At 64.4% G+C, this 219,527-nt stretch carries 230 protein-coding genes, 6 tRNA genes and 1 riboswitch (2 of these 237 only partly in view); of the genes, 133 read left to right on the top strand and 103 right to left on the bottom strand.

What is annotated here, in order from left to right; genetic code table 11:
- On the top strand, positions 1-1,198 hold the 3' portion of the coding sequence (murJ, locus tag J1C52_RS08725) for a murein biosynthesis integral membrane protein MurJ (protein WP_227427542.1). It extends 365 nt beyond the left edge of the window; only the last 1,198 of its 1,563 coding nucleotides appear in the window; its start codon lies beyond the left edge, outside the window; it ends in the stop codon at positions 1,196-1,198.
- On the opposite strand, the gene J1C52_RS08720 is transcribed toward murJ, so the two are convergent.
- A complete protein-coding gene (locus J1C52_RS08720) occupies positions 1,195-1,845 on the bottom strand; it encodes a rhomboid family intramembrane serine protease (RefSeq protein ID WP_227427541.1) in 651 nt (216 codons plus the stop codon). The two genes, murJ and J1C52_RS08720, sit on opposite strands and share 4 nt — an antisense overlap.
- 78 nt (positions 1,846-1,923) lie before the next feature.
- On the opposite strand from J1C52_RS08720, the gene trpS reads away from it, so the two are divergent.
- The gene (trpS, locus tag J1C52_RS08715) at positions 1,924-2,955 is read left to right on the top strand and encodes a tryptophan--tRNA ligase (protein WP_227427540.1); all 1,032 of its coding nucleotides are present in this window, start codon (positions 1,924-1,926) and stop codon (positions 2,953-2,955) included.
- Complete coding sequence (locus tag J1C52_RS08710) at positions 2,952-3,974, top strand: hypothetical protein (RefSeq protein WP_227427539.1); 1,023 nt, start codon at positions 2,952-2,954, stop codon at positions 3,972-3,974. The genes trpS and J1C52_RS08710 overlap by 4 nt, the downstream gene beginning before the upstream one ends.
- Here the strand turns inward: J1C52_RS08710 and J1C52_RS08705 are convergent.
- The 5 genes from J1C52_RS08705 to rpsF form a co-directional block, all read right to left on the bottom strand.
- Positions 3,971-5,017, bottom strand: a complete 1,047-nt coding sequence (locus tag J1C52_RS08705) for a YeeE/YedE family protein (protein WP_227427538.1) — start codon at positions 5,015-5,017, stop codon at positions 3,971-3,973. The genes J1C52_RS08710 and J1C52_RS08705 overlap by 4 nt on opposite strands.
- 98 nt (positions 5,018-5,115) lie before the next feature.
- Positions 5,116-5,490: an ArsR/SmtB family transcription factor gene (locus J1C52_RS08700; protein WP_370633246.1), complete on the bottom strand. Its 375-nt coding sequence runs from the start codon at positions 5,488-5,490 to the stop codon at positions 5,116-5,118.
- Positions 5,491-5,733: 243 nt separating this feature from the next.
- Entirely contained in the window at positions 5,734-6,354 is a 621-nt protein-coding gene (gene rplI / locus J1C52_RS08695; RefSeq protein WP_227427537.1) for a 50S ribosomal protein L9, read from the bottom strand.
- A gap of 12 nt (positions 6,355-6,366) precedes the next feature.
- Complete coding sequence (gene rpsR, locus J1C52_RS08690; RefSeq protein ID WP_005608650.1) at positions 6,367-6,594, bottom strand: 30S ribosomal protein S18; 228 nt, start codon at positions 6,592-6,594, stop codon at positions 6,367-6,369.
- A 14-nt stretch (positions 6,595-6,608) separates the two neighbouring features.
- Positions 6,609-6,962, bottom strand: a complete 354-nt coding sequence (gene rpsF, locus J1C52_RS08685) for a 30S ribosomal protein S6 (RefSeq protein WP_227427536.1) — start codon at positions 6,960-6,962, stop codon at positions 6,609-6,611.
- Positions 6,963-7,207: 245 nt separating this feature from the next.
- On the opposite strand from rpsF, the gene J1C52_RS08680 reads away from it, so the two are divergent.
- Positions 7,208-7,777, top strand: a complete 570-nt coding sequence (locus J1C52_RS08680; RefSeq protein WP_227427535.1) for a biotin transporter BioY — start codon at positions 7,208-7,210, stop codon at positions 7,775-7,777.
- Positions 7,778-7,821: 44 nt separating this feature from the next.
- Here J1C52_RS08680 and J1C52_RS08675 read toward each other — a convergent pair whose 3' ends face one another.
- The 3 genes from J1C52_RS08675 to J1C52_RS08665 form a co-directional block, all read right to left on the bottom strand.
- A complete protein-coding gene (locus tag J1C52_RS08675) occupies positions 7,822-8,241 on the bottom strand; it encodes a DUF1284 domain-containing protein (RefSeq protein ID WP_227427534.1) in 420 nt (139 codons plus the stop codon).
- On the bottom strand, positions 8,238-9,692 hold the full coding sequence (purF, locus tag J1C52_RS08670; protein WP_227427533.1) for an amidophosphoribosyltransferase: 1,455 nt from the start codon (positions 9,690-9,692) through the stop codon (positions 8,238-8,240). Before purF ends, J1C52_RS08675 begins: the two co-directional genes overlap by 4 nt.
- Positions 9,693-9,766: 74 nt before the next feature.
- Positions 9,767-9,922, bottom strand: coding sequence for an RSP_7527 family protein (locus tag J1C52_RS08665; protein ID WP_227427532.1), 156 nt, complete (start codon positions 9,920-9,922; stop codon positions 9,767-9,769).
- A 188-nt stretch (positions 9,923-10,110) separates the two neighbouring features.
- Here J1C52_RS08665 and edd point away from each other — a divergent pair, with 188 nt between their 5' ends.
- Positions 10,111-11,916, top strand: coding sequence for a phosphogluconate dehydratase (gene edd / locus J1C52_RS08660; RefSeq protein WP_227427531.1), 1,806 nt, complete (start codon positions 10,111-10,113; stop codon positions 11,914-11,916).
- Positions 11,917-12,012: 96 nt separating this feature from the next.
- On the opposite strand, the gene J1C52_RS08655 is transcribed toward edd, so the two are convergent.
- The 5 genes from J1C52_RS08655 to J1C52_RS08635 all read right to left on the bottom strand — a co-directional run bounded on the left by J1C52_RS08655 (position 12,013) and on the right by J1C52_RS08635 (position 16,254).
- Positions 12,013-12,705, bottom strand: coding sequence for a M48 family metallopeptidase (locus J1C52_RS08655; protein WP_227427530.1), 693 nt, complete (start codon positions 12,703-12,705; stop codon positions 12,013-12,015).
- A gap of 57 nt (positions 12,706-12,762) precedes the next feature.
- Complete coding sequence (gene typA / locus J1C52_RS08650) at positions 12,763-14,583, bottom strand: translational GTPase TypA (RefSeq protein WP_227427529.1); 1,821 nt, start codon at positions 14,581-14,583, stop codon at positions 12,763-12,765.
- Between the two features lie 75 nt (positions 14,584-14,658).
- A complete protein-coding gene (locus J1C52_RS08645) occupies positions 14,659-15,261 on the bottom strand; it encodes a YitT family protein (protein WP_227427528.1) in 603 nt (200 codons plus the stop codon).
- Between the two features lie 3 nt (positions 15,262-15,264).
- The gene (locus J1C52_RS08640; protein ID WP_227427527.1) at positions 15,265-15,588 is read right to left on the bottom strand and encodes a DMT family transporter; all 324 of its coding nucleotides are present in this window, start codon (positions 15,586-15,588) and stop codon (positions 15,265-15,267) included.
- Positions 15,589-15,594: 6 nt separating this feature from the next.
- Complete coding sequence (locus J1C52_RS08635; RefSeq protein WP_227427526.1) at positions 15,595-16,254, bottom strand: alpha/beta hydrolase; 660 nt, start codon at positions 16,252-16,254, stop codon at positions 15,595-15,597.
- A gap of 274 nt (positions 16,255-16,528) precedes the next feature.
- Between J1C52_RS08635 and J1C52_RS08630 the strand changes: the two genes are divergently transcribed.
- The 6 genes from J1C52_RS08630 to J1C52_RS08605 all read left to right on the top strand — a co-directional run bounded on the left by J1C52_RS08630 (position 16,529) and on the right by J1C52_RS08605 (position 22,024).
- Positions 16,529-16,987, top strand: a complete 459-nt coding sequence (locus J1C52_RS08630) for an Rrf2 family transcriptional regulator (RefSeq protein WP_227427525.1) — start codon at positions 16,529-16,531, stop codon at positions 16,985-16,987.
- A gap of 78 nt (positions 16,988-17,065) precedes the next feature.
- Entirely contained in the window at positions 17,066-18,112 is a 1,047-nt protein-coding gene (locus J1C52_RS08625) for a cysteine desulfurase family protein (protein ID WP_227427524.1), read from the top strand.
- A 26-nt stretch (positions 18,113-18,138) separates the two neighbouring features.
- Positions 18,139-19,650, top strand: a complete 1,512-nt coding sequence (gene sufB / locus J1C52_RS08620; RefSeq protein ID WP_227427523.1) for a Fe-S cluster assembly protein SufB — start codon at positions 18,139-18,141, stop codon at positions 19,648-19,650.
- Positions 19,647-19,961, top strand: coding sequence for a heavy metal-binding domain-containing protein (locus J1C52_RS08615; protein WP_227427522.1), 315 nt, complete (start codon positions 19,647-19,649; stop codon positions 19,959-19,961). Before sufB ends, J1C52_RS08615 begins: the two co-directional genes overlap by 4 nt.
- Before the next feature lie 12 nt (positions 19,962-19,973).
- Positions 19,974-20,735 (top strand): Fe-S cluster assembly ATPase SufC, encoded by a 762-nt coding sequence (sufC, locus tag J1C52_RS08610; protein WP_227427521.1) that lies wholly within the window; start codon positions 19,974-19,976, stop codon positions 20,733-20,735.
- Positions 20,735-22,024 carry a SufB/SufD family protein gene (locus J1C52_RS08605; protein ID WP_227427581.1) on the top strand — a complete coding sequence of 430 codons (1,290 nt, stop codon included), beginning with the start codon at positions 20,735-20,737 and terminating at the stop codon, positions 22,022-22,024. The genes sufC and J1C52_RS08605 overlap by 1 nt, the downstream gene beginning before the upstream one ends.
- Here the strand turns inward: J1C52_RS08605 and J1C52_RS08600 are convergent.
- The gene (locus J1C52_RS08600; RefSeq protein WP_227427520.1) at positions 22,015-22,212 is read right to left on the bottom strand and encodes a hypothetical protein; all 198 of its coding nucleotides are present in this window, start codon (positions 22,210-22,212) and stop codon (positions 22,015-22,017) included. The two genes, J1C52_RS08605 and J1C52_RS08600, sit on opposite strands and share 10 nt — an antisense overlap.
- A 292-nt stretch (positions 22,213-22,504) precedes the next feature.
- Between J1C52_RS08600 and J1C52_RS08595 the strand changes: the two genes are divergently transcribed.
- From J1C52_RS08595 to J1C52_RS08570, 6 genes are all read left to right on the top strand, one after another.
- Positions 22,505-22,969 (top strand): YIP1 family protein, encoded by a 465-nt coding sequence (locus J1C52_RS08595; protein WP_227427519.1) that lies wholly within the window; start codon positions 22,505-22,507, stop codon positions 22,967-22,969.
- A gap of 9 nt (positions 22,970-22,978) precedes the next feature.
- Positions 22,979-23,554, top strand: coding sequence for a YIP1 family protein (locus J1C52_RS08590; RefSeq protein ID WP_227427518.1), 576 nt, complete (start codon positions 22,979-22,981; stop codon positions 23,552-23,554).
- Positions 23,554-24,774: a cysteine desulfurase gene (locus J1C52_RS08585; protein WP_227427517.1), complete on the top strand. Its 1,221-nt coding sequence runs from the start codon at positions 23,554-23,556 to the stop codon at positions 24,772-24,774. Before J1C52_RS08590 ends, J1C52_RS08585 begins: the two co-directional genes overlap by 1 nt.
- 312 nt (positions 24,775-25,086) lie before the next feature.
- Positions 25,087-26,637: a tetrathionate reductase family octaheme c-type cytochrome gene (locus J1C52_RS08580; protein ID WP_227427516.1), complete on the top strand. Its 1,551-nt coding sequence runs from the start codon at positions 25,087-25,089 to the stop codon at positions 26,635-26,637.
- Entirely contained in the window at positions 26,630-27,313 is a 684-nt protein-coding gene (locus J1C52_RS08575; protein ID WP_227427515.1) for a cytochrome b/b6 domain-containing protein, read from the top strand. Before J1C52_RS08580 ends, J1C52_RS08575 begins: the two co-directional genes overlap by 8 nt.
- 52 nt (positions 27,314-27,365) lie before the next feature.
- Positions 27,366-27,442 (top strand) — tRNA-Arg (locus tag J1C52_RS08570).
- 44 nt (positions 27,443-27,486) lie between these two features.
- On the opposite strand, the gene J1C52_RS08565 is transcribed toward J1C52_RS08570, so the two are convergent.
- Positions 27,487-27,563: transfer RNA gene (locus J1C52_RS08565), tRNA-Arg, on the bottom strand.
- 118 nt (positions 27,564-27,681) lie between these two features.
- On the opposite strand from J1C52_RS08565, the gene J1C52_RS08560 reads away from it, so the two are divergent.
- The 5 genes from J1C52_RS08560 (at position 27,682) to pgi (ending at position 33,377) form a co-directional block, all read left to right on the top strand.
- Complete coding sequence (locus J1C52_RS08560) at positions 27,682-28,701, top strand: LacI family DNA-binding transcriptional regulator (protein WP_227427580.1); 1,020 nt, start codon at positions 27,682-27,684, stop codon at positions 28,699-28,701.
- A 203-nt stretch (positions 28,702-28,904) separates the two neighbouring features.
- Entirely contained in the window at positions 28,905-29,489 is a 585-nt protein-coding gene (locus J1C52_RS08555) for an HNH endonuclease (RefSeq protein WP_227427514.1), read from the top strand.
- An 86-nt stretch (positions 29,490-29,575) separates the two neighbouring features.
- The gene (gene zwf, locus J1C52_RS08550) at positions 29,576-31,021 is read left to right on the top strand and encodes a glucose-6-phosphate dehydrogenase (protein WP_227427513.1); all 1,446 of its coding nucleotides are present in this window, start codon (positions 29,576-29,578) and stop codon (positions 31,019-31,021) included.
- Positions 31,021-31,692: a 6-phosphogluconolactonase gene (pgl, locus tag J1C52_RS08545; protein ID WP_227427512.1), complete on the top strand. Its 672-nt coding sequence runs from the start codon at positions 31,021-31,023 to the stop codon at positions 31,690-31,692. Before zwf ends, pgl begins: the two co-directional genes overlap by 1 nt.
- Before the next feature lie 74 nt (positions 31,693-31,766).
- Entirely contained in the window at positions 31,767-33,377 is a 1,611-nt protein-coding gene (gene pgi / locus J1C52_RS08540) for a glucose-6-phosphate isomerase (protein ID WP_227427511.1), read from the top strand.
- Between the two features lie 54 nt (positions 33,378-33,431).
- Here pgi and J1C52_RS08535 read toward each other — a convergent pair whose 3' ends face one another.
- From J1C52_RS08535 to J1C52_RS08525, 3 genes are all read right to left on the bottom strand, one after another.
- Complete coding sequence (locus J1C52_RS08535) at positions 33,432-34,004, bottom strand: hypothetical protein (protein WP_227427510.1); 573 nt, start codon at positions 34,002-34,004, stop codon at positions 33,432-33,434.
- 71 nt (positions 34,005-34,075) lie between these two features.
- A complete protein-coding gene (locus J1C52_RS08530) occupies positions 34,076-34,750 on the bottom strand; it encodes an SOS response-associated peptidase (protein WP_227427509.1) in 675 nt (224 codons plus the stop codon).
- A gap of 12 nt (positions 34,751-34,762) precedes the next feature.
- Positions 34,763-35,665 (bottom strand): DMT family transporter, encoded by a 903-nt coding sequence (locus J1C52_RS08525; RefSeq protein ID WP_227427508.1) that lies wholly within the window; start codon positions 35,663-35,665, stop codon positions 34,763-34,765.
- A gap of 124 nt (positions 35,666-35,789) precedes the next feature.
- Here J1C52_RS08525 and J1C52_RS08520 point away from each other — a divergent pair.
- The 13 genes from J1C52_RS08520 (at position 35,790) to J1C52_RS08460 (ending at position 54,344) form a co-directional block, all read left to right on the top strand.
- A tRNA-Ser gene (locus tag J1C52_RS08520) sits at positions 35,790-35,879 on the top strand.
- Positions 35,880-36,140: 261 nt separating this feature from the next.
- Entirely contained in the window at positions 36,141-38,549 is a 2,409-nt protein-coding gene (locus J1C52_RS08515) for a glycogen/starch/alpha-glucan phosphorylase (RefSeq protein ID WP_227427579.1), read from the top strand.
- Positions 38,550-38,638: 89 nt separating this feature from the next.
- Complete coding sequence (gene glgB, locus J1C52_RS08510) at positions 38,639-40,828, top strand: 1,4-alpha-glucan branching protein GlgB (protein ID WP_227427507.1); 2,190 nt, start codon at positions 38,639-38,641, stop codon at positions 40,826-40,828.
- Positions 40,825-42,090, top strand: coding sequence for a glucose-1-phosphate adenylyltransferase (gene glgC, locus J1C52_RS08505; protein ID WP_227427506.1), 1,266 nt, complete (start codon positions 40,825-40,827; stop codon positions 42,088-42,090). Before glgB ends, glgC begins: the two co-directional genes overlap by 4 nt.
- A complete protein-coding gene (gene glgA, locus J1C52_RS08500) occupies positions 42,087-43,550 on the top strand; it encodes a glycogen synthase GlgA (protein ID WP_227427505.1) in 1,464 nt (487 codons plus the stop codon). Before glgC ends, glgA begins: the two co-directional genes overlap by 4 nt.
- A complete protein-coding gene (gene glgX, locus J1C52_RS08495) occupies positions 43,541-45,619 on the top strand; it encodes a glycogen debranching protein GlgX (RefSeq protein WP_227427504.1) in 2,079 nt (692 codons plus the stop codon). The genes glgA and glgX overlap by 10 nt, the downstream gene beginning before the upstream one ends.
- The gene (gene malQ, locus J1C52_RS08490) at positions 45,619-47,454 is read left to right on the top strand and encodes a 4-alpha-glucanotransferase (protein ID WP_227427503.1); all 1,836 of its coding nucleotides are present in this window, start codon (positions 45,619-45,621) and stop codon (positions 47,452-47,454) included. The genes glgX and malQ overlap by 1 nt, the downstream gene beginning before the upstream one ends.
- 314 nt (positions 47,455-47,768) lie before the next feature.
- Positions 47,769-48,620, top strand: a complete 852-nt coding sequence (locus J1C52_RS08485) for a universal stress protein (protein ID WP_227427502.1) — start codon at positions 47,769-47,771, stop codon at positions 48,618-48,620.
- Positions 48,621-48,740: 120 nt separating this feature from the next.
- On the top strand, positions 48,741-49,712 hold the full coding sequence (locus J1C52_RS08480; RefSeq protein ID WP_227427501.1) for a Bug family tripartite tricarboxylate transporter substrate binding protein: 972 nt from the start codon (positions 48,741-48,743) through the stop codon (positions 49,710-49,712).
- A 27-nt stretch (positions 49,713-49,739) separates the two neighbouring features.
- Positions 49,740-50,243: a tripartite tricarboxylate transporter TctB family protein gene (locus J1C52_RS08475; protein ID WP_227427500.1), complete on the top strand. Its 504-nt coding sequence runs from the start codon at positions 49,740-49,742 to the stop codon at positions 50,241-50,243.
- Between the two features lie 22 nt (positions 50,244-50,265).
- Positions 50,266-51,777 (top strand): tripartite tricarboxylate transporter permease, encoded by a 1,512-nt coding sequence (locus tag J1C52_RS08470; protein ID WP_227427499.1) that lies wholly within the window; start codon positions 50,266-50,268, stop codon positions 51,775-51,777.
- A gap of 63 nt (positions 51,778-51,840) precedes the next feature.
- A complete protein-coding gene (locus J1C52_RS08465; RefSeq protein WP_227427498.1) occupies positions 51,841-53,352 on the top strand; it encodes an AMP-binding protein in 1,512 nt (503 codons plus the stop codon).
- Between the two features lie 11 nt (positions 53,353-53,363).
- Positions 53,364-54,344: a 2-dehydropantoate 2-reductase gene (locus tag J1C52_RS08460; RefSeq protein WP_227427497.1), complete on the top strand. Its 981-nt coding sequence runs from the start codon at positions 53,364-53,366 to the stop codon at positions 54,342-54,344.
- Positions 54,345-54,461: 117 nt separating this feature from the next.
- On the opposite strand, the gene J1C52_RS08455 is transcribed toward J1C52_RS08460, so the two are convergent.
- The 5 genes from J1C52_RS08455 to J1C52_RS08435 form a co-directional block, all read right to left on the bottom strand.
- Positions 54,462-56,384: a molybdopterin biosynthesis protein gene (locus tag J1C52_RS08455; protein ID WP_227427496.1), complete on the bottom strand. Its 1,923-nt coding sequence runs from the start codon at positions 56,382-56,384 to the stop codon at positions 54,462-54,464.
- 3 nt (positions 56,385-56,387) lie between these two features.
- On the bottom strand, positions 56,388-57,374 hold the full coding sequence (locus tag J1C52_RS08450) for a hypothetical protein (RefSeq protein WP_227427495.1): 987 nt from the start codon (positions 57,372-57,374) through the stop codon (positions 56,388-56,390).
- Positions 57,375-57,453: 79 nt separating this feature from the next.
- Positions 57,454-58,266 (bottom strand): substrate-binding domain-containing protein, encoded by an 813-nt coding sequence (locus J1C52_RS08445; RefSeq protein WP_227427494.1) that lies wholly within the window; start codon positions 58,264-58,266, stop codon positions 57,454-57,456.
- A gap of 21 nt (positions 58,267-58,287) precedes the next feature.
- Positions 58,288-59,004, bottom strand: a complete 717-nt coding sequence (locus J1C52_RS08440; protein ID WP_227427493.1) for a phosphate ABC transporter ATP-binding protein — start codon at positions 59,002-59,004, stop codon at positions 58,288-58,290.
- Positions 59,001-59,696: an ABC transporter permease gene (locus J1C52_RS08435; RefSeq protein WP_227427492.1), complete on the bottom strand. Its 696-nt coding sequence runs from the start codon at positions 59,694-59,696 to the stop codon at positions 59,001-59,003. Before J1C52_RS08435 ends, J1C52_RS08440 begins: the two co-directional genes overlap by 4 nt.
- 105 nt (positions 59,697-59,801) lie before the next feature.
- Between J1C52_RS08435 and tsaA the strand changes: the two genes are divergently transcribed.
- Together tsaA and J1C52_RS08425 are read left to right on the top strand one after the other, a co-directional pair.
- Positions 59,802-60,266, top strand: coding sequence for a tRNA (N6-threonylcarbamoyladenosine(37)-N6)-methyltransferase TrmO (tsaA, locus tag J1C52_RS08430; protein WP_227427491.1), 465 nt, complete (start codon positions 59,802-59,804; stop codon positions 60,264-60,266).
- Positions 60,267-60,323: 57 nt separating this feature from the next.
- Entirely contained in the window at positions 60,324-60,554 is a 231-nt protein-coding gene (locus J1C52_RS08425; RefSeq protein WP_227427490.1) for a sulfurtransferase TusA family protein, read from the top strand.
- Here the strand turns inward: J1C52_RS08425 and glp are convergent.
- From glp to J1C52_RS08395, 6 genes are read right to left on the bottom strand one after another with little or no spacing between them, the layout of a single operon-like run.
- Positions 60,538-61,809, bottom strand: a complete 1,272-nt coding sequence (glp, locus tag J1C52_RS08420; RefSeq protein WP_227427489.1) for a gephyrin-like molybdotransferase Glp — start codon at positions 61,807-61,809, stop codon at positions 60,538-60,540. The genes J1C52_RS08425 and glp overlap by 17 nt on opposite strands.
- On the bottom strand, positions 61,806-62,297 hold the full coding sequence (mobB, locus tag J1C52_RS08415; protein WP_227427488.1) for a molybdopterin-guanine dinucleotide biosynthesis protein B: 492 nt from the start codon (positions 62,295-62,297) through the stop codon (positions 61,806-61,808). Before mobB ends, glp begins: the two co-directional genes overlap by 4 nt.
- Entirely contained in the window at positions 62,294-62,905 is a 612-nt protein-coding gene (gene mobA, locus J1C52_RS08410; RefSeq protein ID WP_227427487.1) for a molybdenum cofactor guanylyltransferase MobA, read from the bottom strand. The genes mobB and mobA overlap by 4 nt, the downstream gene beginning before the upstream one ends.
- Complete coding sequence (locus tag J1C52_RS08405) at positions 62,902-63,777, bottom strand: formate dehydrogenase accessory sulfurtransferase FdhD (protein WP_227427486.1); 876 nt, start codon at positions 63,775-63,777, stop codon at positions 62,902-62,904. The genes mobA and J1C52_RS08405 overlap by 4 nt, the downstream gene beginning before the upstream one ends.
- 2 nt (positions 63,778-63,779) lie before the next feature.
- Complete coding sequence (locus J1C52_RS08400) at positions 63,780-64,307, bottom strand: DUF2478 domain-containing protein (protein WP_227427485.1); 528 nt, start codon at positions 64,305-64,307, stop codon at positions 63,780-63,782.
- A gap of 32 nt (positions 64,308-64,339) precedes the next feature.
- Positions 64,340-66,238 (bottom strand): 4Fe-4S binding protein, encoded by a 1,899-nt coding sequence (locus J1C52_RS08395; RefSeq protein ID WP_227427484.1) that lies wholly within the window; start codon positions 66,236-66,238, stop codon positions 64,340-64,342.
- 156 nt (positions 66,239-66,394) lie between these two features.
- Between J1C52_RS08395 and J1C52_RS08390 the strand changes: the two genes are divergently transcribed.
- The 13 genes from J1C52_RS08390 (at position 66,395) to J1C52_RS08330 (ending at position 78,154) form a co-directional block, all read left to right on the top strand.
- The gene (locus tag J1C52_RS08390; RefSeq protein ID WP_227427483.1) at positions 66,395-67,120 is read left to right on the top strand and encodes a biotin/lipoate--protein ligase family protein; all 726 of its coding nucleotides are present in this window, start codon (positions 66,395-66,397) and stop codon (positions 67,118-67,120) included.
- Positions 67,117-67,671 (top strand): DUF6505 family protein, encoded by a 555-nt coding sequence (locus tag J1C52_RS08385; RefSeq protein WP_227427482.1) that lies wholly within the window; start codon positions 67,117-67,119, stop codon positions 67,669-67,671. Before J1C52_RS08390 ends, J1C52_RS08385 begins: the two co-directional genes overlap by 4 nt.
- 2 nt (positions 67,672-67,673) lie before the next feature.
- Positions 67,674-68,663, top strand: coding sequence for a DUF6352 family protein (locus tag J1C52_RS08380; protein ID WP_227427481.1), 990 nt, complete (start codon positions 67,674-67,676; stop codon positions 68,661-68,663).
- A 13-nt stretch (positions 68,664-68,676) separates the two neighbouring features.
- Positions 68,677-69,207 carry a DUF3305 domain-containing protein gene (locus tag J1C52_RS08375; RefSeq protein WP_227427480.1) on the top strand — a complete coding sequence of 177 codons (531 nt, stop codon included), beginning with the start codon at positions 68,677-68,679 and terminating at the stop codon, positions 69,205-69,207.
- A 5-nt stretch (positions 69,208-69,212) separates the two neighbouring features.
- Positions 69,213-69,914: a DUF3306 domain-containing protein gene (locus tag J1C52_RS08370; protein ID WP_227427479.1), complete on the top strand. Its 702-nt coding sequence runs from the start codon at positions 69,213-69,215 to the stop codon at positions 69,912-69,914.
- A gap of 139 nt (positions 69,915-70,053) precedes the next feature.
- Positions 70,054-70,659, top strand: coding sequence for a TorD/DmsD family molecular chaperone (locus tag J1C52_RS08365; RefSeq protein ID WP_227427478.1), 606 nt, complete (start codon positions 70,054-70,056; stop codon positions 70,657-70,659).
- A gap of 63 nt (positions 70,660-70,722) precedes the next feature.
- Complete coding sequence (locus J1C52_RS08360) at positions 70,723-70,935, top strand: hypothetical protein (RefSeq protein WP_227427477.1); 213 nt, start codon at positions 70,723-70,725, stop codon at positions 70,933-70,935.
- Between the two features lie 2 nt (positions 70,936-70,937).
- Positions 70,938-73,907 carry a formate dehydrogenase subunit alpha gene (locus J1C52_RS08355; protein WP_227427476.1) on the top strand — a complete coding sequence of 990 codons (2,970 nt, stop codon included), beginning with the start codon at positions 70,938-70,940 and terminating at the stop codon, positions 73,905-73,907.
- Between the two features lie 15 nt (positions 73,908-73,922).
- Positions 73,923-74,519 carry a formate dehydrogenase FDH3 subunit beta gene (gene fdh3B, locus J1C52_RS08350; RefSeq protein WP_227427475.1) on the top strand — a complete coding sequence of 199 codons (597 nt, stop codon included), beginning with the start codon at positions 73,923-73,925 and terminating at the stop codon, positions 74,517-74,519.
- Positions 74,520-74,529: 10 nt separating this feature from the next.
- Complete coding sequence (locus J1C52_RS08345) at positions 74,530-75,525, top strand: formate dehydrogenase subunit gamma (protein WP_227427474.1); 996 nt, start codon at positions 74,530-74,532, stop codon at positions 75,523-75,525.
- 71 nt (positions 75,526-75,596) lie between these two features.
- On the top strand, positions 75,597-76,700 hold the full coding sequence (locus J1C52_RS08340) for an Mrp/NBP35 family ATP-binding protein (protein ID WP_227427473.1): 1,104 nt from the start codon (positions 75,597-75,599) through the stop codon (positions 76,698-76,700).
- A gap of 14 nt (positions 76,701-76,714) precedes the next feature.
- Entirely contained in the window at positions 76,715-76,870 is a 156-nt protein-coding gene (locus J1C52_RS08335) for a hypothetical protein (RefSeq protein WP_227427472.1), read from the top strand.
- Positions 76,871-76,876: 6 nt separating this feature from the next.
- Complete coding sequence (locus J1C52_RS08330; RefSeq protein WP_227427471.1) at positions 76,877-78,154, top strand: c-type cytochrome; 1,278 nt, start codon at positions 76,877-76,879, stop codon at positions 78,152-78,154.
- Here J1C52_RS08330 and J1C52_RS08325 read toward each other — a convergent pair.
- Positions 78,151-79,059, bottom strand: a complete 909-nt coding sequence (locus J1C52_RS08325) for a helix-turn-helix transcriptional regulator (protein WP_227427470.1) — start codon at positions 79,057-79,059, stop codon at positions 78,151-78,153. The two genes, J1C52_RS08330 and J1C52_RS08325, sit on opposite strands and share 4 nt — an antisense overlap.
- A 234-nt stretch (positions 79,060-79,293) precedes the next feature.
- Positions 79,294-79,476: a PLD nuclease N-terminal domain-containing protein gene (locus J1C52_RS08320; protein WP_227427469.1), complete on the bottom strand. Its 183-nt coding sequence runs from the start codon at positions 79,474-79,476 to the stop codon at positions 79,294-79,296.
- A 140-nt stretch (positions 79,477-79,616) separates the two neighbouring features.
- Here J1C52_RS08320 and J1C52_RS08315 point away from each other — a divergent pair, with 140 nt between their 5' ends.
- Positions 79,617-80,198, top strand: a complete 582-nt coding sequence (locus tag J1C52_RS08315) for a pyridoxamine 5'-phosphate oxidase family protein (protein WP_227427468.1) — start codon at positions 79,617-79,619, stop codon at positions 80,196-80,198.
- Here the strand turns inward: J1C52_RS08315 and J1C52_RS08310 are convergent.
- Positions 80,195-81,100 carry a LysR family transcriptional regulator gene (locus J1C52_RS08310; protein ID WP_227427467.1) on the bottom strand — a complete coding sequence of 302 codons (906 nt, stop codon included), beginning with the start codon at positions 81,098-81,100 and terminating at the stop codon, positions 80,195-80,197. The genes J1C52_RS08315 and J1C52_RS08310 overlap by 4 nt on opposite strands.
- 88 nt (positions 81,101-81,188) lie before the next feature.
- On the opposite strand from J1C52_RS08310, the gene metF reads away from it, so the two are divergent.
- The 16 genes from metF to lpdA all read left to right on the top strand — a co-directional run bounded on the left by metF (position 81,189) and on the right by lpdA (position 99,108).
- Positions 81,189-82,055, top strand: coding sequence for a methylenetetrahydrofolate reductase [NAD(P)H] (gene metF, locus J1C52_RS08305; protein ID WP_227427466.1), 867 nt, complete (start codon positions 81,189-81,191; stop codon positions 82,053-82,055).
- A 67-nt stretch (positions 82,056-82,122) separates the two neighbouring features.
- Positions 82,123-82,201: riboswitch (SAM riboswitch) on the top strand.
- 53 nt (positions 82,202-82,254) lie between these two features.
- On the top strand, positions 82,255-83,436 hold the full coding sequence (metZ, locus tag J1C52_RS08300) for an O-succinylhomoserine sulfhydrylase (protein WP_227427465.1): 1,182 nt from the start codon (positions 82,255-82,257) through the stop codon (positions 83,434-83,436).
- Positions 83,437-83,538: 102 nt separating this feature from the next.
- Positions 83,539-84,630, top strand: coding sequence for a GTP cyclohydrolase FolE2 (folE2, locus tag J1C52_RS08295; protein ID WP_227427464.1), 1,092 nt, complete (start codon positions 83,539-83,541; stop codon positions 84,628-84,630).
- A gap of 118 nt (positions 84,631-84,748) precedes the next feature.
- On the top strand, positions 84,749-85,687 hold the full coding sequence (locus J1C52_RS08290; RefSeq protein ID WP_227427463.1) for a 1-phosphofructokinase family hexose kinase: 939 nt from the start codon (positions 84,749-84,751) through the stop codon (positions 85,685-85,687).
- Between the two features lie 25 nt (positions 85,688-85,712).
- Positions 85,713-87,161 carry a TrkH family potassium uptake protein gene (locus J1C52_RS08285; RefSeq protein WP_227427462.1) on the top strand — a complete coding sequence of 483 codons (1,449 nt, stop codon included), beginning with the start codon at positions 85,713-85,715 and terminating at the stop codon, positions 87,159-87,161.
- Between the two features lie 5 nt (positions 87,162-87,166).
- The gene (locus tag J1C52_RS08280) at positions 87,167-87,907 is read left to right on the top strand and encodes a glutamine amidotransferase (RefSeq protein WP_227427461.1); all 741 of its coding nucleotides are present in this window, start codon (positions 87,167-87,169) and stop codon (positions 87,905-87,907) included.
- Positions 87,908-87,968: 61 nt separating this feature from the next.
- A tRNA-Thr gene (locus J1C52_RS08275) sits at positions 87,969-88,044 on the top strand.
- 73 nt (positions 88,045-88,117) lie between these two features.
- The gene (locus J1C52_RS08270; protein WP_227427460.1) at positions 88,118-88,750 is read left to right on the top strand and encodes a 5'-methylthioadenosine/S-adenosylhomocysteine nucleosidase; all 633 of its coding nucleotides are present in this window, start codon (positions 88,118-88,120) and stop codon (positions 88,748-88,750) included.
- Positions 88,751-88,845: 95 nt separating this feature from the next.
- Complete coding sequence (gene mdh / locus J1C52_RS08265) at positions 88,846-89,808, top strand: malate dehydrogenase (protein WP_227427459.1); 963 nt, start codon at positions 88,846-88,848, stop codon at positions 89,806-89,808.
- Between the two features lie 237 nt (positions 89,809-90,045).
- Positions 90,046-91,239 carry an ADP-forming succinate--CoA ligase subunit beta gene (gene sucC / locus J1C52_RS08260; RefSeq protein WP_227427458.1) on the top strand — a complete coding sequence of 398 codons (1,194 nt, stop codon included), beginning with the start codon at positions 90,046-90,048 and terminating at the stop codon, positions 91,237-91,239.
- A 5-nt stretch (positions 91,240-91,244) separates the two neighbouring features.
- A complete protein-coding gene (sucD, locus tag J1C52_RS08255) occupies positions 91,245-92,129 on the top strand; it encodes a succinate--CoA ligase subunit alpha (RefSeq protein WP_227427457.1) in 885 nt (294 codons plus the stop codon).
- A gap of 27 nt (positions 92,130-92,156) precedes the next feature.
- Positions 92,157-92,663, top strand: coding sequence for a DUF805 domain-containing protein (locus tag J1C52_RS08250; protein WP_227427456.1), 507 nt, complete (start codon positions 92,157-92,159; stop codon positions 92,661-92,663).
- 35 nt (positions 92,664-92,698) lie between these two features.
- Entirely contained in the window at positions 92,699-95,656 is a 2,958-nt protein-coding gene (locus tag J1C52_RS08245) for a 2-oxoglutarate dehydrogenase E1 component (protein ID WP_227427455.1), read from the top strand.
- A gap of 6 nt (positions 95,657-95,662) precedes the next feature.
- A complete protein-coding gene (gene odhB, locus J1C52_RS08240) occupies positions 95,663-97,156 on the top strand; it encodes a 2-oxoglutarate dehydrogenase complex dihydrolipoyllysine-residue succinyltransferase (protein WP_227427454.1) in 1,494 nt (497 codons plus the stop codon).
- A 69-nt stretch (positions 97,157-97,225) separates the two neighbouring features.
- Positions 97,226-97,624 carry an MAPEG family protein gene (locus J1C52_RS08235; RefSeq protein ID WP_370633244.1) on the top strand — a complete coding sequence of 133 codons (399 nt, stop codon included), beginning with the start codon at positions 97,226-97,228 and terminating at the stop codon, positions 97,622-97,624.
- A gap of 98 nt (positions 97,625-97,722) precedes the next feature.
- On the top strand, positions 97,723-99,108 hold the full coding sequence (lpdA, locus tag J1C52_RS08230) for a dihydrolipoyl dehydrogenase (RefSeq protein ID WP_227427453.1): 1,386 nt from the start codon (positions 97,723-97,725) through the stop codon (positions 99,106-99,108).
- Between the two features lie 53 nt (positions 99,109-99,161).
- On the opposite strand, the gene J1C52_RS08225 is transcribed toward lpdA, so the two are convergent.
- The 3 genes from J1C52_RS08225 to J1C52_RS08215 form a co-directional block, all read right to left on the bottom strand.
- The gene (locus J1C52_RS08225) at positions 99,162-100,352 is read right to left on the bottom strand and encodes a UbiH/UbiF family hydroxylase (protein WP_227427452.1); all 1,191 of its coding nucleotides are present in this window, start codon (positions 100,350-100,352) and stop codon (positions 99,162-99,164) included.
- A gap of 71 nt (positions 100,353-100,423) precedes the next feature.
- Complete coding sequence (locus tag J1C52_RS08220; RefSeq protein ID WP_227427451.1) at positions 100,424-100,633, bottom strand: hypothetical protein; 210 nt, start codon at positions 100,631-100,633, stop codon at positions 100,424-100,426.
- Positions 100,634-100,735: 102 nt separating this feature from the next.
- Positions 100,736-101,383 carry a pyrimidine 5'-nucleotidase gene (locus J1C52_RS08215; protein ID WP_227427450.1) on the bottom strand — a complete coding sequence of 216 codons (648 nt, stop codon included), beginning with the start codon at positions 101,381-101,383 and terminating at the stop codon, positions 100,736-100,738.
- Between the two features lie 101 nt (positions 101,384-101,484).
- Here J1C52_RS08215 and J1C52_RS08210 point away from each other — a divergent pair, with 101 nt between their 5' ends.
- Positions 101,485-102,138: a GntR family transcriptional regulator gene (locus tag J1C52_RS08210; RefSeq protein ID WP_227427449.1), complete on the top strand. Its 654-nt coding sequence runs from the start codon at positions 101,485-101,487 to the stop codon at positions 102,136-102,138.
- On the opposite strand, the gene J1C52_RS08205 is transcribed toward J1C52_RS08210, so the two are convergent.
- A complete protein-coding gene (locus J1C52_RS08205; protein ID WP_227427448.1) occupies positions 102,135-102,443 on the bottom strand; it encodes a DUF6477 family protein in 309 nt (102 codons plus the stop codon). The genes J1C52_RS08210 and J1C52_RS08205 overlap by 4 nt on opposite strands.
- Before the next feature lie 194 nt (positions 102,444-102,637).
- Here J1C52_RS08205 and J1C52_RS08200 point away from each other — a divergent pair, with 194 nt between their 5' ends.
- Positions 102,638-103,693 carry a DUF6456 domain-containing protein gene (locus J1C52_RS08200; RefSeq protein ID WP_227427447.1) on the top strand — a complete coding sequence of 352 codons (1,056 nt, stop codon included), beginning with the start codon at positions 102,638-102,640 and terminating at the stop codon, positions 103,691-103,693.
- Here J1C52_RS08200 and J1C52_RS08195 read toward each other — a convergent pair.
- A complete protein-coding gene (locus J1C52_RS08195) occupies positions 103,690-105,531 on the bottom strand; it encodes an ABC-F family ATP-binding cassette domain-containing protein (protein ID WP_227427446.1) in 1,842 nt (613 codons plus the stop codon). The genes J1C52_RS08200 and J1C52_RS08195 overlap by 4 nt on opposite strands.
- A gap of 110 nt (positions 105,532-105,641) precedes the next feature.
- Positions 105,642-107,204, bottom strand: a complete 1,563-nt coding sequence (locus J1C52_RS08190) for a 2-isopropylmalate synthase (protein ID WP_227427445.1) — start codon at positions 107,202-107,204, stop codon at positions 105,642-105,644.
- A 359-nt stretch (positions 107,205-107,563) separates the two neighbouring features.
- On the opposite strand from J1C52_RS08190, the gene J1C52_RS08185 reads away from it, so the two are divergent.
- The 7 genes from J1C52_RS08185 to J1C52_RS08155 are packed head-to-tail and all read left to right on the top strand — an operon-like array spanning position 107,564 to position 113,289.
- Positions 107,564-108,670, top strand: a complete 1,107-nt coding sequence (locus J1C52_RS08185) for an ABC transporter permease (RefSeq protein ID WP_370633249.1) — start codon at positions 107,564-107,566, stop codon at positions 108,668-108,670.
- Positions 108,670-109,449, top strand: coding sequence for an ABC transporter ATP-binding protein (locus tag J1C52_RS08180; RefSeq protein ID WP_227427443.1), 780 nt, complete (start codon positions 108,670-108,672; stop codon positions 109,447-109,449). Before J1C52_RS08185 ends, J1C52_RS08180 begins: the two co-directional genes overlap by 1 nt.
- A 3-nt stretch (positions 109,450-109,452) precedes the next feature.
- Complete coding sequence (locus tag J1C52_RS08175) at positions 109,453-111,165, top strand: MlaD family protein (protein WP_227427442.1); 1,713 nt, start codon at positions 109,453-109,455, stop codon at positions 111,163-111,165.
- The gene (locus J1C52_RS08170) at positions 111,162-111,794 is read left to right on the top strand and encodes an ABC-type transport auxiliary lipoprotein family protein (RefSeq protein ID WP_227427441.1); all 633 of its coding nucleotides are present in this window, start codon (positions 111,162-111,164) and stop codon (positions 111,792-111,794) included. Before J1C52_RS08175 ends, J1C52_RS08170 begins: the two co-directional genes overlap by 4 nt.
- Positions 111,795-111,843: 49 nt before the next feature.
- Positions 111,844-112,422: a YqaA family protein gene (locus tag J1C52_RS08165; protein WP_227427440.1), complete on the top strand. Its 579-nt coding sequence runs from the start codon at positions 111,844-111,846 to the stop codon at positions 112,420-112,422.
- On the top strand, positions 112,419-112,880 hold the full coding sequence (locus tag J1C52_RS08160; protein WP_227427439.1) for a disulfide bond formation protein B: 462 nt from the start codon (positions 112,419-112,421) through the stop codon (positions 112,878-112,880). The genes J1C52_RS08165 and J1C52_RS08160 overlap by 4 nt, the downstream gene beginning before the upstream one ends.
- A 58-nt stretch (positions 112,881-112,938) precedes the next feature.
- A complete protein-coding gene (locus J1C52_RS08155) occupies positions 112,939-113,289 on the top strand; it encodes a DUF6614 family protein (protein ID WP_227427438.1) in 351 nt (116 codons plus the stop codon).
- A gap of 38 nt (positions 113,290-113,327) precedes the next feature.
- Here the strand turns inward: J1C52_RS08155 and J1C52_RS08150 are convergent, their stop codons facing one another.
- Complete coding sequence (locus tag J1C52_RS08150) at positions 113,328-114,314, bottom strand: 2-hydroxyacid dehydrogenase (RefSeq protein ID WP_227427437.1); 987 nt, start codon at positions 114,312-114,314, stop codon at positions 113,328-113,330.
- Positions 114,315-114,471: 157 nt separating this feature from the next.
- Here J1C52_RS08150 and J1C52_RS08145 point away from each other — a divergent pair, with 157 nt between their 5' ends.
- Positions 114,472-114,975: an SH3 domain-containing protein gene (locus J1C52_RS08145; RefSeq protein ID WP_227427436.1), complete on the top strand. Its 504-nt coding sequence runs from the start codon at positions 114,472-114,474 to the stop codon at positions 114,973-114,975.
- 79 nt (positions 114,976-115,054) lie between these two features.
- Here J1C52_RS08145 and J1C52_RS08140 read toward each other — a convergent pair whose 3' ends face one another.
- The 4 genes from J1C52_RS08140 to J1C52_RS08125 form a co-directional block, all read right to left on the bottom strand.
- The gene (locus J1C52_RS08140) at positions 115,055-115,231 is read right to left on the bottom strand and encodes a hypothetical protein (protein WP_227427435.1); all 177 of its coding nucleotides are present in this window, start codon (positions 115,229-115,231) and stop codon (positions 115,055-115,057) included.
- On the bottom strand, positions 115,228-116,346 hold the full coding sequence (locus J1C52_RS08135) for a YeeE/YedE family protein (protein WP_227427434.1): 1,119 nt from the start codon (positions 116,344-116,346) through the stop codon (positions 115,228-115,230). The genes J1C52_RS08140 and J1C52_RS08135 overlap by 4 nt, the downstream gene beginning before the upstream one ends.
- Positions 116,347-116,428: 82 nt before the next feature.
- Positions 116,429-117,361, bottom strand: a complete 933-nt coding sequence (locus tag J1C52_RS08130; protein ID WP_227427433.1) for a sulfurtransferase — start codon at positions 117,359-117,361, stop codon at positions 116,429-116,431.
- Between the two features lie 261 nt (positions 117,362-117,622).
- A complete protein-coding gene (locus J1C52_RS08125; RefSeq protein ID WP_227427432.1) occupies positions 117,623-118,540 on the bottom strand; it encodes a DMT family transporter in 918 nt (305 codons plus the stop codon).
- Between the two features lie 123 nt (positions 118,541-118,663).
- Between J1C52_RS08125 and J1C52_RS08120 the strand changes: the two genes are divergently transcribed.
- The 4 genes from J1C52_RS08120 to J1C52_RS08105 all read left to right on the top strand — a co-directional run bounded on the left by J1C52_RS08120 (position 118,664) and on the right by J1C52_RS08105 (position 121,273).
- Positions 118,664-119,446, top strand: a complete 783-nt coding sequence (locus J1C52_RS08120; protein ID WP_227427431.1) for an SseB family protein — start codon at positions 118,664-118,666, stop codon at positions 119,444-119,446.
- 157 nt (positions 119,447-119,603) lie between these two features.
- Positions 119,604-120,065 carry a 50S ribosomal protein L13 gene (gene rplM, locus J1C52_RS08115; protein WP_227427430.1) on the top strand — a complete coding sequence of 154 codons (462 nt, stop codon included), beginning with the start codon at positions 119,604-119,606 and terminating at the stop codon, positions 120,063-120,065.
- A 2-nt stretch (positions 120,066-120,067) separates the two neighbouring features.
- Positions 120,068-120,562, top strand: coding sequence for a 30S ribosomal protein S9 (gene rpsI / locus J1C52_RS08110; protein WP_227427429.1), 495 nt, complete (start codon positions 120,068-120,070; stop codon positions 120,560-120,562).
- Between the two features lie 75 nt (positions 120,563-120,637).
- Positions 120,638-121,273, top strand: a complete 636-nt coding sequence (locus tag J1C52_RS08105) for a CatB-related O-acetyltransferase (RefSeq protein ID WP_227427428.1) — start codon at positions 120,638-120,640, stop codon at positions 121,271-121,273.
- Positions 121,274-121,352: 79 nt separating this feature from the next.
- On the opposite strand, the gene rpsU is transcribed toward J1C52_RS08105, so the two are convergent.
- Complete coding sequence (gene rpsU, locus J1C52_RS08100; protein WP_071470372.1) at positions 121,353-121,559, bottom strand: 30S ribosomal protein S21; 207 nt, start codon at positions 121,557-121,559, stop codon at positions 121,353-121,355.
- A 109-nt stretch (positions 121,560-121,668) separates the two neighbouring features.
- Here rpsU and J1C52_RS08095 point away from each other — a divergent pair, with 109 nt between their 5' ends.
- From J1C52_RS08095 to J1C52_RS08085, 3 genes are all read left to right on the top strand, one after another.
- A complete protein-coding gene (locus tag J1C52_RS08095) occupies positions 121,669-122,358 on the top strand; it encodes a COQ9 family protein (protein WP_227427427.1) in 690 nt (229 codons plus the stop codon).
- A 59-nt stretch (positions 122,359-122,417) separates the two neighbouring features.
- Positions 122,418-123,317 (top strand): branched-chain amino acid aminotransferase, encoded by a 900-nt coding sequence (locus J1C52_RS08090; RefSeq protein ID WP_227427426.1) that lies wholly within the window; start codon positions 122,418-122,420, stop codon positions 123,315-123,317.
- Between the two features lie 87 nt (positions 123,318-123,404).
- Positions 123,405-124,394 (top strand): NAD(P)H-quinone oxidoreductase, encoded by a 990-nt coding sequence (locus J1C52_RS08085; protein ID WP_227427577.1) that lies wholly within the window; start codon positions 123,405-123,407, stop codon positions 124,392-124,394.
- Between the two features lie 42 nt (positions 124,395-124,436).
- Here the strand turns inward: J1C52_RS08085 and J1C52_RS08080 are convergent, their stop codons facing one another.
- A complete protein-coding gene (locus J1C52_RS08080) occupies positions 124,437-125,447 on the bottom strand; it encodes an extracellular solute-binding protein (protein ID WP_227427425.1) in 1,011 nt (336 codons plus the stop codon).
- Positions 125,448-125,641: 194 nt separating this feature from the next.
- Here J1C52_RS08080 and J1C52_RS08075 point away from each other — a divergent pair, with 194 nt between their 5' ends.
- Positions 125,642-127,300 carry an ABC transporter permease gene (locus J1C52_RS08075; protein WP_227427424.1) on the top strand — a complete coding sequence of 553 codons (1,659 nt, stop codon included), beginning with the start codon at positions 125,642-125,644 and terminating at the stop codon, positions 127,298-127,300.
- Between the two features lie 168 nt (positions 127,301-127,468).
- Here the strand turns inward: J1C52_RS08075 and J1C52_RS08070 are convergent, their stop codons facing one another.
- The 3 genes from J1C52_RS08070 to J1C52_RS08060 all read right to left on the bottom strand — a co-directional run bounded on the left by J1C52_RS08070 (position 127,469) and on the right by J1C52_RS08060 (position 130,389).
- Positions 127,469-128,650 carry a M24 family metallopeptidase gene (locus tag J1C52_RS08070; RefSeq protein ID WP_227427423.1) on the bottom strand — a complete coding sequence of 394 codons (1,182 nt, stop codon included), beginning with the start codon at positions 128,648-128,650 and terminating at the stop codon, positions 127,469-127,471.
- A gap of 58 nt (positions 128,651-128,708) precedes the next feature.
- Positions 128,709-130,085, bottom strand: a complete 1,377-nt coding sequence (locus J1C52_RS08065) for an aminotransferase (protein WP_227427422.1) — start codon at positions 130,083-130,085, stop codon at positions 128,709-128,711.
- A 67-nt stretch (positions 130,086-130,152) separates the two neighbouring features.
- The gene (locus J1C52_RS08060) at positions 130,153-130,389 is read right to left on the bottom strand and encodes a hypothetical protein (protein ID WP_227427421.1); all 237 of its coding nucleotides are present in this window, start codon (positions 130,387-130,389) and stop codon (positions 130,153-130,155) included.
- Positions 130,390-130,516: 127 nt separating this feature from the next.
- Here J1C52_RS08060 and J1C52_RS08055 point away from each other — a divergent pair, with 127 nt between their 5' ends.
- A complete protein-coding gene (locus J1C52_RS08055; RefSeq protein ID WP_227427420.1) occupies positions 130,517-131,698 on the top strand; it encodes an RSP_2647 family RNA methyltransferase in 1,182 nt (393 codons plus the stop codon).
- The gene (locus J1C52_RS08050) at positions 131,698-132,234 is read left to right on the top strand and encodes an RSP_2648 family PIN domain-containing protein (RefSeq protein ID WP_227427419.1); all 537 of its coding nucleotides are present in this window, start codon (positions 131,698-131,700) and stop codon (positions 132,232-132,234) included. Before J1C52_RS08055 ends, J1C52_RS08050 begins: the two co-directional genes overlap by 1 nt.
- A gap of 180 nt (positions 132,235-132,414) precedes the next feature.
- Here J1C52_RS08050 and J1C52_RS08045 read toward each other — a convergent pair whose 3' ends face one another.
- On the bottom strand, positions 132,415-133,206 hold the full coding sequence (locus J1C52_RS08045; protein WP_227427576.1) for a sulfite exporter TauE/SafE family protein: 792 nt from the start codon (positions 133,204-133,206) through the stop codon (positions 132,415-132,417).
- A 26-nt stretch (positions 133,207-133,232) separates the two neighbouring features.
- The gene (locus J1C52_RS08040) at positions 133,233-133,658 is read right to left on the bottom strand and encodes a SufE family protein (protein ID WP_227427418.1); all 426 of its coding nucleotides are present in this window, start codon (positions 133,656-133,658) and stop codon (positions 133,233-133,235) included.
- Between the two features lie 133 nt (positions 133,659-133,791).
- On the opposite strand from J1C52_RS08040, the gene J1C52_RS08035 reads away from it, so the two are divergent.
- Positions 133,792-134,259: a hypothetical protein gene (locus tag J1C52_RS08035; protein WP_227427417.1), complete on the top strand. Its 468-nt coding sequence runs from the start codon at positions 133,792-133,794 to the stop codon at positions 134,257-134,259.
- On the opposite strand, the gene rnd is transcribed toward J1C52_RS08035, so the two are convergent.
- A complete protein-coding gene (gene rnd, locus J1C52_RS08030; protein ID WP_227427575.1) occupies positions 134,256-135,422 on the bottom strand; it encodes a ribonuclease D in 1,167 nt (388 codons plus the stop codon). The genes J1C52_RS08035 and rnd overlap by 4 nt on opposite strands.
- A 118-nt stretch (positions 135,423-135,540) precedes the next feature.
- On the opposite strand from rnd, the gene J1C52_RS08025 reads away from it, so the two are divergent.
- Positions 135,541-135,617: transfer RNA gene (locus J1C52_RS08025), tRNA-Pro, on the top strand.
- Positions 135,618-135,658: 41 nt separating this feature from the next.
- On the opposite strand, the gene ubiG is transcribed toward J1C52_RS08025, so the two are convergent.
- From ubiG to J1C52_RS08010, 3 genes are read right to left on the bottom strand one after another with little or no spacing between them, the layout of a single operon-like run.
- Positions 135,659-136,354: a bifunctional 2-polyprenyl-6-hydroxyphenol methylase/3-demethylubiquinol 3-O-methyltransferase UbiG gene (gene ubiG / locus J1C52_RS08020; RefSeq protein WP_227427416.1), complete on the bottom strand. Its 696-nt coding sequence runs from the start codon at positions 136,352-136,354 to the stop codon at positions 135,659-135,661.
- Positions 136,344-137,159, bottom strand: coding sequence for an isoprenylcysteine carboxylmethyltransferase family protein (locus J1C52_RS08015; RefSeq protein WP_227427415.1), 816 nt, complete (start codon positions 137,157-137,159; stop codon positions 136,344-136,346). Before J1C52_RS08015 ends, ubiG begins: the two co-directional genes overlap by 11 nt.
- Positions 137,149-138,090 (bottom strand): NAD(P)/FAD-dependent oxidoreductase, encoded by a 942-nt coding sequence (locus J1C52_RS08010; RefSeq protein ID WP_227427414.1) that lies wholly within the window; start codon positions 138,088-138,090, stop codon positions 137,149-137,151. Before J1C52_RS08010 ends, J1C52_RS08015 begins: the two co-directional genes overlap by 11 nt.
- Before the next feature lie 67 nt (positions 138,091-138,157).
- Here J1C52_RS08010 and J1C52_RS08005 point away from each other — a divergent pair, with 67 nt between their 5' ends.
- Positions 138,158-138,364, top strand: coding sequence for a DUF2805 domain-containing protein (locus J1C52_RS08005; RefSeq protein ID WP_227427574.1), 207 nt, complete (start codon positions 138,158-138,160; stop codon positions 138,362-138,364).
- Between the two features lie 13 nt (positions 138,365-138,377).
- Here J1C52_RS08005 and J1C52_RS08000 read toward each other — a convergent pair whose 3' ends face one another.
- Entirely contained in the window at positions 138,378-139,184 is an 807-nt protein-coding gene (locus J1C52_RS08000) for a ferredoxin--NADP reductase (protein WP_227427413.1), read from the bottom strand.
- Between the two features lie 215 nt (positions 139,185-139,399).
- Here J1C52_RS08000 and J1C52_RS07995 point away from each other — a divergent pair, with 215 nt between their 5' ends.
- Both J1C52_RS07995 and J1C52_RS07990 read left to right on the top strand, forming a co-directional pair.
- Positions 139,400-139,876, top strand: coding sequence for an Lrp/AsnC family transcriptional regulator (locus J1C52_RS07995; RefSeq protein WP_227427412.1), 477 nt, complete (start codon positions 139,400-139,402; stop codon positions 139,874-139,876).
- A gap of 54 nt (positions 139,877-139,930) precedes the next feature.
- Positions 139,931-140,542, top strand: coding sequence for a COG3650 family protein (locus J1C52_RS07990; RefSeq protein WP_227427411.1), 612 nt, complete (start codon positions 139,931-139,933; stop codon positions 140,540-140,542).
- Here the strand turns inward: J1C52_RS07990 and J1C52_RS07985 are convergent.
- Positions 140,532-140,981 (bottom strand): DUF1499 domain-containing protein, encoded by a 450-nt coding sequence (locus J1C52_RS07985; protein WP_227427410.1) that lies wholly within the window; start codon positions 140,979-140,981, stop codon positions 140,532-140,534. The genes J1C52_RS07990 and J1C52_RS07985 overlap by 11 nt on opposite strands.
- Before the next feature lie 307 nt (positions 140,982-141,288).
- On the opposite strand from J1C52_RS07985, the gene J1C52_RS07980 reads away from it, so the two are divergent.
- Complete coding sequence (locus J1C52_RS07980) at positions 141,289-141,546, top strand: hypothetical protein (RefSeq protein WP_227427409.1); 258 nt, start codon at positions 141,289-141,291, stop codon at positions 141,544-141,546.
- 4 nt (positions 141,547-141,550) lie between these two features.
- Here the strand turns inward: J1C52_RS07980 and cueR are convergent, their stop codons facing one another.
- From cueR to J1C52_RS07960, 4 genes are all read right to left on the bottom strand, one after another.
- The gene (gene cueR / locus J1C52_RS07975; RefSeq protein ID WP_227427408.1) at positions 141,551-141,940 is read right to left on the bottom strand and encodes a Cu(I)-responsive transcriptional regulator; all 390 of its coding nucleotides are present in this window, start codon (positions 141,938-141,940) and stop codon (positions 141,551-141,553) included.
- Positions 141,937-144,408, bottom strand: coding sequence for a heavy metal translocating P-type ATPase (locus tag J1C52_RS07970; RefSeq protein WP_227427407.1), 2,472 nt, complete (start codon positions 144,406-144,408; stop codon positions 141,937-141,939). Before J1C52_RS07970 ends, cueR begins: the two co-directional genes overlap by 4 nt.
- Before the next feature lie 55 nt (positions 144,409-144,463).
- Positions 144,464-145,276 carry a histidinol-phosphatase gene (gene hisN / locus J1C52_RS07965; protein WP_227427406.1) on the bottom strand — a complete coding sequence of 271 codons (813 nt, stop codon included), beginning with the start codon at positions 145,274-145,276 and terminating at the stop codon, positions 144,464-144,466.
- Positions 145,277-145,340: 64 nt separating this feature from the next.
- Complete coding sequence (locus J1C52_RS07960) at positions 145,341-145,703, bottom strand: helix-turn-helix domain-containing protein (RefSeq protein ID WP_227427405.1); 363 nt, start codon at positions 145,701-145,703, stop codon at positions 145,341-145,343.
- Positions 145,704-145,991: 288 nt separating this feature from the next.
- Here J1C52_RS07960 and J1C52_RS07955 point away from each other — a divergent pair, with 288 nt between their 5' ends.
- The 3 genes from J1C52_RS07955 (at position 145,992) to J1C52_RS07945 (ending at position 148,610) form a co-directional block, all read left to right on the top strand.
- Positions 145,992-146,957, top strand: coding sequence for an NADPH:quinone oxidoreductase family protein (locus J1C52_RS07955; protein WP_227427404.1), 966 nt, complete (start codon positions 145,992-145,994; stop codon positions 146,955-146,957).
- Between the two features lie 132 nt (positions 146,958-147,089).
- Positions 147,090-147,872 (top strand): Bax inhibitor-1/YccA family protein, encoded by a 783-nt coding sequence (locus J1C52_RS07950; protein ID WP_227427403.1) that lies wholly within the window; start codon positions 147,090-147,092, stop codon positions 147,870-147,872.
- A 60-nt stretch (positions 147,873-147,932) separates the two neighbouring features.
- On the top strand, positions 147,933-148,610 hold the full coding sequence (locus J1C52_RS07945; RefSeq protein WP_227427402.1) for a hypothetical protein: 678 nt from the start codon (positions 147,933-147,935) through the stop codon (positions 148,608-148,610).
- 62 nt (positions 148,611-148,672) lie between these two features.
- On the opposite strand, the gene rpmG is transcribed toward J1C52_RS07945, so the two are convergent.
- The 3 genes from rpmG to J1C52_RS07930 form a co-directional block, all read right to left on the bottom strand.
- Positions 148,673-148,840, bottom strand: coding sequence for a 50S ribosomal protein L33 (gene rpmG / locus J1C52_RS07940; protein ID WP_072246103.1), 168 nt, complete (start codon positions 148,838-148,840; stop codon positions 148,673-148,675).
- Between the two features lie 125 nt (positions 148,841-148,965).
- Entirely contained in the window at positions 148,966-150,681 is a 1,716-nt protein-coding gene (gene metG / locus J1C52_RS07935; protein WP_227427401.1) for a methionine--tRNA ligase, read from the bottom strand.
- Positions 150,682-150,748: 67 nt separating this feature from the next.
- A complete protein-coding gene (locus J1C52_RS07930; protein WP_227427400.1) occupies positions 150,749-152,107 on the bottom strand; it encodes a FliI/YscN family ATPase in 1,359 nt (452 codons plus the stop codon).
- 52 nt (positions 152,108-152,159) lie between these two features.
- On the opposite strand from J1C52_RS07930, the gene J1C52_RS07925 reads away from it, so the two are divergent.
- From J1C52_RS07925 to J1C52_RS07880, 10 genes are read left to right on the top strand one after another with little or no spacing between them, the layout of a single operon-like run.
- Complete coding sequence (locus tag J1C52_RS07925; RefSeq protein ID WP_227427399.1) at positions 152,160-152,525, top strand: FlgB family protein; 366 nt, start codon at positions 152,160-152,162, stop codon at positions 152,523-152,525.
- A 9-nt stretch (positions 152,526-152,534) separates the two neighbouring features.
- Positions 152,535-152,927: a flagellar basal body rod protein FlgC gene (flgC, locus tag J1C52_RS07920; protein WP_227427398.1), complete on the top strand. Its 393-nt coding sequence runs from the start codon at positions 152,535-152,537 to the stop codon at positions 152,925-152,927.
- Between the two features lie 14 nt (positions 152,928-152,941).
- Complete coding sequence (gene fliE, locus J1C52_RS07915; RefSeq protein ID WP_227427397.1) at positions 152,942-153,232, top strand: flagellar hook-basal body complex protein FliE; 291 nt, start codon at positions 152,942-152,944, stop codon at positions 153,230-153,232.
- 3 nt (positions 153,233-153,235) lie between these two features.
- Positions 153,236-153,502, top strand: coding sequence for a flagellar biosynthetic protein FliQ (locus J1C52_RS07910; RefSeq protein ID WP_227427396.1), 267 nt, complete (start codon positions 153,236-153,238; stop codon positions 153,500-153,502).
- A gap of 1 nt (position 153,503) precedes the next feature.
- Positions 153,504-154,220: a flagellar hook-basal body complex protein gene (locus J1C52_RS07905; RefSeq protein ID WP_227427395.1), complete on the top strand. Its 717-nt coding sequence runs from the start codon at positions 153,504-153,506 to the stop codon at positions 154,218-154,220.
- An 18-nt stretch (positions 154,221-154,238) separates the two neighbouring features.
- Positions 154,239-155,024, top strand: coding sequence for a flagellar basal-body rod protein FlgG (gene flgG / locus J1C52_RS07900; protein WP_227427394.1), 786 nt, complete (start codon positions 154,239-154,241; stop codon positions 155,022-155,024).
- The gene (gene flgA, locus J1C52_RS07895) at positions 155,024-155,452 is read left to right on the top strand and encodes a flagellar basal body P-ring formation chaperone FlgA (protein ID WP_227427393.1); all 429 of its coding nucleotides are present in this window, start codon (positions 155,024-155,026) and stop codon (positions 155,450-155,452) included. The genes flgG and flgA overlap by 1 nt, the downstream gene beginning before the upstream one ends.
- A gap of 26 nt (positions 155,453-155,478) precedes the next feature.
- The gene (flgH, locus tag J1C52_RS07890; RefSeq protein ID WP_227427392.1) at positions 155,479-156,204 is read left to right on the top strand and encodes a flagellar basal body L-ring protein FlgH; all 726 of its coding nucleotides are present in this window, start codon (positions 155,479-155,481) and stop codon (positions 156,202-156,204) included.
- A gap of 13 nt (positions 156,205-156,217) precedes the next feature.
- Positions 156,218-156,682, top strand: a complete 465-nt coding sequence (locus J1C52_RS07885) for a flagellar basal body-associated FliL family protein (RefSeq protein ID WP_227427391.1) — start codon at positions 156,218-156,220, stop codon at positions 156,680-156,682.
- A gap of 48 nt (positions 156,683-156,730) precedes the next feature.
- Positions 156,731-157,972 carry an aminopeptidase gene (locus J1C52_RS07880; protein WP_227427390.1) on the top strand — a complete coding sequence of 414 codons (1,242 nt, stop codon included), beginning with the start codon at positions 156,731-156,733 and terminating at the stop codon, positions 157,970-157,972.
- Here J1C52_RS07880 and J1C52_RS07875 read toward each other — a convergent pair.
- From J1C52_RS07875 to kynU, 7 genes are all read right to left on the bottom strand, one after another.
- A complete protein-coding gene (locus tag J1C52_RS07875; protein WP_227427389.1) occupies positions 157,969-158,292 on the bottom strand; it encodes a hypothetical protein in 324 nt (107 codons plus the stop codon). The genes J1C52_RS07880 and J1C52_RS07875 overlap by 4 nt on opposite strands.
- Positions 158,289-159,374 (bottom strand): EscU/YscU/HrcU family type III secretion system export apparatus switch protein, encoded by a 1,086-nt coding sequence (locus tag J1C52_RS07870; protein ID WP_227427388.1) that lies wholly within the window; start codon positions 159,372-159,374, stop codon positions 158,289-158,291. Before J1C52_RS07870 ends, J1C52_RS07875 begins: the two co-directional genes overlap by 4 nt.
- The gene (locus J1C52_RS07865) at positions 159,371-160,162 is read right to left on the bottom strand and encodes a flagellar biosynthetic protein FliR (RefSeq protein WP_227427387.1); all 792 of its coding nucleotides are present in this window, start codon (positions 160,160-160,162) and stop codon (positions 159,371-159,373) included. The genes J1C52_RS07870 and J1C52_RS07865 overlap by 4 nt, the downstream gene beginning before the upstream one ends.
- On the bottom strand, positions 160,159-162,237 hold the full coding sequence (gene flhA / locus J1C52_RS07860; RefSeq protein ID WP_227427386.1) for a flagellar biosynthesis protein FlhA: 2,079 nt from the start codon (positions 162,235-162,237) through the stop codon (positions 160,159-160,161). The genes J1C52_RS07865 and flhA overlap by 4 nt, the downstream gene beginning before the upstream one ends.
- Positions 162,234-162,965, bottom strand: coding sequence for a transglycosylase SLT domain-containing protein (locus tag J1C52_RS07855; protein ID WP_227427385.1), 732 nt, complete (start codon positions 162,963-162,965; stop codon positions 162,234-162,236). The genes flhA and J1C52_RS07855 overlap by 4 nt, the downstream gene beginning before the upstream one ends.
- Positions 162,966-163,040: 75 nt before the next feature.
- Positions 163,041-164,405, bottom strand: coding sequence for an oligosaccharide flippase family protein (locus J1C52_RS07850; protein WP_227427384.1), 1,365 nt, complete (start codon positions 164,403-164,405; stop codon positions 163,041-163,043).
- Positions 164,406-164,475: 70 nt separating this feature from the next.
- On the bottom strand, positions 164,476-165,669 hold the full coding sequence (gene kynU, locus J1C52_RS07845) for a kynureninase (protein ID WP_227427383.1): 1,194 nt from the start codon (positions 165,667-165,669) through the stop codon (positions 164,476-164,478).
- Between the two features lie 115 nt (positions 165,670-165,784).
- Between kynU and J1C52_RS07840 the strand changes: the two genes are divergently transcribed.
- From J1C52_RS07840 to J1C52_RS07825, 4 genes are all read left to right on the top strand, one after another.
- On the top strand, positions 165,785-166,180 hold the full coding sequence (locus J1C52_RS07840; RefSeq protein ID WP_227427382.1) for a rhodanese-like domain-containing protein: 396 nt from the start codon (positions 165,785-165,787) through the stop codon (positions 166,178-166,180).
- On the top strand, positions 166,177-166,623 hold the full coding sequence (locus J1C52_RS07835) for a methyltransferase family protein (protein WP_227427381.1): 447 nt from the start codon (positions 166,177-166,179) through the stop codon (positions 166,621-166,623). The genes J1C52_RS07840 and J1C52_RS07835 overlap by 4 nt, the downstream gene beginning before the upstream one ends.
- 265 nt (positions 166,624-166,888) lie before the next feature.
- On the top strand, positions 166,889-168,460 hold the full coding sequence (locus J1C52_RS07830) for a Re/Si-specific NAD(P)(+) transhydrogenase subunit alpha (RefSeq protein WP_227427380.1): 1,572 nt from the start codon (positions 166,889-166,891) through the stop codon (positions 168,458-168,460).
- A gap of 16 nt (positions 168,461-168,476) precedes the next feature.
- Positions 168,477-169,973, top strand: coding sequence for an NAD(P)(+) transhydrogenase (Re/Si-specific) subunit beta (locus J1C52_RS07825; RefSeq protein WP_227427379.1), 1,497 nt, complete (start codon positions 168,477-168,479; stop codon positions 169,971-169,973).
- A 100-nt stretch (positions 169,974-170,073) separates the two neighbouring features.
- Here J1C52_RS07825 and J1C52_RS07820 read toward each other — a convergent pair whose 3' ends face one another.
- The 6 genes from J1C52_RS07820 to J1C52_RS07795 all read right to left on the bottom strand — a co-directional run bounded on the left by J1C52_RS07820 (position 170,074) and on the right by J1C52_RS07795 (position 173,870).
- On the bottom strand, positions 170,074-170,538 hold the full coding sequence (locus tag J1C52_RS07820) for a PTS sugar transporter subunit IIA (RefSeq protein WP_227427378.1): 465 nt from the start codon (positions 170,536-170,538) through the stop codon (positions 170,074-170,076).
- Positions 170,539-170,613: 75 nt separating this feature from the next.
- Complete coding sequence (hpf, locus tag J1C52_RS07815; protein WP_227427377.1) at positions 170,614-171,183, bottom strand: ribosome hibernation-promoting factor, HPF/YfiA family; 570 nt, start codon at positions 171,181-171,183, stop codon at positions 170,614-170,616.
- A 187-nt stretch (positions 171,184-171,370) separates the two neighbouring features.
- Positions 171,371-172,132: an LPS export ABC transporter ATP-binding protein gene (lptB, locus tag J1C52_RS07810; RefSeq protein ID WP_227427376.1), complete on the bottom strand. Its 762-nt coding sequence runs from the start codon at positions 172,130-172,132 to the stop codon at positions 171,371-171,373.
- A gap of 9 nt (positions 172,133-172,141) precedes the next feature.
- The gene (locus J1C52_RS07805) at positions 172,142-172,633 is read right to left on the bottom strand and encodes an LptA/OstA family protein (RefSeq protein ID WP_227427375.1); all 492 of its coding nucleotides are present in this window, start codon (positions 172,631-172,633) and stop codon (positions 172,142-172,144) included.
- 17 nt (positions 172,634-172,650) lie between these two features.
- Positions 172,651-173,259, bottom strand: a complete 609-nt coding sequence (locus J1C52_RS07800) for a hypothetical protein (protein WP_227427374.1) — start codon at positions 173,257-173,259, stop codon at positions 172,651-172,653.
- Positions 173,259-173,870 (bottom strand): ribonuclease D, encoded by a 612-nt coding sequence (locus tag J1C52_RS07795; protein ID WP_227427373.1) that lies wholly within the window; start codon positions 173,868-173,870, stop codon positions 173,259-173,261. Before J1C52_RS07795 ends, J1C52_RS07800 begins: the two co-directional genes overlap by 1 nt.
- Positions 173,871-174,008: 138 nt before the next feature.
- On the opposite strand from J1C52_RS07795, the gene trhA reads away from it, so the two are divergent.
- The 3 genes from trhA to J1C52_RS07780 all read left to right on the top strand — a co-directional run bounded on the left by trhA (position 174,009) and on the right by J1C52_RS07780 (position 177,025).
- Positions 174,009-174,689, top strand: coding sequence for a PAQR family membrane homeostasis protein TrhA (gene trhA / locus J1C52_RS07790; RefSeq protein WP_227427372.1), 681 nt, complete (start codon positions 174,009-174,011; stop codon positions 174,687-174,689).
- Positions 174,690-175,040: 351 nt separating this feature from the next.
- The gene (locus J1C52_RS07785) at positions 175,041-176,024 is read left to right on the top strand and encodes an XdhC family protein (RefSeq protein WP_227427371.1); all 984 of its coding nucleotides are present in this window, start codon (positions 175,041-175,043) and stop codon (positions 176,022-176,024) included.
- Positions 176,021-177,025 carry a molybdopterin-binding protein gene (locus J1C52_RS07780; RefSeq protein ID WP_227427370.1) on the top strand — a complete coding sequence of 335 codons (1,005 nt, stop codon included), beginning with the start codon at positions 176,021-176,023 and terminating at the stop codon, positions 177,023-177,025. Before J1C52_RS07785 ends, J1C52_RS07780 begins: the two co-directional genes overlap by 4 nt.
- Positions 177,026-177,046: 21 nt before the next feature.
- Here the strand turns inward: J1C52_RS07780 and J1C52_RS07775 are convergent, their stop codons facing one another.
- Positions 177,047-178,288 carry a glycerophosphodiester phosphodiesterase family protein gene (locus J1C52_RS07775; RefSeq protein WP_370633242.1) on the bottom strand — a complete coding sequence of 414 codons (1,242 nt, stop codon included), beginning with the start codon at positions 178,286-178,288 and terminating at the stop codon, positions 177,047-177,049.
- A 159-nt stretch (positions 178,289-178,447) separates the two neighbouring features.
- On the opposite strand from J1C52_RS07775, the gene J1C52_RS07770 reads away from it, so the two are divergent.
- Positions 178,448-178,762, top strand: a complete 315-nt coding sequence (locus J1C52_RS07770) for a hypothetical protein (protein WP_227427369.1) — start codon at positions 178,448-178,450, stop codon at positions 178,760-178,762.
- A gap of 270 nt (positions 178,763-179,032) precedes the next feature.
- A complete protein-coding gene (locus J1C52_RS07765) occupies positions 179,033-179,485 on the top strand; it encodes an MmcB family DNA repair protein (protein ID WP_227427368.1) in 453 nt (150 codons plus the stop codon).
- Positions 179,486-179,527: 42 nt separating this feature from the next.
- Here J1C52_RS07765 and J1C52_RS07760 read toward each other — a convergent pair whose 3' ends face one another.
- On the bottom strand, positions 179,528-180,157 hold the full coding sequence (locus tag J1C52_RS07760; protein WP_227427367.1) for an invasion associated locus B family protein: 630 nt from the start codon (positions 180,155-180,157) through the stop codon (positions 179,528-179,530).
- Between the two features lie 519 nt (positions 180,158-180,676).
- On the opposite strand from J1C52_RS07760, the gene J1C52_RS07755 reads away from it, so the two are divergent.
- From J1C52_RS07755 to J1C52_RS07740, 4 genes are all read left to right on the top strand, one after another.
- Positions 180,677-182,230, top strand: coding sequence for a helicase HerA-like domain-containing protein (locus J1C52_RS07755; protein WP_227427366.1), 1,554 nt, complete (start codon positions 180,677-180,679; stop codon positions 182,228-182,230).
- A gap of 73 nt (positions 182,231-182,303) precedes the next feature.
- Complete coding sequence (obgE, locus tag J1C52_RS07750) at positions 182,304-183,329, top strand: GTPase ObgE (RefSeq protein ID WP_227427365.1); 1,026 nt, start codon at positions 182,304-182,306, stop codon at positions 183,327-183,329.
- Positions 183,317-184,432, top strand: a complete 1,116-nt coding sequence (gene proB / locus J1C52_RS07745; protein WP_227427364.1) for a glutamate 5-kinase — start codon at positions 183,317-183,319, stop codon at positions 184,430-184,432. Before obgE ends, proB begins: the two co-directional genes overlap by 13 nt.
- A complete protein-coding gene (locus tag J1C52_RS07740; protein WP_227427363.1) occupies positions 184,429-185,685 on the top strand; it encodes a glutamate-5-semialdehyde dehydrogenase in 1,257 nt (418 codons plus the stop codon). The genes proB and J1C52_RS07740 overlap by 4 nt, the downstream gene beginning before the upstream one ends.
- Before the next feature lie 6 nt (positions 185,686-185,691).
- On the opposite strand, the gene hisA is transcribed toward J1C52_RS07740, so the two are convergent.
- The 3 genes from hisA to J1C52_RS07725 all read right to left on the bottom strand — a co-directional run bounded on the left by hisA (position 185,692) and on the right by J1C52_RS07725 (position 188,450).
- A complete protein-coding gene (gene hisA, locus J1C52_RS07735; RefSeq protein WP_227427362.1) occupies positions 185,692-186,414 on the bottom strand; it encodes a 1-(5-phosphoribosyl)-5-[(5-phosphoribosylamino)methylideneamino]imidazole-4-carboxamide isomerase in 723 nt (240 codons plus the stop codon).
- 113 nt (positions 186,415-186,527) lie between these two features.
- Positions 186,528-186,995, bottom strand: a complete 468-nt coding sequence (locus J1C52_RS07730) for a DNA polymerase III subunit chi (protein ID WP_227427361.1) — start codon at positions 186,993-186,995, stop codon at positions 186,528-186,530.
- Between the two features lie 3 nt (positions 186,996-186,998).
- Positions 186,999-188,450, bottom strand: a complete 1,452-nt coding sequence (locus J1C52_RS07725; RefSeq protein ID WP_227427360.1) for a leucyl aminopeptidase — start codon at positions 188,448-188,450, stop codon at positions 186,999-187,001.
- Between the two features lie 139 nt (positions 188,451-188,589).
- Between J1C52_RS07725 and eda the strand changes: the two genes are divergently transcribed.
- A complete protein-coding gene (gene eda, locus J1C52_RS07720) occupies positions 188,590-189,231 on the top strand; it encodes a bifunctional 4-hydroxy-2-oxoglutarate aldolase/2-dehydro-3-deoxy-phosphogluconate aldolase (protein WP_227427359.1) in 642 nt (213 codons plus the stop codon).
- On the opposite strand, the gene J1C52_RS07715 is transcribed toward eda, so the two are convergent.
- Positions 189,228-190,019, bottom strand: a complete 792-nt coding sequence (locus tag J1C52_RS07715; protein ID WP_227427358.1) for an FkbM family methyltransferase — start codon at positions 190,017-190,019, stop codon at positions 189,228-189,230. The genes eda and J1C52_RS07715 overlap by 4 nt on opposite strands.
- 210 nt (positions 190,020-190,229) lie before the next feature.
- On the opposite strand from J1C52_RS07715, the gene rpsB reads away from it, so the two are divergent.
- The 3 genes from rpsB to J1C52_RS07700 all read left to right on the top strand — a co-directional run bounded on the left by rpsB (position 190,230) and on the right by J1C52_RS07700 (position 192,633).
- Positions 190,230-191,003, top strand: a complete 774-nt coding sequence (gene rpsB, locus J1C52_RS07710) for a 30S ribosomal protein S2 (RefSeq protein ID WP_227427357.1) — start codon at positions 190,230-190,232, stop codon at positions 191,001-191,003.
- Between the two features lie 86 nt (positions 191,004-191,089).
- Positions 191,090-191,962 (top strand): translation elongation factor Ts, encoded by an 873-nt coding sequence (tsf, locus tag J1C52_RS07705; RefSeq protein WP_227427356.1) that lies wholly within the window; start codon positions 191,090-191,092, stop codon positions 191,960-191,962.
- 140 nt (positions 191,963-192,102) lie between these two features.
- The gene (locus tag J1C52_RS07700) at positions 192,103-192,633 is read left to right on the top strand and encodes a hypothetical protein (protein ID WP_227427355.1); all 531 of its coding nucleotides are present in this window, start codon (positions 192,103-192,105) and stop codon (positions 192,631-192,633) included.
- A gap of 267 nt (positions 192,634-192,900) precedes the next feature.
- Here the strand turns inward: J1C52_RS07700 and polA are convergent, their stop codons facing one another.
- Complete coding sequence (gene polA, locus J1C52_RS07695; RefSeq protein ID WP_227427354.1) at positions 192,901-195,933, bottom strand: DNA polymerase I; 3,033 nt, start codon at positions 195,931-195,933, stop codon at positions 192,901-192,903.
- Positions 195,934-196,054: 121 nt separating this feature from the next.
- Here polA and J1C52_RS07690 point away from each other — a divergent pair, with 121 nt between their 5' ends.
- Complete coding sequence (locus tag J1C52_RS07690) at positions 196,055-196,462, top strand: hypothetical protein (RefSeq protein WP_227427353.1); 408 nt, start codon at positions 196,055-196,057, stop codon at positions 196,460-196,462.
- A 3-nt stretch (positions 196,463-196,465) separates the two neighbouring features.
- Here J1C52_RS07690 and J1C52_RS07685 read toward each other — a convergent pair whose 3' ends face one another.
- Complete coding sequence (locus tag J1C52_RS07685; protein WP_227427572.1) at positions 196,466-196,648, bottom strand: zinc-finger domain-containing protein; 183 nt, start codon at positions 196,646-196,648, stop codon at positions 196,466-196,468.
- Between the two features lie 130 nt (positions 196,649-196,778).
- Here J1C52_RS07685 and J1C52_RS07680 point away from each other — a divergent pair, with 130 nt between their 5' ends.
- A complete protein-coding gene (locus J1C52_RS07680) occupies positions 196,779-197,708 on the top strand; it encodes an ABC transporter ATP-binding protein (RefSeq protein WP_227427352.1) in 930 nt (309 codons plus the stop codon).
- Here the strand turns inward: J1C52_RS07680 and J1C52_RS07675 are convergent.
- Positions 197,669-198,505: a glycosyltransferase gene (locus tag J1C52_RS07675; RefSeq protein ID WP_227427351.1), complete on the bottom strand. Its 837-nt coding sequence runs from the start codon at positions 198,503-198,505 to the stop codon at positions 197,669-197,671. The two genes, J1C52_RS07680 and J1C52_RS07675, sit on opposite strands and share 40 nt — an antisense overlap.
- A gap of 3 nt (positions 198,506-198,508) precedes the next feature.
- Positions 198,509-199,834 carry an HlyC/CorC family transporter gene (locus J1C52_RS07670; RefSeq protein ID WP_227427350.1) on the bottom strand — a complete coding sequence of 442 codons (1,326 nt, stop codon included), beginning with the start codon at positions 199,832-199,834 and terminating at the stop codon, positions 198,509-198,511.
- A gap of 111 nt (positions 199,835-199,945) precedes the next feature.
- On the opposite strand from J1C52_RS07670, the gene prfA reads away from it, so the two are divergent.
- From prfA to J1C52_RS07655, 3 genes are all read left to right on the top strand, one after another.
- Positions 199,946-201,001 (top strand): peptide chain release factor 1, encoded by a 1,056-nt coding sequence (prfA, locus tag J1C52_RS07665; protein WP_227427349.1) that lies wholly within the window; start codon positions 199,946-199,948, stop codon positions 200,999-201,001.
- Positions 200,998-201,846 carry a peptide chain release factor N(5)-glutamine methyltransferase gene (gene prmC / locus J1C52_RS07660; RefSeq protein ID WP_227427348.1) on the top strand — a complete coding sequence of 283 codons (849 nt, stop codon included), beginning with the start codon at positions 200,998-201,000 and terminating at the stop codon, positions 201,844-201,846. The genes prfA and prmC overlap by 4 nt, the downstream gene beginning before the upstream one ends.
- A gap of 209 nt (positions 201,847-202,055) precedes the next feature.
- Entirely contained in the window at positions 202,056-202,724 is a 669-nt protein-coding gene (locus J1C52_RS07655) for a DUF4167 domain-containing protein (protein WP_227427347.1), read from the top strand.
- Between the two features lie 8 nt (positions 202,725-202,732).
- On the opposite strand, the gene J1C52_RS07650 is transcribed toward J1C52_RS07655, so the two are convergent.
- On the bottom strand, positions 202,733-203,380 hold the full coding sequence (locus tag J1C52_RS07650) for a MarC family protein (protein ID WP_227427346.1): 648 nt from the start codon (positions 203,378-203,380) through the stop codon (positions 202,733-202,735).
- The gene (locus tag J1C52_RS07645; RefSeq protein ID WP_227427571.1) at positions 203,380-204,456 is read right to left on the bottom strand and encodes a 2'-deoxycytidine 5'-triphosphate deaminase; all 1,077 of its coding nucleotides are present in this window, start codon (positions 204,454-204,456) and stop codon (positions 203,380-203,382) included. Before J1C52_RS07645 ends, J1C52_RS07650 begins: the two co-directional genes overlap by 1 nt.
- A 143-nt stretch (positions 204,457-204,599) precedes the next feature.
- Here J1C52_RS07645 and J1C52_RS07640 point away from each other — a divergent pair, with 143 nt between their 5' ends.
- Positions 204,600-204,878: a hypothetical protein gene (locus J1C52_RS07640; protein ID WP_227427345.1), complete on the top strand. Its 279-nt coding sequence runs from the start codon at positions 204,600-204,602 to the stop codon at positions 204,876-204,878.
- A gap of 24 nt (positions 204,879-204,902) precedes the next feature.
- On the opposite strand, the gene J1C52_RS07635 is transcribed toward J1C52_RS07640, so the two are convergent.
- From J1C52_RS07635 to J1C52_RS07605, 7 genes are all read right to left on the bottom strand, one after another.
- A tRNA-Pro gene (locus J1C52_RS07635) sits at positions 204,903-204,979 on the bottom strand.
- Positions 204,980-205,060: 81 nt separating this feature from the next.
- On the bottom strand, positions 205,061-205,807 hold the full coding sequence (locus tag J1C52_RS07630) for a MerR family transcriptional regulator (protein WP_227427344.1): 747 nt from the start codon (positions 205,805-205,807) through the stop codon (positions 205,061-205,063).
- Between the two features lie 19 nt (positions 205,808-205,826).
- Positions 205,827-206,129, bottom strand: a complete 303-nt coding sequence (gene ihfA / locus J1C52_RS07625; protein ID WP_227427343.1) for an integration host factor subunit alpha — start codon at positions 206,127-206,129, stop codon at positions 205,827-205,829.
- Between the two features lie 83 nt (positions 206,130-206,212).
- Complete coding sequence (locus J1C52_RS07620; RefSeq protein ID WP_227427570.1) at positions 206,213-207,184, bottom strand: beta-ketoacyl-ACP synthase III; 972 nt, start codon at positions 207,182-207,184, stop codon at positions 206,213-206,215.
- Between the two features lie 2 nt (positions 207,185-207,186).
- The gene (gene plsX, locus J1C52_RS07615) at positions 207,187-208,314 is read right to left on the bottom strand and encodes a phosphate acyltransferase PlsX (RefSeq protein ID WP_227427342.1); all 1,128 of its coding nucleotides are present in this window, start codon (positions 208,312-208,314) and stop codon (positions 207,187-207,189) included.
- Between the two features lie 27 nt (positions 208,315-208,341).
- Complete coding sequence (gene rpmF, locus J1C52_RS07610) at positions 208,342-208,548, bottom strand: 50S ribosomal protein L32 (RefSeq protein ID WP_227427341.1); 207 nt, start codon at positions 208,546-208,548, stop codon at positions 208,342-208,344.
- A 197-nt stretch (positions 208,549-208,745) separates the two neighbouring features.
- On the bottom strand, positions 208,746-209,333 hold the full coding sequence (locus J1C52_RS07605) for a DUF177 domain-containing protein (protein ID WP_227427340.1): 588 nt from the start codon (positions 209,331-209,333) through the stop codon (positions 208,746-208,748).
- Positions 209,334-209,480: 147 nt separating this feature from the next.
- Between J1C52_RS07605 and J1C52_RS07600 the strand changes: the two genes are divergently transcribed.
- The 3 genes from J1C52_RS07600 to cysE all read left to right on the top strand — a co-directional run bounded on the left by J1C52_RS07600 (position 209,481) and on the right by cysE (position 211,630).
- Positions 209,481-209,930: an outer membrane protein assembly factor BamE gene (locus J1C52_RS07600; RefSeq protein WP_227427339.1), complete on the top strand. Its 450-nt coding sequence runs from the start codon at positions 209,481-209,483 to the stop codon at positions 209,928-209,930.
- A 41-nt stretch (positions 209,931-209,971) separates the two neighbouring features.
- Complete coding sequence (locus tag J1C52_RS07595; RefSeq protein ID WP_227427338.1) at positions 209,972-210,724, top strand: GNAT family N-acetyltransferase; 753 nt, start codon at positions 209,972-209,974, stop codon at positions 210,722-210,724.
- 93 nt (positions 210,725-210,817) lie between these two features.
- Entirely contained in the window at positions 210,818-211,630 is an 813-nt protein-coding gene (gene cysE / locus J1C52_RS07590) for a serine O-acetyltransferase (RefSeq protein ID WP_227427337.1), read from the top strand.
- A 90-nt stretch (positions 211,631-211,720) separates the two neighbouring features.
- On the opposite strand, the gene J1C52_RS07585 is transcribed toward cysE, so the two are convergent.
- Genes J1C52_RS07585 through pdhA form a run of 3 tightly spaced genes read right to left on the bottom strand, consistent with a single transcriptional unit; the run spans position 211,721 to position 215,489 of the window.
- Positions 211,721-213,058, bottom strand: coding sequence for a pyruvate dehydrogenase complex dihydrolipoamide acetyltransferase (locus tag J1C52_RS07585; RefSeq protein ID WP_227427336.1), 1,338 nt, complete (start codon positions 213,056-213,058; stop codon positions 211,721-211,723).
- A gap of 12 nt (positions 213,059-213,070) precedes the next feature.
- Complete coding sequence (locus J1C52_RS07580; protein ID WP_227427335.1) at positions 213,071-214,459, bottom strand: pyruvate dehydrogenase complex E1 component subunit beta; 1,389 nt, start codon at positions 214,457-214,459, stop codon at positions 213,071-213,073.
- Positions 214,460-214,478: 19 nt separating this feature from the next.
- Positions 214,479-215,489 (bottom strand): pyruvate dehydrogenase (acetyl-transferring) E1 component subunit alpha, encoded by a 1,011-nt coding sequence (gene pdhA / locus J1C52_RS07575; RefSeq protein ID WP_227427334.1) that lies wholly within the window; start codon positions 215,487-215,489, stop codon positions 214,479-214,481.
- Between the two features lie 297 nt (positions 215,490-215,786).
- Between pdhA and J1C52_RS15160 the strand changes: the two genes are divergently transcribed.
- Entirely contained in the window at positions 215,787-216,182 is a 396-nt protein-coding gene (locus J1C52_RS15160) for a DUF6455 family protein (RefSeq protein ID WP_227427333.1), read from the top strand.
- Here the strand turns inward: J1C52_RS15160 and J1C52_RS07565 are convergent.
- From J1C52_RS07565 to J1C52_RS07550, 4 genes are all read right to left on the bottom strand, one after another.
- Positions 216,103-216,972 (bottom strand): universal stress protein, encoded by an 870-nt coding sequence (locus J1C52_RS07565; protein WP_227427332.1) that lies wholly within the window; start codon positions 216,970-216,972, stop codon positions 216,103-216,105. The two genes, J1C52_RS15160 and J1C52_RS07565, sit on opposite strands and share 80 nt — an antisense overlap.
- Positions 216,966-217,928 (bottom strand): Hint domain-containing protein, encoded by a 963-nt coding sequence (locus tag J1C52_RS07560; protein ID WP_227427331.1) that lies wholly within the window; start codon positions 217,926-217,928, stop codon positions 216,966-216,968. Before J1C52_RS07560 ends, J1C52_RS07565 begins: the two co-directional genes overlap by 7 nt.
- 100 nt (positions 217,929-218,028) lie before the next feature.
- The gene (locus tag J1C52_RS07555; protein ID WP_227427330.1) at positions 218,029-218,421 is read right to left on the bottom strand and encodes a DUF2147 domain-containing protein; all 393 of its coding nucleotides are present in this window, start codon (positions 218,419-218,421) and stop codon (positions 218,029-218,031) included.
- A 144-nt stretch (positions 218,422-218,565) separates the two neighbouring features.
- Positions 218,566-219,527 carry the 3' portion of a BCCT family transporter gene (locus tag J1C52_RS07550; protein WP_227427329.1) on the bottom strand. Its footprint extends 700 nt past the window's final position, so only the last 962 of its 1,662 coding nucleotides appear in the window; the start codon falls outside the window, past its right edge — the gene reads right to left on this strand; the stop codon is at positions 218,566-218,568.

Below are 219,527 nucleotides of genomic sequence, written 5' to 3'. Positions count from 1 at the left end.
CGCCCAAGACGCCCGGTTCGACATGGCGGTTCAGTTCGGCCGCATTGCTTTTCCCTATATCTTCTTCATCTCGCTGACGGCGCTTCTGTCGGGGATGCTGAACGCGGTCGGGCGGTTTACTGCTGCTGCCGCCGCGCCGGTTCTGTTGAACATCATCTTTGTCACCGCCATGACCATCGGCGCCGCGCTGGGCTGGCCGATAGGTCCGGTTCTGGCGTGGTCGGTGCCGGTGGCGGGCGTGGCGCAACTGGCGCTTATGTGGATCGCGGTGCAGCGCGCGGGCTTTGCCATGCGCTTCCGCCGCCCCACGCTGACGCCAGAGCTGAAACGTTTGGCCATCATCGCCGCGCCTGCGGTGCTGGCCGGGGGGGTGGTGCAGATCAATCTTCTGGTGGGCCGTCAGGTCGCCAGCTTTACAGAGAACGCGATTTCATGGCTGAATTTCGCGGACCGGCTATATCAACTGCCCTTGGGCGTGGTGGGCATTGCCGTGGGTGTGGTCCTGCTGCCAGAGCTGTCGCGCCGCCTGGCGGCAGGTGACACGGGCGGCGGGCAACACAGCTTCAACCGCGGGATGGAGTTTTCGCTGTTCCTGACCGTGCCATCGGCGGTCGCGCTGGCCGTGGTCGGTGCCCCGATTGTCGAGGTGCTGTTCGGCCGCGGTGCCTGGACCGAAGCCGACACGGCTGCCACGGCGCTGGCCTTGGCCGTCTATGCGCTGGGCCTGCCCGCTTTCGTCATGCAAAAGGTGCTGCAACCGCTTTACTACGCGCGCGAGGATACGCGCCGCCCGTTCAAATTCGCGCTGACGTCGATGGTCGTGAATGCCGCGGTCGCCATTGGGTTGATGCCGTTCATCGGCTTCGTTGCCGCCGCTTGGGCCACGAGCTTTGCCGCTTGGGTCATGGTCTGGCAGTTGTGGCGCGGGGCGCGCGCCATGGGGCAGGCCGCGCAGGTGGATGCGCAGATGCGCCGCCGGGCGCTGCGGATCGTGATCGCCTCTGCCGCGATGGGGGCGGCGCTTTACCTTTGCGCGCAGGCGCTTGAACCCTATCTGGCGCTGCCCGGCTGGCGCGCGCTGGCGCTTCTGGCGCTGATCGCCCTTGGCAGCGTGGTCTACCTGGGCCTTGGGCAGGTGATCGGGGCCTATAGCGCCGCCGAAATTCGGGCCAGCCTGCGCCGCAAACGCGCGCCCTAACGCCTGCGCAACCGCGCAAGCAGCGGGCCATCCAAGACCCGCGCCAGCGCCGCGCCCACGGCCATGGCGGTCAGGTCGGCCAGCCAATCCAAGCCACCGCCGCCCATAAAAACAAGCGCCAGCCGCGTAAAGACCAGAACCCCCGCCATGAATAGCGCCGCCCGCGTGCCCATCAGCACCGCGTATGCCCCGGCAAGGGCAAAGATCATCGGGTAGCCGCCGATCAGCCACGCGCCAGGGTTCGCGACCAGCCCGAAAGCCACGCCGCCCGCCGCTTGCGCCAACAGAAGCAGCACCAGCACCTTGAGCGATCCCAACCGCTCGGCGCAGGCTTTGCCCAGTGCCGCCGTGATGACCACCACCAGTGCCGCCTGCATCGGCCCCAGATGCACGAAGCCATAGACAAGGTAGCGCCACAGCCCTTCCGCCGGGTAGCGCCCGCTTTCCCACATCCAGCCTTGCAATTCGGCATTCACGCCAAAGGCCACCAGCGCCTGCGCGCGCCAGCCTGCGCTGCCCGCCCAGTTGACCAAGCCATGCGCGCCGGCCCAGAGCACCAGTTCCACCCCGGCCACGCCAAGTGTCAGCAGCCACACCGCCCAAGGCAGCGGGTTCACGATGGGGGAGGGGTGCGACTCGTCGCGCATCGGTGGGCCTTGGTTGACCTTGTTCGCCCCCAAGGCTAAGCGATTGCCAGATGCAATTCCAGCACGGAGCGCCGCGCCATGTCCGACACGCCCAAGGCTTTTCCGCCGCGTATTTTCTCTGGCATCCAGCCATCTGGCGGGCTGACGCTGGGCAACTACCTTGGTGCGCTAAAACGCTTCGTGCAAGCGCAGGACCAAGGGATCGAAACGATCTATTGCATGGTCGACCTGCACGCGATCACCGTCTGGCAAGACCCCGCCAAGCTGCGCCACGCCACGCGCGAATTGGCGGCGGGCTTTATCGCGGCGGGGATCGACCCGGCGCGCTCGATCTTGTTCAATCAATCCCAAGTGCCCGCCCATGCCCAGCTTGCCTGGATTTTCAACTGTGTGGCGCGCATGGGCTGGTTGAAGCGCATGACGCAGTTCAAGGACAAGGCGGGCAAGAACGCGGAGAACGCCAGCACGGGCCTGTTCGCCTATCCCAACCTGATGGCCGCCGATATCATGGCCTATCACGCCACCCATGTGCCGGTGGGCGAGGATCAGAAGCAGCATCTGGAGCTGACGCGCGACATCGCCGCGAAATTCAACCATGATTACGGGGTAGAGTTCTTCCCGATCGTCGAACCCGTGATCGAAGGGGCGGCGACCCGCGTGATGTCCTTGCGCGACGGCACCAAGAAGATGTCGAAATCCGACCCGTCGGATATGAGCCGCATCAACCTGACCGATGATGCCGACGCCATCGCGCAAAAGCTGCGCAAGGCGCGCACCGATCCTGAACCCTTGCCCGAAGCGCTGGACGGGTTGGCAGAGCGGCCAGAGGCGCGCAACTTGGTGAATATCTACGCCGCGCTGGCCGACATATCGCCCGAGGATGTGATCGCGCAATATGGCGGGCAGGGCTTTGGCGCGTTCAAACCCGCGCTGGCCGATCTGGCGGTCGAGAAACTTGCCCCTATCAATGCCGAGATGAGCCGCCTGATGCAGGACGTGGCAGAGATTGACCGCATCCTGGGCGAGGGGGCGGCGCGCGCCAACGCGATCGCGCAGCCGATCCTGGATCAGTGCTACGACATCGTGGGGCTGGTGCGCTCGCGCCCATGATATGGGCGCGCCGCCTGCTGGGGGTCGTGGCGTTTCTGGCGCTGCTTGTCTCTGGCTGGCAGGCGGTCACGCTGTGGCACGGGGGCGGCTTCTGGGTCGAGCGCGCGGAAGAGACGTTGGAGCAGGTCTATGCAACGGCGCTGGCCCGCGCGGCCACGCCCGACCGGGTGGCCGCCTTGCTGGAGGCCCGCCTGTCCGAGAGCCCACGCAACTGGCATGTGATCGACGCGCTTCTGGCAGAAAGCACGGGCCTGCCGCCAGACCTGCAAGCGCGCATGGACGCCGCCCGCGCGCAGGATTTCAGTCTTGCCGCCCGCGCCCGTGCTTGTGGCATCTGCGCCTATGACCTGTCGCGCTGCACGCTTGGCCCTGATCTGGCCTGCGGCTTGGGCGTGAACCTGACGGTCGCGGGGGATCTGCTGGTGTTGGGGCGCGAGGGGCTTTGGGCCTCACAAGGCGCCGAGGTCGATGGGCTGGACGTGACGCTTGCCTTTATCGGCATCGGGGCCACGGGCCTGGTGGTGGCCACGGGCGGCACGTCCTACACGGTCAAGGCCGGCGCGGGGCTGGTGCGGGTGGCGCACCGGATGGGGCGCTTGGCCCCTGACTTGCGCCGCGTGTTCACCCGCGCCTTTCGCGAAGGGGTGGATTGGGCGGCGCTTGCACGCGGTGCGCCGGTCGCCCGCGCCACGCGGTCCGAGGCACTTGCGCCGGCGCTGCGGCTAAGCGACGATCTGGGCGTCCTGCTGGAACGGACCGGACCCGCCGCCACGTTGCACCTGCTGGGCGCCGTAGAGACAGTGCCAGAGGCACGCAGCTTGGCGCGCAGCGCCCGCGCGCTTGGCCCGCGCAGCACAGCTGCCTTGGAAACCTTGGGCAAATCGCGCCTGATCCGGTTGGGCCTGCGCCTGTCGGACGAGGTGATCGCGCTGTTCGCGGCATTTGCCGCAGCGCTTGGCACCTTTGCCGCCTTGGTCGCGGGCCGTGTGCTGCGGCTGATGCGCCGATTGTTGCGCTAGACCGACTGGAACCCGCGCAGCAATTGCCGCAGGCCGACCAGCGCGCCGACAACGATGCTCAGGAACACCACCGGGGCCGAATAGGACAGCGTCGCCATCGCCGACGCGCCTTGCCCGACAGAGCAGCCCATGGCGATCACGCCGCCCACGCCCATCATCGTGGCACCGGCCACCTGACGCCCCAGTTCGCGCGGGTCTTCGCAGGCTTCCCAACGGAAGCGGCGGCGCCATCCGGCGGCAAGGGCTGCGCCCAGCACCACGCCCACGACAGAGCCGACCGCGAAATTCAGCCCGCCCGCGCTGGCGGTCATCAGATAGAGGATCGCGCGGCCCAACGGCACGGTGAAGGTGAACCCCTCGACCGGGACCGCGTCGAGCGTCATGCGCTGAAGCCACGACGTGGCGATGAACGCGCCCGCAATGGCCAGCCCGACAACGACTGACCAGCCGATTGTCTGCGGGCTGTTGCGCAAATCGGGGTGGCGAATGCCAAGCCAGAACAAAAGCGCGGCCACCGGCGCGGCGAACACCAGCGGGGGCAGGTCGGTCATCCGGGCAAAAGCATGGGCAAAGCCTTGGGGGATCGCGGTTTCCACCTCTGGAAACAGGGCCACGCGCAAGGGCGACAAAGGCCCGGCCAGCGTGATGAACCCGGCAATCGCCATGATCATCACGATCAGGAAAGACCGCAAATCGCCACCGCCCAGCCGGATCAGCGCGCCAAAGCCGCAATTCCCGGCCAAGGCCATGCCATAGCCGAACACAAGCCCGCCGAACACCGCGGCAAAGGGGTTAAAGGCTATCTGGTGGTAGGGGCTGAGCGTGATCTGGGCCAACCCCATCGCTTCGGCCCCGAACAACACCAGAATGGCCACGCCAAGCACGACGCCCCATAGGCGCGCGCGCCGTTGGTCGCCGCCATAGGCCGCGCTTTCAATCGCACCCAAGGTGCAGAAATCGCCCATACGGGCGGCAGCACCCAGAATGATTCCGATGATCAGGCCAGCGCTACCGGCCAGAACCGGGGCGGGTAAATCCCACATTCACATCCTCCAACAGATGGGCCTGTGCGTGCAGGCCTACCGCATGTCGCAGTATACCGAACGGGGTCGGCAGCGTCACGGGAAAATCGGATGTGGTCCTAGTGATGCGCCTGTGCGCAGAACATGTCATAGACCAAGGCGATCAGGCGCTCTGCTTTCGGGTCTTGCAACGAGTAGTAGATCGTCTTGCCCTCGCGGCGGCTGTTGACGATCCCTTCCAGACGCAGACGCGCCAATTGCTGGCTGACGGCCGCTTGGCGCGATTGCAAAAGCTCTTCCAGCTCGCCCACCGACTTTTCGCCGGTCGAGAGATGGCACAGGATCATCAGCCGCCCTTCATGGGCCAGCGCTTTCAGAAAGGCCGACGCTGCTTGTGCCTGATCCAGCATGTCGGTCGGTGCGAGCGTCGCGCAGGATTTGCCCTCTGCCGCGTCATACTGATCCAGATCTGCGCTCTGCGTGTCCAGAGACATGGCTCTTCCCCCGATAGGCCGCACCACTGCGGCTGTTGCGAATGTCATCAGTTGCAGTTGCTTGAATATGTAGAGCGACCTTCCCCCTAGAGCAAGCCTGTGGGGGCTGAATAAGACGATTTGTTCCGGCCAGAGGCATTCTGCTGGGAAATTCGCCCGGAAATCGGGCGATCCATGGACCGGAAACCGAAAACACCCGCCGGAAATCCGGCGGGTGTTTGTCTGTTTGTGCCGAATACCGGCTTAGGCGTCGCGCGGGTCTTCGCTTTCGCCCTGACCGCGCGGGTCGAAGCCGTCATCGTCCATGCCGGCGCTGCCGATTTCGTCGAACAGTTCCGAAATCTCGAACTCGGCGGCGGCTTCTTCCTCTGCGGCCAGTTCCTGAATGGACTTGCCAGAGGCTTGCAGCTCTGCCTCTTCGGGCGAGCGGGCGACGTTGAGCTTGATTTCTGCATCCACTTCGGGGTGCAGGTTCAGCGTGACGGTGTGAATGCCCAGAACCTTGATCGGCTGGCCGATCACGATCTGGCGGCGCTCGATGGTCACGCTGCCTTCGGCCAGCAGGTCGGCCACGTCGCGGGTGCTGACGGAGCCATACAGCGCGCCGGCATCCGATGCCTGACGGATCACGACATAGGTCGTGCCATCCAGACGCTCTGCGACCGCAGCGGCTTCTTTCTTGGTTTCCAGGTTCTGTGCTTCCAGCTCGGCCTTGCGGGCCTCGAAGGATTTCACATTGTCATCGGATGCGCGCAGCGCCTTGCCTTGCGGCAGAAGGAAGTTGCGGGCGTAACCGGGCTTGACGTTGACGACATCGCCCATCTGGCCAAGCTTGGCCACGCGTTCCAGCAGGATAACTTGCATGATCTGTTCTCCTTACTTCACGGCGTAGGGCAGCAGGGCAAGGAAGCGGGCGCGCTTGATGGCACGGGCCAGTTCACGCTGCTTCTTTGCCGACACGGCGGTGATACGCGAGGGCACGATCTTGCCACGCTCGGAAATGTAGCGTTGCAGCAGGCGCGTGTCCTTGTAGTCGATCTTGGGTGCATTCTCGCCCGAGAAGGGGCAAACCTTGCGGCGACGGAAAAACGGTTTTGCAGCCATGGGTCAGCTCTCCTTTACGATGCGCGGCGGCGCGGTTCGCGCTCGTCACGTTTCTGCATCTGGACCGAGGGGCCCTCTTCATGGGCGTCGACCTTGACGGTCAGCACGCGCATCACGTCGTCATGCAGGCGCATCAGGCGTTCCATTTCCTGAACGGCCGTGGCCGGTGCGTCGGAACGCAGGAAGGCGTAGTGACCCTTGCGGTTCTTGTTGATCTTGTAGGACATCGTCTTGACGCCCCAATATTCGGAATCAACCAGTTTGCCGCCATTGTCGGCCAGCACGGTGCCGAAATGTTCGATAAGCGCTTCGGCCTGCGTGTTCGACAGGTCCTGACGCGCGATCATGACATGCTCGTAAAGGGGCATGTGATCTCCATTCTTTGTCTGGGCGCATTTCAAAAGGCAAGGCAATGACCTTTCCGCCCCTGCCTACGAGAGCTGCGCCGATGAAACATCTGCGGAAAGATGCGCCCGTTTAGCGGCAAACGGGGCAGGGTGCAAGCACGCATGGGAATGGCGCGCGCAAATCACCTGCGGCGAACACGCTCTTGCCAGATGCGCATGTCTGGCGCATAAGTGGCGCAACATTCTTTCGCAAAATGGGGGCTTACATGGCTCATACTCCTTTGATGACCGCGCTGGGTGCCGATGACACCCTTCTGCGCAAGCTGGCGATGGTGGCCTTCGGGTCCGTTCTGGTCGGCATGTCCGCGCAGGTCAGCGTGCCGATGTTCCCGGTGCCGATGACGCTGCAAACGCTGGCGATCATGCTGATCGGCCTGACCTATGGGTCGCGTTTGGCCGGGGCTACCTTGGTCGCGTATCTGGTGCAAGGCGCGGCTGGCTTCCCGGTATTCGCGGGTGGCGCGGCAGGTCTAGCACCGCTGATGGGGCCGACCGCGGGCTTCCTGTTTGGCTTTGTCGCCATGGCCTTCGTGATGGGCTGGCTGGTCGAGCGTGGCATGAACCGTGGCTTTGGCCTGTTCGCCGCCGCGCTGATCGCCACTGCTTTGCTGTTCGTGCCGGGTATCGCATGGCTGACCGCTGTCACGCCACTGGACCTGCAAGGCGCATTCATGGCCGGTGCCGCACCTTTCCTGCTGGGCGAATTGGTGAAAGTGGCTGTTGCCGCGCTGATCGTGTCGGGTGCCTTCGCAGCGCTGAAAGACCGCGTGAAGTAATCGCGCCAAACTTTTGAAAAGGCGGGCTTTTGGCCCGCCTTTTTTCATGCGCCGGTGTCATGCAGGCGGGCAAGCGCCGCTTCGCACAGACCAAGCGACAGCCATGTGCAGCCCGCGCACAAGCTGCCCAGATCCCCCGGTGCGACCCGCGCGCGGACCCGCGCTTTCGCGTCGCCCCATGTCAGCCTTGTGCCGTCCTGCACGCCCAAAGCGGTGGCGTGGCGCTGGTCCAGCACGGCGATCTTGGCGGCCTTGGCGCAGCTTTGGCCCATACGGTGCGGGCAGGGGGCACAGATGTGATCGGCCTGCACCGTGACCTCTATCAGCACATCATCGCCATCCGGCGCGCGCAAGCGGTCCACGATCTGGGCCATGTTGGCGGTGAAACTGTCGGAATAGCCCTTTCCCTCGAACCCCAGCGCGCACAGAAAATGATGCGGGCGAAAGGTAATCGGGTCGGTCATTCCGCCGCGTGCTTGGGCTGAAAGCCGCGCTCCAGCATGTCATGCGGCGCGACCGGATATTCGCCCGAGAAACACGCATCGCAATATTGTGGGCAGGAATTGTTGCGGCCCTCCGGCTCTCCTGCGGCGCGGTATAGCCCGTCGAGCGAGATGAATTTCAGGCTGTCCACCCCGATATGGTCGCGCATCTCATCCTCGGACATGCGCGCGGCGAGCAGGTTCTCGCGGTCGGGCGTATCGACCCCGTAAAAGCAGGGCCAGGCGGTGGGCGGGCTTGCGATGCGGAAATGCACCTCTTTCGCTCCCGCCTCGAGGATCATTTCCTTGATCTTCTGGCTGGTCGTGCCGCGCACCACCGAATCATCGACCAGGATAATGCGCTTGCCACGAATAAGCGTGCGGTTCACGTTCAGCTTCAGCCGCACCCCCATGGACCGGATCTGCTGGCTGGGTTCGATAAAGGTGCGCCCCATATATTGGTTGCGCGTGATCCCCAGCGCAAAGGGAATGCCCGATTCCTGGCTGAACCCGATCGCCGCGGGCGTGCCGCTATCGGGCACGGGGCAGACCAGATCCGCATCCACCGGCGCTTCGCGAGCCAGTTCCACCCCGATCTGGCGACGGGTTTCATAGACGGAACGGCCCCCGAAAAAGCTGTCGGGGCGCGAGAAATAGACATGCTCGAACACGCAAAAGCGCGACTTCTGCGGCGCGAAGGGACGGCTGCTGTCGACGCCGGTTTCGCTGATGACAACCATCTCGCCCGGCTCGATCTCGCGCACGAATTCTGCACCGATGATGTCGAGGGCACAGGTCTCTGACGCCAGCGCCCAGCCGTCATGCAGTCGGCCGAGAACCAAGGGGCGCACGCCCAGCGGGTCGCGCACGCCGATCAGCTTGGTGCGGGTCATCGCCACGACCGAAAACGCCCCTTCGGCGCGGCGCAGCGCGTCCTTCATCCGCTCGGGGATGGTCTTCTGGAACGAGCGCGCCATCAGGTGGATCAGGCACTCGCTGTCGGAACTGGACTGGAAAATGGACCCGCGCTCGATCAACTCTCGGCGGATCGCGTCGGCATTGGTGATATTGCCATTATGCGCAAGCGCCGCGCCACCCATGGAAAACTCGCCGAAAAACGGCTGCACATCGCGAATTTGCGTGGCCCCCTTGGACCCGGCGGTGGAATAGCGCACATGGCCGATGCCGATGCGCCCCGGCAACGTCTCGATCACGCCCGCTTTCGTGAAATTGTCACGAACCAGCCCGAACCTGTGGGCCGAATGAAAGCCCGATTCGGGGTGATGGGTGATGATCCCGCCCGCTTCCTGACCGCGATGTTGCAGCGCATGCAGTCCCAAGGCCACGAAACTGGCCGCGTCTTCGACCCCGATGCACCCGAATACGCCGCATTCTTCGCGCAGTTTGTCGTCATCGAACGGGTGGCTGAGCATGGAAGCAACTCGCGGCTGGCCAAGGATTGCGCCCCCTCTAGCGCATTGCGCTGGGGCTGTCACCTGTTTGTGGCCTAGCTCGCGGTGCGATGCGCAGCAAACAGGCTGGTAAAGGCGTGCCAGCCAGCGGTCAGCATTTCCGCCATGAAGGCCGCACGCTCGCGGCGGGCCTGCTGTTCCAGGCGGGTCATATCGGCCATCTCGGCAGCGAGATCGGTTTGGTGTTGCATGTGCATCTCCGGTGAAAGCGTTTACATTCGTTGTGGCGAATGTAGATGCTGCGCTGCCGCATTGCAGCAATCAGTTTCGCATTCCCGCTTTGCATTCAACGCAAAGCTCCGTGTCGGCCATTGATTTGTTAGCGCTAACTGGTTACATGGCCCTCAAACGCCGCACAGCCTTGACCGGAGGACATGCCATGCCGCTTAACCCCACCATCGAAGCCGTGACCGACCGTATCCGCGCGCGCTCCAAGCCCAGCCGTGACGCGTATCTGGACCGCATGGCCCGCGCGGCAGAGGCGGGGACGGTGCGCGCGCATCTCTCCTGCGGCAATCAGGCACATGCCTATGCGGCCATGGGGGCGGACAAGGACACGCTGGCGGCAGGGCGCGCACCCAATCTGGGGATCGTGACCGCCTATAACGACATGCTCTCGGCCCATCAGCCGTTCGAGCATTACCCCGAGAAAATTCGCGCCGCCGCGCGCGCGGTGGGGGCGACCGCGCAGGTGGCGGGCGGCGTGCCGGCCATGTGTGACGGCGTAACCCAAGGTCAGCCGGGGATGGAGCTGTCGCTGTTTTCGCGCGACACGATCGCCTTGGCGGCAGGCGTCGCCATGAGCCACAATTGCTTCGACGCTGCCGTCTACCTTGGCGTCTGTGACAAGATCGTGCCGGGGCTAATTATCGCGGCGGCCACCTTCGGCCATGTGCCCACCGTGTTCGTGCCCGCGGGGCCGATGACTTCGGGCTTGCCGAATGACGAGAAATCGAAAATCCGCCAGCAATTCGCCAAGGGCGAGATCGGGCGCGAGGAATTGATGAAAGCCGAAATGGCCAGCTATCACGGGCCGGGCACCTGCACCTTCTACGGTACCGCCAACACGAACCAGATGCTGATGGAATTCATGGGCCTGCACCTGCCGGGCGCGAGTTTCGTCAATCCCGGCACGCCGCTGCGCGAAGCGCTGACCACGGCCTCTGCCCAACGCGCGTTGGAAATCACCGCGCTTGGCAATGATTACCGTCCGGCGGGGCAGGTTCTGGACGAACGCGCCTTCGTCAATGGCATGGTGGGGCTGATGGCAACGGGCGGGTCCACGAACCTTGTGCTACACCTGCCCGCCATGGCGCGCGCGGCGGGCATTCACCTGACGCTCGAAGACTTCGCCGACATCTCCGCCACCGTGCCGCTGATGGCCAAGGTCTACCCCAACGGTCTGGCCGATGTGAACCATTTCCACGCGGCGGGCGGTTTGGGCTTCATGATCGGCGAATTGCTGGACGCGGGGCTCTTGCACGATGATGTCTGCACCGTCTCGGGCGACGGGCTGAAACGCTACGCGCAGGAACCCAAGCTGCGCGACGGCGCGCTGGTCTGGGAAGATGGCGCGGGCGAAACCCTGAACGACAAGATCCTGCGCCCGCTCTCGAACCCGTTCCAAAGCACCGGGGGGCTGGCACAACTTGCGGGCAATCTGGGGCAGGGGGTCATCAAGGTGTCGGCCGTTGACCCCGCGCGCCACGTCATCGAAGCGCCTGCGCGTGTCTTCCACGATCAGGCCGATGTCAAAGCGGCGTTTCAGGCCGGCCAGCTGACCGAGGACACGGTCGTCGTCGTCCGCTTCCAAGGGCCGGCGGCGAACGGTATGCCGGAACTCCACTCGCTCACCCCCATCCTGTCTGTCCTGCAAGATCGCGGGCTGAAAGTGGCGCTGGTGACAGACGGGCGCATGTCGGGCGCCAGCGGCAAGGTGCCCGCCGCGATCCATGTCGCCCCCGAAGCGGCCAAGGGTGGCCCGCTTGCAAAACTGCGCGATGGCGACCGCGTGCGGCTCGATGCCACCAAGGGCACGCTCGATGTGCTGGAACCCGATTTCGACAGCCGCACCCCCGTCACCATCGACCTCTCGGCCAATGATTTCGGCATCGGGCGCGAGTTGTTCCGCGTGTTCCGCGCCAATGTAGGCGATTCCACCGAAGGGGCAGGCGTGGTCGTCTGACCCATTCATCCTTGCAAAAATATCCCGGGGGAGTCGCGGCGCAGCCGCGACGGGGGCAGCGCCCCCCAAACGAAAAGCCTTGTGCGCAAGCCCTCCTTAATTCTCCGGGCGCAAGCGCCAGCGCGCTTCGTTCTCCTCGATGGCGCGAATGCGATCATCGGTCGAGGGGTGGCTCATCATCCATGCAGGCATACCGCCGCCGACACCGGTCAGCGCGTTCAGCTTGCGAAAGAGCGATTTCTGCGGTTCGGTCCCGATCCCGGCCTTGACCATCAGGGCGGACGCGTAGGCATCGGCCTCGTATTCGTCATTGCGGCTGAGTTTCGACGCCAGAAGCGAAGTCAGCGCATTCGCGATGGCCACCCCCAAACCCGGCAGGAAGCGGCCCAAGATCGCCGCCAGCGCCATGCGGATGGCGTTCGTGCCGGAAAAGTCGATCATCCGCTTGCGGGTATGGCCTAGCGCCACATGGCCCAGTTCATGCGCGATGACGCTGGCCATTTCCTCTGCCGTCACCTCGCCCGCGCGATACTTGTTGTAGAACCCGCGCGTGATGAAGATGCGCCCATCGGGTGCGGCCAGCCCGTTCACCGGCTCAATCTCGTAGATATGCACCTTGATCGCGGGAACGCCCACCGCGCCTGCGAAATGGTCGGTCAGCTTTTTCAGCTTGGGGTCCGCCAGCTCGGAGGAATGCGCATCCAGCTCGCGCTTGGTGCGCCAGCTGGAGAAGAGATACATCACAAGCGCATAGCCAATGGCCAGCAGGAACGGGGATAGTTTCAACATGCCCCAGATATGGGGCGGCGCGCGCGAGCTGGCAAGCAGCTTCGCGCGGCCAAATCGTCACGCGCTGGCGCGGGTCTGGCGCTTGCGCTCATGCGGGTCAAGGAAGCGCTTGCGCAGGCGGATGGCGTTGGGCGTGACTTCGACAAGTTCATCGTCGTCGATATAGGCAATCGCCTGTTCCAGCGTCATCAGCGTGGGCGGTGTCAGCTTGACCGCGTCATCCGTGCCAGAGGCGCGCACGTTGGTCAGCTTCTTGCCCTTCAGCGGGTTCACTTCCAGATCGTTGTCGCGGCTATGCTCGCCGATGATCATGCCTTGGTAGACCGGGTCTTGCGGGTTGATGAACATCTTGCCGCGATCTTCGAGGTTCCAGAGCGCATAGGCCACTGCGGTGCCGTCCTCCATCGAGATCAGCACACCCTGACGACGGCCCGGAATCGGCCCCTTGTAGGGTGCCCATTCGTGGAACACGCGGTTCAGAACGCCCGTGCCGCGCGTGTCGGTCAGGAATTCGCCGTGATAGCCGATCAGCCCGCGCGAGGGGACATGCGCGATGATGCGGGTCTTGCCAGCGCCCGCGGGTTTCATCTCTGCCAGATCGCCGCGGCGCGGGCCGGTCAGCTTTTCGATCACGGTGCCGGTATATTCGTCATCCACGTCGATGGTGACTTCCTCGATGGGTTCCAGACGCTGCCCGCCTTCGTCGCGCATCAGCACGCGGGGGCGCGAGATCGACAGCTCGAACCCTTCGCGGCGCATGTTCTCGATCAGCACGCCCATCTGCAATTCGCCACGGCCGGCCACGTCAAAGGCTTCGCCGCCGGGTGTGTCGGTCACTTTGATCGCGACGTTGACCTCTGCTTCGCGCATGAGGCGCTCGCGGATGACGCGGCTTTGCACCTTGGTGCCGTCGCGGCCCGCCAAGGGCGAATCATTGATGCCGAAGGTCACGCTGATGGTCGGCGGGTCGATGGGCTGCGCGGGGATGGCGGTATCGACATCCAGCGCGCAGAGCGTATCGGCCACGGTGGCCTTTGTCATGCCCGCGATGGTCACGATGTCGCCGGCCTCTGCGGCGTCAATCGGCTGCTGGCTCAGGCCGCGGAAGGCCAGAACCTTGGTGCAGCGGAATTGCTCGATCTTGGTGCCGTCGCGCGACAGCGCCTTGATGGTCTCGCCCGGCCTCAAGGTGCCCGCTTCCACGCGGCCCGTCAGGATGCGGCCCAGATAGGGGTCTGCCGAAAGGGTCGTCGCCAACATCCGGAAGGGGGCGGCCCGGTCGGCGACCTGCTTGGGCGCGGGCACATGCGCCACGACCAGATCGAACAGCGCCGACATGTCCTTGCGCGGCCCGTCCAGTTCGGCATCGGCCCAGCCATTGATGCCCGACGCGTAAAGCACAGGGAAATCAAGCTGTTCGTCGGTCGCACCCAGATTGGCGAACAGATCGAACACCAGATCCAGCGCGTTGTCCGGCTCTGCCGCGGGCTTGTCCACCTTGTTCACGACGACGATGGGGCGCAGCCCCAGCGCCAGCGCTTTCGAGGTCACGAACTTGGTTTGTGGCATCGGGCCTTCGGCGGCATCGACCAGCAGGACCACGCCATCGACCATGGACAGGATGCGCTCGACCTCGCCGCCGAAATCGGCGTGGCCGGGGGTGTCCACGATATTGATGCGGGTGTTCTTCCACTCGACCGAGGTGGCTTTGGCAAGGATGGTGATCCCGCGCTCGCGCTCCAGGTCGTTGCTGTCCATCGCGCGTTCCGTCGTGGCCTGGTTGTCACGATAGGTGCCCGATTGCTTCAGAAGTTCGTCCACCAACGTCGTCTTGCCGTGGTCAACATGTGCGATAATCGCAATATTGCGAAGGTCCATAACAGAGTTGCCTTTTTGTGCTGCGCCGCCGCATTAGCCGATTGCGGGGCGTCTGGCCAGCCCTTGAATGTCGCATCAGGTGGCGATGTAGCGATCTCGCCGGTGGTTGACGCCGATGATGACATTCAGAATGGCCGCGCCCAGCAGCGACCACAGCACCAGCGTGGGCGCCATGACCAGCAGTGCAGCGCCGAACAGGGCAAGGTCGAAAGCCAGTTGCACCCAGCCCGCGCGCCAGCCCATCCGCTCTTGCAGGTAATAGGCAAGGATGCCCACGCCGCCAAGGCTGGCGCGGTGGCGGAAGATCGCCAGAAGCCCCGCGCCCGCGATCATGCCGAACAGGATGGCGGCCACGGCGGGATGCGCGGGCGCAATGCTGACCAGCCGGTCCGAGAGGTCGGCAAAGACCGAGACCAGCACCACGGCGACAAAGGTCTTGAGCGTGAAATCGCGGCCCAGATGGCGATAGGCCAGCCAATAGAAGGGCAGGTTGATGGTGAAGAACAGAACGGCGAAGCTAAGGCCGGTCACGTAAGACAAGAGCACCGCCAGCCCCGCGGTCTGGCCGGTGACAAGCCCCGCGCTGGTCAGAAGCGACAGGCCGAAGCCGCACAGCCCCGTGCCCACGATCAGGCCTTGAGCGTCTTCGAACAGGGTATGGGTCGGGCGATCGGACACGGCTTAGACCTTGGCGCTGAACAGGTTGATGACCAGAATGCCCGACAGGATCAGCGCTATGCCCAGCATTGCCGCCCAATCCAGCTTTTGGCCGAACATCACCCAGCCGATGGCCGCGATCAGGCAAATGCCAAGCCCCGCCCAAATGGCATAGGCCACGCCTACCGGGATGACACGTAGCGCCAGCGATAGCAGCCAGAACGACACCGCGTAGGCGGCAAAAGCCCCGATGCCCGGCACCGCGCGGGTCATCCCGTCGCTGGCCTTGAGAAGCGTTGTGCCCAAGGTCTCGAACGCGATGGCGATGCCAAGGAACAGCCAGTGCATTCGCGCCTACCGGCTGCCCTCTGTCAGGCGGCGGGTGACATAGCTGGTCACGGTTTGCAGCATGGGCTGCATATGCTGTTCTTCGTTCTGGAAGAAATGATCCGCGCCCTCGATCTCTTCATGCGTGATCGTGATGCCGCGCTGTTCTTTCAGCTTTGCCACCAGCGCCTGCGTGTCGCGCGGCGGGGCCACGCGGTCGGCGGTGCCGTTGATAATCAGGCCGGACGCGGGGCAGGGGGCAAGGAAGCTGAAATCATAAAGATTGGCGGGCGGTGCGACCGACACGAAGCCCGTGATGTCGGGCCGCCGCATCAGAAGCTGCATCCCGATCCACGCGCCAAAGCTGAAACCTGCGACCCAGCAATGCCGTGCGTTCTGGCTTTGCGCCTGCACATAATCGAGGGCGGCGGCCGCATCGGACAACTCGCCCACGCCTTGGTCATACTCGCCCTGGCTGCGGCCCACGCCCCGGAAATTGAAGCGTAGTACCGAAAAGCCCATCTCGTGGAAGGCGTAATGCAGATTGTAGACCACCTTGTTATTCATCGTGCCGCCGAATTGCGGATGCGGATGAAGCACGATGGCAATGGGCGCGTCGGGCTTGCGTTGCGGGTGGAAGCGGCCTTCCAGTCGGCCTTCGGGGCCGGCGAAAATGATCTCTGGCATGGGGAAGCCTTATGCAGAACGGTCGTGGCTTGGCGCGGCAGCGGCTGCGCGGAATGGGCTTAATTGGGCTGCGGATGAATATGGCGGGCCGTGCGGGTGCATTCTTGACTTTCACATTCAGGTATTTTAGAGCCATTCTAAAGTTTAGATATGGCCATGCGTGTGCAGAACCTGCAACGCCGGGGCAGCACGACAGCATTAGGGCGCGAGGGGGCAAAGGTCAACCGGATAGGCGCCCCCGTGCCATGTGCGACCAGTTGCTGAGGGCAAAAGGATGAAACTCTCGACAAAGGGGCGCTACGCGATGATCGCTCTGGTGGACCTGGCCCTTGCGCCCGAGGGCGAGCTGGTGTCGCTGGGAGAGATTGCCGAGCGGCAAAATGTCTCGCTCGCCTATCTGGAACAGCTTTTCGTCAAGCTGCGCCGCGCGGGGCTGGTGGCATCGGTGCGCGGGCCGGGCGGCGGCTACAGGCTGGCGCGACCCGCCGATGCGATCCGCGTGTCGGATATCCTGGAAGCGGTGGACGAAACCGTCAGCGCCATGGACAAGGGCGCGGGCGCGAAAGGGGCCGTGACCGGATCGCGCGCGCAATCGCTGACCAACCGTTTGTGGGAAAGCCTGTCGGCGCATGTCTACGTGTTCCTGCACCAGGCGCGCCTGTCGGATGTGGCGAAGAACGCGCTGACGCCATGCCCCGCCGTGCCAAGCTTGTTTCAGGTCGTGGACGAATAGGGGGCGCTGCCCCCGCCGCGGCTGCGCCGCGACTCCCCCGGGATATTTGGGCAAGGATGAAATCAGGAGAAGCGGGTCGTGCCCGAACGTGTCTATCTTGACTGGAATGCCACCACGCCGCTGCGCCCGGACGCGCGCGCGGCAATGGTGGCGGCAATGGACGTGGTTGGCAATCCGTCATCGGTTCATGCCGAGGGGCGTGCGGCGCGCGCCATGATGGAGCGCGCGCGCGCGCAGGTCGCGGCGGCGCTGGGCGCGGAAGGGGCGGATATCGTCTTTACCTCTGGCGCGACAGAGGCTGCGGCGCTGGCGCTGTCCGGGCGCGGCCTGGCGGGGGCCAAGATCGAGCATGACGCCGTGCGCGCCTGGACCGATGGCAGCCTGGCCGTGGACCCGCAGGGCCGCGTGGCGGTGCCAGACCCGGCCCGTGCGACGCTGCAACTGGCGAATTCGGAAACCGGGATCGTGCAGGATTTGCCGCAGGGTCTGGCGGTCAGCGACCTGACCCAAGGCTTCGGCAAGATCCCCTTCGCGTTCAACTGGCTGGGGGTCGAGATGGGGTTCATCTCGGCGCACAAGCTGGGCGGGCCGAAGGGCATCGGCGCGCTTGTGATCCGCCAAGGCACGGATCTTGCGGCGCAAATCCGGGGCGGCGGGCAAGAGATGGGCCGCCGTGCGGGCACCGAGAACCTTGTGGGCATTGCCGGGTTCGGCGCGGCAGCCGAAGCCGCGCAGCGCGATCTGGCCGACGGGGTTTGGGCCCGCGTGGAAGAAATTAGAAATATTCTAGAAAAAACTCTGGACGCGTCGGCTGAATTGACTATTTCTGTCGGGAAAGGCTGTCAGCGGTTGCCGAACACGCTCTGCGTGGCCACCCCCGGCTGGAAAGGCGAAACGCAGGTCATGCAGATGGACCTTGCAGGGTTTGCCATTTCCGCAGGCTCTGCCTGTTCATCGGGCAAGGCGCGCCGGTCGGACGTGCTGACGGCGATGGGCTATGACGAGGCCACGGCGCAGGGCGCTGTCCGCGTCTCGCTTGGCCCCGATGCGACGGAAGAGATGGTGCTGCGTTTTGCCGAGGCGTGGCTGAAACAGTATCGGCGGTTCGAGGCACGCGCGGCCTGACAGCGCGACACAAGAAGGGGAAAGACATGGCTGCATTGGACAATACCGAGTTGCGCGAAGGTGTGGACCGCGAGACGGTCGAAACCGTGCAATCCATGGCCGGCACCTACAAGCATGGCTGGGAAACCGAGATCGAGATGGAGTTCGCGCCGAAAGGTCTGAGCGAGGACATCGTGCGCCTGATCTCGGAGAAGAACAACGAACCGGAATGGCTGCTGGAATGGCGGCTGGAAGCCTATCGCCGCTGGACCACCATGGAAGGGCCGGATTGGGCGATGCTGGATATTCCGGAGATCGACTATCAGGAGCAGTATTACTACGCCAAGCCCAAGTCGATGACGGAAAAGCCGAAATCGCTGGACGAGGTCGACCCGAAGCTTTTGGAAACCTACGCCAAGCTGGGCATTCCGCTGAAAGAGCAGATGATCCTTGCCGGTGTCGAGGGCGCGGATGAGGGCCGCAAGGTGGCCGTGGATGCGGTGTTCGATTCTGTCAGCGTGGGCACGACTTTCAAGAAGGAACTGGCGGCGGCGGGCGTGATTTTCTGCTCGATCTCGGAAGCGGTGCAAGAGCATCCGGAGCTGGTGAGGAAATACCTGGGCAGCGTCGTGCCGCAGAACGACAATTACTTCGCCGCACTCAATTCGGCGGTCTTCAGCGATGGCAGCTTTGTCTACATCCCCGAAGGCGTGAAATGCCCGATGGAGCTGTCGACCTATTTCCGCATCAATGCTGAAAACACCGGCCAGTTCGAGCGCACCTTGATCGTGGCCGAAAAAGGCAGCCATGTCAGCTATCTGGAAGGCTGCACCGCGCCCAAGCGCGACACCGCGCAGCTACATGCGGCGGTGGTGGAGATCGTCGTGCTGGAAGATGCAGAGGTGAAATATTCCACCGTGCAGAACTGGTTCCCCGGCGACGAGAACGGCAAGGGCGGCATCTACAACTTCGTCACCAAGCGCGCCGATTGCCGCGAGGACCGCGCGAAAGTGATGTGGACGCAGGTCGAAACCGGGTCAGCCATCACGTGGAAATACCCGTCCTGCATTCTGCGCGGCGATGACAGCCAAGGCGAGTTCTACTCGATCGCCATCGCCAATAACTGGCAGCAGGCCGATACCGGCACCAAGATGGTGCATCTGGGCAAGAACACCCGCTCGCGCATCGTGTCCAAGGGGATCAGCGCGGGGCACGCGCAGAACACCTATCGCGGGCTGGTGTCGATGCACCCGAAGGCGAAGAATTCGCGCAACTATACCCAGTGCGACAGCTTGCTGATCGGCGATCTGTGCGGCGCGCATACGGTGCCCTATATCGAGGTGAAGAACGCATCTTCCCGCGTCGAGCATGAGGCGACCACGTCCAAGGTGGATGATGACCAGCTTTTCTATTGCCGCCAGCGCGGCATGGACGAGGAAGAGGCGGTTGCGCTCGTGGTGAACGGCTTCTGCAAGGAAGTGTTGCAAGAGCTGCCGATGGAATTCGCCATGGAAGCGCAGGCGCTGGTGGCGATTTCTCTGGAAGGGTCGGTGGGGTGATCATCACCACAACCCAAACCATCGAAGGCCACCGCATCACCGCCTATCATGGGCTGGTGGTGGGCGAGGTCATCATGGGCTCGAACGTCGTGCGCGATTTCATGGCGTCCATCACCGATGTGATCGGCGGGCGCTCTGGTGTCTATGAAACCAAGCTGGCCGATGCGCGAGTAGAGGCCAGCCGCGAGCTTGAAGAGCGCGCCCGCGCGATGGGCGCGAACGCCGTGGTCGGCGTTGATCTGGATTATGAAGTGGTGGGGGATTCGATGTTGATGGTGTCGATTTCCGGAACCGCCGTGACTGTAGAATAAGGGGACGAAACCATGCTGAAGATCGAGAACCTGCATTGTGAGCTTGAAGACGATTCAGAGGTGAAAATCCTCAAGGGTCTGTCGCTGACCATCAACCCCGGCGAAGTGCACGCCATCATGGGGCCGAACGGGTCGGGCAAATCGACGCTGTCCTACGTGTTGTCGGGCCGCGACGGCTATGAAGTGACCGAAGGCAGCGCCACGCTGGAAGGCGAAGACCTGCTGGACATGGAACCCGAAGAGCGCGCGGCGGCTGGCCTGTTCTTGGCGTTCCAGTATCCGGTCGAGATTCCGGGCGTGGGCAACATGACCTTCCTGCGCACCGCCGTGAACGCGCAGCGCAAGGCACGCGGCGAAGAAGAATTGTCTGCGGGCGAGTTCCTGAAAGTGGTGCGCGCCAAGGCGAAGGAATTGCAGATCGACGCGGATATGCTGAAACGCCCGGTCAATGTGGGCTTCTCTGGCGGCGAAAAGAAGCGCAACGAGATCCTGCAAATGGCCATGTTGGAGCCCAAGATGTGCATCTTGGACGAAACGGATTCGGGCCTGGACGTCGATGCGATGAAGCTGGTGAGCGAAGGCGTGAACGCGCTGCGCTCGCCCGACCGCGCGTTTCTGGTCATCACCCATTACCAGCGCCTGCTGGACCATATCAAACCCGATGTGGTGCACATCATGTCCGAAGGCCGGATCATCAAGACCGGTGGCCCCGAACTGGCGCTGGAAGTCGAGAATAACGGCTATGCCGACCTGTTGGCGGAGGCAAACGCATGATGCCACGAGCGAAGCTGAAAGCGCAAAAGCAGGAGCGCGCGGCAGAGCTTGTTCGGCCCTTGCCGCAAGGTGGTGCGTGGATCACCCGCGCCCGCGAAGCCGCCTTGGCGCGCTGGTCCGAAATGGGCGCACCGCTCAAGCGCGATGAATACTGGAAATTCACCGACCCGCGCGCGCTGATCGCCGAAGGCACGGCCACGGCCGCCATTCAAGACACAAGCGACGAAGCGCCGATGTTCGACGCGTTCGACCGGGTGAAGCTTGTGTTTGTCGATGGTGTGTTCGATGCAGCCGCTTCCGACGCGCTCGCGTTGGAGGGCGTGGAAATCGGCCTGCTGGAAGACGCGGCAAAGGCCGATCTGCATTGGGCCAAGGACATCTACGGCACGCTGGACGCCCGCGCGCAAACCCCGGTCGAGCGGCCCTTGGCCAGCTTCAACACCGCCTATGCCACGCAAGGGGTGCTGATCCGGGTGACGGGCACGCCTGCCAAGCCGATTTCGCTGATCTATCGCCGCAGCGCGGACGGCTCCGACGCACTGCTGCACCATGTCATCCGTGTCGAAGCGGGGGCAGAGGTCACGCTTCTGGAACACGGCCCGCTGGCCGCGCGGTCGAACACAGTGATCGAGGCGGATATTGCCGAGGGCGCGACGCTGCATCACATCCGCAGCCAAGGCCGCGACCATGCGCGCATGGGGGCATCGCATATCTTTGCCCAGCTTGGCGCCAAGGCGCAGCTGAAAAGCTTCACGCTGACGGTGAACGGCCAGTTGACCCGCAACGAGGCGCAGGTCTGGCTGGACGGGGCAGACGGTTCAGCCCATCTGGCGGGCGCAAGCGTTGGCGACGGCGCATTTCATGCCGATGACACGGTGTTCGTGGCACATAACGCGCCGGGCTGCGAAAGCCGTCAGGTGTTCAAAAAAGTGCTTCGTCACGGCGCGGTGGGCGTGTTCCAGGGCAAGATCCTTGTGGACCGTGTGGCGCAGAAAACCGACGGCTACCAGATCAGCCAGGCGCTGCTGCTGGACGAGGATGCGCAATTCCTTGCCAAGCCAGAGCTGGAAATCTACGCCGATGACGTGAAATGCAGCCATGGCTCGACCTCGGGCGAGATTGACGCGACGCAGCTTTACTACATGCGCGCGCGCGGCGTCCCCGAGGCAGAGGCCAAGATGCTGCTGGTTCTGGCCTTCCTCGCCGAAGCGCTGGACGAGATCGCGGATGACGCGCTCGCGGGCGACCTGCGCGACCGTCTTGAAGCGTGGTTGCAGCGTCATAAGTGACACCAGCTCGGAACTAGAGAAGAACGGTTTATGGCAGCGCCCTCAATAGCAGCGGCAATTTTTGGTTTTGGAATGCTGTCAATTTGGATGGCTTCCAAGCCCACATCATTCAAACACATGGTTTTTTTGGGTGTCTTGCCTAGCTTGCTGGTTTTGACGTGGACAGCGGCGACCCGGCTTTCGATCATGCCACCACTTGGTTTTCAACCATTCAGTGTTGCTTTGGTGATTATACCCGTTCTCCTTTGGTTGGTCGCTATGCACACGGTGGCTCGGTACTGTTTAGCCATCGGTTTATCGAAGTGGTGGGCAGCAGTGTTAGTGTTGCCTGTGACGTCTCTCGTGTTCGTTTTCCTTCGAAAGAACGGCATAAAAAGCCTCGAAATAGAAGAATCGTCGCAGGAACTTCCAGTTGAAAATGAAGCAGATGCAAACTTCGAATTGCCGCATGGCTTGCTCGGGAGAATTCTGGCGACCTATATGAAACCAAGGCTAGTTGTTGGCGCACTCGCGCGGGGCGACCTGCGCGAGCCGCAGGTGATGTTCTTCGCCCTTCTGGCCTGCGCCCTGATTTTCGTTTCGCAATGGCCCATCCTGTCGCGCGCGGCAACGCTTGACCCGTCGGTCACCTTCGAACAGCGGATGGGCGGCGCGATGTTCGGGATCATGTTCCTGTTGCCCTTGCTGCTTTATGGCTTTGCCGCGCTTCTGAAACTGGGGCTGCGCCTGTCCGGCCGTATCGTGCCGGGTATCCTTGCACGGCTTGCGCTGTTTTGGTCGCTTCTGACTGTGACACCGCTGATGCTGGTGCAGGGCGGGCTGTCGGCCTTTCTGGGGCCGGTCGGGCTGACACAGGGCTTCGGGTTTGTGGTGCTGCTGGTGTTCCTCTACATATTGGTCAAAAGCGTCTCTGCCGTGCGCGGGATCGCGGCACCGCAAGGCTAGGAGAGGTTCATGGATCTGACATTATCCTCTGTGATCGCGCTGATGCGCGCGACCCTGACCGCGCCGCGTGACACCGCGCGCCGGATCATGGATATGAACCCGCCCGACGATGCACGCTGGCTGGGCTTTGTCATCGTCGTCGTGCTGTCGGTATTGGTTGGCCAAGCCTCTATCCTGTTGCTGGGCGAAGGCGGCTTCGGCGGCAGCATGATCTTCATGGCCGTGTTCCAGACCATGATCCTGCTGGGGCTGGTTGTGGCCGTGCAAGGTATTGGTCGGCTGGCGGGCGGCAAGGGCACATTTCCCGACGCGCTGCTTCTGCTGGCATGGCTGCAATTCGTGATGATCGCGGTGCAGGTGGCGCAGCTTGTGGTGCTTATCATCCTGCCGCCGCTTTTTGGCCTTGTCACGCTGGCGGCCTTGGCCATCTTCATGTGGCTTCTGGTCAATTTCACCATGGCGCTGCACGGCTTCACCTCTACCCTGCGGGTGGTGGTCGTGACGATCTTCGCCTTTTTCGCCCTGGCCCTGGCCATGGCCATCGTGCTGGCCATTTTGGGTATCGGCGCGGAAGGAATGCAATGATGCTGGATGTGAACGCAATTCGCGCGGATTTCCCGATCCTCTCGCGGCAGGTCAACGGCAAACCGCTGGTCTATCTGGACAACGGCGCGTCTGCGCAAAAGCCGCAGGCGGTCATTGATGCGGTCACGCGCGGCTATGCCGAGGAATATGCCAATGTGCACCGTGGGTTGCACTACCTGTCGAACCTTGCGACCGACAAATATGAGGGCGTGCGCGGCAAGCTGCAACGCTTCCTGAATGCGGGCCATGAGGATGAGATCCTCTATACCACCGGCACGACCATGGGGATCAACCTTGTCGCCTATGGCTGGGCCATGCCGCGCTTGCAGGCGGGGGACGAGATCGTTCTGTCGATCATGGAGCATCACGCCAATATCGTGCCGTGGCATTTCCTGCGCGAGCGGCAGGGCGTGGTCATCAAATGGGTCGAAACTCAGGGCGATGGCAGCTTGGACCCGCAAGCCGTGATCGACGCGATCGGGCCGAAAACCAAGCTGGTCGCGGTCACCCACATGTCGAACGTGCTGGGCACCGTGGTCGATGTGGCCGCGATCTGCGCGGGCGCACGGGCCAAGGGTGTGCCGGTGTTGGTCGATGGCTCTCAGGCGGCTGTGCATATGCCGGTCGATGTGCAGGCCATCGGTTGCGATTTCTACGCGATCACGGGCCACAAGCTGTATGGTCCGTCGGCCTCCGGCGCGATCTATATCAGCCGCGACCGGCAGGCCGAGATGCGCCCCTTCATGGGTGGCGGCGACATGATCCGCGAGGTCACGCGCGACGGCGTGACCTATAACGACCCGCCGCACAAGTTCGAGGCGGGCACCCCCGGTATCGTGCAGCAGATCGGGCTGGGCGTGGCCATCGACTACATGATGGGCATCGGGATGGACAATATCGCCGCGCATGAGGCCGATCTGCGCGATTACGCGCAATCGCGGCTGGCGGGGCTGAACTGGGTCAGCGTGCAGGGCCATGCGCCGGGCAAGGGTGCGATCTTCAGCTTCGTGCTGGAGGGCGCGGCGCACGCGCATGACATCTCGACCGTGCTGGACCAGAAGGGCATTGCGGTGCGCGCGGGCCAGCATTGCTGTGGTCCGCTGATGGAGTATCTGGACCTGACCGCCACCTGCCGCGCGTCATTCGCCATGTATAACACCCGCGCAGAAGTGGATGCGCTGATCGACGGGTTGGAACTGTGTCACGACCTGTTCGCCTGAGCTGACGCCACAACCTTATACCAAAGCGATGCGCGTGCCCCATGGGCGCGCGCTTTTTGTATTCCGTTTGGAAAAGGTGCGATTCATGTGCGGGTTATCAAGCGTTTCCGATTTGTCAATAACCTGCGACAATTTAGGATGTTCAAAACGATGTTAGATTATGTAATTCGAATATGAATGCGCCGCGTCGTCGTCTTGTCTGCGTGGCATGGAGGACGCGACATGACCCGATTGCCCTTGGTCTTGCCATTTTCAGCGGCAGTTTTTCTTGGAATTTCAGCAGCTTTCGCCCAGCAGGGCACAGCACCCGCGATGCCCGCGGATCATGCCAGCACCGCTGACCATTCGAAATTCGAAATCTTGCAGCAGGATTTCGCCTCTGGGCCAGAGGTGACGGCGGCCTGCCTGTCCTGCCATACCGAAGCCGGGAACCAAGTGCGCGACAGCATCCACTGGACATGGGAATACGAGGATCCGATCCTTGAACTGGCGCTGGGCAAGCGCACCGTGTTCAACAATTTCTGCGGCAATGTCGCCTCGAACGAAGCGCGCTGCACCTCTTGCCATGTCGGCTATGGTTGGGACGATGTGCGTGAAGCCCCGCCCGAACAGGCCAATGCCGTCGATTGCCTGGCCTGCCATGACCGTTCCGGCCAATATACCAAGCTGAACGACGCCGCAGGCCACCCGCCGCTGGACCCGGTGCCAGAGGGCGCACATACCATCACCGGCGAGTTGGCCTGGGCCGTGGACCTCAGCAAGGCCGCGCAATCGGTGGGCGCGCCGGGGCGCGAGAATTGCCTGTCCTGCCATGCCTATGGCGGCGGGGGCGACAACGTCAAACATGGCGACCTGTCCTCGGCACTAATTGCGCCCGATCACGGGGTGGACGTGCATATGTCCGCCGAGGGCGCGAATTTCACCTGCACAAGCTGCCATGTCAGCGAGGCGCACAAGGTCGATGGCTCGCGCTACAATGTGCACGCCAGCGACCCCCATAGCGCAGAGATGGCACCGGGCGCGCGGCGCGACGTGACGACCTGCCAAAGCTGCCATACCGACAGCCCGCATGACGCCACAATCACCGGTGTGCGGCTGAACACCCATGCCGAAACACTGGCCTGCCAGACCTGCCATATCCCGGAATATGCCAAGGGCGGTGTGGCCGCGAAAACCATGTGGGACTGGTCCGCCGCCGGGCAAATGCGCGATGGCAAACCCTTCACGCTCAAGGAATATATCCAGGGCGACGGCACCGCTCGGCCGACCTATACCTCTGCCAAGGGCATCGCCGAATATGGCGAGAACTTGGAACCGGAATACGCATGGTTCGACGGGCAACTGGATTACACGACCCGCTCGGAGGTGGTCGATCCCGACCAGCCCGTGCAGGTCAACAAGTTCGGCGGCGACCCGGATGACCCGAACGCCCGTATCTGGCCCTTCCGCGTCATGCACGGGCGGCAAGCCTATGACACGGAACTGATGACCATGCTGGCCAGCCATACATGGGGGCCGGAAACCGACACCGCCTTCTGGACCCATTTCGACTGGCAAAAGGCCATCACCGCCGCGATGGAGTATCTGGACGAGCCATATTCAGGCAAGTTCGACTTCATCGACACGGAAATGCACTGGCCCATCACCCATATGGTCGCCCCGGCAGAGCAGGCGCTGCAATGCGAAAGCTGCCATGCGCCCAATGCCCGTATGGCCGGCATTTCCGGCGTCTATGTGCCGGGCCGCGACTGGCAGCCGGCCACGATCCTTGGCCTGCTGATCCTTGGCGCGGCGCTGCTGGGTGTGACGGGGCATAGATTGGTGCTGCTGGTCAGCAAACCGAAGGGGAACCATCATGGTTGAGCGCAAGGTCAAGATTTTCACCCGGTTCAACCGGCTGTGGCACTGGTCTCAGGTAATCTCGATCATGCTGCTGTTGTTCACAGGCTTTCGTCTGAACGGGTTGCACGAGCTGATCCGGTTTCAGGTCGCGGCTGGGCTTCATACGGTCGTCGCGCTGGCCTTGCTGCTGCTGTGGGCTTTCGTGGTGTTCTGGCTATTCACCACCGACGCGTGGAAGAACTTCATCCCGACCCGGCGCGGCTTGTGGCAGGTCATCAAATACTATGCCTATGGCGTCTTCAAAGGGGCCGAGCACCCCTATCGAAAAGTGTTCCATCGTCGCCATAACCCGTTGCAATTGCTGGCCTATCTGGCGCTGAAGCTGATGCTGTTCCCGGCAATCTGGGTGTCTGGCCTGATCTACCTGGCCTATGGGCTATGGTCGCATGTGGACGGCGCCAGCTTCCTGTTGCAGATCGTGGCCAATATTCACATCCTGTCGGGCTTTGCGATCGCGGCTTTCGTGGTGGTGCATGTCTACCTTCTGACACTGGGGCACGGGTTCCGCAGCCATGTGCGCCCGATGGTCACGGGCTTCGACACCGTAGAATTGACGCCGGAAGAGGAAGCTTTCCTCAAGACCTCTGAACCCTGGCGGCTGCAAGACGACCCCGAACCCGCCCGCGTGCAGGGCTAGGGCAAGAAGTCCGCTTGCAGTCGCAGGCATCTGGCGCTAGGAACGGCGACAGGCACCCATAGCTCAGCTGGATAGAGCGCTGCCCTCCGAAGGCAGAGGTCAGAGGTTCGAATCCTCTTGGGTGCGCCATCCTTTTCCAAATCTGCACGAAACGGCTGCTGTCTTGGCAGTCATGGTGACCCCGGCAGGATTCGAACCTGCAACCTGCCCCTTAGGAGGGGGCTGCTCTATCCAGTTGAGCCACGGGGCCACGCTGGTCTTGTGCCAATCCGGGGCTGTGGGTGCAAGTGGTGTCTTGGCGCGCCGTGCCTGTGGCGCTAACATGGCGTCCCAGCCGCTTGAGAAGGACCACGCGTTTGCCGCCCTATCTGCCCCCCCAGACCGCTCGTCCCCTCACTTTGCGCGATGTGTCAGAAGCCAGCGGGGTCAGCGAAATGACCGTCAGCCGGGTGTTGCGCAACCGCGATGACGTGTCGCCCGCGACGCGCGACAAGGTTCTGGCGGCAGCCAAGGCGCTGGGCTATGTGCCGAACAAGATCGCGGGGGCATTGGCGTCGCAACGGGTGAACCTTGTGGGCGTGATCGTGCCGTCACTGGGCAACATGGTGTTTCCGGAAGTGTTGCGCGGCATTTCCGCAGGGTTGGAAGATAGCGGGCTGCAACCTGTCTTCGGCGCGACCGATTACCAAGCCGAGCGCGAAGAGAATGTGATCTACGAAATGCTGTCCTGGCGCCCTTCTGGCGTGATCGTCGCGGGGCTGGAGCATACCGATGCCGCGCGCGCGATGCTCGCAAATGCCGGCATCCCGATTGTCGAGGTTATGGATATCGACGGCGAGGCGATCGATTCCGTGGTCGGCATCTCGCATCGGCGCGCGGGCCGCGAAATGGCCGAGGCGATCATCCGCGCGGGCTATCGCCGCATCGGGTTTCTAGGCACCAAGGTGCCCGATGATTTCCGCGCGCGCAAACGTCTGGAAGGCTTCACAGAGGCCTTGGCCCAAGCCGGGCTGTCGCTGGCCGATACAGAGGATTACGCGGGCGGCTCGTCATTGGCCAAGGGCCGCGAGATGACCGAAGCCATGCTAAAGCGCACGCCGGATCTGGATTTTCTGTATTATTCCAACGATATGATCGGAGCAGGGGGCTTGCTGTACTGTCTGGATCAGGGGCTGGATGTGCCCGGCAGCATTGGGCTTGCGGGCTTCAACGGGTTGGAGTTGCTGCAAGGTCTGCGCCTGCAACTGGCCACCACCGACGCCTGCCGCCGCGAAATCGGGCTGCGCGCCGCGCAGATCATCGCGGGCAAGCCGACCGATGGCATGATCGGCGCGCAACGGGTCGAGCTGGACCCGATCCTGAACCTTGGCGACACCATCCGCCGCTAAGCCCGTCGGCACGTCATCCTGTCACGGCTTTGTCGCTTTTCTGGGCTAATCGGAAATCTGCGACATCTGGTGCAGTGTAATCGCTTGTCAGATTATTTGCCCTAGATATAGTGATCCTACGGTCGGGATGTGACCGCATCCTGACGCTGGCCCCAGTGGGGCGGTGTTTGCGCCCCGGGGGCCGCCAGATAAGGGGTGGCACCATGGATGGTGATTTCAGGACCGAATTCGTCCGCGAACCAACCGCGCTGAAGCAGTTTCCCGCGCTTGTGTTGAATGCCGATTACCGGCCCTTGTCCTATTATCCCTTGTCGCTCTGGCCGTGGCAGGACGCGATCAAGGCGGTGTTTCTGGACCGGGTCGATATTCTGGCCCATTACGACGAAGTCGTGCGTAGCCAGCGGATGGAAATCCAGGTGCCCTCGGTCGTGGTACTGCGCGAATATGTCAAACCGCGCAAACGCGTGGCGTTTACGCGCTTCAACCTGTTCCTGCGCGATGAATTCGCCTGCCAGTATTGCGGCTCGCGCCATGACCTGACCTTTGACCATGTTCTGCCGCGCAAGCTGGGCGGGGTGACAAGCTGGGAAAACGTGGTTGCGGCCTGTGCGCCTTGTAACCTGCGCAAGGGGTCCAAAACCCTGCGCGAGTCGGGGATGAAGCTGCGCCAGCCGCCGCGCCGCCCCGATGCGGAACTGCTGCGCAATCTGGGGCGCAGGTTTCCGCCGAACCACCTGCATGAAAGCTGGCTGGATTACCTGTATTGGGACACCGAGCTTGACGCATAAACGCCCGCGCGACCATGCTGGCACTGGACAGCCCCGCGGGTGACGGGGTAAAGCGTTGCTAGCGCTAACATCGCGGAGGTTGTGATATGGTCGCACGCGTCATCCCGGTCGATCCGTTCGATCTGGTCATTTTCGGGGCCACCGGCGATCTGGCCCGCCGCAAGATCCTTCCGGGCCTCTATCGGCGCTGGAAGGAAGGGCAAATCCCCGAAGGCAGCGCGATCATCGGTGCCGCGCGCAGCGACATGGACGCAGACGGCTTTCGCGCGCTGGTGGGCGAGGCGCTTCAGGAATTTCTGCCAGTAGCCGAGCTGGTCGCCGAGACCGTCGCGAGCTTTCTGGAAATCCTGAACTATGTCACTATCGACGCACGTGGCGATGGTGGCTGGGCCGAACTGGCCGGGCTGATGCGCAAGGACAAGGTGCGCGCCTTTTACCTGTCGGTCGCGCCCGCGCTGTTCGGTGACATTGCCAAGCGGTTGAAAGAACGCGGTATTGCCCATCGCGACAGCCGAATCGTGGTCGAAAAACCCTTCGGCAAGGATCTGGAGACGGCACGCGCGCTCAACGCCTCGCTCGCCAGCTATTTCCACGAAGACCAGATTTACCGCATCGACCATTACCTTGGTAAGGAAACCGTGCAGAACCTGATGGCGGTGCGTTTTGCCAATATCCTGTTCGAACCCTTGTGGAACGCGCAATACGTGGACCATGTGCAGATCACCGTGGCCGAAACCGTGGGGGTTGGCGGGCGCGGTGAATATTACGACCATTCCGGCGCGATCCGGGACATGGTGCAGAACCACATGATGCAGCTTTTGTGCCTGATCGCCATGGAACCGCCCAGCCGGTTCGACCCTGACGCGATGCGCGACGAGAAGCTGAAGGTCATCCGTGCGCTCGACCCGGTCGCGCCGTCCGAAATCGTGCGCGGGCAGTATCGGGGTAAGGATGGCGATGACTATCTGACAGAGGCCGGAAATCCCGACAGCCGGACCGAAAGCTTCGTCGCGATGAAGCTGCATATCTCGAACTGGCGCTGGAAGGGCACGCCGTTCTACCTGCGCACAGGCAAGCGCCTGCGCTCGCGTGCGTCCGAAATCGCGATCACCTTCAAGGAACCGCCGCATTCCATTTTCGGCGAAAGCAACCAGTGGCGCGAGAATGTGCTGGTCATCCGCCTGCAACCCGATGAGGGCATGGATTTGCGCGTGATGATCAAGGAACCGGGACCGGGCGGTATGCGCCTGAAGGACGTGGCGCTGGACATGAGCTTTGCCGAAGCGCTGGGCGACGATCTGGACATTCCCGACGCCTATGAGCGGCTTATCATGGACGTGATACGGGGCAATCAGACGCTGTTCATGCGCGGCGACGAAGTGGAAGCCGCATGGGGCTGGGTCGATCCGGTCTTGCAGATGATGGAAGAGCGTGGTGATGTGCCCGAACCCTATGAACCCGGTTCCGCCGGGCCGGAAGGGTCACTGATGCTGATGCACCGCGACGGGCGCCGCTGGCGGGAGATGCGCTGATGGAATTCCACGAATACCCCGACCGCGACATGATGATGCTGCGCTTGGCGCAGCGCATCGCGTCCGAACTGGGCGAAAGCTTGCGCAGCAATGACCGCGCCACGTTGTCGGTGCCCGGCGGCACCACGCCGGGGCCGGTTTTCGACACGCTGTCGGGGGCCGATCTGGACTGGGCGCGCGTGTCGGTCATGCTCAATGACGAGCGCTGGGTGCCAGAGGACAACCCGCGCTCGAACACCGCGCTGATCCGCCGCCGCTTGCTGACGAACCGCGCGGCAGAGGCCACGCTGGTGCCGCTTTATGCCCGCACGCCCACGCCCGAAGACGCGCTGGATGCGCTGTCGGACGGCATTCGCCCGCATTTGCCGATTTCGGTGCTGCTGCTGGGCATGGGGGCGGATATGCACACCGCAAGCCTGTTTCCGGGCGCGGACAAGCTGGCCGACGCCATGGCACAGGACGCGCCGCCGCTTATGGCGCTGCGCGCCGAAGCGGCGGGCGAGCCGCGCATCACGCTGACGCTGCCGGTCTTGCGCAAGGCGTTGCGCATTCATGTGCTGATTACCGGCAAAGAGAAACGCGCCGCACTCGAACGCGCCCGCAAGCTGCCGCCCGAGCAGGCGCCCATCGCGGCGCTGCTGGATCAGGCACAGGTGCATTGGGCGGAATAAGCCCGAAACGGGCGGGCGCTTTGCGCCCGTTTCGACTATTCGGGGCAAGATAGAATGACCAAGGGACGACAAGAATGACCACATGGATTGATCTGGCCAAGAACCAGCGCAGCGCAGAGGCGCGCCACATGCTGGAGCTGTTCGACGCGGACCCAAACCGCGCCACCGAGTTCAGCATCCGCGCGGGCGAGATGCTGCTGGATTATTCCAAGACGAATATCGACGCCGAATGCCGCGACATCTTGGTGCGGTTGGCTGAAGAGCAGGGCGTGGCGGAAAAGCGCGACGCGATGTTCGCAGGTGCCAAGATCAACGAAACCGAGGGCCGCGCGGTGCTGCATATCGCGCAGCGCGCCGATGATGCCGCCGTGATCGAGGTGGACGGCGTTGATGTCATGCCGGACTTGCGCGAAACCCGCGCGCGCGCTTACGCTTTTGCCGAAGCCGTGCGTTCGGGCGCGTTCCAAGGGCAGGGCGGGCGGATCACCGATGTCGTGAATATCGGCATCGGCGGGTCCGACCTTGGCCCGGCGATGGCAACCCTCGCGCTGGAGCCGTTCCATGACGGGCCACGGCTGCATTACGTCTCGAACGTCGATGGCGCGCATATCGGCGACACGCTGGAACGGCTGGACCCGGCGACGACGCTGGTGATCGTGGCGTCCAAGACCTTCACCACGATCGAGACGATGACCAATGCCGAAACCGCGCGCGCGTGGATGGCTGAAAAGGTCATGGACCCGGCGGCGCAATTCGCAGCCGTATCCACCGCCGCCGACAAGACTGCCGCCTTCGGCATCGCGCCCGAACGGGTCTTCGGTTTTGCCGATTGGGTCGGCGGGCGCTATTCCATGTGGGGTCCGATTGGCCTAGGGCTGATGATTGCCATCGGCGCGGTCCGGTTTGACCGCTTCCTTGCGGGGGCGCGCGCGATGGATGCGCATTTCGTGGAAGCGCCTTTTGCCGAGAATATGCCCGTCATGCTGGCGCTGGTGGGCATCTGGCACAACCAGATTTGCGGCCACGCCACCCGCGCAGTGCTGCCCTATGAGCAACGCCTGTCGCGATTGCCCGCCTATCTGCAACAGCTGGAGATGGAGAGCAACGGCAAGCGCATCGGCATGGATGGCGAGGACCTTGGCCGTCATTCCGGCCCCGTTGTCTGGGGCGAGCCGGGCACCAATGGCCAGCACGCCTTTTACCAGTTGATCCACCAAGGCACGCGGGTGGTGCCTTGCGAATTCCTGCTGGCCGCCCAAGGGCATGAGCCGGACCTGGCGCATCAGCACCGCTTGCTGGCGGCGAATTGCCTGGCACAGGCAGAGGCCTTGATGAAGGGCCGCAGCCTGGACGAGGCGCGTGCGATCATGGCCGCCAAGGGGCTGGAGGGCGCAGAGCTGGAACGCCAAGCGCGCCACCGCGTATTTCCGGGTAACCGCCCCTCGACCATGCTGCTTTATCCCAAGCTGACGCCCTTCACCTTGGGCCAGATCGTGGCGCTTTATGAGCACCGGGTGTTCGTGGAAGGGGTGATCCTTGGCATCAACTCTTTCGACCAATGGGGGGTCGAGCTGGGCAAAGAACTTGCCACGGCGCTTGGGCCGGTGTTGGAAGGTGCGGATGCGTCGGGCAAGGACGGGTCCACGCAAGCGCTGGTCAGCTACCTGCGCGGGAATGGCGTCTGATCTGGCAGCGCGGTTGGCCGCAAGGCCCCGGCTCTGGGCCGGGGCGCGTGGCGCTCAATAGGTAACGATGGTTTCGAAATCCGTCAGCGGCGTGCCCGGCGCAAGCAGGTCTTCGACGCCCAAGGTCACGCTGGCTGTGGTGCCGTCATCTGACAGCGTGCCCGTGGTGCTTTCGACGCTCGCACCCGTGACCGAAAAGGTGATCGACAGCCCCGCCAGCATTTGCTGCGCCATGGCCAGCGCTTGCGGGTCTTCGGCCATTTCATCCATCTGGCCCGACATGGCCGACAGGGGCATGAGCGCACGCACGCGGTTGCCGCCCAGATGCACGAGCTGGGCCTGAATGTCTTCGGGGCCGCCGTCGCCGCCATCATCCATGATCTCGGCAAAGGAGCCGGTCTGGTCGATCTCGCAGCGGGCATGGGTGTCGGTCATCACCAGCGTGCCGCCATCCTCTTCATCGCAGAAAGAGGCATCCTGCCCAGACATCTCGAACATCTGGCGGTTGATCTGCATGTAGCCCGTGACGCGGGCCTCGTCCTCGCCCAAGACTTCGACATTCATGTCCACCTCTATGCAGGCGGTCAGGGCAAGCAGGGCGGGCAGGGCAAGAAAGATCGGACGCATGGCGGGCCTTCGTGTCTGGTGACTGATGCGGGCAGCATAGGCCAGATTCGCCCCTGTGCACAGGTTGGAAATCAGCCTGTGCCAAGTGGCAGCGGGTCGATCAGCCCGTCGCCGCTGGCGCGGTTGGAATTGATTGCCGTGCCCACGCGGTGAAACCGAAGCGCGTCGTCAGGCGCTGGACGCATGAGCGGGGCCGCGCCGTGGCCCTCTTCGCCCAGCCATTTGGGCCAGTCCTGTGGGCTAAGGATAACCGGCATCCGGTGGTGCAGCGCTTTCAGCCTGTCATTGGCGGCGCATGTCACAATGGCGCAGGTCGCCTGCCGCGTATCCTCCGCGCCCCAGACCTGCCAGACGCCCGCAAAGGCCAGAACGCCGCCCTCGGGCGGATAAATATACCACGGCAGGCGCGCGCCCTCGGCATCCTTGGTCCATTCGTAAAAGCCGGTCGCCGGGATCAGGCACCGCCGCCTGCGCACGGCCTGCGCGAAAGCGGGTTTGGTGGCGATGGTCTCGGCGCGCGCGTTTATCAGCAGCGGCCCATCGGTTTCAGTTGTGTACCAATGCGGCAGAAACCCCCAGCGCATCGGCCCTGCATGGCGCTCGCCCGCCTTGCTGAGGATGGTCAGAACCGGCTGCGTCGGGCAGATATTCTGCCCATGCGCCGTGGCGCTGTCATTGGACAGGCGCGCGTCGAACAGGCGCGCGACGGCGTCATCGGGCAGGGTCAGGGCAAAACGTCCGCACATGGTGCGATGCTATCACGGCGCGACCACGGGCTGAACCGGTTTGCGGCGGCTGTAGACCAGCCCGCCGATGATGATCGCCAGCGCAAGGATGAAGCGGCCGGGCAGATCTTCGGACAGGACCACCACGCCAAGGATGACCGACCAGACCGGCACGTGATAGTTGACCTGCGACAGGAAGCTTGGCCCCGCGCTGCGGATGATCGCGACCAGCAAGAGCGTGGCAAGCCCGGTCGGAAACAGCCCCAGATAGACAACGGCCCCGATGGCGCGGGCAGAGGGGGCGGTGGGGATGCCTTCAACCAGCAGCGCAAGCGGCACCATCACGGCGCTGGCAAGGCCAAGCGCCAGAACCCCAAAGGCCACCGGATGCACGCTTGGGCAGCGGCGCGTGACGATCGCGCCCACCGCATAGCTGAGAGAGGCACAAAGGCAGCCGATCCGCGCAAGGCTTTCCTGCGCAGAGCCGGAACTGTCCAGCACGCCCGGCCCGATCAGCACGGCCACGCCCACAAGACCGGCGGCAAAGCCGATGGCCTTGGGCCGCGTCAACCTCTCACCGGGCACGAAACCATGCGCCAGCCCGATCACGAATAGCGGGATCGCGGCCATGGTGATACCCGCGAAGCCAGAGGTGACATGCTGCTGCGACCAGCTGAGCAGGAAGAAGGGCAGCGCGTTGGACAACACCGCCATCCCGGCGGTAAAGGCCCAGACAACCGGATCGCGGGGCAGGGGAATACGCGCAACAAGCGCCACCAGCGCCAGCGTCAGCGCCCCCAGCGCGATGCGCCCGGCGGCAATGCTGATGGGGCCGAACCCCTCCAGCGCAAAGGCCACACCCAGAAAGGACGCGCCCCAGATCAGCCCCAGCGCATAAAGTACGACCCAATTGGCAAAGGTGGGGGGCGTCGGCATGGCACGCGGCTCTTGTGCTGGATAGTGAACATGTGCACAGATGACCGGCTTGCCGCGCCTTGTCCAGCCCAAAACGCGAAGGCATCTTGCGTTGCCCGCAGCGCCGCGTTAGCACCTGCTGGCCGGATGGGTGGCCGAGTGGTTTAAGGCTCTGGTCTTGAAAACCAGCGTAGGTGAAAGCCTACCGTGGGTTCGAATCCCACCCCATCCGCCACAGCCCCGACGCCCGCCCCGCGCGCCATCCGCGCGCTGGACAAAGCCTCTGGCGCGGCGTATCCGACCGTTTCCGATACCGCCACTTATGCCGTCAAAACATACCATGGTTGCCTGTTTTTAGCCCGGATCGCCCGCGATAACGCGCCTTGCCACATTTTTTCGATGGGCACCATTGATCCCGACTGCCGGACAGGAAAACCGAATGCACATGAACAGGTCTATCACCTTCGACGCGCAAACCGATGGCTCTGCCGGTTGGATGCCGACGAAGATCAGCAAGGAAACACTGCCGATGACTGCCACAGAACTGCGCGATGCGATCCTGAAGCATATCGAGTATTCGCAAGGCAAGGACTTGGTCCATGCCAGCCTTTACGACATGCGCATGGCATTGACGCTCGCGATCCGCGACCGCGTGATAGAGCCGTGGTTCCGGGCCACGCGCGCGACCTATGCCGCGCAGTCGAAGCGGGTCTATTACCTGTCCATGGAATTCCTGATCGGGCGCTTGCTGGAAGATGCCATCCTGAATACCGGCCTGACAGAGGCCGCGCGCGAGGCCGTGGCGGGGCTGGGCTTCGATTTCGACACCGTGCTGGCCGATGAACCCGATGCGGCGCTGGGCAATGGCGGTTTGGGCCGTCTGGCGGCCTGTTTCCTCGATTCCATGTCGACACTGGGTTGCCCGGCCTATGGCTACGGCATTCGCTACGAACACGGCCTGTTTCGCCAAAGCTTCGGCCCCGACGGGCGTCAGGTCGAAACTGCCGAGGATTGGCTGCGCCAGAAACACGGCTGGGAATTCGAGCGCCCGGAAGCCAGCTTCAACATCGGTTTCGGCGGCAGCGTGGCGGAAACGGGCCGCTCTGCGGTCTGGACGCCGGATGATGCCGTCATCGCCAAGGCCTATGATACGCCAATCATCGGCTGGCAGGGCAAATGGGCCAATACCCTGCGCCTGTGGGGGGCAGAGCCGCTGACCGCGTTCGACTTGGCCGCGTTCAACAAGGGCGATTTCGCCGGGGCCGCAGCACCCGAAGCCTTGGCGCGCACCATCAGCCGTGTGCTTTACCCCGATGATACGACCGATCAGGGCAAGGAGCTTCGGCTGAAGCAGGAATTCTTCTTCACTGCTGCGTCCATCCGCGACATCCTGCGCCGTTTCAGCGCCGAGCATAACGATCTGGCAGCCCTGCCCAGCAAGGTCGCCATCCAGATGAACGACACCCACCCGGCCATCGCAGGCCCGGAACTGGTGCGCCTGTTGGCCGATGAGCGGGGCATGGCCTTTGAACAGGCGGTCGACACCGCCCGCGCCTGCCTTGGCTACACCAACCACACGCTGATGCCCGAAGCGCTGGAACGCTGGCCGGAAAAGCTGATGACACAGGTTCTTCCGCGCCACATGCAGATCATCGAGCGCATCGACGAGCTGCACGCAAAGGCGCACCCCAAGCGCAAGGTCTCTATCGTCGAGGGCGGCGAGGTCAAGATGGGTGAGTTGAGCTTCATCATGGCCAACAAGGTCAATGGCGTCTCGGCGCTACATTCCGAACTGGTCAAGGACACGGTCTTTGCCGAGTTGAACAAACTGCATCCCGGCCGCATCGTGAACGAGACCAATGGCGTCACCCCGCGCCGCTGGGTCAAGGGCGCGAACCCGCGCCTGTCGGCGCTGATTACCGACACGATTGGCGAGGGGTGGGAAGACAACCTTGAACGCTTGGTCGAGCTGGAACCGGCGATTGCCGAGCAGGGGTTCCGCGACCGCTTCGCCGCGATCAAGGCCGAGAACAAGCGCGACCTGACCGCATGGATCGAGCGCGAGATGGGCATTTCCGTAAATCCCGATGCCATGTTCGACGTGCAGATCAAGCGCTTCCACGAATACAAGCGCCAGCACCTGAACATTCTGGAAACCATCGCGCTGTGGCAGGAAATCCGCGCCAATCCCAAGGGCAACTGGGCGCCCCGCGTCAAGATCTTCGGCGGCAAGGCTGCACCGGGCTACGTGATGGCGAAGGAAATCATCCATCTTATCAACAACGTGGCGCGCGTTATTAACTCCGACAAGTCCACCCGCGACCTGCTGACGGTGGTCTATCCGGCCAATTACAACGTCACCATGGCCGAACGCCTGATCCCGGCATCGGACCTGTCCGAGCAGATCTCGACCGCGGGCAAGGAAGCGTCGGGCACCGGCAACATGAAATTCAGCCTGAACGGCGCGCTGACCATCGGCACGCTCGACGGCGCGAATGTCGAAATCCGCGAACTGGTCGGGGCAGAGAATTTCTTCCTGTTCGGCATGACGGCTGACGAAGTGGTCAAGCGCCGCGAAACGCCGGACCACGCCGCGCGCGCGATCAAGGCCAGCCCGCGCCTGAGTGCGGCGCTCGAGATGATCGAATCCGGTGCCTTTTCGAACGGCGACAAGACGACCTATTCCGATCTTGCCCAGAATTTGCGCAGCCATGATTATTTCACGGTCTGCGCCGATTTCGACAGCTATTGGGACGCGCAGCGCCGTGTCGATCAGGCTTGGGCCGACCCGGATAACTGGACGCGCATGGCCGCGATCAACACCGCGCGCACCGGCTGGTTCAGCAGCGACCGCACGATCAAGGGCTACATGGCCGATATCTGGAAAATCGACCCGATGATCTGACCGGGCCTTGCCCCGTCCCGTCAGCCGGGGCGGGGCGCTACCGTTAACAATATCATTGCCATTCGCCCGGACCTGCGCGACAAATTCGCATGGCACGGGCAAATACCACTCCACCCAAAGATATTTCCGACGACGACATTCGCGCCATCGCGGAGGGGCGCGTCGATGATCCGTTCGATATGTTCGGCCCGCGTCACCGAGGGCGTGCCGGGGTGTTGGTGACCTTCGATGCCTATGCCCAAAGCATCAGCGCCATCACGCCATCGGGCGAGGTGGTCTTGCAGCCCAAGGGGCAGGGCGTGTTCTGCGGCGATCTTGGCCGGCGCAAGAAATACCACCTGCGCGCCAGCGACGGGGTCAACACGTGGGAGTATGACGACCCTTACCGCTTTGGCCCTGTCTTGGGTGATATGGACCTGTATCTGATCGGTGAGGGCACGCATCGCCGCCTGTGGGATGCGCTTGGCGCGCATCCCGTTACGCATGAGGGCGTGGCGGGCGTGCATTTCGCGGTCTGGGCCCCCAATGCGCGCGGCGTGTCGGTTGTCGGCGGCTTCAACGGATGGGACGGGCGGCGCGCGCCCATGCGCCACCGCAGCAACGGCGTGTGGGAGATTTTCCTGCCCGGTCTGCAACCGGGCGAGGCTTATAAATACCAGATCCGCCCCCGTGACGGTGCGCCTTTCCTGAAAGCCGACCCGGTCGCGCGCGCCACCGAATGCCCGCCCGCCACCGCCTCGCTTGTGCCCGCGGCCACGACCCGCGACTGGGCCGATGCCGATTGGATGGGCCGGCGCGCCGAAGGGAACCTTCATGCAGAACCTGTCAGCATCTACGAGGTGAACCTCGCGTCCTGGCGCCACCGCGACGGGCGCGCGCTCAGCTACCGTGAGGCCGCGGAGGAGCTAGTCGATTACGCCCATCACATGGGCTTTACGCACATCGAATTCATGCCCTTGGCCGAATACCCGTTCGGGGGGTCGTGGGGGTATCAGCCGACCGGGCTTTATGCGCCGACCGCGCGCCATGGCAGTCCCGACGATTTCCGCGCGCTGGTGGATGCCGCCCATGCCAAGGACCTTGGCGTGCTGATGGATTGGGTGCCCGCCCATTTCCCCAACGACGCGCATGGCATTGCCCATTTCGACGGCACGCCCCTTTACGAACATGCCGACCCGCGCGAGGGGTTTCACCCCGATTGGAACACCCATATCTACAATTTCGGCCGCACCGAGGTGCGCAATTTCCTGACCGCGAATGCCATCTACTGGCTGCGCGAGTTCCATCTGGACGGGCTGCGCGTGGATGCCGTCGCCTCCATGCTCTACCGCGACTATTCGCGCGAAGATGGCGCATGGATCCCAAATCGTGACGGCGGGCGCGAGAATTACGAGGCGATCGACTTCCTGCGCGAGATGAACACGCTCGCCTATGGCGAGGGGCCGGCGGGCGTGACCGTGGTGGCCGAGGAAAGCACGGCTTGGCCCGGTGTAACCGCGCCCGCGCATCATGGTGGGCTTGGCTTTGGGTTCAAGTGGAACATGGGCTGGATGAACGACACGCTGTCTTTCATGGAGAAAGACCCGATCCACCGCCGCCACCACCACAACCAGATGACCTTTGGCTTGGTCTATGCGTTCAGCGAAAACTACGTCCTGCCCATCAGCCATGACGAGGTGGTGCACGGCAAAGGCAGCATGTTGCAGAAAATGCCGGGCGACCACGGGTCCAAGCTGGCCAATCTGCGGGCCTATTACGGCTTCATGTGGGGCCATCCCGGCAAGAAGCTGTTGTTCATGGGCTGCGAGTTCGGGCAGGGCCATGAATGGAACCATGACACCGAACTGGATTGGGCAGCACTTGGCCATCCCGGCCATGCGGGGCTGCAAACGCTGGTGCGCGACCTGAACACATTCTATCGCGGCCAGCCCGCGCTCTATCAGCGCGACGCCGACAGCACGGCCTTCACATGGATCGACCGCGACGCTTACGAAGAATCGGTGCTGTCATGGGTCCGCTGGGGCGAGGCGGGCACCAAGCCCGTGGTCGTCATTTGCAATTTCACCCCGGTCGAGCGGCATTGGCCGCTGGGCCTGCCACTTGGAGGAAGATGGCGCGAGGCACTCAACACCGATGCCGAGCGCTATGGCGGGTCGAACCGGGGCAATCTGGGCTGGGTCATTGCCGATGGCCCGCCCCAAAGCGGTCAGGACCAGTCTGCCACGGTTCTGGTGCCACCCCTCTCCACCCTGTTCCTGATCCCGGAGGAAGATCAATGACCCCTGCAACGCAACGACTGTCCAGCCGTTCCATGGCGTTCATCCTGGCAGGGGGGCGCGGTTCGCGGCTGCACGAATTGACCGACAACCGCGCGAAACCGGCAGTCTATTTCGGCGGCAAGACCCGGATCATCGACTTCGCACTGTCGAACGCGCTGAATTCGGGCATTCGCAAGATGGCGATCGCCACGCAATACAAGGCGCATTCGCTGATCCGCCATTGCCAGCGCGGCTGGAACTTCTTCCGCGCCGAGCGGAATGAGTATCTGGACATCCTGCCCGCCTCGCAGCGTGTCGATGAACTGCACTGGTATGAGGGCACCGCCGATGCCGTTTACCAGAATATCGACATCGTCGACAGCTATGGCGTTGAATACGTGGTCATTCTGGCGGGCGACCATATCTATAAAATGGATTACGAGGTGATGATCCGCGAGCATGTCGAAACCGGCGCGGATGTGACCGTGGGCTGCCTGACCGTCGCGCGCGAGGAAGCCACGGCCTTTGGCGTCATGGCGGTCGATGCCGGGGGCCGGATCACCGATTTCGTGGAAAAGCCCAAAGACCCGCCCTCGATCCCCGGCAGCCCCGGACAATCGCTTGTGTCGATGGGGATCTATGTCTTCGACTGGCAATTCCTGCGCCAATTGCTGATCGAGGACGCGGCACTGCCCAATTCGAACCGCGATTTCGGGGGCGACCTGATCCCCAAGGTCGTGAAGCATGGCAAGGCCATGGCGCACAGGTTCGAGACTAGTTGCGTGCGTCACCGCGCCGATGCCAGCGCCTATTGGCGCGATGTCGGCACCGTCGATGCCTTCTGGCGCGCGAATATCGACCTGACGGGCTTTGACCCGGAACTGGACCTGTGGGACCGCAATTGGCCGATCTGGACCTATTCGGAATCCGCCCCGCCCGCGAAATTCGTCCATAACGAGGAAAGCCGCCGCGGGCTGGCGCTGTCGTCGCTTGTGTCTGGGGGCTGCATCATCTCTGGCACAGAGGTGCGGGATTCGCTGTTGTTCACGGGCGTGCATTCCAATTCATGGGCGTCGCTGACCGAAGCGGTGGTGCTGCCTTACGTCACCATCGGACGCCATGCGCAATTGACCAAGGTGGTCATTGACCGTGGCGTCACAATCCCCGAAGGACTGGTGGTCGGCGAAGACCCCGAGGAAGACGCGAAATGGTTCCGCGTCACCCCCGGCGGTGTCACGCTGATTACGCAATCCATGCTCAACAGGCGCGCAGGGCAAATATGACAACACCCAAGACACGGTCGGTTCTGGCGGTCGCCTCGGAATGTGCGCCGCTGGTCAAGACGGGCGGGCTGGCCGATGTGGTGGGTGCTTTGCCCGCAGCCCTTGCGCCGCAAGGCTGGGCCATTCGCACGCTGGTGCCGGGCTACCCTGCTGTCATGGCCGCGTTTCCGCGTGCCCGTGTGCTGGCGGAATGGCCCGATCTGCTGGGCCTGCCTGCGCGGATCCTGGCGGCCAGCCGGGGTGCCCTGGACCTGCTGATCCTTGATGCGCCCGCGCTTTATGACCGCGACGGCTCGCCGTATCTGGACGCTGCGGGGCGTGACTGGGCCGATAATGACCTGCGCTTTGCCGCGCTCTGCATGGCGGCCGCGCGGATTGCGCAGGACGGGCTGGGCGGCTGGTGCCCCGAACTGGTGCATCTGCACGACTGGCAGGCGGGGCTGGTCCCGGTCTACCTGGCGCAAATGGGGGCCAGCACGCCCACGCTGCTGACCATTCACAACATCGCCTTTCACGGCCTGACCAAGCCCGACCGGATGGAACGGCTGGCCCTGTCGCCCGCGCGGTTCAACATGGACGGGTTCGAGTTTTTCGGGCAGGTCTCTGCGCTCAAGGCAGGGCTTGTGGGGGCAAGCGCGCTCAACACCGTCAGCCCGACCTATGCGCAGGAATTGATGACGCCGGACTACGGCATGGGGCTGGATGGCGTGATCCGGGCGCGGGCTGCCGACATGTCAGGTATCCTGAACGGCATCGACACCGATGTTTGGGATCCGGTGCGCGACCCGGCGGTGCAATGGTATCGCCTGCCCTCTGGCAAGGGGGTCAATGCGCGGCTGCTGCGGCAGGAATTCGGGCTGGACGATGGGTCGGGGCCGCTGGCGGTCGTTGTCTCGCGGCTGTCCGACCAGAAGGGGTTGGATCTGTTGCTGGCGGCCTTGCCCGATTTCCTGAAAGCGGGCGGGCAGCTTGCGCTTCTGGGTTCTGGCGACCCGCATCTGGAACAGGCTTGGCGCGCGGCGGCGGATGCAAGGCCCGGTCAGGTCGGCGTGCGTATCGGCTATGACGAAGCGCTGTCGCACCGCATGTATGCGGGTGCTGACGCGGTTCTGGTGCCGTCACGGTTTGAACCCTGCGGGCTGACCCAGCTATACGCGCTGCGCTATGGCGCGCTGCCGGTGGTGGCGCGCACGGGCGGGCTGGCCGACACGGTGATCGACGCGAATGCGGCGGCGCTGGCGGCGGGGGTGGCGACGGGTATCGTGCACGCCTCGCATTCGGTGCCGGCGCTGGTCCATGCGTTGCTGCGGCTATGCGCGCTGCATGGCCAGACCGCCACCTTCCGGCGCATTCAGAAAAATGCCATGAAACACCCCGTGGGCTGGGACGCCAGCGCCCCGCTTTACGCAGAGCTTTACGCGAAGCTGGCCGATTCAAGGACCATGTCCCCATGCCCCTGACCATCGAGCGCGGTCGCCACGACCGCATCGGCGCGACCTTTGACGGGGATGGCGTGAATTTCGCGCTGTTTTCCGAACATGCCACGGCGGTAGAGCTGTGCCTGTTTTCCACCGACGGGGCGCGCGAAACCCACCGGCTGCGCTTGCCGGAGCGCACGGGCTATGTCTGGCACGGGCGCGTGCCGGGCCTGTTTCCCGGCCAGCTTTACGGATACCGCGTGCATGGTCCCTATGCGCCCGAACAAGGCCACCGCTTCAACCCGCACAAGCTGCTGGTCGATCCCTATGCCAAGCGGCTGACAGGCCATCTGCGCTGGTCGGACGCGGTCTTCGGCTACAAGACCGGGGCCAAGACGCTGGACCTGACCTATTCCACCCGCGACTCGGCCCGGTTCATGCCGAAATCGGTGGTCGAGGATACAAGCTTCTTCTGGGGCAACGACCGCCCGCCCGCGACGCCGCTGAGCGAAACAATCATCTACGAGGCCCATGTCAAAGGCCTGACCCAGCGCATCGGCTGCCCCGATCCGGGCACGTTTCAGGCCGTGGCCTCTGACCGGGTGCTGGACCATCTGGTCAATCTGGGCATTACCGCGATCGAACTGTTGCCGGTGCAGGCCTTTCTCAACGACCGCTGGCTGGTCGAGAAGAAGCTGACGAATTACTGGGGCTACCAGACGCTGGGCTTTTTCGCCCCCGATCCGCGCTATCTGGCGCATGGCCAGATCAGCGAGTTCCAGCACATGGTCGCGCGGCTGCACAGCGCCGGGATCGAGGTATATCTGGACGTGGTTTATAACCACAGCTGCGAGGGGTCCGAACTTGGTCCGACCCTGTCCTTCCGGGGCATCGACAATCGCAGCTATTACCGGCTGGCCCCCGATCCGCGCTATTACATCAATGACACGGGTTGCGGGAACACGCTGAACCTGGATCACCCGATGGTGCTGCGCATGGTCATGGACAGCCTGCGCTACTGGGTCGAGGTGATGCGCGTCGATGGCTTTCGCTTCGATCTGGCTTCGACGCTGGCGCGCGACGAGCATGGGTTCCAGCCCAATTCCGCGTTTTTTGCCGCGATCCGCCAAGACCCGGTGCTCAGCCGCGTAAAGCTGATTGCAGAGCCTTGGGACATCGGCCCCGGCGGCTACCAGCTTGGGGCCTATCCGCATCCGTTCCTGGAATGGAACGACAAGTTCCGCGACGGGGTGCGCCGGTTCTGGCGCCGCGACAGCCGCCAAGCGCCAGAGCTCGCGGCGCGGATCACCGGCTCTGCCATGCAGTTCGACCATTCCGGGCGCAGCGCCACAAGTTCGGTCAATTTCATAACCGCGCATGACGGGTTCAACCTGATGGACCTCGTCAGCTATGCCAGCAAGCACAACCTTGCCAATGGCGAGGACAATCGCGACGGCCATTCCGAGAATTTCTCGGACAACATGGGCGTGGAGGGGCCAACCGCAGAGCCGCATGTCGTGCAGGCCCGCGCGTTGCGCCGGCGCAACCTGATGGCGACGCTCCTGCTTAGCCAGGGCACCCCCATGATCCTGGCCGGGGACGAGATCGGCCATACCCAGCAAGGTAACAACAACGCCTATTGTCAGGACAGCCCGATCTCTTGGCTGGACTGGGACGATGTCGATGCGGATATGCTGGCCTTCACCCGCCGCCTGATCGCGTTTCGCAAGCGCCACCCGATCCTGCGCCAGAAGCTGTTCCTGCATTCGAAAGAGCGCAGCGCCGACGGCAAGGCCGATATGCTGTGGTGGCACCCGTCCGGGCGGCTGATGACGCCCGAGGATTGGGAAGACCCCGCGCTATCCCATGTCTGCGTGGAATTGCGCAAAGCCTCGGGCACGCCCGCCTATGCCGATCTGGAATACGCGCTGTTTCTGGTCTTCAACGCCGGCGATGATCTGGAGGTCACGCTCTCGCCCGCGCCCGACGGCAAGGTCTGGTCACGGCGGATCAATTCCCATGCGCCCAAAGCCCCGCATGAACGCATTGCCTTTGGCAAGCTGCGGGTGCCGGGGCATTCCGTCTCGGCGCTGGTGTTGGAAGACGCCTGATGTCCGCGCTGGATGACCTGTGCCGCACAGCCGGGCTGATCTGGAGCTACCGCGACGGGGCAGGGCGGATGCAGGTTGCCCCGCCCGCCAGCCGCGAGGCGGTGCTGGCGGCGCTGGGCCACGGCAATCCCGACGCCGCCCTGCCGGAAGAGTTGCGCAACGCCAGTTCCCGCGCGGTGACGATGGGGCAGCCTGTCCCCTGTGACGGCGGTCCTTGGGTGCTGACGCTGGAGTCGGGCGAGGTTCTGCGCGGCAAGGGCGCACTGCCACCGCTGCCGATGGGCTATCACCATCTGGCGCAGGGACCACGCGTGGTGCATCTGCTTGCCGCCCCCGACCGCTTGCCGCTGCCGCCCCGCCGTTGGGGCGTGACACTGCCCCTGTTCGCGCTCTGGGACGGGGTGCAGGCGGGCATGGGCAGCTATCCGCAGCTTGGTGCCTTGGCCAAGGGGCTGGCCCATCACGGTGCGGGGTTTCTGGGCATCAACCCTATTCACGCGGGCTTTCCCGATGACCCGACGAATTACTCGCCCTACGCGCCCTCGCATCGGCGGCGGTTGAATGTGCTGCATGTCCAGACGGGCCAGCCCATGCCCGAAAACAACGGTCTGATCGACTACGCGCGCACCATTCCCGCCCAACGCGCCGCGCTCAAGGCCGAGTTTGCACAATTCGCAGGGCACCCGGCCTTTGACGCGGCGCTTGCGGCGGGTGGCGCGGCGCTGGAGCAGTTCGCCATCCACCAAGCGCTAAGCGAGGTCTATGGCCCCTATTGGTGCGACTGGCCCGCCGCTTACCAGACGCCCGACAGCCCGGAGGTGCAGCGCTTCGCAAGTGACCATGCAGATGCCTTGCGCTTTCACGCATGGGCGCAATGGCGGGCAGAGGCGCAACTGGCGCAAAGCCATGCACAGGCCAAGGCGGCGGGCATGGAGTTTGGCCTGTATCTGGACATTGCCGTCGGCACCCATCCGTATGGGGCGGAAACATGGGCCGAGCGCAGCTCTTTCGCGCAAGGCGTCAGCCTTGGCGCGCCGCCCGATCTGCTGGGGCCATCGGGGCAACGCTGGGGGCTTGCCCCCTTGCGCCCCGACCGGCTGCGCGCCACGGGCTACACCGCCTTTGCCCAGACCCTGCGCGCGCAGCTTCGCTTCTGCGGGCTTTTGCGTATGGATCATATCTTGGGGCTGGAGCGCAGCTTCTGGCTGCCCGATGGGTTGCCGGGGCTTTACGTGTCGATGCCGCGCGACGAATTGCTGGCCGTGCTGCGCATCGAAGTGGCGCGCGCGGGCGCGTTCGTGATCGGCGAAGACCTTGGCACCATCCCCGACGGATTGCGCGATGCGCTGGCGGATGCGGGTGTCATGGGCTGCCGTGTCGCCATGTTCGAGCGTGACTGGGCCGGTGACAAAAGCTTCACCCCGCCCGAAGACTACACCCAAGCGGCATTGGCCAGTTGGGGCACACATGATTTGCCCACATGGCAAGGCTGGCGGGCGGGGCGCGACATTGACTGGCGCGCGCAACTGGGCGAGGTGGCGAATGAGGCAAGCGCCCGCGCCGAGCGCGCTGCCGATGTGGCCGCCTTCGACCGTCTTGCGGGTGGGTCTGATCTGACCGCCTTGCACCGCCATCTGGCTCGCAGCGCCAGCACCCTTGTGGCCGTGCAAGGCGAGGATCTGGCGGGCGCGCTGGAACAGGCGAACCTGCCCGGCACGATTTTCGAGCACCCCAACTGGCGTCGTCGCCTGCCGGTGTCGTTGTCCGATCTGACCGCGCTTCCCACACTGGCAGAGGCCGGACAGCTTATGTCTAAGGCCGGTCGCCGCGCCTAGCCGCCGCCCCGAACCGCCGTCCCCGGCACGGGGCTCTTTTGCCCGAGTCTGGCCCGTTGCTGTCGGCCAAGCCGTCATTTTCACCCGAAATGGACGGTATACGGTGGGATGCAAAAATAAATTGGTTTTACAAAGGGTTAAAAAACCAAGGAAAACTGCATTTTGCGAAAATTACCTAAAATTTGCCCTTGACGAAATATTAATATGCGTAATTTTGTTGCGAGCCGAGGGCGCTTCGCGACGTTTCCGTTCGCCTCGCCCGGCCAAAAAGCCAGACACTGGCCATGGAAGAAACGCACGGAGGGATGGGTGCGATGCTGAAGTCGATTTTGGTGCCGGTGCGCGGGGATGGCATGGTCGCGACCGTGCTGGCGCACGCGGCCGAGCTTGCCAAGCAACATGGCGCTCAGGTCAACGTCGTGCATTGCCGTGCGCAGGCCAAGGATCTGATTCCGCAAGGCATTCCGCTGAACGACTTCGCCAAGAAGGTGATGATGGAGCAAGCGGTCGAACTGGCCAACCGCCAGGAAGACCACCTGCGCGGCATCCTGCGCCGTCTGGCCAATGATTTCGGTCTGACCGAAGATGCGAGCGACGACAGCAAGCCGACCTGCACCTTCACCGAGGAAGCGGGCCGCATGGCCGATGTGGTCAAACATGCAGGCCGCCTCTCGGACCTGATCGTTCTGCCAAAACCGCAGCGCGAGCGGAACTTGGGCCAAAGCTCTTTGAAATCGGCGCTTTACGGGGCAGGGCGCCCGGTGCTGATCTGCCCGCCACAGCTGCAACCCGATGCGAGTTTCGCGCAGCATGTGGCCATCGGCTGGAACGGGTCGCTGCCCGCCGCGCGCGCCGTTGCCTCGTCTCTGAACATCGTTCATGCCGCCAAGCGGGTCAGCATCCTGACCGGCGGCAAGGTGCAGGCCCATGGCCCCACGGTCGAGGAATTGGCCGCCTATTACGCCTTGCGCGGGATCAACGCCGAGATCGTGACCTTCGCGGGCAAAGACCCGGCCAAGGAATTGCTGAAGACCTGCGAAAAGGTCGGGGCAAGCCTGCTTGTAACCGGTGCCTACAGCCATAGCCACGAAACCGAGATGCTGTTCGGCGGCAACACCCAACGCATTGTCGATGCAACGGAAATGCCGGTTCTGATGGCGCATTAGACGCCATCTTGTCACCACAGGGCCGCAGAGGAGCGGCCCCTTGTCAGCGTTTTTGCACGTCGCGCAGCCCGCGGCACAACCATCTCGGCTCGTCCGGGACACTTTCGGGAGGAGACCCCAATGAAACTGACCAAGCGCCTATTCCTTGCCATGGCGGCCAGCAGCACCATCGCAACGCTGCCGATGACCGCTTCAGCCCAAGACTGGGAGCCGCGCCGCCCCATCGACTTTACCATCATGGCCGGCCCCGGCGGCGGCGCGGACCAGATCGCGCGCTTCATCCAGTCGGTTGTCGAAGCCGGTGATCTGACCAACCGTCCGCTGATCCCAACCAACCGTGGCGGTGGGTCCGGCGCGGAATCGCTTCTGCACCTGAAGGACGCCCGCGACCCCGATCATACGCTGATGGTGACGCTGAACTCGTTCTACACCACGCCGATCCGTCAGGAAGCGCTGGGCGTCGACATCGAAACCTTCACCCCGATCACCATGATGGGCGTGGACCCGTTCGTGCTGTGGGTGCACAAGGATTCCGGCATCACCACCTTTGAGGAATATGTCGCCAAGGTTCAGGAAATGAACGGCGAATATGTCATGGGCGGCACCGGCACCGGGCAGGAAGACTCGATCGTGATCGCCTACATGTCGGGCGCGTTCGATCTGGACATCAACTACATCCCCTTCGACGGGGGCGGTGCAGTGGCCGCGGCGCTGGCCGGTCAGCAGATCATGGCGACCGTGAACAACCCTGCCGAAGCCAAGGGCTTCTACGAGTCGGGCGACTTCGTGCCGCTTCTGGCCTTCTCGGACGAGCGTATGGACGCCTATCCCGACGTGCCGACCATGAAGGAAAAAGGTCACGACTTCTCGTATTACAACCAGCGGGCCATCGTGGGCGCGCCGGGCATGTCGCCGGAAGCCGCCGAATACTATCGCGGTGTCTTCGGGCAGGTCTACGACAGCGAGCAGTGGCAGAACTACCTCGTGTCGGAAAGCTTGTCGCCGCTGCCGATGAACGAGGAAGAAACCCGCGCCTACTGGGCAACCCAGGTGGCGAACCACCGTCAACTGCTGTCTGAAATCGACAACTAAGCGAAGACCAAAGGAAAGAGGGCAGTCATGCGCCAAGGTGAGATTTCTCTTGCAGGGCTTCTTGCCCTCTTTTCGATCTACCTGATGTGGAAAGCGACAGAGCTTCCCATCGGGTATATCAGCGGGCGCGGTCCGGGGGGAGGGTTCTGGCCCTTCTGGCTGGCGCTGGGCATGCTGCTCAGCTGCATGGCCATCGCGTGGAACTGGTGGCGCCGGAAAACTCCGGCGTCGCAATCCGACGAGCCGCTGATGGACAGTTTCGGCTGGCTGACGCTGTTGAATGTCGGCGGTGGCGTCGTGGCCTTTGTCGCGCTGATCTCTGTCGTGTCGATGTATGGCGCGATCGCGCTGTTCCTGCTGTATTACCTGCGGTTTCTGGGCCGCCATTCCTGGGTGCTGACCCTGACCATCTCGATCCTGTTGCCGATCGGGCTGTTCTTCTTCTTCGAGGCCGTGATGCTGATTTCCATGCCGCAGGGCATGGCCTTCACCCAGCCTTTCTTCGACGTGATGTACGACATCATCTACTGACCCCTCAAACCCGAAGGTTGCCATGGAAGTTCTAGGTTTTCTGATCGACGGCATTTTTCTTGCGCTCGAACCGATCAACCTGATGCTGATCGTCATCGGCGTGACGGTGGGTCTGTTCATCGGCGCGATGCCGGGTCTGGGGTCTGTGAACGGCGTGGCGATCCTGCTGCCGATCACCTTTCTCGTGCCGCCCGGCTCTGCCATCATCTTTCTTGCCGCGATCTATTACGGCGCGATGTATGGCGGCGCGATTTCCTCGGTGACGATGGGGATCCCCGGTGCCTCTACCGCCGTGGCGACCACGTTCGACGGGCGGCCCTTGGCGCTGCAAGGCCGCGCCAGCCTTGCGCTTGTCACGGCGGCGCTGGCGTCCTTCGTGGGCGGCACGGTGGCCAATATCTTCTTCACGGCTTTCGCGCCCGTCCTCGCCTCTGCCGCGCTGTCCTTCGGCCCGCCCGAGATTTTCGCGCTGATGCTCTTGGCTTTCGCTACCTTCGTGGGGCTGAGCGGTGACGATGTGCCGAAAACCATCTTCTCGATCTGCCTTGGGCTGGTGCTGGCAACGGTCGGCTTCGACACCATCTCTGGCGCGCCGCGCCTAGTGCTGTTCGAAATCGACGGTTTCCTGCGCGGGATCGGGTTCATCGTGCTGGCCATCGGGGTTTACGGCATTGGTGAAATGCTTTGGACCATTGAACAAACCCGTGGCGAGATCACGACCAGCAACCCGAAAATGACCCTGAAGGGCATGGCTGCCGACGCGAAGGAAGCCACGAAGCGTGGCTGGAAGGGCACCTGGATCGGGTCGTTCATCGGCTTCTTCGTGGGTATCCTGCCCGCGGCGGGGGCGACGCCCGGCTCGCTCATGTCCTACGGCGTGGCCAAGATGGTGTCGCGCAACCCCGAGGAATATGGCCGCGGTTCCCCCGATGGCGTGGCCGCGCCCGAGGCGGCGAACAACTCGGCCTCAACCGGCTCCATGCTGCCCATGCTGACGCTGGGGATACCCGGTTCTCCGACCACGGCCATCCTGCTGGGCGGCATGGTCATCTGGGGGCTGGTGCCCGGTCCGCGCCTGTTCGTCGATGAAAGCGAATTCGTCTGGGGCCTGATCGGATCGTTCTACATCTCGAACGTGGCCGCGCTTATCATCAACCTTGCCTTCATCCCGCTTTTCGTCTGGATGTTGCGGATGCCCTTCACCATCCTCGCGCCGCTGATCTTCGTTCTGTCCATCATCGGCGGCTACGCGGCCTCGCGCAGTATGCACGACCTGTGGCTGATCGTGATCTTCGGGCTGGCCGCGTTCTTCCTGCGCAAGTTCGACTACCCGCTGGCACCGGCCGTTCTGGCCATCGTGCTGGGGCCGATTGCCGAACCCACCTTGCGGCAATCGCTGCTGTTGTCCTCGGGCGATCCGTCGATCTTCTTCACCCGTCCGATTGCAGGGCCTATCACGGTCATCGCGATCATCCTGATCCTGCTGCCGGCGTTGAAATATGTGCGCCGCAAGAAACCGGTGGCGAAAAGCTGATTGCCACCTGTCAAAACCTGAAGCACCTGCTTCGCCACAGACCAACAAGATGAGAGATACTCGATGAACACTATCGCAGATCTGATCCAGCGCCAGCCCGACAGTGCCAACGCCATCGGCGCCCCCGGTCGCGACTGGATGACCTATGGCCAGTTCAAGGCGCTTGCCGAAAGCGTGCGTGCCGCGCTGCGTGCGGCGGGCGTGGGTGCGCAGGACCGCGTGGCCATCGTGTTGCCGAACGGCCCGGAAATGGCGGCGGCGTTCATCACCGTCGCGCAGGCCGCGACCACCGCGCCGCTGAACCCGGCCTACAAGGAAGACGAATTCGCTTTCTACCTCGAAGACCTGAAGGCGAAAGCGATCATCGTCGAGGCGGGCTATACCGGCCCCGCCCGTGCTGCCGCCGACCGCTTCGGTCTGACCGTGCTGGAGCTGACGGCGACCGAGCCCGCCGGTATGTTCACCCTGTCCACCGATGTCACCGGCAGCGCGCCCGAAGGCGTGCCTGGCCCCGATGACGTGGCGCTGATCCTGCACACCTCCGGCACCACCTCGCGCCCCAAGATCGTGCCGCTTCTGCAATCGAATGTCGCGGCCTCGGCAGAGAATATCCGCGCCTCGCTCGCGCTGACCCCCGATGACGTGTGCCTGAACGTCATGCCGCTCTTCCACATTCACGGGCTGGTCGCGGCGGTCAGCGCCTCGCTTGCGGCGGGTGCGTCCATCAGCTGCACGCCGGGCTTCGACGCGCTCAAGTTCTACGGCTGGCTGGAAGAGGTCAACCCGACCTGGTACACTGCCGTGCCGACCATGCACCAGGCGATCCTCGCCCGCGCGAAGCGCAACGAGGACATCATCAAGAAGGCACGCCTGCGCCTGCTGCGCTCGTCTTCGTCTTCCTTGCCCGGCCCGGTCATGACGCAACTGGCCGAAACCTTTGGCGCGCCCGTGGTCGAGGCCTATGGCATGACCGAAGCCGCCCACCAGATGTGCTGCAACCCGATCGAGCCGGGTCGCCAGAAACCGGGTGCCGTGGGCCTGCCCGCCGGTCCCGAGGTGCGCATCGCCCATGAGATCGAGAACCGCCTTGTCGACGGCGTGGGCGAGATTGCCATTTCCGGCCCGAACGTGACGCCGGGCTATGAGGGCAACCCAGAGGCCAACGAGAAGAACTTCTTCGAGGCCGAGGGCAAGCGCTGGTTCCGCACCGGCGACCAGGGTGCCTTCGACGAGGACGGCTTCCTCGCGCTCACCGGCCGCCTGAAGGAAATCATCAACCGGGGCGGCGAAAAGATCAGCCCGCTGGAAGTGGACGGTGTGCTCTCCGACCACCCCGCCGTCGGCCAATGCGTGACCTTCGCCATGCCGCATGACAAGCTGGGCGAAGAAGTCGCCGCTGCCGTTGTGCTGAAAGAAGGCCAGACCGCGACCGACCGCGAGATCCGCGATTTCGCCGCCGAGCGTCTGGCGGCCTTCAAGGTGCCGCGCAAGATCCTGATCCTTGACGAGATCCCGAAAGGCGCGACCGGCAAGCTGCAACGCATCGGCTTGGCCGAGAAACTTGGTCTGGGCTAAGGGGATACGCCATGAAAATCTGCATTTTCGGCGCGGGCGCCATTGGCGGCTACATGGGCGCGAAACTGGCGCAGGTGGGCGCGGATGTCAGCCTTGTCGCACGCGGCCCGCATCTGAAAGCCATGCGCGAGAATGGCCTGCGCCTGATCGAGGAAGAGGGCGAGACGACCGTGAAGGTCACGGCCTCTGACAACGCCGCCGATCTGGGCCCGCAGGATTACGTCATCGTCACGCTTAAGGCGCATTCGGTGCCCCCCGTCGTGCCTAAGATGCAGCCGCTGATTGGCGATCACACGACCATCGTGTCGGGCGTGAATGGCGTGCCATGGTGGTATTTCCACAAGATTGGCGGGCCGCTGGAAGGCACGCGCCTTGAATCGGTCGATCCCGGCAATGCGCAATGGGACGGTTTCGGCCCCGACCGCGTGCTGGGCTGCGTGGTCTACCCCGCCGCCGAGGTGATCGAACCGGGCGTCGTCAAGCATATAGAGGGCACGCGCTTTTCGCTGGGCGAACCCGACGGATCGAAATCCGAACGGGCGACAGCATTGTCGCAGGCGCTGGCTGCCGCCGGTCTGAAAGCACCCGTGCGCCCCAAGATCCGCGACGAGATCTGGGTCAAGCTCTGGGGCAACCTGTCCTTCAACCCCATCTCGGCGCTGACCCATGCCACGTTGGAAACGCTCTGCACCGATCCGGGCACCCGCGAGGTTGCGCGCAACATGATGCTGGAAGCCCAAGCCATCGCCGAGAAACTGGGCGTCAAATTCCCCATCGACGTGGACCGCCGCATCCAGGGCGGGGCAGAGGTCGGCGCGCATCGCACCTCGATGCTGCAAGACCTCGACATGGGCCGCCCGATGGAAATCGACGCGCTGGTGGGCTCGGTCCAGGAACTGGGCCGCGTGACAGGGACGCCCACACCCACGATCGACACGGTTCTGGCGCTGGTCGCGCTCAGGGGCCGGGTTGCGGGCCTCTACGGTCACTGAAGACAGGGCGCGTCAGGACCATTACCGCCTGACGCGCCCTTTGCGCCTTTCATCCTTGCCCAAATATCCTGGGGGTCCGGGGGTGAAACCCCCGGCGGCTGGTCGCAAGGCGCAGCCTTAGATCGTGAAGCCACAAGCCTCCAACGCGCCGCCACTCGCCTGCAAGGCCGCTTCAAAGGCGGCCACGGCCTCGGGGTCGCGCGGGTCTTGCCAGACGGCGAAATCGTAATGCTCATCCGCGACGGGGATGAATCCCAACCCAAGCGCATCCGCCACCGGGCGGATTGCCATGCCCCAATCGGCGCGCCCCTGCGCCACCGCCGCCGCGACCGCGTTATGTGACGCGGGCTGGTTCCAATAGCCCGCAGGCCGCGCGCCGCCCAGCAGCCGGTCCAGCAGCACCCGCGTGCCCGATCCTTGGTTGCGCCCGACCATCAGCGCCTCTGGGTCGGCCAGCAGCGCGGCCATGGCCTCGTCCAGCCCGCGTCCCTCGGCCCGCGCATCGCCGGGCCGATAGACGATCCCTTGCATCCGCCGCCAGCCTTGGATCAGCCGCATCCCGTCCAGCAGGAAGGGGCGGTTATAGGTGCCGCTTTGCGCGTGCAGCAGATGGATTGGCGCGATGTCGCAATCGCGACGCCGCAGCGCCGCCAACCCCCCTTGCGACCCGGTGGCCAGCACGCGCGCGCTGATCCCGCGATCCGCCAGTTGCCCCGTCACCGCATCCAGCCCCACGCAATGGCTGCCGATGATGGCCAAGCGCGGCGGGGCGACATTGGCCCCGAAAAGCGTCACCTCGGCCCGTGTGCCGGGGGCCACGCTTTCGGCCAGCGCCGGCACGGTCAGGAACCCGTCGGCTTGGGCAAAGGCCGTGACCGCGCCCGACCCTTTGGCAACCGGGTGCGCGACCAGCCCCTCTGGCCCGTCCGTCAGCGCGACCATGGCAAATTCGGTGCGGCCCAGTTCCGAACTCATCCGCTGCGGCACCGTCGCCGCGACCCGTGCCGCGCCCTTGGGCGGCAGGCCCGCCATGGCGCGCAGCGCAGGGGCGACAAGCTCGTGAAAGGTGAACATGGCCGATGTCGGAAAGCCCGGCAGCACCACCACGGGTTTGCCATCGCACACGGCAAGGCAAAGTGGTTTGCCGGGTTTCAGCGCCACGCCATGCGCCACGATCCCCGGCGTGCCAAGCTCTGCAATCAGCGTGGTCGTCAGGTCGCCCGCCCCTTTCGAGGTGCCGCCCGACAAGATCACGGCGTCATGCGCGCCATGCGCCGCGCGGATCGCGTCGCGCAGCGCCCCTGCGTCATCCGCGATTGCGCTCAGGCGCACGGCCTCACCGCCCGCTTCCGCCACGGCGGCGGCAATCACCGGGCCGTTCGAATCGTAGATGCCCGCGGGTCGCAAGGGCTGGCCCGGTTGCACCAATTCGTCGCCCGTGGACAGAACCGCCACGCGCGGACGCCGCCAGACGGGCGCGCGGTCCAAACCCACGGCGGCCAGCATCGCAACCTCGCGCGCCGAAATGACCATGCCCTTGCGCAAAAGCGTCTGTCCGCGCGCAATGTCGGACCCGGCAAAGCCGATATGCGCGCCCGGTGCCACGGCGCGCGCAACCGCGATGCCGTCGCCATCCGGGTCGGTATGTTCGATCATCACCACCGCATCCGCCCCGCGCGGGATTGGCCCGCCGGTTGCGATGGGCGTGGCCGTGCCGGGGGCGACGGGCAAGGTGGGGGCGTGGCCGCAGGCAATGACCTCTGGGTTCAGTCGCAGATGCACCGGGTTCGCGGCCGAGGCGTCGAACAGATCCGCCGCGCGCAGGGCAAAGCCATCGACCGTGGCCCGGTCGAAGGGCGGCGCATCAACCGGGGCGGCGATGTCGCGCGCCAGCACGCGGCCTGCGAGCGTATCGAGTGCGACCTCTTCCTCGCCCAAGGGCGCGGGGGCAAGGGCGGCCCAGAACGCGGCTTCGGCGGCGTCGCGCGACAGGACCGTCAGGAACTGGCTTTGCCCGGCGGGCGGGATCATCTCTGTCATGGTCTATCCCAAGGGTTGGTCAAGCGGGGTCGCGGCAAGGGGGGTGCCTGCCGCACAGCCCTCGCTTTCCGGGGGCAGGATGGCGAAAGCATGAGCCGTGGCCAGCGCGCTGAGCGTCACCAGCCCCGCAGGCTGGGGCAGCCATGCGTCGCCCTCGGCCTGCAACAGCACAAGCTCTGAAAGGCCCACGGTGGATGTCACCTTGCGCGCGAGCGGCCTGCCATCCGCGCGCGGGCTTGCGCCCGACAGCCGCGCCAAGGCGGGCAGGGCGAGCGCATATAGCGCGGCTACCATCCCGTCGAAGCGGGCAGGCAGGTCCAGCACCAGACCGGCCGCATCGCGCGCCAGCCAGGCGGTTTCCGCCGGGCCAAGGGCGAGGCGGGGGGCATGGTTAGGGGTGCGGCGAAGGGTTAGGTCAGGCCGCTCTGTGCCCAGCTCTGCGCCCAGATCGGCCAACCAAGCTGCGACGAAATCCGCTTGCGTCGGGTCATCCAGTTGCACCGCCACGCGCGGGCGGCGGATTGTCACGTTTTGCACGCCTGCCTGTCTGGCGGCAAAGGCATGGCGCGCCGTCAGCCGCGTTTCCGCCTGCACCAAGACCGCGCCCGCGCGCCCGTCATGGCCCGCGCGACGTGCGCCATCGCCCGACGAGAGTGGGCGCATGGCCTCTGCCATCGCGCCCCAACGCTCGATCCCGTCCTCTGGCAAAACCGCGTCCGTGCCGGGCGGCAGTGCCGCGCCGGGGACGACCGCAACCGGGTCGGACAACGGCACCGGCGCGCCGGGGCTGGCACCGACAAGGTCGAGCGCCGCAACCGCCACGCCCGCGCGCAAGGCTTCCGACACGGGCGGCATGTCATGCGGCAGGACCACGTCACCGGCCAGAACGCCGCCCACGGCCAAGCCCGGCACGACCGATTGGGTCGGCACCGGCAGCACCCCGTTCAGCGCGGCGGACAGGCAGGTGGCCAAGGGCGTCAGACTGTTCATGCAGGGGATCTAGTCGCGCCTGTCGGTTTGACCATGGCCGCGCAGCGCTGAACTGCGTGCGGCCATGGTCGGGATTGGATTATTGCGCGTTGGGGAAGAACAATTGCTCGCCCCCGACCTGGTAGCTTGCAATGGCGTTCTGGCCTGCCTCGGACACGATCCAGTCGATAAAGGCCTGACCCGCCTCTGCCTTCACATGCGGATGGCGCTCGGGGTTCACAAGGATAATGCCGTAGGGGTTGAACAGGACCGGGTCGCCCTCAAAGCTAATCGTCAGCGGCCCACGGTTTTGGAAGGACAGCCATGTGCCCCGGTCGGTCAGCGCATAGGCGGGCACCTGCGCGGCGGTGTTGAGCGTGGCCCCCATGCCCGACCCGGTCGAGAGATACCATGCGCCGCCGGGTTCCACACCCGCCGCCGCCCAAAGCCGCTTCTCGGCGCTATGCGTGCCGCTATCGTCTCCGCGCGAGGCGAAGGGCGCTTGCGCACCTGCAATCGCGGCCATGGCGGCGGGGGCGTCGGCGGCATTCGCCAGTCCCGCCGGGTCATCCGACGGGCCGACGATGACGAAATCATTATACATCACGTCGAAGCGCTGGACGCCGTAGCCCTCGGCGACAAAGGCCTCTTCCTGCGCGCGGGCATGGACGAAAACGACATCGGCATCGCCGCGCCGCCCGGTTTCCAGCGCTTGGCCCGTGCCTTGCGCGATCACGCGCACCTCGATCCCGGTTTCGGACTGGAACAGGGGCAGGATATGCCCGAACAGCCCCGAATTCTCGGTCGAGGTGGTCGAGGCCACGGTGATGACCTCTTCCGCGCTTGCAGGCAGGGCCGCGATCAACGCCAAGCCAGAGGCAGCGGAAAGAAGGAAACGGCTTGTATGGGTCATGTTTTCTCTCCCGATTCTTGATTACCAGACCAGATCCCCGGCCAGAAAGGCTTGGGCCTCGGGGGTCTGGGGCCCCGCGAAAAACTGGTCGGCAGGCCGATGCTCGATCAGCCGCCCGCGATGCAAAAAGGCCACGTCCTGCGCCAGGCGGCGCGCTTGGCCAAGGTTATGGGTGGTCATCACGATGGTGATGCCTTCGTCCGCGAATTGCGCGACCATCTCCTCTATGATGCGGGTGGCAGAGGGGTCGAGCGCCGATGTCGGCTCGTCCAGAAACAGGATTTCCGGGTCCATCGCCCACGCGCGCGCCAGCGCCAGCCGTTGCTGCTGACCGCCCGAAAGCAACCGCGCGGGCTGATCCGTCATGTCGCGCAGGCCGAACCGATCAAGCGTCTGTGCCACTTTGGCGGCGCGTTCTGCGCGCGCCAGTCCCGCCAGACCCAGCGGATAGTCGATATTCGCCGCCACCGTCCGGCGCAGCAGGACAGGCCTTTGGAACACCATCGCCTGCGCGCGTGGGCGGGCGGCGCCAGTCGCCCATTTGCGCGTGCCCGATGTAGGGTCGATCAACCCATGGCACAGGCGCAGGAACAGGCTTTTGCCCGCCCCGTTCGGCCCCATCACGATCAGCCGCCGACCGGCGGGAATGTCGAGCGTTACGTCCGACAACAGGGCCGTGCCGCCCACCGCATAGCCCATGCCGCGCAGGGATAGGGGAAGAATGCCGCCCGCGCTCATCCCAAACGCCCCTTGGCCCATTGGCCCGCACCCCACGCGACCGCGTTCAGGCTGAGCGTCAGCGCCATCAGGATGAGGCCCAACGCCACCGCCAGCCCCAGATTGCCCCGGCTGGTTTCGAGCGTGATCGCGGTCGTCATGGTGCGGGTGTGGCCCGCGATATTGCCGCCCACGATCAACACCGCGCCAACTTCGGCGCTGGCGCGGCCAAAGCCTGCCAGAACGCCCGTCAGCAACGACACGCGCCCGTCCCATAACAGCGTCGGCACCGCGCGCCAGCGGCTTGCGCCGAGCGAGGTCAGTTGCTCGCGGTATTCGCCCCACAGGTCTTCGACCACCGAGCGGGTCAGCGACACGACAATTGGCAAGATCAGCACGGTTTGCGCGATAATCATCGCCGTCGGGGTGAACAGAAGCGCCAAAGACCCCAGCGGGCCAGAGCGGGACAACAGCAGGTAGACCAGCAGCCCCGCCACCACCGGCGGCAAGCCCATCAGCGCGTTGAACAGCACGATCACCGCGCCCCGCCCGCGAAACCGCGCCAGCGCCAGTGCAGCCCCCAAGGGCAGGCCCACCGCGCAAGCGATGACCACCGCGCTGAGCGTCACGCGCAGCGACAACCCGATGATCTGCACCAGCGCGCTATCCGCCGTTGCGATCAGGGTAATTGCTGTTGCAAAAGGGCCGTCCATGCAGAATCCTGATCTAAACGGGAAATAAAGAACAGAAATGCATAAAATCTGCAAACATGTAAATTATGCGCTTAAATGCAGTAAAATGCTAGTAAGGGGCTATCCATGACCACACCCCAACCCCTGCGCGACGGAGAGGTCGCTTGCGACACGCCCTTGCCCGTGGATGCGACGCTGGCCTTTATCGGCCATATACAGACGCCATGGCCCACCCGCGCAGACTGCCCGCGCCAAGGCGACCCGCTCGCGGGGCCGGATTGCACCATCGTCGTGGCCGCGCCATGGGATCGCGCGCTGGACGGGATCGACCAGTTCGAGCGGTTGGATATTCTGTATTGGCTGCACCAGTCGCGCCGCGATCTGGTGCTGCAAAACCCCAAACATGCCGATGCTCCGCGCGGCACGTTCAGCCTGCGTTCGCCCATTCGGCCCAATCCCATCGGTTTGTCGAATGTCCGGCTTGTGGCCCGAGAGGGCAATCGCCTGATCGTGCGCGGTCTGGAATGCGTGAATGGAACGCCGCTGATCGACATAAAGCCCGACCGTTGCCAGTTCACGCCCGTCGGTTAGGCTTGAAATCGGCGCGGGTTTGCGCAGATTACAGCGCAGACCAAGAACAGGGCCGCCATGACCGCCGATGACACGCTCGACACGCTAGGATTGCTTTGCCCGCTGCCGGTGCTGAAGGCGCGCAAACGCTTGAAAGGGTTGAGCTCTGGCGCAGTGCTGCGAGTGCTGACCAGCGACCCGGCGGCCTTGGTGGACATCCCGCATTTCTGCCATGAGAGCGGGCACGAATTGGTCGCAACGCAAGACATGCCCGACGGCAGCCACGCGTTTTTCATCCGGCGGGCATAAGCCCGAAGGCGCTGTAGGGAATGTAGCGCACGGGCGTGCCGGGGGTGATCTCTGCGCCGCCATCAGGCAGTTCGACAAAGCCATCGGCCCAAGCGAGGCCCGAAATACGCCCCGATCCTTCCGACGCGAATACCTCTGCCGCACCATCCGCGTTCAGCCGCGCGCGCAAGAATTCGCGGCGCCCCGGTTTCTTCCGCTTGGTGAATGCGGCGGGCACCGTGAACCCCCGCGGCTGTTGCCAGCCTGCGCCCGCCAGAAGCGACAGGGCTGGCCGCGCGAACACGAGCGTGCAGGTAAAGGCCGCGACGGGGTTTCCGGGCAGGCCCAGCACCGGCACGCCCTGCCACATCGCCATGGCCAGCGGGCGGCCCGGTTTGACGGCGATGCGCCAGCTTGTCAGTTGCCCCCGGTCGCGCAGCAGGCGAGAGACATGGTCCTCATCCCCCGCCGATGCCCCGCCAGAGGTCAGGATCAGGTCGGCCCTTTGCGCGCCCGCATCCAGTCGCGCGGCGATCTCGGTCGCGCAATCCGGGGCTTGGCCAAGGTCGATGGCGTCATATCCCCAACCTTGGATCAGCGACAAAAGCATGGGTCGGTTCGCGTCGTAAATCTGGTGCGCGCCGGTGGCCGCGCCTTGGGCCAGTTCATCGCCGGTAGACAGAACGCCAACCCGCAAACGTTTGAACACCTGCACCTCGGGCAGCCCCAAGGCTGTCAATAATGCAACATCCGTTGGGCGCAAACGGGCGGATTTACGCAAAGCGACTTGCCCTTTTTCAACATCCTCGCCCGCGCGGCGGGTGTTGCTTCGGGGCTTCAGCGGCCCACGAAAGGCCACCTGCTGCCCGTCGCTCGCGCAATCTTCCTCCAGCACGACCGTGTCCACGCCTTCGGGCAGGACCGCCCCGGTCAGGATGCGCACGGCATGGCCATGGGGCACGGCCCCGTCAAACGGCTGCCCAGCCGCCGCGCGGCCCGTGACCAGCGGCAGGGTATTCACGCCCTCTGTCAGCGCGGCATGGGCAAAGCCGTAGCCATCGACGGCGGCATTCGCGGCGGGCGGGTTCGACCGCCGGGCCACGGCATCGGCAGCCAGAATGCGGCCTGCGGCTTGCGCCACGGGCACGGTTTCCACCGCCACAACCGGGTGCAGCGAGGCGCGCAGACGGGCGAGCGCGTCATCCACCGGCACCCAATCCACGCCTTGCGGCATGGCGAAACAGTCGTTGCGCAGCTTGGGCGGTTGCAGGGTCATAGCCCGACCTCGGCCCGGATGAAGGCGGCGATGGCGGGCACGTCGTCCAGATCGAACCGGGGCAGGGTGCTGTCCAGCGCGCAATCGGCAGCAATGGCGCGAATGGTCGGGTTGCGCGTGGCCAGCAGGTCGCGCCCGGCGGTCGCGCGGTAAGTTTCCACCTTGGGGTGCGGCGCGGATTTGTAGCCCTCGATCAGCACCAGATCGCAGGGCGCAAGCTGCCCCAACATCGCGTCCAGCGGCGGCTCTGGCGCGTCGCGCAATTCCGTCATCAGCGCCCACCGCGCGGGAGAGACGACCAGAACCTGCCCCGCACCCGCCTGCCTGTGACGAAAACTGTCGCGGCCGGGATGGTCGATTTCGGTGTCGTGATGGGCGTGTTTCACGGTCGACACGTGCAGGCCTTCGCCCGTCAGATGCGCGACAAGCCGCTCGGTCAGGGTCGTCTTTCCGGTGTTTTTCCAGCCGGTTACGCCGTAAACCTTCATCGTGGCCCCATCAGCGCAAGCGCCGTTTCAATATCGTCGGGCGTGTTGATGTTGAAGAACGGGTCGCCCGCGTCCGACGCGAAAATCGCCGTGCCCGCGTCATGCTGATCGGTCCAGAGCACGATCTTGCGCAGGCCACTTTCCAGTGCCGCGCGCAGGTCGTCGCGCAACGTGACAGGCCACAGCCCAAAGGTCGGATGGCGACGCAGGATACCGTCCTCGTCATGGCTGGCGGCCAGACACAGACCCTTGGGGCCAGCCGCGTCTTGTAGCCGCGCCACAAGGTCGGTCGGGAAAAACGGCGTATCGGCGGCGGCGGTCACGATCGCATCGGCACCGTGCAAGGCCGCCCAATCCAGCCCCGCCAGCACCCCCGCCAAGGGGCCGGGATGATCGGCCAGACTGTCGGGCAGGACCGGCAAGCCGAATTCGGCAAAGCGCGCCGGGTCGCCATTGGCGTTGATCGCAAGGCGCGCGCATTGAGGCCCAAGCCGCTCGATCACATGGTCGATGATGCGCCTGTCGCCCAAGGGCCGCATCCCCTTGTCGCCGCCGCCCATGCGGGTCGCGCGCCCACCCGCAAGAATGACCCCAAGAACCCCGATCATGCGTCGCTCTCGGCGCTTTTGCGGCGGTGGCGGCGGTCTTCATCGGGGATGGCGGACACATCGGCATCGCGGATCAGCCGCTCTTCGCCCGACAGGCAGACGAAGCGCTGGCCGCGCATCCGCCCGATCAGCGTCAGCCCCAGATCACGCGCGATTTCAACGCCCCAAGCGGTGAAGCCGGATCGAGATGCGAGCACTGAAATGCCCATCATCGCGGTCTTGATGACCATTTCCGAGGTCAGCCGCCCGGTCGTATACAGGATCTTGCCTTGCGGGCTGATGCCGTGGCGCAGCATCACGCCGCTAATTTTATCGACCGCGTTATGGCGCCCCACGTCTTCCATATAGACCAGCACGCGGTCGTCTTCGCACAGCACCGTGCCATGGATCGCCCCGGCGGCCAGATAAAGCGAGGGCAGGGTGTTGATCTGCTTGGCAAGCGCGTAAAGCGCGCTGGTGCGGACCTTTGTGTCGGGCAGAACGACATCTTCCAGCCCGTCCATCATGTCGCCGAACACCGTGCCCACCGCGCAGCCAGAGGTGCGGGTTTTCTTGCGCAGTTTCTCCTCGAAATTGGTCTTTTCGGCGGTGCGTACGACAACGGTGTCGATGTCTTCGTCATAATCGACCCCGGTAATTTCGTCGCTGTCGCGCAACATGCGCTGGTTGCGCAGGAAACCGAGTGCAAGATATTCTGGGTAATCGCCAATCGTCATGGCGGTGACGATTTCTTGCGAATTCAGGAAGATGGTCAGGGGGCGTTCTTCGACAACCGCGATGTCCACATCCGCGCCGGTATGGTCGCGCCCCGTGACCTTGCGGGTCAGGCCGGGCGCGTCGGGGTTGGGCAACAGGGGCAGGGCCAATTCCATCGTTATATCCCCTGGGGCTGGCGGGCCAGCGCGGCTTGGGCCACGCACCAATCGACGATCTGCGCCACATCGGCGGGCAGTTCGGTGGCCATGTCGCCCGCGAATTCCAAAAGCCCCGCGCGGTGGCCCGGCCCGCAGCTTGTCAAGACAGGCACATCTTCCACAAGCGCGCGGCCGATCACGTCGCGGAACCCCTCGCCGTCGCATTCCTGCTTGCCGAATTTATTGACGATCAACAGGTCCGGGCGGCCATCGCTCAGCGCGGATTCGACATGGAACACGGCCTCTGCCAGCCCTTGCGTATCCAGCCGGCACCCCTTGGCATGGATGCCGCGTTCCTGAGAGATGCGCACCAGGTGGTCGCTGCCCAGAATGCGCAGGTCCATATGGCAGCGGCGCGCGGGGTCGTATTCGAAATTGCACTGAACCACCCCGCGCACGCGCAGCCCGCGCGCTTCGAGCGCCATGGCCACATCGGTCAGCAGAACATCGCCCGCGCCGCGACCGGGCGCCGAGAAGAATGCAAACATCGGTCCTCGTCCTATCCGCGCCCTAGGGGCGCTTATCGTGTCGTCTCATGCGGGTCAAAGCCCGCGATCACCACCTCGCGCGTGCGGCAATCGTCGCACATGCTGAGCAGGCGCATCCGGTCGCGTCCCGCCTCGCCCGAGAACATCCAGTGCGATTCCAGCTTGGCCATGACACGGTCAATGCTGGATTTGGTGCCAAAGGGCTTGCCGCAGGATGTGCAGGCGAAAGGGTCTTCTTCCTTCAGCACCTTGCGGGGCGCATTCCAGGCCGCAAGGTCGATGCGCGGCGCAAGCGTGATCGCGCTTTCGGGGCAGGTAGAGGCACAGATGCCGCATTGCACACAGGCGCTTTCGGTAAAGCGCAGCATGGGCTGGTCGGGGTTATCTGATAGCGCGCCTGCCGGGCAGGCCCCCACGCAGGCCAGACACAGCGTGCAGGCGTCGGTATTCAGCACCACCGCGCCGAAAGGGGCCCCTTTGGGCAGGGCGATCTCGTCTTGCGTTGCGGGGGCGGTGCGGATCATTTCTTCCACCGCCATGACCAGCAGGCCGCGCTTGTCCTCTGGCGGCAGGAAGCTGGCGCGGCGCTCTTGCACAGGGTCCGGTTTTTGCCAGAGCGCTTGGTCCAGCAGGTCGGGGTCGTCGATCTGCAACAGGCGCATGGCGCTGGCGCGCCCGGTCTCGGCCGCGATGCCCTGCATCAGCCCGCGCGTCGCTTCCAGCCCGTCGATGGGGTGGGCGGGGCGCGCGCGGGTCAGAACGCACACCTCGGACGCGCCATAGGCAAGCGCGGCGGCAACCACTTCGGGGCCGATCTGCGTGGGTTCATTCACCCCCAGCGGGATGACATGCGCAGGCAGGCCGCGCCCGAAGCGGGCACTGGCGTCGATCAGCTCTGCCCCGTGGCCTTCGTCATGCAGCAGCACCACCGGCGCGGCTTTGGCCCCTGCCGCGTGATAGGCCGCAAGCCCCGCGCGCAGGCGCTGCACTACGTTGTCCACCACCGGCAGCGCATAGGATGCCGCGCCTGTGGGGCAGGCGGCGGCGCATTGCCCGCAGCCCGCGCAGATATTCGGGTCGATCGCCACGGTATCGCCCGCGGACAGGATCGCACCCGTGGGGCACAGGTCCAGACAGCGGGTGCAGCCGGTCTTGGTGTTGCGCGAATGGGCGCAGAGGTCGGGGGTGAAATTGATGAATTTCGGCTTGTCGAAGGTGCCGACCATCTCGGCGGCTTGGGCCACCAGCTTGGCGACGGCCACCGGGTCGGCAGGGTCGGCGCGCAGGTAGCCGGGGCGGGTTTCGTGAAAGAGCGGCTTTTGCCCCGTCAGGTCGATGACCAGATCGGCGCGAGAGATCGCGCCCGACCGCGCAGGCCCGAATTCCAGCTTGCGGCGCGAGGACGGGTCGGGGATGGCGTAATCGTCAATCGTCAGCTCGTAGGTGCCCAGATGCCCTTTGGCGCGGCCGACGCGGCCTTGCAGAACAGGCCATGTGGTGCGACGCGGCGGGGGCACATCCGCGCCGGGTAGCAAAAGCACGGTAATGTCCAAGCTGTCGCCCAGTGACGCGGCGGCATCAAGCGCGACCTGATCGCGGCCGAGGATCAGCGCGACGCCGTTGCTTTCCATGCTGACCACTTCGAAGGGCGTCACGTCCTGCTCTGCCATGGCAAGGATCGCGGCCATCTTGGGGCTGGCCTGCGCGCCATCTTCGGACCAGCCGGCGGTTTCGCGGATATTGGCGAAGCGCAGGTTGCCCGCGTAGCCTTCGGCTTCTGCCACCTCGGAAAACACCGCCGCTTCCTGCGTGCAGGCCACGGTCACTTGCGCGTATTCGCCCAGGGCCGCGCGAAAATTATCCAACTGCGCACGGCAAAGCTGGCTGGCGGGGCGGGCCGGGTTTCCAAGGGTTTCGGGGGCAAATGCCATGCTTCCTTCGCAGGTGCACAGCAGGCGTGTTGCAGACTTCGCTTGCATAGGGCTTTTCTCGGGCCTCTGGCTGACTATCTCTGCGAATATAAGTCGCACCTAAAGCGAAGGAAAGGCGCGCCGGGCCAAATGCCCGCGCCAGACAGAGACGGGACAATGCACGCAGTCACGGAAGCGAAGAAAATACATCTGCCACCGCCCTTCACGCTGAAGCGCAGCGATGCGCGTGACCTGTTTTCACATGCCAAGGCGCGGGCCGCAGAGGATGGGGCGGGCACGTTATACGTGTTTGAAGGGCCGCGGTTGTTCAGCTTCGCGTTGGTTCTGGAACCTGAAGAACCGCTTGTAACGTCCCAGAATGCCTTTCTTTTGTGTATGACCTCGCTCGCCGATGCCTTGGCCGCGCATTGCGCGCCCGAACGCGCGGTGCGGATCAACTGGCCGGATGAGGTGATCTATGACAAGGCCCGCTTGGGCGGCGCGCGCTTTGCTGTTCCAGAGGGCGCACAGCCCGAGGATGTGCCGGACTGGCTGGTCTTTTGCGCCGAGCTGATCGGGGATCGCGATCATCTGGCGGCACCGGGGGATGCGCCGAATTCGACCTCGCTCAAGGAAGAGGAATTCGACCCGAGCGATGACATTGTCGCGACCTTCGCCAGCTATGTCATGCTCTATCTCGACCGCTGGAAGCACGAGGGGTTCGACGCTGTCAGCAATCGCTTCCTGATGCGCATCGACCCGCCGCTTCTGCGCGGGGTGCGCCGCATCGAGGGCGACCGGCTGATCGAAATCACCCCTTCGGGCGGCGGCAAACGGTCTGCCCCCCTGCTAGAGGCCGCGGGCAAGACCGGCTGGCGCAATGCGGATGGCATCATCCTATGACGCGTCTGCCCCGCACCATCCAGCTTGACCCGTCCGACAAGGTGATCTTCGCCCATGCCGCGCAACCCGGCGAATGGGCCGTGGTCGGCAGTTTCCTGTTCTGGGGGCGCGATCCGCAGGCCATGACGCGCAAGGAAACGATCGCGCTGCGCTCGGGCTTTCTGGGGGTTGAAAGCTTCGGGCATTCCACGCTGGTGGTGGTGCAAGACGCCCGCCCCGACGAGCGCGCGGCGCTGGTGGACCGACTGGCCGCGCAACTGTTCGCCCATCTGGGCGCGCCAAGTGTCGAAGTCGCGCGCCCTGCCGCAGAGGAAGAGGTCGCGCTGGCGGAAAGCCTGTGCGCCGAACACCCGGCGAATACCCTGATCGCCATGCACCGCAAGCTGGACGGCGGTGCGATCCATGAACAGTTCCGCACGCTAAAGCCCCGCGAGGAAACCGCTTTTGCCGGGGCGCATTTGCAAGGGCATGACCGGGCCTTCCAGTTTTTCGAAGAAGAGAGCGACGACAGCCACGACCATGTGGACCTGTTCGCGCTGCGGGGGGAATAACGATGCCCGAATTCTGGGTTGCCTCTGGCCATCATTTTTCGCGCCGCAACGCGGCGGGGCGGCTGCTGGTCACGGATGAGTTGATCCTTGCGTGGCTGGCGCGCCCCGAAGTGTTGCCGCCCGCCGACGCTTGCGCTGCGGAGCGCGGGCTGCATTCGCGGCTGATGCAGACGCCCCGCGCCAAGGTTTCTGCCATGGAAGTGGCCGCGATCAAGGATCCCGACGCGCGCGAGAACTGGCAGTTCCTGTTGCGCCTGCGCGACACGCTGCTGGAGGCGGGCACGATAGAGGAAGGGTATCACGCCATCTTGCAAAAGCAGATGGTGCTGCCCTTCGTCTTTACCGCGCAACTGCTGCAACTGATCCTGCGCAATGCGCTGGACGGGTGCGACGATCCGCAGGTTCTGCGCGCCGCCGAATGCTTTTTCCGCCCGCAACGCGCGCATGTGAAGGACGACAAGCTGCTGCTGGCCGACGAGGAACTGGTCGAGTTGTTCGAACAGGAAATGCATTCCTCGCCGCTGACGGCCATGTTCTCTGGCGGGGTGGACAGTCTGGATGTGTTGGGTGGCGGCAATGAATGGACCTATTGGTCGCGCTCGGACGCGCATACGACCGTGCTGAATTTCGGCGGCGATCCCAAGGCACGCGCGGGCATGGCAACCGCCATAGAGACGTTTTTGCGCCACATGCTGGGCCTTGATGTCACGGTCACGCCGCACTCCGTGGCCGAACAGGTCGATCTGCGCTGGTTTATCGGGCTGGACCCTGTCGGCACCGCCATCGGCAACGCGCTTTGGAATGGGGCCAGCCCGAAAGACACGCTTGTCGGGCTATTCCGCATGGACCTGCCCGCTGACCCGTCATTGCGCCCGGACATGCAAGGCCAGCCGGTCTGGTTGCTGCTGGGCCTTGGGGCGGACCGCACCATCCGCATGAAGCCGCAGAACCTGCTGATGGGTCTGCCATTGGTCGAACCGGCCTTGAACTGAAGGGATACCGAGGATGCCGAAACAGATTTTGCGCGTCTCCGTTCTGGCCGCGCGGCGCCCCCCGGTCACGCGCTGGGGTAATGCAGAACTGCGCCCAAGCGCGGTCTTGCCACAGGAACCGGCGGTCGCGCCCAATACGCTGCTGACCTCGGACGGGGGCTTGGAAACATGGTATTTGGGCGGGCGCGACATGGTGCTTTACTCGGGCGATACCAGCCATCACAAGGACAACCTGTTGTCGGGCCGCCCCTCTGTCTGGGTGGTGATCCGGGGGCAAGACCCGCGCAGCGCGCAGGTGGTGGATGTCACCGCCGACCCTTATGAGGGCGAGGGCTATGCTTCTGACCTTGACCTGACGGTAGAGGCGGTGCCGATGCCGATTTCCCTGCGCAACGCGGTCAAGGCATTTGTCGAGGCGCACCATGTCGAGATCCCGTTCAAGAAGCGCAAGCGCCAGCCCGTGGACCCGAACGCCATGAGCGCGCGCGCCCCGCGTGTGCTGAGCGAAGATGACAAATGGGGCAGTCGCCCCCGCAGGGCGTAACCGCCATGCCACGGGGACCGGATGACCGCGAGGGCGGGTTCTTCAACCGTTGGTCGCAGCGCAAACAGCAGGCCCTGCGCGAGGACACGCCGGCTTTGGACGCGGGCGCGCCAGAGGACGCCGAAACGCCAGACACCGCGCCAGAAACCCCGTCAGAGCCGCAGCTGACAGAGGAAGAGCTGGCCGCGCTGCCCAAGATCGAAGAACTGACCGCCGACAGCGACATTCGCATGTTCATGCGAGCGGGCGTGCCCAAATCCTTGCGCAATGCGGCGCTGCGCAAGATGTGGCTGCTGACGCCCGCGATCCGCAATCATGTGGACCCTGCGGTCGATTATGCCTGGGACTGGAACACGCCCGGTGGGGTGCCGGGCGACGGGATTGCCCCCAGCCCCGAAAAGGCCGCGCAGATGTTGCGTGACCTGTTCAAACCCCGGCAGAAAGCAGCGGCAGAGGCGGCAGATACAGCCGAGTCGGCCGAGATAGCGACGGATGATGCCGGGACGGCGGAGGACACCGCGCAGGCGGCGGCTTCGGATGGCGCGCAGGACGCACCTGTGGCGGACCCCGCGCCACCGCCGCCCGACCCTGTGCGCCGCTCGGGGCAGGGCCGTCAACCCGTTGCGAATAAAGAAGAAAACCAGCCCGATCGCGTCGCGCAGTTACAACCCGCGCCGCGCCGTCACGGCGGCGCATTGCCCCAGTGACGTTTTGTCTGCTTAGGCCGGGCTGACAGACTTAAAAAAGTGTTTTTGTCAGGTTTATTTCGCTAGACAGCGCGCGCGGCCATTTGTAGCCTTTTGCATACAACTGCACAAAAATGCAGGATCACCGACAGAGAGAGCGATGACAGACAGCCAGCCAGGTTCCGGGCCAGCCATCGAAGAATTCGATCAAGCGCGCAGCGAGCAATACAGGTTCCTCGCCCGTCTTCTTGCTGCGCCGCCCAGCGCCGAGATGTTGCAACAGATCGCGCAGCTACAGGGCGACGATTCGCCCTTGGGTCATGCCTTTGCCAACCTCGCCCGCGCGGCGGCCGGGGCGGATGCGAAAGCGGTCGAGCGCGAGTTTTTCGAATTGTTCATCGGGGTCGGGCGTGGCGAATTGCTGCCCTATGCCAGCTTCTACCAGACCGGCTTTCTGAACGAGCGACCCTTGGCCGATCTGCGTGGCGATCTGGCCACGCTGGGCGTGGCCCGCGCCGAAGGACGGCATGAACCAGAAGACCATATCGCGCTGCTGTTCGAGGTGATGGCCGATTTCGCCGCGGGCGAGATCGTGGCGGATGAAAAGACGCAGGCGCAGTTCCATGCCCGCCATGTGCAACCTTGGGCGGTGCAGTTTTTCGACGATCTGGCGGTTGCGCCAAGCGTCGCCTTTTACCGGCCCGTTGCTGAAATTGGCCGTATCCTGACCGAAATCGAAACGCGGGCCTTCGCGCTCGCGGCTTGATCTGAACTTGATCGAAGGGCGTCGCATGCAAGCGAAGAAGCGCCCGCTTAGTGGGAGGACATGATGTCTAAAGACAAGCATAACCCAATCAGCCGGCGCGCCTTTTTCGGCGTGGCTGCGACCGGCGCGGCCTCTGCGGCGGCGCTGACCGCTGGCAGCGCGCGCCCCAGCTTCGCGCAACAGACCGGCGATGAGCGCACTCGCGCCCGCTACCAGGAGACCCCGCATGTCGAGGCCTTCTACCGCACCAACCGTTACTACGTCCGGGAGGAATAAGAATGCTTGTAAAGCGCAGAACCCGCGAGGCCGCGTCGGGCGGTCGCCTGAGCCAGTTCGCTGCAAGTGTTGCCGCCAAGCCATTGGATCGCCGCAGCTTTCTGCGCGCGTCGGGGCTGACCGTCGGGGGGCTTGCCGCCGTCGCCACCTTGGGCGCAGGCATGACCCGCCGGGTCGAGGCCGCAGGCTTCACCGACATGTCGCAGCCGATTGAGCTGAAAAAGAATATCTGCACCCACTGCTCGGTCGGCTGCTCGGTCGTGGCAGAGGTGCAGAACGGTGTCTGGGTCGGTCAGGAACCGGCTTTCAACAGCCCGATCAACCGCGGCACCCACTGCGCCAAGGGCGCTTCGGTCCGCGAGCTGGTCCATGGCGACCGTCGCCTGAAATACCCGATGAAGAAAGTCGGCGGCGAATGGCAGCGCATCTCTTGGGATCAGGCGCTGAACGAGATTGCCGAGAAGATGACCGAGATCCGTGCGAATTCCGGCGCGGATTCGGTGTATTGGCTGGGGTCCGCCAAATTCTCGAACGAAGGGTCGTATCTGTTCCGCAAACTGGCGGCGTTCTGGGGCACCAACAACGTCGACCACCAGGCGCGGATTTGCCACTCGACCACCGTGGCCGGGGTTGCGAATACCTGGGGCTATGGTGCGATGACCAATAGCTACAACGACATTCGCAACGCCAAGACCATCATCTTCATGGGGTCAAACGCGGCAGAGGCACACCCGGTCTCGTTGCAGCATATCCTTGAAGGCAAGGAAACCCAGCGCGCGAACGTGGTCGTTCTGGACCCGCGTTTCACCCGCACGGCGGCCCATGCCACCGAATATGTCCGCATCCGCCCCGGCACCGATATCGCGGTGGTCCATGGCATGTTGTGGCACATTTTCGAGAATGGCTGGGAAGACAAGGAATACATCGCCCAGCGTGTCTGGGGGATGGACCAGGTCCGCGAGGTGGTGAAGAACTACACGCCCGAGGTGGTCGAAGAGATTTCCGGCGTCGATGGCGACACGCTGCGCCGCGTGGCCGAGAAATTCGCGAAGGAACGCCCCTCGACGTTTATCTGGTGCATGGGCGGCACGCAGCACACCGTGGGCACCGCGAATGTGCGCGCCTACAACCTGCTGCTGCTGGCCACCGGCAACGTGGGTGGCGAAGGTAACGGCGCGAATATCTTCCGCGGCCACTGCAACGTGCAGGGCGCGACCGATTTCGGTTTGGATGTGGCCAACCTGCCTTGCTACTATGGCCTGAGCGCGGGCGCATGGAACCACTGGGCGCGCGTCTGGGACGTGCCATATGAATATTTCGTCAACCGCTTCGATGCGGTTCCGGCGAAGGGTGGCCGCGATGCGCGCACGCCCGAGGAAAACATGAACGTGCCGGGCATCACCTCGACCCGCTGGTTCGACGCTGTCACGATCGACAACGAAGAGATCGACCAGCAGGACAACATCAAGGCGATGATGGTGTTCGGGCATGGCGGTAACACCGTGCCCCGGATGCAGGACGCGCAGCGCGGCATGAACGATCTGGAGCTGCTGGTCGTGGCCGACCCGCACCCGACGACCTTCGCGGCGCTGCATTCGCGCACCGACAATACCTATCTGCTGCCGATCTGCACGCAGTTCGAAACCTCTGGTTCGCGCACCGCGTCGAACCGCTCGGTTCAGTGGGGCGAAAAGGTGGTCGAGCCGATCTTTGAATCGGATACCGACTACGCGGTGATGTATGGTCTGGCCCAGCGTCTGGGCTTCGCCGACGAGATGTTCAAGAACTACGAGATGGTTCAGGGCAAGTTCGGCATGGAGCCGACGCCGGAATCGGTGCTGCGCGAAATCAACCGGGGCGGCTGGTCCACCGGCTATACCGGGCAAAGCCCCGAGCGTCTGAAAGCGCATATGGCGAACCAAGAGCATTTCGATCTGGTCACGCTGCGCGCCAAGCCCGACGCCCCCGAAGAGATCAAGGGCGATTACTACGGTCTGCCGTGGCCCTGCTGGGGCACGCCGGAACTGCGCCATCCTGGCACGCATATCCTGTATAACCCCAGCCTACACCCGATGGAGGGGGGCGGTGCCTTCCGTCCGCGCTTCGGGCTGGAGCGCGATGGCGAAACGCTCTTGGCCGAAGGCAGCTGGCCTGTCGGCTCCGAGATCGAGGACGGGTATCCGCAATTCACCTATGCGCTGCTGCAACAGCTGGGCTGGGATAGCGACCTGACGCCAGAAGAACTGGCCAATATCGCACGCATCGGGGGCAATGATCCCGAAGCCATGGGCAACGTGTCGTGGTCGCTTGATACCTCTGGCGGTATTCAGCGCGTTGCGCTGATGCATGGCTGTGTGCCCTTCGGCAATGGCAAGGCCCGCGCCGTGGCGTGGAACCTGCCCGACCCGATCCCGGTCCACCGCGAGCCGATCTATTCGGGCCGCCCGGACCTTGTGGCGCAATACCCGACCAACGACGACCGTCGTCAGCACCGGATGCCCAATATCGGCAAGGTGGTTCAGCAAGACGTGACAGAGCGCAATGTCTTCGGGGATTTCCCGCTGATCCTGACCTCTGGTCGCCTTGTGGAATATGAGGGCGGCGGTGAAGAGACCCGTTCGAACCCATGGCTTGCCGAGTTGAAGCAGGACATGTTCGTCGAGATCAACCCGGCCGATGCACAATCGCGCGGTGTGGTAGATGGCGGCTGGGTCTGGGTCACTGGCCCCGAGGGCGGCTCGAAAGCGCGGGTGAAAGCCCTTGTGACCGAGCGTGTCGCGCCAGGCGTGGCCTTCATGCCCTTCCATTTCGCAGGTTGGTTCCAGGGCGAAGACCAGCGGGGCAACTACCCCGAGGGCACCGACCCGATCGTCTTGGGCGAATCTGTGAACGTCATCACCACCTATGGCTATGACCCGGTGACGGGGATGCATGAAGGCAAGGTCACGCTTTGCCAGATCGCGGCCGCATAAGGGAGGAAAACAACAATGGCACGAATGAAATTCCTGTGCGATGCGGACCGTTGCATCGAGTGCAACGCCTGCGTCACCGCCTGCAAGAACGAGCACGAGGTGCCGTGGGGCATCAACCGGCGTCGGGTTGTGACCATCAATGATGGTCTGCCCGGTGAGCGCTCGGTGTCGATGGCCTGTATGCATTGCACCGACGCACCCTGCGCCAGCGTTTGCCCGGTGGATTGCTTCTACACCACCGATGACGCCGTGGTTCTGCACAACAAGGACACCTGCATCGGCTGCGGTTATTGCAGCTATGCCTGCCCCTTCGGTGCGCCCCAATATCCGCAGACCGCCAATTTCGGCACGCGCGGCAAGATGGACAAATGCACCTATTGCTCTGGCGGTCCCGAGCCGGACATGTCTCAGGCGGAATACGTCAAATACGGCGCGAACCGTTTGGCAGAGGGCAAGCTGCCGCTCTGTGCCGAGATGTGCTCGACCAAGGCGCTGCTGGCGGGTGATGGCGACATCATTGCGGAGATTTACCGCGAGCGTGTTGTGACCCGTGGCTACGGCTCTGGCGCTTGGGGCTGGCGCGACGCTTACGGCGAAACGGTTACGGTCTAAGGGGGCAGCCATGAACATTCTTGCAAAATTCGGCGCAGCTCTGTCCTTGGCATTCGCGGTGGCCGTCATGGCCCCGCAAGCGCAGGCACAGGTCAACCCTACAGCGGAATCGGTCAGCGAAGAGGCGCTGTTTCAAGCGCTTGGCACCGAGGGCGTGGTCAGCGGGCGTGTGTCCATTCCCGACCAGTCGGCAGGCAACCTGATAAAGCCGGTCAACAAGGATTGGGCGGCGCTGCATGGCAACACGGTCGTCACGCTGTCGGTCATCGCCGTTGTCGGTATGCTGGCGCTTCTGACGCTGTTCTACGTTGTGCGTGGGCGCATCCGCGTTGATTCCGGCCTGTCGGGCCGCACCATCCTGCGCTTCAACTCGATCGAGCGTTTCGCGCATTGGACGCTGGCGTCGACCTTCATCATCCTGGCGCTGTCGGGTTTGAACCTGATTATCGGCAAATCCGTCATCCTGCCGCTGCTGGGCGAGGGCGCATTCGGCACGCTTTCGGCATGGGGCAAGATCGCGCATAACTACCTGGCATGGCCCTTCATGGTCTCGCTGGCGCTGATCTTCCTGCTGTGGGTGATCGAAAACATCCCCAACAAGCTGGATGTCGAGTGGATCAAGGTCGGTGGCGGCCTGTTCAAGAAGGGCGTCCACCCGCCCGCCAAGAAGTTCAACGCGGGTCAGAAGGTCATCTTCTGGTCGGTTATCCTTGGCGGTGCTGCCCTGTCCTACACGGGCTTTATGCTGCTCTTTCCGGGTATTGCCGGCAGCTTCACCGATTGGCAGTTCTACCAGTTGATCCACGCGCTGGTTGCCGCTGGCCTGTCTGCCATCATCATCGCGCATATCTATATCGGCTCTGTCGGCATGGAAGGCGCGTTCGATGCGATGGGTTCCGGCGAAGTCGATGAAAACTGGGCCAAAGAGCACCACGCCCTGTGGGTGGAAGAGGTCAAGGGCGGCAAGTCCGGCTCTGCCAAAGGGGCCGCGACGCCGGCAGAGTAACTTGTCCGCTTGGTGAAAATCCGGCCTCGCGCTGTGCAGGCGCGGGGCCGCGTTGTGAAAGCTGGAATGCCATGAGCAGCTCCGATCCCGATTTCCTTGACCAAGCCCGCGCTGCCATCGCCTCGGTTGGCTTGCCGGACGGGTCCAGCTTGGGTCAATCCACCCGCGTGTCTGGCCTGTCGCTGAATGGCGGGCGGATCAGCGTTTCGCTGCAAATCGCGCCGGGTGAGCATGAGGCGTTCATGCCCGTGCGCGACGCGGTCGAAGCGAAGCTGCGCGCGCTGGAGGGTGTCACCTCTGTCTTCGTGGTGCTGACGGCGGATAGCCCGACGCCTTCGCCCAAGACCCCGCCGAAGCTGAGCGTCGCGCCCGCAAAGCCCAAGCCTTTGGCCGGGGTGCGCCATGTCGTGGCCGTGGCCTCTGGCAAGGGTGGGGTGGGCAAATCCACCACCACGGTGAACCTGGCGCTGGCGTTCCGGGCGCAGGGCTGGAAAGTGGGGGTGCTGGACGCCGATATCTACGGCCCGTCGCTGCCGACGCTTCTGGGTCTGACGGGCAAACCCGCCAAGGGGCAGGGGCGCAGCCTGTTGCCCATGCAGGCCTATGGGCTGAAAGCCATGTCCATGGGCGTGCTGGTCGATCCCGAAACCGCAATGGTCTGGCGTGGTCCGATGATCATGTCCGCGATCACCCAGATGATTTCCGATGTCGACTGGGGCGCGTTGGACCTTTTGCTGGTCGATATGCCGCCGGGCACGGGCGACGCGCAACTGGCACTGGCGCAGGGCACCGATCTGGCGGGCGCGATCATCGTCTCGACCCCGCAGGATCTGGCGCTGGTCGATGCACGGCGCGGGATCACCATGTTCAACAAGGTCGATGTGCCGACCTTGGGCATTATCGAAAACATGTCGCAATTCATCTGCCCCGATTGCGGCAGCAGCCATGCGATCTTTGGCCAAGGTGGCGCGCAGGCAGAGGCCGCGCGCATCGGCGTGCCTTTCCTTGGTGCGCTACCCTTGTCGATGGAGTTGCGCAGCGCGTCGGATGCGGGCCGCCCCATCCTTGCGCGCGACCCCGATGGCCCCTTGGGCCGTCTGTATCAGGATATGGCGCGCACCGTCATGGGCGCGCTGGAAAGCAAGGCCGGTCCAAAAGCGACCGTGCAAAACTGACAGGAGAGACCAATATGAAAGCCTTTCTCGCCGCTGCCGTCTTCGCCGTGGTTGGTGCCGTTGTCGCATCGCAGGTTCTGAACGGGTCATTCCAGGAACCCAGCTATTCCGCCTACAGCACCGAAGGTGCCCGCGTGGGCGATCCGGGAAGCAACCTCGTCAGCGAATAAGCCGATATGGGGCGCAGGGCCGCGCTTTCGGCGCTGATCGTCGCGGCATGTCTGTCGAGCCCCGTGGGCGCGCAAGACTTTCTGGGCCATAGCGGCCCGGTGGGCGCGCTTGCGGTCGGGCAGGACATGCTGCTGTCTGGCGGGTTCGACACCCGCGCGATCCTGTGGTCGCTGGATGAAGCGCGCGCTTTATATGTCAGCCGCTTCCATGATGGCACGGTCACGGCCGTTGCCCACCTGGACGATGGCTTCGTGACCGCAGGGCAGGACGGGCGCATCGCTGTCTGGGACCGGGGGCAGGCCGCGCCGCGCTTTGCAACCCCGCGCGGCACTTCGCCCGTGGCGTCGCTGGCGGTGGCGGGCGATGGCAGCCGCATCGCCGCCGGGTTCTTTGACGGGACGGTGCAGGTGTTGGCGCTTGCCGATCAAAGCATAGTGACCGTGCCCGCCCATAGCGACCGCGTTACGGGCGTGGGGTTCCTGCCCGATGGGCAGATCGTCTCGGTGGGCGGCGATCTGCGGTTTCTGCGCTGGTCGCCCGATGGAGAGCTTCGCGCCAATGCGGGCCTGCCGGGGTTGCCCAATGGTCTGGCCATATCGCAAAACCGCGCCGCGATCATCTTTGCCGATGGGGCGTTGCGGGTGTTTTCCGCCGATGGCGCTCAACTGCCCGAACGGTTTCTGACCGACCGCCCGCTCGTGTCGGTCGGTGCAAGCGGCGCGCATATCGTGACCGGGGCGATTGATGGCACGGTCTGGACGCTGGCGCCCAAGGATCTGGGCATAACCGCCATGTTCCGCGCCGCCGACGGCCCGATCTGGGCAGTCGCGGCGGATGGCGCGCAGGTCTTTACCGGCAGCGCCGACGGTATCGTGCGCCGCTGGGATGCGCTGACGGGTGATCCGTTGGGTGGCGAGCGCCCCGACGCGCCAGAGGAGTATACCGATGCCAGCCGGGGCGCGGAAATCTGGCGCGCCTGCGCGGTCTGCCATTCGCTGCAACCCGGCGATCACTCGCGCGCGGGGCCAAGCCTGCATGGCGTCTTTGGCCGGCGGATCGGCACGGCAGAGGGGTTTGACTATTCCCCCGCCTTGCAAGCGCTGAACATTGTCTGGACGCCCGAAACCGTGGCCGAGCTGTTCGAGGTCGGCCCGGAGGCCTATACACCGGGGTCACGGATGCCAGAGCAGCGCGTGGCCGACCCGGCGGATCGTCAGGCGCTGGTCGAGTTCATCGCCCGCGCCACCGCCCATATGGACGCGCAAGCCGCAACCGGGAATTAACCGTTCCAGACAACCCGGCCCAGATGGCTTAGATCATAGCCGCCAAGCCGTTCGGCCTGCGCCGCGAATTCGGGACTGCGGGCGAAGTCCATCAGGCGCTGGACGGGTTCCTCGAAATAGGCGCGGCGGGTCATGGCCAGATCGAACTGGTCATCTTCCAACAAGGGCACGAACCCCAGCGCGCCAGCGGCGGCCTGAATGCCCAAACCGCAATCGGCCGCGCCGGTCTCTATCATGGTTGCCAGATCGGCATGGGTATGGGCGGTGCCGGGGACGATGTTCAGATCGGCCATGCTCAGCCCGCTGCGCGACAGTTGAATATCCAGCAGGCGCTGCGTGCCAGACCCTTCGCTGCGCAGCGCGAAGCGCAGGCCCAGTTCGGCACAATCGCGTAGGCTGGCCACGTCATGCGGGTTGCCGGGCGCGACCAGCAGCCCTTGCGTGCGCCGAGCCCAATGCACCAGCACGAAGGATTGCGACGACAGCACGTTGCGCACCGCCTGCACGTTCCAGCTATCCGACACCGGGTCGAACAGGTGCAGCCCCGCAAGCATCGCCTCGCCCGCCGCCAGATCATCCAGCCCGCGCGTGGAATCGCCCGCGCGCACCGCAAGCCCGGCCTTGGAATAACGCAACGCCCAGTCCAGAAGCGGGTCGTTCGAGCCGGAATAGATTTGCGGAATGCTCAGCGCGCCCGCATCGGGCGTTTCGGTCTGCGCTTCCAGCCACGCCTCTATCAGGCGGCGCGGGAACAAAAGCTTGCCCGTGGCGCGGGTGAACGGGATCGCCTGCTTGGCCACCATGTCGTAAATGGTGCGTTCCTTGGTGCGCAGGAATTCCGCCACCTCGGCGGTGGTCATCAGCGCGGGGTAGGTGCCGGGCGGCGGTGTTACATGGTTCAACATGGCTCAATCTGTCACTCGGTCATGCCGCTGCAATGGGGCGCAGCAGTTGCTGGCGTTCATATTCTCAAAATCTGTTTTAAGAAACAAACCCGTGTGTGCATCGTCACCGCGATCAGCGTGCAAACGGGCCACAGGTCGGCCCCTTCTGCACGACACGCTTAGCCTGTCGTGACCGGGCCGCGGCACCCGCGGGCAATCGGGTCGCCGTTTAGACACCGGCAAGCCGTTCCTTGTCTAGCGCCGCGCGCGCGGGCCGAAGAACAGCCACAGGATGAACCCAAGCAGCGGCAGGAAGAACACGATCAGGCACCAGATCACCTTGCGCCCGGTCGTGGCCGAGGAATTCACGGTCGAGATGATGGCCCAAAGCGCCAGGGCGAGGACGATGAAACCGCCAAGGCCGGTAAGGTCTGTCATGATGTCTGTCCTTGCGTGCTACTTGGAAAGCCTAACAGATGTGGGGTTGGGTGCAATCGGCGGGGGCTACACGGTTTCATCAGCTTGACATAGCCGCGCTGCGTGACAGCTTGGCGAAACGTCACAGTTAGGGATGCCCCATGCCACGAAACCCCACCGACCCGTCCGAAATCTGGGCGCAATCCCTTGAGACGCTGCTCGATGCCGCTTGGGCGCGCCTGGTCCGTGGCGTGCGCGACAAGCGCGCGGCGGCGCGGCAGGTTACGCTCTCCACGCTGGGCGCGAATGGCTGGCCGCAGGCGCGCACGGTGGTGCTGCGTGGGGCTGATAAGGACGCGGGCCAGCTAGAGGTGCATACCGATCTGCGCTCTGCCAAGGTTGCGGAATTGAGAGCCGATCCGCGCGCCACGCTGCATGTGTGGGACGCGCGCGTGCATCTGCAAATCCGGGCAGAGCTGCGGGCCGAGATCCTGACCGGCGCGCAGGTTGCCGCCCGTTGGGACAGGGTGCCGGACGGCTCTCGCATGGCCTATGGCAGCGCGCCCGCGCCCGGCCAGCCGATCGCGCAGGCGCTGGAGTACACCAAGGAACCCAACGCGCAGGATTTCGCGGTGGTGCAGCTTCAGGTGCTGGCGTTCGACCTTGTGCATCTGGGCCGCAATCACCGCCGCGCGCGGTTCGAACATGCAGATGGCTGGGCGGGGCAGTGGCTGGCCCCCTAGCCGCGTTGCAACTTCACCGGCTCTGTCCGCGCCAATCGCAGCACATGCGCCATGAAGGGTTTTGCCGCGTCCTCTGTGCGCACCGCAGCAAATAGCCGCCGGGTCAGCCCGCCCTCAGTCAGCCGTTTGGTAACGTAATCCGAATGATACCGCACCTCGCGCAGCACCCAGTCGGGAAGGACCGACACGCCGCGCCCCGATGCCACCAGCAGCAGGATGACCGCCGTCAGCTCTACCTGCCGCACGGCGCGGGGTTCGACCTTGGCGGGGGTCAGAAGCTGGGTGAACACGTCCAGCCGCGCGCGCTCGACCGGGTAGGTGATGAGCGTCTGGTCGCGGAAATCCTCGGCCTCTATGTGGTCTTTCGCGGCTAGGGGGCTGTTGGCGGCGGCGACGAAGACGGGTTCATAATCGAAGAGCGGCAGGAATTGCACGCCGTCAAGGTCTTCGGGGTCTGATGACACGACCAAATCCACCTCTTCGCGGCGCAAAGCGGGCAGGGCGTCGAAGGCCAGACCGGGGCGAATATCGACATCGACATCGGGCCAGGCCTTGCGGAATTGCTCCAGCACCGGGAACAGCCAGTCGAAACAGGCATGGCATTCGATGGCGATGTGCAGCCGCCCGGAACTGCCTTTGACCAGCCCCGAGAATTCATCCTCCAGCGCGGTGACACGCGGCAGGATGTCTTCGGCGGCGCGCAGCATTTTCAGCCCCGCCGCCGACAGTTTCAGCGGTTTCGAGCGGCGCACGAATAATTCGACCCCGGCCTGATCTTCCAGCCCCTTGACCTGATGCGACAGCGCCGATTGCGTCATGTTCAGCAGTTCCGCCGCGCGCGCCAGCCCGCCCGCATCGTGAATGGCCTTGATCGTGCGCAGGTGGCGGAATTCGATATGCATGTCGCGCTCATAATCATGTTGAAGATAATGAATTGGTTTCACATAAGCATCTGTGGCACAAGATGTGAAATCCAACCGGAGACGACTCATGCCCGTACCGCGCATTTCCTTCGAATTCTTCCCGCCCAAAACGCTGGAAGCCAGCTTCAAGCTGTGGGACACGGTGCGCATGTTGGCGCCCCTGCGGCCCGAATTCGTGTCGGTCACCTATGGCGCGGGCGGCACCACCCGCAAACTGACGCATGAGGCCGTGACGACCATCGGCAAGCAGTTCGACCTGAATGTCGCCGCGCATCTGACCTGCGTGGACGCAACCCGCGAGGAAACGCTCGCCATTGCCGACAGCTACGCGCAAGCGGGCGTGACAGAGATTGTCGCCCTGCGGGGCGATCCGCCCAAAGGGCAGGGCGGCTTTACCGCGCATCCCGACGGCTTCGCCAACTCGATAGAGCTGATCGAGGCACTGGCCGCCACCGGCAATTTCAACCTGCGTGTGGGCGCCTATCCGGAACCGCACCCGGAAGCCGCCGACAGCCTGGCCGATGTGCGCTGGCTGAAGCGCAAGTTCGAAGCGGGCGCGCATTCCGCGATCACGCAGTTCTTCTTCGAGGCCGAGACCTTCCTGCGGTTCCGCGATGCTTGCGCCGCCGAAGGGATTGAGGGGCAGATCATCCCCGGTATCATCCCGATTGAAAACTGGTCGGGCATTCGCAAATTCGCGCTGGCCACGGGCGCGAGCGTGCCCGCATGGCTGGACGAGGCGTTCGAGAAAGCGACCCGCGACGGGCGTGAAGACCTGTTGGCCACGGCACTTTGCACCGAACTCTGCGACAAGCTGATGCGCGAGGGCGTGGAAGACCTGCATTTCTACACGCTCAACCGCCCGACCCTGACGCGCGACGTGTGCCACGCGCTGGGCGTGCAGCCGCAGGTCGCGCTGGAAAACGTGGCCTGAGCCTGCGCCGAACGCTTTCGGTTGACGCCGCCCTTGCGCGGCGCTACCACCGAAGCCGCGCGGCACGGGGCCGCGTCGTGGCGATTTGTCACCCGATTGCGGGCCACGTTAAACATTTCCGCTAAAGAGGTCTGGGCCATCCCCCGACCTGCTTCAGGTTCGGGGGTTTTTCATGGCCCAAGGGCCAATGGGGGCTGGTATGAGCCAGAACTGGAACACGCGCACGAAACTCGTGCATCACGGCGCGCGCCGCAGTCAATACGGCGAGGTGGCCGAAGCCATCTACATGACGCAAGGGTTCGTCTATCCGACCGCCGAATCTGCGGAAGCGCGGTTTCTGGGCACCGGCCCGGATGAATTCATCTATGCGCGCTATGGCAACCCGACGGTTGCAGCCTTCGAGGAACGCATCGCCGCCATAGAGGGGACAGAGGATGCTTTCGCCACCGCCTCTGGCATGGCCGCCGTTTCCGGTGCGCTGATGGCCATGCTGCGCGCGGGCGACCATGTGGTCGCGGCGCGGGCGCTGTTCGGGTCATGTCTTTATGTGCTGGAAAAAGTGCTGGCGCGCTACGGCGTCGAGATCACGCTGATCGACGGCACCGATCTGGATGCATGGCGCGGCGCGATCCGCGCAGACACCAAGGCGGTCTTTCTGGAAACCGTGTCGAACCCCACGCTGGAGGTGATCGACTTGGCCGCGGTGGCCAAGCTGGCGCACGCGGTGGGCGCGACGGTCGTGGTCGATAACGTTTTCGCAACGCCCGTGTTCAGCCGCGCGACCGAACTGGGCGCGGATGTGGTGATCTATTCGGCCACCAAGCACATAGACGGGCAGGGCCGCGCGCTGGGCGGCGTGATCTGCGGCACGCGCGACTTCATTCGCGGCACGGTGGAGCCGTATCTGAAACACACGGGCGGGGCGCTGTCGCCCTTCAACGCGTGGATCATGCTGAACGGCATGGTCACGATGGATTTGCGCGTGCGTGCCCAAGCGGCCAGCGCCCAAGCGATTGCAGAGGCGTTGCAGGGCGAAAATCGCCTGTCGCGCGTGATCTATCCGGGCCTGCCCACCCATCCGCAGCACGCGATTGCAAACGCCCAGATGGACGGGTTCGGCACGGTTCTGGCCTTTGAGATCGCGGGCGGGCAGGCGGCGGCGTTCCGGTTCCTGAACGCGTTGCAGGTGGCCGTCATTTCCAACAACCTTGGCGATGCGCGCACGATTGCCACCCATCCGGCCACGACCACGCATCAGCGCCTGCCGCAGGACCAGAAAACGCTTTTGGGCATCACGCCGGGGCTGATCCGCCTGTCGGTCGGGCTGGAAGATACCGCCGACCTGATCGCCGACCTGCGCGCCGCGCTTGACGCGATTTGATGTGATGGCGTCGTTTGGCGTGCCCCGCGCATGACGAAAAAAGTGGAAAAGCACAGTCGGGCGCTTACCTATGGGTCCGACAGACAGGAAGGACTACACCTGATGAATGTGCATGTTCCCGGCCTAGAGCAGACCCCCTCTGAAGCAGAGGCGCGCGCGGCGTTGGAAACCCTGCGCCGCTTTGCCGATGGCGCGTCGGGCGAGGCCCGCGCGCGGGTCGAGGCGGCGGCAACGGGCCTGTTGCCTGCCGCGTCCTATCCCGAGCTGAGCCGCGACTACCCCGAAGGGTTTCGCGCCGATGCCGATTACAAGGCGGGCCTTCCCGATCTGCAAAATGGCCCGTCCAGCCTGATCGTGGGGGCAAAGGCCCCCATCCAGCATGTCGGCATTTCCAACTTCCGGCTGCCCATCCGCTACCATACCCGCGACAATGGCGATCTGACGCTGGAAACCTCTGTCACCGGCTCTGTCAGCCTGGAAGCAGAGAAGAAGGGCATCAACATGTCGCGCATCATGCGCAGCTTCTACGCCCATGCCGAGCGCACGTTCAGCGCCGATGTCGTGCGCGCGGCGCTGGAGGATTACAAGGCCGATCTGGAAAGTTTTGACGCGCGCATCATGATGCGCTTCAGTTTCCCGGTGAAGGTGGAAAGCCTGCGCTCGGGCCTGCATGGCTACCAGTATTACGACATCGCCATGGAAGTGGTGGACCGCGCGGGCGTGCGCCAGACCTTCATGCATCTGGACTATGTCTATTCCTCGACCTGCCCCTGCTCGCTAGAGCTGAGCGAACACGCGCGCGCCACGCGCGGGCAGTTGGCGACGCCGCATTCGCAACGCTCTGTCGCGCGGATCTCGGTGCAGGTCTTGCCGGGCAAGAAGCTGTGGTTCGAAGACCTGATCGACCTGTGCCGCGCCGCCGTGCCCACGGAAACGCAAGTCATGGTCAAGCGCGAGGATGAACAGGCTTTTGCCGAGTTGAATGCCGCGAACCCGATCTTCGTCGAAGACGCCGCGCGCAGCTTTTGCGCGCAACTGGACGCGGACCCGCGCATTGGCGATTTCCGCGTGCTGGCCAGCCATCAGGAAAGCCTGCACAGCCATGACGCGGTCAGCGTCCTGACACGGGGCGAGACCTTCGATAGCGACAGTCTGGACCCCAAGCTGTTCGCGACGTTGTTCCACGTCGGATGACAGACCCAAAGCCCGCCCCATGGCGGGCTTTTCTTTTGGGTGACTGCGGGGTTGAACCCGGCCCCGTGGCGCGGTTTAGTCGGGCTATTCCGCCCCTGTAGCCGGAGCGCATGACGCAATGCAGCCCGCCCCTGTCCTGACCGTCACCTTGAACCCCGCCCTCGACCTGTCGGCCCATGTGTCGCAGATGATCGCGGGCCCAAAGCTGCGCCTGTCCGATCCGGTTACGGAACCGGGCGGCGGCGGCGTGAACGTGGCGCGCGTGATCCATGGCTTGGGGGGCAAGGTCTGCGCATGGGTGGCGCTGGGGGGCGCTGCCGGCGCGCGGCTTGCCACGCTGTTGCGCGCGCAGGGCGTGGCGGTGCATGTGTTCGATGCGCCGGGCGACACGCGCTCGAACTGGGCCATCACCGATGACACGGGCGCGCAATACCGGCTGCAACTGCCGGGCGCTGACTGGCCCGAAGGTCTGGGCGCGGCGGCGCTTGCCGATATTGCCGCGCGTGCCCAAGGGCTTGTCGTGCTCAGTGGGTCGCTGCCGCCCGGTCTGCCCGCCCGCTTTCCCGCCGAACTGGCCCGCACGCTGCCGCCGGGGCGTTTGGCGCTGGATACGTCCGGGGCCGGTTTGGAGCATGTGGTCCAGAATCCCGACCCCACCCTGTTCCTGTTGCGCATGGACCGTGCAGAGGCCGAGGGGCTGGCAGGCCACGCGCTGCCCGATCTGGCAAGCGCCGCGGGTTTTGCCAAAAGCCTGCAAGGCCGGGGCGTGGCGCAATGGGTCAGCGTGGCCTGTGGCGCGCAGGGCAATGTCATCGCGGGGCCAGAGGATGCGGTCCATACCTGCCGCCCGCCCATCGTGCCGGTCACAAGCGCGGTCGGCGCGGGCGACAGTTTCATGGGCGCGCTGGTCCTTGCGCTGGCCGAGGGGCGCGCCATGCCCGAGGCGTTGCGCCAAGGAACCGCCGCCGCCGCCGCCGCTGTCATGACGCCCGCGAGCGCGCTGTGCCGCCCCGAGGATGTCGCCCGCCTTGCGCCCCAATGCGTGCTTGACAGCTAGGGCCAAGCACGAAAAGGCTGCGCGCATGATCGACCTTCGTCCCGTCATCTACCTTGTCGGCCTGCTGGCGCTGACGCTTGGCCTGCTGATGCTGATGCCGATGGCGCTGGACCTGAGCCTGGGCCACGCGAACTGGCGCGGCTTCGCGCTGTCCAGCTTCATCACGGCCATGATCGGCGGGGTTCTGGCGGGGTCGACCCGCAATTCGCTGCAAGACGGGCTGGGGCGGCGGCAATCCTTCCTTTTGGCCAGCAGCCTGTGGCTGGTGCTGCCCGCCTTTGCCGCCATCCCCTTCATGCTGGGCGCGCCCAATGCAAGTTGGACTGATGCCTATTTCGAAGCATTGTCGGGCATGACCACCACGGGCGCGACTGTTTTCGTTGGGCTGGATGACATGCCGCGCGGGGTGCTGTTGTGGCGGTCCATCCTGCAATGGCTGGGCGGGCTTGGGATTGTGGTCGTGGCGCTTGTGTTCCTGCCCGTGCTGCGCGTGGGGGGGATGCAGCATTTCCAGTCCGAGGGGTTCGACACCTTGGGCAAGATCATGCCGCGCGTCTATGACATCTCTCTCGCGCTGTTGCAGGTCTATCTGGCGCTGACCGTGACCACGATCATCGCCTATATGGCCTTTGGCATGGCTGGGTTCGATGCGTTGAACCACGGTTTGACGACGGTCGCGACAGGCGGCTTTTCCACGCATGACGCGTCTTTCGCGGCGTTTACCGGGCCGCTCGAATATGTCTCGGTGGTGTTCATGATACTGGCGGGCCTTCCCTTTATTCGGCTCATTCAGCTTATGGGTGGCCAGCCCAAGGCGCTGTTGCAAGACGTGCAGGTGCGCGCCTTTCTGCGCTGGATTGCCTATGCGGTGGTGGCGATCGTGATTTACCGCTTCCTGACCGAAGGGGGCCATCTGCTGGACCTGTTGCGCGGCACGTTGTTCAACGTGGTCACGCTGTTTACCGGCACCGGCTATGGCAGCGAGGATGTGTCGGCATGGGGCGATTTCCCGCTGATGGTGGTCATGCTGGTGGGGTTCATCGGGGCGTGTACCGCCTCGACCGGGTGTTCGCTGAAAGTGTTCCGCTTTCTGGTCTTGTTCGAGGCGATCAAGATGCGGATGCGCCAGCTTGGCAGCCCGCATCAGGTGATCGCGCTGCGCTTGGGCGGCAAGCGGTTGGAAGAGGACGTGGTGTCCTCTGTCATCGTCATGTTCACGGCCTTCGCGGGCATTTTCGCGCTTCTGGCGGCGGCGCTTGCCCTGACCGGGCTCGACACGCGCACGGCGCTCACCGCCGCATGGACCGCGATCTGCAATATCGGCCCCGCCTATGGCCCGGAAGTGGGGCCAACGGGTGCGGTGGACCAGTTCTCGGCAACGGCGAAATGGCTGATGATCCTTGGCATGTATCTGGGGCGGCTAGAGGTTCTGGCGGTGCTGGTGCTGCTTCTGCCGCGCTTCTGGCGGGGGTAGGGCGGATGAAGCCGTTTCTTGTGATCCAATTGCGGCCAGAGGCCGATGTGGCCGATGACGAATACAGCGCCATCCTGCGCCGCGCGGGGCTGTCAGAGGGCGACACGCGCCGTATCCGGTTGGAGCGGGAAACCCTGCCCGATGATCTGGACCTGACCGCCTGTAGCGGCGTGATCGTCGGCGGCGGACCGGGATGTGTCAGCGATCCGCCAGAGGCGAAAACCCCGATGGAGGCGCGGATAGAGGCGCAGATCCTTGGCCTGATGCCGCGCATTGCCGAGACGCGCACGCCATTTCTGGGCTGTTGCTATGGCATCGGCATCCTTGGAAAATTCCTTGGTGCGCCCGTCTCGCAGGACCATCACGGCGAAGATGTCGGCCCCATTACTTGCCGCCGCCGCGCCGAGGGCAGGGATGACCCGTTGCTGGACGGGTTGCCCGATACGTTCACAGCCCTTGTCGGCCATAAGGAAGCGCTCGATGCGCTGCCCGATGGTGCCGTGCATCTGCTGGAGGGCGATGCTTGCCCCATCCAGATGCTGCGCCATGGCGACCGTATCTATGCCACGCAATTCCATCCCGAAGCGGACGGCACGAATTTCGCGCTGCGCATTCAGGTCTACAAGGACAAGGGCTATTTCCCGCCCGAAGCCGCCGCCGATCTGACCGCGCGCTGCGCGGGCGTGGCGACAGAGGCCTCTGGCCGGGTGCTGGCGAATTTCGTGCGCCATTTCGCGCGCGATTGATCCCTGAAAGCCGCGATCCCCGATTGCGCAGGCCCGGCACTTGGGCTAAACCGCGCGCCATGCCGGCATAGCTCAGTTGGTAGAGCAGCGGTTTTGTAAACCGAAGGTCGGGGGTTCAAGTCCCTCTGCCGGCACCACGCCCCACATTGCACAGACAGCCTAAGCGGTGTTTAGTGACCACGTCATTTGGCTAGGGCAGGGGCGGTCAGCATGGAAATCGCGAACTGGGGCGGCGCACGCATCTTGTTCCAGATGGCCGCAGCACCCGAATACGGGCCCCATCTGCAAGCCCGCATCACGCCGTTGATGACCGGCATCGGCCCGGTAGAGGCGGCAGTCGTCATGGCGGCGACGCTTGAAGGGCTGGCGCGCGACGGGGGCTTGCCCGATCTGGTGGTCAGCCTTGGCTCGGCAGGGTCGGCACAGCTCGATCATTGCGCGGTCTATCAGGCAAGCCATGTCGCCTATCGCGATATGGATGCCTCTGCCCTTGGGTTCGACAAGGGCGCGACCCCGCTTCTGGACCTGCCCGCGGTGCTGCCGCTTGCGCCCCTGGTGCCGGGGCTTGCGACCGCCACGCTGTCGACCGGGGCGAATGTCGTCACGGGGGCGGCCTATGCGCAGATCGCGCAGGATATGGTCGATATGGAAAGCTTCGCCGTGCTGCGCGCCTGCCATCGCCACAACCTGCCCCTGATCGCCCTGCGCGGCATATCGGACGGGGCGGAACCGCTGGAAGGGCTGCATAGCTGGACCGAATACCTGCATATCGTCGATGAAAACCTGGCACAGGCGCTGGACCATCTGCGCCGCGCGCTAGAGGCAGGAGAGCTTCCCCTTTAGCGCCCTGTTTGCGCGACCACCCGGCCAGACCCTTGCACAACACCGCAAAGCGCACTACGCAAGGCGCAGATTTTTTCCAGAGCCGGAGACCCAAGATGGCCAGACCCAAAATCGCACTTATCGGTGCCGGACAAATCGGCGGGACGCTTGCGCATCTCGTCGCGCTGAAGGAACTGGGCGATGTCGTCATGTTCGACATTGCCGAAGGCACCCCGCAGGGCAAGGCGCTGGACATTGCCGAATCTGGCCCGTCCGAAGGGTTCGACGCGTCGCTGAAGGGCACCAATGACTATGCCGATATCGCGGGTGCGGATGTTTGCATCGTGACCGCTGGCGTTCCGCGCAAGCCGGGCATGAGCCGCGATGACCTGCTAGGCATCAACCTGAAGGTCATGAAAGCCGTGGGCGAAGGCATCCGCGACAATGCCCCCGATGCGTTCGTGATCTGCATCACCAACCCGCTGGATGCGATGGTCTGGGCGTTGCGCGAATTCTCGGGCCTGCCGCATAACAAGGTGGTCGGCATGGCGGGCGTTCTGGACTCTGCGCGCTTCCGTCACTTCCTGAGCGTGGAATTCAACGTCTCCATGCGCGATGTGACCGCGTTTGTGTTGGGTGGCCATGGCGATACCATGGTTCCGCTGGTGCGCTATTCGACGGTCGCGGGCATTCCGCTGCCCGACCTTGTCGACATGGGCTGGACCACGCAGGACAAGCTGGATGCCATCGTGCAGCGCACCCGTGACGGTGGCGCGGAAATCGTGGGCCTGCTGAAAACCGGCTCTGCCTTCTACGCGCCTGCCACCAGTGCCGTGGAAATGGCCGAAGCCTATCTGAAAGACCAGCGCCGCCTGCTGCCCTGCGCCGCTTATTGCGACGGCGAGTTTGGCCTGAAAGGCATGTATGTCGGCGTGCCGACCATTATCGGCGCCGGTGGCATCGAGAAGGTTGTCGATATCAAGATGACCAAGGACGAGCAGGCGATGTTCGACAAGTCGGTCGACGCCGTGAAAGGTCTGGTCGAAGCCTGCAAGGGCATCGACCCGACGCTGGCCTGACCCACGCCACATCACCCAATGCAAAGGGCCACGCCGAGTCGTGGCCCTTTTTGCTGCAAGCATGACAATTTTCGTTTGATAGCGTTACCGCCCGAAATTTGTGATCACTAGTTTCAAAACTGTGATCACAAACTTCCGATTTCGGCCCGGTTGCGTGAATTCGACGCAGTTTGCCATTGTTTTTTGTCATGATTCTGCCATGCACGGCGCAACTGAAAGCCGAAATGGGACAGTGTCATGAATATTCACGAATACCAGGCCAAGGGGCTGCTGCGCTCTTACGGGGTGCCGGTCTCTGATGGTCGCGTCGTTCTGCGCGCCGAAGAAGCCAAGGCCGCCGCGAGCGAGTTGGACGGCCCGCTTTGGGTGGTCAAGGCGCAGATCCATGCAGGCGGTCGCGGCAAGGGCAGCTTCAAGGAAGCGTCAGCTGGTGAAAAGGGCGGTGTGCGTCTGGCCAAGTCAGTGGGCGAAGCCGAAGAGATGGCCAAGCAGATGCTGGGCCGCACGCTGGTCACGCACCAGACCGGCCCCGCCGGCAAGCAAGTGGGCCGCATCTATATCGAAGACGGCTCTGACATCGAGCGCGAGCTTTATCTGGCGCTGCTGGTCGATCGTGGCACGTCGCGCGTCAGCTTCGTTGTCTCGACCGAGGGCGGTATGGACATCGAAGAAGTTGCCGCCAAGACACCCGAGAAAATCCTGTCCTTTGCGGTTGACCCGGCCACCGGCATTCAGGGCTTCCACGGTCGCCGCGTCGCTTTCGCGCTGGGGCTGCAAGGCAAGCAGGTCAAGCAATGCGTGGATCTTGTGAACAAGCTTTACAAGCTGTTCATCGAGCGCGACGCCGAGATGGTCGAGATCAACCCGCTGATCGTCACAACCGATGGCGACCTCAAATGCCTCGATGCGAAAATGGGCTTCGATTCCAACGCGCTTTACCGCCAGCCCGACATTCTGGCGCTGCGCGATGAGACGGAAGAAGACCCGAAAGAACTGCAAGCCAGCAAGTATGACCTGAACTACATCGCCCTTGATGGCGAAATCGGGTGCATGGTCAACGGCGCGGGTCTGGCGATGGCCACGATGGACATCATCAAGCTTTACGGGGCAGAGCCTGCCAACTTCCTTGACGTGGGCGGTGGGGCCACGACCGAGAAGGTGACGGAAGCCTTCAAGATCATCACCTCTGACCCGAACGTCAAAGGCATTCTGGTCAATATCTTCGGCGGCATCATGCGCTGCGACATCATTGCCGAGGGCGTCATCGCCGCGGTGAAAGAGGTCGGCCTGCAAGTGCCGCTGGTGGTGCGTCTGGAAGGCACGAATGTGGAAAAGGGCAAGGAAATCATTGCGAATTCCGGCCTGAACGTGATCGCGGCGGACGACCTGAAAGACGGCGCGCAGAAGATCGTCAAAGCGGTGAAAGGGTAAGACCGATGGCAGTTCTCGTAGATAAAAACACCAAGGTCATCTGCCAGGGCTTCACCGGCTCTCAGGGCACCTTTCATTCCGAACAGGCCATCGCTTACGGCACGCAGATGGTCGGTGGCGTGACGCCCGGCAAGGGTGGCCAGATGCATCTGGACCTGCCCGTGTTCGACAGCGTGCATGAAGCAAAGGCCAAGACCGAAGCCAATGCCTCGGTCATCTATGTGCCGCCGCCCTTCGCCGCGGACTCGATCCTGGAAGCGATCGACGCAGAGATGGAGCTGATCGTCTGCATCACCGAAGGCATTCCGGTGCTGGACATGATGAAAGTCAAGCGCGCGCTGGTGAACAGCAAATCCGTGCTGATCGGCCCGAACTGCCCCGGTGTCATCACCCCCGATGCCTGCAAGATCGGCATCATGCCCGGCCATATCCACCGCCGCGGGTCCGTGGGCGTGGTGTCGCGCTCCGGCACGCTGACCTACGAGGCGGTGAAGCAAACCACCGATGTGGGCCTTGGCCAGTCGACCTGCGTGGGCATCGGCGGCGACCCGATCAAGGGCACCGAGCATATCGACGTGCTGGAATGGTTCCTGGCCGATGACGAGACCGAGTCGATCATCATGATCGGCGAAATCGGCGGCAGCGCCGAGGAAGAGGCCGCGCAATTCCTGAAGGATGAAGCCAAGCGCGGGCGCAAAAAGCCGGTCGCGGGCTTCATTGCCGGGCGCACCGCCCCTCCGGGCCGTCGTATGGGCCATGCTGGCGCAATCGTTGCTGGCGGCAAAGGTGGCGCAGAGGATAAGATCGAAGCCATGAAGAGCGCTGGCATCGTGGTGGCCGAAAGCCCCGCCGGATTGGGCGAGGCCGTTCTGGCAGCCATCGGCAAATAGGCGGCGCTTCCAGACGGGAGAACGGGAATGACTTTCGGCAAAGCCATCATCAGCGGGTTTCGCGGCGCTTTCACCTATCGGGGCCGCGCCCGCAGGCCGGAATACTGGTGGTTCTTCCTTTTCGTCTTCGCGGGCGCGTTCCTTGTGGGCCTGCTGGAAATGGCGCTTCTTGGGCCGGGCAGCACGATCATGGTCGCGGCGTTCCAGTTGGCGATCTTCCTGCCCTTCCTCGCGGTCGGTTGGCGGCGCCTGCAAGATACTGGCCGCCCCGGCTGGTTCCTGCTGGTGCCCGTCGCCATCGTGGTCATCAGCACGGTTGTTAGCGGCAGTCTGACACGCTCGATGATGCAGCGCTTCGTCGATGACGGTGGCCCGGCGGGCATGGGGGGCATGATGGGCGACGGTCTGTCTGCCAGTATCGTGATCCTCGCCGGGGTCGCGCAAATGCTGGCCGGTCTGGTCATCATCTGGTGGATGACCCGGCCCAGCCAGCGCGGCCCCAATGCTTACGGCCCCGAACCGCGCGTCCGCTAACGCGCTCGCAATTTTTCGACCTTACAGGTGATGACATGAACGATCACAGCCCGAATAACGGCATGACCAGCGAAAGCTTTCTGGCCGGTCACAATGCCGATTATGTCGAAGCTTTGCAGGCCCGCCATGCCGCCGACCCCTCGTCGGTCGATGACGTGTGGCAGGCTTATTTCCAGTCCTTGAACGAGGCCGCGCAAGACGCGCAGGCAGCCGCCCATGGCCCAAGCTGGGCGCGCGGCGACTGGCCGCCCATGCCTGCGGATGAACTGACCTCGGCCTTGACCGGCGAATGGCCCGCCGCGCCCGAGAAGAAGGACACCGGCAAGAAGATCGTCGAGAAGGCCGCCGAGAAGGGCATCAGCCTGTCGGACGCGCAGGTGCGCGCGGCGGTGCTGGATTCGGTGCGCGCGCTGATGATTATCCGTGCCTACCGCATCCGGGGCCATCTGGTCGCCGACCTGGACCCGCTGGGCCTGCGCAAGGATGAACCGCATCCAGAGCTTGACCCGCGCTCCTATGGCTTCACCGAGGCGGACATGGATCGCCCGATCTTCCTTGACAACGTGCTTGGCATGGAAGTGGCGAACCTGCGCCAGATCCTCGACATTCTGAAGCGCACCTATTGCGGCACTTTCGCGCTGCAATTCATGCATATTTCCGACCCCGAACAGGTCGGTTGGCTGAAAGAGCGGATCGAGGGTCTGGGCAAGGAGATCCAGTTCACCAAGCAGGGCCGCCGCGCCATCCTGAACAAGCTGGTCGAGGCCGAGGGCTTCGAGAAGTTCCTGCATGTCAAATACATGGGCACCAAGCGTTTCGGTCTGGACGGGGGCGAGGCGACCATCCCGGCGATGGAGCAGATCATCAAGCGCGGCGGGGCGCTCGGTGTGAAGGAAATCGCCATCGGGATGCCACATCGGGGCCGGTTGAACATTCTGGCCAACGTGATGGGCAAGCCCTACCGCGCCATTTTCAACGAATTCCAGGGCGGCAGCTTCAAGCCAGAAGATGTCGACGGCTCGGGCGATGTGAAATACCACCTTGGTGCGTCTTCCGACCGTGAATTTGACGGCAACCGCGTGCACCTGTCGCTGACGGCGAACCCTTCGCACCTAGAGGCGGTGAACCCGGTCGTCCTTGGCAAAGTCCGCGCCAAGCAGGACCAGGCCAATGACAGCGAGCGCCGCTCGGTTCTGGGCGTGCTCTTGCATGGTGACGCGGCCTTCGCGGGCCAAGGCGTGGTGGCCGAGGGCTTCCAGCTTTCGGGCATTCGCGGCCATCGCACGGGCGGCACCATCCATATCGTGGTCAATAACCAGATCGGGTTCACGACCGCGCCCAGCTTCAGCCGCTCGTCGCCCTATCCGACCGATATCGCGCTGATGGTGGAAGCGCCCATTTTCCATGTGAACGGCGACGACCCCGAAGCCGTGGTCCATGCCGCCAAGGTCGCCACCGAATACCGTCAGAAATTCCTGAAGGACGTGGTCATCGATATCATCTGTTATCGCCGCTTCGGCCATAACGAGGGTGACGAGCCGATGTTCACCAACCCGGCGATGTATAACAGCATCAAGAAGCACAAATCGACGCTTCAGCTATATACCGAACGGCTGGTGCAGGACGGGCTTATCCCCGAAGGCGAAATCGAGGATATGAAGGCCGCCTTCCAAGCCTTTTTGAATGACGAGTTCGAGGCCGGAAAGACCTTCAAGCCCAACAAGGCCGACTGGCTGGATGGGCGCTGGTCACACATGAACCGCAAGGGCGAGGAATACCAACGCGGCCAGACCGCCATCTCGCCCGACACCATGGCCGAGATCGGGCAAGCGCTGACAACGGTGCCGGACGGGTTCAACATTCACAAAACCGTCGCGCGCCAGTTGGACGCGAAGAAAGAGATGTTCTCCTCTGGCAAAGGGTTCGACTGGGCCACCGCCGAGGCGCTCGCGTTCGGCAGCTTGGTGACAGAGGGCTACCCGGTGCGTCTGGCCGGCCAGGACAGCACGCGCGGTACCTTCAGCCAGCGCCATTCCGCCTTTATCGACCAAGAAACCGAGGATCGCTACTACCCCCTGAACCACATCAAGGAGGGGCAGGCGCGGTATGAGGTCATCGACTCGATGCTGTCGGAATACGCGGTGCTGGGGTTCGAATACGGCTACTCGCTGGCCGAACCGAATGCACTTGTGCTGTGGGAAGCGCAGTTCGGCGATTTCGCCAATGGCGCGCAGATCATGTTCGACCAGTTCATTTCCTCGGGCGAAAGCAAATGGCTGCGCATGTCGGGCCTTGTCATGCTGCTGCCGCACGGGTTCGAAGGGCAGGGACCGGAACATTCCTCTGCGCGTCTGGAACGCTTCTTGCAGATGTGCGCACAGGATAACTGGATCGTCGCCAATTGCACGACCCCGGCCAATTATTTCCACATCCTGCGCCGCCAGTTGCATCGCAGCTACCGCAAACCGCTGGTGCTGATGACGCCGAAATCGCTGCTGCGCCACAAGCTGTGCATCTCGGAAGCGGCGGATTTCACCGAAGGCTCCAGCTTCCACCGGGTGCTGTGGGATGACGCGGAAAAGGGCAACAGCGACCTGACGCTGAAAGCGGATGACAAGATCCGCCGGGTGGTGCTGTCGTCGGGCAAGGTCTATTTCGACCTGCTGGAAGAACGCGATGCGCGCGGGGCCGATGACATCTACCTGCTGCGCGTGGAACAATTCTACCCGTTCCCGGCCATGTCGCTGCTGAAAGAGCTGGAACGCTTCCCGAATGCCGATGTGGTCTGGTGTCAGGAAGAACCCAAGAACCAAGGCGCCTGGTCCTTCATCGAACCCAATATCGAATGGGTTCTGGGCCGCCTGAACGGCAAGACGAAACGCCCGCATTATGCCGGGCGCGCGGCTTCGGCCTCTCCGGCGACGGGTCTGGCCAGCCAGCACAAAGCACAACAGCAGGCGCTCGTGAACGAAGCGCTGACAATCGAGGGATAAGAGCCCATGCCTACCGAAGTTCGAGTGCCCACTTTGGGCGAAAGCGTGACCGAGGCGACCGTCGCCACTTGGTTCAAGAAACCCGGCGACGCGGTCGCGGCCGATGAAATGCTGTGCGAGCTGGAAACCGACAAGGTCACGGTCGAAGTGCCCAGCCCGGTCGCGGGCGTGATGGGCGAGATTGTCGCCAAGGAAGGCGAGACAGTGGGCGTCGATGCGCTCTTGGCCATGATCGGCGAGGGCAAGGGCGAAGCCCCGGCCCCCAAGGCAGAGGCGAAGGCAGATGCTCCTAAAGCCGAAGCTGTCGACGTGATGGTCCCGGCCCTAGGTGAGAGCGTGTCGGAAGCGACCGTCGCAAGCTGGTTCAAGAAGCCGGGCGACATGGTCGCGGTCGATGAAATGCTGTGCGAGCTGGAAACCGACAAAGTGTCGGTCGAAGTGCCCAGCCCGGCCGCGGGTGTCTTGGGCGAAATCCTCGCCGCCGAAGGGGCCACAGTGCAGGCAGGCGGCAAGCTGGCGGTCATCTCGGGCGAGGCGGGTGCACCCGTTGTGCCCGACGCGGCCCCGGCCATGGGCGGCACGGGCGGCACGGGCCGCGATGTGGAAGACGCGCCCTCTGCCAAGAAGCTGATGGCCGAAAAGGGCCTGTCGCGCGATCAGGTCGCAGGCTCTGGCCGCGACGGGCGCATCATGAAGGAAGACGTGCAGCGGGCAGGGGCGGCCCCGGCGCCGCAGGCGGCACCCGCGCCGACCGCGCCCACCCAACCTGCCCAAAGGGCGCCCGTGCCCGCCGATGACGCCGCGCGCGAAGAACGCGTGCGCATGACGAAGCTGCGCCAGACCATCGCGCGCCGCCTGAAGGAAGCGCAGAACACCGCCGCCATGCTGACCACCTATAACGAGGCGGATATGGGCGGCATCATGGAGCTGCGCAACGAATACAAGGACATGTTCGAGAAGAAGCACGGCGTGAAGATGGGCTTCATGTCCTTCTTCGTGAAAGCCTGCTGCCATGCGCTGTTCGAAGTGCCCGAGGTGAATGCCGAGATCGACGGCACCGACATCGTGTACAAGAACTACGTCCATATGGGCGTGGCCGTGGGCACGCCCACGGGGCTTGTGGTGCCGGTGCTGCGCGACGCCCACAAGATGAGCTTCGCCGAGATCGAGAAAACCATCGCCGAGATGGGCCGCCGCGCCCGCGACGGGAAACTGTCGATGGCCGATATGCAGGGCGGCAGCTTCACCATCTCGAATGGCGGTGTCTATGGCTCGCTCATGTCCTCGCCCATCCTGAACCCGCCGCAATCGGGCATTCTGGGGATGCACAAGATCCAGGAACGCCCGATGGTCGTGAAAGGCCAGATCGTGGCGCGCCCGATGATGTATCTCGCGCTCAGCTACGATCACCGGATTGTCGATGGCAAGGGTGCCGTGACCTTCCTGGTGCGGGTGAAGGAAGCGCTCGAAGACCCGCGCCGCCTGTTGATGGATCTCTAAGGACATGCCGGGGCGCGAGACCAACCTCGCGCCCCGACACATCCGGCACGACATGACCGGAGCAACCCGATGTTGACCCCCGACCTGATCGCCCTCATCCTCGCAGCCCTTCTCTGGGCGGGGCAGCTTGCGCATATGGCGGTGCGCGCCAATCTGGAAATCGGCAGCCGCTATTTCCTGTCCCCGCGCGATACCGCCCCGCCGCGCGACCTGTCGCAAGGCACTCTGCGCCTGAAACGCGCCTATGAAAACCACCACGAAGCACTTCTTCTCTTCGCGGTCGCGATCACCGCCATCACGCTCGCGGGCAAGGAAAGCACGGCCAGCGCCATCCTCGCCTTCACCTATCTCGGCGCGCGCATCCTCTTCGTGCCCGCCTATGCGCTGGGCTGGACCCCATGGCGTTCGGTCTTTTTCGGAATCGGATATCTTTGCTCTATCCTGATCCTCCTCCTTGCACTCTTCTGATGTTTCATCCTTGCTCAAATATCCTCGGGGGGTGAGGGCCGTCAGGCCCGAGGGGGGCGAAGCGCCCCCTTGCCCCGCCAAAAGAAAGGAAACGACCCATGTCCTATGATCTGATCGTCATCGGTTCCGGCCCCGGCGGCTATGTCTGCGCCATCCGAGCCGCGCAACTGGGCCTGAAAGTGGCTTGTGTCGAGGGGCGCGAGACCTTGGGCGGCACCTGCCTGAACGTGGGCTGCATCCCGTCCAAGGCGCTGTTGCACGCCACGCATCAGCTGCATGAGGCCGAGCATAATTTCGACGCGATGGGCCTGTCGGGTGCGAAGCCCAAGGTCGATTGGAAGAAGATGCAAAACTACAAATCCGACGTGATCGCGCAAAACACCAAGGGCATCGAATTCCTGTTCAAGAAGAACAAGGTCGACTGGATCAAGGGCTGGGCCAGCATCCCTGCGCCGGGCAAGGTTCAGGTCGGCGACACGGTGCACGAGACGAAAAAGATCGTCATCGCGTCGGGGTCGGAAAGCAGCCCGCTGCCGGGGGTAGAAGTGGATGAGAAAATCATCGTCACCTCGACCGGTGCGCTGGAACTGGGCAAGATCCCGAAGAAACTGGTCGTCATTGGCGCGGGCGTGATCGGGCTGGAAATGGGGTCGGTCTATGCCCGCCTTGGGGCAGAGGTGACGGTGGTCGAATATCTTGACCGCATCATCCCCGGCAATGATGGCGAAGTGGCCAAGACCTTCCAACGGATGCTGGGCAAGCAAGGGATGAAATTCATCCTTGGCGCCGCCGTGCAATCCGCCACTGCCACCAAGACCAAGGCAACCGTCACCTACAAACTGCGCAAGGATGACAGCGAACATGTGCTAGAGGCCGACGCGGTTCTGCTGGCCACCGGCCGCCGCCCCTATACCGACGGGCTGGGGCTGGAAGGCTTGGGGGTCGAGATGACCAAGCGCGGCCAGATCGCAACCGACAGCCATTACAAGACCAGCGTCGACGGCATTTATGCCATCGGCGACGCCATCGAGGGTCCGATGCTGGCGCACAAGGCCGAGGATGAAGGCATGGCCGTGGCCGAAGTGCTGGCGGGGCAGGCGGGGCATGTCAATTACGGCGTCATCCCCGGCGTGATCTACACCTGGCCCGAAGTGGCATCCGTGGGCGCGACTGAGGAATCGCTCAAGGAAGAGGGCCGCGCTTACAAGGTCGGAAAGTTCAGCTTCATGGGCAATGGCCGCGCGAAGGCGAATTTCGCAGCCGACGGTTTCGTCAAAATCCTCGCTGATAAAGAAACCGACCGCATCTTGGGCGCGCATATCATCGGGCCATATGCGGGCGACCTGATCCACGAGATTTGCGTCGCCATGGAATTCGGCGCCGCCGCCGAGGATCTGGCGCGCACCTGCCATGCGCACCCGACCTATTCCGAAGCGGTGCGCGAGGCCGCACTCGCTTGTGGCGACGGCGCGATCCACGCGTAATAATCGGACCCCGTAGGGTGCGTGCTCAGCACGCACCCTACCGAAACCGGCGTTCAGCGCACACCGATTCCTAGCTGCATCAGCGTTCGGCGCACGGGCGCTGCCGAATACATCGCGTTCAGCGCCGCCGCCCGCGCATCGCGCAAGGGCTGCGCCGCGATCATCGAGGCGCGGTTCAGCATCCCCACACCGGCCACGCGTAGCGCGACATCGGGGTAGCGCTGGCGGGTATAGGCGGCAAGGGGTGCGGCCTCTCCCAGGTTATCCGGGGTCATCAGCCGCGTCAGCGCGGTCAGGTCTGCCAGCGACATGTTCAACCCCTGTGCCCCGATGGGCGGCACGACATGCGCGGCTTCGGCCATCAGCGCCGTGCGCTGGCCGTGAAAGCGGTCCGCGATCTGGCTGATGATCGGCCAGATTGTCCGGCGCGAGGCAAGCTTCAACTGCCCGAACATCCCGCAAGAGCGGCGGTTCATCTCTCGCTCGAACGCGGCTTCGGGCAGGGCGGCCAGTCGCGCGGCTTCTGGCCCGGTTTCCATCCAGACAATCGCCGAACAGGGTTTTCCGTCGCGGTCGGGCAGCGGCACGAAGGTGAACGGCCCGCCAGAGCGGTGGATCTCGGTCGAGACATTGCCATGCGGCACCGGGTGCGTGACCGCGAAGGCCAGCGCCTTTTGCCCGAAGCGCGTGGTCCGCACGCCGATCCCCAAGGCCTGACGCATGGGCGAATTGCGCCCGTCCGCCGCGACCAGCAGCCGCGCCTCAATCGACGTGCCGTCGCTCAGCCCCACGATGGCGGCGCTTTCGCGGGTGGTCAGGCGGCGCGTGCCGATGCCGGGGCGGAAGGTGACATTCGCCAATTCCTCCAGCCGCGCCACGCATTCACGGCGCAACAGCCAGTTGGGCAGGTTCCAGCCAAAGGGCTGGTCGGAAATGTCGGAAGCGTCGAAATCATGGCTGACGCGCGGCTCTGGCTGTTCGCCCCCCGCATCGACAATGCGCATGACCTGCAAGGGCGTCGCATGGGCTTCGAACCGTTCCCACAGGCCTGCAAGCGTCAGAACGTCAACAGAGGGTTGCAGGAAGGCGGTTGTGCGCAGGTCAGAGGCCGGATCGGCCTCTGCCATCACGGGTGGGGCCGGGTCCACGCACAAAACGCTGTAGCCCTGCGAGCCGAAGGCGGCGGCAGCACTCAGCCCAGCGATTCCGCCACCAGAGACGACGATATCAAAACGCTCTCGCATTCATGTTCCCCCATGGTTGGGTCTGAACATACTGCGAGAGCGCGAAAGGGCAATGCGGCAGCTTGCCCGGATTACATGCCTTCGGTGACGATCCGCACCAAAACCACGACCATGCCAAGGGCAGCGGGCACCATGACGGCGACCAGACCAGCCAGACCGAACACGGCGGCAGAGGTGCCAAGGATGGTCAGGAACACCGCGATCGCGGCCCAGATCATTGCGGTGCCGTTTTTGTCCTTCGGGGTGGCATGGGTCTTGCCGGCGTCCAGCGTCATGGTCATTGGTGCATTCCTCCTGAATTATTTGACCCAGAAATATGTTTTTCCGCAAAACCGCACAGCATGGCAGATTGTCGCGCGGCAGAAGCGCGCACCCTGCGGCTGCTAGCGTGACAGCTGCGCTAAAAACCCAGCCAAATCAGCAGTATGGTGGTGAATATGCGGGGCGTCTTCCGGCTCTGGTGCGACATGGACGGTGCGCAGCCCCATCGCGTGCGGCGCGGCCAGGTTGCGGGTGTCATCCTCGAACATCGCGGCCGCTTTCGGGTCCAGCCCGTCGCGGGCAAAGACGGTGGCAAAGGCCTGTTGTTCGGGCTTGGGGCGGTAGTCGGCATGTTCCACGCCGTAAAGCGCGGCAAACAGCCCGCTCAGCCCGCGCGCGTCCAGCACCCGCTCGGCATAGGGGGCCGATCCGTTGGTGTAGACGATCTTGCGCCCCGGCAGCGCCGCGATGCGCGCGCGCAGCTCCGGGTCGGGCGACAACACCGAGAAGTCGATGTCATGCACCGCGATCATATAGGGTTCGGGGTCCATGTCATGCTCGCGCATCAGCCCGGCAAGCGTGGTGCCATAGCGCTTCCAGTAGTCATGGCGCAGCCGGTCGGCCTCGGCGCGCTCCAGCCCAAGCGCATCCATGATATAGGCCGTCATTCGCTTGTCGATCTGGTCGAACAGGCCCATATGCGGCGGGTAGAGGGTGTTGTCCAAATCGAACACCCAGGTTTGGACATGGCTGAAAAACGCGGCAGGCATGGCCGGGACAATAGCCGCTCGCGGGCCGCTGGCAAGGATTGCGGCTTGTCTTTCGCGCGAAAGCACTGTTTTCTTTCGGCTCGAATGCAAAGGCCCGCAGAATGACCGAAACCAAACCCGTAAAAGACGCCTATACCATGATCCTCGAGGCGATTGACGTAGGCGTCTACAAGCCCGGCGACCGCTTGGTGGAATCGGAACTGGCGGATCGGTTCGGGGTCTCGCGCACCCCCATCCGCGAAGCGCTGCAACGGCTGGAAACGCAGTCGCTTCTGACCCGCGACGGGCGGTCGCTGATCGTGGCTTCGCTGGACCATAACCAATTGGCAGAGCTTTACGTCGTGCGCTCGGAACTCGAAGGGCTGGCGGCGCGGCTGGCGGCACGCCACGCGACCGACGAAGAAGTGCGCCTGCTACGCGCCATGGTCGAGGAAGACGCGGCGCTGATCGCCGACCCGCAAGCCATGAGCCGCGCGAACCGCCGCTTCCACAAGCAGATCCATCTGGCATCGCATAACCGATACCTTGTGCAGCAACTGGACCTTGTGCATCGCTCGATGGCGCTTCTGGCCAGCACCTCTATCTCGGTGCCCGGCCGCGGCGAGCGGACGCTGGAAGAGCACAGCACCATCGTCGAGGCGATTGCCGCGGGCGATGGCGACGCGGCTTACAAGGCGCTCAAGGACCATATCTCGCGCGCGTTTGAAACCCGGCTGCGGCAGGATTCCACCGCCGCCGAACGCTTCTCGCTCTAACCCAAGGGCACCGCGCGGGCGGTGCAATTGGTGCGCGCTTCGTGCAGAAGCGCCGTCATCACCATGACATGATCCGCCGGGTGCCAGCTTGCGTCGTGATGGCGGCGGGCATGGTCCAGCTCTGCCTCGCGCTGCACCAGCGCTTGCTGCGCTGCGCCGGGGGCGGGCAGGGGGTGGCCCATGGGCAAACCCAGAATCCGCGCCAGCGACCGCGCCCGGTCGTATTGGGCCAGCCCATGCCGCGCCGCCACAACCAAAAGGCGAGGGCGAATGGTGGTCTGCAAGCCTTGTGTCGAATGATCCATCTGATCCCCTCTTCGTGATGCGGCCTTGGATAATGGCACAAGTTTCAGGCTGTTGCGTTGCGGGCGCGAAGAGCGCGCGCTGCCTTCAAGCGCATTTAGGGATTTGGTTACATCTTTGTGGGAACCGGTCGCGATTAACGGTCTGGTAAGAAATGCAACTATAGGGTGAAAATCGAGAAGGAGCACGGCGCGGCATGTCTGTACAAAACCGCGTGGAGTCCGGTTGCGCGGCGATCAACAGCGCAACTTTCCCCGAATGGGTGCCCACGGGTGCACGGCTCTACCTGTCCCACACCGCGAATGGATTGTCGTTGCGCACGCTTGCGCGCAATGCGGGCTGTCACGCTTCGACCGTGCTGCGCCAGGTGCGCCGCTTCGAGAACAGGCGCGATGACCCATTGGTGGATGACGCGCTGACCCGGCTGGACCGGGTGATGCGTCAATCCGCGCCCAAGACATCAATCATGGAGAATGCCGATATGGCAAAGCCCGCCCCAAGCAGCTTTGAAACCGCGGCCCCCGTCTGCACCACTGATGACCTGTTGCACCTGCTGGCCAATCTGGAACGACCCGGAAGCCAGCTGATCGTCGCCCCAGAGATGCCCAAGGCCGTTATCATGCGGGACGGGCCGGACGGGCGGGCGGAACGGCTGGCGGTGTTCGACCGCGCGATGGCCGAAATGCTGGCGCTGAAGGACTGGATCATCTGCCGCCGCGAGGGGCGGGTGCTAAGCTATATCCTCAGCCCCGAAGGTCAGGCCGCGCTGCGCGACTATAATGACGACAAACAGCCCGGCGCGCGCCGGGCGCGCTATGGCACGGTGGAAACCCCGGTCGCGGTTCTGGCGCGGCGGCGCGACAAATCGGGTCAGCCTTTCCTCGTGCCCGAACTGGTGCAATCGGCCGACCGCCTGCGCGAGGATTTCGTCATGGCACAACTGGACGCGCTGGACCCGATGCCCGCCGACCGCCTTGTGCGCGCGATGACCGAGCGCAACCTGCCGGGCCCGAATATCGCGCCGCCCGGAACCCGCGCCGCGCGCCGCCGCGTGCTGGGCGCGCTGCAAGACCTTGGGCCGGGCCTGTCGGACATGGTGCTGCGCGTCTGCTGCCACCTTGAAGGCGTGGAAAGCGCCGAGCAGGCGATGGGCTGGAGCGCGCGCTCTGGCAAGATCGTGCTGCGCATTGGGCTGCAACGGCTGAAGCTGCATTACGACCGGCTGGGCGCAGACGAGATGCTGATCGGTTAGGCCGTCGCCTTGTCGTAGCTGTCCTGCGCGGCCATCCACAGCGCTTCGGCGCGGTCCATCGCTTCCATCACCTCGGCGTATTTCGCCTGCCACACGCGCAGATCACCCGCGCGGTCATCTTCGTAGATGGCCGGGTCGGCCAGCTTTGCCGCGAGCTTGTCGCGCATCTCTTCCAGCTTGGCGATGCGCGCTTCGGCGCGGCTGACTTCTTGGCGTAGCGCGGTGATCTCGTCGCGGCTGGGGCGTTTGGGCTTGGGTTTCGGCGCGGCGGCGGGTTTCTCGTCGCCTGCCAGCAGCATGGCGCGATAGCTGTCCAGATCGCCCTCGTAGGGGCGGACATGGCCGTCCTTGACCAGCCACAGCCGGTCCGCGACCAGCGACAACAGGTGCATGTCGTGGCTGACAAGAATGACCGCGCCCGTGTAGGCCGTCAGCGCCTCGACCAGCGCCTCGCGAGATTCGATGTCCAGGTGGTTCGTCGGCTCGTCCAGGATCAGCATATGCGGCGCGTCGAGCGTGGCCAGCAGCAGCGACAGCCGCGCTTTCTGCCCGCCCGACAGCTTGCGCACCACGGTTTCCGCCTGCTCGGCCATCAGCCCGAAACCTGCCAGCCGCGCGCGCAGTTTCGGCGGAGCCTCGTGTGGGCGCTCGCGCTGCAAATGCTGCAAGGGGGTCTCGTCCAGTTCCAACTCGTCAACCTGATGCTGCGCGAAATACCCCACCCGCAGCTTGGCCGCGCGCGTCAGAGTGCCTTGGCCCGCAAGTTTGCCCGCCAGCAGTTTCGAGAGCGTCGATTTGCCTTCGCCATTGCGCCCCAGAAGCGCGATGCGGTCATCTTGGTCAATGCGCAGGTCCAAGCCCCGCAGCACCGGCGGGCCGTCATAGCCCACGCTCGCGCCCTCTAGCCGCAGGATGGGGGGCGAGAGTTCCTCGGGTTCAGGAAAGCTGAACACATGGCGCGCGGCCTCGGCGGGCGGCGTGATGGGCGAGAGTTTCTCCAGCATCTTCAGCCGCGATTGCGCTTGCTTTGCCTTGGTCGCCTGCGCGCGGAAGCGGTCGACGAATTTCTGCATGTGGGCGCGCTTGGCGGCGACCTTTTCGGCCTCTGCCGCCAAGGACGCGCGCCGCTCGGCCCGCAGCTTGGCGAAACTGTCATAGCCGCCGGTGTAAAGCGTAAGCTTGCGGTCCTCCAAGTGCAGGATATGGCCGACCGCGCGATTCAAAAGCCCGCGGTCATGGCTGATAATCAGCACCGTATGCGGGTAGCGAGTCAGGTAGCCCTCCAGCCACAAGGCGCCTTCAAGGTCCAGATAGTTGGTCGGCTCGTCCAGCAGCAAAAGGTCAGGCTGGGCGAACAAGACGCCCGCCAGCGCCACGCGCATCCGCCACCCGCCCGAGAAATCGGAACAGGGACGTTGTTGCGCCTCTGCGTCAAAGCCCAAGCCTTTCAGGATCGCGCTTGCGCGTCCTTCGGCGGACCATGCGTCGATATCGGCCAGCCGGGTTTGCACGGCAGCAATGCGTTCGGGGTCGGTGGCGGTTTCGGCTTCGGCCATCAGCGCCGCGCGCTCGGTATCGGCTTGCAGCACCGTGTCCAGAAGCGAGGTCGCGGATGACGGCACTTCTTGCGCCACGCCGCCGATCTTGGCGCGGGCGGGCAGCTCTATCTTGCCGCTTTCCAAGGGCAATTCGCCGCGCAAAATGCGAAAGAGCGTCGTTTTCCCCGCCCCGTTGCGCCCCACGATCCCCACCTTGTGGCCGGTGGGAATGGTCGCGGACGCCCCTTCGAACAAAGGGTTGCCCTGCATGGCGAAGCTGATGGAGTCGATGCGCAACATGGCGCTGCCTTGCCCTAGGCGGGGGCAATGGTCAAGCGACTGGCTTCATCTTGCCAAAAATACTCTCAGGGGGGTTTGGGGGGCAGAATGCCCCCCAGCTTTGGCCAAATTCAGCCAGCGCTTTTCATCAGCGCCGACAGGTTGCCCCGATGGCGGTGCAGGACCAGACGGTTCAGCGCGTTGACATAGGCTTTCGCGCTGGCCACGACCGTATCGGTGTCGGATGACTGGCCGGAATAGACCACGCCGTCCAGCGCCAAACGCACGCTGACGGTGGCTTGCGCGTCGGTGCCTTCGGTCACGGCATGGACCTGATACAGTTCCAGCCGCGCGTCATGCGGGAACAGCATCTTGACCGCGTTGAAGGTGGCATCGACCGGGCCGTCGCCGGTGGCATCGACGAATTTCTCTTCGCCGCCGACCGACATGGTCAGTTCCGCTTCCTGCGGCCCCTCGGTACCGCAGATCACGCGCAGGCGCTTCACTTGCAGATAGGCGTCGTCATCGGCAAGGCTGGCCTCGGCCATCAGCGCGATCAGGTCGTCGTCATAGACTTCCTTCTTGCGGTCGGCCAAGGCCTTGAACCGCACGAAGACATCCTTCAACTGGTTGTCGCCCAGCTCATACCCCAGTTCCGAAAGCTTCGCGCGCAGCGCCGCGCGGCCCGAATGCTTGCCCATGACAAGGTTGGTGGCGGCAAGGCCAATATCCTCGGGGCGCATGATCTCGAAGGTTTCTTTATTCTTCAGCATCCCGTCCTGATGGATGCCGGATTCATGCGCAAACGCGTTCTTGCCGACCACGGCCTTGTTGTATTGCACCGGAAAGCCCGACACAGCGGCGACCATGCGCGACAGGCCCATGATCTTGGTGGTGTCGATTTCCGTGCGGTAAGGCAGGATGTCGCCGCGCACGCGCAGCGCCATCACGACCTCTTCCAGTGCGGTGTTGCCCGCGCGCTCGCCCAGGCCGTTGATCGTGCATTCCACCTGCCGCGCGCCGGCTTCCACGGCGGCCAAGGCATTGGCGGTCGCCATGCCAAGGTCGTTATGGCAATGGGTGGCGAAGGTGATCGTGTCGGCGCCGGGCACGCGCTCCAAGAGCATACGGATCAGGTCGGCACTTTCGCGCGGGTAGGTATAGCCCACCGTGTCGGGAATATTGATCGTGGTGGCGCCTGCCTTGATCGCGGTTTCGACCACGCGGCATAGGAAATCATGCTCGGTGCGGGTGGCGTCCATGGGCGACCATTGCACATCCTCGCACAGGTTGCGGGCATGGCTGACCGTATCATGGATGCGCGCGACCATGCCGTCCATGTCCAGCGCCGTGATGTCGCGGTGCAAGGGCGAGGTGCCGATGAAGGTATGAATGCGCCCGCGCGGCGCGTGTTGAACGGCCTCCCACGCGCGGTCAATATCGCCGAAATTGGCGCGCGCCAGCCCGCAGATGACCGCGTTCTTGGCATTCTTGGCAATCTCGGACACGGCCAGAAAATCGCCCTCGCTGGCGATGGGAAAGCCCGCCTCGATGATGTCGACGCCCATCTCGTCCAGAAGGCCCGCGATTTCCAGCTTCTCGGTATGGGACATGGTCGCGCCGGGGCTTTGTTCGCCATCGCGCAAGGTGGTGTCGAAAATCAGGACGCGGTCCTGTTTTGCGGTATCGGTCATGGGGATCATCCTTGGGGTCTGCTGCGGTTCAGGTCCGGGCGCGTCTCACCTCTGAGCGGCGCGCCCGACCGGCACGCTCAGAGGCCCCTAAGCAGAAGCAGGGTTGCAGCCATGGGCGCGGTCGCGCGAATGAAGCAGCGTGTGTTCATGCGCGGGACTATAGGCGCGCGGGTGCACCTTGGAAACCCCAAAATGGCGCGCATTTGCCCATGCCGTGCCCGCTGTGTCACGTTCCCGTGCCTGCCTTCGGGACATGCCATGACTCTGCAGGGCGATGGCAGTAAGGTCGTGACTCGAAACTTGCGCAGGCTTGTGCAAGGAACGGCCCGGATTTCTCGCACGAAGGATGCGCCTTGAGCATGACCGCCGACCCCAGCGCGCTGCCAGCGCCAGAGCACGCCCATCTAGAGGGCGGGGGCGGCGCGTGGCGGCTGTCGGGCGCGCTGACGGTGCGCAGCGTCTCCGCCGTGGCAGAGGCGCTGGAGAACGCGCAGGGCGAGCTGGACCTGTCGGGCCTGACCCGGCTGGATACGGCGGGCGCCTACCTGTTGCAGCGCCACGCGGCCAGCTTGCGGCTGCATGGTGCGCAAGCCGATCATGCAGCACTGCTGGAGCGGGTCGCATCCTCCATGCCGCAGCCGCCAGAGGCGAGCCAAACGCCCTTCAGCTTCGTGCAGATCCTCGACCGCACAGGCCGCATGGTCGCGGGCGCAGGCCGCTTCCTGGTCGAGATCACCGCCATGCTGGGGGTGTTTTTCGAACGGCTTGGCCAGATTGCCCGCCATCCCGGCAAACTGCCCATGACAGCACTTGTGCATCATGCCGACCAAGTGGGCTGGCGCGCCATTCCCATCGTCTCGCTCATGTCCTTCCTGATCGGCGTTGTGCTGGCCTTTCAGGGGGCTGTGCAGTTGCGCCAGTTCGGGGCCGAGATTTTCGTGGTCGACCTGATCGCCATTTCCATCCTGCGCGAGTTGGGCATTCTTCTGACGGCGATCATCGTCGCGGGCCGCACCGCGTCCAGCTTCACCGCCGCCATCGGGTCCATGAAGATGCGCGAGGAAATCGACGCCATGCGCACGCTGGCGATCGACCCCGCGCTGGTGCTGTTCGTGCCGCGCATATTGGCGCTTCTCATCACGCTGCCCATCCTTGGGGCTGTGGCGAATTTCATGGGCCTGTTCGGCGGCGCGCTGATGTCATGGATAGAGCTGGGCATCTCGCCGCCCGTCTTCCTGTCGCGGCTGATTGCGGAAACCGGGACGGATCATGTCATGGTGGGTTTCGTCAAAGCGCCTGTTTTCGCCATTATCATCGGCGTGATCGGCTGCCATGCCGGGATGCAGGTAGGCGGCAATGCCGAAAGCCTTGGCGCGCAAACCTCCAGCGCCGTGGTGCGCGCGATCTTCGCGGTCATCGTGGCAGATGCGCTGTTCTCGATCTTCTTCGCGATGATGGACATATGATGGCGCGCGAGGTGGTCATAAAGCTGCGCGGGATCAGCAATGTCTTCGGCACCCATGCGGTGCATGAAAACCTTGATCTGGACGTCTATCGCGGCGAGGTGCTGGGCGTGGTCGGCGGCTCTGGCACCGGTAAATCGGTGCTGCTGCGCTGCATCGCGGGGCTGCGCCCGCCGCAGGCCGGCAGCATAGAGATATTCGGCCAGGACGCGCTGAACTGCTCCGAGGCCGAGCGCCGCGAGATCGACCAGCGCATGGGCGTGATGTTTCAGGATGGCGCGCTGTTTTCCAGCCTGACCGTGCGCGAGAATGTCGAAGTGCCCCTGCGCACCATCGACGGGCTGACACCTGCGTTGCGCCGCGAATTGGCCGATCTGAAGATTGCCATGTCGGGCCTGCCCTACAAGGCGGGCGACAATTACCCGTCGGAATTGTCGGGGGGCATGCGCAAACGCGCGGGGCTGGCGCGCGCGCTGGCGCTCGACCCCGAAATCGTCTTTCTGGACGAGCCCACGGCGGGGCTGGACCCGATCGGTGCCTCGGCCTTTGACGAATTGATCCGTGGCCTAAGTCAGGCGATGGGGCTGACGGTGTTCATGGTCACGCATGATCTGGACAGCCTGCACGCCTGTTGCGACCGAATAGCGGTTTTGGCCGACAAGCGGGTGAAGTATACCGGAACCATGGAAGAGATGCTGAAGATCGACCACCCATGGGTGCATGAATACTTCCACGGGCCACGCGCGCGCGCCGCGATTGCCACCAAGGAAAAGGCACTGTAACCCATGGAAACCAAAGCAAATTATGTGCTGATTGGCGTGTTTGCGCTGCTTGGGTTCCTGGGCGTGATGGGCTTTTTCCTGGCCTTCGGCAAGGTGCAGTTCGACCAGCAATATGCCTATTACGATGTGCGATTCGACAGCGTTTCCGGCCTGTCTCCTTCGGCCGATGTGCGCTTCGCGGGCCTGCCCGTGGGCCGGGTGATCGACATTCGCCTGTCGCCCAACCAGGACGGAACCGTCCTTGTCTCGCTGGAAGTAGAGCGCGAAACACCCGTGCGCGCGGACACCATCGCGACGGTGGACAGTTCCGGCATCACCGGGGTGGCGTTCATTGCGCTTTCAGCGGGTAGCGTCACCGCGCCGCTGATAAATGACCGCACCGATGTGCCCGTGCTCGAAGCCGGGCGTTCGACCATCCAGACCCTGACCGAAGGCGCGCCGCGTATCTTGGACGAAGCCTTGCAGGTGGTCGAACAAGTCAACCAGCTTCTGGGTGAAGAAAACCGCACAAGGGTCGAGAATATCTTGATAAACCTCGAAACATCTTCGGGCGAGATTTCGCGCGCGCTGGACAGTTTCGCAGGCTTTACCGACACGATCGAGGCCGCGACCGAAACCTTCGCGGAATTCGCCAACAACCTTGAACCGATCCTGCTGCAAGCCGAGAAAGCGCTGGAAAGCCTGCAATTCGCGGTCGACGAGGGCGCGCTCGTGGCCACCAATGCCCGCGTCGCGTTCGAGACGGGCACCCAAACGCTGGAAACGGTCGATACATTCGTCGCCCAAGACCTGACAGAGATGGTCACGCAACTGCGCAATGACGCGACCGCCCTGCGCACCGAGCTGGAAACCGCCAGCCGCGAGGCGACGACCATGTTCGGCGAGCTGTCGCGCACCGGTCAGGCCGCCACTGAGCGGATGGAGGCGCTCGACCCCGCACTGGCCCTGATAGAGCCGCTTTTGGTGCGCGCCGAAACCACCTTGCAGGCCGTCGAAAGCATGTCCGCCAGCGTCGACACGCTTGTCAGCGGCGAGGGCACGGCTCTGGTGTCCGAGGCGCGCGAGATGGTAGCCCGCGCCACCGCCGCCGCCGATAGCGTGGCGATTGCCGCCGAAACCGATCTGCCGCTCATCATGGCCGATATTCGCGCCGCCACCGCCGAAGTGCGTCAGGTTGTCGAAACCGTGGGCACCGATCTCAGCAGCGTGTCGGGGCAGGTGAACGCCCTGACCACCTCTGGTGTCGAGACCCTGACCCAAGTGACCGAAACCTTCAGCAACGCCAATGTCACGCTCGACGCCATCAACCGCGCGCTCGACACCGGCGAAGGCGCGCTGGAAGCGGCAGAGCGTGCCTTTATCGGTGCGGACCGGGTCATTAACGAAGATGTCGCCACCATCACCGCCGATCTGCGCGATGTGCTGGACCGTCTGGGCACGGCGGTCGATGCCGTGTCGGCCGATATTCCCGCCGTGACCGCCGATCTGCGGGAAACCGCCGCCAGTGCCGCGCGCACCTTTGACGATCTGGGCGCGATCGTGCGCGAAAGCGCGGGGCCGGTGCGTGATTTCACCTCTGCGGGCCTGCCCAACATCACCCAACTGGCGCGTGAGGCGCGCGGGTTGATTGCCAATCTGGACGGGCTGGCGCGCAAGCTGGAAAGCGATCCGGCGCGCCTGCTGCTCAACAGCCAAACACCGGAGTTCAGAAGATGAAGAAGCTGCGCCTAGGCATTGTTTTCGCAGGGCTTCTTGCGCTTTCGGGTTGTGGTGCGGTCTCGGCCTTGAACAAGGCCGCGACGCCCCTTGACGCCTATGAACTGCGCGCGCCGACCAGCCTGCCGCAAGCCACGCGAACCCTGTCGCGCGCGCTGAGCGTAGAGCCACCGACCACCTCTGGCGCCTTGGAAACCGACCGAATTCTGGTCAAGCCCAACGCGGTGCAATCGCTTTACCTGCCCGATGGGCGCTGGGCGTCGGAACTGCCCGAGATGTGGCAAACGCTGGTGCTGCGCGCCTTCGAGGATACGGGCGCGCTGTCTTATGTCGGTCGCCGTCCGCTGGGCGCCGTGGGCGATTTCGCCTTAATCAGCGAAATCACGGATTTTCAGGCCGAACTTGCGGGCGAGGACAGCGCCAGCGTGCGCCTGCGCATGACCGCCCGCATGGTGCGCGAAAGCGATGCGCGGGTCATGGCACGGCGGGTGTTCAGCGCCAGCGTTCCGGTCGAGAGCACCGAGACCCTTGCCCTTGTGAACGGCTTCAACACCGCGTCCGACCAGGTCTTGGCAGAGATGGTCCGCTGGGGTTTGGGCGTGATGGGCCTACAACTGCCCGCGTCGTGAACAAGGCATTGACCGCGGTTGTCCGACTACATGAAAAAGGTCACGTAACGTGCTGAAAAAATTATATGACTGGACCTTGTCGATGGCCAGTCATCCGCGCGCGCTCTGGGTCTTGGCCTTCGTGGCTTTCATCGAATCCTCGGTCTTTCCCATTCCGCCCGACGCGCTGATGATCCCGATGATCATCGCGCGCCCCTCGCGCGCCTTCCTGATCGCGGCGGTGGCAACCGCGGCCTCTGTGCTGGGCGGTCTGGCAGGCTATGCCATTGGCTATGGCGCGTTCGAACTGGTGGGCCGCCCGGTGCTGGAGTTTTACGGCAAGGACGCCTATTTCGCCGAATTTGCCGCCCGCTACGCCGAATGGGGCGCATGGGCCGTGCTGATCGCGGGGGTCACGCCCTTTCCTTACAAGGTCATCACCATCTTGTCGGGGGCGACGGCACTGTCGCTGCCGGTGTTCATCCTGGCCTCTGTCGTGGCGCGGGCGCTGCGGTTTTTCATCGTGGCGGCACTCTTGTGGAAATTCGGCGCACCCATTCGTGATTTCATCGAGCGGCGTCTGGGCCTTGTCTTCGTCGTTTTCGTGGTGTTGCTGGTGGGCGGGTTCTACGCAGTGAGGTTCCTGTGAGCAGAGCGAAACAGATCCAGATTCTTGCCCTTGGGGGCTCGGCGGGGTTGCTGTTGGGGGCGCTGGCGTTCCAGTATATCGGGGGGCTTTCGCCATGCGCGCTGTGCATCTGGCAGCGCTGGCCGCATGTCGTGGCGCTGGTCGCGGGGTTGGGGCTGGTGGTGCCGGGGCCATGGGCGTGGCTTGGGGCGCTGGGGGCCGGGGCATCGGGCGCGATTGGCGTTTACCATACCGGGGTCGAACGCGACTGGTGGCAGGGGCCTGCAAGCTGCACTTCTGGCGGCGATCTGTCGGGGCTGAGCGCGCAAGAGCTGCTGGACCAGATCATGGCCGCGCCGGTCGTGCGCTGCGACGATATCGCGTGGGAGCTGTTGGGCCTGTCGATGGCCAGCTGGAACGCGATCCTGTCCTTCGGGCTGGCCGCCCTTTGGGTGCTCAGCACGCGGCTGCGCGGTTAAGCGTTTCTTCATCGCTCTGGCGTAAGGTGCGGGTGTGGCACCGGAACGGCAGGGCAAGATGACCAGTTATCATTGCATGATCGACCTGAAACCGAACGCGAATGAACTGGCCTTCGCGCGGGCGGTGGCGGTCTGGTTCGGGATGTTGCAGGCAGCGGGCAAGGTGGCGCGCTGGCACCTGTCGCGCCGCAAATTGCGGCTTGCGGGCGCGGGGTTCGGCGATTTCCTGCTGGTGGTGGAATTCGACGACATGGCGCAGATGGACCGCGCCTTTGCCCATCTGTCCGGGGGCGACCATGACGCGGCACAGGCCTATGCGCTGATGCATGGCATGATCGACCGGGCCGAAGCGGGACTATACCGGCCCTATCCCGACCCGGTGCCGGTGGAACGGCTGTCGCTGATATGACGGGCTTGTGGCTGGCCCTCTGTGCGTGGCTGTGTGCCCTAAAGCATGGATGGCAGAACCAGATCGGGCGGGCGGTGGCCGTCGGCGAAGGTCTTGATGTTGATGATGACCTTTTCGCCCATCTCTATCCGCCCCTCGCGGGTCGCGGACCCCATATGCGGCAGCAGCACCACATTGGGCAATTCGCGCAGGCGCGGGTTCACCTGCCGGCCGCGTTCGAACACGTCCAGCCCCGCGCCCGCAATCTCGCCCGCGCGCAGGCCGCGCGTCAGGGCGTTTTCGTCCACCACCTCGCCCCGAGAGGTGTTGATGACAATGGCGCTGGGCTTCAACAGTTTCAGCCGCCGCGCGTTCAGCAGGTGGAAGGTCGCCGGCGTGTGCGGGCAGTTGACCGAAATCACGTCCATCCGCGCGACCATTTGGTCAAGGCTTTCCCAATAGGTGGCCTCCAGCGCCTGTTCCACATCGGGGCGCAGGCGGCGGCGGTTGTGGTAATGGATCTGCATCCCGAAGGCCCGCGCGCGCCGCGCGACCGCCTGGCCGATCCGACCCATCCCCAGAATGCCCAGCCGTTTGCCGCCAATGCGCGTGCCCAGATTGGCCATGGGCGACCAGCCCGTCCAGTCGCCCGCTTGCATCTGCGCCAGCCCCGCCGGGATCTGGCGGGTCACGGCCAGCATCAGCGCCATGGTCATGTCGGCGGTGTCCTCGGTCACGACGCCGGGCGTGTTCGACACGAGGATGCCGCGCTGCCGGGCCGTGGCCACGTCGATATGATCGACGCCCGCGCCGTAATTGGCGATCAGCTTCAGCCGCTCGCCCGCCTGACCCAGCAGTGTGGCGTCGATCTCGTCGGTCAGCGTAGGCACCAGCACGTCGCAATCCTGCACCGCCGCCACCAGCGCCGCGCGGTCCATGGGCGTATCGGTCTCGTTCAGCCGCAGGTCGAACAGTTCCGACAAGCGGGTTTCCACCGCATTGGGCAAGCGTCGCGTAACGACAACACTCAGGCGGGATTTTGGCATGATGCTGGCTCGTCTCTTGTCTGTGCGCATTCTTGTGCCAAACTGCCCGTGATCGTGCCGCACGACAAGACCGGGTTTCATATTCCGGCACCGGCGCGGCCGAGCAGGCAGCAGTTTTTCAACAAGGCTCGTCGATCGAACGACGAGGAGCAGGCACATGAACACCTCTATTTGTCGCGCCATGGTGGCCGCCGCAGCACTTTTTGCAAGCGTGCTGGCCGCCCATGCGCAAGAGCGGGGGCCGGTCACGAATTTGCCCCTGCCGCGCTATGTCTCGTTGAAGGCGAACGAAGCGAATGCCCGGCGCGGGCCGGACACCTCGCACCGGATAGACTGGGTTTATCAGCGCCGCGACCTGCCGCTGCGTGTGACCGCAGAGTTCGAGCATTGGCGCCGGGTCGAGGATATGGACGGGCAGGGCGGCTGGATGCATTACGCGCTTTTGTCGGGCGTTCGCACCGCGCTTGTGTCTCAAGACATGACGCAGTTGCGCGCGCGCCCTTCGGCAGAGGCGCGCGAATTGGCCCTGCTGGAGCGCGGGGTCATCGGCACCTTGCGCCATTGCGACCCGGATTGGTGCGAGATCAGCTTCGACGACCTGAGTGGCTGGGTGCCGAAATCCGCGCTTTGGGGCGTCGCCCCGGACGAGGTGATCGACTGACGCTTGCGCTTGGCGGTAGCACTCAGACTGGTCAGGCCATGTGCCCGACCAGCCCGCCGCGATGGTTTCACGCCAGTCGCTATTGCGCGGTGCAATGTGCGCCGCTTGGTGCCTGACCGGACCCAAGCGCCAGCGCCGGGGGCGCTGTGAACAGGTCAGGCGCGCCGCTTTGGGCCAGATCGACCGCCAAGATCAGGCCAAGAGCCGCGAGCGCCAGCAGGCCGACCACGGGGCGGGGCAGGGCAGGCAGGGTCATGCGAAAGCTCCTTTCGGTTGAGGTGCCGCGCGCAAAACATGGGGGCGCAGCTTCAGCCCGAGCGTGGACCCGGCAAAGGCCGCGGCCAGCCACACCCAGCCATGCAGCGATCCGGTCGATATGCCGCTGAAGAAGGCACCCACGTTGCACCCGAACGCCATGCGTGCCGAATAGCCCAGCACCAGCCCCGCCAGAAGCACCAGCGCGTAGCTGCGGGCTGTCAGCGGCGTTGCGGGTGCACCGGGGTCAGCCCGCCAGCGCATGACTGCGAAAGCGCCGATCAACAGCCCGATATTGGTCAGCGACGTGACATCGGTCAGGATGGACGCGCCCAGCCGCTCGGCATTGCCCGGATTGGCCCAAAACGCGCTGGCGGCCACATCCACCCCGCCCGCTTGCGCCAGTTTCGCGCCCCACAGGCCCAACCCGTAGACGATGCCCCAAGGCTGGCCCGCCACCACAAGATTGGCCAGCGCCAGTGCCGCGATCAGCGCCGCCGCCCACCACAGCCGCGCGGGTGGCAGGCGCTTGCCGGGGCTTGCGCGCCAGATGACCAAAGCGGCCAGCGCGGCCAGACCCGCCAGCGTGACGATCAAGCCGCCATTCGCCCCGAACAGCCCTTGCAGCGACAGGACCGGCAGGCTGGCCAGCCCCGTCCACCAGCCAAGGTGCAGGCTGCCCAGAAAGCTGCCGCCGATGAAGCCCGCAAGCGCGATCAGCCCGACAAGATTGCCAGAGCCTGCATTGACCAGCGTGCCCGACCCGCAACCCATGACAAGCTGCATCGCCGCGCCAAAGACAAAGGCGCCCAAGATCATGCCAAGGCCGACGGGGGCATGGGCCGGTGACAGCTCGCCTCCATTGGCGGCCAAGAGCGGGAAGGCTATGCTGGCGACCAGCCCGATGGCCAGAAGCTGTGCCAGCAGCCCGCGCCCGTCGCGCTCGACCACGATCAGCCGCCACGGCCCGGCAAAGCCGAAGCGCAGCCCCTCCAGCACTAGCCCGAAGCCGATGCCGATGGCCATCAGAAGCCCCGCGCGCGGGCCGGCCATGGCCAGCGCGAAAACAAGGGCTGACAGGATCAGGAAGGTGACGAATGCACGACGCGACAGCATGGCGGGCCTTTCCAAGGATGACCCGGCGCTGCCATCGGGGGCAGGCCGGGGATTTCGAGTATTTGGGGCAAGGTGACAGGGATTAGAAAATCTCTGCGACCCATTTCTTCGTCGCAAGCCACATGTATTCCGCGCGGCCCGGCTCGTTATCCAGCGGGTGGCCGTGGATGGTGTATTCGGCCATGCTTTCAGCATAGAGCCGGGTATTCGGGATTTCAGCCAATTCGCTGAGCGCGAACCAGTTCAGCGCGGCCCAATGCCCGGTATTGCAGAAGGACACGGTGATGGGCGCGTCTTGCAGACCCTGCGCCTGAGCGATCTCGCGGGCGCGCTCGGGGCTGACCATCAGCCCATCCTCGAAAAACGCCGAGAATTGCAGGTTTTCCGCCCCGCGAATGGTGCCGGGGCGGGCGATGGACCAGGCGATGCCCTGGAAGAACCCTTCCGGGCGGCTGTCGAGCAGCTTCGCCTCGCCGCTCTCGACCAAGGCGGTGACTTCGCTGGTCGGGATATACCAGTCGTCGCGCCATTCGGCGTAGAAATCGGATTCGGTCGGTGTGACCTCTCCCGTGGCGGTCGGCAAGCCTGCCTTGGCCCAAGCCTGATAGCCGCCGTTCAGAAGCGCCAGATCTTCGACGCCCAAGGATTTCAACGTCCAGTATACACGCGCGGCGGCCCCCATGTCGGTCGGGCTTGCGCCGTCATGGACAATGACGGTCGGGCGCTCTGCGGTCACGCCTACGCGCACGGCTTCGGATTCGTATTCCAGTTCGGGCAGCACCGCGCCGGGATTGGTCGGGCCCGCGCGCCAACTCTCGTAGGGCGAGAAGACGGCACCCGGAATATGGCCCGCCGCGAAATCGCCGGTCACGCGGATGATGTGGATGTCGTCGCCGCGCTCGATCAGCGCCGACAGCTCGGCGGGGGAGAGAAGCGGTTTCCACCCATCCGGCGCGGCAAGGGCCAGCGTGGGCAGGGCGGCGAGTGTCAGGGTCAGGGCGGTTTTGCGCAGCATGATGCGGCCTCCGTCAGGGTGGGGTGGCGCGTGCCACCGGGGAAAGTGTCGTGTGTCTGGACAGGCAGCTAGCCCCGGTTTTCCAAGCCTGCAAGGGATCGGCCGGCGCGGACCGGGTTACGCGCGCGGCGGATATTTCCCACGAACCCAAGGGCGCGAAACGCCCGTTTCGGGTGGGGCGGTGGGCGTAGGACGCTGTCGTGATGCCTGCGTCTGCGCGGCAATCCTGACCTTATTCGCAGGCGTGTCGGGCTTTGCCCCTTACCGGCCCGCTTGTCCGGATTTGGCCAGTCGCGATTCGCGCCACGCGATCAGCAGCCCCGCCCCGATGACCAGCCCCGCCCCTGTCAGCACCTGGGGGCTTGGCACTTCGTCGAACAGGAAAAAACCAAGCGCGGTGGCAAAGAGAAGCTGCGCATACCAGAAGGGCGCCAGCGCAGAGGCATCGGCATAGCGGTAGCTGGCGGTCATCATCAACTGCCCGACGCCCCCCAACAGCCCCGAGGCCACGAGCAGAAGGGCCGTGTCACGATCGGGCCAGACCCAGCCGAAAGGGGCGGTCAGCAGGCCCATGAAGCTGGCGGTCAGCGCGAAATAGAAGACGATGGCGGGTGTGCTTTCATATTGCACCATCCGGCGCAGCAGGATCTTGACCAAGGCCGCCGCCGTGGCCGACCCAAGTGCCGCCAATGCGCCGATCCGGGCCAAGCCCTCTGGGTCGCCCTGCAAGGTCAGACGGGGCCAGACCACGATCAGAACGCCCGCCAGCCCCAAAGCGACCGCGCCCCAGCGCACAAGCCGGACACGTTCGCCGAGGATGATGACGGCAAAGACCAGCGTGACGACGGGGGCGGAAAAGCCGATGGTCGTCACCTCTGGCAAGGGCAGCAGCGACAGCGCGAGGAAGTTCAGCGACAGCGCCACCGTGCCAAGCGCGTCGCGCAGCAGGTGCAGCTTTGGGCGCGCCATGCGCAGCCCGTCCGATAGCGGCCCTTGTGCCGCGATCCAGCCCAGGATCAACGGAAGCGAAAACGCCGCGCGCGCAAAAACCGCTTGGCCCGTGGGCACCGTCGCGGTCGCGGCCTTGACGCAGGCCGCCATGCAGACCAACACGAAGAGCGCGCTGATATTCAGCGCGATGCCGGTCAGGGGCTTGGCGGTTCGGCCGCGGGTCAGCATGGGCTGTGCCTGTGTTGCTTCACATGTGCAATAGGGCGGTGCGGCGCTGAATGCAATCGTGCCACCTTGCCATTCGGGCCGGTGGCTTCTAGCCATGGGCTCACGCATTGACAGGGGGTCGCCATGACCGAAACACCGCTTGATCTGGCCTTTGCCGCGACAGAGGCCGCGCCCGACGACATTCCCACGCGCCTGCGCTATTACGCGCGGCTGACAGAGGGCGAGTTGTTTCTTCTGCTGGAGCGAGAGGGCAAGGGTGACACGCTGGACCCCAAGGTGTTTGATCTGGAAGACGGCCCGATCGTGCTGGCCTTCGACCGCGAGGACCGGCTGACAGAGTTCACAGGGATGCCCGCGCCCTATGCCGCCCTTCCGGGCCGCGTGGTGGTCGAGATGCTGGCGGGCAGCGATATGGGGCTGGGGCTGAACCTTGGGGTCGCGCCCTCGGCCCGGGTGTTCCCGCCCGAAATACTGGCATGGCTGGCCGAAACCCTGTCCGAGCGGCCCGAAGAGCTGGAAAACCGTGTCGCGGCGTTTCATGCTCCGCGCGGCCTGCCCGAAGCCGTGTTAACCGCGCTCGATGCGCGGCTGGCCCGGATGGAGGGGTTGGCCGCGCTCGCCTATCTGGTCGGCACCGAATACGAGGGCGGGCAGCGCGGGCATATGCTGGCCTTTGTCGATGCCGCGCCGGGTGCGGAAAGCGCCTTGGCCCGTGCGGTGCAGGGCGCGCTGGGTTTTTCGGGCATCGAGGCGGGGCAGCTGGATGTGACCTTCTTGGCGGCAAATGACACCCGCGCGGCAGAGCTTGCGCGCCTGGGCCTGCGCTTTGACCTGCCGCAACCCGCGAAACCTGTCGAGGTGAAAGCACCGGGGCTGGACCCGGACGCGCCGCCCAAGCTGCGTTGAGGCGGAAAAACGTGGGGTACTATAATACCTAATTTTTAACCAACTGATTTGTATACAAAAATCGGAATACACACCCCTTGACGGTTCCGCGAATATGCGTAGAAGACATCCAGCGCCCCGAAAGGGGTCTGAATTGTTCTCTCTCAAGGGTCACACCATGAAAACCTTCTCTGCCACTCCGGCGGATATCGAGAAGAAATGGATCCTGATCGACGCCGAGGGCGTCGTTCTGGGCCGTCTTGCCTCGATCATCGCCATGCGTCTGCGCGGCAAGCACAAGCCGTCTTTCACCCCCCATATGGACATGGGCGACAATGTCATCGTCATCAACGCCGACAAGGTGCAGCTGACGGGCAACAAGCGCGCCAAGCCGAACTACTGGCACACTGGCCATCCGGGCGGGATCAAGTCGCGCACCACGGGCCAGATCCTCGAAGGTCGCTTCCCCGAGCGCGTGCTGATGCAGGCCGTCAAGCGTATGCTGCCCGGCGGCCCGCTGTCGCGCCAGCAGATGACCCATCTGCGCGTCTATGCCGGCACCGAGCATCCGCATGAAGCCCAGCAACCCGAAGTTCTGGATGTCAAATCCATGAACACCAAGAACACGCGGAGCGCATGACCATGAGCGACGATCTCAAGACACTGGACGATCTGAAATCGGTCGTCACCCCCGCCGCAGAGGCCGCGCCCGCCCGCGAACCCGTTCGTGACGAGCTGGGCCGTTCCTACGCAACCGGCAAGCGCAAGGACGCGGTCGCCCGCGTCTGGATCAAGCCGGGTTCCGGCAAGATCCTGGTGCGCGATGCCAAGGGTCAGTATATCGACTACACCAAGTATTTCGCACGCCCCGTGCTGCAGATGATCCTGCGCCAGCCCTTCCAGGTTGCCGGTGTTGTCGACCAGTTCGACGTGATGGCAACGGTTGCCGGCGGTGGTCTGTCCGGTCAGGCTGGCGCCGTGAAGCACGGCATCTCGAAAGCGTTGCAGCTTTACGATCCGGCGCTGCGCCCGGCGCTGAAAGCGGCAGGTTTCCTGACCCGCGACAGCCGCGTCGTGGAACGCAAGAAGTTCGGCCGCGCGAAAGCCCGCCGCAGCTTCCAGTTCTCGAAGCGTTAATCGTTTCGACAAGATCAGACTACGAAACGCCCGGCCCGCTTGGTCCGGGCGTTTTGCGATCAAGGGCTTGCTGCGATGCGATTGTTTGGCAAGAAAATCCGGCTGCGCCGAAAGGCACTGAAACGTGGCGACCCGTCGCGCGTGCTGACCTACCAAGTCGGCCGCTCGCCCGTCAGCATCGGGCGGTTCACCTATGGGCACGAGTATATCACCGTCAAGCAATGGGGCGAGGGGGCCGCGTTGCGGGTGGGGGCGTTCTGCTCGATTTCCGACAATATCGTCATCATGCTGGGCGGCAATCACCGCACCGACTGGATTACGACCTTTCCGTTCGGCCATGTGTTCGAAGAGGCGCTTGGCCCCGACCGCCCAAAGGGGCATCCCGCCACGAAGGGCGACGTGGTCATCGGCAACGATGTCTGGATCGGGCGCAACACGACCATCCTGTCGGGCGTGACGGTGGGCGATGGGGCCGTGATCGCGGCCAATTCGACCGTGGCCAAGGATATTGGCCCCTACGAGATATGGGGCGGCAACCCGGCCCGGCTGATCCGCCGCCGCTTTGATGACCAGACCATCGCGGCGCTGCTGGACTTGCGCTGGTGGGACTGGGACCTGGACCGTATCCGCGCCGCCGTGCCCGTCTTGTCGGGTGCCCCCACGCCGGACGCTTTGCGCGCGCTGCACAAGGATGACACGCGCAGCCCGTGAAAAAACCCCCGCAGGCCAAGCCTTCGGGGGTTTCGTCACTCGTGGCAGGGCAGAAGCCCCGCCTCGGTTCTGTCGAACCTCAGAGCCCGTTCTCGCGCTGCGCCTTCTTGCGCGCCAGTTTGCGCGCACGGCGGATCGCTTCAGCCTTTTCACGGGCTTTCTTCTCGGACGGCTTCTCGAAATGCTGCTTGAGCTTCATTTCGCGAAACACACCTTCACGCTGGAGTTTCTTCTTCAGCGCACGAAGAGCCTGATCGACATTGTTGTCACGAACCGATACCTGCATGTGGTTTTCACCACCTTTCCAAGTTAGAGTTGCATAAATTGCAGGAAGCGGTCGCATAGCAGACACATGGCGCTATGTCCAGCCGTATGACCAGATTGGAGGATGTTCCATGAGCGATCTGACCGACAAACTTCTGGATGCCGCGCTGATCCATGTGCCCTTTGACGGCTGGGGCGATGCCGCCTTGCGCGCCGCCGCCGCCGATTGCGGGGTAGATATGGCCGCCGCGCGCGCGGTCTTTCCGCGCGGGGGCGTAGATATGGCGCTGGCCTATCACGCGCGGGGCGATGCGGCCATGCTGCGTGCGCTGGCCGATCACGACCTGTCGCAACTGCGTATTCGCGACCGCATCGCGCTGGCCGTGCGCCTGCGGCTTGAAGCCGCAGAGGATCGTGAGCTGGTGCGCCGGGGCACGACGCTTTTCGCGCTGCCGCTATACGCCGCTGACGGCGCGCGCGCGATCTGGGGCACCGCCGATGCGATCTGGACCGCGCTGGGCGACACGGCCACCGACTATAACTGGTATACCAAGCGCGCCACGCTGGCGGGGGTCTATTCGGCCACGGTCCTGTTCTGGTTGGGCGATGAGAGCGAAGGCGCGGCGGCGACATGGGCCTTTCTTGACCGCCGCATCGACGGTGTGATGCAGATCGAACGGGTGAAAGGTGCGATGCGCAAGAACCCGGTTCTGAAAACGGTCTTTGCAGGGCCGAGCGCGCTTTTGTCCTGCATCAAGGCGCCCACGGGCCGCGCGCGCAGCGACCTGCCGGGCTACATGCCCCGCAAAGCCGAGGGTTGACGCAAGACCATTTGCGCCGCAGGTTGCGCTGACCTGAAAAACAAGACGGGACAGGCGCAATGGCGGTCGGCAAGGAAATCCTCACCTGGTATGAAGGCGCGTGGCACGAGGGGAGCGCGCCCATCATCACGGCGTCGGACCACGCGGCGTGGCTGGGCAGCACGGTTTTCGACGGTGCCCGCCAGTTCGAGGGCGTGCGCCCCGATCTGGACCTGCATTCGGCCCGCATCATTCGCTCTGCCGAAGCAATGGGGATGATCCCGCCCGTCGATGCCGCGACGGTGCAAGGCCTGATGGAAGAGGGCTGCGCGCGTTTCGGAGTGGACCGCGTTTTGTATCTGCGCCCGATGATGTGGTCGCGCGATTCTGCCCCCGGAATCATTGACGTGGTGCCGGAAAATACCGGGTTTTCCATCTGTATCGAAGCGCTCGACATGCCCGCGCCGGGGGGCTTTTCGCTGACGGTTTCGCCCTTCTGCCGCCCGCGCCCCGACATGGCGGTGACAGAGGCCAAGGCCGGCGCGCTTTACGCCAACAATGCCCGCATCATGGCCGATGCCCGCAAGCGCGGCTTTTCCAACGCGCTGTCGCTGGATGTGGAGGGATTCGTGGCCGAGACCGCCTCGACCAACGTGTTCATGGTGCGCGACGGGGTCGTGTTCACGCCGGTGCCAAATGGCATGTTCCTGAATGGGATCACGCGCCAGCGGATCATCGGGCTGTTGCGCGCCGATGGGGTCGAGGTGATCGAGGCCAGCCTGACGCTGGAGGATTTCGAGAGCGCCGAAGAGATTTTCGTGACGGGCAATATCGCCAAGGTCATGCCCGTCGCCCGCTACAAGGACCGCGACATGGGCGCGCCGCGCATGGGGCAGCGCGCGCGCGATCTGTATTGGGATTATGCGCTGTCGGGGGGCGAGACGGTGGAAGCGGTTCGCAAGAGCGCCGGGGCGCTTTAAGGGGCTTTGCCCCTCTGGTCCCTGCGGGACCATTCACCCCAGGATATTTGGGCAAGGATGAATGAACGGGAGGGAGCAGGGATGGATCTGCCACATACGATGCGCGCGATTGAAATAGCCAAGCCCGGCGGGCCAGAGGTGTTGCGCGAGGTGGAGCGCCCCGTGCCTGTGCCCGGTGCGGGCCAAGTGGTGGTGCGCATGGCCTATGCGGGCGTGAACCGCCCCGATGCGTTGCAGCGCGCGGGCGCCTATGATCCGCCGCCGGGCGCAAGCGATCTGCCGGGGCTGGAGGGCGCGGGCACGATTGCCGCCGTGGGCGCGGGGGTGGCGCGCTGGAAAGTGGGCGACCGGGTCTGTGCGCTGTTTCCCGGCGGCTCTTACGCAGGCCATGCCGCGACCGATGCCGGGCAGGTGCTGCCGGTGCCCAAGGGCATGAGCCTGCGCGAGGCCGCGTGCCTGCCCGAGACGTTTTTCACCGTCTGGTCGAACGTGTTCATGCGCGGCGGTTTGCAGGCGGGCGAGCGGTTCCTGGTACATGGCGGGTCATCCGGGATCGGGACGACCGCCATTCAACTGGCCAATGCCTTTGGCGCGCGGGTCTTTGCGACCGCGGGCTCTGCCGAGAAGTGCAAGGCCTGCACCGATCTGGGGGCCGAGCGCGCGATCAATTACCGGGACGAGGATTTCGTGTCGGTCCTGCGCGATCTGGGCGGCGCGAACCTGATTCTGGACATGGTGGGCGGCGATTACCTGCCGCGCAACCTGAAAGCCTTGGCCGAAGATGGGCGGCTGGTGCAGATCGCGTTCTTGCAAGGCCCGAAAGTGGCGGTGAATTTCGCGCCGCTGATGGTGCGGCGTCTGACCATCACCGGGTCCACCTTGCGGCCCCAATCCGATGCTGCGAAAGCCGCGATCGCGGCAGAGCTGGAAGAAAAGGTCTGGCCCATGATCGCCGCCGGGCGTTTGGCCCCGGTCATGGACAGCGAGTTTCCCTTGGCCGATGCGGCTGGCGCCCATGCGCGGATGGAAAGCTCGGAGCATATCGGCAAGATCGTTCTAGCGATCGAGCCGGAGTAAGGAAAAGGGCCGGTCCCACGACCGGCCCTTCGCGTGTCTGGCTTATGGCATACCGGCGCGGTCGTAGACTGCCGTGGCAGCCGCAGCATTGGTGCCGTAGACCGAGACATTCACATCGCTGATCTTGAAATCGGTGAAAGCGCCGATGGGGCCGTCGATGGTCACGCCCTCGACGATCGGGAATTCGTTATTCCCGTCGGCCAGCGTTTTCTGCGCCTCGTCGGATACGAGGTATTCAAGGAAGGCGACGCCGTTTTCCGGGTTCGGCGCATTCACCAGAACGCCCGCGCCCGAGATGTTCACATGCGTGCCGCGATTGTCCTGGTTGGGGTAGATGAAGGCCAGCTTGTCGGCCACGGCCACATCTTCCGGGTTGGACGAGGATTTCAGCCGCCCCCAGTAATAGGTGTTCGACACGGCGAGCTGGCATTCGCCAGCCGCCAGCGCACGCAACTGGTCGGTGTCGCCGCCTTGCGGATCGCGGGCGAGGTTCTCGGTCACGCCTGCGGCCCAAGCCTCTGCGGCCTCTTCGCCGAGCGCGTCGATCAATTCGGCCATCAGCGACACGTTGTAGATATTCGACGAGGTGCGGATGCAGATCGAGTTGTCCAGCTCGGGATTGGCGAGGTCTTCGTAATCGGCCACGCCGTCGGGCAGGCCCGCGTCGATATTGTAGAAGATGACCCGCGCGCGGCTGGTCAGGCCAAACCACAGATTGTCGGGGTGCTGGCTTTTCTCGGGGACGCGGGTTTCAAGGATCTCGCTGTCGACAGGCTGGAACAGGCCCGCTTCGACCGCGCGGTGCAGGCGGCCGCCATCGACCGTGATGAACACATCGGCGGGGCTGTTGGCCCCTTCGGCTTGCAGGCGTGCCAGAAGCTCGTCTTCCGAACCTTCGATGATATTGACCTGAATGCCGGTCTGTTCGGTGAACGTGTCGAACAGTTGCAGGTCGGTATCGTAGTGGCGGGCAGAGTAGATATTCACTTCGTTTGCCATGACCGGCATGGCAACGGCGAGCGCGGCAACTGAAACGGTTGCAAGACGCACCATGGGATGTCTCCTTTTCATATGGTCCTCGCCTAGGGCGCTGGTCCCCGCGCCCATTCGGTTGACTGTTTTTGTCGGAATTTGCCGACTGGGCGCAACCTAGACCCAAGTCAGATACATGACAAGAATAATCGGAAATATTCCCAAGTTTTTTATTTGGTATTTCGGATTGCCCGAAAACGCGCTACATGCGGGCCATGGCAGAGCTTGATATTCCCCGCGCTTTCGGCAAACGCCGCCCCCGCCTGACGGTCTGGACCGTGCTGGCGGTGATTGTGGCGGCCATCGTGTTCCTGCCCATTGCCACGGTGCTGACGCGGGTGTTCCTGCCCTCTGACGGGGTGTGGCCGCACCTGATGGACACGGTGCTGCCCGGCTATATCCGCAACTCGCTTCTGCTGTTGGTCGGCGTGCCCAGTCTTGCGATCATGATCGGTGTGGTCACGGGGTGGCTGGTCGCCGCGTTCGAATTTCCGGGGCGGCGTGTGTTCGAATGGGGGCTGATGCTGCCCTTGGCCATGCCCAGCTACGTGATCGCCTATGTCTATTACGACCGGCTCAGTTCATGGGGCCCGATCCAGAGCAGCTTGCGCGACTGGTTCGGCTGGCAGGTGGGCGATTACTGGTTCCCGCAAGTCGCCTCTGTTCCCGGCGCGATCGTGCTGTTGTCGTTGGTGCTATACCCATACGTCTACCTGTTGTCGCGCGCGGCCTTCATGGGCCAATCGCAACACCTGATGGATACCGCGCGCGCGCTGGGCCATACGCGGATGCAGGCCTTTATTCGCGTGGCGCTGCCGATGGCGTGGCCCGCTGTCGCGGCTGGCGCGGCCTTTGTCGCCATGGAGACATTGGCCGAATATGGCGCCGTGGTGCATCTGGGTGTGCAAACCCTGACCACGGGCATTTTCCGCACATGGTTTGCGCGTGGCGCGCCGGTTGCTGCGGCGCAGCTTTCGGCGGTGCTGCTCTGCCTTGTGGCGGCGCTATTTTATGTCGAGCATTTGATCCGTGGGCGCAGACGCTTCGCGGGCGATAGCGGCGGGCGGGCATCCAGCCTGAAGCGCGTTCCCTTGCGGGGCGGGGCGGCGAGCTTGGCCGCACTTGCCTGCGGCCTGCCGGTGCTTCTGGGCTTCCTGTTTCCGGCCTCGGAACTTCTGCGGCTTGCGATCATCGCGGGCGACCCGATGTGGGGGCCGCGCTTCTATGCCTTCGTGCGCAACAGTCTGACCATGGCGGGGGGTGCCGCGGTGCTGCTGGTTGGCATTTCGCTGTTCTTGGCCTATGCGCGCCGGTTGCATGGCGGGCCGGTGGTCAATCTGGCCATTCAGGCAGCAAGCCTTGGCTATGCCATTCCCGGCGCGGTCATCGCCGTGGGTATCCTGATCCCGATGGCCGCGTTCGACAACACGCTCGACGCGGCGATGCGCGCGACATTCGGCATCTCGACCGGGCTGTTGCTGACGGGCACGATTGCGGCGCTGATGTTTGCCTATGTGGTGCGCTACCTTGCCGTGGCGCTGAAAACCACCGAAGCGGCCTTTACCCGCATTCCCCGCAGCATGGATGACGCCGCGCGCAATCTGGGAGTGGGCACCGCCGGATTGCTGGCGCGGGTGCATATCCCGCTGTTGCGCCGGGGGATGCTGACGGCGGCGATCTTCGTCTTTGCCGATGTTATGAAGGAACTCCCCGCCACGCTGATCGTGCGGCCCTTCAATTTCGATACGCTCGCGATCCGTGTCTACCGGCTGGCCAGCGACGGGCGGCTGGAAGAGGCATCGACCTCGGCCCTGATGATCGTTGCCGTTGGCATTTTGCCGGTCATCATCCTCAGCCGGGCGATGAACCGCTAGGCCGGTCCATCTTTCCGCAAATACGCTGGTTGCAACGCGCGCCACAGGCACCCCGCACGCCAAAGGCAGGGGCATAGCCAGATGTCCGGCCCTGCGCCAGCAGGGCCAAATCGTGGCCTGTGGGGCGGGGGCGGGCGTAGCCCGTCCCGGCCCCAAAGGGCGCATCCCTTATTTCACGAAGATCTCGCGCGGGGTGGTGCACAGCAATTCCGGCCCGTGTTCGGTAATCAGAACCGGCTCGGTAATCTCCAAGCCGCCGTCCTCCAGCCAAAGCGCGGGCATGAAATGCATCACCATCCCTGGTTTCAGCTCTGTCATGTCGCCCCGGCGCAGCGACAGGGTGCGCTCGCCCCAGTCGGGCGGGTAGCTCAGGCCGATGGAATAGCCACAGCGATTATCCTTCTCGAAGCCGCGCTTGTTCAGAGCCGCGTTGAAGGCGTTCGCCACATCCTCGGCGCGCGCGCCGGGGTAGCATTGCGCAAGCCCCGCTTCGGTCGCTTCCAGCACGGCTTCCTCGGCATGGCGATACAGATCTGGCACCGCCCCGAAAAACAGCGTGCGCGATTGCGGGCAATGGTAGCGGCGATGGACGCCCGCGATCTCGAAAAAGGTCGATTCGCCCGCGCGCATGGGGCGGTCGTCCCATGTCAAATGGGCGGCCGTCGCATCGAGGCCCGAGGGGGCCATGGGCACGATGGCCGGGTAATCGCCCCATTGCCCATCCGCCCCTTCGATGCCTGCGCGGGTGATTTCGGCCACCAGCATGTTCTTGGGCATTCCGGGTTCGGCCACGTCCAGGATGACCTTGTGCATCCGCTCCACGATCCGTGCCGCGCGCCGGATATACAGAAGTTCGGATTCCGATTTCACCAGCCGCTGCCAGTTTACAAGGCCCGTTGCGTCCTCGAATCGTGCCTCGTGCAGATGGTTCACCAGCGTCTGATGCGCGGCGGCGGAATAGTAGTAGTTGTCCATCTCGACCCCGATCCAGCCGGTATTCCAGCCGCGATCCACGATCAGCGCCGCCAGCGCCTCCATCGTGTGTTTCTGGGGGTTTTGAACATAGGTGTCGTCATAGGGCACCACGCTGTCGGGGCTGCGCATGAACACCGTGCGCGCGGCCCCCGGCCCGTCAATGCCGCGACCCCACCAAACCGGTTCGCCCTCCATCGGCAAGAGCACGGCTTGGTGCACATAAAAGGACCAGCCGTCATAGCCAGAGATCCAGTTCATGTTCGACGGGTCCGAGATAATCATCAAGTCCAGCCCGCGTTTCTCCATCTCGGCGCGGGTGCGGGCGATCCGGGCTTCATACTCGGCATCGGTGAAATTCGGGTTCGTTGTGGTCATGCTGCCTGTCCGGGACAAGAAAAACCCCGGCGCGGGTGGGCGCCGGGGCAGGGTGGTGTCAAAGCTGGCCGGTGACGTCTTCGAGCGCCTGCGCGGTTGCATCGGCGATCACGTCCACCTCGGCGGGGGTGATGCACAGGGGCGGCGCGAAGCCGATGATCTCGCCCTGCGGCATGGCGCGGGCGATAACACCGCGCTTGGCCATCGCGCCAACGACCTGGGCCGTGATCTTGTCAGCAGCATCGAAATCGGTGCCCGCATCCGGGTCGCGCTGCAATTCAACAGCCGCCATCAGACCTTCGCCGCGCACATCGCCCACGAAACGGTGGCTGCCCAAGCGCTCACGCAGCGCGTTCTGGAAATACGCCCCTGTCTCGCGCGCGTTTTGCACCAGCCCCAGCTCGTCCACCAGTTTCAGGTTGGCGACCCCGGCGGCGGCACCAATGGGGTGGGCCGAATAGGTCCAGCCATGGCCGAAGGGGCCGAACTTGTCGGTGCCTTCCTCCAGCACGGCAAAGACGCCATCGCTGACAATGCTGCCCGAGAGCGGCGCATAGGCAGAGGTCAGACCCTTGGCGATGGTGATGATGTCGGGCGTGATCCCGTAATGGGTGGACCCCATCATCGTGCCCAAGCGGCCAAAGCCCGTGACGACCTCATCCGTTATCAGCAGGATGTCGTGCTTTTTCAGGATCGGCTGGATCGCCTCCCAATAGCCGGCGGGCGGGGGGACGATTCCGCCGGTGCCGAGGATCGGCTCGCCGATAAAGGCACCGATGCTGTCCGCGCCTTCGCGGTCGATCAGCGCTTCCAGCTCTGCCGCGCAATGGGCGACAAATTCAGCTTCCGACATGTCGCGGCGCGGGCGGCGGAAGTAATAGGGCGCTTCGGTATGGACAACTTCGGCCATCGGCAGGCCGAATTTCGCATGAAACGGCGTCAGCCCTGTCAGCGAGCCGGTAATCAGCCCCGACCCGTGATAGCCGCGCCAGCGCGAGATGATCTTACGCTTTTCCGGGCGGCCTTTGACGTTCCAGTAATACCAGACCAGTTTGACGTTGGTCTCATTCGCATCCGACCCCGACAGGCCGAAATAGACGCGGTTCATGTGCGCAGGCGCGCGTTCGGCCACCATATGCGCGAGCCGGATCGAGGCTTCGGTGCCATGCCCGACATAGGAATGGTAATAGGCCAGCTCATGCGCCTGTTTCGCGATGGCTTCGGCGATCTCGGTGCGGCCGTAACCCACATTCACGCAATACAGCCCCGCGAAGGCGTCCAGCATCCGGTTGCCGTCACGGTCGGTGATATGCACGCCCTCGCCACCCGTCACGATCCGGGTGGGGCTTTCCCCGCGCGCGTGCTGCGCGAAATGGGTCGAGGCGTGCAGGAAATGCGCGCGGTCCCATTGGTCAAGCTGGTCATTGGTCAGCATCTGCTTTCCTTTCTTGCCCGTGTTGCGGGCAGGTCTGGTCTGAAAAGGCGGCGATGGCGCAGAGGGCTTAATCCTTGCGCGCCAGCCGGTAGCTTCCTTCGGGCAGGTTCAAAGCGGCGGCCAGATCGCGCAATTGCGACAGCGACAGCATGACGACCTGTTCGGTCTCTGTCTGCGGGTCGAATTGCACAACGCTCACCCGGTCCTCGGTCGCGCGGATGATGATATCCTCGCGCAGGTCGGGCTTCCCCTCGTCGACAAGGGTGATGACGGTTGCGTCGAAATCATGCTCGATGGTAAACATGGGCAAAGCGTAGCCGAGTGCCGGCGGTATTGAAAGGGGGGCGCGGCCCTTTCCCCGGAGCGATAAAGCCGCTATGGGCTGCGACAGAGCCATGTGCACCGACCCCGCCCAAAAAGAAGGCCATCCCATGCCCACCATCCGCCTGTTGCCCAAGGCCGAAGCCCGCGCCATTCGTCATGGGTTCCCTTGGGTTTTCGCTAATGAGGTGGTTCTGGACCGCCGCACCCGCGCGATTGCGCCGGGAACTTTCGCCCGGCTGGAGGACAACGCGGGCCGCGCGCTGGGGCTGGTCACGGTCAACCCCGCGTCCAAGATCATCGGGCGGATGATGGACCGCAATCCGGATGCGCAGATCGACCAGTCTTGGATCGCCGCGAAGATCGCTCATGCCCTGGCGCTGCGCGCGCAGCTTTACGACGCCCCCTATTACCGCCTGATCCATGCCGAGGCCGACGGCCTTCCCGGTGTCGTCATCGACCGTTTTGGCGATGTGGCCGTGATCCAGCCTAATGCCGCATGGGCAGAGGGGAATTTCGACCTGCTCGCCGATGCGCTGGCAGAGGTGACGGGGGTGGCCACCATCATCCGTAACGGATCGGGGCGCGCGCGCAGTCTGGAAGGGCTGCCAGAGGTGACGGAACTGGCACGCGGCGTGGTGGATGGCCCGGTGCCCGTGCCGATGAATGGCGCGACCTACATGGCCGATGTGTTGGGCGGGCAAAAGACCGGGCTGTTCTTTGACCAGCGCCCGAACCATGCGTTCGCGGCAAAGCTTGCCAAGGGCGGAACGGTGCTGGACGTGTTCACCCATGTCGGCGGGTTCGCCTTGGCCGCGCTGGCGGGCGGGGCCACGCAAGCGCTGGCGGTGGACAGTTCCGCCCCCGCGCTGGAATTGGCGCAGGCCGGGGCCAAGGCCAGCGGCGTGGCGGAGCGGTTCGAGACGTTGCAGGGCGATGCCTTCGACATGCTGCAAAAGCTGGCCGATGAGGGACGCCGCTTTGACACGGTCATCTGTGACCCGCCCGCCTTCGCGCCGAACAAGCCCGCGCTGGAAGCGGGGCTGCGCGCCTATGAAAAACTCGCGCGGGCCGCTGCGCCCTTGGTGGCACCGGGCGGCTATCTGGGCCTGTGTTCCTGTTCACACGCGGCAGACCTGACCAGCTTTCGCAACGCCAGTGCGCGCGGCATTGGCCGTGCAGGGCGGCGCGGGGCGATCTTGCACACGGGCTATGCGGGGCCGGACCATCCGCAACTGCCGCAACTGGCCGAATCGGGCTATCTGAAAGCCGTCTTCTTCCGGCTGGATTGATGCGGCTGGTTCTGGATGCCTGCGTGCTTTACCCCACCGTCTTGCGTGAAATCCTGATCGGGGTGGCGCAGGCGGGGGGCTATGTGCCCCTGTGGTCGGCGCGCATTCTGGCGGAATGGCAGATCGCGGCCACGCGGCTGGGGGCGGAAGGGGCGGCCATCGCCTCGGGCGAGATCGCGGGCTTGCGCGCGGATTGGCCCGAGGCCGAGGTGCCCGCCGACCCGGACCTTGAGGCGCGCCTGTCGCTGCCGGACCCGGCGGATGCGCATGTCCTGGCCGCCGCGATCACCGGCGGGGCGGATGGGGTCGTCACGCTCAACCTGCGCGATTTTCCCCGCAATCGTCTGGAAGGGTTGCGCGCGCTGTCGCCCGACGATCTGCTGATGGATCTGTGGCTGGCGGACGGCGCGCGGGTCGAAGCCGTGGTCGCAAAAGTGCAGGCCCGCACCGAGCGCATTTCGGGCCGTGACCAACCGCTGCGCCCGCTGTTGAAACGGGCGAAACTGCCGCGCCTGGGCAAGGCGCTGGACGGGTAAGGCTGGCACAGCGCCATCGGCGGGCCGGGGACTGCCGAACCAACGTATGATCTACGGCGCTTTATAGCAGCCAAATCCGAAAGACATCAGATCGACGCGCTCGCCTAAGCCAATCGGCAGGCCGCGGGACGGCCCGCCGATGGCGCGGCGGGCTTCGCCCTTGTTCCGCACCAGAGGTTCCTAGAACCCCAACGCCTTGCGCAGCATGTTCAGCGCCATGACCATGATGAACACCGCGAAAATACGGCGCAGCAGTTTGGGGTCCATTGCATGGGCCATGCGTGCGCCCAGCGGGGCTGTCAGAAACGGCATGGCGACCGCAAGCGCAAAGGCGGGCAGGTTGACCGCGCCAATGCTGTAGGGCGGCGCGCTCTCGACCGGGACCAGCATGAAAGCCAGCACCGACGGCAGCGCGATAATCAGCCCAAAGCCCGAGGCCGTGCCCACCGCGCGGTGAATGGCCACGCCGTGCAATGTCATCAGCGGCACGCCGAATGACCCGCCGCCAATGCCCATCAGCACCGACAAAAGCCCGATCATGGGACCGATGACAAGTTTCTTGATGCCCTTGGGCATGGCGCTGCCCAACTGCCAGTCTTTGCGGCCAAAGCCGAAATAGAGGCCGATGAACACCCCCACCACACCGAAGATGCCCTGCAACACCACAGAGCGCAGGGATGCGGCCACCAGAACGCCCAGCACCGCGCCGCCACCGATGAACAGCGCCCAGCCGCGCAGGATGGACCAATCGACCGCGCCCTTGGCGTGGTGGCTTTGCATTGACCGGATCGAGGTGGTGATGATCGTGGCCAGCGACGTGGCAAGGCAGACCTGCATCAACTGCTCGCTGCCATATCCGAGCGCGGTGAAGGCGTAGAAGAACGCGGGCACCAGCACGATCCCGCCGCCCACACCCAACAGCCCGGCCACCAGCCCCGCAAAGGCGCCGATGACCAGGAGCAGCCCGGCCATCTCGGCCAAGAGCACGGGGTCGGTGCTCACGCGGCGGCCTCTGCGGCGGTGGCGCGGATGCGTGTGACCATGGCGCGCAACCCGTTCGAACGCTGCGACGACAGATGTTGATCCAGCCCGAGGCGCGCCAATTCGGCAGGCGCGTCGATGCGGCCCACCTCGGCCACGCTTTGGCCTGCATAAAGCGCGTGCAGCACCGCGATCAGCCCTTGCACGATCATCGCATCGCTTGCGCCCACGAAATCGAACTTCGCCGATGGCCCGCTGCCGTCGATCATGGGTTGGATCCAGACCTGGCTGGCGCAACCCTCGACCTTGGTGGCGGGGGTTTTTAGCGCGTCATCCATGGCGGGCAGGGCGCGCCCCATTTCGATCACATGGCGGTAGCGGTCTTCCCATGCGTCTAGAAACTCGAATGTTTCGACGATGTCTTCGAATGCCGGGCTGGCCATGGTCGTCCCCCATCTGGTTTCGCGCACAGAGGTAAAGCGCCCCTTGTGCAAGGTCCAGCCCGTGAGAGCACTTTTCAACGCGGCATATTTGCGCTAACCCGAAACCCAGCTGCGACAGATAAGGACCGATCCCATGCAAAAGCCTGCCCTTGCCGCCCTTGCGATGGTGCTTGTCCTTGGTGCCTGTGGTGGAAGCGGATGGTCCCGGCTGAACCCGATGAACTGGTTCAGCAACGACACGGTCGAAACCTTGGCCCCGGCCAATGGCTGGGACACCAGCATCGACCGCCGCGCGCTGGTGCCGGTGGTGCGGGACATGGAAGTGCTGCGCGTGCCCGAGGGCGCGATCCTGCGCGCGACCGGCGTGACCGCGACCCAAGGCTGGTGGGATGTCGAACTGCGCCCGATCAATGACGGCGACCCGGTCGATGGCGCGCTGATCTACGAATTCGTGCTGGCCGCCCCGCGCGGCGCAACCGGAACCGGGACGGAACAGTCGCGCACGGTCTCGGCCGCGGTGAAGCTGACGAATTACGATCTTGCCGGTGTGCGCCGCATCGTGGTGCGCGGTGCGCAGAACGCCCAGAGCGTGCGCCGCTAAAGCGCGATCACCTCGACCCGTTCGCCCTTGACGGCAAGCGCCAGTTCGCCGTTGCACAGGCGCAGCGCGTCGCGGCCAAAGACCTCTGCGCGCCAGCCTTTCAGCGCGGGTGCCTCTCGCAGGCCCGCCGCCAACCCGTCCAGATCGGCGCTCGACGCGATGAGCTTCGCGGCCACGCCTTCGTTGTCGGATTTCGCTTTCAGCAGAACGCGCAGCAGATCGGCCAGCGCCGGGTTGACCTGAAGGTTATCGCGCCCGGCGCTTTGGCGGGGCTGCTGGTCTGCCGGGCAGTCCAGCCCGCGCGCCACGGCGGCCAGAATCCCCTCGGCAATCTCGCCGCGCCGTGCCTCTCGCAACAGCAGGCGGGTGCGGCCCAGATCGTCCAAGCTACGCGGTTTGGCCGCGCATAGCTCTAGCAAGGCGTCATCCTTGAAGACGCGTCCGCGCGGGATGTTGCGCTCTTGCGCATAGGCCTCGCGGAAGCTGGCCAATTCGCGCAGCACGGCCAGGAATTTGCCGGAATCGTTGCGCGTCTTGACGCGTTTCCACGCATCTTCGGGGCGGATGATATAGGTTTCCGGGTCCAGCAGGATCGCCAGTTCCTCGTCCAGCCACGGCGCGCGGCCGGATTTGTCCAGCGTCGCCTTCAGCTTTTCATAGATCACGCGCAGATGCGTCACATCCGCCAGCGCGTATTTCGCCTGCGCGTCCGACAGCGGGCGGCGCGACCAATCGGTGAAGCGCGAGGATTTGTCGATATTCGCCTTTGCCAGCTTGCGCGCAAGCGTTTCATAGCCCACCTGATCGCCAAAGCCGCAAACCATGGCCGCGACCTGCGTGTCAAACAGGGGGCGGGGCAGGGTGCCGCCTTCGATGCAGAAGATCTCCAGATCCTGCCGGGCCGCGTGCAGCACCTTGACCACGCGCTCGTCGCGCATCAGCGCGTAGAAGGGCGCAAGGTCCAAACCCTCTGCCAGCGGGTCCACCAGCACCGCGGGCCCGCTTGTCGGCCCATCCGCGCCCGGTAGCGCCATCTGCAACAGGCAAAGCTTCGCGTAATAGGTCCGCTCGCGCAGAAATTCGGTGTCGATGGTGACATAGGGGCTGGCAGCCGCCTGCGCGCAAAAGGCCGCAAGCGCGTCTGTCGTGGTGATCAGCGGGATGGAACTGTCTTTGCTCATGAGGCAGAGCCATAGGCAAATTCCATGGGCTTGGAAAGCGTTTCTTGGGCAAAGCCCCCTTGCCAAGCCCCGCGCGCGGTCGTATACGCCGCGACACGGTCGGAGTGTAGCTCAGCCTGGTAGAGCACTGTCTTCGGGAGGCAGGGGCCGGAGGTTCGAATCCTCTCACTCCGACCATTTTTCACGACATGAGTGTCCCCTGTCCCGGCGCTGTGACGTTAGGGCTTGCGGGCCGATCCCATGTAAAGGATCGCGGTCAGTGGAAGCGGGCCGAAGGTCAGGTCCAGCCGCGGATTGATCCCGCGCGGGCCAAGCCCGGTAAAGCGCCCCGGTTCCAGACCCGCCGATTGCATCGCCGCGCGCAGCTCTGCGGGTTTGATGAACATGTCGGGGTCATGCGTGCCGCGCGGCAGCAGGCGCAGGATATCCTCGGCCACGGTGATGGTGGCCAGCCGCGCCAGCGGGTTGCGGTTGATCGTGTCGAACAGGAACAGCCCGCCGGGGCGCAGCACGCCGGCGACTTCTCCCAGCACCTGGCCCAAATCCTGCACATGTTCCAGCACATCGACGCAGACCACGACGTCGAAGCTGGCGTCAGTGTAGGGCAGCGCTTCGCCTACGCCGACATCGTAGCTGATCTTGCGACCCGTCTGCTCGGCATGGGCACGGGCGGCGGCAATGGCCTCTGCTGCGGGGTCAATGCCCGTCACGCGCGCGCCGCGATCATCAAGCGCTTCGGCCATGAATCCCCCGGCGCAGCCCAGATCCAGCACATCCTTGCCTGCCCATTCGATTTGGCGGTCCATCCATTTCAGCCGGCCGGGGACAAGGTTTTTCAAGGTGCGCACCCAGCGGATGTCGTCGGACCACCAGTTGGCGGCGACCTTGTCGTAAATCGTCAGATCATTGCGCATCGTCTTGCTTTCGTTTGAAGGCGGGAAAGGCATAGGGCACCTGTGCCCGGTAGCGCGCGAAACGAGGGCCGTAGCGGGCGGCGAAGCGGCGCTCTTTCAGGCGGGGCGCGAGCAGGCAATAGGCGGTGTAGCTGGTGGCCAGAAGCAACTGGTCGGGTGTCCACACCGGAACCGCCCAGAGCGTGAGGGCGAAGGCCACGTAGATCGGCTGTCGGATAACGCGAAACAGGCCCAGCGTGGGCATGTCGGGAAAGCGCGGGGCCTTGCGCGCCATGAGCGACATCCACCCTAGCGCGCCCGATTGCACCTCGGCGCCCGCGTCGAAGCTGGCTTTCAGCAGCAGAAGCCATGCAGCCGCATAGGCCGCACAGATGCCCCAGAACGCAAGGCCCTCGGCCCGCCACCAGATAATGCCCGAAGGGGTCCAGAGCGCGAACAGCGCCAGCAATTGCAGCGACGCGATCAGCGCGTAGGTGGTGGTGGCCAGCGTCGCGCCATGCGGGCCGGGGACAAGCCGGGCCAGAAGCCGCCCGCCGGGTCTGGTCAGAAACAGCGAATGCGCCAGCGGGAATTGCACGATGAGAAGCGCATTCACGCCCCAGGCCCAAGGCTGCGGCACCCGTCCCCAGCTTTCGCTCATGCCGAAGAACATGGCGGTTATCATCGCCAGAACGCCCGCGGCAAAGGCCAGATGCGTCAGCGCGCCCATCGCCAGCGCCAGCGCGATCCGGCCCGCACCGGGGGGCGGGCGGAGCGCGGCGAGGATCAGCCGCAGCAAACCTTGGATGCGCGGGTCAGTCAGCATCGGCCCCCGTCAGGATAGCTTTAGCCATCGCGCGCCCGCTGGCCCAGCCGTCTTCGGCGCGCGGGCCAAGGCACCAGTCACCGCCGACATACAGCCCATGCGCCGCGCGCAGGAACGCGCGGCCCAAGGGCTGCGTGGCTTGCGCGTAGCGCCAGCGATGAACTTGCGCGTGGAGGGATTGGTTCGGTGCGGTGCCCAACAGCGCACAAAGGTGGGGCAGCATGTCGGCGAGAATACCATCCGGCGATTGGTCCAGATGCTGTGCCGAAAAGGCGGCGCTGGCTTGGGCAACCCATGTGACCACGCCCTTGGGCCGGTCGGGCTTGGTGGTGTCCTGCGCGACCCATGCCAGCGGGTGATCCGGGTCCAGACGCGCGGCGAAAGGTGCGGGGCTGTCCGCCGGAAAGCTGGCCATCAGGGTCAGGCAGGGGGCCATCTGCACAGCCGACAACTCCGGGGCAAGCGGGTGATCGCGGCCCAGAAGCGCCAAGGCTTGCGGCGCGGGAATGGTCAGGACCACGCGCCGGGCCATGTGGTCGCCTGCGCTTGTTTCCAGATGCCACAGCCCGCCCGCGTGGTGCAGGCCCGTCACCTCGACCCCTTGCGCCACGTCCAGCCCATCGGCCATCGCGCGGGGCAGGGACGACATGCCGGGCTGGCCGACCAGCCTGTCGCTTTCGCCCCAGACGCTTGCGCCTGCCGCCAAAAGCTCTGCCGCAAAGGCCGGGTCGCGCGGGCGGATATATTGCGCGCCGTGATCGTAATGCAGCGACAGGCCCGCCGCCTGCACGCGCTTCGTGGCCATCCGCCCGCCAATGCCGCGTCCCTTGTCCAGCAGGCGAACGGGCGTTCCCGCCTGCGCCAAGGCGCGCGCGCAGGTGATGCCGGTGATGCCCGCGCCGATGATGATGGTACCCGTTGCCCCTGCCATGCCTTTGCCCTTCGCCGTCGCGGGTCTAGCTATGGCGGCACGGGCCATCGTCAACGGACAGGAACAGATGCCGCAACTGGATGACGCCGCGATCAGCGAGGTGATCGAGATGGCGCTAAGCGATCATGTCAGCTTTGCCGAGATCCGCGCGCAATACGGCCTGCGCGCCGACGAGGTGCAGGCCTTGATGCGGCGCGCGTTGAAACCGGGCAGCTACCGCGCTTGGCGCAAGCGCGTGCGCGCACTCGCCGACCGACGCGCGGTCTACAAGTGACGCGGCTTGGGGTTTAGTCCACGAAGGCTTTCTCGACCACGTATTCGGCAGGCGCGCTGTTCGCGCCCTCGGTCAGGCCCGCCTCTTCCAGCACCTTCTTGATGTCGAGGTTGAAGGCCAGCGAGCCGCAGACCATCGCGCGGTCGATTGCCGGGTCCAGCGGCGGGATGCCCAGATTGGCAAAGACCTTGCCAGAGGTCATGTTGTCTGTAATCCGGCCCATATGCGCGGTTTCTTCGCGGGTGGTGCAGGGGTAATACAGCAGCTTGCCCGCCACCAATTCGCCGATCAGCGGGTCTTCGGGCAGTGCTTCGACAAGGTTGCGGCCATAGGTCAGTTCCGCCGCCTCGCGGCAGGTGTGCATGACGATGACCTGCTCGTATTTCTCCCATGTCTCGGGGTCGCGCAACAGCGAGGCGAAGGGCGCGATGCCGGTGCCGGTGGCCAGCATCCACAACCGCTTGCCGGGCAACAGCGCGTCCAGCACCAGCGTGCCCACGGGTTTGGGGCGCAGGATGATCTGCTCGCCCGGCTGGATATGTTGCAGGCGCGAGGTCAGCGGGCCATCGGGCACCTTGATCGAATAGAATTCCAACTCTTCGTCCCAAGAGGGCGAAGCGATGGAATAGGCGCGCAACAGCGGTTTGCCATTGTCGCCCATCAGCCCGATCATCACAAATTCGCCCGAGCGGAACCGCAGCGATTGCGGGCGCGTGCAGCGGAACGCGAACAGCCGGTCGGTGTAATGCGTGACCGAGGTGACGGTTTGCGCGTCTGGCAAGGTGGGCGTCGCCTTTGCGGGGGCTGTCTGGTCGGTCATGGCTGCAACTTTCAAGCTGGGACGGCGGGGCGTCAAACTGTTGGCCGTGATACGGCTTTGCCCGGTCACTAAGCCTTGATGCAGGTCAAGATCAAGACGGGCTTGCGCGATTCTGAGAAGGCGTTGTGCATAAGTGGAAAAATATTCCGCATCGGGCTTTCGGATTGCGCATTTTTGGAATATTTTACCCCGAAATCACCAAGGGGGCGCGAATTATGTCAGCAGAGCTGGATGATCTGGACAAGCGGATATTGGCGGAATTGCAGCGCGATGCCAGCCAGTCGCTTGACGAGATCGCGCGCAAGACCGGGTCCAGCAAAACGCCCGTCTGGAACCGCATCCGTAAACTGCGCGCAGCGGGCGTGATCCGCAATTACACCGTGCTTCTGGATGAATACGAACTGGGGCTGGAAGCGTGTTTCTTCGTGCTGGTGCGCACCTCCTCGCACGAGGCTGAATGGCAAGCGGCTTTTCTGCGCGCCGTGCGCGCGCGGCCAGAGGTGATGGAAGCGCACCGGCTGGCGGGCGACATCGACTATATCCTGAAAGTGCGCGTGGCCAATGCCCGCGCTTATGACCGTTTCTACCAATCCCTGATCGCGGATGTCAGCATCTTCAACGTCACGGCGCTGTTGTCGATGGAAGAGATCAAGTTCACGACCGAGATCCCGCTGGAACAGATGAAAGGCTGACCCGCGCGGATCTGTGCTATGCTTTTCCCGCCTGGCATGAACACGGAGGGGAAGATGCGTGCTTTTGGAGTGGCAGCACTTGCGGTGTGGCTTGGGCTGAGCGGGGCCGCCGCGCAAAGCCTGCCGCAGCTTTACGACGTGCGGGACGTGGCGATGGATGACGTGCTGAACATTCGCGCCGAACCTTCCGCCGATGCGCCCATCCTAGGCAGCTTGCCCCCCGATGCGCGCGGGATAGAGGTGGTCGCCACCAATGAGGCGGGCACATGGGGACAGGTGAACACGGGCGAGGGGTCGGGCTGGGTCGCACTTCGCTACATGTCCGCGCAGGGCGTGGCGATCGACAATTACAACCTGCCCGTGGGCTTGGGCTGTTTCGGCACCGAACCCTTCTGGTCGCTGGATGCCGAAGGCGGCGCGCTGACCTATTCCAGCCCCGACACGGACCCGCAAGACCTGCCCTTGTGGCTGGCCCAGGACACCGGCCTGCCGGGCGATCTGACACGGATGCTGCGTTTTGCCGCGCCGTCTGGGCCGGGGGTGGCCCATATCTACCCCGCCGCTTGCAATGACGGGATGAGCGACCGCGCCTATGGGCTGCGCGTGGCGCTCATGCTGGGGCTGGATGGCCCGCTTCTGACGGGCTGTTGCAGCCTTAGCCGCTAAGCTCTGCGATCCAGCCATCCAGCCGCGCGCGGTTCACGCCCATGTCGGAATAGCCAAAGCGGGCGCGGGCGAATGCGGTCAGCATGGCGCCATCGCCCGCGGGTTCGATCAGCACGGTGGTGTAATCGGGAAAGCCCATCAGCCGCGAGCGTGACAGAAATGTCATATGCCCCTCGGCCACGCTTCCGGCCAGAAGCGTCGTGCCATCCGCCGTGGCGACCGCGTAAAGCCGCTCTGCCAGGTCAGCGGGGGACATCTCGAACAAGGGCGCGGGCGCATCGCCGTCGCCCATGCGCAAAAGGTGAAAATTGGGTGTCTCGGGCCGTGCCACGCGGCGCGGGTCCAGATGCCAGCGTGCCAGGTCATGCGGGGCAAGGCGCACATAGGCCATGCCCGCCGCGCCAAGCACCAAAAGCACCACAAAGATCATTTTCAGCATGGCCCGCCCCTTGGTTTGCCTTCAGGTTGAATGCCGCAAGCCTGCCTGTTGCGCAAGCGCCGCGCGGGCAAAAGGGGCGGCATGTGCTGAATGCTTGCGCAGTTGCGCGTTTGTTATCGGCTGTGACCGCGCTTGGCTTTGACAGCGGGCGCGGGCCTTCGGTAGCTGAAACGAAGTGCCTTGCGCAACACTCGCGACATCGCGTCGGTTTCATGCGCTACGTCAAGGCAGTGTCACAGGAAATCGGCTAAGGCTGCATCTAGGGAAAGCCGGCTTGCAAGGGACAAGCGGCAGTTTGGAGGGAAACATGGCATTCGATCCGCTGACATTCTGGCTGAAAAGCTCGATGGTCTGGGCAAACCTGATGCGCCAACAGCAACAAGCCTATCTGAAGATGCTGTGCAACATGGCAAGTGCGATGCCGCATGAAAGCGCGGCAGAGGTCGCGGCGGAAGCCGAAAGCCTGCGGCGCGCGGCCCCCAAGCCCACGCCGCTGCACCGTCGCCCGCGCGCCAGCAAGCCCGCGCCCAAACCCGTGGTCAAGGCGCAGAAAGCGACCGCCTGACGGGCTACTCTTCTTGTGCGAGGTCCGACAGGATCGGGCAATCGGGCCGCGCATCGCCCGCGCAGGCGGAAATCAGCTGTGCCAGCGTGCGGCGCATTTCCTGCAATTCGGCCAGTTGCTGGTCGATCCGTTCCAATTGCGCGCTGGCCAAGGCCTTCACATCCGCGCTTGCGCGGCTTTGATCCGTATACAGGCCCAGCAACTGGCGGCATTCCTGAACCGAAAATCCCAGCGCACGGGCGCGGCGCAGGAAGGCCAGCTTGTGCAGGTCTTCGTCGGAAAAATCGCGATACCCATTGGGCAGGCGCGCGGGCGTAATCAGCCCGATCTCTTCGTAAAAGCGGATGGTCTTGGGCGGCAGGCCAGAGCGTGCGCCCGCGTCGGATATGTTCATGCGATACCTCTCGATCCTGCGAAGCGCAGCCGCAGCGCGTTGGACAATACGAAAACGGAACTGAGCGCCATTGCCCCCGCCGCCAACATGGGCGAGAGCATGATCCCGAAGGTCGGATACAGAAGCCCCGCCGCCACGGGCACCAGCGCGGTGTTATAGGCAAAGGCCCAGAACAGGTTCTGGCGAATGTTCCGCATCGTTTGCTGCGACAGGTCCAGCGCCGCCAGCACCGCTTGCGGGCGGCTGGAGGCGAGGACGATATCCGCCGCCTCTACCGCGACATCGGTGCCGCTGCCGATGGCAAGGCCCACATCCGCCTCTGCCAGCGCGGGTGCATCGTTGATCCCGTCGCCCACGAAGGCTACCGGGCCATGCGCCGCGCGCAAGTCTTGCACGGCCGACAGCTTGGATTTGGGCATCACCTCTGCCACGAAATGGTCAATCCCCAGATCGCGCGCGATGGCCGTGGCGGTTGCCTGCGCGTCGCCCGTTATCATGGCCACTTGCAGCCCGCGCTTGTGCAGCTCTGCGATCATCTGCGCGGCCCCGTCGCGCGGGCGGTCAGCCACGCAGATAAGTGCGGCAAGCTGGCCGTCGATGGCGAGGTAGAACGGGGTTTCGCCCTTTCGCGCGGCCGCTTCGGCGGCGCTGGCCAAGGCGGAGATGTCAATTCCTTCCTGCGTCAGCAGCCGTGCCGCGCCCAGATGCACGGCGGCCCCGTCGATCTGGCCGCGCAGGCCAAGCCCCGTCAGCGATTTCACCCCCCGCGCATCTGGCACAGCGATGCCGCGCGCGGCTGCTGCATCGCGCAGGGCGCGCGCGATGGGGTGGTCCGAATCGCGTTCCAGCGCAGCGGCATGGCCAAGGGCTGCATCCTCGTTCAGCGCGCCCGTGATCACGATGCGCGACAGGCTGGGCCGCCCTTCGGTCAGCGTGCCGGTCTTGTCGAAGGCCACGACGCGCACCCGCTCGAGCAGTTGCAGCGCTGTGCCCTTGCGAAACAGCACGCCCAGTTCCGCCGCGCGGCCCGTGCCCACCATGACGGATGTGGGTGTCGCAAGCCCCATGGCACAGGGGCAGGCGATAATCAGCACCGACACGCCCGCCACCAGCGCAAGGTTCAGCCCCGCGCCAAAGGCCAGCCACAGCGCCACGGTCAGCGCCGCGATGCCCATGACCACGGGCACGAAATACATCGTCACCTTGTCGACCAGCGCCTGCACCGGCAGTTTCGCACCCTGCGCGCGTTCGACCATGCGGATGATCTGCGACAGCACGGTCTGAGCGCCGGTTGCGGTTACACGCATGTCGAACGCATCGCCCGCGTTGAGCGTGCCGCCCACGAGCTTCGCCCCGGTGGTTTTCTCGGCGGGCAAGGGCTCTCCGGTTATCATGCTTTCATCGATCAGCGCGGCGGGGCTTGTCAGGACGCCGTCGGCGGCCAGACGTTCGCCCGGACGCAAGCGCAGAATGTCGCCATCCGATACCTCGTCCAGCGGCACCTCGACCTCGGCCCCGTCCACCAGTTTGCGGGCGTGGCGCGGCTGCAAGCCCACCAGCCGCGCAATCGCCGCGCCGGTGCGCCCGCGCGCGCGCGCTTCCAGCCAGCGGCCCAGCAGGATCAGGGTGACGATCACCGCCGCCGCTTCGAAATACACCGCCTGCGCGCGGTCCGGCAGGACCGAAGGCGCGAAGAGCGCAACGGTTGAATAGCCCCACGCGGCCAGCGTGCCGATGGCGACAAGGCTGTTCATATCGGGCGCGCCGCGCGCCAGCGCGGGCAGGCCGCTGGTGTAGAAACCGCGACCGGGACCGATCAGCACAAGGCTCGTCAGCAGGAATTGCCCCAGCCAAAGCGGCGTCTGGCCAAAGCTGTTCACCAGCCAGTGATGAAACGGCGGCACCAGATGCCCGCCCATTTCCACGATGAAAACCGGCAAGGTCAGAACCAGCGCCAGCAGAAAGCGGCGCGAGAGGGCACGCGCCTCTTGCGCCTGGCGGGCGCCGGGGTCGGCTGGGTCGGCATGGGTCACGGCGCGCGCGGGGTAGCCTGCGGCGTTCAGCGCGCGGGCAAGGGCAGGGGCCGCGCTTGCGTCCAGCAGGTCGGCTTCGGCGCGGCCTGTGGTCAGGTTCGCGCTGGCGCGCAAGACGCCGGGTTGCGCCGCAAGCGCCTGTTCCACCCGCGCAATGCACGATCCGCAGGTCATGTTGTCCACGTCGAATTCGACGGTTTCCACCCGCATCGGATAGCCCGCGCGGCGCAGCGCGGTTTGCAAGTCCGAAACGTGGGCGTCAGGGGCCAGTGCCACCTCTGCGCGGTGGGTCGCAAGATTGACCCGCGCGCTCTGCACGCCCGGCACCTCTGCCAAGGCGCGCTCTGCCCGGCCCACGCAGCCCGCACAGCTGAGCTTCTCAACGCCGAACCCGATTTCGGTGGCGGGGGTCATCTGGGAGGATTGGACATTCATGCGGCACCTTTTCTCGTCGATGCCCTTGCATATGGCCCTTCCAGAAGATGGAAGGTCAAGACCCGGCTTGCAATCTTTCCAAGGCCTGCGCGTGCAGCGCCGCATTCGCCGCCGCCACGACCTGCCCGCCGGCATGGGCCGGGCGGCCCTGCCAGTCGGTCACGATGCCGCCCGCGGCCTGAATGACGGCAAGCGGCGCGGCGATGTCATAGGCATTCAGCCCGGCTTCGATTACAAGGTCGATATGGCCCGCCGCCAGAAGCGCATAGGCATAGCAATCCATACCGTAACGCGTCAGCTTGCAGGCTTGAGAGACGCGGGTGAACGCCGCGCGCTCGGCCTCTGTCCCGATCTCGGGAAAGGTCGAGAACAGGATCGCCTGCCCCAAGGCGGGCGTGGCGCGCGTTTGCAGGGGCACGGTCCCGCGTGGCCCGCGCAATTCGGCAAATCCCGGCGCGCCGATGAAGCGCTCCTGCGTATAGGGTTGGTCAATCACGCCCAGAAAGGGGCCATCGGCATCGGCCAGTGCGATCAACACACCCCATGTGGTTGTGCCGCTGATATAGGCGCGGGTGCCGTCGATCGGGTCTATGATCCATTGCAACCCGCTGGTGCCGGGGCGGGTGCCATGTTCTTCGCCCAGGATCGCGTCATCGGGGCGCTCAAGCGCCAGTATGTCGCGGATCGCGGCTTCGGCGGCGCGGTCTGCCACCGTGACCGGATCAAACCCCTCGGCCAGCTTGTTATCCGCCGTCAGCCCGGTCTGGCGGAAATGTTGCAAGGTCTGGACGCGCGCGGCGTCGGCCAGCCGGTCGGTCAGGGCCAGAAGCTGGGTCAGCTCTGCGGTGGACAGATCGGTGCGGCGCATGGCGAAAATCCCGTGACAGGTCTTTCCGCCCTGTCTAGCCGCGCGGCTGGCGAATGCAAAGCCGTCAGGCCGCGTCGCCCAGCGCGCGTGCAAGATCGAACAGGCGGCGGCGCTGCGCTTCGGGAATCGCGTAATAGGTGCGCAACAGGTCCAGCGTTTCCTTGCTGCCCATCATGTCGGGGCTGTGCAGTTCCGCGCTGTCCTCGCCTTCTTCCAGCCCTTCAAAGAAAAAGCTGACAGGCACGTCCATGGCCTTTGCAATATCCCACAACCGTGACGCAGAGACCCGGTTCGCGCCGGTTTCATACTTCTGGATTTGCTGAAACCGGATGCCCACGGCATCGGCCAGCTGCTGTTGGGTCATGCCGATCATCCAACGACGGTGGCGCATTTGCTGACCGACATGGCGATCTACGGGATGGGTCATGGACAAAACTCTCTCGTTACAATCAGGGAATGGGTGCATTTCGCGCCAGACATCGGGTGTTTCGGCGGGCTTGCACCACTCGCAGTTGCACCATTGCCGGTTTTTTCGGGTATCCGGGGGCAAAAGTTGTAAATCTTGTCAGCGGCGTAGGTTTTTTGCAAAATGCAATGCAAAATGCAAAACAACCTATGGGTGAATTGCGATTTGCACATTTTCCCGCGCGGCGTCTTGCCGCTTGCGCCCGTGCGGCGCGCGCGGCAGGCTGTTTTGCAGGTAAAGAGGTGACAGATGCGCGCGATCCAGCTTCACGACTATGATTCGACCCCTGTTCTGGGCCAGATCGACCGGCCCGAACCGGGGCCGGGAGAGGTGCTTGTCCGGGTCGCGGCCTGTGGTCTGAATTTTGCCGACCTGCTGATGATGCAGGGCAAATACCAGGAAAAAGTCGCACCGCCCTACACGCTGGGCATGGAATATGCGGGCACGGTCGAAGCCTTGGGCGCAGGCGTCACGCATGTCAGCCTGGGCGACCGGGTGGCGGTGTTCGCGGGCCGGGGCGGCTTGGCAGACTATGCAGTGTGCAATGCCGATCTATGCGCGCATATGCCTGCCGACATGCCCTTCGCCGATGCAGCGGCCTTCCTTGTGGCCTATGGCACCTCGCATCTGGCGCTGGCGCATCGCGCCAATCTGCAACCGGGCGAAACGCTTGTGGTGCTGGGCGCGGCGGGCGGTGTGGGGCTGACCGCCGTGGAAATCGGCGCGCGGATGGGCGCGCGTGTCGTCGCTGTCGCACGCGGGGCCGACAAGCTGGAGGTCGCGCGCAACGCGGGGGCCGAGATCTGTTTCGACAGCGGGGCCGAAGGGTTCGACCTGCGGGCAGAGTTGAAAGCGTTGGGCGGCGCGCATGTCATCTATGACGCGATTGGCGAGCCCTTGGCGACCCCCGCCATGCGCGCGCTGCACCCCGAGGGCCGCTTTCTGGCCATCGGTTTTGCCGGCGGCACCCCGCCCGCCTTTCCCGCCAATATCCTGCTGGTCAAGAATCTGAGCGTGATTGGCCTGTATTGGGGGGCTTACATGAAATTCGCGCCAAAGGTCATGGCGGGGTCGATCCAGACGCTGTTCGACTGGTATGCGACGGGCAGCCTGCGCCCGCATATCAGCCATCTTTTGCCGCTGGAGCAGGCGCTGGAGGGGCTGGAACTGCTACGCGCACGCAAATCGACCGGGAAGATCGTCATCACGATTTAATCAGCGCTTACCGATTTTCCCGAAATCCTGTGTATCCGACTCCGGTTTTGCTTGAAAACCACGCCCCGGATGCAAATATTCACCTACGAGGCGGTCCAACCCGCCACCAAGTTTTCGCCAACGGAGGATTCAATGGCAGATTTCAACACGATGCGCGCGCAAGTCAGCGGCGCTCGCGCTGAACAGATTGATACCGGGCTGCGCGCCCATATGAACAAGGTCTACGGCACCATGTCGGTGGGGATGCTCATCACCGGCGCGGCGGCCTGGGCGATTGCCGGGCTTGCCACGACGACCGACCCGTCGGCGGCGGTGGCTCAATTGCCGAACGGCACCTACCTGAACAGCATCGGTGGCGCGATCTACATGTCTCCGCTGCGCTGGGTCATCATGTTTGCCCCGTTGGCCTTCATCCTGTTCGGCTGGGGCGCGCTGATGCGTCGTGCGTCGGCGGCTGGCGTGCAGCTGGGCTTCTTTGCCTTTGCAACGGCAATCGGCCTGTCGCTCAGCTCGATCTTCTTGGTGTTCACCAGCTTCTCGATCGCGCAGACCTTCCTTGTCACGGCAATCGCCTTTGGCGGTCTTAGCCTGTATGGCTACACCACCAAGAAAGACTTGTCGGGCATGGGCACCTTCCTGATGATGGGTGTGATCGGCCTGATCGTGGCGATGATCATCAACATCTTCCTGCAAAGCCCCGCGATGATGTTCGCGATCTCGGCCATCGGTGTGTTGATCTTCGCAGGTCTGACGGCTTTCTACACGCAAGCCATCAAGAGCGAATATGTCGCCCACGCCATGGCAGGCGATCAAGAGTGGCTGGACAAGGCTGCGATTGACGGCGCGCTGTCGCTTTACATCAGCTTCTTGAACATGTTCCAGTTCCTGCTGATGTTCATGGGCCAGCAAGAGTAATCGACCCGAAAGGGTTTGGGGGCCGGTCGTCTGACCGGCCCTTTTTCATGGGAAAACCTTATGCCTGACAGCCTTGCCGCCCTTTACGCTACATGGCGCATTGTCAAAGCCAAACCGCGCCAGATCTGGCGGCTGGTTCTGCCGCCCTTCCTGCTGGCAATGGCGTTCAAGGCGTGGCTGGGCGTGCAGGTGACGGGCCATGTCTGGCCCGAGTTGCCGGGCTATGATCTGGTGTTGCGCGGCACGCTGGGTCTGGCTTTGGCCGTCATGGCCTTGCTTTGGCACCGCGCGATCTATTTCGGGCCGCGCGCGCCGCTGACTGTGCTTCTGGCGCTGGGCTATTGGGGGCAGGGGGCCATCCTGAGCGTGGTGGCGGCGCTGCCCTTCGTCCCGCTCGTGCTTGGGTTCGAGGGGGGCACCGCCCCCGCCGCCGCGATTTATCTGTCGGTTTTCGTCGCCGACGCGCTGTCCTTGTGGCTGGTGCTGGTGTTTGGCGTGGTCTGCGCCCGCCGCGCGGGGGGCGAAACCTTCGGCTGGCGCGCTGCATGGGCCAGCGCCCCGCGCGCGAGCCTTGCCTTCCTCGCGCTGCTGCTGGCATTGGCCTTGCACGCCCAAGGCGCGCTTGTTGCCGCCTTGACCCCGCTTCATTCCGGCGCGGCGTTCCTTCTGGACAGCGCGGTCAGTTTCGCCCTGATCGGGACCGTGCTGACGCTGATGGCGCGGCCCAAACTGGGCTGAGGGCCATGAAAAAACCGCGCCCAAAAGCGCGGTTTCCAACATCCGACCAAGGGCCAGCAAGATTACTTGATCTTGCCTTCCTTGTATTCGACATGCTTGCGCAGAACGGGGTCGTATTTGCGCACGGTCATCTTCTCGGTCATGGTGCGGGCGTTTTTCTTGGTCACGTAGAAATGCCCGGTCCCCGCGGTCGAGTTCAGACGGATCTTGATGGTGGTTGGCTTCGCCATGTCATTCTCTCCTGCACCGGACGAAGGACGCCACGCGCCTTGCCCGCAAATTCTTGAACCTGCCTTCTACTGACCCGCCCGCGCGTGTCAACCGGATTCCGCGCGGATTTGCGCGATTCCTTGCGTCAGCGAGTGCCAGCGAAGCGGGTTTCCCAATCCGCGCGCTGCTCGTCGGTGATTTTGGCAAACAGCACGTCGGGCACGGTAAATGCGTGCCCTGCGGGCAGGGTGGCAAGGGCCGCGCCCAGATCCTCGGGCCAGGACCAGTCGTCGCTGCCCATGGCCTGCATCAGGCTGGCGGCGGCATCGGGGATGAACGGGCGCGAGACGATGGCGTAAACCCGGATCAGGTTCAGCGCCAAACGGATTTGCGCCGCTGCTGCCTCTGGGTCGGTCTTGAAGGTGGACCAGGGCGCTGCGTCTTGCAGGTATTCGTTGCCCAAGACCCAGAGCGCGCGCAACTCGGAGGCAGATTTGCGGATCTCCATCGCCTCCATATGGGCTTCATAAGCGCGCAGGCGGGTGGTCAGGTCGGCGATCAACTGGTCCTCGCGCGGGCCATATGCGCCGCCCTCCGGCACCACCTCGCCGAATTTCGAGCGGCAGAATTTGGTCACGCGGCTGGCGAGGTTGCCCAACACATCGGCCAGATCCTTGTTGACCGAGGCTTGGAAGTTTTCCCAAGTGAACTCCGCATCCGAGCTTTCGGGCGCATGGGACAACAGCCACCAGCGCCAATAATCGGCGGGCAGGATCGAGAGCGCCTGATCCATGAATACGCCGCGCCCCAGTGACGTTGAGAACTGCCCGCCATCATAGTTCAGGTAGTTGAAGGACTTGATGTAATCGACCATCTTCCAAGGCTCGCCCGACCCCATCAGCGTAGCCGGGAAGCTGAGCGTGTGGAAGGGCACGTTATCCTTGCCCATGAACTGCACATAGCGGACATCATCCGCGCCTTCATCCTCGCGCCACCAGCGCCGCCACGCGGCTTCATCCAAGCCCTGCGCTTCGGCCCATTCGGCGGTCGCGGCGATATATTCGATGGGTGCGTCGAACCAGACGTAGAACACCTTGCCGTCCATGCCCTGCCATGGCGCGCCGTCGAATTGCGCGGGCACGCCCCAATCCAGATCGCGGGTGATGCCCCGGTCTTGCAAGCCATTGCCGTCATGCAGCCATTTCTTGGCGATCGACGTGGTCAGCACTGGCCAGCCCTGCTGGCTGTCGATCCACTGGTCCAGACGGTCGCGCAGCGCGGATTGGCGCAGGAACAGGTGCTTGGTTTCGCGCACCTCCAGATCGGTCGCGCCGGAAATGGCAGAGCGCGGGTTTACAAGGTCGGTCGGGTCCAGCTGCTTGGTGCAGTTTTCGCACTGGTCGCCGCGCGCGCGGTCATAGCCGCAATTGGGGCAGGTGCCCTCGATGTAGCGGTCGGGCAGGAAGCGCGCGTCGGTGATGGAATAGACCTGCTTTTCCGTCACTTCCTCGATCAGCCCGGCCTGGCCCAAACGCGCCGCCAGATGCTGCGTCAGCGCGTGGTTCTGCGGGCTGGACGAGCGGCCGTAATGGTCAAATGACAGCCGGAACCCGCGCGCAAGTTCGCCTTGCGTGTCGTGCATCTCGGCGCAGTAATCCGCCACAGGCTTGCCCGCCTTGGCGGCGGCCAGTTCGGCGGGCGTGCCGTGTTCGTCGGTCGCGCAGATGAACATCACCTCATGCCCGCGCCCGCGCATGTAGCGGGCGTAAAGATCGGCGGGCAATTGGCTGCCCACAAGGTTGCCCAGATGCTTGATGCCATTGATATACGGCAAGGCCGAGGTAATCAGGATACGCGCCATGTCGCCCTCTGTGATGCAGGTTTGCGCATGGGTTTAGACCTAACGCGGCACCGGGAAAACCCCTGATCTAGGGCTTTGGCGGCTCCAGGCAGTGCGCAAGCCGCGCGAAAGCCCCGCGCACCCCGTGCGGGGCCATTTCGCCCATGAAGGCATCAAGCGCGGGCCAGACCGCCACGGCGCGGTCCAGAAGCGGGTCGGTGCCCTTCTCGTATAGCCCCGCCTGGATCATTACCTCGGACCTGTCATAAGCGCCCAGCAGGCGGCGCGCTTCCGACAGGCGGGCGTTCTCCTCTGGGCTGGCCGCGCGCGGCAGCGACCGGCTGACCGAGCGCAGTACATCCACCGCCGGAAAGCGGCCCCGTTCGGCAATGGCGCGGTCCATGACCACATGCCCGTCCAGCACCCCGCGCAGAATATCGGCCACGGGTTCGTCCATGTCCGACCCCGCGACCAGCACGGTGAATACCGCCGTGATCGCGCCCAGACCGTCCTCTCCCGGCCCGGCGCGTTCGGCCAATGCCATGATCCGGTGCGACAGCGACGGGGGAAAGCCGCGCAAAGACGCGCTTTCGCCGCTGGCCAGCGCCACCTCGCGATGCGCTTCGGCCATGCGGGTCACGCTATCGGCCAGCAAAAGCACATGTTTGCCCTGATCGCGGAAATGCTCTGCCACGGCCATCGCTGCTTCGGCGCAGCGTTTGCGGGTCAGCGCGGGTTGGTCGGATGTGGCGGTCACGATCACCGCACGGGCAAGCCCCTCTTCGCCCAGCACGTCCTCGATGAACTCGCGCAATTCGCGGCCCCGTTCGCCGATCAGTCCAATCACTACCACATCGGCCTGCACAAGCCGCGCGAAATTGCCCAGAAGCATGGTCTTGCCCACGCCAGAGCCGGCAAACAGGCCGATGCGCTGCCCCTCGACCAAGGGCAGGAAGGTGTTGAACACCGCCATGCCCGTATCCAGCCGCTGGCCCAAACGGCCGCGGCGCGCAGGCGGGGGCGGGGCGGCCGTGACCGGGCGGGGGCGCGTGCCCATGGCCAAGGGCCGCCCGTCCAGCGGTTGGCCGAACGGGTCGATGACGCGACCGATCCAGCTATCATCGGGGGCAAGCGGGCGCGGGCCGATCAATTCGGCGCGGTCGCCAAGCGCCAGCCCCGCCGCGTCGCCATTGGGAAAGACATGGACCGCGCCGCCCTCCAGCCGCACCACCTCGCCGCCAAAGGGCGTGCCCTGCGCGGGCTCCAATGTAACCCAGTCGCCCAGCCGCGCGTCTAGCGCCAGCCCGGCCAGCACCACGCATTGCCCATGGCTTTCGGCCACGCGCCCAAAGATGCGCACCGGGCGCAGCGCGGCCACGGCGGCTTTCAGTTTTTCGATCCGGTCCATGATCCCCCAAGCGGTTTCGCGTTCTTGCTTACCGAACATTAAGCGAATCAGCCTTAAAGCTTCGTGTATCGCACTGACGGGAGAAGCCCTCATGTTAGACACACCAGCCATCATGCGGCTGTCACAAGCCATGGCGCGCCACGCCGCCGCGCGCCAGGTCGTGATTTCGCAAAACGTGGCCAATGCCGACACGCCGGGCTACCGCGCCCGCGACGTGGCGTCTTTTGCAGAGTATCTGGATCAGCCGGGCGTCATGGACACGCTGCGCAGCGGCCGCATTCAGGCCCTTGCGCCGCCGCGACTGAACGCGACGGATGACCCGGCCTCGCCCAATGGCAACAGCGTTTCGCTGGAGCGCGAGATGATGCGCGCCGCCGAAACCCGGCAATCGCATGATCTGGCGCTGGCGGTCTATGGCTCTGCGCGCGGCATCTTGCGCACGGCGCTGGGCCGATAGGGGGCGGATATGGCAGACCTGTTTTCGACCTTTACCATCGCCGCCTCGGGCATGGATGCGCAGGCCCAGCGGATGCGCCATGTCGCAGAGAATATCGCCAATGCCGACACGCCCGGCTACCGGCGCAAAACCATCGACTTCACCGCCCAACTGGACCGCGCGCGGGGTGTGACCACCGTGGCCGCGGGCCCGGTGCAACTGGACCGGGGCGATCTGCCCCGCGTCTACGACCCCGGCCACGCGCTGGCCGATGAGGACGGCTATTACCTAGGCTCCACCGTCGACACGATGGTGGAAATGGCCGACGCCCGCGAGGCCGGGCGCAGCTACGAGGCCAATCTGGCGATGTTCGACCAGGCGCGGCAGATGTCGCAAAGCCTGCTTGACCTGTTGCGCCGCTGACAAGGATCACAGACATGCAAATCCCTTCTTCACTTGCGATCACCGGCTATGACCGCGCCCGCGATGCGGCCCAGCCCTCTGCAACCGCCCCCCGCGTCGAAGCTGCTTTCGGGCAAGCGATGGGCAGCGTCCTGTCGGGCCTGCAAGCCAATGAGCAGGCCGCGACCGCTTCCATGGTCAGTGGCGCGGACCCGCACGCGCTGGTGCAGGCCTTGGCCGATACAGAACTGGCCGTGCAAACCGCCGTCAGCGTGCGCGACCGCGTGGTCGAGGCGTATCTCGAAATCCTTCGGATGCCGGTTTGACCCATGGATGAGCTGATCTTCTTCGACACGCTGCGCCAAGGGCTGTGGATCAGCACGCTGATCTCTGCACCCATCCTCGGCGCGGCGCTGGTCGCGGGCGTGGGCGTGGGGCTGTTTCAGGCGCTCACCTCCATTCAGGAAATGTCGCTGACATTTGTCCCGAAACTGCTGGCCATCGTCGCGGTCTTCTGGGTGTCGATGAGTTTCATGACCGCGACCCTGACCAGCTTCTTCCATGACGAAATTCTGCCATTGATCGCAGGGGGTTAAGATGGATAATTCATCCTATACCATGCTGACCCGGATGTCGGGGCTGCGGCGCGAATTGCAGGTCGTGGCGCATAACATCGCCAATGCCGCGACAACCGGCTTTCGCAAGGAAGGCGTGGTGTTTTCCGAATTCGTCGTGGGCTTGGGCCGGGAAGAGCCGTCCTTGTCCATGGCGCTGGGCAACACCCGCCAGACCGCGCAGTTGCAAGGGGCGCTGTCGCAAACCAATGCGCGCTTCGATTTCGCAATAGAGGGTGACGGGTTCTTCCAGTTGGAAACCCCGCAAGGGCCGCGTCTGACGCGGGCGGGCATCTTCACACCCAACGCGGCGGGCGAATTGGTCAACCCCGACGGCCACCGCCTGCTGGACCTGGGCGGCGCGCCGATTTTCGTGCCCCCCGATGCGCGCGACGTGTCGCTGGCGCGCGACGGCACGCTCTCGGCCGATGGGGTGCCCTTGGGGCAGGTGGGCCTGTTCCAGCCCGCCGACCCCGTCACCATGTCGCGCGCGGCCGGCACGCTGTTTCAGGTCGAGGGCGAGATCATTCCCGTGGACGCGCCGCAAATCCTGCAAGGCTTTCTGGAGGAATCGAATGTCGACCCGATGATCGAGTTGTCGCGCATGATCGAAGTGCAGCGCGCCTATGAACGCGGCCAGCGCCTGCTGGAACGTGAAGACGAACGGATCAAGGGCGTCATTCAGGCGCTTGGTCGTTAACCCGAACCGGAGAATCCGATGAAAGCCCTTCAAATCGCCGCCACCGGCATGTCGGCCCAGCAGATGCGGGTTGATACGATTTCGAACAACCTCGCCAATATGAGCACCACGGGCTACAACGCCCGCCGCGCCGAATTCGCCGACCTGCATTACCAGCAATTCGCGCGGGCAGGGGCCATCACCGCCGCCGATGGCACGGTTTTGCCCACGGGCGTGCAGGTTGGGCTTGGCGTGCGGCCCGCCGCGGTCAGTATGCAGATCCAGCAAGGGGCGTCGACCTATACCGGCAACGATCTGGACGTGGCGATCGAAGGCAAGGGGTATCTGGAAGTGACCCTGCCCAATGGCGAGGCCGCCTTTACCCGCGACGGCGGGTTGAAGCGCACGGGCGACGGGCTGATCGTGACCTCTGACGGCCACGAGGTCGCGCCCGGCATCGTCATTCACAGCGATGCGCGCGATATCTCGATCAATTCCGAGGGCGAGGTCTACGCGTATTTCCTTGGCAATGTGCAACCGCAGCTTCTGGGGCAGTTGAACCTTGCCAATTTCACCAATGAAAAGGGTCTGGAAGCGATGGGGTCGAACCTGTTTCTGGAAACCGAAGCCTCTGGCCCCGCCATTCAGGGCGTACCGGGAGAGGACGGGCTGGGCACGCTTCGCCAAGGCTACCTGGAAGAAAGCTCTGTCGACCCGGTGCGCGAGATGACCGAACTTATCAAGGCGCAGCGCGGTTACGAGTTGAACGCCAAGGTCATCACCGCCGCCGACCAGATGATGGGCGCAACGACGCAGGTGCGCTGATGAGATGGCTTGCGCTTTTCCTGCTGGTGCCATGGCCCGCGCTGGCCGACGGTCTGGTCGCCACCCGCATGATCCGCCCGACAGAGGTGCTGCAACCCGCCGATGTGGCGCTGCATTCCGGCGCCGGCGCGCCCGGTGTGGCCACCGACCCCGCGCAGGTCGTGGGGCTGGAGGCGCGCGTCGCCATCTATCCGGGCCGCCCCGTGCGGCTGGCCGACCTTGCCCCGGCGGCGGTGGTCGAACGCAACGAGGCGGTCGTCATGATCTACCGCCAGGGCGGGCTGACCATCATGTCCGAGGGGCGCGCGCTGGGCCGGGCTGCCTTGGGCGAAAGCGTGACGGTCATGAATGGCAGCTCGCGCCAATCCGTGCAGGCACGGGTCATCAGTTTCGGGCAGGTCGAGGTCGGCCCGCCCGCTGCGCCCTGAGCGCAGGTATTTGGAAGGAACCCAACATGCGCTTCATCCTGATTGCCGTATCCTGCCTTGCCCTCGTGGCCTGTTCCGACTTGTCAGAGGTCGGGCGCGCGCCCGCCTTCACCGCCCCCGAAGAGGGGTTCGAACATGCCGCGCTCTACCGCATTCCCCTGCCGGAAGAGACCATCGCCCCCGGAGAGGAAAGCCCCGCCTCGCTTTGGTCGGCGGGCCAACGCTCGCTTCTGGGCGACCGGCGGGCATCGAAACAGGGCGACATCCTGACCGTTGTCATCGAAATTGACGATTCCGCGCAGATCTCGAACTCGACCGCGCGGGGCCGCAGCGGCAGCGTGGCCATGCCCGGCCCGTCGCTCTTCGGAATTCCGCAGGCGATCGACCGCAACCTGCCGGGCGGGCTGAGCCTGTCCGAGGGCGCATCCGTGCAGGGCACGAGCGACTTCTCCGGCAGCGGCACGGTCAGCCGCAACGAGCAGCTGACGCTGCGCGTCGCCTCGACCGTGGTCGAGCGGTTGCCGAACGGCGTGCTGCGCATCGAAGGACGGCAAGAGGTGCGCGTGAACCATGAATTGCGCGAATTGCTGGTCACGGGCTTCGTGCGCCCCGAGGACATCTCGCGCAAGAACGAAGTGGGCTATGACAAGATCGCCAATGCGCGTATTTCCTATGGCGGGCGGGGCATCATCTCGAATGTGCAGCAGCCGCGCTATGGCCAGCAAATCCTTGAAATCGTGACACCATTCTGACGAGGGGGACGACATGGCCAAGATCTTGCCGATACTGCTGATGCTGATGGGCCTTGCCGGTGGGGTGGGCGCGGGCTTTCTGTTGCGCCCCGACCCGCCAGAGCCTGTGGCCGACGCCGAGGCCGCGCCACCCCCCGCGCCAGAGCCGGTGCCGAGCGCGATCCATGATCTGGACGGCCAATTCCTTGTGCCGCTGGTCGAGGATGGGCGTGTCATGTCGCTGGTGGTCGTCGAACTGGCGCTTCAGATCGACGAGACGGCGCAAGATAGCGTGGCCGCGAAAGAGCCGCTTTTGCGCGACCGTTTGCTGCAAATCCTGTTCGACCACGCCAATATCGGCGGGTTCGAGGGGATGTTCACCTCTCACAACAACATGACGCTTCTGCGCCGCGCGCTTCTGGAAGGGGCTGCGCAGGTGATCGAGGGGGGCGTCGTGCAGGAAGTGCTTATCACGAACATATTGCGCAACGGCGCTTGACCCCGCGCGGCCCATGACCCAGCTTTGCCCAAACGGATGGAGTTGGACATGCGCGATACGACTGAACTGGACGGAACGCTGATCGAGGGGCTGGCACGGCTGGCGGTGCGGGTGGGGCTGAACCTGCAACCCGAGCAGGAACTGGTCATGACCGCGCCCACCAGCGCGCTGCCCCTTGCCCGCGCGATTGCCGAGGAAGCCTATCGCGCCGGCGCGAAACTGGTCACGCCCATCCTGAGCGATGGCGAGATGACGCGCGCGCGCTTTGCCCATGGCCATGACGCAGGCTTCGATGCCGCGCCGGGCTGGCTTTATGACGGGATGGGCGCGGCCTATGGCGCGGGCGCCGCGCGGCTGGCGCTGGTTGGCGAAGACCCGTTCCTGTTGTCCGACCAAGACAGCACCCGCGTGGGCCGCGCAAACAAGGCCAATGCCGCCGCCTACCGCCCGGCGCTTGCGCATATCTCGGAATTTCGCATCAACTGGTCGATCATCGCCTGCCCGACAGCCGCGTGGGCCGCGCGCATCTTCCCCGACCTGCCAGAGGCAGAGGCGCTGGCGAAGCTCGCGGCCTCTATCGCGCGGACGGCGCGGCTGGATCATGCCGACCCGGTCGCGGCCTGGGCCGAGCATAACGCGGCCCTTGCCCGGCGTTCTGCCATGCTGAACGAGGCGCGCTTCGACGCGCTGCATTTCCGTGGCGCGGGCACCGACCTGCGGGTGGGGCTGGCGGATGGCCACCTGTGGCAAGGCGGGGCAAGCCCTGCGAAAAACGGCGTCATCTGTAACCCCAACATCCCGACGGAAGAGGTGTTCACCACGCCCCATGCCGCCAAGGTGGAGGGTGTCGTGCGCGCAACGAAGCCCCTGTCGCATCATGGCACGCTGATCGAAGAGATCGAGATGCGCTTCGAGGGCGGGCGCGCGGTGTCGGCAACCGCCTCACGCGGGCAGGACGTGCTGTCGCAGATGGTGGGCACCGACGAGGGCGCCGCGCGGTTGGGCGAGGTGGCGCTGGTGCCGCATAGCTCGCCCGTGTCGCAATGCGGGCATCTGTTCTACAATACGCTGTTCGACGAAAACGCGGCCTCGCATATCGCCATGGGCCAATGCTACGCGTCCTGCCTAGAGGGCAGCGACCTGACGCCCGAAGAAATTGCGGCGCGCGGCGGCAACAAAAGCCTGATCCATGTGGATTGGATGATCGGCGACGGGCGCACCGATGTGGACGGGCTGCGCGACGGCGCGGACCCGGTGCCCCTGATGCGCGCGGGCGAGTGGGTGGTCTAGCGCGCCCCTTTGCGCAGCTTTTCCAACGCGAGCGCGCGGCCAAGGCTGCGGGTTGCGTGCAGTTTCTGCTCCAGCACGGCGGCGCTTTGGCGGGCAAGTGTCTGGTTCAGGCGGATGCGCTGCTCTTGCGCCCATTGCGCATGGGCCAGTCGCGCAGCGTTGAGCGCGGGGTCGTCGGTCAACTCTTGGCGCGCGGGCAGGGCGGCAAGGCGCGCGGCGCTTTCATTACGCGCCTGAGCAAGCTTTCCAAGTTTCGCCAAATCGCGCCTGCGCAGGATTTGGGCGACATCTGCCAACCGATCCAGCCGCGCGCCGCTCATGCCCAGCGCCCTTTCGAGGCTTTCGCGCGCATCGCTTCGGCAAAACGGATCGCGGCGGCGACGGCGGCGTAATGCTGCGGCTCGATCTCTGCGCCGATCTTGACGCTGGCGTGCAGCGCGCGCGCCGTGGGCGGGTCGCGGTGAATGGGCACGCCCGCTTCGCGCGCCCGCTCGCGGATGCGCGCGGCAATCTCATCGGTGCCTTTGGCGACGCAGATGGGCGCGGATTGATCGCTCGCCTGCCATTTCAGCGCAACGGCATAGTGTTCTGGGTTCACGATCACCACATTCGCTTGCGGCACATTGGCCAGCATCTGGTTGGTCGCGATCTCGCGCCCGCGGCGGCTGCGTTCGCCCTTGGCATGAGGATCGCCTTCGGAATTCTTCATCTCGTCGCGCATTTCCTTGTGCGACATGCGGTTCTTGCGCAAATGCTCGGCGCGCTGCCAGAAGAAATCTATCGCGCCGATGACCAGCGCCAGCACGAAGACCAGCAACAGGAAGCGCAACACCATATGCATGAGCTCGCTCGCCGCGACCGCCGGCGTCAGATACAGGCTGCGCAGGATGGCGGGCAGTTCGCGCAGCAGGAACACCCAAAGCACGACCGAGATGACGACCAGCTTGACCGTGCTTTTGGCGAATTCGAACAGCCCGCCCCGACCGAACTTGTTTTTCGCGTTCGAGATGAGCGAGATGCGCGAGAGTTTCGGTTGCAGCTTTTCAGGCGCGAAGATGACCGCGCGCTGCGCGAACAGCGCGGCCCAGACCAGCAGGAAAGGGGCCGCGAACAAGGGCAGGCTGGCCAGCACCGATTGCGCGAGGATGCCGCCGAGGACCGGGCGCGCGCCCTCGGATGCCAGCGCCGAAAGCGTGTCGGCCTGCTGGAAAATGACGGTCCCGATCTCTCCCAGCCGGGTGACGCTGGCTTGCCCCAGCGCCAGCACCGCCAGCAACAGCCCCAGATAGGCGGCGGCGGTGTTGATGTCGGTCGAGCGCGGCACCTCGCCCTTGCGGCGCTGCTCGTCCAGCTTGCGCTCTGTGGCCTCGAATTCCTTTTCGGCGCTGTCCTCTTCGCTCATGGCGCGCCCCCGACCGGGTTGGCGATGAAGCCGGTAAAGGCCTCGTGCCAGATGGGTAAGATGAGGGGGGCGGTCAGCAGTAGAAGCGCCAGCCCCGCGAAGGTGATGGCGGGTGCGCCGACAAAAGCGACCATCAGTTGCGGCATGGCCTTGTTGATCGCGCCCAAGGCGACATAGAAGACAAGCGACAGGATGACGAAGGGCATGGCGAGCGTGAAGGCCAGCGCGAAGGCGCGCGAGACTTGCGCCACGCCCCAGTCGCCCAGATCGGCGGGGTTCAGGAAATACCCCGGCGCAAAAAGCTGGTAGCTGAGCAGCAACAGTTCCGTCAGCCGCACATGCAACCCCAGCGTGACCGCCAGCGCAAGGCCGCCCATGACCAGGATTTGCGACATGGCCGGTTGCGGGTCGACCCCTGCGCCGCCGAAGAATTGCGACAGCGACGTGGCTTGCGCGGCGATGGTGCCCGCGACTTGCAGCACGATCACGAAGAGCCGCAGCCCCGCCCCAAGCGCAAAGCCTGCGACGGTTTCGGTGGCGACCAGCCGCAGCAGGTCAAGCGGCGTGGGGGGGAACGGCGGCAGCGACGGGGCAAGTGCGGGGGTGATGATGGCGGTGAAGGCAAGCCCCAGCCCAAGGCGCACGCGGATGGGAATGACCGCCTCGCCAAAGGCGGGCAGCAGGACCATCATCGCGCCGACGCGCAGGAACACGATCAAGGCGGCCTGAAGCGTCGGCCCGTAGCTGTCGCCCAAGGCGGTCAGCAGAGCGACCAGATCGGAACTCATGCGGCGATGGTCCCGACCAGCGAGGGCCGCGCCTCGAACCCGATTTCCTCGTAGCTGAGCACCGGCAGCGCCAGACCCTTGGCGACGATGGCCGTGCGCAGGAACCGCCTGCGGCGCGACGAGGTGACAAGCGCAGGGCTGATGCCGCTTGCGCCGAGGCCCGCCAGTTTCTCGGCAATGCCGCTGGTCAGGCGGCCGAAATCCTCGGGCGGCAGCGCCACATCGGCACTGCCATGGTCGCCTGACAGTTGGTAGGTGGAAAACAGCTCTTCCCATTCGGGGGCCAGTTGCAAAAGCGGAACCGTGCCATCGGGGCGTTTGAGCTTGGAGACAAGCTGGAAGCCAAGGCGTTGGCGCACATGTTCGCACAGGCTTTCCGGGCTGTGGCCCGCGCCGCGCATCTCCGCGAGCGCTTCTAGGATCAGCGGCAGGTTGCGGATGGACACGCGTTCGTCCAGCAGCAGGCGCAGCACGCTGAGCAGCACATCCATCGGCACCTTGTCGGGGATCAGCTCGGACAGAAGGCGCTTGTTCGCCTCGGCGCGGGTGACATCGGTCAGGCTGCCCAATTCGTCCAGCACCCGGTTCAGGCTGCGATAGGTCAGCAGGCGGCCAAGGTTGGATTTCAGCACTTCCAGCAGATGCGTGGCCAGCACTTCGATCGGGGCGACGACTGTCGCGCCAGAGAGCGCCGCATCTTCCTGCGCGCTGCGCTCGATCCAGCGGGCGGGCGCGCGGTAGACGGGTTCCGAGACATCCTCGCCCGGCGCGTCCAGCGTGCTGTCGCTGCCGATCAGCGCCAGAACCTTGTCTTGGCGTAGCCGGTCGCGCGCCTGTTCGACCCCGTGGACCAGGATGGCATAGGTGCCCGCGGGCAGGGTCGCTTCATCCGTCAGGCGGATTTCGGGCAGGATTAGCCCGAATTCGCGCGCGATATGCGCGCGGATGGACGAGATGCGCGCATCCAGTCCCAGACCGGGGTCCAACACCATGGGCACAAGGTCGGGCGCGAATTGCACATGGATCTCGTCAAGGTCCAGCACATCGCCCAGAACCGGGGCCGGGGGCGGGGCGTTGGGTGTGACAGGGTCGGGCACGGCGGCCTGCGCCGCCTTGCGCTGTGCCAGCCACGCCAGCCCGATCAGTGCGCCCGCCCCCGCGATGAAGGGCACGAAGGGCAGCCCCGGCACGAAGGCAAAGAGCGCCATCAGCACGCCCACCGTGGTCAGGGCGGCGGGGTAACGGCCCAACTGGTCGAAAAGCTGGCTGTCGGTCGCGCCATTCGCTCCGCCGCGTGCCAGCAGAAGTGCTGCCGCGATAGAGATGATGACCGCCGGGATCTGGCTGACCAGCCCGTCGCCCACGGTCAGGATGGCATAGGTTTCGAACGCCGCCCCCAGCGACATATCGTGCATCATGGTGCCGTTTATCAGCCCCATGACAAGGTTCAGAAGGGTAATCAGCAGTCCGGCCACCGCGTCGCCCTTGACGAATTTCGACGCCCCGTCCAGCGAGCCGTAGAAATTGGTTTCCGCCTGTTCGGTCTCGCGCCGGCGCTTGGCCTCTGCGTGGTCGATGGCGCCCGCCGACATGTCGCTGTCGATGGCAAGCTGTTTGCCCGGCATCCCATCGAGCGCGAAACGCGCGCCCACCTCGGCCATGCGCCCCGCGCCCTTGGTGATAACGATGAAGTTCACGATCAGCAGCACAAGGAAGATGACAAGCCCAAGGAATACCGACCCGCCCATGACGAAATTGGCAAACCCCTCGATCACGCCGCCTGCCGCATTGGTGCCGGTATGCCCTTCGCCGATAATCAGCTTGGTCGAGGACACGTTCAGCGACAGCCGCAGCATGAGCGAGGCCAAAAGAACAGTCGGGAAGATCGAGAAATCGAGCGGGCGCTGTATGAACAGCGTGACCGTGAACATGAGGATCGCGAGCGCGAAGGACACCGCCAGCCCAAGGTCGAGCGCCCAGGCCGGGATGGGCAGGATCATCATCACGATCACGGCCATCAGCGCCAGCGCCAGCAGGATCGTGGGTTGGAACAGGGTTTTGGCGTCAATGTTCATGGCGCGCGCTCCGACAGGGGCAGAAGGGGCGCGGACCCCGCAAGGATGGACGCGGGCACAAGAGAGCCGCGCGCGCCGCCGCCCGCGCCCGTCAGCAGCGCGTAGCCGTTCGCCCTGGGGGCCTGATCGGGCCGCGATTGAAGGGGTTGCGCGGGCAGGGGCGACAGGCCGCGCGCGATGGCGTCATAGCGCGCAAGGTAGCGCTGGGCGTATTCTGGCGTGCGCGAGTGATAGGCCCCGACCGCCGCTTTCCAATCGCCCAAGCGGCGGTAATGTGACAGCAGGTAGCGCGCGGCGTAATCGGCGTTGAGCATGGGGTCGAGCATGTCGTCAAGGCTGGCGAAATGCTGCCCGTGCCAGTGGTAATTCAGCTGGAAACAGCCGAAATCGAGGTTGCGCCGCCCGGTGCCGAGGATGGCGCGCGCGGTTTCCGTAGCGTCTGCCTTGCTGGGCAACCAATGGCTTTGCCCGCCCGCGTTCAGCGCCCAGGGCCAAGGGGCCAGACGTCCGTCCTGATTGCGCCCCGTTTCCAGTCGCGCAACGGTGCGCAGCACATCGAGCGGCACGCCATGTTTGCGCGCCGCCGCACTTGCGGCATAATCGCAAAGCGCCGCATCGCTGCGCGCCAGCACGGGCCAGCCAAGGGTGGCCAGCAACAGCGCGATCGCTGCCAGAAAGCACAGCCGAGAGGGTCTGAGGCCAAAACGGGCGGTTCTGGATGCGGGCAAGGCACACTCCGATTCGAACGCTTCTGCGAGTTCAGTATCGGGTGTAGCCCCCAAGGGGTTACGATATGGTAAGCGTCAGGGCAGCAGCGGCGCGATCTTGGGCCAGTGCAGCGACAGCGCGCCCGCGATGGGCAAGAGTGCTGCGGCCGCAAAGAGCGCGTCATGGCGCTTGTCCCAGACGCCCGTATGGCGCGCAAGCCGCGCGACCGCCGGGTAGACCAGCACCGACGCCACCGCTTGCCCCAGAAGCGCACCCGGCAGCCCGGCAAGCGCGGCCCCCGACACGAAACACAGGGTCTGCACCGTGGCACGAATGGCGATCACCCAGAAGAACCGGCGCGAATCGCCGCGCGCCAGTGCGGCTTGGTCATAGGTCAGCACGATCAACGACAGCATTTGCGCGCAGCTTATCATCACGATGATCGGCCCGGCCTCTGCATAGCGGTCGTCATAGAGGAAATCTATCAGCCACGGCCCGATCAGCGCCATGATGGTCAGAAGCGTCATGACCGTGCCCGTCAGCACCATGCGCAGGCGGCGGATCTTGCGGTCATGCTCCCCATCCTTGCCCGCGAACATCTCGCGGTAGGACGGGATCAGCAGTTTCGACATCATGGTATGCGCCATCAGCACCGGGAAGAAGGCGAGGAAATAGGCGATGTTGTAGATGCCCAGTTTCTCTACCGTCAGGAACAGCCCCAGAATGGCGCGGTCGCCCTGCAACAGCACGAAGCCAAAGGCCGAGGATGCCATGATCCAGCCGCCGAAGCGCAACAATTCGCGGCCTGCGTCGCGGTCCCATGCCAGCCGGTTGCGCAGGCCCGACAACAGCGCCCATTCCATGCCCAGCTTGGCCGCGCCCGTGACCAGAACGCCCGCCACAAGCGCCCAGTAGCTGGCATAGATCCATGCCAGCGTGACCATGACCAGAATGCCTATCGCCTGCGAGGCAAGTTCGATCCCCATCACCCGGCCAAGCTGCAAATGGCGCTGGGCGGTGAAAACGCGCGTGGGCGCGGCCCCCAGCATGACCAGCGACAGCCCGCCCAAGGGCAGGATCCACATCAGTTCCGGCGCGTCATAGACCCAGGCCATGGGCCAGGCCAGCGCGCAGGCGATCAGCCATAGCACCACGCCCCGGCACAGGTTCAGCGTCCATGCCGTGTTCAGGAAATCGCGGTCATCGCCGCGCTTGTGTTGCATGATGGATTGCGGAACGCCCGTGTCCGACAGCATGGTCAGCCCGGTCAGAACCATCGCCATCAGCGCCATCAGGCCGAAGGCTTCTGGGAACAGCAACCGCGCAAGGATCAGGTTCGAGGCAAAGCGCATCCCTTGCCCCAGCACGAACCCGCCGGATGTGAAGGCCGCGCCGCGCAGCACGCGGCTCATGAAACTGGCCGTGGGGGCTTGGGTCATATGATCGGTGCCTGCACTCATGGAACTCTGCGTCTTTTGCCTGATTTTGCGGGCAGTCTGCCCGCGAAACCCGGCAATCTTGTGGCGCGGGTCAGGTGACTTTGGCGCGGGTGTGGAATTCGGGGCGGTCCCAGCGCCCCGTGGCCATGATGTCGCACAGCGTATCCGCCGCGCGGGTCACGTCCTTTGGCGACAGGTAAAGCGGGGTGAAGCCGAAGCGCAGAATGTCGGGCGCGCGAAAATCGCCGATCACGCCCTCGGCGATCAGCGCCTGCATGATCGCATAGCCGTCGGGGTGGCGAAAGCTGACCTGGCTGCCACGGTTTTCGGGGGCGCGCGGGCTGGCAAGGGTCAGGGTAGGGCAGGCGGCCTCTACCCGGTTTATGAAGATGCCCTGCAATTCCAGCGAGCGGGCGCGCAGGTCGGCCATGTCCACGCCGTCCCAGACATCCAGCGCGGCATCGAGCGCCACGAGTTGCAGCACCGGGGGCGTGCCCACGCGCATCCGCTCGATCCCGGCACCGGGGCGATAGTCCAGATCGAAGGCAAAGGGTGCTTCATGGCCCAGCCAGCCCGAGAGTGCGGGGCGCACTTGGTCCGCCAAGCGCGGGGCCACATAGATGAATGCAGGGCCGCCGGGGCCGGAATTGAGGTATTTGTAGCTGCACCCGACCGCGAAATCCGTGTCCGCGCCCGCCACATCGACCGGGATCGCGCCCGCCGAATGCGCCAAGTCCCAGACCACCAGCGCGCCCACTTCGTGCGCCTTGGCGATCAGGCGGGCCATGTCATGCTTGCGGCCCGTGCGGTAATCGACCTCTGTCAGCATCAGCACGGCAACCGACGGGTCAATCGCGCCTTCAACAGCGTCGGGGGCCACGGTTTTCACGCGGTAATCCGGTCCCAAGCTGCGGCACAGCCCATCGGCCATATACAGGTCAGACGGGAAATTGCCGGTGTCGGACAGGATGATCCGGCGGTCCGGACGCATCTCCAGCGCAGAGGCCAGCGCCTGGTAGACCTTGATCGACAGCGTGTCGCCCATGACCACGGTGCCGCGGGGCGCCCCGATCAGACGGCCCACGCGGTCGCCCACGCGCGACGGCAGGTCCATCCAGCCCGCGCGGTTCCAGCCGGTGATGACCATCTTGCCCCATTCGTCCGTTACGACCTGCGCCACGCGCGCGGCCACGCCCTTGGGCAAGGGGCCAAGCGAGTTGCCGTCCAGATAGATCACGCCCTCGGGCAGGTCGAACAGGGCGCGGGTGTGGTCGAAATCGGTCATGGGGCTGTCCTTTGGCTGCCGTCCTTCGGTGGCGGTCTTGTCGCGAAAGGTCAAGGCGCTTGCAATTCAGATGCAAGTAATTGAATGTCGCCTCGCGTTCTTTGGGAGGGTTTCAATGCGTTTCATTCTTGTGTCATGTCTGGCCGTTGCGCTTTCCAGCGCCCCGGTTGCGGCCAGCGATCTGGCCGACGAGATCGGCGGCTATCTGGATTTCGCGGGCTATACCGAAGGCATCATCCAGCCCGCGCAGCTGACCGAAGACATCTTGCCCGGTGTCACCTTTGTCGATGTGCGCGGCGCGGACCAGTTCGCCAGCGACGGGATCGAGGGCGCGTTGCATATCGAATGGCGCGAGATTGTCGCGCGTGCCGATGAGCTGCCCGAGACCGGCATGGTCGTCATGTATTGCGACACCGCCGTCCTGTCGTCGCAGGCGATGCTGGTGGCGCGGCTTCTGGGGCATGACAATGTGCTGGTGCTGCAAGGCGGGCGCGCGGCGTTCCAGCCGTGAAGATAACGCTCGATTACCCGCCGGTCTGGCTGCTGGGCGCGCTGGGTCTGGCCAAGGCAGAGGTGGCGCTGTTTGGCCCGGCCTACCAGATCGGCGCGCTCAGCCTGCTGGGCAACGCGCTGTTCTGGGGCGGCTTGGCGATCATGGGGATCGCCGCGCTGTCCTTCCTGCGCGCGCGCTCGACCATCGTGCCGCATGAGGTGCCGGCCAAGCTGATAACGGGCGGGCTATACCGGCTGTCGCGCAACCCCATCTACCTAGCCGACCTGATGCTTCTGGGCGGCCTCGCGCTGGTCTGGGGATCGGTCGCGGGGCTGGTGCTGGTGCCCGCCTTGGCGCGTATCCTAACGCGCCGGTTCATAGAGCCGGAAGAAGCCCGTCTGCGCGCCGCGTTCGGCCCCGAAGCAGAGGCGTTTTTCCAGCGCACGCGGCGGTGGATTTAGTCAGCAGCCTTGACATAGCGACACCAAGTCGCAGATTTCCGACTGCACAGGGCAAGATACTTGCGCGCCCTTGCAAATCGCACGGTTTTCCGCAATGCAGTTTCTGTGAGGAGACCGGGATCGCTGCGCTGCCGCAGTGATCTTATCATAATCTTTAATGGTGCCTTGTGAAATATTCTTGCGCAGGCTATGCAGGCGCAAGATCGAAAAGATCGCGGGCTTGTCCCGCTTCACAGGCGCTATAGCAAGCAAAGGGGGACGACGCGTGAAAGTCGGGGCCTTAAAAGAGATCAAGCCGGGCGAAGCCCGTGTTGCGCTGACGCCGGACAGCGCGGCGCAGTTGCAGAAACTGGGGCACGAGTGCTTCGTGCAATCGGGCGCGGGCGATTTGGCCGGGTTCAACGATGCCACCTATGAAGCCGCGGGCGTGACCGTCGTGGCCGATGCACAGGCGCTGGTCGATGCGGCTGACATCGTCATCAAGGTGCGCGAGCCGGAGCTGGACGAGGTCAAGCGCCTGAAAAAAGGCCAGACCCTGATCTCCTTCTTCTGGCCCGCCCAGAACGAAGCGATGCTGGAAGCCGCCAAGGACACCGGCGCGACCGTGATCGCGATGGACATGGTGCCCCGCATCAGCCGCGCGCAGAAGATGGACGCGCTGTCATCCATGGCCAATATCGCGGGCTATCGCGCGGTGATCGAGGCGGGCAACAATTTCGGCCGTTTCTTCACGGGTCAGGTGACGGCGGCGGGTAAGATCCCGCCCGCGCGCGTGCTGGTCGTGGGCGCTGGTGTGGCCGGTCTGGCCGCGATCGGCACCTCGACCTCTCTGGGTGCGATCACCATGGCCTTCGACGTGCGCCCCGAAGTGGCCGAGCAGATCGAATCGATGGGCGCGGAATTCGTCTTCCTCGAATTTGACGAACCCGCTCAGGACGGCGCTGCGACCGGTGGCTATGCCGCCCCTTCCAGCCCCGAATTCCGCGAAAAGCAGTTGGAAAAGTTCCGCGAACTGGCGCCCGATGTCGATATCGTCATCACCACCGCGCTGATTCCGGGGCGCCCCGCGCCGAAGCTCTGGACCGAAGACATGGTCAAGATGATGAAACCGGGATCGGTGATCGTGGACCTTGCCGCCGAAAAGGGCGGCAATTGCGACCTGACCGTGATGGACGAGCGCGTTGTCACCGACAATGGCGTCATCATCGTGGGCTATACCGACTTCCCGTCGCGCATGGCCACGCAGTCCTCGACGCTTTACGCGACCAATATCCGCCACATGCTAACGGATCTGACGCCCGATAAGGACGGCGTCATCAAGCACAACATGGAAGATGACGTGATCCGTGGCGCGACCGTGACCCATGAGGGTGCGATCACCTTCCCGCCGCCCCCGCCCAAGGTGGCCGCGATCGCGGCCAAGCCGAAGGAAAAGGTCAAGGAACCGACGCCGGAAGAAAAGCGCGCCGCCGAAGTGGCCGCGTTCAAGGCGCAGACCAAGCAGCAGGTCATCTTGCTGTCGGTGGCCGCCGTGTTGTTGCTGGCGGTGGGCATGGTTGCGCCCGCAAGCTTCATGCAGCACTTCATCGTCTTCGTGCTGTCGGTCTTCATCGGCTTCCAGGTGATCTGGAACGTGGCCCATTCGCTGCACACGCCGCTGATGGCCGTGACCAACGCGATTTCGTCGATCATCATCCTCGGCGCGCTGATTCAGGTCGGCTCCAGCAGCTTGCTGATCACGATCCTGGCGGCAGCCGGTATCTTCATGGCGTCGATCAACATCTTCGGCGGCTTCCTCGTGACACGGCGCATGCTCGCCATGTTCCAGAAATCGTAAGGCGGGGGATCACGTTATGGAATACGGATTCACGATTGCGACCTATGTGGTCGCGGCAGTTCTCTTCATCCTGTCGCTTGGCGGTCTGTCGGGCCAGGAAAGCGCGAAACGCGCAGTGTGGTATGGCATTGTCGGCATGGCGCTGGCGGTTGTCGGCACGCTGGTCGGACCGGGGCAGGGCCTGTGGGTCGCGTCCTTGGTGCTGATCGCGCTCGGCGCGGGCGTGGGCTACCAGTTGGCCACCAAGGTCCAGATGACCCAGATGCCAGAGCTGGTGGCGATCATGCACTCGCTGGTGGGTCTGGCCGCGGTGTTCGTGGGGGTCAATGCCGACCTTATGATCAACAGCATCGCCGGTATCTACCAAGAGGCGGGTCTGGTCATGGGCGCGGTCGGTCCCGACGGCTACACCGCCATCGGCCTGCCCAAGGAAATTTATGACGGCCTGTCGTCCTTCGGGCAACTGATCGCCAAGAAGTCCTCGGTCGAGATCACGATCCTTCAGGTCGAGCTGGTGCTGGGCATCTGGATCGGTGCCGTCACCTTCACCGGGTCGGTCATCGCCTATGGCAAACTGGCGGGCAAGGTCGACACTTCGGCCAAGCAACTGCCGGGTGGGCATATCCTGAACGCGGCGGCGGCAATTGCATCGCTGGTGCTGATGTTCGCCTACCTGTCGGGCATGGGCAGCTGGACGCTGGTTCTGCTGACGCTGCTGGCGCTGTTCATCGGCTACCACCTGATCATGGGCATCGGCGGCGCCGACATGCCGGTGGTTGTGTCCATGCTCAACAGCTACTCGGGCTGGGCTGCGGCGGCGATCGGCTTCTCGCTTGGCAATGACCTGCTGATCGTGGTGGGTGCGCTTGTGGGCTCTTCCGGTGCGATCCTGTCCTACATCATGTGCAAGGCCATGAACCGCAGCTTCATCAGCGTTATCCTGGGCGGCTTCGGCGGTGCCAAGGGCGAGCAGATGGCGGTCGAGGGCGAGCAGGTCGCAATCGACGCGGGCGGCGTGGCCAACGCGCTGAACGAGGCCGACAGCATCATCATCGTGCCGGGCTACGGTATGGCCGTGGCCCAAGCGCAGCAGACGGTTGCGGAACTGACCCGCAAGCTGCGCGCCAAGGGCAAAGAAGTGCGCTTCGCGATCCACCCCGTGGCCGGTCGTCTGCCGGGGCACATGAACGTGCTTCTGGCCGAAGCCAAGGTGCCCTATGACATCGTGATGGAAATGGACGAGATCAACGACGATTTCCCCGACACGGATGTGGTCATCGTCATCGGCTCGAACGACATCGTGAACCCGGCCGCACAGGACGACCCGAACAGCCCCATCGCGGGTATGCCGGTTCTGGAGGTGTGGAAGGCGAAACAGGTCTTCGTGTCGAAGCGTGGTCAGGGCACCGGCTATTCCGGCATCGAGAACCCGCTGTTCTACAAGGACAACACCCGCATGTTCTACGGCGATGCGAAGGCCAGCTTCGACCAGCTTCTGCCGCTGATCGATTAAGCGGCAGGCCAGCCAAAACGAAAGCCGCCCCGGATCGGGGCGGCTTTTTTCATGGGCTGACAGCTGTTAAAGCGCGGCTGACGGCGCGACCAGCGCAGCGTCAGGCGGCCTTGTTGACCGTGTCGCTGGACAGGATTTCGATGAACTTGGCCGGGTCGTCATTGGCGCGCAGCTTCTCGCAGATCGCGGGGTTGCGCAGGGTGCGCGACACGAAGGCCAGCGCTTTCAGATGCTCGACACCTGCATCGCGCGGGGCAAACAGCGCGAAGATCAGATCGACCGGGCTTTTGTCGACCGACCCGTAATCCAGCGGGCGGTCTAGCTTCAGGAACACGCCCAGCACGCGGTCGACCTCGTCCAGCCGTGCATGGGGCAGGGCCACGCCATGGCCCACGCCGGTCGGCCCAAGGCTTTCGCGTTCCTGCAAGGCTTCGATCACCGATGTCGCCGGCAGGCCGTAGACGCTATGCGCCATCTCGCCAATGGTCTGGAACAGGCGCTTCTTGCTGGTCGCGGACCCGATGACGCGCAAGGCATCCGCATCCAGAAGCTCTGACATCTGCATCTGTCTCTCCGTTCGTGAAACGCAAATACCGCGCCCGGCCCGAGGTCCGTGGCGCGGTATGCGGATCAGGCTGTGTTATTGCTGAGGGTCAATCCAACCGACATTGCCATCTTCGCGGCGATAGACCACGTTCAGCCCGCCATGGCGTTCATTGCGGAACACCAGAACGGGCGCATGGGCGAGTTCCATCTGCATCACGGCTTCTCCGGCAGAGAGGGACATGATCTTGGTCTCCATCTCGGCGATGATCATCGGTTGCAACGAGTCCGGCTCTTCGCCCGACTCGTCATCGGTCGAAGCCAGCACATACGCCGAAGCGCCCCCGAACTCAACGGGTGTGGTGCGCTCGCGGTGATGATCTTTCAGCCGGCGCTTGTAGCGACGCAACTGCTTGTCCAGCTTTTCGCGGCAGGATTCGAACGCGGCGTAGATCTCGCCCGCTTGCCCGCGCGCTTGCGCTGTCAGGCCGGTGGACAGGTGCAAGGTGGCTTCGCACACCATGTTATGGGCATCGCGCGAGAACACCACAACGGCCTCGGTCGGGCGCTGCTGATACTTCTCGACCAATTCGCCGAACTCGGCCTTTACATGGGTCTGAAGCGCATCACCGATGTCGATTTGTCTGCCGCTGATCTGGTAGCGCATGGGCCACTCCTTCTTGTTATCGGGTCCGGGCCGGGCACTGTGCCGGGCCTGTCCCGCTTGGGTACACCTGCTCTGTCAGGGCCATGCATGGTGGCGTTCCAGCCGCGACAGGCCCGTCCTGTTGCTTGTATTTGGCGACAGATCAGGGGCGTTTGTCAACGGATCGCTACGCGAAAACGGTTAAAACTCAGTCGAGCGCGGGGGCGTCGGACAGTCGGAAATCCTGCCCCAGATAGACGCGGCGCACATCGGCATCGGCGACCACTTCGGCGGGGGTGCCTGCGCGCAGGACGGTGCCGTCATGCAGGATATAGGCGCGGTCCACGATGGCCAGGGTTTCGCGGACATTATGGTCGGTAATCAGCACGCCCAGCCCGCGGGTTTTCAGATCGGCGACCAGCGCACGGATCTCGCCCACGGCAATCGGGTCCACACCCGCGAAGGGTTCGTCCAGCAGCACATAGCGCGGGTCGGCGGCCAAGGCGCGCGCGATCTCGACCCGCCTGCGCTCGCCCCCCGACAGCGCCAACGCGGGCGCGTCGCGCAAGTGCCCGATAGAGAATTCGTCAAGCAACTGGTCCAGCGCGTGCTGCCGCTCGCGCGGATCGCGCAGGCGAATTTCCAGCACGGCGAGGATGTTCTGCGCCACGCTCAGCCCACGAAAGATGCTCATTTCCTGCGGCAGATAGCCCAAGCCCAGCCGCGCGCGGCGATAGAGCGGTAGCCCCGTCGCATCCTGCCCATCTATCCGCACGGTGCCGCCTTCGTGTTTCACGATCCCGGCGATGCAATAGAAACAGGTGGTCTTGCCGCAGCCATTTGGCCCCAGCAGCGCAACCACCTCTCCCGGCGCGACATGCAGCGACACGTCCCGGATGATGACCCGTTTGCCATAGCTTTTTTGCAGCTGCGACACGGCCAGCGCGTCGGTGTCGTCCTCTGGCGTCATGCGCAGGCCTTAGCGGTCGGTCTGGATGATCGTGCGCACCCGCCCTTCGAGGCTGCCCTGACCGCTGCGCAGATTGACCGTCAGCCGGTCGCCAGACAGCACGTTCGGCCCTTGCGTCAGGATGACAGAGCCGCTCATCCGCACGGTGCCCGCGTCTATGTCATAGACCGCGCTGGCCGCTTCCGCCGCTTCCTGCGCGGTCACAAGCGTGACCCCGCCAGACGCTTCCAGCCGCCGGATGCGGGCATTGTCGCCCGGTGCGTAGACCACCTTGATGGTCTGTGCCGCCAGCCGCATATCGCCTTGGCCCAGCACGGCATTGCCGGAAAACACGGTCTCGCCCGTGCTGTTATCCACTTGCAGGCTGTCAGAGCGCACTTCGACCGGCTGGCCACGCACCGCGTTCAGGCCCGCGAAAGACAGGCTTGTGCCTTGCGCCAGCGCAGGGGCCGCGCCCGCGATGCAGGCCATCACGGCGACGATCTGTGCAAATCCGCGCAATTTCGCTCCTCCGGTCATCATGGAATGTATATCAGCCTGACATTGCCCGTAAAAGCAAGCAGATATCCGCCGTCCGCGCCGCCGCTGCGGGTCAGCTCCAGCGCGTCGGCGCTGATTTCGCCGGCGGGCGCGCGGCCCGCGACGCCGCCGCTGCCGGTCAGGCGGGTGCGGTCCAGCGTGGCGCTGAGCGCGCCCAGTTCCAGAACGTAGCCGTCAGAGTTTTGCAGCGTGACCGGTCCGTCCGCCGTCAGCGCCCCGCCTGCCTGGTCAAGCCTGGCGGTGGCCGCGTCGAAGCTGGCGGTGCTGTCATTGGGAAAGGTCAGCTGCCCTTCCGGCGCGACAAAGCTCAGGGTCAGCGGCCCCTCGCCAAGTTCCAACGCCTCTGACCGGACGGATTGCGCCGCGATGGTCAGCGCGGTCGCGTCCTCTGTCACCCCGGCAAAACGCGCGGTGGCGATGCGCGGCTCTCGGGTCATCTGCTCGGGGTCCATGCCCGCGATGCGCGCGGCGCTGTTGGGGTCCACGCTGCGCGACACCAGAAAGATCGTCGATAGCAGCACCAGCGCGCTGAGCGGCAGGCCGATGCGCAAGGCGCGACGCAGGGTCTGGCGCAGCGCGGGCGACATTAGTGGGCGAAAATGTCGGTATCGGGCCAGCCGGCAATATCCAGCGTGGCGCGCGTGGGTAGGAAATCGAAACAGGCCTGTGCCAGGTCGGTGCGCCCCTCGCGGGCCAGCATGGCATCCAGCGCATCGCGCAAGCGGTGCAGGTGCAACACGTCGGACGCGGCATAGGTCTGTTGCGCGTCGGTCAATGTCTGCGCGCCCCAGTCAGAGCTTTGCTGCTGCTTCGAGATGTCCACGCCCAGCAGTTCCGACAGCAGGTATTTCAACCCATGCCGGTCGGTATAGGTGCGCACCAGTTTCGACGCGATCTTGGTGCAATAGACCGGCGCGCAGGTCACGCCGTAGCTATGCGCCAGAAGCGCGATGTCGAAGCGTCCGAAATGGAACAGCTTGACCACATCCGGGTCGGCCAGCAGGCGGCACAGGTTCGGCGCGGGCTTGATCGGCCAAGACACTTGCACCAGATGCGCGTTCCCGTCGCCAGAGGACAGTTGCACCACGCACAAGCGGTCGCGATGCGGGTTCAGCCCCATCGCCTCGCAGTCGATGGCCACGCTCGCGCCCAGGTCCAGCCCGTCGGGCAAATCGTCCTTGTAAAGATGTATCGTCATTGACCCTGCGTTTCCTTTGCGTGCGCCAGTGTTACCCGGCTATGGGGAATTGGCCCCAAAATCAAGGCGCAGCGTGGCGCGCGCCTGCCATGGTCCGGCCATTTTTCCGCGCTAGGGTTATAGGGGAAAGGATCGCTCATGGCCTGGTTGCTTGACCATCGTGACAGCTATTCGCCCGCCGAGAACCGCGCGGATGCGGCGATCCATGTGGCGGGGCTGGTGCTGGTCGGGCTGGGCGTGCCGGTCTTGCTGGGGCTGGCGGTCTACCTTGTCCGCCATGGGGGCGAGGCGCGGCTTCTCTGGGCCACGCTCGTTTACGGGCTGGCGCTGGCCGCGATGATCGGGGCCTCTGCCGTGTTCAACCTGCTGCGAGAGGCGCGGCTGGCATGGCTATACCAGCGTCTGGACCACAGCGCGATTTTCCTGAAGATCGCGGGCAGCTACACGCCGCTGACGCTGATCCCCGGCCAAGGCTTGGGCTTTGCCACCGCGATCTGGCTGACCGCCTGCGCGGGCGTTGCGCTGAAGCTGTACTCGCCGGTGCGTTTCCGGGCCTTGGGGTTGGTCCTGTATCTGGCCATGGGCTGGGCGGGCGTGGCGCTTCTGCCGCAGCTTTGGGGCAGCCTGCCGAAAGCCAGCCTTGCGCTGATTCTGGCGGGCGGTGCGGTCTACACTCTTGGGGTGGCCTTCTACCTCGCGACACGGCTACGCTACCATTACGCCATCTGGCATGTCTGCGTTCTGGTCGCGAGCCTGATGATCTATGCCGCGATCTTGGGGCTGTTGGTCGCGCGCTGGGGACAACTGGTGCCGGTTTGACTCAGATCAGCCCAAATCGCGCAGAATCGTGATACACGGAGCTTGCTGCTTTCCGAAGAAAGGGTAGCTCATGCCGACAGAACAGTATGATTGCACCACCCCCCAAACCTCGCAAGCCTTGCATGATGCGATGATTGCGATGCTCGCCCGGCGGGTTCTGGCCAAAGTCTGTCCCGACAAGCTGCCTGCGGCGAAAACGCCTGCGAAGCGCCCCTGCATGTCATCACGCAAACCGCCACTTTTACGCAGCCATATAATGGGCTGCTAAGGCCAAGGCGTAACCCCTTTGTCCTACTGGTATGCTAGCGCGGGATCGGTCAGTCTGGTCCCTGACACGCAACCGGAGGGGCCATGACGCGCCACGACACCATTCCAGAAATCGCGCTCGATTGGGCGCGCGCGGGCGCAGGGGCCGCGATTGCGACCGTGGTGCAGACATGGGGCTCTGCCCCGCGCCAGCCCGGCGCCCAACTGGCCATCCGGGGCGATGGGCAGATGATGGGGTCGGTCTCGGGCGGCTGTGTCGAGGGCGCGGTCGTGGTCGAGGCGATGGAGGCTTTGGCCGATGGCCGCCCCCGCCTGCTGACCTATGGCGTGGCCGATGACCTGGCGTTCGAGGTGGGGCTGGCTTGCGGTGGCACGATCCGCATTCTGGTCGATCCCATTGGCCCCGATGCCCCCGCGCTGCACCCCGACATGCTGGCCGATCTGGTCGCCGCGCGCGCCGCGCGTCGGCCCGTGGCTTTGCTGACCGATCTGGACAGCTTCACGCGGCGCCTTGCTAGTCCCGATGCGCCCGAGCTGGCCGCGCGGTTCCGCGCCGACCAATCCGGCCCGGATGACGCGGGGCAGATGGTCACGCTGTTCAATCCGCCTTTGCGGCTGGTCATTGTGGGGGCCGTGCATATCGCGCAGGCGCTGGTGCCCATGGCGCGGCTGGCGGGGTATGACCCGGTGGTGGTCGACCCGCGCGATGCCTTCGCCTCTGACCTGCGCTTTCCCGACACGCAGCTTTTGCACGATTGGCCGGACGAGGCCTTGGCCCAGATCGGCCTTGATGCCCGCACGGCGGTCGTGACGCTCACCCACGATAGCAAGCTTGACGACCCGGCGATCATCGCCGCGCTGCACTCTGACGTGTTTTATCTGGGCTGCCTTGGGTCCACCCGCACCCATGCCAAGCGGCTGGAGCGGTTGCGCGCGGCGGGGCTGGGTGACGCCGATTTTGCCCGCATCCATGCGCCCGTGGGTCTGAATATCGGCGCGCGCAGCCCGGCAGAGATTGCCGTGGCAACGCTTGCACAGATCACGCTGGCGCTGCGGGGCGCGAAGTGAGGTTCGGGCCAGTTCCCTTGGCTGACGCGCAAGACGCAGTGCTGGCGCATTCGGTGGCGCTGAAGGATGGGCGCTTGCGCAAGGGCTGCACCCTTGGCGCGGCGGAACTTGCGCGCTTGGCGGCGGCGGGTATCGCGCAGGTCATGGTCGCGCGGCTGGACGCGGGCGACCGGACAGAGGATGACGCGGCGCTGAGCGTGGCCAACGCGCTGCTGGCCTCGGGCGCAGCTCTCAGCTTGCGCGCGGTTGGCACGGGCCGGGTGAATATCGTGGCCGATGCGCCGGGGCTGGTCGCGCTGGACGCGCCCGCCATCCATGCTGTGAACGCGGTCGATCCGGCGATCACGCTCGCCACCCTGCCGCCCTTGATGCGGGTCGAGGCGGGCACGATGGTCGCCACCGTCAAGATCATCCCCTATGCCGTCGCGGGCCAGTCGGTCGAACGGGCCGCAAACGCAGGCCGGGCCGCGCTGTCGCTGCACCGCCCGCACATCCCCCGCGCGGCGCTTGTCATGACCCGCGCAGGCGGCAGCGATCCGGGCGAGAAGGGCGCGCGCGTGACGTCGGATCGCTTGGCACGCTTGGGCGTGGCGATGGACGCGGCCCAGGTGGTCGATCACGACACGGACGCGCTGGCCCGCGCCTTGCGCGCAACCGATGCGCCGTTGATCCTGATCCTGACCGGATCGGCCACGTCAGACCTGCACGACACAGCCCCCGAAGCGCTGCGCCGCGCAGGCGGGACGGTTGCGCATTTCGGAATGCCCGTGGACCCCGGCAATCTGCTGTTTCTGGGTGATATGGAGGGCCGCCCCGTCATCGGCCTGCCCGGTTGCGCCAAAAGCCCCGCGCTGAACGGGGCCGACTGGGTGCTGGAGCGGATCATCTGCGGGCTGACGGTCACGCCTGCCGACATCATGGGCATGGGCGTGGGCGGTCTGCTGACCGAAATCCCCTCGCGCCCGCGCCCGCGCAGGCAGGGGGAGATGGGCGCGCCGTAACCCGCGCGCCCGATACTGGCCCTAAAGGCCCATGCAGTTGGCGTAATAGGTGGTCGTCGCCGGCCAGTCGCTGAACACGCCCACAACGCCCGCTTCTTCGCGCAGCGCGTGCAGGATGGTGAAATAATCGCCATCCGTGTCGGTCGCGCCTGCGACGCTCTGGAAATACCAACCGCCGCCGGTGGTCAGCGGGCCAGAGCGTTCCAACGTCCATGTGATGATGTTCAACCCCGCTTCCTGCGCGGCCTTGGCGTATTCGCTGGCGACCATGTTGCCGTCTGCATCCAGCGTCAGCAGCATCCACATGGGGGGCGCGATATAGCGCACACCCATATCGGCCAGTTCCTGCATCGTCGGCTTGAAGGTGGCGCGGTCGTTGGGGTCGATCAGGCCCTCGTCATCGTCTGATGCCTCATACCGGTCGTCCAGATAGACGGCCTGCGCGCCGAATTCGGGCGTGTTTTGGACCCAGTATTTCACATCATCCAGGTTAAAGCTTTGCAGCCAGACGCGGGCCGGGTCGATGCCGGCGGCGACATATTCATCCACCAGTTTCTGCGCGTAATCGGCTTGGGTGAAGCCGTTGAACGGCATCTCGACCGAGGCCGATTTCAGTTCCGGCGTGAAATCCGCGCCCAAGGCGTCGAACAGGGCGATCGACTCGGCATGGGTCATCAGCGTGGCGGGCTGGGTCGAATAGAGGTCGGTTCGCCAGGTCGCGGTACCGCCAAGATACTCTTCCACGGTGGTCGCGCGACTATTGGCGGCGTCCATCTTGGGCGTCAGGCTTTGGAACTGCGCCAGCGTGAGTTCCGATGTGCGGCATTCGGCGGTGGCGTTCGCATCGTCAGTCGCGGGCGTGAAGGGCGTGACACAAGTGCTTGCCAGATCGGTCGCCAGAATGTTCGTCGTGGTGTGCAGATCGTTCTGCGCGTGGCGGCAGACCAGTTCCAGGTCGGCGGTGAAGGTCACGTCGCATTCCAGAATGCCCGCGCCCATGCGCGCGGCGGCCACGTTCGATTCGACCGTATGCTCGGGAAATTGCAGCGGCGCCCCCCGGTGCCCGATGGAAAACTTCGACGTGGCAGGGGTCTGGCCCATGCAGCTTTGCAGCTGCTCTTTCAGCGGGCCGTCTTCCATTTTGTCGATCAGGTAGAACGGGCGCGGGCCGTAGCTGAGCGCGCCCGGCATGTCTTGTGCCATCGCACCGGTGGCGGTGCTGGCGGCAAGGCCTGCAACGATGAGTGAGGTTTTCAGGGTCATGTCCAAACTCCCAAATTGTTGGATGCGCCCCGCTTAGTTGGTGGCGGTAACAGCCATGTGACGCACCGGCGGCATCCCGCCCGATTGCCGCAGTTGCGCAATCCGGGCTTGCTTTCCGGCACGATCGGCGTAGCTTCTGGAATGACAGGAGGGAGCGCCATGCCAAAGCTCGTCAAAGTCTATCTTCAGCAAATCGCCATCGGGTTCGGCCTGTCCGCCGTGTTTACGGCGATCCTTCTGTATATGAACGTGGGCAACCTTGCGCATCTGGTGTTCAACTCCAGCGACGGATTGCTGGGGCTGTTCCTGATCTTCTTCTTCAACGGTCTGGTCTTTGCGGGCGTGCAATTCGCCATCCGCATCATGCGCATGGGCTACGAGGATGACGATGACGACGATGATCGCGGCACGCCCATTCGCGTGTTTGATGCGGAACCCGTGCGCATTTCGACCCATGACGGGGTGCGCCGCTAAGGCGTTTTGGTGACGGGCGGGAAGGGCGGCAGGCCCGCAGCGACCGTGACGGCGTGAATTTCCGAGAGCCTGAGAATCAGGTGGGCGCCAGATAACACGGCCAGGACCATGCCAGAGCCAGCTCCCTCGGATGTGCGTATAGGCCACTGGAAAAGGGCCATGCACGTGAAGAGCAGAACCTGCCTGACCCTCACGTAGTATGCCACCCGCCCGCAATCAAGCGCGATTGCGGGCTTGACGCGTGTTCATACTTTGTTCATCCTTTCGCCGATGGAGGACCGCACCGATCATCCAACCTCCGCGCCCGGCATTTTGCTGGCCCGTGGCGTGTGCCGCGCGCTGGCGGATCTGGGCTTTGCCCCGATCTGCGAATTCGTCATCGCGCGGGGCTTGCGGGTCGATGTTCTGGCGCTGGGGCCGAAGGGCGATGTGTGGATCGTCGAGTGTAAATCCAGCCTTGCCGATTTTCGCAGCGACCGGAAATGGCAGAATTACCTGCCATGGTGCGACCGTTTCTTCTGGGCTGTCGATGCCGATTTCCCACGAGAGGTCTTGCCCGACGGGCATGGCCTGATCCTCGCCGACCGTTTCGGCGCGGAACTGCTGGAGATGGGAGAAGAGGCGCGCCTTGCCCCCGCGCGGCGCAAGGCCGTCACGCTATCGGTGGCGCGCACCGGGCTGCGGCGGTTGCATCACGCCTGCGATCCCGGTGTGCGGATGTAGCACCCCCGCGCGCAGGCAAAGCGGCGTGCGGGGGCAGGGTGTTTATTGCAGGGCTTCGGACAGTTCCGAGAACGCAGCGGTGAAGCCGATCAGCGACATGTTCAGCGAAACGGTCTGATCCGGGGCCGCGATCGGCACCAGAGACCATGTCGCTTGCGCGCCACCGCGGAAGGCATCGACCTCTGCGGCAGTAAAGCCCACGCGGGCAATGCAGCCGATTGCCGTGCAGAAGGTGAAGGGGTAGCGCTTGGCCGCGCCATCATCGACCTGCATGACAAGCTGTGCGGTCAGCAGCGTTTCCAGCGGGGTCAGGATGGTCGCGCCGGCCGCGGCCTCTTGCCCGGCGGGCAGCGGGAACATGGTGATCTCTGCGGTCGCGTTGCCATCGGCGTCGCGCAGAAGCTGGTACATCTGGCAGGGATCCTCGGCCTCTTCTGTGCGCATGCAGACCAGTTCCCAATCGCCATGGGTGGCGCCGACGTAGCTGGCACCTTCGGCATCGGCGTTGTTGATGACCTCGCCGGTGGACAATTCCATCAAGGAGGGTGCGGGCGCGGCGGCAGGTGCCTCTGCCTCTGGGGCGGGGGTGTCTTGCGCCGCAAGGGGCGCAGCTAGCGACACCGCTGCGCCGAACAGGGCGGAACGAAGTGCAAGAGTACGGATGTTCGTCATGGGATCCCTCGTAGTCCAAACGATTTACGGCGCAATATCATGCGGCTGATGCAGTGTCAGGCAAAAAAACCGCGAGCGGTCTGGCCGGTCCGTGCAAGACCCAAGGACCGCGCGGGCAGAGACCGGTCGCGGCCAAGGGCACGGCACAAATGAAAATAGGGGCCAGACAGCCCCTATTTCTTATTTTTCGTTCTCTCCCTGTCGGACCGGCCGACTATTGAAACGGAGCCTATGGCGAAAAAAATGACCCGTCAACACCTATCGCAGCATATATTTTTCACTTTTTTTGCACGGCTTGACAGCTTGTTACACGGCCCCTTGGCCCAGGCATGAAAAAAGACCGCGCCCAGGGGCGCGGCCAGTCAGACAGGGAGGAAAACACACGACGCGGGGTCACGGTCCCGCGGCATCGTGCCGGTCCAATCTGGCATGAATTGGTAAACAAGCCCTTTCCAAAGCGCAGGTTGCTGGCATAGTTTTGCACCCGCAAGCGGTGTTTCAGCAAAAAGGTGGGCCAGTATGACCGAACACGCACAGGCAATCTTCGTGGGCGGCGGCGGCGCGGACCAGCGCGACCCGCAGGAACTGGCGCTGAAATACGGCAACCGCCACGGGTTGATCGCAGGCGCGACCGGCACGGGCAAGACCATCACCATGCAAATTCTGGCAGAGGAATTCTCGAATGCGGGTGTCCCGGTCTTCCTGACCGACATCAAGGGCGATGTCAGCGGTATGGCCATGGCCGGAGAGCCCAAGGATTTCCTGTTCAAGCGCGCCGACCAGATCGGGCTGGAAGGCTACGGTTTTCGTGAAAGCCCCGTCATCTTCTGGGATTTCTTCGGCGAGCATGGCCACCCGATCCGCGCCACCATTGCCGAAGTCGGCCCGCTTCTGCTGTCGCGGATGCTGGATCTGACAGAGGCGCAGGAAGGCGTCATCAACGTGGCCTTCCGCATCTCGGACGACGAGGGCCTGCCGCTTCTGAACCTTGATGACCTGCGCGCGATGCTGAATTTCCTGGGCGAGAACCAGCGCGAGATCTCGCTGCAATACGGGAATGTCACCACCGCCAGCATCGGCGCGATCCAGCGCAAGCTGTTGGTGCTGGAAAATCAGGGTGCGGCCAATTTCTTCTCGGAACCGGCGTTGGAATTGTCCGATTTCATGCGCGTGGCCCCCGATGGGAGGGGCTATGTCTCGCTGCTTCATGCCGAGCGGCTGATGCGCAGCCCGCAGCTCTACGCGACCTTCTTGCTGTGGCTTTTGTCGGAACTGTTCGAAGAACTGCCCGAGGTCGGCAATCCCGACAAGCCCGTGCTGGTCTTCTTTTTCGACGAGGCGCATCTGCTGTTCAACGGTGCCCCCCGCGCGCTGATCGAGAAGGTCGAGCGCGTGGCGCGGTTGATCCGGTCCAAGGGGGTGGGGGTGTATTTCGTCACCCAAAACCCCGATGACGTGCCCGATACTGTCCTCAGCCAGCTTGGCAACCGCATCCAGCACGCGTTGCGCGCCTTTACCGCGCGCGACCAGCAGGCGCTCAAGAAAGCGTCGGAAACCTACCGCCCGAACCCCCGTTTCGACATTGCCGAAGCCATCCGCGATGTGGGCGTGGGCGAAGCGGTCACGTCCTTTCTGGTGGAAAAGGGCAATCCCGGCATGGCCGAGCGCACGCTGATCCGCCCGCCCGCCAGCCGCATGGGCCCGGCCGATGAGGCGGTCATGCGCAGCGTGCGCGCGCGCTCGCCGATCATGGGTAAATACGAGAACATGATCGACAGCGACAGCGCGCATGAACGCTTGGCCAAACGCGCCGAAACCGCCGCACGAGAGGCAGAGGCGATGCTCGCCCGCGCCGAGCAAGAGGAAGAGCGCGAGTTCAATTCCGCGCGTCGCTACGACCCCTCCATGCCGCGCACGCGCAGCACAAAAAGCAGTTCGCGCAGCAGCACCAGCAGCCGTGGCCGCGAAACCGCGCTGGAAGCGTTCACCAAATCCATGGCGCGCCAGCTTGGCACGAGGGCCGGCAAGTCGATCATGCGCGGGGTGCTGGGCGGGTTGTTGCGCGGGCGATAGGTCTTCGCGCCCCCTTTCGCTTGGCCCCATCCTGCGCTAAAGGCTGCGGTTTGAAAGCGACGGAGCACGCGCCATGAAATTCCTCGATCTTGCCAAGGTCACGATCCGCTCGGGCGGCGGCGGGTCCGGCTGCGTGTCATTTCGGCGCGAGAAATTCATCGAATATGGCGGCCCCGATGGCGGCGATGGCGGGCGCGGCGGCGATGTCTGGGCCGAATGCGTGGACGGTCTGAACACCCTGATCGACTTTCGCTATCAGCAGCATTTCTTCGCCAAGTCGGGCCAGCCCGGCATGGGCAAGGGCCGCACGGGGCGCGATGGCGACAGCGTGGTGCTGCGCGTGCCCGAGGGCACCGAAATTCTGGACGAGGATCAGGAAACCGTCATCGCCGACCTGACAGAGGTCGGCCAGCGTGTGCTTTTGGCCAAGGGTGGCAATGGCGGCTGGGGCAACTTGCAGTTCAAATCGGCCACGAACCAAGCGCCGCGCCGCGCCAATTCCGGCCAGCCGGGGGTCGAGCGTGAAATCTGGCTGCGCTTGAAGCTGATCGCCGATGCGGGGCTTGCGGGACTGCCCAATGCGGGCAAATCGACCTTTCTGGCGGCCACATCGAACGCGCGGCCCAAGATCGCGGATTACCCTTTTACCACGCTGCACCCCAATTTGGGCGTTGTCGGCGTGGATGGGCGCGAGTTTGTCATGGCCGATATTCCCGGCCTGATCGAGGGCGCATCCGAAGGGCGCGGTTTGGGCGACCAGTTTCTTGGCCATGTCGAGCGCTGCGCGGTATTGCTGCAACTGGTCGATGGCACGTCAGAGGACGTGGCCGAGGACTGGCGCATCATCGACACGGAATTGCACGCCTATTCGCCCGATGTGGCGCTCAAGCCGCGCATCATTGCCATGAACAAGATCGACGCGCTGGATGATGAAGAGCGCGCCGAGAAGAAAGCCGCGCTGGAAGCGGTCAGCCACCGCAAGGTTCTGATGCTGTCGGCGGTGTCGGGCGAGGGCGTGCAGGACGTGTTGCGCGCGCTGATGGCGCGGATCGACAAGGGCCGCGAGGTGCCCGAGGAAGAGGGCGCATGGGAACCCTGACACCTGCCACGGCCCTAACTGCCGCGCGCCGCGTTGTGGTCAAGATCGGCTCTGCGCTGCTGGTCGAACAGGGCCAGTTGCGCGAGGCGTGGCTTCATGCGCTGGCCGCCGATGTGGCAGCACTTCGCAAGGGCGGGGCAGAGTTGGTGATCGTCTCGTCGGGGTCCATCGCGCTTGGTCGCGCGGTCCTTGGCCTGCCGCAAGGCGCGCTGGCGCTGGAGCAAAGCCAGGCGGCGGCCTCGGTCGGGCAGATCCGGCTGGCGCGCGCGTATGAAGAGGTGCTCGCGCCCTACGGCATAACCGCCGGGCAAGTGCTGCTGACGCTCGACGATACCCATGACCGCCGCCGCTACCTGAACAGCCGCGCGACCTTGGGCACGCTCTTGGGCTTGGGCGTTGTGCCCATCGTGAATGAAAACGACACCATCGCCACCGATGAAATCCGCTATGGCGACAATGACCGCTTGGCCGCGCAAGTGGCCGTGACCATCGGCGCGGACCTGTTGGTGTTGTTGTCGGATGTGGACGGGCTGTATACCGGCAACCCGCAATCCGACCCGAACGCGCGCCATCTGCCCGTGATCGAAGCAATCACGCCAGAGGTCGAGGGCATGGCAGGCGATCCCTTGTCCCCCTTCAGCAAGGGCGGCATGAAGACCAAGATCATGGCCGCGCGCACCGCCACATCGGGCGGCTGCGCGATGCTGATCGCGGCGGGGCAGGGGATGAACCCGTTGGCCGCCCTGCAAGAGGGCGCGCGCGCCACGGTGTTCTTGGCCCAAGGCGACCCGCGCTCGGCCCGCAAGGGCTGGATTGCCGCGATGAAACCCAAAGGCGCGCTGCATGTCGATGCGGGCGCGGCGCAGGCGCTGGCGCGCGGCAAATCGCTTCTGCCCGCGGGCGTCGTGCGCGTCGAAGGGCAGTTCCACCGGGGCGATGCCGTCAGTATCGTCGGCCCGGACGGCCCGCTTGGCGTGGGGCTTGCAGGCTATGATGCCGCAGAGGCGCGGATGATCGCGGGCCACCAGTCGACCGAGATAGAGACAATCCTCAACCACCCGGGCCGCGTGGCCCTGATCCACAGAGACGAGATGGCGCTATGACCGTGATCAGCCAAGACATGCTAGAGATGGGCACCCGCGCCCGCGCCGCTGCAAGCGTTCTGGCCAGCACCCCGTCGCAGGTGAAAACCAAGGCGCTGATGGCCGCCGCAAATGCGCTTGATGCCACGCGCGCCGATGTGCTGGCCGCGAATGCGCAAGACATGGCGGCAGGCCGCGACAAGGGGCTGTCGGCGGCCATGCTGGACCGCTTGGCTCTGGATGACGCGCGCATTGACGGCATTTGCGGTGCCCTGCGCGCGATTGCGGCGCAAGACGATCCGGTGGGTCAGGTCATGGCCGAATGGGACCGCCCCACGGGCCTGCATATCCAGCGCGTGCGCACGCCCTTGGGCGTGATCGGCGTGATCTACGAATCGCGCCCCAATGTGACCGCTGATGCAGGTGCTTTGTGCCTGAAAGCCGGGAATGCCGTCATCCTGCGCGGTGGGTCGGAAAGTGCGCATTCCTCGCGGGCCATTCACGCCGCTTTGCTGGCGGGCTTGCGGGCGGCGGACCTACCCGAAGACGCGATCCAGCTTGTCCAGACCACCGACCGCGCTGCCGTGGGCGACATGCTGCGCATGGTCGAGCATATCGACGTGATCGTGCCGCGCGGTGGCAAGGGGCTGGTGGGGCTGGTGCAGCGCGAGGCGCGGGTGCCGGTTTTCGCGCATCTGGAAGGCATCTGCCATGTCTATGTCGATGTGGCGGCAGATCCCGCCAAGGCCCGCGCCGTGGTGTTGAACGCGAAAACGCGGCGCACCGGGATTTGCGGCTCGGCCGAATGCCTGCTGTTGCACCGCGACATCGTGGACACGCTGGGCGCGGATATTCTGGCCGATCTGGCCAGCGCGGGTGTAGAGCTGCGCGTGGGCGAGGGGTTGCAGCACCTGCCCGGCACCATCCCCGCCAAGCCCGACGATTTCGGGCGCGAATTTCTGGACATGATCCTTGCCGTGGCCGTCGTCGATGACGTGGCGGGCGCGATTGCGCATATCCAGCGCTACGGGTCCAACCATACCGACGCGATCCTGACAGAGGATGACGGCGCCGCCGCCGAATTTTTCGCGCGGCTGGACAGCGCGATCCTGATGCGCAACGCCTCGACCCAGTTCGCGGACGGGGGCGAGTTCGGTCTGGGTGCGGAAATCGGCATTGCCACGGGCAAGATGCACGCGCGCGGGCCTGTGGGGGCAGAGCAGTTGACCAGCTTCAAATACCTGGTCACGGGCGACGGGACGGTGCGCGCGTAACGGGGCTTAACCGCGCAGCACCGCCATCGCCTCGGCCAGATCCAGCTTGCCGTCATACAAAGCACGACCAGAAATCGCGCCATCCAGCTTCGCCCCGCAATCGCGCAGCGCGATCAGGTCTTCGATCCGCGACACGCCGCCCGATGCGATGACGGGGATGCTGACGGCGCGCGCCAGCGCCGCCGTGGCGTCCACGTTCGGGCCTTGCATGGCACCGTCGCGGTTGATGTCGGTGTAGATGATCGCGGCAACGCCCGCGTCCTCGAACTGGCGGGCAAGATCGGTCACTTCGACATCGGTCTCCTCGGCCCAGCCCTTGGTCGCCACCATGCCGTTGCGGGCGTCGATGCCCACGGCCACCTGTCCCGGAAATGCGCGCGCGGCTTCGCGCACCAGATCGGGGTTTTCCACCGCGACCGTGCCAAGGATGACACGGGCCAAGCCCTTGCTCAGCCAGCCCTCGATCGTGGTCATGTCGCGGATGCCGCCGCCCAGTTGCGCGGGCACGTCCGTTGCGGCCAGGATCGCCTCGACCGCCGCGCCATTCACGGGCGCGCCCGCGAATGCGCCGTTCAGGTCCACCAAGTGCAGCCATTCTGCCCCTTGGTCCACGAAGGCGCGGGCCTGCGCCGCCGGGTCGTCGTCAAAGACCGTGGCTTTCTCCATGTCGCCTTTATACAGGCGCACGCATTGCCCGTCCTTCAGGTCGATCGCGGGATAAAGAATCATGGCACGGCCCTTTCGCATGGTTTGCCCGTTCCATACCGAGGCGCGGGGCAGGGGAAAACCCTTGCCCCTTCATCTTGCCCCAAATACTCAAGATGCGACGCGGGCTACAGGCACTACCCCCCGCCGGATTGCGCTTTCTTCGCCCAAGCGCCCCCGTCCTGCGACCAGTATTCGGCCTGAACCCCTGCGGCGACCATCGCCTTCCACTGGCCACGCGCGTGGGTCAAAGCCGCCTCATCCTGCCCGTCAAACAGGATCCATAACCGTTCCAGCGCGGCGACCTCGGACGCGTCCACCTCGGCGCGGTCCACGGCCATCACGCAGGCGGGCCGGTTGGGGGCGTCGCGCGCGGTGGTCAGCAGGATCGGCTGGTCGGCATCATGCGGCCCGCCTGCCAGCCCATGCGGCAGAAAGCTGTCTTTTGCGCCCAGCCAGAGCTGCGCATCCAGCCATTCCAGCCGTGTCCTGTCCCCGCCACGCAAAGCCACGCGCCAACCTGCGCCCAGCGCGCGGGTCAGAAGCGTGGCGGCGGTCACTTCGACCGGATCGCGCGTCAGGTGGTAGAACATGGCCTTGCCCATGGCCTAGCCCTCGAACTTGGCCCGGATCAGCGCGTCGAGCGTCAGCACACCCCAGCCAGACGCCCCTTTGGGCGCGTGGGCGCTGTCGCCCTTGGTCAGCGCGACGCCCGCGATATCCAGATGCGCCCAAGGCATCCCTTCTGGCACGAAGCGCTCAAGGAACGCCGCCGCCGTGCACGACCCCGCCGGCCGCCCGCCCGTGTTCTTCACATCGCCGATGCGCGAATCGATCTGGCGTTGGTATTCCGCGCCCAAGGGCATCCGCCACGCGCCTTCGCCAACGGCGCTGGCCGCGCCCAAAATATCCGCCGCCAGCGCGTCGTCATTGCAGAACACACCCGCGCGGTCATGCCCCAGCGCGATGATGATCGCGCCGGTCAACGTGGCAAGGTCGATCATGGCGCGCGGTTTGAAGCGGTCGGCGGCGTAGTGCAGCATGTCGCACAGCACCAGACGGCCCTCGGCGTCCGTATTGATGACCTCTATCATGTCACCCTTCATGGAGCGCACGATGTCACCGGGGCGCTGCGCACGCGCATCGGGCATGTTTTCGACCAGACCCACCAGCCCGATGACATGCGCGGGCGCCTTGCGCAGCGCGAGCGCCTGCATCAGCCCCACGGTCACGGCCGCGCCGCCCATGTCCATCGTCATCTCTTCCATGCCCGCGCCGGGTTTGAGCGATATGCCGCCCGTGTCGAACATCACGCCCTTGCCCAGCACGCAAAGCGGTGCGCCATCCGCGCCTTTCCAGCGCATGATGGCTAGTTTGGGCGGGTTGTCGGACCCTTGCGCCACCGCCAGAAGCGCGCGCATTCCAAGGCGGTCCATCTCGTCACGGTCAAGGATTTCAACCTCCAGCCCCAGATCGGACAGACCCGCGATCTGCGCGGCGAAACTTTCGGTGTTCAGCACATTGGCGGGCGCATGAACCAGGTCGCGCACCAGATGGACCGACTGCGCCAAGGCTTGCGCATCGTCGAGCGCCGGCTTCGCGCCATCGGCATCCGTCACAGCAAACAGGAACGCGCCAAGCGGGCCTTTGGGGCTGCCCTTCATCGCCTCGTAGCGATAGGCGCGCAGGCTGGCGTGAAGCGCGATCTCGCGCGCGGGCAGTGTGTCGAGCGCGATCAGCGCCGCGTCTTCGCCCTGCGCCGCGCCAACGCTGTTGCCAGCCTTGCGCAAGTGCTCATCAGTCGTCTTGCGCGGCAGGCGGATGATCTGAAGCGCGCGGGCCGCCATGCCCGCCGGATAGGCCAGTGTCAGCCCCTTGCCGGGGGCCAGCGCCGCAAAGTCCGATGCCCCGACCGCGCGCGCGACCGCGCCCTTGCTCAGCCGGTCGCAGCGTTTTGCCGCGCGCGGCAGGGGCGCGTCCGGGTCGGCGAAGATCACGACGCGGCCCGGATGGGTGGCAAGTTGGTCTAGATCCAGCGTCAGGGCGGTGGGGGGTGTCATGGCGGCTCCGGTGGTTCTTGTTGTGGGGCAAAACCTAGTCCAGTGCCGGGGCGAAGGCCACAGGCTTTGGCCCACTTGCGCCGCCTGCGAGAGGGCGCTACACCTGTTACCGCTAACGGGCCTTGACAGGAGCCACGCCATGACCCCCACCCAGCAAAGTGACGCCGCCTTGGACCTGTGCCGCTTGGCCCCGGTCATCCCTGTGATCGTGATCGACGATCTGGCCCATGCCCGCCCCTTGGCCGAAGCGCTGGTCGCGGGCGGCCTGCCGGTGCTGGAAGTAACCCTGCGCACCGACTGCGCGCTCGATGCCATCGCCGCCATGGCAGAGGTGCCGGGCGCGGTTGCGGGCGCGGGCACGGTGCTGACGGCAGCCCATATGAAGGCCGCGAAAGAGGCGGGCGCGCGGTTCGCGGTCTCGCCCGGCGCGACCCCCGCGCTGATCGACGCAGCGCGCGTGGAAGAAGTGCCGCTTTTGCCCGGCGCGCAAACCTGTTCCGAGGTGATGGCGCTTCTGGAACAGGGCTATCATGTGCAGAAGTTTTTCCCGGCGGAATCCATCGGCGGGGCAGGGGCGCTAAAATCCATCGGCGGGCCATTGCCGCAAGTCACCTTCTGCCCCACGGGCGGGATAACGCCAGAGCTGGCCCCGCGCTACCTGGCGCTTGCGAATGTGGCCTGCGTGGGCGGGTCATGGGTGGCCCCCAAAGCGCTGATGCAAGCAGGCGAATGGGCGCAGATCACGGAACTGGCCCGCGCGGCGGCGGGCTTGCCGCGCTAAGCGCCTGTATCTGCGCGGAACCGCGCCAGCGACTGCTGCATCTCCAGCACCGGCAGCACGTCGGGCAGGGTCATGGCCTGTGGCGACAGGAACAGGATGTTGAACTGGTGTTTGCGCTCGAAATCGCGGGCGACAGGCACCAGCCCCTTGTCCATCAGATGCGCCATCACGTCATGGACCAGCCATTGCCCTTGCCAGAAGGGTGCGCTTTCGACCTCGATCATCATCAGCGCGGTCTTGTCCAGCAGCGCATCCGCGCCCGCCAGAACCTTTTGCGCGGCCCCTTCCACATCGACCCATAGCGCGGCCCGCGTGCCGTCCTGTGCCAGACTGTCCAGCCGCAGCCCGGGCACTGTCACGCTTTCATATTCTGCCTTGGGGTCGTCGCGCAGCATAAGCGACGAGCGGCCCGAATGCACCCCTTGGCGCGAATGCTGGTCGGCGGTCAGCACCTTGAACGTGATCGGGCCATCCGCGTCCGACAGGGCGGTCAGACGGTATTCGACATTTAGCGCGTCGAAATCATGCGCTTTTGCAAAGCGCGCGTGGTTGTGCGGGTTTGCCTCGCACGCGATGACCCGTGCCTTGGGAAGCAATTTGCGGGCGCGCCGCGATCCAGCCCCGTCATGCGCGCCCGCCTCTATGAACAGGTCAGGGGCCACGGCGGGCAAAAGGGCGAAAAACATCTTGCGCAGGTCGGCGGCAGAGCGGGCCCGCGCTGCCCGGTCGCGCAGGTCATACATCGCGGCGCGCGCGCTTAAGGTGGCAAGGGCTTGAGCCGGGGTCATGGGCTGTCCTGAGCGATTTTCCCGCCAGAGTGAAAGGCCCAAAGCGCGCGCGGTCAACCCCTCTTGCACCCTGGGCGCAAACCGTCTAAGGGAAGCGCACTTCACAGGTGGGGGTCGGGCCTTGCGGGCAGAAAAATCCGCTCTGGTCCACCGGTTGAGGCGATCGCCTTGAAACCCCCCACTCAGGCGCAAACCGGAAAGGAACACGTTATGGCGCTTCCCGATTTCACCATGCGTCAGCTCTTGGAAGCTGGCGTTCACTTTGGCCACCAGACGCAGCGCTGGAACCCGCGCATGGCACCGTATATCTACGGCGAGCGCAATGGCATCCACATCATGGACCTGACGCAGACCGTTCCCATGCTGGACGCGGCGCTGAATGTCATCCGCGAAACCGTTGCCAAGGGCGGCCGCATCCTGTTCGTCGGCACCAAGCGCCAGGCCTCCAAGGCCGTGGCCGAAGCCGCTGACCGTTCGGCGCAGTTCTACATGAACCACCGCTGGCTGGGCGGCACGCTGACCAACTGGAAAACCGTGTCGCAGTCGATCCAGCGCCTGAAAGCCCTGGACGAGCAGCTGGAAAGCGGCGCCGAAGGCCTGACCAAGAAAGAGCGTCTGGGCATGGAGCGCGAGCAGGCCAAACTGCAAGCCTCGCTTGGCGGCATCCGCGAGATGGGCGGTCTGCCGAACCTGCTGTTCGTGATTGACGTGAACAAGGAAGATCTGGCCATCCTCGAAGCCAAGAAGCTGGGCATCCCGGTCGTGGCCGTGGTCGACACCAACTGCTCGCCCGATGGCGTGGATTACATCATCCCCGGCAATGACGACGCGGCCCGTGCGATTGCTCTCTATTGCGATCTGGTCAGCCGTGCGGCTCTGGACGGCATGAGCGCGCAGATGGGCGCTGCCGGCATCGACCTTGGCGCGCTGGAAGAAGCCCCGGTCGAAGAGGCGCTGGCCGAAGAAACCGCGTCCGACGCCTGATCGGCTTTTGTCAGGAATTGACATGAAACTGTGACAGGGGCGCGTCATGCCCCCTGTCACATCCTTGATATTCAGGAGTGAATGACATGGCTATCACCGCAGCAATGGTGAAAGAACTGCGCGAATCCACCGGCGCAGGCATGATGGACGCGAAGAAAGCACTGACCGAAACCAATGGCGACATGGAAGCCGCGACCGATTGGCTGCGCACCAAGGGTCTGGCCAAGGCCGCCAAGAAATCGGGCCGCACGGCTGCCGAAGGTCTGGTGGCTGTCGCGGTTGACGGCGGCAAGGGTGTCGCGGTCGAAGTGAACTCGGAAACCGATTTCGTCGCCAAGAACGCCGAATTCCAAGCCATGGTCGGCGGCATCGCCACCACCGCGCTGGGTGTGTCGGATGTCGAAGCGCTGGCCGAGGCAGAGCTGAACGGCAAGCCCGTATCCACCGTGCTGACCGACGCGATTGCCAAGATCGGCGAGAACATGACCCTGCGCCGCATGGCCGTGGTGGAAGGCGACACCGTGGTGTCCTACGTCCACAACGCCGCGACCGAGGGCATGGGCAAGATCGGCGTTCTGGTCGCCATGACCGGCGGCGATGAAGCGTTTGGCAAGCAGGTTGCGATGCATATCGCCGCGACCAACCCGGCATCGCTGGACGAAGCGTCGCTCGACCCGGCGATTGTCGAGAAGGAAAAGCAGATCCAGATCGAGATCGCGCGCGAATCCGGCAAGCCCGAGAACATCATCGAGAACATGATCGTTGGTCGCATGAAGAAATTCATGGCCGAGGTCACGCTGATGGGCCAGGCCTTCGTCATCAACCCCGACCTGACCGTGGCGCAAGCCGCGAAAGAAGCGGGTGCCACGATCACCGGTTTCGTCCGCATGGAAGTGGGCGAAGGGATCGAGAAGAAAGAAGAAAACTTCGCCGAGGAAGTGGCGAAGATGCAGGGGTAAGTCCCGGTCTTTCTGGACAGATTGGCGGCGCTCCGAGGGATCGGGGCGCTGTTTTTTGTTGTGTGAGGGCTTCCATTCGGCGTTATCGTTGGCGTAGCATCAATAAGCCTGTCACTTTTTCATCAATTGGGTAAGTAATTTTGAAAGAAATTGAAATTGACGGCATAGTTCGTGACCTCAAACACCTTGATAGTTTTGTTGTAACGCTAAAGGGGAAAGGCAAGGGCGGTGCAGACTTGCGGGTTTTGGTTCATCTGGGCCTTCACACGATCTCCAGAGCTTGCAAGCCGGGTGAAATTACGGACCTTAGCGATGAGAACGGCAGGCCACGTATCTTTTGCGAAGATCGGTATGCGTTCTCGTTCGGATTACCCGACATAACCAAACGGATGATTGAAGAAAAGTATTTCTGTTGGGTATCCTCAGATCGCAATCGCTCAATGAATTATGCGGTCCTTGATGCTGCGCCCTCGCGTGTTCGCCAGCTAAAAGACGGCGAGCATCAAGTCATCTACTTTTACTTGTATCCTTCGAGAGGTAAGCGCGCGGATGTCGACTTATTTGTTACGAGTTGCCACATGCGTTTTCTGAAATTTGGAGCTATCAAGCGCCGCTATGACCTGCATTCTTTGCTCAGGAAGTGTTATTTCGAGAGTAAAAGACTGCCATAAAAAAGGCTCTTGCCTAAGCAAGAGCCTCTTAAAAATAGAGCGGGTGTGCCTTACCGTGGTGTTCCGGCCTCAGAGGGCGCACATTCAACGGCGACCTTCACAGGAAGCCCCGCTGTCCGTTGATACAATGTCAATTAGCCCCAAACTTGCATAAAAGCAAGTAAAAGCTGCGCACGATGGATTGCCGCAGGGACAAAGTGTCTGAAAATCTAGTGATTTGAGCAGCCAACATAGGCCTCATTTCTAGTTGCACCTTATTTGCCCCCCTCAATGCGCCTCCGCCCAACTCTCCCCTACACCCGCATCCACCACCAGCGGCACGTCCAGCTCCACCACGGGCGCGGCGGCCCCCTCCATCACCTCGCGCACCACGGCGATCACCTCGTCCACGGCGCCCTCTTCCACCTCGAACACCAGTTCGTCATGCACCTGTAGCAGCATCTGCGCGGGAAGGTCCGCAATCGCGCCCGGCACCCGCACCATCGCGCGGCGGATGATGTCGGCGGCGGTGCCCTGGATGGGCGCGTTGATCGCCGCGCGTTTGGCAAAGCCCGCGCCCGGCCCCTTGGTGTTGATCTCTGGCGTATGAATGCGCCGCCCGAACAGGGTTTCCACCCGGCCATGTTTCTTGGCAAATTCCACCGTGTCATCCATATAGGCGCGGATGCCGGGGAAACGCTCGAAATAGCGGTCGATGAAGCCCTGCGCGTCGGCACGCGGAATGCGCAGGTTGCGCGCCAGCCCAAAGCCCGAAATGCCGTAGATCACCCCGAAATTGATCGCCTTGGCCTGACGGCGAATTTCCGGTGTCATCTGGTCCATGGGCACGTCGAACATCTCCGACGCGGTCATGGCGTGAATGTCCTGCCCCTCTCGGAACGCTTGCTTCAAAGCGTCGATGCCCGCGATATGGGCGAGGATGCGCAGCTCGATCTGGCTGTAGTCCAGCGCCACCAGCTTATGCCCTTCGCTTGCGACAAAGGCCGTGCGGATGCGGCGGCCTTCTTCCGAGCGGATCGGGATGTTTTGCAGGTTCGGATCGGTCGAGGACAGCCGGCCCGTGACAGCCCCCGTGATGACATAGGACGTGTGCACCCGCCCCGTTTCGGGGTGGATATGGTCTTGCAGCGCGTCGGTATAGGTGGATTTCAGCTTGGACAATTGCCGCCAATCCAGCACGCGGGCGGGCAGGTCGTGCCCTTCGGCGGCCAAGTCCTCCAGAATGTCGGCGCCGGTCGCGTAGGCCCCGGTCTTGCCCTTCTTGCCGCCTTCCAACCCCATCTTGTCGAACAGGATTTCGCCCAGTTGCTTGGGCGAGCCCACGTTGAATTTCTCGCCCGCAAGCTGGTGGATTTCATCCTCCAACCCCGCCATTTTCTGTGCAAAGGCGTTGGACATGCGCGACAGGATATCGCGGTCCACCTTGATGCCCCGCCGCTCCATCGCGGCCAGAACGGGGACAAGCGGGCGTTCCAGCGTTTCATAGACGCGGGTGACGTGCGACGCATGCAGGCGCGGCTTGAACATCTGCCACAGGCGCAGGGTGATGTCGGCGTCTTCGGCCGCGTATTTCGTGGCATCCTCTATCGGCACGCGGTCGAAGGTGATGGCGGATTTGCCGCTGCCCAGAAGCGTCTTGATGGCGATGGGTTCGTGGTTCAGGTAGCGGTCCGAGAGTGCGTCCATCCCGTGCCCGTGCAACCCGCCATGCAGCGCGTAGCTCATCAACATGGTGTCGTCGATGGGCGCGACCGTGATCCCGTAGCCTGCAAAGATCTTGGCGTCGTATTTCATGTTCTGCCCGATTTTCAGCACGCTCGGGTCTTCCAGAAGCGGTTTAAGCGCGGCGAGCGCGTCCTCCATCGGGATTTGGCCGTCGCTGAGGGTCGGGTCATCGAACAGCCCGTCGCCGCCCGCGCGGTGGGCCAGCGGAATATAGGCGGCGTGGCCGGCTTCGACACAAAGCGAGACACCGACCAGATCGGCGCGCATTTCATCGAGCGCCGTGGTTTCGGTGTCGACCGCGACATAGCCGCGCTCGCGGGCCGCCGCGATCCATGTGTGCAGCGTGTCCAGATCGCGGATGCAGTCGTAGCGGGCATTTGCGAAATCGGGCGCATCGGGCGCATCTGCCTGCGGGGCGGGGGCAGGGTCGGGCAGGGCCGGGGTGTCGGCCCCCAGCGCGTCGGCAATGCGGCGGGTCAGGGTGCGGAATTCCATGCGGTTCAGGAAGTCGAGCAATGTCTCCGCATCGGGCTTGCGCACGGCAAGATCGTCGAGCGTGAACGCGATCGGCGTCTGGTCGTCCAGCCGCACAAGGGCTTTGGACAGGCGCACGGCCTCTTCGGCCTCGGCCACCTTGGGGGCCACGTTGCGCAGCACTTTGAGACGCTCGCGCATGGTGACAAGCTGGGCTGCGGCGTCGTTGCCGCCTGCGGCCAGATCGGCCAGTTCCTTGGGCGAGAGTTCTGCGCCCACCTCTGCCCCTGACAGGGCCGCAACAATCGCCGCCGCGTCGGCCTTGGACCCCAGCTTGACCTTGCGCTCCAGCCGGCCCTCGATTTCGGCCACATAAGCGTCGATCTGCTCGGCCAGTTCCGACAGCGCCGCCTCGCGCGAACCTTCGTCGAAGAGCCGTTCCACCGGGCCGATGGCTTGCAACAGCAGCGATGCCGTGGCCGCCCCCACACCCCGCACGCCGGGAATATTGTCCACGCTGTCGCCCGCGATGGCTTGCAGGTCGATCATCAGTTCCGGCCCCACGCCGAACCATTCGACCACGCCCGCCGGGTCGACAAGCTGGTCGGGCTTGCCCTGCATGCCGGGACGGATCATGGACACGCGGTCATTCACAAGCTGCGCCAGATCCTTGTCGCCGCTGATGATGGTCACGCGCCCGCCCGCCTCGGTGGCCTGTCGGGCAAGGGTGGCGATGATGTCATCGGCCTCATACCCCTCCAGTTCTTCGCAGGCGATGTTGAAAGCGCGGGTGGCTTCGCGGGTCAGCGGGATCTGGGGCCGCAGGTCTTCGGGCATGTCGGGGCGGTGGCCCTTGTAGTCCGAATACAGGTCATTGCGGAAGGTGTGGCTGCCCTTGTCGAAAATCACCGCCACATGGGTGGGCGCATCCGGCCCCTTGTTGCCCTCGACATAGCGCCAGAGCATGTTGCAAAAGCCCGCCACCGCGCCCACGGGCGCCCCGTCCGACTTGCGCGACAGGGGCGGCAGCGCGTGATAGGCCCGGAAAATATAGGCCGATCCGTCAATCAGGTGCAGGTGGCTGTCCTTGCCGAATGTCATCTTGCGCGGTTCCTGTCGGTTGGGCATTCTGGCCCTGATTATCGTTAGGCCACAGGTATTTCACATGCGACTTCTCTGTTCAATCGCGACTCTGTTTGTGCTGGCAAGGGCAGCACATGCGATGGAACTGCCCGACTGCACGCTGATCCCCGGCAGTCCTGATTCGTGCAGCCCAATCGTGGCCTGTATGCCGGGCGAGGGCACCTATTTCGTGGGCCGCGCGGTCGGCTGGGACGAGGGCACTCTGTCGGGCGTCACCAATGGCAGCACCAGTTGCATCGGCACATGGCGTGTGACTGGGCTAGGCGTGGGGCTGGCGCGCTTTGCCTGCGATGACGGGATGGAGGGGCGGCTGCTCTATTACTACCAAGACGGCGAGACGGGCACAGCATCGGGGCGCGGGCTGGTCAGCGGGTTTGGCTGGCTTGAAGCATGGTCAGGCCACAACATAGAGCAATTCCTCGACCAGACAGGCCGCCGGGTGGATGGCGAATTGATGTGTGGCGCGACGCCGATGCTGATCAGCTAACGCTTAGGCCGCGTCATCCGCGAAATCGGCATGGATGAACCGCTTGTCGCAATAGGGGCATTCGACCATGCCGGTGTCATGGCTGATCGACAGCCACACGCGCGGATGGCCCAAAGCGCCTTCGCCGCCGTCGCAGGCCACGCGCATGGCGGTCACGATCTGGGTTTCGGGGGCGTCATGGGTCAGGGGCGCGGGCTTGGCTGCGGTCATGGGGCTGTCCTTGTCGCTGGTGGCTCACTGGCCTAGATACGGGAAGAACCATATCAAAACGGGCGCGCGCGGCAAGACATCTTGGCCCGCCCGGGCAGGAGCGATGATGACCAGACAGGCAATCGAGATCACCGGCCTTCGCAAGACCTATGCCCCGCAAAGGGGCGAGCCTGCGAAACATGCGCTTAAAGGCGTGGATCTGAGCATTCCGGCGGGCAGCATCTTTGGCCTACTGGGTCCGAACGGTGCAGGAAAATCCACGCTTATCAACATCTTGGCGGGACTTGTGAACAAGACTTCGGGGCAGGTGCGCATCTGGGGCTTTGACCAAGATGTGAACCCGCGCCAGTCGCGCGCCGCGATTGGTGTCATGCCGCAAGAGCTGAATATCGACCCGTTTTTCACCCCGCGCGGTGCGCTCGAGGTGCAGGCGGGCCTCTATGGCGTGCCGAAATCCGAGCGCCGCACGGATGAGGTGCTGGAGCTGATCGGCTTGGCCGACAAGGCAGAAGCCTATGCGCGCACGCTGTCGGGCGGGATGCGCCGTCGCTTGTTGCTGGGCAAGGCGCTGGTGCATAACCCGGCGGTGCTGGTGCTGGACGAACCCACGGCGGGCGTGGATATCGAATTGCGCCAAATGCTGTGGGACAATGTGCGCAAGTTGAACCAGCAGGGCATGACCATCATCCTGACCACGCATTACCTGGAAGAGGCTGAAGAGATGTGCGACGAGATCGCCATCATCAACCATGGCGAGGTCGTCGTGCGCGACAAGACCGCGTCGCTTCTGGGGCAGCTGGATGCCAAGACGCTGGTTCTGACGCTGGAAAGCGACACCGCCCTGACCCTGCCTGAAGGTGTGACCCAAGACCGCAAGTCCGACGGGCGCTTGATGTTGAGCTATCGGCGCAGCCAGATCAGCGCAGGGCAAATATTGGCGGCGGTCGCACAGAGCGGCGGCGTGGTGGTCGATGTCACGTCAGAAGAACCCGACCTTCAGGACGTGTTCTTGTCGCTGACCCGTTCGGCGGCGTGATCCGACAGCGACGGGCGCAAATCCATCCAGCCGCAAGCGCGCGCATAGTCGCGCGGGTCGCGCGCGTCCGGCGCGGCCAGCGCGCGGCGTTCCTTGCGCCATAGCCACATGCGCCAGCGCCATTTATACAAGTCGCGGGCGCTGGCCGTGATCTTGATGACCGGGGTTTTGATCGGCAACATCGCGCGCCATTTGCGCGCCATGTAGCGAAACGCGGCCTCGAAATGGCTGTCGAGCGTTTCCTTGTAGCCGTCATTATGGATCAGCGGCAGCGCGACGCTATAGGCACCCAGCCCCTTGGCGCGGGCCTGACAGACAATGTCGGTGCCATACATGTGCCAGCCTGCCAGCCCCTCGTCAAAGCGCAGCCCGGCATCGCGGCGCATGACGATCAGCAATTCGTCAAAGCTTTGCACCGGCACCGGGTCCATCGGCATCAGCCCGGCGATGAAGTTGATCGAACTGGACCAGACCGGCCCGTAATTGCGCGTGTCCATCGCCACGCCGAACGCGCCCAGAAGCGCCCAGTCGGGGTCGGTGGCCGCGACCTGCGCAATACGTTCGCGCAACAGCGCATCCCAGCCCAAGGGCAGGTAGACGTCATGGTGCAGGAACACCACGACATCGGCCTCTGTGCGGTCCAGACCCGTGTTATAGGCCTGCGCGGCCGATGGGGCGTTCTCGACCACCTCCAGCGGATACTGCCCGCTTTCAATGGCGGGCGAACGCAGCAGGTTCTCACGCAGGATTTGCGGATTGTTCGACGCGCAGACAAAGGCGATAGAGGGGGTGCCCATCACCTATGCGGCCCGTTCCGGCTTTTGCTTGCGGATGCTCAGCTTGGTGATCCGGTTGTCCACACGTTCCAGCACGGTAAAGCGGAAGCCATGGAACATGAAGCTTTGCCCTTCTTCCGGGATGGCCTGAGCTTCGTGAATGACAAGACCCGCGACCGTCACCGCCTCTTCATCGGGCAGCGACCAGTCGGCGGCGCGGTTCAGGTCGCGGATGGTCATTGACCCCTCGACCACCACTTCGCCACTGTCCAGCTGGACCAGATCGGGCGCGGTCGGCACGTCGTATTCGTCCTCGATCTCGCCCACGATCTCTTCCAGGATGTCTTCCAGCGTAATCAGCCCGTGCAGCGCGCCATATTCATCCACCACCAGCGCGAAATGCCGCTTCTGGCGCAGGAATTCGCGCATCTGTTCATCCAGCGGCGTGGTTTCCGGCACGAAATAGGGCGCGCGCAACAGCTTGGTCAGGTCCAGCTTGGAAATGGCCCCGTCATCGCCGCCAGAGGCGCCGACCAGCTTGTGCATCTCGCGCACAAGGTCGCGCACATAGAGGATGCCGATGATGTTTTCCGGGTCTTCGCGGTACACCGGCAGGCGCGAATGCGGCGCGTTGATGCAATGCGCGATGATGTCACGAATGGGGTCATCGGCATTGACCACGTCTATCTGGCTGCGGTGAAGCATGATCTCTTCCACCGTGCGCTCTGACAGGTCCAGCGCGCCCAGCACGCGGTAGCGGTCCTCTTTCTCGACCGATCCGGTGGAATGCCCCAGCGCCAGCGTGCCCGCGATTTCCTCGTGCACCGACATGATATGGCTGTCGGGGTCGATATTGACCCCGAAAATCGCGAGCACCCGGCGCACGATGAACCGCACCACCGCCACCACGGGCGAAAAGATCGCCACAACAATTCTCAACGGAGGCGCCACCTTCAGCGCTGCGCGCTCCGGGTTGGAAATGGCGTAGGTCTTGGGCAGAACTTCGGCGAAGATCAGCACCAGAAGCGTCATCACCAGCGTGGCCAGCGCCACGCCGCCATCGCCGAACAGCCGCGTGAACAGTGCCGTGGCCAGCGACGCGGCCAGGATGTTGACCATGTTGTTGCCCAGCAGGATCGCGCCGATCATGCGTTCGCTGTCTTCGGTCAGGATCAGCGCGCTGTCGGCCCCGCGTTCGCCCTTGTCGGCCTGCGATTTCAGCTTGCCGCGGCTAGAGGCCGTCAAAGCGGTTTCCGAGCCAGAGAACAGCCCCGATATGACCAGCAGGCACAAGATACCGCCTGCGGTTAACCAAAAGGCCGTGTCCAGGGTGGCGGCCGTATTTTCCATGTAACTCACGAAGGTTGCTGCGTTGTCCCAATATGTAAGGCTTTGACGCGCGCGCGTAAAGTGGACCCGCGGTCTTGACCGCAGGGCGGCAAGCGGTCATTTGCCTAAGCCATGTTTGCCCAAGACGCGCTTGACCAGATTCTGCAACGATTCGAGTATCTCGAAGCCCGGCTGATGGACGGGGCGTCGGGGGCTGACATGGTGCAATTGTCGCGCGACTATTCGGAATTGAAGCCGGTGGTCGCGCAGATCAGCGCCTACCGGCAAGCGCTTGCCGACCGGGCAGAGGCCGAAGAGATGCGCGCCGACCCGGACCTGCGGGCCTTGGCCGAAGAAGAACTGACCCGGCTTGAGGCAGAGCTTCCAGAGCTGGAGCAATCCCTGCGCATCGCGCTTTTGCCGCGTGACAGCGCCGATGCGAAGCCCGCGTTGATCGAATTGCGCCCCGGCACCGGCGGGGACGAGGCGGGGCTCTTCGCCGCCGACCTGTTGCGGATGTATCAGCGCTACGCAGAGGCACGCGGCTGGCAAGTGCAGACGATCAGCTATTCGGAAACCGAACTGGGCGGCTTGCGCGAAGCGGTCATTCGCGTGGCGGGCGAGGGGGTCTTCGCGCGGCTGAAATTCGAATCCGGCGTGCACCGCGTGCAACGCGTGCCGGTCACGGAATCGGGCGGGCGCATTCACACATCGGCGGCGACCGTCGCGGTGCTGCCCGAAGCCGAAGAGGTCGAGATCGACATCCCCGCCAGCGATATCCGCATCGACACGATGCGTGCCTCGGGCGCGGGCGGGCAGCATGTGAACACGACCGACTCGGCGGTGCGGATCACGCATTTGCCGACCGGCCTTGTTGTCACCTCGTCCGAGAAATCGCAGCACCAGAACCGCGCGATCGCGATGCAGGTGTTGCGCGCGAAGCTTTATGACATGGAACGCCAGCGCGCCGATGCCGAGCGTGCCGATGCGCGTCGTGCGCAGGTGGGCGGGGGCGACCGGTCCGAGCGCATCCGCACCTACAACTTCCCGCAAGGCCGGATGACGGACCATCGCATCAACCTGACGCTTTACAAGCTGGATGCGATCATGGGCGGCGATCTGGACGAGGTGATCGACGCCCTGATCGAGGCTGACCAGACCGCCAAACTGGCCGCGATGGACGCATGACGCGCGCAGGCGTGCTGCTGGCAGAAGGCGTGGCCACCCTGCGCGCGGCGGGGCTGGAGGGTGCGGCAGGCGATGCGCGGGTTTTGTTGGCCCATGCGCTGGGCATTCCGCGCGACCGCCTGACACTGGCTTTGCAGGATGACGTGCCCGCCCCTGCCATGGCCCGCTTTCACGCCGCGATTGCGGCGCGCGCGGGCCATCAACCCGTGGCGCAGATCACCGGCCGGCGCGCGTTTTATGGGCGGGATTTCATCGTCACCCCCGATGTGCTGGACCCGCGCCCCGATACCGAAACCCTGATCGACGCGGCGCTGGAGCAGCGCTTCACCCGGCTGTTGGACCTTGGCACCGGCTCTGGCGCGATCGCGCTGACGCTCTTGGCCGAGCGGCCAGAGACGACCGCGCTGGCCGTGGACCTGTCGCAAGCCGCGCTGGACGTGGCCGCGCGCAACGCGCAGGCGCTGGGGCTGACGGGGCGGGTTGAGATGCGGCGCTCGGATTGGTTTGCATCGGTTGCGGGGCAGTTTGACCTGATCGTGTCGAACCCGCCCTATATCGGCACACCCGAGCTGGACGCGCTTTCCCCCGATGTCCGCGAGCATGAGCCGCGCATGGCGCTTGTGCCCGCGGGCGACGATGGCACGGGGCTGGCCGCCTACCGGGTGATCTGCGCGCAGGCCGGGGCTTTCTTGCGACCGGGGGGCTGGCTGATGTTGGAAATCGGCTATCGGCAGGGCGACGCGGTGCAAGCCCTGCTGCGCGACGCAGGCTTCGATGCGGTCGGTTTGCGGCATGACCTGTCGGGACATCCGCGTGTCGTGATCGGCCAAGCGGCGGAAAAATGATGGTAAATCGGCCATAACCCGCCATTTGCTTGGTTTTTGTCGCGCTTGGGTCTTGTCATATGGTGCCCGACATGGCACCACACTCGCACAGGAAAGGTCAGCACCGCTTTGCTGCGCCTGTATTCCCGATAACCGATTCGCAGTTGGGCCAGTGTTTGGCTTGGCGCGCATCGCCGGAACAGTCCCTATCTGGTTGGACAATTTACAATATGAGATCACCTAGCAAACGCTCGCGTTCGAAGTCGAACCGCCCCAAGACGCTTGGAAATATCGTGAACCGCGTGTTCGACAGCTCCGGGCCCGAAGGCAAGGTGCGCGGCACGCCGCAACAGATTATCGAGAAATACCAAATCCTCGCGCGGGATGCGCAATTGGCCAATGACCGTGTGTCGGCCGAGAATTTCCAGCAACATGCAGAGCATTACACCCGCATGTTGGCGCAGGCGCAGCGCGAGCAGGCGGCAGAGCAGGAAGCCCGCCGCCAGCAACAGGAAGAGCAGCGCGCGCGCCATGACGACCGCTCTCGTCAGAACAATGGCAACAACGGCAATAACGGTCAGAACGGCCATCAGCGCCAGCCCGACCCGTCAGAACAGACCCGCACAGATGCTGAACCCTCTGGCGGTGCGTTTGACGTGGCCGACAACGCCCGCGATCAGGATAGCGGGCTGGTGGTCGACACGCCGGAAAACAAGGCACCGGCCGATGCTGCGGACGCGAAACCGCGCAACAGCCGCAAACCCCGTGCCCCCAAGGCAGAGGGCGAGGGCGGCGACAGCGCCAAGCCCCGCCGCGCGCCGCGCAAACCGCGCGCACCCCGCACCGAGGGCGACACCGCTGCCCCCGCGCCAGAGCTGAAATCCTCAGCCGCGGAATAAGGCTGCAACTACAAGGGCGCGGCGTTTGGCAATATCCCAAGCGCCGTTGCCCCGTTCAGCACGAATTGCACCGACAGGGCCGACAAAAGCAGGCCGAACAGCCGTGTCAGCACCATGGTCCCGGTGCGGCGCAAGATCCGCTCTATCGGGGCTGCGGCGAGGAATGCCAGCAGAACCAGCGCGATCACGGCCAGCATGACACCCGAGATCAGCGCCGTGCCTTCCCATGTGCCGCCAGTGTCGTTTATCAGAAGCACCATCGTGGCCATCGCGCCCGGCCCCGCGATCAGCGGCATGGCCAGCGGAAAGACAGACGGGTCATTCGCCAGCGCGCCCGTACCTTCATCCGCGTGGTTCTGGCGGCGTTCCGTGCGGCGGTCGAACAACATGTCGAGTGCGGTCAGGAACAGCAATAGCCCGCCCGCGATCTGGAAAGCGGGCATGGATATGCCGATGAAGCGCAGGAAATCCTCGCCCGCGACGGCAAAGGCCATCAACAAAAGCGCCGCGATGAAACAGGCGCGCAAGCCCACCGCGCGGCGCTGGCGCGCGCTCATGCCTTGGGTCAGCGCCAGAAACAACGGCGCGGTGCCGATCGGGTCGATCACCACGAAGAGCGTGACAAAGGCCGAGATCAGGAACGGAATTTCCAGCATCAGGCGGCCTTGAAATGCTTGGCCAGCTTTAGCCCTTGGCCTTGGTAGTTCGACGCAATATCCGCCCCATACAGCCGCTCTGGCCGCTCTGCCATCCGCTCATAAACCAGACGGCCCACGATCTGCCCATGCTCCAGCGCGAAGGGGGCTTCGTGGCAGCGCACTTCCAGCACGCCGCGCGCCCCCGTGCCGCCCGCCGCCGCATGGCCGAAACCGGGGTCGAAAAAGCCCGCGTAATGCACGCGGAATTCGCCCACCATGGCAAGGTAAGGGGCCATTTCGGCGGCGTAATCGGGCGGGATATGCACGGCCTCGCGGCTGACAAGGATATAGAACGCGCCGGGATCAAGGATGATCTGCCCGGTCTCTGTGTGCAGCTCTTCCCAGAAATCGCGCGGCGGGTAGGCGTCGATGCGGTCCAGGTCGATCACGCCGGTATGGGGTTTCGCGCGATAGCCCACAAGAGAACCTGACGCGGGTTTCAGGTCGACCGAGAAGCCAAGCCCTTGCGAGATGACCGGCTCTCCGGGCACCAGCACCTCGCGCGTGTGCAAGTCGCGCAGCGCGGCATCATCCAGCACCGCATGGCCGCGCCGAAAGCGGATCTGGTTCAGCCGCTGGCCGGGGCGCACCAGAACCGAAAACGAGCGCGGGCAAATCTCTGCATAGAGCGGGCCCTGGTAGCCATCGGGCACCCGGTCGAATTCGGTGCCATTATCGGCAATCACCCGCGTCAGCAGGTCCAGCCGCCCGGTCGAGCTTTTGGCATTGGCGACAGCCTGCAACCCTTCGGGCAGGGCCAGCCGTTCCATCAGTTCCACGACATAGACGCAGCCCTTTTCCAGAACCGTGCCCCCGTCGAGCGCCATTTCGTGCATCTCGAAATCGGCCAGCCGGTCGGCCACGCGGCGGCCCTTGCCTGCCAGAAACGACGCGCGCACGCGCCACGCGCGGCGGCCAAGGCGCAGATCAAGGCTTGCGGGTTGTATCTGCTCTGCCGGGATCGGCGTGTCGGACGCGATTTCGCCCCGCGCGATCATCTCGCGCAGTGTTTGGGATGGCAAAACACCCTGCATCAGCTTTGTCCTTCCGCGCATTTGGCCCTGCTTCGTCTTAGCGAAGCGCGGGGCGGTTGGAAAGGCCAGCCGGGTCCATGGGTTGCAGCGCATTGGCTGCGTTCCTAGGTGTTAGGGTAGTCTGCAACATGAAAGGACACGCAATGGACCGCGATACATTCATAGAGAAGACGAAGGCGCAACTGGACATGTTGAATGCCGAGATCGCCAAACAGGAAGCGCAAATCCGCAGCGCACAGGCCGACGCAAAAGCCCGCTACAAAGAGCAGCTGGAGGATATGAAGGCACAGCGCGACGCGTTCGAGGCCAAGCTGCTTGAGGCGCGCGATGCCAGCGACAAGGCTTGGTCTGACATGCGCGCGGGGTTCGAAGCCGCGTGGGATGACATCGCAACGGCGTTTGATCGCGCCACGAAGCGCTAGGCGTTTTGCTGCAAAGGTAAGAAGTGGTCGGGCTAGCAGGACTTGAACCTACGACCTTCCGTCCCCCAGACGGACGCGCTACCAGACTGCGCTATAGCCCGACAAGCTATGCCCGCCTTCTAACCGATTCAGCGCCGAGGGCAAGGGGCAAATCGGCCAAAACGCGGCTTTCGGCCCCGTAGTTAGTCAGCCCGCGCGCTGATCTTGGCGACCAGCGCTTCCAGCCGGGCCAAGGCGCGCGCGTGTTTTTCCGGGGCTTTCGGCGGGTTGGTGCGCAACGCGTGCGCGATGGCGGAAAAGCGCAAGGGCTGCGCAGGCGCACCCTCGGCGGCGGCATCCAGAAGGGCTGCCAGCGCGGGGGCAGGGCGGGTGTCATCCGGCTCTGACTCTGGAACTGATGCCGCCGGGGGCAGGTCTTGCGCGGTGCTCTGCGCGCCATCCTCTGCCGCCACGGGCGTTGCATCTTCGCCCGCGATGTCTGCTTCGGGTTCGGGCGTGGCTTCGCCTGCGCTTTCCACCTTGTCGGCTGGCTGGGGCGCAGCGGGCGCGACGTCAGCCGCGGGCAGTTCGATCTCTGACACATCTTCCGCCTTTGGCGCGGGCGTCTTGGGCACCAATGTCAGCACGGGCGCGGCGCTGTCTTCCACCACTTCGCCCGATAGGGGGGCCATGGCCGCGACATGACGCGCGCCTTTTTCCTGCAACAGTTTCTGCACGCCGCGAATGGTCATGCCCTGTTCGTGCAGCAGCATCTTGATGCCCGATAACAGGTCGATATCGGCGGGGCGGTAATAGCGCCGCCCGCCCGCGCGTTTCACGGGTTTAACTTGGGTGAACTTGCTTTCCCAAAAGCGCAACACATGCGCCGGGGTTTCCAGGGCATCGGCCGCTTCGCTGATGGTGCGGAACGCCTCTGGTGCCTTTCGCATCGGACTGCCTTACTCGTGACTACTTGGAATTACCTTCGGCGACGCGGTCCTTCATCAGGTGCGAAGGCCGGAAACTGAGAACGCGGCGGGGCGAGATCGGCACCTCTTCCCCGGTCTTGGGGTTGCGGCCCATCCGGGCATTCTTGTCGCGTGTCGAAAACGTGCCGAAGGACGAGATTTTCACCTGCTCGCCCGCGACCAGCGCATCCGAGATATGCTGCAACACGGAATCGACCAGCGAAGCGGATTCGTTACGCGACAGACCCACCTCGCGGAACACGGCTTCGGTCAGGTCCATTCGTGTGAGTGTTTTGTCCGACATGATGCCCCCCCGGCGTTTGCGCTATCCTGCGGGAAAGCAAAATCCGAGTCAATATCAGGGGGTTGCGGCTAGGCGTTAAAGCGCTACCAGCGCAGCACGACGGCACCCCAGCTCAGCCCGCCGCCAATGGCCTCGACCACGATCGCGTCACCGGGTTTGAACTGCCCGCGTTCTGCGGCCACCGACAGCGCCAGCGGGATGGACGCGGCAGAGGTATTGCCGTGGTCCTGCACGGTGACGACGACCTTTTCCATCGGCACACCCAGCTTTTGCGCGGTGCCCTTGATGATCCTCAGATTGGCCTGATGCGGCACGACCCAATCCACATCGGCACTGGTCAGCCCTGCCTTGGCCAGCGCGGCATTGGCGGTTTCGGCCAGCTTCTCGACCGCGTGGCGGAACACTTCACGGCCCTGCATTTTCAGCACACCTGCGGTGCCCGAGCGCGACACACCGCCGTCGACATATAGCAGATCGCGGTATTGCCCGTCCGAGTTCAGATCCGCCCCCAACACGCCCCGATCCTGCGGCGTGCCGTCGCTTTCAACCGCTTCCAGCACCACCGCGCCCGCGCCATCGCCGAACAGCACGCAGGTGCCCCGGTCGGTCCAGTCCATGATGCGCGAAAACGTCTCTGCCCCGATGACCAGTACGCGCTTGGCTTGTCCACCCAGGATCAGCCCGTTGGCATTGGCCAGCGCGAAAACGAAACCCGCACAGACCGCCTGAATATCGAAGGCAAAGCCCTGACGAATGCCCAAGGCCGCCTGCACCTGCGTGGCAACCGCCGGGAAGGTGTAATCGGGCGTCGAGGTGGCGACGATCACCGCGTCGATCTGATCGGCGGCGATGCCGGATGCGTCCAGCGCGCGGCGCGCAGCATGGGCGGCCAGGTCAGAGGTATATTCCCCCTCTGCCGCGAAATGCCGCCGTTCGATGCCCGAACGCGACACGATCCATTCGTCTGACGTATCCAGCGTTTCCGCGAATTCGGCATTGGTCACGACCCGCTCGGGCAGGTAATGGCCGCACCCGCGAATGACTGCGCGCAACATGCTCATGCCTTGTCCTCTGCCTGTTGGGGGTCTTGCGCGGCGGCCTCTATCTGGTCGCGGCCCGCAACGCTGTCCATGACGGCGGTCAGCCGGTGGGCCATGCGGTCCTGAAAGCCCGAGCGCGCCAAGGTAAAGGCCAGCTTGATGGCCGAGGACACGCCCATCGCATCGGCAGAGCCGTGCGATTTCACGACCGTGCCGTTCAGCCCAAGGAACACGCCGCCATTCACGCGGCTGGGGTCGATTCGTTTCTTGGCGCGGCGCATCGGGCCAAGCGCCAGAAGGGCCGCCAGCTTCGACAGGGGCGTCGCGGTCAATTCCTTGCGCAACATGTCCGAGATCAGCCGCGCCGTGCCTTCGCCGGTTTTCAGCGCGACATTGCCGGTGAACCCGTCGGTCACGATGACATCCACGCGTTCTGACGGGATGTCGCTGCCTTCCACGAAGCCCACGAAATCGAACTGGCCGATCTCGGCGGCCTGCGCGATGAGCGTAGCGGCTTCCTTGATCTCTGCCCGGCCCTTGTGGTCCTCTGTGCCGACATTCAACAAGCCCACGCGCGGGCGCGCCACGTCAAAGGCGTTGCGGAAATAGGCCGCGCCCATCATCGCGTATTGCAGAAGCGATTCCTCGTCGGCGCGCACATCCGCGCCCACATCAAGCATGGTGTTGAAACCGGTTGCCCCGCGCGAGGGCCAAAGACAGGCAATCGCGGGCCGATGCACGCCGGGCAGCTTGCGCAACTGCAACATGGATACCGCCATCAGCGCCCCGGTATTGCCGCAGGAAACGGTCGCCTGCGCCGCGCCCTCGCGCTGCGCGCCAAGCGCGTTCCACATAGATGTCTGCCGCCCGTGGCGCATGACCTGCGCGGGCTTGTCATCCATCTTGACGATGTCGGGGCTATGGCTGAGTGTCACCCGCCCGCGCAGGGCAGGGTGGCGTGCGACAAGCGGTTCCAGCACCGCTGTGTCACCATGCAACAAGATTCGAAGCTCGGGGTTCTTGGCGATCGACAGCGCACAGCCTTCGACCACGGCCTGCGGCCCTTGGTCGCCGCCCATGGCGTCCACCGACACGGTAATCGTGCCGGGCTTGGCTATGACGCTGGTATCTGGCGCGTCTGACATCAACGACCCCGACGCGGGACGCGGTTCTTAGGCCGCGTCGTCTTCCAGGTCGACCTCGGTCGATTGTGCGATCACTTCGCGACCATCGTAATGACCGCAGGACGGGCACACATGGTGCGGGCGGCGCAATTCGCCGCAGCTGCTGCACTCGTTGGGGTTCGCGGCCACAAGCGCGTCATGCGAGCGGCGCATGTTACGGCGGGAGCGGGTTACGCGATTCTGTTGAACGGCCATGTCAAACCTCGGGTATCAGTGGCGCGGTGGCAGCCCGTCAAATCCGGGCCGGTTCGGCGCATGTGTCTGTGATTGCGATTTTGGCGCGGGATACACGCATTGTGCTGCGCTTCCAAGCCCTCTTCGCATGAAGGGCGCAAAATACAGTCGTTTTTCGAATGCGCAAGGGCTGAAATCGGCCCGGCCCCGGCCCGTGCCTAGCCGCGATCCATCTTGTCGCGCAGTGCGGCAAGTGCCGCGAAGGGTTTGACCGCCGCGTCATCCAAGGGTGAGTCGCCTTCGGGTGCCGCGCGCAGCACGCCCTCGGGTGCCATCTCTGCACCGCTTGCGCGGGGGAAATCGGGGGCAGCGAGCGCCAGCGCCTCGATCAGAAGGGCCGACAGGTCGATGCGCTGGCCCAGCGGCTCCAGACTGTCATCGAGCGTCATCTCGACCTCTTCGCCTACGGGTTCGTGCCAGTCGGCCACGAAGACCCGGCTAAGCGGCGTGTCGATTCGGGTGGTCACGGGCGCGAGCGTGACGCTACAGGGCTGCACGATGGTCGCGCCCAGCTGGCCCGACAATTCCCAATCCTCGCGGCCCTTGGGGGCCAGCGTGCCGCGAAAGCGCATCTTGCGCAGCGCTGTGAAGCCCAGATAGGCCGCCACGTGTTGCAGTGCCTCGGTGTCGGGTGCCAAGTCCAGCGATTTGGGCTTGCGTCCGTTCAGGCTGGCCACGGCAATCGGCTCTGCCAGCAGGGGCGGGGTGTCCGGTGCGGTCTGGTGCGGGGTGGTCATGGGCTGCATCGCGCCTTTCTGTGAAACGAACCCTATGGCGAAGATATAGTCCCATGGTTTCCATTCTTGAAGTGCTGGGCGTCCTTCTGTATCCCTTTGGCGCAACAGCACGCCTTGATACGGCTTGTGCATGGACAGGGAAGGGCAGGCCAGCCAATGAAACACAGATTTGTCGCGCTCCTTGCCGTTGTGACCGTGGTCCTTGCGGCCTGCACCCCGGTGCAACGCTTTCACGGTTATGCCCCGACCGATGCGGACCTTGCCCAGATAGAGGTCGGACAGGACACGCGCGAGAGCGTGGCCGAGAAGGTCGGGCGTCCCGGCGTCTCTGGCGTGATGCAGGGCGGCGCTTGGTATTACGTGCAAAGCGACTGGATCGAGCAGGGCTGGCGCGCGCCGATGGAAACCAGGCGCGAGGTCGTGGCGATCTCCTTCGACAACCGCGACCGGGTGTCGAATGTCGAGCGTTTCGGCTTGCAGGACGGGCAAGTCGTGGCCTTGTCGCGCCGCGTGACGGCAACCGGGCCATCGGGCCAGTCGGTGCTGCGCCAGTTGCTCAGCGGGCTTGGGCGATTCAACCCGGCGCAAATGCTGGCGCGCAACTAGCCGGGCAGAGGCTCGCATGATGGACCGGTAAGGGCAGGGTCATGGGGGCAGAGGCGGAATTCGCGGAGCTGACCCTCGGACGGCTGACCCTGCGCGCCGTGCGCTCTGACAGTGACATGGCGCAAGTGGCCGATCTGCGCAAAGTGCGCTTTCGCGACAATAAAAGCGCCGATCTGGACGCGTTCGACCCGCTTTGCACGCATCTGCTGATAACCGAAGCGGGCGGCAGTTGCGCATTGGCCTGCGCGCGCCTGCGCCTGTTGGCGGGGCCAGAGATGGACCGCGGCTACAGCGCACAGTTCTACGACCTGGCGCCCTTGGTCGAGGCCGGGATGCGCGCGCTGGAACTGGGGCGGATCTGCATCGCCGATGAGCGCCGGCACGATCCCGACATCCTGCGTATCTTGCTGTGCGGCATTGCCGCCTTTTCCGAAGCGCAGGCGGTTGATCTGCTGATCGGTTGCGCGTCGTTCAAGGGCGACGCGCCCACGCGCCACGGCGCGGCGCTGGGATTGCTGCGCGCGCGCCATATCGGGCCGCACCACTTGCGGCCGCGCAAGCGCGACCCGCTGGCCTTCGACCTGCCCGCGCCCGGCCCCTTGGCAGAGCAGAAAGCGGCGCTGCAATCGGTGCCGCCCTTGCTACGCATGTATCTGGGCATGGGGGGCTGGGTGTCGGACCACGCGGTGCGCGATCCGGCGTTGGACACGCTGCATGTCTTCACCGCCGTCGAGATCGCGCGCATCCCGCCGGGGCGCAAACGGCTTTTGACCGGGATGGGGCAGGGCCGCTAGGCGCGTTTTCGTCTGGTCGCGACTGTCTGACGATTGTTTTCCTGTCGTATCAGGTTATATGCTACCCACTGATTTCCAGAAGGAGGGCGACGCATGGCCCAATCGCTGAAACCCAACCTGCACTCGCTGGACCCGGTCTGGGAACGCATCCGCCTCGAAGCCGAAGCCGCGCTTGCGGAAGAGCCGCTTCTGGGGGGGATGTTCCACTCCTCGGTGCTGCACCACAAGACGCTGGAACAGGCGCTTGCCTTTCGGCTGAGCCAGAAGCTCAGCTCGGCGGAACTGTCCGAGCAGATCCTGCGCGAGATCATGGATGCCGCCCATGCCGATGACCCGTCTTTGGGCGAAGCTGCGCGCGCCGATATCGTCGCCACCTTCGAACGTGACCCGGCCTGCAACCGTTTTCTGAAACCGTTGTTGTATTTCAAGGGGTTCCAAGCAGTTCAGGCCTATCGCATCTCGCATTGGCTGTGCCGTCAGGGCCGCAGCGATTTTGCAAGCCTGATCCAGATGCGCGTGTCGGAATGCTTTGGGGTCGATATTCACCCCGGGGCAAAGATCGGCAAAGGCATCATGATCGACCATGCGCATTCCATCGTGATTGGGGAAACGGCGGTCGTGGGCGACAATGTCTCGATGCTGCATTCGGTCACGCTGGGCGGGACCGGCAAGGAAGACGGCGACCGCCACCCCAAGATCGGCAATGGCGTGCTGATCGGTGCCGGGGCCAAGGTGCTGGGCAATATCCGCGTGGGCGATTGTGCGCGGATCGCGGCGGGGTCTGTCGTGCTGGACGAGGTGCCGCCGCGCAAAACCGTGGCGGGCGTGCCCGCCCGCATCGTGGGCGAGGCGGGCTGTGCGCAGCCCTCGCTGACGATGGACCAGCTGTTTCGCGGCGAGATCTGAATAAAAAGGGTGCGTGCCAAGCTCGCACCCTACACCCCGTGAACCGGGTGTTTTCGTAGGGTGCGTGCTTGGCACGCACCCCTGTCTTTATCAGGCCAGCATCGTGACCGGGTTTTCCAGATAGGCCACGACTTCGCGCAGGAACTCTGCCCCCAGCGCGCCGTCGATGACGCGGTGATCGACCGACAGCGTCATGGACATGACGGTTGCGACCTTCACCTCGCCATCCGCGCCCACCACGGGCTTTTTCACGCCCGCGCCCACGGCCAGGATAGACCCGTGCGGCGGGTTGATGACGGCGTCGAAATTCTCGATCCCGAACATGCCAAGGTTGGAAATCGCCATGGAGCCGCCGACATATTCATGCGGTGCCAGCTTCTTGCTGCGGGCGCGACCGGCCAGATCCTTCATCTCGGTGGACAGCGCCGAGAGCGATTTGAGATGCGCGTCTTTCAGCACTGGCGTGAACAGCCCGCCTTCGATCGCGACCGCCACGGCCACATCCGACGGCTTCAACCGCAAGATACGGTCGCCCGCCCAGACCGCATTGCAGCCCGGCACGGCTTGAAGTGCCATGGCGCAGGCCTTGATGATGAAGTCATTGACCGACAGCTTCACGCCGCGCGCTTCAAGCTGCTTGTTCAGATCGGCGCGGAACTTCATCAGCGCATCCAGTTGCACCTCGCGGCGCAGGTAGAAATGCGGGATGGTCTGCTTGGCTTCGGTCAGGCGGCTTGCCACCGTCTTGCGCATGCCGTCCAAGGCGACTTCTTCGTAGTCGCGGCCTTCATACATGCGCGCGACCATGTCGGCGCTTGGGCCTGTGGGCATCGTGGCAGCAGCGGCCTTGGCGGGTGCTGCGCTTGCAGCAGCGGGTGCGGCGGCGCTGGCCTGCGGGGCCGGGGCTGCGCCCGGTTTCGCATCCAGCACATCCGCCTTCACGATACGCCCATGCGGGCCGGAACCTGCGATCTGGCTCAGGTCCAGACCTTTCTCGGCGGCGATGCGCCGCGCAAGCGGCGAGGCGAAAATGCGACCGCCATCCTTGACCGGGGCAGGGGGGGCGGCCACGGCGGAGCCCCCTGAGCCTGCAGATTCGGGGGCCGCCTTCGTGGCCGCGTCAGCCGCAGGTGCGGCTTCCGGCGCCTTTGCCTGTGCGGGGGCTGCAATGTCATCGGCGCTTTCGCCATCGTCCAGCAGCACCGCGATGGGGGTATTCACTTTCACCCCTTCGGTGCCGGCAGCTATGATGATCTTGCCGATCACGCCTTCATCGACGGCCTCGAATTCCATCGTGGCCTTGTCGGTCTCGATTTCTGCGATGATGTCGCCCGAGGCGACCGTGTCGCCCTCTTTGACCAGCCATTTCGCCAGCGTCCCTTCCTCCATGGTCGGGGACAATGCGGGCATGAGAATTTCTGTAGGCATTCCCGTCCCTCCTTAGCGATAGGTGACTTTGTGCACGGCTTCGACCACTTCATCGGTCGTGACCAGCGCCAGTTTTTCAAGGTTCGCGGCATAGGGCATGGGCACGTCCTTGCCGCACAGGTTGATGACCGGCGCATCGAGATGGTCGAAGGCCTGCTGCATCACGACAGAGGTGATGTAATTCCCGACAGAGCTTTGCGGGAAGCCTTCTTCCACCGTCACCAGCCGGTTGGTCTTGCGCAGGGAGGCAAGGATCGTGTCGGTATCCATGGGCCGGATGGTGCGCAGGTTGATGACCTCTGCGCTGATACCGTCCTTGGCCAGCCGTTCCGCCGCTTCCAGCGCATAGGTCATGCCGATGCCGAAGCTGACGATGGTCACATCGTCACCCGCGCGCTCTATCTTGGCCTTGCCGAAGGGGATGGTGAAATCCTCCATCACCGGCACGTCGAAGCTTTTGCCGTAAAGGATCTCGTTTTCCAGGAACACGACCGGGTTCGGGTCGCGGATGGCTTGTTTCAGCAAGCCTTTCGCATCGGCAGCCGAATAGGGCATCACCACTTTCAGCCCCGGCACATGGCTATACCACGCGGCATAACACTGGCTGTGCTGTGCGCCCACGCGCGCCGCCGCGCCGTTCGGGCCACGGAACACGATGGGGCAGCCCATCTGCCCGCCCGACATATACAGCGTCTTGGCGGCAGAGTTGATGATCTGGTCAATCGCCTGCATGGCGAAGTTGAAGGTCATGAACTCGACAATCGGGCGCAACCCGCCAAAGGCCGCGCCGACACCGATGCCCGCAAAGCCATGTTCGGTGATGGGCGTGTCGATCACGCGTTTCGCGCCGAATTCGTCCAGCAGGCCTTGGGTGATCTTGTAAGCACCCTGATATTCGGCCACCTCTTCGCCCATGACGAAGACATCGCCCGAGCGGCGCATTTCCTCGGCCATCGCATCGCGCAGCGCCTCGCGCACGGTTTGCTTGCGCGTCTCTGTGCCTTCGGGCCAGTCGGGGGTCGCGTCGGGGGCGGGCTCGCGCGCTTGTGCGGGGGCGGCCCCATGCGACGGGCTTGGGTCCGCGCGCCCCTCGGAGGTTTGCAGCGCGGTGGGGGCCGGGGCGGCGGCACTTGTGGCCTGCGCGTCGTCCACGCTTTCGCCATCCTCGACCAGCACGGCGATGGGCGTGTTCACCTTCACACCTTCAGTGCCGGCGGGCACCATGATCTTGCCGATCACGCCCTCGTCGACGGCCTCGAACTCCATCGTGGCCTTGTCGGTTTCAATCTCTGCCAGAATGTCACCGGCAGAGACGGTATCGCCTTCCTTCACCAGCCATTTGGCCAGCGTGCCTTCTTCCATCGTCGGAGAGAGGGCGGGCATCAGGATTTCGGTTGCCATGCGTTCTTGTCCCCCCAAATCACACGTTCTGCGGCACATCGGCCGCGTAAATATCGGTCCACAGCTCGTCCAGCGCGGGTTCCGGGCTTTCCTTGGCGAAATCGGCAGACTCGTTGACGATGGTCTTGATGTCTTTGTCGATGGCCTTCAGATCGTCCTCGGTCGCGTGTTTGCCTTGCAGCAGCAATTCGCGGACATGCTCGATGGCGTCACGCTCTTCGCGCATCTTCTGCACCTCGTCGCGGGTGCGATATTTCGCGGGGTCCGACATCGAATGCCCGCGATAGCGATAGGTCATAATCTCTAAGATATACGGGCCTTTCTTGGCGCGGCAATGCGCCACGGCCTTCTCGGCCGCGGCTTTCACGGCCAGCACATCCATGCCGTCCACTTCCTCGCCCGCGATGCCATAGGCGGCACCCCGTTCCCAAAGCGAAGGCGATTTGGTCGCGCGCTGCACGCTGGTGCCCATGGCATATTTGTTGTTCTCGATCACGAAGATCACGGGCAAGGACCACAGCATGGCCATGTTATAGGTCTCGTAAACCTGGCCCTGGTTCGCGGCCCCGTCGCCGAAATAGGCGAAGGTCACGTTGTCATTGCCTTTATACATGTCGGAAAAGGCCAGACCCGCGCCCAGCGGCACCTGCGCGCCGACAATGCCGTGGCCGCCATAGAAATGCTTGTCGCGGCTGAACATGTGCATAGAGCCGCCCTTGCCCTTGGAATAGCCGCCCTCGCGGCCGGTCAGCTCTGCCATCACGCCCTTGGGGTCCATCCCGCAAGCCAGCATATGCCCGTGGTCGCGGTAGGATGTGATGCGCTTGTCACCCTCTTTCGCGGCGGCCTCCAGCCCGACAACCACGGCTTCTTGCCCGATATACAGGTGGCAGAACCCGCCGATCAGGCCCATGCCGTAGAGTTGGCCCGCCTTTTCCTCGAAGCGGCGGATCAACAGCATGTCGCGGTAATAGCCCAGCAATTCTTCTGCCGAGACATTGGATTTCGGTGCCGTTTTGCGTGTCGCCATGCCCGGTCACTCCTCCCGTAAAGACAATAGTTCAACGTTAAACGACTACTTATCGCATATTTTTTCAGGTTGCGAGGGTTTTATGGCAAATCCGCCATGCGCCGGGCGCAAGGCTGGGGGGCGAGCGCCCCATGTGCCCTTTGTGCAGGCAATAACTGTTATTTGACCGGGGCGATTGCATCATGTGTTAAGCATTCTTGCAAATGCTGCGGGCTGTGGTAGCGTGCAACCATAACATGTATAACAGGTGTATGAATTCCAGCCTCACCAAAAGAACATCGAGCAGGAGAATCGAAGGTGCAGAAATTCTGGAACAGCGTTTTCAAAAGTGCGAACCGTCCACGCTGGTTTTTCGTGATGCGGCCAGAGGTGGCGATGACCCATGCCGCCTTTCCACGCCGCACGCGCGAGTTGAATGTCTGGCGCATGTCTTCGGCACTGGGGGTGGACATGGTCGGCGCGATCAAGGCGGGCAAGTTGACCCAAGACGCGCCGCTGGACCTGTTGCAGTCCATCACGCGCCGTTGCGCGGCCTGCCACCGCGCTGACGAGTGCCTGGCCTTGCTGATCCAATCGGGCGACAAGTTGGGCGCCGCGCCAGACTACTGCCGGGTCAAGAACCGGCTGGCGGCGTTGTTGCCGGATCAGGCGTGTCCGGCGGCAAAAGACCCGCGGAAAGGTCGGGCTTCGTGACCAGCGCATCGGTGGGCGGCGCGCGCATCAGGTCGCGCGCGTAATTGCCCAGCCGGGTCGGGTCGCGGCCCGAATGCGCGCCGATGACCAACAGGTCCGGCTGCCATTCTTCCATGCGAAAGCGCAGCACTTCGTGCACGCCGCCGGGCACGATCTCTGGCAGGGGCATGTCGGGGGGCAGATCCTTGCAGCGCATGAACGCGGCGCGCCGCTCTTCGGCGCGTTGCAGGTCGCGCGCGCGGGCGGTGGCGCTGTCGGTGGCCGCGCGGGGTAGGGCATGGATGGCGTGGAACGCGGCGCCGGGCGCGATGCGGGCCGCCTGTGCCAGCCCGCGCCCACAGATCGGATCGAAGCTGAGTGCGCCCAGCACGCGGGCATAGGGCTGGACCGGATAGCGCTGGGCGACCAGCACCGGGCAGTCCACACCCAGGGTGATCCGCTCCATCGTGGTCATGCGCAGCGTGTCCAGAACGCGGCGTTCGCGGTGCAGCCCGAGGACCACCAGACCGGCGCCCAACTGTCGGGCCAGCGCGATCACGCCCTCTGCCGGGGCCGCGTCGAGGATGTGCAAATCCTCTGCCCGGCCACCATGCTCGACCAGCGCCTGTGCCAGATGGTCGGGCGCGGTCCGTGCCAGACGCAGGCGAAAGCGGGCGGCGCTGGGTTTGCGCACATGCACCAGAGCCAGCCTTGCGCCCCAATGGCGGGCGATCAGCTGGGCGCGGCCCAGCACGGCGCGCGAGCGCTCGGTGCCATCGGTCGCGGCAAGGATGCAGCCGCCCGTCACCATGCCTTTTGCTTCGCGGCCAAGGCCTGCGCCGCGGCGGCGTCGGGCAGTTCAGGCGCGAAATGCGCGCGCTGGTTCAGTTGCGGAAACCGCGCCGACAGGTCGCGCGCGAAATCCTCGGGCAGGCGCGCCACCGTTGCCCGAGACACGAGCAGGCTTTCGGTCGGCACGCCTTCGGCATAGATGATCTGGTGGTCGTCGAACACCAGCGCATGATAGGTGGCAAAGCCGCCTTCGCGTTGCTGCACGCGGTCGCCATCGACCAGGTAGCGGGCTTGCACCAGCGCCTCGGACCGGCCATGCGCCGCCAGCCCACCACGCTGATAGAGGAAGATGCGTTGCAGCGGCCCGACGGATAGCGGGCCAAGATTGCCCAACAGCCCCGGCGGCAGGCGCACGGGCGCAAACAGCCCCACGGCGCGCACGGTGATCTTGCCCACCCATAGAAGCGGTTGCGCGCCATTGTCGCGGGTCAGCACGTAATCGCCCGCCTCCAGCGTCTCTATCGGGACAAGCTGCCCGTCGCCCGCCATGATCCGCGTGCCTGCGCAAAAGCTGCCGAAGACCAGTTGCGACAAGCGCAGCCGGGTCTGGCCGGGGTCGATGCCGATCAGCGCATAGCGCGCATCCCGGCGCAGCGGCGAGAGCGGCAGCAGCGCCAGCCGGCCCCCTATATCCAGAAGCAGCGCGTCCAGCACCTCGTTATCCTGCGCCATCAGCCGCAGCTCTGCCAGAACGGCGACCGCCCCCGCGAAACCGCCCTCTGGGGCGGTGTCGGCGATGGTGATCGCGTCCTCGGTGATCTTGAAGGTCACGGTGCTGGGGCGCGCGCCCTCCAGCAGTTCATACACGTCGCCTGTGCATAGCAGGTCGGGCGGGCCAAGCGGCTCGCCTTCGTTGATGCCCCAGAACGCCCGCAAGGCGGACGCATCGAAGATTTCGCAATCGTAATGCGTCATGGCAACCCACATCCCTGTCCGCGCGCGAAACCGCGCGCGCCCAAGATCACGTTAGCGCAAGAGGCCGCTCACTCCAATGGGGTTCCATGCGGGGCGGTGGTCAGCGCGCGCGGGTCCAGACGGATTCGCGGCAGATGCCCAGCACGCAGCCCGACACGCCAAGGCTGTTGCCGCGCAATTCCATCTTGGCGTTATAGGTCTTGCCCCGGTCGGGCGCGTAGACCTTGCCGTCGTCATAGGCGCCGTTGCCCTCTGGCACCATGTCCCAGACGATGGCGCGGCCGATATTGTCGGACGGGATGGGCTGGCCATTCGGGCCGAAGGCCGCAACCAACCCGCCGCAGATACGCCCGTTGGAACAGGTCTGGATCTGCACATGGCCGAAATTGCCGTTGTCATCGGGGGCGGTTTTCCACAGCCCGTGGCTGGGGTCGGCCAAGGCGGGGGCCGCCATCAGGGCAAGGGTTGCAAGGGTGGCCAAGGTGGTGCGCATGATGTCTCTCCTCCCAAAAAGACGCATGTTGGGATGAAGCGCGCGAAACCGGCTTCGGGCAAGTGCGACCTAGGGTCAACCGACGCAACGTCACAAAAAAACGGGGCCGTGTCTGGCCCCGTTTCGTGATGGTTATCGCGTGGGTCAGCGCGGTTCCGACATCAGCCCGCGCACAAGCGCCCAGCAGGCCATTAGAAGGACGATCGCAAAGGGCAACCCGGTCGAGACGGACGCCGCTTGCAGCGCCGCCAGACCGCCGCCGAGTAGCAAGGACGCAGCAACCAGCCCTTCGAAGATCACCCAGAACACGCGCTGGCTGACAGGTGCATTGATCTTGCCGCCCGCCGTGATCGTGTCGATCACCAGCGACCCCGAGTCCGACGAGGTGACGAAGAACACGATCACAAGGATGATCGCCAGCACCGAGGTAATGCTTGCCAGCGGCAGTTCCGACAGCATCCCGAACAGCGACAGTTCCGGCACATAGCTGTCGATCACGTAAGCAAACACGGCCGCTTCCGATGCGCTGTCGATCAATTGCTGGATCGCGGTGCCGCCGAAGGTTGTCATCCATATCGCAGAGGCGAGTGTCGGAATAATCAGCACGCAGGTGATGAATTCGCGCACCGTGCGGCCCCGGCTGACGCGGGCGATGAACATGCCGACGAAGGGCGACCAGCTGATCCACCACGCCCAGTAGAACGCGGTCCAGCCTTGGCGGAAGCCGTCATCTTCGCGGCCCACCGGGTTCGACAGCGCTACGACTTCGCTGAAATAGGCGCCGATATTGCCAAACAGGTTGCCCAGCAGCGTCAGTGTCGGGCCGACCAGCAGCACGAAGATCATCAGCAGCAGCGCAAGGCCCATATTGACTTCGGACAGCACCTTGACCCCGCCGTCCAGCCCCCGCAGCACCGAGATGAGCGCCATGCCGGTGATGATGCAGATCAGGATGATCGAGGTGGTGATGCTGGACCCAAGTTCCGGGGCGTCGAACACGAAGCCCAGACCGGCCGACGCCTGCTGTGCGCCGAATCCGAGAGACGTGGCCAGACCGAAGAGCGTGGCAAACACCGCCAGAATGTCGATGATGTGGCCCGGCCAGC

The sequence above is a fragment of the Roseibaca sp. Y0-43 genome (genome assembly GCF_020667835.1).
GTDB lineage: Bacteria > Pseudomonadota > Alphaproteobacteria > Rhodobacterales > Rhodobacteraceae > Roseinatronobacter.
This window is presented reverse-complemented; position numbering and strand designations above follow the sequence as displayed.

Excerpts from the sequence above, each read along its gene's own strand:
- J1C52_RS08720 (WP_227427541.1), bottom strand. The coding sequence starts at position 1,845 with ATGCGCGACGAGTCGCACCCCTCCCCCATCGTGAACCCGCTGCCTTGG.
- trpS (WP_227427540.1), top strand. The coding sequence starts at position 1,924 with ATGTCCGACACGCCCAAGGCTTTTCCGCCGCGTATTTTCTCTGGCATC.
- J1C52_RS08710 (WP_227427539.1), top strand. The coding sequence starts at position 2,952 with ATGATATGGGCGCGCCGCCTGCTGGGGGTCGTGGCGTTTCTGGCGCTG.
- J1C52_RS08705 (WP_227427538.1), bottom strand. The coding sequence starts at position 5,017 with ATGTGGGATTTACCCGCCCCGGTTCTGGCCGGTAGCGCTGGCCTGATC.
- J1C52_RS08700 (WP_370633246.1), bottom strand. The coding sequence starts at position 5,490 with ATGTCTCTGGACACGCAGAGCGCAGATCTGGATCAGTATGACGCGGCA.
- rplI (WP_227427537.1), bottom strand. The coding sequence starts at position 6,354 with ATGCAAGTTATCCTGCTGGAACGCGTGGCCAAGCTTGGCCAGATGGGC.
- rpsR (WP_005608650.1), bottom strand. The coding sequence starts at position 6,594 with ATGGCTGCAAAACCGTTTTTCCGTCGCCGCAAGGTTTGCCCCTTCTCG.
- rpsF (WP_227427536.1), bottom strand. The coding sequence starts at position 6,962 with ATGCCCCTTTACGAGCATGTCATGATCGCGCGTCAGGACCTGTCGAAC.
- J1C52_RS08680 (WP_227427535.1), top strand. The coding sequence starts at position 7,208 with ATGGCTCATACTCCTTTGATGACCGCGCTGGGTGCCGATGACACCCTT.
- J1C52_RS08675 (WP_227427534.1), bottom strand. The coding sequence starts at position 8,241 with ATGACCGACCCGATTACCTTTCGCCCGCATCATTTTCTGTGCGCGCTG.
- purF (WP_227427533.1), bottom strand. The coding sequence starts at position 9,692 with ATGCTCAGCCACCCGTTCGATGACGACAAACTGCGCGAAGAATGCGGC.
- J1C52_RS08665 (WP_227427532.1), bottom strand. The coding sequence starts at position 9,922 with ATGCAACACCAAACCGATCTCGCTGCCGAGATGGCCGATATGACCCGC.
- edd (WP_227427531.1), top strand. The coding sequence starts at position 10,111 with ATGCCGCTTAACCCCACCATCGAAGCCGTGACCGACCGTATCCGCGCG.
- J1C52_RS08655 (WP_227427530.1), bottom strand. The coding sequence starts at position 12,705 with ATGTTGAAACTATCCCCGTTCCTGCTGGCCATTGGCTATGCGCTTGTG.
- typA (WP_227427529.1), bottom strand. The coding sequence starts at position 14,583 with ATGGACCTTCGCAATATTGCGATTATCGCACATGTTGACCACGGCAAG.
- J1C52_RS08640 (WP_227427527.1), bottom strand. The coding sequence starts at position 15,588 with ATGCACTGGCTGTTCCTTGGCATCGCCATCGCGTTCGAGACCTTGGGC.
- J1C52_RS08635 (WP_227427526.1), bottom strand. The coding sequence starts at position 16,254 with ATGCCAGAGATCATTTTCGCCGGCCCCGAAGGCCGACTGGAAGGCCGC.
- J1C52_RS08630 (WP_227427525.1), top strand. The coding sequence starts at position 16,529 with ATGAAACTCTCGACAAAGGGGCGCTACGCGATGATCGCTCTGGTGGAC.
- sufB (WP_227427523.1), top strand. The coding sequence starts at position 18,139 with ATGGCTGCATTGGACAATACCGAGTTGCGCGAAGGTGTGGACCGCGAG.
- sufC (WP_227427521.1), top strand. The coding sequence starts at position 19,974 with ATGCTGAAGATCGAGAACCTGCATTGTGAGCTTGAAGACGATTCAGAG.
- J1C52_RS08605 (WP_227427581.1), top strand. The coding sequence starts at position 20,735 with ATGCCACGAGCGAAGCTGAAAGCGCAAAAGCAGGAGCGCGCGGCAGAG.
- J1C52_RS08600 (WP_227427520.1), bottom strand. The coding sequence starts at position 22,212 with ATGATCGAAAGCCGGGTCGCCGCTGTCCACGTCAAAACCAGCAAGCTA.
- J1C52_RS08595 (WP_227427519.1), top strand. The coding sequence starts at position 22,505 with ATGAAACCAAGGCTAGTTGTTGGCGCACTCGCGCGGGGCGACCTGCGC.
- J1C52_RS08590 (WP_227427518.1), top strand. The coding sequence starts at position 22,979 with ATGGATCTGACATTATCCTCTGTGATCGCGCTGATGCGCGCGACCCTG.
- J1C52_RS08585 (WP_227427517.1), top strand. The coding sequence starts at position 23,554 with ATGCTGGATGTGAACGCAATTCGCGCGGATTTCCCGATCCTCTCGCGG.
- J1C52_RS08580 (WP_227427516.1), top strand. The coding sequence starts at position 25,087 with ATGCCCGCGGATCATGCCAGCACCGCTGACCATTCGAAATTCGAAATC.
- J1C52_RS08575 (WP_227427515.1), top strand. The coding sequence starts at position 26,630 with ATGGTTGAGCGCAAGGTCAAGATTTTCACCCGGTTCAACCGGCTGTGG.
- J1C52_RS08555 (WP_227427514.1), top strand. The coding sequence starts at position 28,905 with ATGGATGGTGATTTCAGGACCGAATTCGTCCGCGAACCAACCGCGCTG.
- zwf (WP_227427513.1), top strand. The coding sequence starts at position 29,576 with ATGGTCGCACGCGTCATCCCGGTCGATCCGTTCGATCTGGTCATTTTC.
- pgl (WP_227427512.1), top strand. The coding sequence starts at position 31,021 with ATGGAATTCCACGAATACCCCGACCGCGACATGATGATGCTGCGCTTG.
- pgi (WP_227427511.1), top strand. The coding sequence starts at position 31,767 with ATGACCACATGGATTGATCTGGCCAAGAACCAGCGCAGCGCAGAGGCG.
- J1C52_RS08535 (WP_227427510.1), bottom strand. The coding sequence starts at position 34,004 with ATGCGTCCGATCTTTCTTGCCCTGCCCGCCCTGCTTGCCCTGACCGCC.
- J1C52_RS08530 (WP_227427509.1), bottom strand. The coding sequence starts at position 34,750 with ATGTGCGGACGTTTTGCCCTGACCCTGCCCGATGACGCCGTCGCGCGC.
- J1C52_RS08525 (WP_227427508.1), bottom strand. The coding sequence starts at position 35,665 with ATGCCGACGCCCCCCACCTTTGCCAATTGGGTCGTACTTTATGCGCTG.
- J1C52_RS08515 (WP_227427579.1), top strand. The coding sequence starts at position 36,141 with ATGCCGACGAAGATCAGCAAGGAAACACTGCCGATGACTGCCACAGAA.
- glgB (WP_227427507.1), top strand. The coding sequence starts at position 38,639 with ATGGCACGGGCAAATACCACTCCACCCAAAGATATTTCCGACGACGAC.
- glgC (WP_227427506.1), top strand. The coding sequence starts at position 40,825 with ATGACCCCTGCAACGCAACGACTGTCCAGCCGTTCCATGGCGTTCATC.
- glgA (WP_227427505.1), top strand. The coding sequence starts at position 42,087 with ATGACAACACCCAAGACACGGTCGGTTCTGGCGGTCGCCTCGGAATGT.
- glgX (WP_227427504.1), top strand. The coding sequence starts at position 43,541 with ATGCCCCTGACCATCGAGCGCGGTCGCCACGACCGCATCGGCGCGACC.
- malQ (WP_227427503.1), top strand. The coding sequence starts at position 45,619 with ATGTCCGCGCTGGATGACCTGTGCCGCACAGCCGGGCTGATCTGGAGC.
- J1C52_RS08485 (WP_227427502.1), top strand. The coding sequence starts at position 47,769 with ATGCTGAAGTCGATTTTGGTGCCGGTGCGCGGGGATGGCATGGTCGCG.
- J1C52_RS08480 (WP_227427501.1), top strand. The coding sequence starts at position 48,741 with ATGAAACTGACCAAGCGCCTATTCCTTGCCATGGCGGCCAGCAGCACC.
- J1C52_RS08475 (WP_227427500.1), top strand. The coding sequence starts at position 49,740 with ATGCGCCAAGGTGAGATTTCTCTTGCAGGGCTTCTTGCCCTCTTTTCG.
- J1C52_RS08470 (WP_227427499.1), top strand. The coding sequence starts at position 50,266 with ATGGAAGTTCTAGGTTTTCTGATCGACGGCATTTTTCTTGCGCTCGAA.
- J1C52_RS08465 (WP_227427498.1), top strand. The coding sequence starts at position 51,841 with ATGAACACTATCGCAGATCTGATCCAGCGCCAGCCCGACAGTGCCAAC.
- J1C52_RS08460 (WP_227427497.1), top strand. The coding sequence starts at position 53,364 with ATGAAAATCTGCATTTTCGGCGCGGGCGCCATTGGCGGCTACATGGGC.
- J1C52_RS08455 (WP_227427496.1), bottom strand. The coding sequence starts at position 56,384 with ATGACAGAGATGATCCCGCCCGCCGGGCAAAGCCAGTTCCTGACGGTC.
- J1C52_RS08450 (WP_227427495.1), bottom strand. The coding sequence starts at position 57,374 with ATGAACAGTCTGACGCCCTTGGCCACCTGCCTGTCCGCCGCGCTGAAC.
- J1C52_RS08445 (WP_227427494.1), bottom strand. The coding sequence starts at position 58,266 with ATGACCCATACAAGCCGTTTCCTTCTTTCCGCTGCCTCTGGCTTGGCG.
- J1C52_RS08440 (WP_227427493.1), bottom strand. The coding sequence starts at position 59,004 with ATGAGCGCGGGCGGCATTCTTCCCCTATCCCTGCGCGGCATGGGCTAT.
- J1C52_RS08435 (WP_227427492.1), bottom strand. The coding sequence starts at position 59,696 with ATGGACGGCCCTTTTGCAACAGCAATTACCCTGATCGCAACGGCGGAT.
- tsaA (WP_227427491.1), top strand. The coding sequence starts at position 59,802 with ATGACCACACCCCAACCCCTGCGCGACGGAGAGGTCGCTTGCGACACG.
- J1C52_RS08425 (WP_227427490.1), top strand. The coding sequence starts at position 60,324 with ATGACCGCCGATGACACGCTCGACACGCTAGGATTGCTTTGCCCGCTG.
- glp (WP_227427489.1), bottom strand. The coding sequence starts at position 61,809 with ATGACCCTGCAACCGCCCAAGCTGCGCAACGACTGTTTCGCCATGCCG.
- mobB (WP_227427488.1), bottom strand. The coding sequence starts at position 62,297 with ATGAAGGTTTACGGCGTAACCGGCTGGAAAAACACCGGAAAGACGACC.
- mobA (WP_227427487.1), bottom strand. The coding sequence starts at position 62,905 with ATGATCGGGGTTCTTGGGGTCATTCTTGCGGGTGGGCGCGCGACCCGC.
- J1C52_RS08405 (WP_227427486.1), bottom strand. The coding sequence starts at position 63,777 with ATGGAATTGGCCCTGCCCCTGTTGCCCAACCCCGACGCGCCCGGCCTG.
- J1C52_RS08400 (WP_227427485.1), bottom strand. The coding sequence starts at position 64,307 with ATGTTTGCATTCTTCTCGGCGCCCGGTCGCGGCGCGGGCGATGTTCTG.
- J1C52_RS08395 (WP_227427484.1), bottom strand. The coding sequence starts at position 66,238 with ATGGCATTTGCCCCCGAAACCCTTGGAAACCCGGCCCGCCCCGCCAGC.
- J1C52_RS08390 (WP_227427483.1), top strand. The coding sequence starts at position 66,395 with ATGCACGCAGTCACGGAAGCGAAGAAAATACATCTGCCACCGCCCTTC.
- J1C52_RS08385 (WP_227427482.1), top strand. The coding sequence starts at position 67,117 with ATGACGCGTCTGCCCCGCACCATCCAGCTTGACCCGTCCGACAAGGTG.
- J1C52_RS08380 (WP_227427481.1), top strand. The coding sequence starts at position 67,674 with ATGCCCGAATTCTGGGTTGCCTCTGGCCATCATTTTTCGCGCCGCAAC.
- J1C52_RS08375 (WP_227427480.1), top strand. The coding sequence starts at position 68,677 with ATGCCGAAACAGATTTTGCGCGTCTCCGTTCTGGCCGCGCGGCGCCCC.
- J1C52_RS08370 (WP_227427479.1), top strand. The coding sequence starts at position 69,213 with ATGCCACGGGGACCGGATGACCGCGAGGGCGGGTTCTTCAACCGTTGG.
- J1C52_RS08365 (WP_227427478.1), top strand. The coding sequence starts at position 70,054 with ATGACAGACAGCCAGCCAGGTTCCGGGCCAGCCATCGAAGAATTCGAT.
- J1C52_RS08360 (WP_227427477.1), top strand. The coding sequence starts at position 70,723 with ATGTCTAAAGACAAGCATAACCCAATCAGCCGGCGCGCCTTTTTCGGC.
- J1C52_RS08355 (WP_227427476.1), top strand. The coding sequence starts at position 70,938 with ATGCTTGTAAAGCGCAGAACCCGCGAGGCCGCGTCGGGCGGTCGCCTG.
- fdh3B (WP_227427475.1), top strand. The coding sequence starts at position 73,923 with ATGGCACGAATGAAATTCCTGTGCGATGCGGACCGTTGCATCGAGTGC.
- J1C52_RS08345 (WP_227427474.1), top strand. The coding sequence starts at position 74,530 with ATGAACATTCTTGCAAAATTCGGCGCAGCTCTGTCCTTGGCATTCGCG.
- J1C52_RS08340 (WP_227427473.1), top strand. The coding sequence starts at position 75,597 with ATGAGCAGCTCCGATCCCGATTTCCTTGACCAAGCCCGCGCTGCCATC.
- J1C52_RS08335 (WP_227427472.1), top strand. The coding sequence starts at position 76,715 with ATGAAAGCCTTTCTCGCCGCTGCCGTCTTCGCCGTGGTTGGTGCCGTT.
- J1C52_RS08330 (WP_227427471.1), top strand. The coding sequence starts at position 76,877 with ATGGGGCGCAGGGCCGCGCTTTCGGCGCTGATCGTCGCGGCATGTCTG.
- J1C52_RS08325 (WP_227427470.1), bottom strand. The coding sequence starts at position 79,059 with ATGTTGAACCATGTAACACCGCCGCCCGGCACCTACCCCGCGCTGATG.
- J1C52_RS08320 (WP_227427469.1), bottom strand. The coding sequence starts at position 79,476 with ATGACAGACCTTACCGGCCTTGGCGGTTTCATCGTCCTCGCCCTGGCG.
- J1C52_RS08315 (WP_227427468.1), top strand. The coding sequence starts at position 79,617 with ATGCCACGAAACCCCACCGACCCGTCCGAAATCTGGGCGCAATCCCTT.
- J1C52_RS08310 (WP_227427467.1), bottom strand. The coding sequence starts at position 81,100 with ATGCATATCGAATTCCGCCACCTGCGCACGATCAAGGCCATTCACGAT.
- metF (WP_227427466.1), top strand. The coding sequence starts at position 81,189 with ATGCCCGTACCGCGCATTTCCTTCGAATTCTTCCCGCCCAAAACGCTG.
- metZ (WP_227427465.1), top strand. The coding sequence starts at position 82,255 with ATGAGCCAGAACTGGAACACGCGCACGAAACTCGTGCATCACGGCGCG.
- folE2 (WP_227427464.1), top strand. The coding sequence starts at position 83,539 with ATGAATGTGCATGTTCCCGGCCTAGAGCAGACCCCCTCTGAAGCAGAG.
- J1C52_RS08290 (WP_227427463.1), top strand. The coding sequence starts at position 84,749 with ATGCAGCCCGCCCCTGTCCTGACCGTCACCTTGAACCCCGCCCTCGAC.
- J1C52_RS08285 (WP_227427462.1), top strand. The coding sequence starts at position 85,713 with ATGATCGACCTTCGTCCCGTCATCTACCTTGTCGGCCTGCTGGCGCTG.
- J1C52_RS08280 (WP_227427461.1), top strand. The coding sequence starts at position 87,167 with ATGAAGCCGTTTCTTGTGATCCAATTGCGGCCAGAGGCCGATGTGGCC.
- J1C52_RS08270 (WP_227427460.1), top strand. The coding sequence starts at position 88,118 with ATGGAAATCGCGAACTGGGGCGGCGCACGCATCTTGTTCCAGATGGCC.
- mdh (WP_227427459.1), top strand. The coding sequence starts at position 88,846 with ATGGCCAGACCCAAAATCGCACTTATCGGTGCCGGACAAATCGGCGGG.
- sucC (WP_227427458.1), top strand. The coding sequence starts at position 90,046 with ATGAATATTCACGAATACCAGGCCAAGGGGCTGCTGCGCTCTTACGGG.
- sucD (WP_227427457.1), top strand. The coding sequence starts at position 91,245 with ATGGCAGTTCTCGTAGATAAAAACACCAAGGTCATCTGCCAGGGCTTC.
- J1C52_RS08250 (WP_227427456.1), top strand. The coding sequence starts at position 92,157 with ATGACTTTCGGCAAAGCCATCATCAGCGGGTTTCGCGGCGCTTTCACC.
- J1C52_RS08245 (WP_227427455.1), top strand. The coding sequence starts at position 92,699 with ATGAACGATCACAGCCCGAATAACGGCATGACCAGCGAAAGCTTTCTG.
- odhB (WP_227427454.1), top strand. The coding sequence starts at position 95,663 with ATGCCTACCGAAGTTCGAGTGCCCACTTTGGGCGAAAGCGTGACCGAG.
- J1C52_RS08235 (WP_370633244.1), top strand. The coding sequence starts at position 97,226 with ATGTTGACCCCCGACCTGATCGCCCTCATCCTCGCAGCCCTTCTCTGG.
- lpdA (WP_227427453.1), top strand. The coding sequence starts at position 97,723 with ATGTCCTATGATCTGATCGTCATCGGTTCCGGCCCCGGCGGCTATGTC.
- J1C52_RS08225 (WP_227427452.1), bottom strand. The coding sequence starts at position 100,352 with ATGCGAGAGCGTTTTGATATCGTCGTCTCTGGTGGCGGAATCGCTGGG.
- J1C52_RS08220 (WP_227427451.1), bottom strand. The coding sequence starts at position 100,633 with ATGACCATGACGCTGGACGCCGGCAAGACCCATGCCACCCCGAAGGAC.
- J1C52_RS08215 (WP_227427450.1), bottom strand. The coding sequence starts at position 101,383 with ATGCCTGCCGCGTTTTTCAGCCATGTCCAAACCTGGGTGTTCGATTTG.
- J1C52_RS08210 (WP_227427449.1), top strand. The coding sequence starts at position 101,485 with ATGACCGAAACCAAACCCGTAAAAGACGCCTATACCATGATCCTCGAG.
- J1C52_RS08205 (WP_227427448.1), bottom strand. The coding sequence starts at position 102,443 with ATGGATCATTCGACACAAGGCTTGCAGACCACCATTCGCCCTCGCCTT.
- J1C52_RS08200 (WP_227427447.1), top strand. The coding sequence starts at position 102,638 with ATGTCTGTACAAAACCGCGTGGAGTCCGGTTGCGCGGCGATCAACAGC.
- J1C52_RS08195 (WP_227427446.1), bottom strand. The coding sequence starts at position 105,531 with ATGTTGCGCATCGACTCCATCAGCTTCGCCATGCAGGGCAACCCTTTG.
- J1C52_RS08190 (WP_227427445.1), bottom strand. The coding sequence starts at position 107,204 with ATGACCGATACCGCAAAACAGGACCGCGTCCTGATTTTCGACACCACC.
- J1C52_RS08185 (WP_370633249.1), top strand. The coding sequence starts at position 107,564 with ATGACCGCCGACCCCAGCGCGCTGCCAGCGCCAGAGCACGCCCATCTA.
- J1C52_RS08180 (WP_227427443.1), top strand. The coding sequence starts at position 108,670 with ATGGCGCGCGAGGTGGTCATAAAGCTGCGCGGGATCAGCAATGTCTTC.
- J1C52_RS08175 (WP_227427442.1), top strand. The coding sequence starts at position 109,453 with ATGGAAACCAAAGCAAATTATGTGCTGATTGGCGTGTTTGCGCTGCTT.
- J1C52_RS08170 (WP_227427441.1), top strand. The coding sequence starts at position 111,162 with ATGAAGAAGCTGCGCCTAGGCATTGTTTTCGCAGGGCTTCTTGCGCTT.
- J1C52_RS08155 (WP_227427438.1), top strand. The coding sequence starts at position 112,939 with ATGACCAGTTATCATTGCATGATCGACCTGAAACCGAACGCGAATGAA.
- J1C52_RS08150 (WP_227427437.1), bottom strand. The coding sequence starts at position 114,314 with ATGCCAAAATCCCGCCTGAGTGTTGTCGTTACGCGACGCTTGCCCAAT.
- J1C52_RS08145 (WP_227427436.1), top strand. The coding sequence starts at position 114,472 with ATGAACACCTCTATTTGTCGCGCCATGGTGGCCGCCGCAGCACTTTTT.
- J1C52_RS08140 (WP_227427435.1), bottom strand. The coding sequence starts at position 115,231 with ATGACCCTGCCTGCCCTGCCCCGCCCCGTGGTCGGCCTGCTGGCGCTC.
- J1C52_RS08135 (WP_227427434.1), bottom strand. The coding sequence starts at position 116,346 with ATGCTGTCGCGTCGTGCATTCGTCACCTTCCTGATCCTGTCAGCCCTT.
- J1C52_RS08130 (WP_227427433.1), bottom strand. The coding sequence starts at position 117,361 with ATGCTGCGCAAAACCGCCCTGACCCTGACACTCGCCGCCCTGCCCACG.
- J1C52_RS08125 (WP_227427432.1), bottom strand. The coding sequence starts at position 118,540 with ATGCTGACCCGCGGCCGAACCGCCAAGCCCCTGACCGGCATCGCGCTG.
- J1C52_RS08120 (WP_227427431.1), top strand. The coding sequence starts at position 118,664 with ATGACCGAAACACCGCTTGATCTGGCCTTTGCCGCGACAGAGGCCGCG.
- rplM (WP_227427430.1), top strand. The coding sequence starts at position 119,604 with ATGAAAACCTTCTCTGCCACTCCGGCGGATATCGAGAAGAAATGGATC.
- rpsI (WP_227427429.1), top strand. The coding sequence starts at position 120,068 with ATGAGCGACGATCTCAAGACACTGGACGATCTGAAATCGGTCGTCACC.
- J1C52_RS08105 (WP_227427428.1), top strand. The coding sequence starts at position 120,638 with ATGCGATTGTTTGGCAAGAAAATCCGGCTGCGCCGAAAGGCACTGAAA.
- rpsU (WP_071470372.1), bottom strand. The coding sequence starts at position 121,559 with ATGCAGGTATCGGTTCGTGACAACAATGTCGATCAGGCTCTTCGTGCG.
- J1C52_RS08095 (WP_227427427.1), top strand. The coding sequence starts at position 121,669 with ATGAGCGATCTGACCGACAAACTTCTGGATGCCGCGCTGATCCATGTG.
- J1C52_RS08090 (WP_227427426.1), top strand. The coding sequence starts at position 122,418 with ATGGCGGTCGGCAAGGAAATCCTCACCTGGTATGAAGGCGCGTGGCAC.
- J1C52_RS08080 (WP_227427425.1), bottom strand. The coding sequence starts at position 125,447 with ATGGTGCGTCTTGCAACCGTTTCAGTTGCCGCGCTCGCCGTTGCCATG.
- J1C52_RS08075 (WP_227427424.1), top strand. The coding sequence starts at position 125,642 with ATGGCAGAGCTTGATATTCCCCGCGCTTTCGGCAAACGCCGCCCCCGC.
- J1C52_RS08070 (WP_227427423.1), bottom strand. The coding sequence starts at position 128,650 with ATGACCACAACGAACCCGAATTTCACCGATGCCGAGTATGAAGCCCGG.
- J1C52_RS08065 (WP_227427422.1), bottom strand. The coding sequence starts at position 130,085 with ATGCTGACCAATGACCAGCTTGACCAATGGGACCGCGCGCATTTCCTG.
- J1C52_RS08060 (WP_227427421.1), bottom strand. The coding sequence starts at position 130,389 with ATGTTTACCATCGAGCATGATTTCGACGCAACCGTCATCACCCTTGTC.
- J1C52_RS08055 (WP_227427420.1), top strand. The coding sequence starts at position 130,517 with ATGCCCACCATCCGCCTGTTGCCCAAGGCCGAAGCCCGCGCCATTCGT.
- J1C52_RS08050 (WP_227427419.1), top strand. The coding sequence starts at position 131,698 with ATGCGGCTGGTTCTGGATGCCTGCGTGCTTTACCCCACCGTCTTGCGT.
- J1C52_RS08045 (WP_227427576.1), bottom strand. The coding sequence starts at position 133,206 with ATGGCCGGGCTGCTCCTGGTCATCGGCGCCTTTGCGGGGCTGGTGGCC.
- J1C52_RS08040 (WP_227427418.1), bottom strand. The coding sequence starts at position 133,658 with ATGGCCAGCCCGGCATTCGAAGACATCGTCGAAACATTCGAGTTTCTA.
- J1C52_RS08035 (WP_227427417.1), top strand. The coding sequence starts at position 133,792 with ATGCAAAAGCCTGCCCTTGCCGCCCTTGCGATGGTGCTTGTCCTTGGT.
- ubiG (WP_227427416.1), bottom strand. The coding sequence starts at position 136,354 with ATGCGCAATGATCTGACGATTTACGACAAGGTCGCCGCCAACTGGTGG.
- J1C52_RS08015 (WP_227427415.1), bottom strand. The coding sequence starts at position 137,159 with ATGCTGACTGACCCGCGCATCCAAGGTTTGCTGCGGCTGATCCTCGCC.
- J1C52_RS08010 (WP_227427414.1), bottom strand. The coding sequence starts at position 138,090 with ATGGCAGGGGCAACGGGTACCATCATCATCGGCGCGGGCATCACCGGC.
- J1C52_RS08005 (WP_227427574.1), top strand. The coding sequence starts at position 138,158 with ATGCCGCAACTGGATGACGCCGCGATCAGCGAGGTGATCGAGATGGCG.
- J1C52_RS08000 (WP_227427413.1), bottom strand. The coding sequence starts at position 139,184 with ATGACCGACCAGACAGCCCCCGCAAAGGCGACGCCCACCTTGCCAGAC.
- J1C52_RS07995 (WP_227427412.1), top strand. The coding sequence starts at position 139,400 with ATGTCAGCAGAGCTGGATGATCTGGACAAGCGGATATTGGCGGAATTG.
- J1C52_RS07990 (WP_227427411.1), top strand. The coding sequence starts at position 139,931 with ATGCGTGCTTTTGGAGTGGCAGCACTTGCGGTGTGGCTTGGGCTGAGC.
- J1C52_RS07985 (WP_227427410.1), bottom strand. The coding sequence starts at position 140,981 with ATGCTGAAAATGATCTTTGTGGTGCTTTTGGTGCTTGGCGCGGCGGGC.
- J1C52_RS07980 (WP_227427409.1), top strand. The coding sequence starts at position 141,289 with ATGGCATTCGATCCGCTGACATTCTGGCTGAAAAGCTCGATGGTCTGG.
- cueR (WP_227427408.1), bottom strand. The coding sequence starts at position 141,940 with ATGAACATATCCGACGCGGGCGCACGCTCTGGCCTGCCGCCCAAGACC.
- J1C52_RS07970 (WP_227427407.1), bottom strand. The coding sequence starts at position 144,408 with ATGAATGTCCAATCCTCCCAGATGACCCCCGCCACCGAAATCGGGTTC.
- hisN (WP_227427406.1), bottom strand. The coding sequence starts at position 145,276 with ATGCGCCGCACCGATCTGTCCACCGCAGAGCTGACCCAGCTTCTGGCC.
- J1C52_RS07960 (WP_227427405.1), bottom strand. The coding sequence starts at position 145,703 with ATGACCCATCCCGTAGATCGCCATGTCGGTCAGCAAATGCGCCACCGT.
- J1C52_RS07955 (WP_227427404.1), top strand. The coding sequence starts at position 145,992 with ATGCGCGCGATCCAGCTTCACGACTATGATTCGACCCCTGTTCTGGGC.
- J1C52_RS07950 (WP_227427403.1), top strand. The coding sequence starts at position 147,090 with ATGGCAGATTTCAACACGATGCGCGCGCAAGTCAGCGGCGCTCGCGCT.
- J1C52_RS07945 (WP_227427402.1), top strand. The coding sequence starts at position 147,933 with ATGCCTGACAGCCTTGCCGCCCTTTACGCTACATGGCGCATTGTCAAA.
- rpmG (WP_072246103.1), bottom strand. The coding sequence starts at position 148,840 with ATGGCGAAGCCAACCACCATCAAGATCCGTCTGAACTCGACCGCGGGG.
- metG (WP_227427401.1), bottom strand. The coding sequence starts at position 150,681 with ATGGCGCGTATCCTGATTACCTCGGCCTTGCCGTATATCAATGGCATC.
- J1C52_RS07930 (WP_227427400.1), bottom strand. The coding sequence starts at position 152,107 with ATGTTCGGTAAGCAAGAACGCGAAACCGCTTGGGGGATCATGGACCGG.
- J1C52_RS07925 (WP_227427399.1), top strand. The coding sequence starts at position 152,160 with ATGTTAGACACACCAGCCATCATGCGGCTGTCACAAGCCATGGCGCGC.
- flgC (WP_227427398.1), top strand. The coding sequence starts at position 152,535 with ATGGCAGACCTGTTTTCGACCTTTACCATCGCCGCCTCGGGCATGGAT.
- fliE (WP_227427397.1), top strand. The coding sequence starts at position 152,942 with ATGCAAATCCCTTCTTCACTTGCGATCACCGGCTATGACCGCGCCCGC.
- J1C52_RS07910 (WP_227427396.1), top strand. The coding sequence starts at position 153,236 with ATGGATGAGCTGATCTTCTTCGACACGCTGCGCCAAGGGCTGTGGATC.
- J1C52_RS07905 (WP_227427395.1), top strand. The coding sequence starts at position 153,504 with ATGGATAATTCATCCTATACCATGCTGACCCGGATGTCGGGGCTGCGG.
- flgG (WP_227427394.1), top strand. The coding sequence starts at position 154,239 with ATGAAAGCCCTTCAAATCGCCGCCACCGGCATGTCGGCCCAGCAGATG.
- flgA (WP_227427393.1), top strand. The coding sequence starts at position 155,024 with ATGAGATGGCTTGCGCTTTTCCTGCTGGTGCCATGGCCCGCGCTGGCC.
- flgH (WP_227427392.1), top strand. The coding sequence starts at position 155,479 with ATGCGCTTCATCCTGATTGCCGTATCCTGCCTTGCCCTCGTGGCCTGT.
- J1C52_RS07885 (WP_227427391.1), top strand. The coding sequence starts at position 156,218 with ATGGCCAAGATCTTGCCGATACTGCTGATGCTGATGGGCCTTGCCGGT.
- J1C52_RS07880 (WP_227427390.1), top strand. The coding sequence starts at position 156,731 with ATGCGCGATACGACTGAACTGGACGGAACGCTGATCGAGGGGCTGGCA.
- J1C52_RS07875 (WP_227427389.1), bottom strand. The coding sequence starts at position 158,292 with ATGAGCGGCGCGCGGCTGGATCGGTTGGCAGATGTCGCCCAAATCCTG.
- J1C52_RS07870 (WP_227427388.1), bottom strand. The coding sequence starts at position 159,374 with ATGAGCGAAGAGGACAGCGCCGAAAAGGAATTCGAGGCCACAGAGCGC.
- J1C52_RS07865 (WP_227427387.1), bottom strand. The coding sequence starts at position 160,162 with ATGAGTTCCGATCTGGTCGCTCTGCTGACCGCCTTGGGCGACAGCTAC.
- flhA (WP_227427386.1), bottom strand. The coding sequence starts at position 162,237 with ATGAACATTGACGCCAAAACCCTGTTCCAACCCACGATCCTGCTGGCG.
- J1C52_RS07850 (WP_227427384.1), bottom strand. The coding sequence starts at position 164,405 with ATGAGTGCAGGCACCGATCATATGACCCAAGCCCCCACGGCCAGTTTC.
- kynU (WP_227427383.1), bottom strand. The coding sequence starts at position 165,669 with ATGACCGATTTCGACCACACCCGCGCCCTGTTCGACCTGCCCGAGGGC.
- J1C52_RS07840 (WP_227427382.1), top strand. The coding sequence starts at position 165,785 with ATGCGTTTCATTCTTGTGTCATGTCTGGCCGTTGCGCTTTCCAGCGCC.
- J1C52_RS07825 (WP_227427379.1), top strand. The coding sequence starts at position 168,477 with ATGGAATACGGATTCACGATTGCGACCTATGTGGTCGCGGCAGTTCTC.
- J1C52_RS07820 (WP_227427378.1), bottom strand. The coding sequence starts at position 170,538 with ATGCAGATGTCAGAGCTTCTGGATGCGGATGCCTTGCGCGTCATCGGG.
- hpf (WP_227427377.1), bottom strand. The coding sequence starts at position 171,183 with ATGCGCTACCAGATCAGCGGCAGACAAATCGACATCGGTGATGCGCTT.
- lptB (WP_227427376.1), bottom strand. The coding sequence starts at position 172,132 with ATGACGCCAGAGGACGACACCGACGCGCTGGCCGTGTCGCAGCTGCAA.
- J1C52_RS07800 (WP_227427374.1), bottom strand. The coding sequence starts at position 173,259 with ATGTCGCCCGCGCTGCGCCAGACCCTGCGTCGCGCCTTGCGCATCGGC.
- J1C52_RS07795 (WP_227427373.1), bottom strand. The coding sequence starts at position 173,870 with ATGACGATACATCTTTACAAGGACGATTTGCCCGACGGGCTGGACCTG.
- trhA (WP_227427372.1), top strand. The coding sequence starts at position 174,009 with ATGGCCTGGTTGCTTGACCATCGTGACAGCTATTCGCCCGCCGAGAAC.
- J1C52_RS07785 (WP_227427371.1), top strand. The coding sequence starts at position 175,041 with ATGACGCGCCACGACACCATTCCAGAAATCGCGCTCGATTGGGCGCGC.
- J1C52_RS07775 (WP_370633242.1), bottom strand. The coding sequence starts at position 178,288 with ATGACCCTGAAAACCTCACTCATCGTTGCAGGCCTTGCCGCCAGCACC.
- J1C52_RS07770 (WP_227427369.1), top strand. The coding sequence starts at position 178,448 with ATGCCAAAGCTCGTCAAAGTCTATCTTCAGCAAATCGCCATCGGGTTC.
- J1C52_RS07765 (WP_227427368.1), top strand. The coding sequence starts at position 179,033 with ATGGAGGACCGCACCGATCATCCAACCTCCGCGCCCGGCATTTTGCTG.
- J1C52_RS07760 (WP_227427367.1), bottom strand. The coding sequence starts at position 180,157 with ATGACGAACATCCGTACTCTTGCACTTCGTTCCGCCCTGTTCGGCGCA.
- J1C52_RS07755 (WP_227427366.1), top strand. The coding sequence starts at position 180,677 with ATGACCGAACACGCACAGGCAATCTTCGTGGGCGGCGGCGGCGCGGAC.
- obgE (WP_227427365.1), top strand. The coding sequence starts at position 182,304 with ATGAAATTCCTCGATCTTGCCAAGGTCACGATCCGCTCGGGCGGCGGC.
- proB (WP_227427364.1), top strand. The coding sequence starts at position 183,317 with ATGGGAACCCTGACACCTGCCACGGCCCTAACTGCCGCGCGCCGCGTT.
- J1C52_RS07740 (WP_227427363.1), top strand. The coding sequence starts at position 184,429 with ATGACCGTGATCAGCCAAGACATGCTAGAGATGGGCACCCGCGCCCGC.
- hisA (WP_227427362.1), bottom strand. The coding sequence starts at position 186,414 with ATGATTCTTTATCCCGCGATCGACCTGAAGGACGGGCAATGCGTGCGC.
- J1C52_RS07730 (WP_227427361.1), bottom strand. The coding sequence starts at position 186,995 with ATGGGCAAGGCCATGTTCTACCACCTGACGCGCGATCCGGTCGAAGTG.
- J1C52_RS07725 (WP_227427360.1), bottom strand. The coding sequence starts at position 188,450 with ATGACACCCCCCACCGCCCTGACGCTGGATCTAGACCAACTTGCCACC.
- eda (WP_227427359.1), top strand. The coding sequence starts at position 188,590 with ATGACCCCCACCCAGCAAAGTGACGCCGCCTTGGACCTGTGCCGCTTG.
- J1C52_RS07715 (WP_227427358.1), bottom strand. The coding sequence starts at position 190,019 with ATGACCCCGGCTCAAGCCCTTGCCACCTTAAGCGCGCGCGCCGCGATG.
- rpsB (WP_227427357.1), top strand. The coding sequence starts at position 190,230 with ATGGCGCTTCCCGATTTCACCATGCGTCAGCTCTTGGAAGCTGGCGTT.
- tsf (WP_227427356.1), top strand. The coding sequence starts at position 191,090 with ATGGCTATCACCGCAGCAATGGTGAAAGAACTGCGCGAATCCACCGGC.
- polA (WP_227427354.1), bottom strand. The coding sequence starts at position 195,933 with ATGACATTCGGCAAGGACAGCCACCTGCACCTGATTGACGGATCGGCC.
- J1C52_RS07690 (WP_227427353.1), top strand. The coding sequence starts at position 196,055 with ATGGAACTGCCCGACTGCACGCTGATCCCCGGCAGTCCTGATTCGTGC.
- J1C52_RS07680 (WP_227427352.1), top strand. The coding sequence starts at position 196,779 with ATGACCAGACAGGCAATCGAGATCACCGGCCTTCGCAAGACCTATGCC.
- J1C52_RS07675 (WP_227427351.1), bottom strand. The coding sequence starts at position 198,505 with ATGGGCACCCCCTCTATCGCCTTTGTCTGCGCGTCGAACAATCCGCAA.
- J1C52_RS07670 (WP_227427350.1), bottom strand. The coding sequence starts at position 199,834 with ATGGAAAATACGGCCGCCACCCTGGACACGGCCTTTTGGTTAACCGCA.
- prfA (WP_227427349.1), top strand. The coding sequence starts at position 199,946 with ATGTTTGCCCAAGACGCGCTTGACCAGATTCTGCAACGATTCGAGTAT.
- prmC (WP_227427348.1), top strand. The coding sequence starts at position 200,998 with ATGACGCGCGCAGGCGTGCTGCTGGCAGAAGGCGTGGCCACCCTGCGC.
- J1C52_RS07655 (WP_227427347.1), top strand. The coding sequence starts at position 202,056 with ATGAGATCACCTAGCAAACGCTCGCGTTCGAAGTCGAACCGCCCCAAG.
- J1C52_RS07650 (WP_227427346.1), bottom strand. The coding sequence starts at position 203,380 with ATGCTGGAAATTCCGTTCCTGATCTCGGCCTTTGTCACGCTCTTCGTG.
- J1C52_RS07645 (WP_227427571.1), bottom strand. The coding sequence starts at position 204,456 with ATGCAGGGTGTTTTGCCATCCCAAACACTGCGCGAGATGATCGCGCGG.
- J1C52_RS07640 (WP_227427345.1), top strand. The coding sequence starts at position 204,600 with ATGGACCGCGATACATTCATAGAGAAGACGAAGGCGCAACTGGACATG.
- J1C52_RS07630 (WP_227427344.1), bottom strand. The coding sequence starts at position 205,807 with ATGCGAAAGGCACCAGAGGCGTTCCGCACCATCAGCGAAGCGGCCGAT.
- ihfA (WP_227427343.1), bottom strand. The coding sequence starts at position 206,129 with ATGTCGGACAAAACACTCACACGAATGGACCTGACCGAAGCCGTGTTC.
- J1C52_RS07620 (WP_227427570.1), bottom strand. The coding sequence starts at position 207,184 with ATGTTGCGCGCAGTCATTCGCGGGTGCGGCCATTACCTGCCCGAGCGG.
- plsX (WP_227427342.1), bottom strand. The coding sequence starts at position 208,314 with ATGTCAGACGCGCCAGATACCAGCGTCATAGCCAAGCCCGGCACGATT.
- rpmF (WP_227427341.1), bottom strand. The coding sequence starts at position 208,548 with ATGGCCGTTCAACAGAATCGCGTAACCCGCTCCCGCCGTAACATGCGC.
- J1C52_RS07605 (WP_227427340.1), bottom strand. The coding sequence starts at position 209,333 with ATGCAGCCCATGACCACCCCGCACCAGACCGCACCGGACACCCCGCCC.
- J1C52_RS07600 (WP_227427339.1), top strand. The coding sequence starts at position 209,481 with ATGAAACACAGATTTGTCGCGCTCCTTGCCGTTGTGACCGTGGTCCTT.
- J1C52_RS07595 (WP_227427338.1), top strand. The coding sequence starts at position 209,972 with ATGGGGGCAGAGGCGGAATTCGCGGAGCTGACCCTCGGACGGCTGACC.
- cysE (WP_227427337.1), top strand. The coding sequence starts at position 210,818 with ATGGCCCAATCGCTGAAACCCAACCTGCACTCGCTGGACCCGGTCTGG.
- J1C52_RS07585 (WP_227427336.1), bottom strand. The coding sequence starts at position 213,058 with ATGCCTACAGAAATTCTCATGCCCGCATTGTCCCCGACCATGGAGGAA.
- J1C52_RS07580 (WP_227427335.1), bottom strand. The coding sequence starts at position 214,459 with ATGGCAACCGAAATCCTGATGCCCGCCCTCTCTCCGACGATGGAAGAA.
- pdhA (WP_227427334.1), bottom strand. The coding sequence starts at position 215,489 with ATGGCGACACGCAAAACGGCACCGAAATCCAATGTCTCGGCAGAAGAA.
- J1C52_RS07565 (WP_227427332.1), bottom strand. The coding sequence starts at position 216,972 with ATGGTGACGGGCGGCTGCATCCTTGCCGCGACCGATGGCACCGAGCGC.
- J1C52_RS07560 (WP_227427331.1), bottom strand. The coding sequence starts at position 217,928 with ATGACGCATTACGATTGCGAAATCTTCGATGCGTCCGCCTTGCGGGCG.
- J1C52_RS07555 (WP_227427330.1), bottom strand. The coding sequence starts at position 218,421 with ATGCGCACCACCTTGGCCACCCTTGCAACCCTTGCCCTGATGGCGGCC.